Genomic DNA, 230,686 nt, shown 5'->3' with positions numbered 1-230,686 from the left:
GACGTCCTCCAGCCGGGAGCCCCGGGCGCTGCGGGCGGCGAGCGGGTAGAGCATCTCCTTGGTGCCGGAGCGGAAGCCGACCACGGCGCGGCTGTCCGCCAGGGTGCGGCGGTGGCGGCGGGTGATCGCCTTGGAGGCGGTGGTGCGGGCGGTGAAGCGGGCGACCAGCTCGTCCACGTGGGCGCGCTGCTGGTCGGTGAGGCCGCCGGAGGCCATGCCGGACTCGCGGGAGACCGTCACCCGGGGGCCGTGCACCTGCGGGGCGGCGGGCGCCTCGACGGCGGGGGCTTCGACTGCGGCTGCGGGGGCGGGGGCGACCGCGGGTGCGGGTGCGGTGGCCGGGGGCAGGGCGGCGGGCGTGGGTGCCGGCGGGAGGACTGCGGGCGCGGGGGTGCCGCCGGCCAGCAGGCCGAGCTGGTCGCGCATCAGGTCGGAGAACTGGCCGAGCAGCGCGAGCTGGCGCTCGATCAGGCCGGTGCCGTCGGTCACCGGGGGTAGCGCGGCGGCGGCCGGCGGGGCGACGGCGGGTGCGGCGAGGACGGGCTGGGGCGCCGGGGCCTGGACGGGCGCCGGGACGGTTCGGGCAACCGGGGCGGCCGGGGCGGCCGGGATGGCCTGGACAATCGGAGCCGTCGGCACGGCAGTCGGAGTCGCGACAGGCGCAACAGGCGCGACAGGCGCGGGCGCGGGCTCGGGGGCCGCCACGGGCTCCGGTTCGGCGGCCGGCAGTAGCGTGGCCAGCACCGCCGGCTCCAGCCGGGAGGCGATCAGCCCGGCCAGCCGGGCCGGGGTGTCGGCCGCCTCGAACAGCTCGCGCATCGACACCCGCACCCGGAACGCGCGCTCCAGGTCCCGGATCATGTTGATCATCGAGAGCGAGTCGGCACCGAGGTCGAAGAAGGGCTCGTCCGCGCCGACCGAGGCCTCGTCGTAGCCGAGCTGGCGGGCCGTCTGCTCGACGACCTGCCGCAGCACGGCCTGCTCGGCGAGCTCCTCGGGGCTCGGCGTCGGTGCCGAGGCGGGCGCGGCGGCCGGTGTCAGGGCAGGTGTCAAGGCCGGTGTGGCGGCCGGTTCTTCGGCCGGCGCGGTCTGCTGGGGTGGGTCCTGGCGCATGGCGGGGTCCTCGGTGGTCGGCCGGGCAGGGGCGGTGAACCAGTGGCGGCGGCGTTGGTAGACGGTGGTGGGCAGCGGGACGCGGCGGGCCGGTCCGTCCGGCCAGTCCCGGGCGGCGGCGAAGCGGGCCCAGTCGAGCGGGACACCGTGCGACCAGAGCGCGGCCGCGGCGGCGTCGAACTGCTGCTCCGGCGAGGCGCCGCGCCGGCCGCCGGCGACGAAGTGGCGCTGCGGAAGCTCCCGGCGGCCCATGCCGGTCAGCGTCGGGTGCGGGCCGATCTCCAGGTACAGCTCGTGGCCCTGCCCGTCCAGGGCGGCGAGCACCTGGTCGAACCGGACGGTCTCCCGGGTCTGCCGCAGGAAGTACTCGGGCGTCGGGACGGTTCCGGGCTCCAGCACCTCGCCGCCGAGGTTGCTGACCAGCGGCACGGCCAGCGGCCGCAGGCGCAGCCGGGCCAGCTGGTCGCGGAACGGGCCGAGCACCGGGTCGAGCAGGCGGGAGTGGAACGCCCGGTCGGTGGCGAGCCGCTCGGTGGTCACCCCGTCGGCGGCCAGCACGGCCTCGGCGGCGGCGATCTCGCGCGGCGGGCCGGCCAGCACGCACTGGCCGCTGCCGTTGACCACGGCCAGGTCCACGCCCGGCAGCCAGTCGTCCAGCCCGGACAGCCGGTCCAGGCCCGCCGAGACCACCGTCATGGCGCCCGGCTCGCTCAGCCGGTGCATCAGCCGGCCGCGCAGCGCGGTCAGGAACATCCCGTCGGCCAGGTCGAGCGCGCCGGCCGCGTGGAAGGCCGCGTACTCCCCGGCGCTGTGCCCGGCGACCGCCGCCGGACGGACCCCGAGTTCCTGCCAGAGCCGCAGGTAGGCCGCCTGGAGGGCGAACAGCGCGGGCTGCGCCGCCTCGGTGGTCCAGCTGTCCTCGGCATCCTGGGGTGCGGGGTCGAGCAGCAGCGGCAGCAGCGGCTCGTCCCAGTTCGCGCGGTGCAGCCGGTCGCACTCGTCCAGGACGGCGCGGAAGACCGGGAAGGCGTGGTACAGCTCGGCGGCCATGCCCCGGTACTGGGCGCCCTGGCCGGTGAAGAGCAGCACCGGCCGGATCTCGCCGCGGCCCGTCTCGCGGTGGGCCGCGCCGGCGGTGGGCCGGCCCGCCAGGAAGGCGTCCAGGGCCTTGCGCAGGGCCGCCGGGTCGGGCCCGGTGACGGCCAGCCGGTGGCGCAGCGCGCGGCGGCCGGCGCCGAGGGTGAGCGGCAGGTCGCCGGGGGCGAGGGCGGGTTCGGCGTCCAGCCGCTCGCGGAGCAGCCCGGCCAGCTCGGTCAGGCCCTGGGCGGTGCGGGCCGACAGCGGCAGCACGGTCGGGGCCGGCCGCGGTGCGGGCACCGTCGCGGCGGCGGCCGGGGCCTGCTCCAGCACCAGGTGGGCGTTGGTGCCGCCGACGCCCAGCGCGCTGACCCCGGCCCGGCGCGGGGTGGGGCCGTCGGGCCAGTCCCGGCGCTCGGCGGCGAGCCGGAACGGGCTGCCGGCCAGTTCCAGCGCGGGGTTGGGGCTGGTGAAGTTCACCAGTGGCGGGATGGTGCCGTGCCGCAGCACCAGCAGGGCCTTGATCAGGCCCGCCAGGCCGGCGCAGGTGTCCAGGTGGCCGATGTTGGGCTTGACCGAGCCGAGCGAGCAGAAGTCGGCGGCCTCCGTCCGGGCGCGGAACGCCTGGGCCAGCGCCCGGAACTCGATCGGGTCGCCGAGCGGGGTGCCGGTGCCGTGGGCCTCGATGTAGCCGATGCTGTCGGCCGGTACGCCCGCGAGGTCCAGTGCCCGGCCGACCACCGCGGCCTGCCCGTCCACGCTGGGCGCGGTGTAACCGACCTTCCGGCCGCCGTCGTTGTTGACGGCCGAGCCGAGGATCACCCCGTGGATGGTGTCGCCGTCGGCCAGCGCCCGGTCGAGGCGCTTGAGCAGGACGGCGGCGACGCCGTTGCCGCCGACCGTGCCGCCCGCCTCGGCGTCGAAGGCCCGGCAGGCGCCGTCGGGGGAGAGGATCGACCCCTCCTCGTAGCGGTAGCCGGTGGCCTGAGGGATGTGCAGGGCGGCGGCCCCGGCCAGCGCCAGCTCGCAGTCGCCCGCCAGCAGCGACTGCACGGCGAGGTGGACCGCGACCAGCGAGGTGGAGCAGGCCGTCTGCACGCCGATCGCCGGACCGGTCAGGCCCAGCCGGTAGGCGACCCGGGTGGCGGCGAAGTCCGCCTGGTTGCCGATCGCGGTCTGCAGGGCGGCGACCGGCTCGCTCGGGTCGGCGGTGGTGGCCAGGGCGTGCTGGTAGTAGGTGCGCAGCGCGTACAGGGTCATCCCGGTGCCGGCGAAGACTCCGACCCGGCGCTCCGGGTCCGGCGCGTCGTAGCCGCCGTCCTCCAGGGCCTGCCGGCAGATCTCCAGCAGCAGGCGCTGCTGGGGGTCCATCAACGCGGCCTCGGCGCCGCTGATGCCGAAGGCCTCGGCGTCGAACCGGTCGATGTCGGTGAGCGCGCCGGTGACCGGGACGAAGTCGGGGTGGCGGTACTCCTCCGGGCGCAGCCCGGCGGCCGCCAGCTCCTCCTCGGTGAAGCGGGTGGTGCTCCGGACGCCCTCGACGATGTTCCGCCAGTACTGCTCGGGGGTGTCGGCGCCCGGCAGGCGCAGGGCCAGGCCGACGATCGCCACCCGGCGGTCGTCGCCGGGGCCGGCGGCGGGGTCGGTGCCGGGGGAGGCGAGCGGGGCGGTGGGCGCGGCCGGCTCGGCGGCCAGGTGGGCGATCAGTGCGTCCACGGTGGGGTGGCGGAACAGCTCGGTGGGCGCCGGGGGCGTGGGCAGCGCGGCGCTCAGCGTGCCGTGGACCCGCATCAACTGCAGGGAGCCGATGCCGAGTTCGGCGAGCGGGCGGCCCGGGTCCAGCGGGGTGTCGAGGACCGACTCGAAGGCGTCCAGGACCAGCCGGCGCAGCCCCGACGGCGCGGCCCGCTCGGGGACGGGTCGTACGGCGGGCGGGGTTCCCGGGGTCGCGGCGGACGGCGCGGGCGTGGTGGGCGCGGCCGGCGCGGCGGCGGTGACCGGGCGGGGCGCGGTGGCGAGCAGTCGGCGCCGGGCGGCGGGGGAGCTCGGGTCCGGGCCGGCGTACCGGTGGCCCGGGGCGCCGGCCAGCAGCAGCGCGGCGAGCCGGCGGCCGTGCGCGGCGCTCAGCACGGCGATGCCCCGTCCGGCGGCGGCCTGCTCGTTCTCCGTGTCGCGGTTCATGCCGATTCCGCTCCACAGGCCCCAGGAGATCGTCCAGGCCGGGGTGCCGGTCTCCCGGCGCAGCCGCTCGACGGTGCTCTCCAGGTAGCGGTTGGCCGCGGCGTACCCGGTGGAGCCGACGGCCTCCTGGAGGCCGATCATCGAGGAGAAGGCGACGAACTGCGCCCCGGGCCGCTGCCGGACCAGCTCGACGAGGTGGTCGGTGCCCTCGGTCTTGGTCCGCAGGGCCTCCCGCCAGCCCTCGGTGTCGGTGTCGGCGAGCAGCGCGAGGCGGTAGCCGCCGGCCAGGTGGAGCACACCGTCCAGCGGTGCCTGCCACTCGCGTTCGGCCTCGGCGATCACCGCCGCCATCTGCCGACGATCCGTCACATCGGCCTGGCGGTAGGTGACCTGACCGCCCTGGGCGGCCAGTCGGCGCAGCGCGGCCCGGCGTTCGGCCGCCTCGGCGGTGGGGGCGTCCAGGTCGCTCCGGCCGACGATCAGCAGCCGGGAGCCGTACTCGCGCAGCAGCCCGGGCAGCAACTCGGCGGCGATCCCGCCGAGGCCGCCGGTGACCAGGTAGTGGGCGCCGGGGGTGAGCAGCGAGCAGCCCGCCTCACCGGGGGCGGCGGCCTCGACCGGTCCCAGCCGGGGGACCCACGGGCGGCCCGCGCGCCAGGCGGCCTCGGGCTCCTGCCGGGGGTCGGCCAGCAGGGCGAGCAGCGCGGCGGCCTGGTCCGTGGCCGGCGCGTCACCGGGCAGGTCGAGGTGCCGGGCGGCGGGCACCTGCTGCTCGGACCGTGCCCCGGCGGTCAGCGCGGCCGTCAACGCTCCCTGTGGGCTGGGGAGTTCGCCGGGGAGGACGGCGTGCAGTCCGGCGCTGACGGAGACCAGCTCGCGGACCGGAGCCCGGCCCGGGAGCGCCCGCAGCAGGGCGAGCAGTGCCTCGTCCGGGCGGGCCGAGCCGTCGTCGCCGCCGGTCGCGCTCCACAGGTAGACCAGCCGGTCGGCCGTCCCGTCGCCGAGGGCCCGCAGCCACTCCTCGGGGTCGGCGGTCGGCGGGTGGTCCACCACCCGGGCGTTCGGCAGGGCGGCGGCTAGGGCCTCGGTGAGGGTGCCGGGGCCGGACGGGCCGAGGAGCAGGATCGTTTCCTCGGCCTTCGCTTCCTCGGCCACCGGTTCGACCGGGGCCTCCGCCGTAGGGCGGGCCTCCCAGCCGAGTTGCCGTACGCAGTCCGGCAGTGTCCGGGAGTTGGCCTCGGCCAGGTCCAACGCCACGATGTGGTCGTCGAGTTCGCCGTCCAGCAGGCGGCCGCGCAGCGCGGTGCGCTGGATCTTGCCGCTGGTGGTGCGCGGGAACTCGGCCGCCGGGACGGGGAGCACCAGGGCGGGCGCCGGCTGCCGGCGGGCCGCCAGCACCTGCCGCACCTCGGCGGCGACGGGCGGCGCGGGGGCGTCCGGGTCGCTCGGGACGTAGGCGATCACCAGCTGCTCGGTACCGGTGCGTTCGTCCGGCACCCCGAAGGCCGCGACGTGCCCGGAGCGCACCCCCGCCACCGAGGCCACCACGTCCTCCAGCTCGTGGCAGAAGTAGTGCACGCCGTTGACGATGATGATCTCCTTGCGACGGCCGGTGAGCACCACCTCGCCGTCGACCAGGAAGGCCAGGTCTCCGGTGTCGAACCAGCCGTCGCCGACGAAGGCCTCCCGGTTGGCGGACGGGTTGTTCAGATAGCCCGGCGTCACCCGGCCGGAGTGCACCTGGAGCCGTCCGACCCGCAGCTCGGGCAACGCCCGTCCGGCGTCGTCGGCCACCCGGATCCGGGTACCGGTCGCGGGCCGTCCCATGCTGAGGAAGGCGGTGCCGCGCTCCGTCGAGTCCGGGTCGGCCGGCTCCAGCCGGCCGGTCAGCGAGTCGGTGCGCACCAGTCGGCGGGCGCCGTCCTCGTGGTAGCGCTTGTAGGTGATCGCCGTACAGGTCTCGGCCATGCCCCAGGCCAGCAGCAGGTGCTCCGGGCGGACGCCGAACGGGGCGGTGGCGGCCAGGAACTCGTCCAGCACCGCCTCGGTGCACTGCTCCCCGGCGTTGATCAGCGACTTGACCGCGGACAGGTCCCAGTGGCGGTCCGGCCCGGCGGCCCGGACGGCCTCGGCGACCAGCCGGTAGCCGAAGTTGGGCGACCAGGAGTGCGCCGCCCGGTAGTGCTCCAGCGCGTCCAGCCAGACCAGCGGGTCGGCGAGCACGAGCTCGGTGGGGATCTGCACCTGGTCGGCGGCCAGTACGACGTCGCGCAGGTGGAACATCAGCAGCCCGGCGACGTGGTCCAGGGGCAGCCAGTTGACCGTGGTGTCGGCCGGGTCGTTGCCGGTGGCGACGGACCCCGCCACGTACTCCAGGATGCCGCGGTGGGTGATCTGCACGGCCTTGGAGCGCCCGGTGCTGCCGGAGGAGAGCTGGAGGAACGCGATGTCGCCGGGGTCGGGGGCGTGGGTGGGGGCGGTCCGCGGGTCGCCGTCGGCGGGCTGGTCGGCGGGCTGGTCCACGGCGGGCCGGTCGACGGCGATCACGCGTAGGCCCGGCGCGGGGTACAGCTCCCCGAGCCGTTCCAGGCCGGCCACCGCCGGTCCGCAGGCGAGGACCGGCGGCTCCTCCAGGGTCTGCCAGGCGTGCCAGAGCTTCTCCAGGACGGGGTTGCGCTCGTGGTAGTCCGGCGGGCGGGCGACCGTCACCGGCTGCACCCCGCCGAGCAGGCAGGCCCACAGCGCGGGGAAGTAGAACTCCGGTTCCGGGACCTGGAGGATCGCCCGGTCCCCGGTGCGCAGCCCGGCGGCGGTCAGCGCGGCGAGTATCTCGCGGGCCCGGGCCAGGAGTTGACGGTAGGTGAGCCTGGTCGCCTCGCCACCCGCCCGGACCAGGTGCAGCCCCCGGTCGGGGTGCAGCTCGGCGGCGCTCAGCAGCGCCTCGGGCAGGGTCCGGGGCGCGTCCGGTGCGGGGACGGGCAGGGGGGTGCCGACGGCCTCCGTGCCGGGGTCCTCGGCTGCGGCCGCCGGCTCCGTCGGCTCCGTCGGCTCCGTCGGGTCCGTCGGGTCCGTCGGGGCGGCGCCCGCGACGGGCGAGGCCGTCGCCTCGCCGAACGGGCGCCAGCGGTCGGTGAGTTCGCGCAGGTGGCGCAGCGCCGGGCCGGGTGCGGCGGGTTCCCGGCGGAGCGCCGCGGCCAGCGCGGCGGCGTCGGGCTCGCCCTCGGCGGTGCGGACGATGCCGTCCAGGACGTGCACTTCGGCGCTCGGGTCGGCGTCCAGCAGTGCCGCGGCAGCCCGGCGGCGCAGGGCCTCGGGATCGCCGTCGACGGCGGGTACCAGGTAGGCGAGCAGGCCCGGTCGGCCGCTCTCGTGCTCGACGGGCAGCAGCGCGCAGTCGGCGATCTCGGGGTGCAGCAGCAGTCTGGCTTCGAGGGTGCGCAGCCGGCCGTGGTCGGGACCGGTGGGGCTCATGAGGTTCGGCACCTTTCGGATCGGTGCCGGGGCGCGGGTGTGGGCCGCCCCGGGGCATGGAGGGGAGCGGAGACGGGTGGCGCGGACGGCGCGGGGGCGCCGGGGTGTGGAGCAGCGGCGGTGCGGGGTGAAGCGGTGCGGGGTGAAGTGGTGCGGAGGCGTGCTCGGGAGACGCGCTCAGCGGCGGCGAGTGCGGGAGACCAGCACCAGGAAGCCGAGCGCCAGCACGATCGGGACGGCGTGGGAGACGCCGACCACGGTCAGCGGGCTGAGCAGCGCCAGCAGCGAGCCGCTCAGCAGCATCCCGGTGCCCATGCCGACGTTCTCGGCGGAGGCGAGGATGCCGAAGGCCTCCCCGCGCCGCTCGTCGGCGAGCGCCTGGATCCGGGTGGTGTAGGAGATCTCGGTGAAGCCGTCGCCGAGGCCGGCGCCGATCGCGACCACCAGGAACAGCGGGGTCGGCAGGTCGGTGAAGACGAGGATGAAGCAGGCGGACATCAGGCAGGTGCCCAGCGCGAAGCCGCGCTCGCCGGGTTCGATGCCGCGCCGCAGCATGAACCGGGAGACCAGCTGCTGGGCGGCGAGGTTGCCGATCGCCCAGGTGGCCCAGAAGGTGCCGAGCAGCGCGGCCGGGTTGCCGGGGGAGGACTGGTTGGCGAACACCGGCAGGCTGATGTTGTGGGCGGCCGAGCCGAAGGCGTCCAGCAGCCGGATGCCCGCCATGGCGCCCACCACCGGGGTGGCCCGCAGGACGATCAGTGCCTGCCAGCGGCGCCGGCGCTCCTTGGCCGTCGGCGCGGGTCGCTCCGCCTCCGCCGCGGGCTGCCCCGACTCGGTCGCGGGCGCGTCCGCCGGTGCGGCGCGGGTGGGCAGCGGCAGTCGCAGGACCAGCGCGCCGAACAGGACGAAGCTGGCCGCGTCGATGAGCAGCGCGGCGCGGAAACCGGCCCAGGCCACCACCACGCCGGCGGAGGCGAAGCCGAGCACCATCGCGGTCGAACGGCAGCTCGCCATCAGGCTGTTGGCGCGGGCGCGGCGGTCGGCGCCGACCATCTCGGGGATGCTGGTGCGCAGGGCGACGGCGCAGACCGCGGCCGCGCCGCCGAGGATCAGGGCGAGCGGGTAGAGCACGGGAATGCGCGCCGGGGCCGGGACGAGGGCGACCACGACCAGGGCCAGCGCCTGGGCCGCGGCGCAGCCCGTCATCAGCCGGCGGCGGTCCAGTCGGGCGACCAGCCGCCCGGCGACCAGTCCGCCGCCGAGGCCGCCCACCAGCCGTAGGACCAGGTACCCGGCGGTGCCGAGCGCGTTCCCGGCGGCCTCGTAGGCGAACAGGCTCAGCGCGACCAGGTCGAGCTGGCTCCCGTACGTGGAGAGGGCGTCGCCTGCGGCCAGCCGGTAGAAGACCCGGGGCAACTTGCTCGCGGGCTGGTGCGGTGCTTCGACTGCGGTGTCCGGCACGGTAGTCCCCCCGGGCACGCCATATATGGCGGTTCAGTGTGACATTGCACCGCAACTTAGAGGTGAACGGGCGTTAGATCAATACTTTGATCATTCCATGTCCAAAAGATCGTGGACTCGGCCGACTTACTGTCATCTTTCGCGCCATCCTGGCCAGTTGTTGGCGTACGGACGGGAAGGGGTCGCGGGTCAGCGGCGCCCGAAGAGCTTGCCCAGCCAGCCCTTGCCCGCGCGGCCCTGCTCGGCGCAGTCGCAGCGGGCGGACTTGGGCACCCCGGCGAGGACCTGCTCCACGTGCATCCCGCATCCGGCGAAGGTCGGCTTCCCGCAGGTGCGGCAGGCGACTCGTCGGCACATGTCGTTCTCCGTTCTCCCGGCCCCCAGGGGTGGGGCCACCGCCCCAATATACCCCACCCCGTATTCGCAATGTCGGATTCGTCCCGCTGTCGGGGTCGGAGCGACGGCAGTGCGGACGGGCCGGAAGGGGAGACGGGGCCGGAAAGGGGGAGTGCCGTCAGGCCGTCCCTGGTCGGGCCGGCGGGATCGCGTAGGTCAGCGTGGCGGTGGCCACCAGGACGTCGTCGGCGTCCAGCAGCTCGGCCAGCACGACGCACAGCCGCCGCCCGAACTTGGCCGTCCTGGCGTGCACGCGCAGCGCCCCCGGCCTCGGCCGGTTGAGGAAGCTGATCTGCAGTGAGCTGGTCAGCGCCATCAGGGTGGGCCCGAGCCGGGCGTTGATCAGCAGGAACGCGGCCAGGTCGCAGAGGCCGGCCTGCTCAGGGCCCGAGACGGTGCCGCCCGGGCGGATGCGCAGCCGGTCGCCGTCCACCGCCATGGTCAGGGTGCGGCCGTCCACCTCGGTCACCCGGCAGGCGGCGTAGTCGGGAAACTGGTCGGCGATCAGGGCATTGAGCCGGCCGGGGCCCAGGAGGACGTCGACGGTGGCGACCGCCGTGTTCGCGTCGGTGGTCATGGACGTCAGCGTAACCGTCGGTCCGGCGGTGCGCCCGGGGCGCTCCAGGCCTGGTTCCGGCCAGCTTCGTTCGCCGTGGTCAACCGCCAAGATCCGTTAAGGGAAGGGGAATCGCGCATGTCGTGCGGGTGTCGGCATGGCCGGAACCAGCCGCTCCGGAGGCCCCGGATGGCCGGATCCGCTCGGCATGATTCGTGAGGGACCTTGTTCGGCCCAAAATGCAGCACCTACGCTCCGAGCAAGTTCAGCGGAGCCGGTGTGGAGCTCCGCCGGCCGCTGGGGGGCGGCGTCTCTTTCCTTGCGGTCGTCATCGAGGGCCTCGGCGGAAGCGGGCCCCCGGCTGCCCACCCGCGTCCGTGTCCTGCTTCAGAAACGGGGTGTCGCGCCATGGGGATTTCCATTCCGGACGACGAGGCGGTGGTGGTCCGCACGCCCGACGAGTTCCTGGCGATGCCGGAGGAGTACCGCGAGATCGCGATCCGCGGCATGGTGGTCAACACCGAAGGGGAGCTCTCCGGCGGCGACGACTACGTGCAGGTCTTCCTGCCGCTGGCCCCCGACGCGGAGGAGCGGCAGGTCTGCGCCGAGCGCGCCGCCGAGGAGTACGACCACTACAAGATCGGCAAGCGGGTCCTCGCCGAGGTCGGCGTGGACACCAGCTACATGGAGACGCAGACCCTGGCCGAGCGGAACCTGTTCCGCGCCCAGGAGTTCCACAACTGCACCACCTGGGCCGAGCGCGGGATCTTCTCCTACATCGGGGAGGAGACGGCGATGGTGATGATCTCCGAGTTCGCGCAGAGCAGCTACCGGCCCTGGGCGGACGCGGTGCGCACCATCATCCTCGACGAGAAGGTGCACATCGCCCACGGCGCCCGGGTGTGCCGCAACCTCGCCGCGACCGACGACGGGCGCGAGCAGCTCCAGCAGGCCCTGGACCGGCTGTGGCCGACCTTCGTCCGGATCTTCGGCAGCCCGCGCTCCGAGCGGGCCAAGCTGGCCGTCCGCTTCGGCCTGCGCCAGACCACCAACGGCGAGGCCTGCGACCTGTGGCGGGAGAAGGTCACCCCGCGGATCAAGAACCTGGGTCTGCGCCTCCCGGAGTAGGGGAGTGTCCGACGATTCCCGCCGGGTGCGCCGCCGATCGTCGGACACGCCCACCGCACCACGCCGATCCCGCGACTCCGAGGAGCCCACCGCCCATGGCAACACCCGTCACCATCGAACGCCGCCCGCTGAGCCGGCGCGAGGCCAAGGCCCGCACCGCCGAACTCATCGCCGACCGGCCCGACCTGGCCGAGCGCCTGCACCGGCTGCGCCGGCTGGGCCGCGAGGTCCGCTCCTGCGAGGTCCACCTCACCAACACCTGCAACATCCGCTGCAAGGGCTGCTGGTACTTCGAGGGCGGCTTCGACACGGCCGTCAGGGAACTGTCCGACCTGGACCGCATCCGGGCCTTCGCCCGGAAGCTCGCGGACGACGGCGTCAACCAGGCCACCCTGATCGGCGGCGAACCCACCCTCGTCCCGCGCCGGATCGAGGCCTTCGTCGAACAGCTGCCGTACGTCACCATCTCCACCAACGGCCTGCGCCCGATGCCCAGACAGGGCTTCGAGGAGATCGCCATCGCGGTCAGCATCTTCGGCGGCGGCCCGCTCGACGACGACCTGCGCGCGATCCGGGTCAACGGCTCGAAGTTCACCGGCCTGTTCGACACCGCGCTCTCGCACTACCGGGACGACCAGCGGGTGCTGTTCATCTACGCGCTCTCCGAGGCCGGGGTCGAGCACATCGAGCCCACCGTGCGGAAGATCGCCGAGAACGGCAACATCGTCACCTTCAACTTCTACAGCGAGCACGGCACCGAGACCCCGCTGCGGATCGCCGACGAGCGGCGGGTGCTGGACGAGGCCCTGCGGGTCAAGGAGCTGTACCCGCAGGCGGTGGTGAGCCACCCGTACTTCATCCGGACCCTGGTGACCGGCCGGACGCACTGGGGCGGCAGGTTCGGCTATGACGTCTGCCCCAGCCTCAGCGTCGACGCCCCCGAGCACGAGGACCGCGTCGCCAACGGCAACCCGGTCATCCCCGGCTTCAACGTCTGGGGCGCCGACTACGAGTCGCTCCAGTTCTGCTGCACCTCCGGCGACTGCGGCGGCTGCCGGGACAGCCAGGCCGTCTACAGCTGGTTGGTGGTCAGCGCCAACCGCTTCCTGGACGACACGGCCCGGCTGGAGCAGTGGCTGGACATCGCCGAGAGCTACTGGCGGCAGTGGCACTGGGCCCCGTACCACGCCACCAAGGCCTGAGCCCCCACAGCCACCCGCCCCGTACGTCCCCCGCACCGCCACCGCCGCCCCGCGCGGACGAGGAGAGCCATGCCCGACACACCGGACCGCACAGCCATCGAGACCTTCGTCGTCGACGCCCTGGTCGACCTCGGCGTCGACCGCGAGGGCATCGTCGACGACGCCGCCCTGGACGAGCTGGAGATCGACTCGCTCGACCTGGTCGAACTCAGCCAGTCCATCCGCAAGCAGCTGGACATCCCGGTGAAGCCCAAGGACTTCGACCAGCTGTACACCGTCGGCGAGGTGCTCGCCCTGTGCTGCCGGAAGGCCGGGCTGGAGTGAGGCCCCGGGCCGTCGTCACGGGCCTGGGCGCGGTGACCCCGCTGGGCGTGGGCGCCGAGGAACTCCACCGGCGGGCGGTGGCCGGGGAGAGCGGACTCGCCGACGGGCTCGGGCTGTGCCGGGACTTCCGGCCCGCCGACCACCTGTCGCGCCAGCAGCTGCGCCGCACCGACCGCTTCACCCAGCTCGCGCTCGTCGCCGCCGCCGAGGCCCTGGCCCAGGCGGGCTGGACGGACGGCCCGCCGCCCTACCCCGCCGAGCGGATCGCCTGCGTGGTGGGCTGCGCGCTCGGCGGGACGGCCAGCTTCGAGCGCCAGGCCGAGGTGCACCGGCAGCAGGGCGGGGAGTTCGTCTCCCCGCTCATGGTGCCCGCCATGATGGCCAACGCCGCGGCCTCGCAGATCGCCCGGCAGCACGGCTTCCGCGGCGAGGCGCTCTGCCTGGCCTCCGCCTGCAGCAGCGCGACCCAGGCGATCGGCACCGCCCTGCTGCTGCTCGCCGCGGGCGCCGCCGACGCGGTGGTGGTCGGCGGCGCCGAGGCCTCCACCTCCGAACTGGTGCGGGCCGCCTTCCGGACCGCCGGCGCGCTGTCCGAGAGCGGCCGGTCGGTGCCCTTCGACCGCGACCGGGACGGCCTGCTGATCGGCGAGGGCGCCGGAATCCTGGTGCTGGAGACCGCGGCCGGCGCCGCCGCGCGGGGCGCCACCGTGCTCGGCGAGGTGCTCGGCTACGGCGCCACCTGCGACGCCCACCACCTCACCGCCCCGGACCCGACCGGCGAACCCGCGGCCCGGGCCGTCACCCTGGCCCTCGACGCGGCCGGCGTCACCCCCGGGCAGCTCGGCTACCTCAACGCGCACGGCACCGGGACCGTCCTCAACGACCGCGCGGAGTGCGAGGCGCTGCGGCTGGCCCTCGGACCGGCGGTGGAGGAGGTCCCGCTGTCCTCCACCAAGTCCGGCACCGGCCACCTCTTCGGCGCGGCCGGCGCGGTGGAGGCCATCGCCACCCTGCAGGCGCTGCGCCACGCCACCGCCCCGCCCACCGCCGGGCTGCGCGAGCCGGACGAGCGGCTCGGCCCGCTGAACCTGATCCGCCGCGCCACCCCGCTCGCAGCCCCCACCCTGCCCGGCGGCCGCCGGGTCGGGCTCTCCACCTCCTTCGGGTTCGGTGGGCACAATGCGGCCCTGGTCCTGGCGGCGGCCGAGGCACCGGCCCCGGCCGGGAGGGCCGTTGCGACCAGTGCAACGGGTAGGACTGGTACGACCACTGCGACCACTGCGACCAGTCCAACCGGTGCAACGGGTACGACCGGTACGACCGGTACGACCGGTACGACGAAAGGCCAGGAGTGATGCTCGGCTTCCACGGACGCCGCTATCTGATCACCGGCGTCCTCAACCAGGACTCCATCGCCTGGCACACCGCCAGGGCGCTCCAGGAAGCCGGCGCCGAGGTCCTGCTCACCGGCTTCGGCCGGGCCCGGCGGATCACCGAGAAGGCCGCGGGCGTCCTGCCCCGCCCCACCGAGGTGCTGGAGCTGGACGTCACCCGGCCCGAGGACTTCGCCCGGCTGGCCGAGGAACTGGAACGGCGCTGGGGCGGGGTCGACGGCGTTCTGCACGCGGTCGCCGCCGCCCGGCAGACGGCGCTGAGCGGCAACTTCCTCACCACCCCGCCGGAGGCCGCCGGCCTCGCGCTGCGCACCGCGGCCGTCTCCCTGCACTCGCTGGCCACCGCCCTGGCCCCGCTGCTCGGCGCGGACGGGCGGCGCGGCAGCGTCGTCGGGCTGGACTTCGACGCCAGCGGCGCCTGGGCCGGCTACGACTGGATGGGCGTGGGCAAGGCGGCCCTCGGCGCGGTCTGCCGCTACCTGGCGATGTACCTCGGCCCGTCCGGCATCCGGGTCAACCTGGTGGCCGCCGGCCCGGTGGAGACCGTCGCCGGGCAGGCGATCAGCACCTTCGACCGGATCGCCGACCGCTGGCAGGCCGAGGCCCCGCTCGGCTGGGACCGCACCGACCCGGCCGTGGTGGTCGGCCCCGTGCTGTTCCTGCTCTCCGACCTCGCCGCCACCGTCAGCGGGGAGATCCTGCACGCCGACGGCGGGATGCACGCCGTCCGGATGGGCACCGGTCCGGCCTTCGCCGAAGGAGGCGCGGCATGACGCCCGCCATCGTCGGCGTGGGCGCCGCCCTGCCCGAACGGGTCGTGCCCAACGCGTACTTCGAGCGGATCGGCGCCTCCCCGGAGTGGATCGTCAAACGGACCGGCATCGAGGAGCGCCGCTTCCTCGCGCCGGACGGCCGGCTCGCCGACCTCGCGGTGGCCGCCGCCGAGCGGGCACTGCGGCACGCCGGGCGCAGCGCCGCCGGCATCCGGCACGTGGTGGTCGCCACCATCACCCCGGACCGGGTCACCCCCGGCGTGTCGGTGGAGGTCGCCGCCCGGCTCGGCATGCCACGGGCCACCGCCTTCGACCTGCACGCGGCCTGCGCCGGGTTCGTCTACGGCCTGGACCACGCCGCCGCGCTGATCGAGACGGGCCGGGCCGAGGCGGTGCTGGTCTGCGGCGCCGACGCGCTGACCCGGATCACCGACCACGAGGACCGCGGCACCGCGGTGCTGCTGGCCGACGGCGCCGGCGCCGCCGTGGTCGCCGACGTGCCCGGCGCGCCCGACCCGTGCTTCTCGCTCGGCAGCGACGGCGAGCAGATCCCGCTGCTCTACGCCGACCGGGACGACCGCAAGCTGCGGATGGACGGCCGGGAGGTGTTCGACCACGCGGTGGAGAAGATGTCCGCCGCCACCCGGGAGGTGCTCGACCGGCGCGGCCTGACCTGCGAGGACCTCGACCTGTTCGTCGCCCACCAGGCCAACGCCCGGATCGTGCGGGCGGTCGGCAAGGAGGTGGGGCTGCCCCCGGAGCGGCTGTACCTGAACGTCCACCGGGTCGCCAACACCTCGGCGGCCTCGATCCCACTGGGCCTGACCCACGCCCGCGAGGAGGGCCTGCTGGACGGCCCCCGGCTGCTCGGCCTCGCCGCGTTCGGGGCGGGCATCACCTGGGGCGCCGGGGTGATCGGCTGGCGGCCGGGCGCCGGCGCCGAGCGGGAGGTGCGGACGTGAGGACGCCCCGGTTCCCGGTGATCGCCGAGATCACCGCGCCCGACGGGGCCAGGCTCACCGTCCGGGCGCTGGCCCGGCCGGAGCCGGCCGCCCCGGTGGTGACCGTCCTGCCGGCGATGGGAACGGCCGCCCGACACTACGCCCCGCTGGTCCGCGCGCTGCACGCGGCCGGCCTGAGCGTGGCCACCTGCGACCTGCGCGGCCACGGCGAGAGCCGCCCGGTGCCGCGGCGCGGGGTCGCCTTCGGCTTCCGCGAGCTGGTCGAGCACGACTTCGGGGCGGTGCTCGACGCGGTGGCCGAGGCGTTCCCCGGCGCGCCGCGCCTGCTGCTCGGCCACAGCCTGGGCGGGCAGCTGGGCCTGGTGCACTGCGGCGTCTTCCGGCCCCGGCTGGCCGGCGTGGTGCTGGTGGCCGGCGGATCGGCCTGGTACCGGACCTTCGGCGTACGGGCGGGCCTGCGCCGGCTGGCGCTGAGCCAGTTCTCGGTCGTCGCCTCGGCGGCGGTCGGCCACTGGCCGGGCGAGCGCTTCGGCTTCGGCGGCCGCGAGTCGGCCCGGCTGATGCGGGACTGGGCGCGGCAGATGCGCACCGGCCGCTACCGGGCGCGCGGCGCCGTCACCGACTACGAACGGGCGCTGGCCCGGGTCGACCTGCCGGTGCTGGCGGTGGACGTCGAGGGCGACGAGCTCGCCCCGCCGCGGGCCGTCGACCACCTGTGCGCCAAGCTGCGCTCGGCCCGGGTGGAGCGCTGGAGCTACACCTCCGAGCGGGCGGACGGGCGCCCGCTGGACCACTTCCGCTGGATCCGGCACAACCGCGGGCTGGTGGAGCGGATCGCCCCGTGGATGCTCGCCGCCGCCGGTGCCGGAGATGCCGCCGGTGCCGGAGACGCCGCGGGTGCGGGTGAGACGGCCGACGCCGAAGACGCCGCGGGCGCCGGCGGTAGCGCCGCGTCGCCCGGCGGCGTCCGCCCGACCGTATGAGGATCAGACCGAGCCCCGCCGCCCCGAGGAGCGTCCGCATGTCCGCCGACCCCATCCCGTCCGACCGAAGCGCCGACCAGCCGCACGGCGCTCCCGGCCGGCCGCACGGCTCTCCCGACCTGCCGCACGGCATTCCCGACCTGCTCACCGCGACCGCCGCCCGCTGTCCGGAGCACCCCGTCCTGCGGCTCGGCGAGGAGGTGCTGGGCTACGCCGAGCTGGACGCGCGCAGCGCCCGGGCCGCGCACTGGCTGACCGCGCTCGGCGTCGCGCCCGGCGACCGGGTCGCCGTACTGCTGCCCAACGTCCCGGAGTTCGCGGTGCTGTACTACGGCATCCTGCGCGCCGGGGCGGTGGTCGTCCCGATGAACCCGCTGCTGAAGGCCAGGGAGATCGAGCACTGCCTCGCCGACGCCGAGGCCGCCCTGCTGCTCGCCTGGCACGAGGGCGCCGAGCAGGCGGTCGAGGGCGCGCGGCGCACCCGCACCCGGTTGGTCCCCGTCGAGCCGGCCGACCTCGCCGCGGCGCTCGCGCGGCAGCCGGCCGGCCCGCCGCGGAACGGGGGACGCGGGGGAGAGGACACCGCGGTCATCCTCTACACCTCCGGCACCACCGGCGCCCCCAAGGGCGCCGAACTGACCCACCGCAACATCGTGGCCAACATCCGGGCGGGCGTCCAGGTCCTGGGCCTGGTCGAGGGGGACGTGATCTTCGGCGGGCTGCCGCTGTTCCACTCCTTCGGCCAGGTGCTCGGCCTCAACTGCGCGGTGTCCGTCGGCGCCTGCCTGACCCTGGTGCCGCGCTTCGACCCGCTGGGCGCGCTCTCGGTGATCCAGCGCGACCGGGTGAGCGTCTTCCTCGGCGTCCCGACCATGTACACCCTGATGCTGGCCCACCCGCAGCGCGCCGGGCACGACGTCTCCTCCCTGCGGGTGTGCCTGGGCGGTGGCGCGTCGATGCCGCCGGAGGTGCTGCGCGGCTTCGAGACCGCATTCGACTGCGTGGTGCTGGAGGGCTACGGGCTGTCCGAGTCCTCGCCGCTGGCCTGCGCCAACCGCAGCGACCGGGAGCGGATCGCGGGCACCGTCGGCATCCCGATCGAGGGGGTGCGGATGCGGATCGTCGACGAGTCCGGCAAGGAGGTGCCGGACGGTACGGTCGGCGAGGTGGTGATCAGCGGCCACAACGTGATGAAGGGCTACTGGCGCCGACCGGAGACCACCGCGCGGACCGTCCGGGACGGCTGGCTGCACACCGGGGACCTCGGCACCCGCGACGAGCGCGGCGACTTCCGGATCGTCGACCGCCGCAAGGACGTCATCATCCGCGGCGGCTTCAACGTCTACCCGAGGGAGGTGGAGGACGTGCTGTACGAGCACCCGGCGGTCGCCGAGGCCACGGTGGTCGGCGTCCCCCACCCCACCCACGGCCAGGAGGTGGCCGCCGCCGTGGTCCTGCGCGAGGGCGCGTCGGCGACCCCGGAGGAGATCCGCGGCTTCGTCCGGGAGCGGGTGGCCCCGTACAAGTACCCGCGGCTGGTCTGGACGGTGGACGCCCTGCCCAAGGGGCCGACCGGGAAGATCCTCAAGCGCGAGGTCGTCGTGCCCGAGGGGGAGGCGGGCCGGCTCGGGAACTGAGCGGGCCCGGGGAGTCGGGCGGCCCGGGCGGGCCGCCCGGGGCGGTCACACCACCCGGCGCATCCAGCCGTGGACGTCCTCGGCACGCCCGTACTGGATGTCCAGCACGTGCTCGCGGATCGCGAGGGTCTGCTTGCCCGGCGAGCCGCTGCCGATGGTGAACTCGTAGCCCTCGCCCTTGAATCCGACGATCGGGGTGACCACCGCGGCCGTCCCGGCGGCGAACACCTCGGTGACCGTGCCGTCGGCGGCACCGGACCGCAGCTCGGAGAGGGTGATCGAGCGTTCGACCGGCGTCAGCCCGAACTCGCCCGCCAGGGACAGGATCGAGTCCCTGGTCACCCCGTCGAGGATGTTGCCGAGCGCGGGGGTGACCAGCTCGCCGTCGGAGGTGACCAGGCACAGGTTCATCGTGCCGGACTCCTCCAGGTCGCCCTCGCCGCCGGTGTCGTCCAGGAACAGCACCTGGTCGCAGCCGTGCTTCCGGGACTCCAACTGGGCGGCCAGGCTGGAGGCGTAGTTGCCGCCGCACTTGGCGGCGCCGGTGCCGCCCCGGCCGGCGCGGGTGTAGTTGCTGCTGACCCAGAGCGTGATGCCGGTGACACCGCCGGCGAAGTACGGGCCGGCCGGGCTGGCGATGACCGAGTAGGCGATCTGCTCGGCGGGCCGGACACCGAGGAAGGCCTCGGAGGCGAACATGAACGGCCGCAGGTAGAGGCTCTTCTCGTCGGCGGAGTCCGGCACCCACGCCTCGTCGGCGCGGACCAACTCCTCGACGCTGGTGAGGAAGTCCTCCTCCGACAGCACCGGCAGGGCGAGCCGCTCGGCGGAGCGGGCGAAGCGGCGGGCGTTGAACTCCGGGCGGAACAGCCAGACGCTGCCGTCGGCGTGGCGGTACGCCTTCAGTCCCTCGAAGATCTCCTGGGCGTAGTGCAGCACGGCGGCGCTCGGGTGCAGCGAGTACGGCACCAGGGCGGAGACCCTGCGGTCGTGCCAGCCGTCGGCGGGCGTCCAGGTGGCCGAGGCCATGTGGTCGGTGAAGAACTTCCCGAACCCCGGTGCGGCGAGGATGGTGCGTCGCTCCTCCTCGGGGACGGGATCGTGCCTCCGGACCAGAGGGAATGCGCGACTCATCGTCAACTCCTCAACACCGCTGTGGAATCTGTGCGAACCGGCGCCAACCTCCGGCGCCATACCCGTCATGCTAACGGTCGTCAGCCGGACGTGATACGGCACGACCCGGCCGTACCCCGAGCCGTCGGCCCCCTCGGTGCCGACGGCTCGGGGTGTTCGCGCTACGCGTCGCCGCCGTGGAGGTGGGCGACGAGGCCGTCGAGGCTGGTGCGCAGGGCCTCGGTGTCGGCCTGGTCGAACCAGGTCGTGCGGACGCGCTCGTTGCTCCCGCCCGGGGTCCCGTGCATGCTTTCACGCCCGCCGTGACCTGCTTCGCAGTGGTGTGACTGCCACGGAGCCGGACGGCACGCCGCCGCCGACCGGGGAGGGGAGCGGACGAGCCCGGTGGGCCCCCGTCAGTGCTGCTGGGCGGGCGGGGTGGTGGCCGGCGGGGCCGTGGTGGCCCCGGTGCTGGTGGGGTTGGGCCTGGGCGCCGGGTCGGGGATGTCGGCCATCGGCAGGGACTGCTTGGGCGTGCCCTTGAGCGCCTGGTCCATGGCGTCCCGCCAGATCGGTCCGGGGCCGTCGGCGCCGAACACCTCGGTGTGGTGCTTCCCGTTGATGGTGATGTCGCGCATCTCGACGCCGCCGTCGGGGCCGCCGAGCCAGACGGCGGTGGCGAGCTGCGGGGTGTAGCCGTTGAACCAGGCGGCCTTCTTGTGGTCCGAGGTGCCGGTCTTTCCGGCGATCTGCCGGTTGTCCTCCAGGTTGAGCGCCGCGCCGGTGCCGTTGTTCTCGGTCACGCCGTTCAGGACGGTGTTCAGCGCCCGGGCCGTCGACTCGGAGAACGCCTGCTCGCAGTGGCCGGCCGGGACGGGGACGTCCTTGCCGTCCACCGTGGTGATCTTGTTGATGGCGATCGGGGTGCAGTGGGTGCCCTGGGCGGCGAAGGTCGCGTAGACGTTGGCCATGGTGAGCGGGCTCATCTCCTCGACGCCCAGGGCCATCGCGGGGACCTCCTCCAGGGGCTTGCCGCTGGCCCGGGTGGTGATGCCGAGCTTGTTGGCCATCTGCTTGACCGCGCAGAGGCCGATCTCCTGCTCCATCTGCACGAAGTAGGTGTTGACCGAGAGGGCCATCGCCTCCTTCAGCTGGTAGGGGCCCTTCTCGTTCGCGGACTCGTTGGGCACCACCGTCCTGGGCCGGGCCTCGTTCTTCCAGGTCCCCTCGCAGGTCTTCATCGTCGGGTACTCGAGCCTGTTCGGGGACGAGTACTCCTGGGTCGCCGGCAGGCCCGCCTCCAGCGCCGCGGCCGCGACGACCGGCTTGAAGGTGGAGCCGGGCTGGAAGCCGTTGCCGCCGCCCATGGCCGAGTCGACGTTCAGGTTGACGACGGTCTGGTTCTTCTCCTTCAGCAGACCGTACGGGCGGGTCTGGGCCATGGCGAGGATCTTGCCGGTGCCCGGCTCGACCATGGAGACGGCGGCGGAGACGCTGTCGGTGACCCGCACGTTGGAGGTCGCCGCGTTCTGGGCGGCGGCCTGCTTGTCCGGGTCCAGCGTGGTGTGGATGTTCAGGCCGCCGGTGTTCCACACCTTCTTGCGCTCGTCGGCGCTCTTGCCGAAGGCCGGGTCCTGCTTGACGACGTGGCGGACGTAGTCGCAGAAGAAGCCCATCCCGGCCTGGGCGGTGATGCAGCCGTTCTGCGGGGCCTGGTAGTTGAGGCCCAGCGGGGCGGCCTTGGCCTCCTTCGCCTGGTCGGCGGTGATGTGCCTGTTCTCCACCATCTTGTCGATGACGGTGTCGCGGCGGTTCTGCGCGGCCTGCGGGTGCAGCTTGGGGTCGTACTGGGACGGGTTCTGCACCAGCCCGGCGAGCATCGCCGCCTCGGCGACGGTCAGGTCCTTGTTGCTCTTGCCGAAGTAGCGTCGGGAGGCGGCCTCCACCCCGTAGGCGCCGTTCCCGTAGTACGTGATGTTGAGGTAGTTGGTGAGGATCTGGTCCTTCGGCAGGTCCTCCTCCAGCTTGATGGCGACCTTGAGCTCCTGGATCTTGCGGCCCAGGGTCTTGCGCTGGGCCTCCAGGACCGCGTCGCGGTCGTCGCCGGCCTGCTCCACGTTGACGTTCTTCACGTACTGCTGGGTCAGGGTGGAGGCGCCCTGCGCGGTGGTGCCGCTCTCCGCGTTCTTGCTGATCGCGCGGAGCACGCCCTTGAGGTCGACGGCGCCGTGCTCGTAGAAGCGGGCGTCCTCGATGTCCACCTGGGCCTGTCGCATGAACGGCGACATCTGGTCGGCGGTGATGACGGTGCGGTCGCGCTCGTAGACCTTGGCGATCAGGCCGCCCTTGGCGTCGAAGATCTGGGTCGCCTGGGTCAGCGGCGGCGTCTTGAAGTCGTCGGGAACCTCTTCGAATCCCTCCGCCGTGTCCTTGGCGGCCAACCCGATGCCGCCGGCGGCGGGCAGGACGATGCCCGCCAGCAGCACACCGGACACGACGCTCACGCCGATGAAGGTCGCACCGAGACGGGCCAGCCGAAGCGGAGTGGGGCGGGACGGGCGGAGATCCGCGGCATCTGCGGCATTCGCGGCATCCGTGTCATCGGAGGAATTCCATATGGGCGGGAGGTTCGATTCCATTCCGGAATGCTAGCCCGCCGAACCCGCTGGTCGAACGGATTTTCCTGTCGGATCGTCACGGCTGTGCAACAGATGTGGAGTTCGATCACGACAGGTCAAGTCGCATGCGAACTGTAGAGATATGGGGAAATCGACGGTCCGAACACGTCGGAATTACTTCGGGTGCGGCCCCCGCCCCCGCCCTCGGTCCTGACATCACTTGGATGCGGTGACCCGGGTGAAAGGTTGCGTCCGTTCCGGCGCCGCCTCCGACGTCGCCGGCCGCCGGTCCGTTCGCGCGGTCCGCCGCGTCATCGACCAGGGCCGAGAGGGGTAGACCGTACGGGTGAACACCTTCGGAAGGATCAAGGCCAAGAACGCCATCGAGGTCCGTACCGCGGCCCTCCCGCCCTGTCGGCGCTGCGGAATCCCGGCCCTTCTGACCGCCCGCTACCCGCACTCCTGGCCGAATCAGGCGGGGAAGCAGGTGACCGGCTTCAAGGAGACCGCCCTCTGCTCCGCCTGCGACGAGGGCGACCCGGCGGCGACCGGACTCCTCGCCCTCCTCGGCGGCCCGGTCGCCGGCCGGATCGCCGACCTCAGGGCGCTCGTCCAGCAGTGGGTGAGCGCCATCCGCCACCGCACACCCGACCTGGCGGACCTGGAGGACGAGGCCGCCCGGTTCAGGTCCGGGGAGCTCTGAAACCGAATGCGGCCGAGCGGAAACCCGAACAGCGGTGCGGATTCACCCACATGCGCAGCGTGATGTGCTGCCCGGGCGACGCTGTGGGCAGGGTGGTTCCAGCCCCCCACCTCCTCCGAAAGGGTAGGAATCATGGGCATATCGCTGTCCCGCCGTTCGATCTCCTCCGCCGTCACGGTGGCTTTCGCGACCTGCGCGGTCGCCGTCACCGTGTCGCCCGCCCTGGCCGCCGAAGCCGGCGGCAGGCCGGGCGGCGGTGGGGGAAGGCCGACGGTGGTCCTGGTGCACGGTGCGTTCGCGGACGCCTCCGGCTGGAACGACGTCGCCGCCCGCCTCCTGGACGACGGGTTCGACGTCGTCGCCCCGCCCAACGAACTGCGCGGCCTGAGCAATGACGCAGCCGACGTGGCGAGTCTGCTCAAGAGCATCAGCGGCCCGATCGTCCTGGCGGGCCACTCCTACGGCGGCGCCGTCATCAGCCAGGCCGCGGCCGGGAACCCGAACGTCAAGGGTCTGGTCTACGTGGCGGCGCTCGCGCCCGACGTGGGCGAGTCCCCGGCGGACCTCCAGATGAAGTTCACCGCCGGCGACTTCGCCGCCGCGCTCAGACCCGTCCCCTTCACCGAGCGTGGCGGCAGCGGGACCGACTTCTACGTCCGGGGCGACAAGTTCCGGGACCTTCTCGCCGCCGACCTGCCCGAGTCCCGGACCAGGCTGATGGCCGCCGAGCAGCGCCCGGTCGCCGAGTCCGGGCTCGGGGAGAAGGCCACCGCCGCCGCGTGGCGCGACATCCCGTCCTGGTTCGTCGTGTCGAAGCAGGACCGGGCCATCTCCCCCGACCTCGAACGGTTCGAGGCCAAGCGCGCCAACGCGCACACCGTCGAGATCGACTCCTCGCACATGTCGATGATGTCCCACCCCGACGTGGTCGTCCGGCAGATCCGCGAAGCCGCGGGTGCCGCCGGCGACGGCGCTGGAAGCGGGGGTGGTGGTGGTGGCAGTGGCAGTGGCAGTGGCAGTGGCGGCGCGGCCGCGGCGGCCGAGCTCGCGGCGACCGGCTCGCGCAGCCAGGCCATCGCCGCAGTCGGCGCCGTCGGTGCCGTCGCGCTGGTGTCCGGCTCGGCGCTCACCCGCTTCGTCCGTCGGCGCGAAGCCCGCTGAACCCGCTGTACCCGCTCAACCCGCTCAACCCGCTGAACTCGCTGAGCGACCGGCCCGGTCGGGTGGCCGGCGGTCCCGGGGCCTCTGCCCCCGGGCCGCCCGCCCCCGGCCGGGCCGTCTCGCGTGCGCCGGCGGCGTCCCTCACGGCGTCGACGGCACGGCGGCGAAGCCACGCAGGACGGCCCGGACCGCGGCGGGCTGCTCCTCCTGGGCGAAGTGCCCGGCGCCGGTGACCACCGCGGTGGTGAGGTCGCGGACGCCCGCGGCCCGCAAGCCCCGGGCGGCGTAGGCCTCGATGTCGCCGCCCTCGCGGTCGCCGCGGACGTACAGCAGCGGTGTGCCGACGGGGTCGGCGGCGGACCCGGCGTTGTCCCGGGCGCCCTGGGGGAAGGCGCGGTACAGGTCGAACCCCGCGGTGAGCGCGGCGGGGCTCGGTGGCCGACGGCCCGAACGGCGCCGGCCCGGGTACCGGCCGGTCAGCCGTGCGGGACGAGCGCGACCGGGCACCGCACGTGGTGGATCGCGGCGTGCGCGACCGGGCCGAGGTGGGAGCCGACCAGGGTGCGGCGCAGGCGCCGGCCGATGACGAGCAGCCGGGCCTCGGCCGCCGCGTCCACCAGGGCGACGGAGCGGCTGCCCTGGATCAGGTCCGCGGTCACCGACACCTCCGGACGGCGCTCGCGCCACGGGTCCAGCTGCTCGGCGAAGCGGGTCCGCTCGACGGACGAGAGCTCGCCCTTCAGCCCGCCCACGGCCTGCAGCGCCATGTACTCGCTCGCGACCGGCGGCGACCAGACGTGCACCACCCGCAGCGGCGCCCGGCGCCGGGCGGCCGCGTCGAAGGCGAACGCCAGCACATCGTCCATCGGATGCGCCAGGTCGAGGCCCACCAGCACCGGGCCGTCGGACTCGACCGCCTCGGCCCGGACCAGCGCCACCGGGCAACTCGCCCGCCGCAGCACCTCCTGGCTCACCGAGCCGACCAGGAAACCCCGCACGGCGCCCAGCCCGCGCGAGCCCAGGACGAGCAGCGAGGCCGAGTTCCCGGCCGCCTCCAGCGCCTCGGCCGGGTCCGTCGCGACGACCGCCGAGGTGACCGGTCCGTCCCCGGCCAGCGAGCGCAACTCCTCCGCCCGGAGCTCCAGTCGGCCCAGCGCGTGCCGGTAGGTCTCCTCACTGCCGACCACGTCCCGGTGCGGCCACGGCCAGGCCTCCAGGAGGTCGAGCGGGCAGGCGCGGCGCCGCGCCTCGTGGGCGGCCCACTCGGTGGCGGCGAGGCTCTCGGGCGAGCCGTCGAATCCGACGACGACGGGTGCGGTCATGGTCTGCTCCTCATCCGCGCAGCGCGTCCAGGGCGGCGGTCAGCCGCTGCGCCGCCTCGTCCGCGACCTCGCCCAGCCCGCCCCCCGGCCCGGCCAGGGTGACCATCGTCTGCGGGTCGACGGCCTCCACCACGGTGGAGTCGCCGTCCGCCCGGACCACCACGTTGCAGGGCAGCAGCAGCCCGATGCGGCGGTCGGCCTCGAGCGCGCGGTGGGCGAGGGCGGGGTTGCAGGCGCCGAGGATCAGGTAGTCCTCGATCTCCGCGCCGATCTTCTCGCGCAGCGTAGCCCGGACGTCGATGGTGGTCAGGACGCCGAAGCCCTGCTCCCTGAGCGCGGCGGTGACCGCCTCCACCGCCTGCGCGAACGGCCGGTCGAGCCGTACGCCGAGACCGTAGTCCATGGTTCCTCCACAAGAGTCCGGGCGGCCCCAGTATCGACGGGCGCCGGGCCCGCCGCCTCCCGGAGCGGACCGCGGAGCGGTGTCGGTGCTGCCGCCTACGCTCGGGCCGTACTGCTTTCGGGAGGGTGTGGTGAAGGTGCGCAGGCCGGTGGACGGCGAGGTCCGGGTCCACTACGGACAGATCTACGTGGAGAGCGATCCCGACGACCCGGGGCCCGACCTGGCGAGGGCGTTCGCCGGCCAGCGCGCGGGGCTCTGCGGCGCGGCCGTCCCGGGGGCGCTCCGGCTGACCACCGGGCTGCACACCGGTGCCGTCGGCTTCACGGTCGAGGTGCACGAGCAGGCCCCGCCGCTGGACGAGGACTGGGAGGACGTGGTCGAGGTCTCCTTCCGTCCGGCCACGGAGTCCAGCCTGCTGGTGGAGTGGGGCGGCGGCGAAGCCCGGGAGCTCGGACTGGCGCGGTGCGACCACCGGGTGCGCTACTGCGCCTCGGGCCTCGACGAGGGGCACCGGCTGGACACCCGGACGTCCGACGAACCGGGGGCGGAGCGCTACCTGCTCCAGTTCTGGCCGGCCCCGCCCGAGCCGGACCGCGTCCTGCGGCAGACCTCGCGGAAGGCGGCGTACTGGCACGACTACGCCCGGAAGCTGCCGCCGCCCCCCACGCCGGAGGAGCGCGCCGCGGAGGAACTGCGGGCCCGTCTCGCGCGGGAGCGCGTGGCACGGGAGAACGCGGCCGCCGCCGAGCTGTGGGAGTGGGGCGGCCGCCGGCCGAGCGAGGCCCTGCGCGGCGTGGTCGGCAACGTCCGGGGCCTGCTGGACTTCGACGCGCCCCTGCTGCACGCCCTGGACGACGCCGGCCCCCGGGCCCAGCGCACGGTGGCGCGGTTCGCCGCCCGCCGGGCCTGCGCGGCGGCCGGCCTCGCCGGGCTCGACTGGGTCGCCGCCGCACTGACGGCCCTGGACGAGGACCGACCGCTGCCGCCGCCCTTCGACGACCCGGCCGCGCTCTGGCTGGCCCTGGCCGCCGACCCGCGCGTCCCGGCCCGGACGGTCCGCCGGGCCGTCCCGCCCGAGCGCGAGCCCTTCCATCCGCCGCACGTGGACCCCGACGCCCCGTCGCCGGTGTTCGCGTCGCTGTCCGGTTCCCAGCCGGTGTTCTCCACCGTGACGGTGACGGACCGGCCGGAGCCCCAGGGACCGCCCGTCGTGGGGGCGGAGCCGGTCGTCACCGGCACCGCCCGCCTCGTCCGCGGCCCGCTCGATCCCGACCTGCCGGTGTCGCAGCCGCACATGGCGCTGCCCGCCGTCCTCGGCGCGGCCGAGCCGGACCCGCTGCGGGCCGCGATCGACGCGGTGTTCGCGGCGGTCGTCACGTACGGCGAGGACCACCGGACGCTGCTGGCCGAGGTCAGGGCGGTGCTGGCGGAGCAGCCCTGACGCCACCACTCGCCGTGGTGGGGTGCCGGGGTGGTACCGCGGTACTACGGGCGCGCCGATGATCGGACCCCGGTACCACGGATCGGAGCCGACTCCGCACGTAGCGTGGTGCGCGAGGGCAGCCGGAAGGGCAGGCCCCGGAGCACAGGGGTGAGCGATGATCGAGGCGCACCGGCTGACGAAGCGGTACGGGGAGAAGACGGCCGTGGACCAGCTGGACTTCACGGTCCGGCCGGGGACGGTGACGGGCTTCCTCGGGCCGAACGGCGCGGGCAAGTCCACCACGATGCGGATGATCGTCGGGCTGGACGCGCCCACCAGCGGTTCGGTGCGGGTGAACGGCCGCCATTACGCCGAGCACGCGGCACCGCTCCAGGAGGTCGGGGCGCTGCTGGAGGCCAAGTCGATCCACCCGGGCCGCTCCGCCTTCAACCACCTGATGGCCCAGGCCCACACCCACGGCATCCCGCGCCGCCGGGTCGAGGAGGTCATCGAGCTGACGGGCCTCTCCTCGGTGGCCCGCAAGCGCGCCGGGGCGTTCTCGCTCGGCATGGGCCAGCGGCTCGGGATCGCCTCGGCCCTGCTGGGGGATCCGGCCACGGTGATGCTGGACGAACCGGTCAACGGCCTCGACCCCGAGGGCGTGCTGTGGATCCGCAACCTGCTCACCTCGCTCGCCGCCGAGGGCCGCACCGTCTTCGTGTCCTCGCACCTGATGAGCGAGATGGCCCTGGTCGCGGACCACCTGATCGTCGTCGGCCGGGGCCGGCTGCTGGCCGACACGACGGTGCAGGACCTGGTCCGCCAGGCCGGCGGCGATGTGGTCAAGGTCGTCAGCGCCGACCCGGCCCGGCTGCGCGCCGCACTGGCCGGCGCCGGCGTGGAGGTCACCGGCCGGGCGGGCTCGGAGGAACTGCTGGTCACCGGCCGTACGGCCCGCGAGATCGGCCTGGCCGCCGCCGAGCAGGGCATCGCCCTGTTCGAACTCACCCCCCGGACGGTCTCCCTGGAGGAGGCGTTCATGGACCTGACCCGCGACGCCGTCGAGTACCACGGCACGGTCACCACCGCCGACGGCACCGCCGCCGCCGAGACTTCGAGGAGTGCGGCATGAGCACCATCGCACCTAGCCCGGTCCCCGCCCCCGGCGGCGTGCGGCCCGCCCGTCCCGCGTACCGGGTGACGCCCCTGCGGGTGCTGCGTTCCGAGTGGGCGAAGCTGTGGTCGCTGCGCTCCACCTGGATCACCCTCGGGCTGGCACTGCTCTTCCTGGTCGCCTTCGGCCTGATCGCCGCCTACCAGTTCAAGTCGCGGATGACCTCCGGCCGCCCGATGGACCGGGACTTCGCGGGCGCGAGCGCGCTGAGCCTGTCCCTGTTCGGCACCAACTTCGCCCAGCTGGCACTCGGCGTCCTCGGTGTGCTGGTCGCCGCCGGGGAGTACTCCACCGGCATGATCCGCTCGACGCTGGCCGCCGTGCCGCGCCGCCTCCCGGTGCTCTGGTCCAAGGCCGCCGTGTACGGGCTGATCGCGCTGGTGCTCGGCACCGTCGGGGTGTTCGCGGTGTTCGGCGCCGACAGCGGGGTGCTCTCCGGCACCCGCGTGGCGATGACCTTCTCCGACGCCGGGGTGGTCCGCGGCCTGCTGGGGGCCGGGCTCTACCTCGCTCTGGTCGGCGTGATCGGCGTCGCGCTCGGCGCCCTGCTGCGCTCGGTGGCCGGCGGCATCGCGGTGCTGGTGGCCACGCTGATGCTGATCCCCGGGCTCACCTCGCTGCTGCCCAGTTCCTGGCAGAGCCACCTCAGCCCCTACCTGCCCAGCCACGCGGGCGAGGCGATGTTCGCCCTGCACCACGACTCGACCACGCTCTCGCCGACGGCGGGGCTGGCCGTCTTCCTCGGCTGGACGGTCCTCGCCCTCGGGGCGGCGGCCGTGCGGCTGGTACGCACCGACGCCTGAGAGACTCGGAGGGAGTCCAGCCACCGCGGCGCCGGGAGCCACCGGCGCCGCGGACACGACCACGACAGCCCGGCCGACCAGGGAGGTGCCACCGGTGAGCGACCCCGCCACCACCACGACGAGCCCGTTCGCGGCAGCGGGCACCCCGGCCGCGGGCACCTCGTCCGCCGATCCGCGGACCGCCGACACCCCTGCCGTCGACCCCCTGTCCGGGTACCCGCTGTACGCCCGCCTGGCCCGGATCGGCCAGCGGCTGCGGCAGGCGGACCGCGACCACCCGTGGGCACTCGACGCCGCGGTGGTGGCCGCCGTCTTCCTGCTGTTCTGCCTGCCCGACCTCTTCCCCGGCCACGTCGAGGGCGGCCCGCGTGAGCACCGGATCGTGCTCGCCCGGCTGCCGCTGCCGCAGACCCTCGCCCTCCAGGCCGGTCTGGTGCTGCCGCTGCTGTGGCGCCGGCGCCGGCCCACGGCGGCCTTCGCCGCGATCATGGCCGTCTTCGTCCTGCAGTGGTCGCTGGACGTCGGGCTGCGCGCCGACGCGGCCCTGCTGGTCGCCCTCTACAGCCTGGCGCTGCACGGCCGGCTGCGGCACCTGGCGTGGTCCTGCGCTGCCATGGCGGTGGCCGTCTCGCTGGTCGCGGTGGCCGTCTCCGGCGGCGGGCTGCCGGTCGGCGACGCCCTGTTCTTCCTGTTCAGCGCCGCCACGGCGGCCGTGGCCCTGGGCATCGCGGTGCGGGTCCGGCGCGCCCAGCTCGCCGGGCTGCGGGAGCGGGCCGCCCGGCTGGAGATAGAGCGCGACCAGCGCAGCCGGCTGGCCGCCGCCACCGAACGCGCCCGGATGGCCCGGGAGATGCACGACATCATCGGCCACAACCTGTCCGTCATCGTCACCCTGGCCGACGGCGGCGCGTACGCGGCGCAGGCCACCCCCGAACGCGGCCGGGAGGCCCTGCTGCTGATCGGGGACACCAGCCGGCAGGCGCTCGGCGAACTGCGGCGGATGCTCGGCGTGCTGCGCGACCAGGGAGACCAGACCGCCGAGTACACCCCGCAGCCCGGCATCGCCGACCTCGACGGGCTCTGCGCCCGCATCCGCGCCGCCGGACCGCAGGTGGTCTACACGGCCGCCGGCGCCCTGGGCAGGCTGGACCGCGGCGTCCAGCTGATGGCGTACCGCATCGTGCAGGAGGCGCTCACCAACACCCTCAAGCACGCGGGGGCCGAGACCCGCGCCCATGTGACCCTCACCGTCGACGCCGAGCGCCTGCGGGTCCGCGTCGAGGACACCGGCCCGCCCGGCGGCTCCCGCTGGCACGGGCGCACCCACGGGTACGGCCACGGCCTGGCCGGGATGCGCGAACGCGCGGCCCTGTACGGCGGCACCGTCACGGCCGGCCCCACCTCCGGCGCGGGATGGGCCGTAGAGGCGGTCCTGGACCTCACCCCCGGGCCGGACGCCACCACCGCCGCCCCGGACGCCACCGCCGCCGCCCCGGACGCCACCACCGCCGCCCCGGACGCCACCGCCGCCGCCCCGGACGCCGCCCCCATGCCGAACCCCAGCGCCGGCCCGAACACCAGCGCCGGCCCGAGCCTCAGCGCCGGCCCGGACCTCACCGCCGGCCCTCAGCCCACCTACGACCCGACAGGCGGCCCGACGTGACCACCGTCCTCATCGTGGACGACCAGCCCTTGCAGCGCTACGGCTTCCGCATGCTGCTGGAGAGCCAGCCCGACACCGAGGTGGTCGGCGAGGCGGCCCACGGCGGCGAGGCCGTCCGGCTGGCCGCCGACCTGCGCCCCGACGTCGTCCTGATGGACATCCGGATGCCCGGCATGGACGGCATCGAGGCCACCCGCCGCATCGTCGCCACCGGAGGGCGCTCCCGCATCCTGGTGCTGACCACCTTCGACCTCGACGAGTACGCGCACGCCGCGCTGCGCGCCGGTGCCAGTGGCTTCCTGCTCAAGGACGCCCGGCCGGAGGAGCTGCTGTCCGGCATCCGCGCGGTCTCCGAGGGCGACGCCGTGGTCGCCCCGGCCGTCACCCGGCGCCTGCTCGACGCCTACGCCCACCGCCTGCCGGTCCGCCCGCCCGGCGCCGCACCGGCCGCGGATCCGCGGCTGGACGCCCTGACCGACCGCGAACGGGAGATCCTGGTCGCCATCGCCCACGGCTGGTCCAACAGCGAGATCGCCCAGCGCCTGGTCCTGGCGGAGTCGACGGTCAAGACGCACGTCAGCCGGGTGCTGTCGAAGATCGGCGCGCGGGACCGCGTCCAGGCCGTGATCTTCGCCTACGACCGCGGGCTGACCCGCCCCAACCCGCCGGTCTGACCACCCCGGCGGGCCCGCCCCTTCCCCTCCGGGCCCGCCGTGAAGTCCGGCGGGGCCGCTGCCTCATGCGCCCGGGACAGCAGGTGGCGCAGACTTCAGGGGTCCGGAGGTGCCCGGCGAGGGAAAGGGCGGACATGGCTGCGGAGAGCACGCGAAGAGCCCGATGGCGGCCACGGTCCGGCTCGGCCGAGCGACAGCTCGCCGCGGCCGGGCTGTGCGCGCTCGTCTGCCTGGTGGCGGGCGGCCTGTGGGCCGGGTACGTGGTGAGCCACCTCGGCACCCCCGGGGTCTCGGTGCCCGCCCACGATCTGGCGGTCCTCGGCTACGGCCTCGCCGCCGTGGCCGGCGGGGTGCTGCTGCACGCCCACCGGCCGGGGAACCAACTCGGCTGGGTCCTGCTGGTGTACGGAATGGCGTCGATCATTCCGGTCGCCGCCGAGGCCCCGATCTGGGTCGAGGGGGGCGACCCGCACGTGGTCGGGGCGGTGGTGGTCCTGTCCTCGCTGTGCGACACCGTCAACGGCACCCTGTGGCACGCGCTGCCGCTGTGGCTGCCGTACGGGACCCTCCCGAGCAGCCGGTGGTGGTGGGCGATCGGCGCCCTCGCGCTGTGGCGGCTGCCCCCGGCCGGCTACTACGTCGCCGAGCCCACCGTGTTCGGCCAACCCAACCCGTTCGCGGGCAGCGATCTGGCGAACTGGGTGCAGGCCTTCAACGACCGGATGATCGACACCCAGGTCGCCGTGTACGCCGCGCTGACCGTCCTGGTGGTGCTCGTCCCGCTCGCCCGCATCCGCGGCGTGTCCCGGCGCCGCCGGCAGAACGTCCTGATCGCCCTCGGGACGTACCTGCTGTGGGGCGGAGCCGAACTCGCCTACTACTTCGACCAGGGCACGCTCTCGTACGTCGCGTTCGCCGTCACCTCGGCGCTGTGGACCCTCACCCTGGCCGCCGTCGTGGTCAGGGACGGCTCCTGGCACCTGGACCGGGCCGCCCGGCGGGTGCTGGTCGGCCTGGTGGTGGCCGCCGGGCTGGCCGTGGTCTTCGTGGTGGTGGCCTGTCTGCTCTCCACCATGCTGATGCCCGGCCGCGGCCCCGGGGCGCTGGTGGTGGTCGCCGCGGTCTTCCTGCTCGCGGTCGGCCTGCCCCGGGGCGTGCGCTGGGCCTCCGGCGTCGTCGACCGCTGGTACTACGGCTCGCGCGCGCAGCCGTACCAGGTGCTGCGCAGCCTCGCCGGGAGGGTCAGCCAGACCGTCGACCCGCAGGAGGTGCCGGCCGTTCTGTGCTGCACGGTCAGCGAGGAACTGCGGCTGCCCGGCGTGGAGTTGACCGTTTCCACGCGGAGCGGCGAACGGTCGCTGGCCGCCGTCGGGGAACTCTCGGGCAGCGGCGAGGGCTTCCCGCTGGTGCACCGCGGGGACCGCATCGGACGGCTCACCGTCGCCCCGCGCGAGGGCCAGCGGGTCCTCGACGGCAGCGACCGCGACATCCTGCGCTCGCTCGCCGACCAGGCCGCGCCCGCCGTCGCCTCGCTCCAGCTGATGGCGGACCTGCGGGCCAGCCGCGAGCGGATCGTCGCGGCCCGCGAGGAGGAGCGCCGCCAGCTGCGCCGGGACATCCACGACGGCCTCGGCCCGATGCTGGCCGGGTTGCGGCTCCGTCTCCAGGCGGCCGCCGCGGTCGACGACCCGGCGCTCTTCTCCTCCGTGCTGGACCGCGTCGCGGACGACCTCGCCTCGGCGGTCCGGGAGGTCCGGCGGATCACGGACCGCCTCGGCCCCACCGCGCTGGGCGACTACGGCCTCTCCCTGGCACTGAGCCGGCTCGCCGAGACCTTCAGCGGCCCGGACCTCGCCGTCGCCACCCGACTGGAGCCCGCCCCGCTGCCCGCGCTGCCCGCCGCCGTCGAGGTCGCGGTCTACCGGATCACCGCGGAGGCGCTCAACAACGTGCTGCGCCATGCCCGGGCGACCAGCGCCACGGTGTCCGTCCGGGTGGACGCCGGGCGGCTGGAACTCGACATCGAGGACGACGGGCAGGGACCGGGCCACGGTCTCCCGGAGCACCCGGGGGTCGGGCTCCGGTCGATGTCCGAGCGGGCTGCGGAGATCGGCGGCAGCTGCACCGTGGACGCCCTGCGGCACGGCACCCGGGTGCACGCGGTGCTCCCGCGCCGGCCCGCGAGCGGATGAGGACGGGGCCGTCCGCGCGCGGGGCAGGCCCTCCCGCGCACCGAAGGGCCCCGGCGCCGACGCCGGCGGCCGGGAGCGAGACGGTGTTCCGGGAGGGAGGCGGGGTGAGTCGGGGTCAGTGGCAGTTCGGGGGCGTGCAGCGTCGGGGGGTGGGGTGGGAAGGGCCGGTGGCGCTGCCGGGGCCGGGGTGACGGCGCCGTTCGGCTCCGGGGGCGCTCTCGCCGCCCGGAATCGGGCACCTGCACGCCCGGATGGCGGCGACGACGCTCACCACGGCGGAGACCGCGGCGACGGCGGCGGCCACGAGCGCCGTGCCGGCCGTTCTGTCGGTCATGGGATCCTCCACGGGGTTCTCGCAGGCGGGTCCGATTCGACCTGCTCCTCCATGCGACCCCTGCCGCCGCCCCAGCCGCATGAGGCCACGGTCCCGTCCCGGTCCCGTCGCGCGGGAAGGTCCCCCGCGGAGCGCGTCTCCGGCTGACGACCGGAATGCGGCGGGAACGGGTTCGTTCACTAACATCGACAGTAGCCCCCGGTGATGTCCGGGCACTGGGAAATCCCGGGGGGGCGACATGCCTCACCAGCGACGCGCCCGGCCCGGGATCCTCCCGGAGGTCCGCGGGCGGACGCGTGGAGCGACGAAGCGACGAAAGGCGACTGAAGAAGGTGCGCAACCATGACCGCTGACACGGCTGCCGGGCACGGACCGGTGACGGGCGCCCCGCTGCGGCGGCGGGGCGAGGCGCTGGAGAGCGCCATCTACGAGGCGGTCCTCCACCAGCTCACCACCGACGGCTACGCCCGGCTGACCATGGAGGGGGTGGCCGCCGCCGCGCAGACCGGCAAGGCCGCGCTCTACCGCCGCTGGTCCTCCAAGGAGGAACTGGTCATGGACGCGCTGCGGGCCAGCCTGCCGGCGTCCGGACCGGCTCCCGACACCGGCAGCCTGCGCGGGGACCTGCTGGAGGTGGTCACCAGGCTGCGCGCCGCCATGGTCAGCGAGCTGGGCGCCGCCGTGCGGGCCATCATGAGCGAACTCGACCACCAACGGGCGCACGCCTTCGTGGAGATCGTGCTGGAGCGGGTGGTGGAGCCGACGACGGCGCTGATCGCCGAGGTGCTGGACCGCGGCACCGCGCGCGGCGAGGTCCGCCCCGGGGCCGTCACCCCGCTGGTCACCGACCTGGTGCCGGCGCTGATGCTGTACCGGATCAAGATGTGCGGCGGGGACCCGGTCCAGCTCGATCCGGCGGAGATCGTGGACGAGTTGCTGCTGCCGATCGTCCGCCCCTGACAGGTGCGGTTGCGAACCCCGCGGGGTTCCGGAGGGAATTCCCGCGGGATTCGGTGGCGGCGCTTCCGTGTTCCGCGCTCGGGTCGCGGCTCAGGCCCCGCTGTGGCGGAGCATGTCCTCACGCTCGACGACCTTGACCCGCTCGCGCTGCTCGGTCTCGCCGAGCGCGCGCTCGTGGGCGTCCAGCAGCTGCCAGCCCGCCCAGGTGGTGAAGCGGACGCCCCGCGCGCGCAGGTGCTCCTCGACGGCCGCCGGGTCCGGCTCGACGGCGCCGGGCAGGCGGTCCGCGGCGTGGTCGTCCAGCAGGCAGGCGACGGTCTCGTTGGCGTCGCCCTTGGTGTGGCCGATCAGGCCGACCGGGCCGCGCTTGATCCAGCCGGTGACGTACGTGGCGGTGCGGTGCGAGCCGTCGCCGTCCAGGACCCGCCCGGCCCGGTGCGGGACGGTGCCCGAGACCGGGTCGAAGGGCAGCTTGGGCAGCTCGTCGGAGTAGTAGCCGACCGCGCGGTAGACCGACTGCACGTCCCAGTCGGTGAAGCGGCCGGTGCCGCGCACGTTGCCGGTGCCGTCCAGCTCGGTGCGCTCGGTGCGCAGGCCGACGACCCGGCCGTCCTCGCCGAGCACCTCCACCGGGGACTCGAAGAAGTGCAGGTACACCCGGTGCGGGCGGTCGCCGACGTCGCGGATCGCCCAGTTCTCCAGCGTCGAGGCGACCAGGTCGACGTGCTTGACCGCGCGGCGCTCGGCGATCGAGCCCTCGTCGTACTCGATGTCCTCGGGGGCGACGATCACCTCGATGGTGGGGGAGTGGTCCAGCTCGCGCAGCTCCATCGGGCTGAACTTGGCCTGGGCCGGGCCGCGGCGGCCGAAGACGTGCACCTCGACGGCCCGGTTGCGCTTCAGGCCCTCGTGAACGTTCGGCGGGATCTCGGTGGGCAGCAGCTCGTCGGCGGTCTTGGCGAGGATCCGGGCGACGTCCAGGGCGACGTTGCCGACGCCCAGGACGGCGACCTTCTCGGCCTCCAGCGGCCAGGTCCGGGGCACGTCGGGGTGGCCGTCGTACCAGGAGACGAAGTCGGCCGCGCCGTAGGAGCCGTCGAGGTGGATGCCGGGTATGTCCAGGGCGCGGTCGGCCATCGCGCCGGTGGAGAACACCACGGCGTCGTAGAAGTGGTGCAGGTCGTCCAGGCCGAGGTCGTTCGGGTAGTCGACGTTGCCGAACAGCCGGACCTGGGGCTTGTCGAGCACCTGGTGCAGGGCCGTGACGATGCCCTTGATGCGCGGGTGGTCGGGCGCGACCCCGTAGCGGATCAGGCCGAACGGCGCTGGCATCCGCTCGAACAGGTCGATCGAGACACCGGGCTCCTGGGCGGCGTCGGACTTCAGCAGGGCGTCCGCGGCGTAGATGCCGGCGGGGCCGGCTCCGACGATCGCGACTCGGATCGGGCGGGGCATGACGAGTGGTCCTCCGGTCGGGCGCGGCGCAAAGGTGGTCTGAACCTTTGTAGCAAACCCTACGGATGACCTGGGAAGCAGGAGGTGGTGATCTATGGGGCCATAGGCCCGGCCTATGCCTGCGGATCGGCGGCCCGGGCCGCCGAGGCCTCGAAGAAGCGCAGCAGTTCCACCGGGAACGGCAGCACCAGCGTCGAGTTCTTCTCCGCCGCGACCTCGACCACGGTCTGCAGCAGCCGCAGCTGCATCGCCGCCGGGGTCTCGCTCATCCTGCCCGCCGCCTCGGCGAGCTTGGTTGCGGCCTGGAACTCGCCGTCGGCGGTGATGATCCGGGCCCGCCGCTCGCGGTCCGCCTCGGCCTGGCGGGCCATCGAGCGCTTCATCGAGTCCGGCAGGCTGACGTCCTTGATCTCCACCCGGTCGATCTGCACGCCCCAGCCGGTGGCCGGGCTCTCCAGCATCACCTCCAGGCCCTGGTGGAGGTTCTCCCGGCCGGAGAGCAGGTCGTCCAGCTCGCTCTTGCCGATGATGGAGCGCAGCGAGGTCTGGGCGACCTGGAGCATGGCGAAGGAGTAGTTCTGGACGTCCACGGTGGCCCTGACCGGGTCCACCACCCGGAAGTACAGCACCGCGTCGACGCTCACCGAGACGTTGTCCTTGGTGATGCCCTCCTGCGCGGGCACCGGCATGGTGACGACCTGGACGTTGACCTTGCGCATCCGGTCCACGACCGGCAGCAGCAGGCTCACCCCCGGCTCGCGGACCCGCCCGTTGACCCGGCCGAGCCGGAACACCACACCGCGCTCGTACTGCTGCACCACCCGTACGCCGGTCACCAGCCAGAGCAGGAGCAGCACGGCGACGATCACGACAGCTGCCACGATTCCGACCCCCTGTCACGGCGCAACCGGGCCGGGGACCGGAGTGGCCCCGTCGCCCGCTGCGAGCCGCGCAGGCCAGTATGCGCTCGGGCGCCGGCGGTGGACAGGGGCGTGCGCGGGCATTGCGACGCGGCAACGGCCCGACCGTTCCCGCGAGTTGGGTGAGCCCTGCCGGCCGGCGCTCCGGGCCGGTAGCGCCGCCGGGACGGCGGGGGCGCGGGGGCGGCGTGACGACGGTGTGCGGGCAGGTTCCGCCGTGGCCTTCCGCCGTGGCCTTCCGGCGGGGTCGGCGCGGCGTCCCGGGGCCGCCGGTCGTACCGACACGCACGGGGGCCGGTCCTTGCTCGACTTGCCGCAGGCCGGGCGCTTGGATGGGTCCGGCCTGGTCAACGCCCGGGCGCGGCCGGACGGCCCCCGGCAAGCCGAGGAGTCACCACTGTGAACGACACCCCCGACCCCGCCGTCGTGGCCCGTCGGATCGCCGAACGGCGCGAGCAGCTGGACCTCAGCGAGGAGGCCCTGGCCAACCGGGCCGCGATGGCGCCCCGCTATCTGCGGTGCCTGCTGGACGCCGGGCCCGGCTTCGACCCGGGCGGCTTCGTGCGGATCGCCGCCGCCCTCGACAGCACTCCCGAGGAACTGCAGTCCGGCCTCGCCGAGGCGCCGCCCGGCCGGGGCGGCCCCGGTCCGCGGCCCCGGCTGCTCGACCTCACCGAGCCGGAGTGCTGGAAGCTGGTCGGCGGCCACGGCATCGGCCGGATCGCCCTGCCGGTCGAGCCGGGGCCGGTGGTGCTGCCGGTCAACTACGTGGTGGACCAGGGCTCCTTCGCCTATCGCACCGGCGAGCACGGCGCCGCCGCCCCGGAGGAGGGGGCCGCGGTCTCGTTCCAGGTCGACCACATCGACGAGTACCTCGGACGCGGCTGGAGCGTGCTCGCCCTCGGCCCGGCCCACTACGTGGAGGACCCCGCCGAGCTGGAGCGGCTGGCCGGCCTGCCCGGCGCGGCCCCCTGGGCGGGCGGGGACCGGCCTCGCTGGGTGCGGATCCGCCCGGAGGAGATCACCGGCCGCAAACTCGTCTCCGGGTGAGGGCCGGCGGTGCCGTGCGGCGCGGGCGCCCGGCTCGTGGACGGGCACGGCGACGACTGGTAAGCAGGCCGGAGGCGGCTGGGCCGTGCGGGCCGAACCGGGTCGAGCGGGCCGCCGTCCGGGACGTATCCACTCCACCAGGAAGGCAGGGGCGATGCGCGGAATTCTGATCGTCGGCGCCGGGCAGGCCGGACTCCAACTGGCCCTGGGGCTGCAGGCGCACGGCTACGACGTGACGGTGCTGACCGACCGCGGCCCGGAGGAGGTGCGCGGCGGGCGGGTGATGTCCAGCCAGTGCATGTTCGACGCCGCGCTGCGCACCGAGCGGGCCCTCGGCCTGGACCTGTGGGCCGACCGGGCGCCGCAGATCGAGGGCCTCGGGGTGTCGGTCGCCGGGCCGGAGTCGCAGCGGACGATCGACTGGGTCGGGCGGCTGGACGGCAGTGCGCAGTCCGTCGACCAGCGGCTGAAGATGTCCACCTGGCTGGAGCTGTTCGCCGAGCGCGGCGGCCGGGTGGAGCTGCGCCAGGTGAGCCCGGCCGACCTGCAGAACCTGGCCGGCTCGTACGACCTGGTGCTGGTCGCCTCCGGAAAGGGCGCCCTCGCCTCGCTGTTCGAGCGCGACCACGAACGCTCCCCGTACGAGCGGCCGCAGCGGGCTCTGTCGGCCGTCTACGTGCACGGGCTCGCGCCGCGCCCCGAGCACGACTACCCGGCGGTGCGCTGCAACCTGGTGCCGGGCGTCGGCGAGCTCTTCGTGGTGCCGTCGCTGACCGAGGCCGGGCCCTGCGACATCCTGACCTGGGAGGCTCTGCCCGGGGGTCCGGCGGACGCCTTCGACGGGATCCGTGATCCGGCCGAACACCTGCGGGTGACACTGGAGTTGATGAAGACGTTCACGCCCTGGGAGTACGACCGCACCCGCTCCGGCGTCGAACTCACCGACGCCGGAGGGACGCTGGCCGGACGCCTCACCCCGGCCGTGCGCCGTCCGATCGGTGAACTGCCGGGTGGTGGAACCGTGTTGGGGGTCGCGGATGTGGTCGTGCTCAACGACCCGATCGCCGGTCAGGGCTCCAACAACGCCGCGAAGTGCGCGGCCGGCTACCTGGAGGCGATCCTCGCCCACGGCGACCGGCCCTTCGACCGGGCCTTCCAGCAGGCGGCCTTCGACGGGTTCTGGCGGATCGCCGCCCCCTCCACGGTCTGGAGCAACGAACTGCTCGCCCCGCCGCCCCCGCACGTCCTGCGGCTCATCGGCGCCGGGGTCTCGCGGCCCGCCGTGGCCCACCGGTTCGCCAACGCCTTCAGCGACCCGGCGGACCTGGAGGAGTGGTACTTCGACCCGGCGAAGGCGGCCGTCTACCTGGAGTCGGTCGCCGTGGACGGCTCGGCGCACGACTGAAGGTCAAGCTCTTCCCAAGTCCCGTACAAGAGCGCATCGTTCATGGTGGGTTCTTCTCGCCCCCGGAAGGGGGACGTTCGGCCCGGAGCACGGGCCGGACGAGTGACGCGGACGACAAGGGGGAAGAGCAGTGGCGGTCGACGGGGGCACCATGGCCCAGGCTGTGATCGACACGGCGTACAACGAACGCAAACGGCTGCACACCGGCCGCAGCCGGACCGTCGCCGTGGTCGTGTTCGGCCTGCTGATCGCACTCGGGTTCTTCCTGGCCCTGGTGGTCGGCAAGTCGGACCCGAACACCCCGCCGACCTGCGACGGCAAGACCATGACCCGGCACAGCGAGTGCCGGATCTGGTCCAGCCGTGGTGGCGGGGGCACCTACTCCTACGACGAGATGATCGACCGCCGGGAGTCCTCGAGCGGGGTGTGGCGGGTGGTCGGCTTCGGCGGCGCGGGCCTGGCGGCCGTCCTGATGGTGGTCTCGATCGCCAAGCGCAACCCGAACCGCCCGTGGGGCAAGCCGGTCGGCGCCCTCTGTCCGCGCTGCCGTGAACCCAACCTGCGGGAGAAGTACACCGTGCACAGCGTCAACCAGGGCCGCGCCACCCATCGCTACGGCGGCATCGTCACCCTCTGCACCCCGGCCTGCGGCTTCTCCGCGATCCGCCCCCGCTGACCGGTGGGGAGGAAGCCGGAGGCCGAATAGGTCCGCCCGCTGCCACCGGCTACGCTCGGTTCCCGTCGAACAAACGATGGGGTGGACCGAATGGGCAGGTGGGAGCGGGCGCTGGACGCGGCCGGGGTACGGGAGGCCGGGCTGCGGGCCGACTACGGCCGGCAGCGGCAGCAGATGGCCCGGTACCGGCGGGAGGCCGCGCTCGCCACCGAGCTGCTGCTGCCCGCCCGGATGGTCCCGCACGTGATCGCCGCCGCCGCCTTCATGCACCGCACCGACACCCTGCTCGACAGCGGCCCGCTCGCCGAACGCCGGGCGGCGTCCGCCCACTGGCAGCAGCAGGTCACCGACAGCCTCGCCGCCGGCCGCACCGACGACCCCGAGCTGCGCCCGCTGCTGCACAGCGTCGACGCCCACCCCGTCCTGCGGGACCGGGTGCTGGACTTCCTCGCCGCGACCGGCGCCGACCTGGACTTCACCGGCTTCGCCACCGAGGAGGACTACCAGGCCTACGTCGACGGGTACTCGCTGCCCGGCTTCATGGTGGTCGCCGGCCTGATCGGCCCGGACGGCGACCAGCGCGACTACCGCGCCGCCTGCCGCACCTTCATCGACGGCAGCCAGCGGCTCGACTTCGTCAACGACCTCGCCGAGGACCTCGCGGACGGTCGGCTGAACATCCCCGAGCGGACCCTCGAGGAGCACGGCGTCACCCGCGCCGACCTGGAGCGGGCCCGCGACCTGCCCGCCGTCCGGGCCCTGCTCGCGGACCTGCTCGACCGGGCCGACCGCACCCTCGCCGAGGGCAGGGCCGTCGTCGACCTGGTGCCGCCCGCCCACCGGCCGATGGTCGGCTGCATCGTCGGCGTGGAGCAGCTCACCAGCGCCGCCGCCCGCGCCGACCTCGGCGCCCTGCTGCGCCGCTCGGCGAGCCCGGCCAAGCCCGCCGCGCTGCGCCTGCTGGCCCGCGAGTTCCTCCGGGCCCGCCGCCCGCGGGGCTGACCACGTCGGGCGGGGTCCGTGTCGCGCCGGTGACGGCGGGCGGAGGCGGCGTCCACAAACGGAACCTCCCTTTGTCGTAGTCGATCCGGCGGGTCTGTCAGCGCTCTGTCCCGGGTCCGGGCGCCTGGCTAGCATGAGCCCCGCTCAGCGCGCTGGACCCACCGACCCCAATCATTGGGAGGACCCCATGAGTGCCCTGATGACCGACATCCGCGACGCGGGCCCGCTGGAGATCGACGAGGACGCCATCCTCTTCGAGGACGAGTTCGACGCCGACCTCACCCCGGTCGCCTGCCTCGCCGACCCGTGGGTGACCTACGTCCCGACCCGCTTCCCCTGTGAGTTCAACTCCTGATCCAGCCGGATCACAGCGACCGGCGGACCGCGACGGTCCGGGGAAGGACGGAACCATGAGCACACCGCCCGACCCCGGCTCCGCCGAGGCCCGCCGGTCGGACCCAGCGGGCGAGGAACTGCGGCGCAGGGCCGAGGAGTTGGTGGCCCAGGCGCCCGGGCCGCATCGCCCGCTGCACACCGACGGCCACTGGTGGTACCTCCGGGACCCTCGGATGCCGGAACTCGCCCACGGCTGGAAGCTGCACCTGTCCGCCCGCCCCGAGGGCTTCACCGCCCTGCTGGACACGGCGCTCCCGATCCTGCTCGGCCGGGTCTGCGACGTGAAGTTCGCGGTGAGCACGGCGGCGCTGTGGGAGCTCAACAGCGGCCGGCACGGCGCCGCCGCCGTGGGCAAGGCCGTCACGGTCTACCCCCGGCCGGAGGAAGTCCGCGCCCTGGGACTGGAGTTGGCGCGGGCGCTGGCCGGCCGGGAGGGGCCGGCCGTGGTCAGCGACCGCCCCGTCCGGCCGGACGCCCCGGTGCACTACCGCTACGGGCCGTTCCGCGTCACCGACGACGAGGCGCGGGCCGGCATGGCCGGCCCGGACGGCACGCTCTTCCCCGGCCTGGCCGAGGCCCGCTACCGCCGGCCGCCCTGGGCGGACGACCCCTTCGAGGCGCCCGACGCCCCCGCCCGGCCGGCGACCACCCGGGTCGGCGCCGGCCGCTACCGGATCACCGCCGGCATCACCCGCGCCGCGAGCGGCCACGTCTACCGCGCGGTCGAACTCGCCACCGGGCGCGAGGTGGTGGTCAAACAGGCCCGGGCCTTCGTCGCCGAGGACGGCTCCGGCACCGACGCCCGCGGCCGGCTGCGGCACGAGCAGCGGGTGCTCGACGCGCTCACCGGGGTGCCCGGCGTGCCTGCCCTGGTCGACTACTTCCGGCACGGCACCGACGAGTACCTGGTCAGCGCCGCCTGCGGGTGGATCGACCTGCGCCGCGAGGTGCTCACCTCGGGCCCGTACGGTGCCGACGCCGGTGCCGCCGGCGGTGCCGTCGGCGGGCGGGACTGGTGGACGCTAGGGCGCGGACTGCTGCGGGTGCTGGACGCGGTGCACGCGCGCGGCGTGGTGGTCTGCGACCTCAAGCCCGCGAACGTGGTGCTCGACCGGGCCGGCCGGCCCGCACTGGTCGACTTCGGGGTGAGCGCCCTGGCCGGCGACCGCCCACCGGGCGCCACCGCCGGCTACGGCCTGCCGGGTGCCACCGGCGAGGACCCCACCGAGGACCACTACGCGCTGGGCGCCACCCTGCACCACGCACTCACCGGCCTCGACCCGGTGGTGATCGACCCGGACCCGGCGACCAACCGCGACCGCACCCTCGCCTGCCTGCGCGCCGCCCTCCCCGAACCCGGGCACCCGGCGGCGGAACTGATCCCGGGCCTGCTCAGCTTCGACCCGGCACACCGCACCGCCGCGGCGGCGCGGCTGCGGGAAGGGCCCGCGCCGGTCCGGCGCGGCGCCCCCGGCGGCCGAGGCAGCGGACGAGACAGCGGACGGGCCGGCGGCCGGGCGGCCGAGGCGCTCGACCACACCGTCACCACCTGCGTCCGGATGGCCCGCGAGCTGGTCGCCGCCGGCCCCGGCACGGAACAGCCCCGCACCCTGCTCTCGCTGTACGACGGCGCGGCCGGCCTCGGCCTCGAACTGCTCCGGCACCCGGACCGCCCGGACGCCCTGGCCGCCGCCGCCGAACTGGCCCGCTGGACGGCCGCCCACCCGGCCCTCGACCACCTGGACGGCTCGCTCTACCAGGGCCGCACCGGCGTCGACCTGTTCCTCGCCGAGGCGGCCGCCGCGCTCGGCACCGAGCCCCCGGCCCACCGCCGGTACGAGGGGACGGGCGTGGACCAGATCGCCGGCACCGCCGGGATCGGCACCGGACACCTGCTGCTCGCCGCCCTCGGCCCGGCGGCCGTGGCACACCGCGCGGCCGCCGCCGACTGCGCCGCCCGACTGGCCGACCGGCCGCTGGACGACCTCGGGGAGGAGCCCAACCCCGGCACCGCGGCCCTCGCCGAGGGCTTCGCGCACGGCCGCGCCGGCGTCGCCCACTTCCTGCTGGCGATGCCCGACGAGGCGTCCCGCCGCGCCGCCCGGGAGATCGTGGACGGACTCGCCGCCGACCTTCCCGGCATCCTGGCCGCCGCCCGCGCGCCCGGGGCCACCCGCCGCTACCTCTCCTGGTGCCGGGGGCTCGCCGGGCTCGGCACCCTGCTGGTCCAGGCCGGCCGGCAGTACGGCGACGACGCGCTGATCGCCCTGGCCGCCGAGGCGGCCGACGTCTGCCGGACGCTCGCCCCGAGGACCGCCCAGGTCTTCCGCTGCTGCGGACTCGCGGGCGTCGGGGACCTCTGCGTGGACCTCGCGGTGGCCACCGGCGAGGCCCGGCACTGGGCGGCCGCCGAGGACGTGGCGGCGCTGATCCTCACCCGGGCCGGCGGCCCGCCCGCCCGGCCGCTGCTGCCCGGCCGCCGCCCCGACACGGAAGCCCGCGCCTGGGCCGTCGGCACCCCCGGCGTCACCACCTTCCTGCGCCGCCTCACCCGCCGCGGCGGCCCGGTGCCGGGGCAGCTGCCGCTGCCCTGAGCGATCCCGGGCGGGGGCCGTGGATCAGGCGGGGGCCGTGGATCAGATGGTCCCGCACACATCAGGGTCGGGCGGTACAGGCCGTCGGTACCCTGACGTCCGGCCGGTCGAGCGGGCCGGGTTCACGGCCCCGTCTGCCGGCCGCCGAAGAAGACCTGGACCTCCCGGATCAGCCCGTCCCGGACGGTGATCGCCTCGACGTTGCGGTAGCGGTCGCCGGAGGCCAGCTCGTACTCGTAGTAGGCGAAGACGAGTTCCTCGCCGGCGGGCGTCACCCGAAGCATCCGCTGCTCCGTGAACCGGTCGGCGGTGGGGAAGCACCGGCGGAAGAACGCCTCCTTGCCGATACGGTCGTCCTGGGGGCTGGTGAACGTGAAGTCCTCGGCGTACAGCGGCAGGGCCGCCTCCAGGTCCTGTGACCGGTAGTGGCGGAACGCCGCCTCGACGAGGCTCGCGGGGGTGCCGTTCATGTGGTCTCCGGGGTTCGGCCTCAGTCCGCCAGGCCCAGCGGGTCCGGGGCGGTGGCCAGCAGTTCGGGGCCGTTGTTGCGGACGCTGTTGACGGTGGTGGGGACGGCGCGCACGCGCAGGTCGCCGTCGGCGGGGCGGCGCAGCAGGTGGTGGAGTTCGGTGCGGTCGGTGTGGGCGGGGGAGAGCCAGGTGGCGAGGTCGTCGGGGGCGATGGTGAGGGGCATCCGGTCGTGGACGCGGCCGGCGGAGTCGCTGGCGTCGGTGGTGATGACGGTGGCGGTCGCCAGCCAGGCGAGCGGGTCGTCCTCGGGGCGGGTGCGGTCGCGCCAGAACTCGTAGAGGCCGGCCATCAGCATCACGCCACCGGTGCTGAGGTAGTACGGCTGCTTGTACTTCTTCGTGCCGGCACCGGCGGGGACCTCGCGCCATTCGAAGTAACCGTCGGCGGGGATCACGCAGCGGCGGGCGGTGAACGCCTTGCGGAAGGCGGGCTTGGTGTCGACGGTCTCCGAGCGGGCGTTGATCATGCGGGCGCCGCCGGACGGGTCCTTGGACCAGGACGGGACCAGGCCCCAGCGCAGCGGGCGCAGTTGGCGCAGTATCTCGCCGGTCTCCCGGTCGACGCGCTCCAGAACGGCCGGCACCGGGTCGGTCGGGGCGACGTTCCAGCTCGGGGCGAAGGTCTCGGCCGGGTCCCACCGGAGCTCCCCGAGCAGTGAGACCAGGTCCTGGGGCGTGGTGGTGGAGACGAAGCGACCGCACATGCCCCCAGCCTCCCACACCGCACGGGCGGCAGGCGTCCAACTCGGCCTCCGGGCAGCCGGGGTGTGCCCGAAGGCGTGCCGCGGCACCTCGGGCCCGTGGGGTCCGGGGCGGAAACCGGTCAGCCGGTGACCGCCGTGACCACCTCCGCGTAGGCGTCGAACAGCCGGGGCGCCCCCGGCCGCGGGTCGGCGAGCAGCAGGGCCCAGCAGCGGGCGACCAGCGCGCGGGCCTCGGCGCCGGGCCAGGGCTGGGGCAGCAGTTCCGGGGGCAGTAGCGGGTCGGGCTCGGTGGCCTCGGTGAAGGCGGCGGCCAACTCGACGGCCACGGTGAGCAGTTCGGTCTCCGACAGGCCGCCCGCGGCGAGCCGGGCGAGCTGTTCGGTGGCGAAGGCGGCCAGGCGCCGGTGGCCCTCGGCGAGCTCCTCCAGCGGCCACCAGTGACGGGCGAGTTCCCGGGGGTCCGCGGTGTCGCCGGTGTGCAGGTCGCGGGTGCCGAGCAGGGTGAGGTTGCCGAGGACGCCCAGGGCGCCGGCCGTCTCCCGGACCTCCGGCTCCCAGGGGTGAGGCGAGACGTAGAGCCCGTTCTGCACGGGGGCGCCGCCGAGCCGCAGCAGGGTCTCGCGCAGCGCGTCGCGGGCGGTGCGCTCGCGCTCGGGGACGGCGAATCCGGCCAGGTGCCAGACGCCGTCCCAGGGGGCCTCGCCGCGGTCCTGGGCGTACATCAGGGCGAGGTACCCGACGTCCGGTTCGATCTCCCGCCGGGTCGCGGCGGTGGCGCGCAGCAGCGCCCGGCGGCCGCGGCCCTCCTGGACGAAGCGGCCGTCGGCGGTGAGGCGCTTGATGGTCAGCCGCACCTGCTGGTCGCTCATGCCGAGCCGGCCGGCCACGGCGTAGAGGTCGCCGCAGTCGACCGTGCCGTCGGCGCGGACCATCGCGTCCACCAGTACCCGGGTGGGGATCTCCTGCATGACGATCATCCTAGTGCGTTCATATCTGCTACGGTCGTTTTTACAACGATCGATTGAGAAATGAACGCTATGGAGGCGACGATGGTGACGAGAGCCAAGACGACGAAGCGGCCGGGGAAGCGCCGTCGACTCTGGGGATCCCTGCTGGCCGTGGCCGTGCTGCTGGCCGGCGCGGGCGGCTGGGTGGTGTACCAGAACGAGTACGACCTCACCGAGGAACGGGTCACCGTCACCGGCGGGAAGCAGCCGCTCCAGGGGGTGCTGGCCCGCCCGACCGGCGGCCACGGACCGTACGGACTGGTGGTCTTCGTCCACGGCGACGGACCCGTGGACGCGACCCACGACACCTTCTACCGGCCGCTCTGGGAGGCCATGGCCAAGGCCGGGTACGCGACGCTGTCCTGGGACAAGCCCGGCGTCCACAACGCCCCCGGCAACTGGCTCGACCAGAGCCTCCAGGACCGTGCCGACGAGACCCTCGCCGCGATCCGCTGGGCCAGGACCCAGCCCGGCATCGACCCGGACCGGATCGGACTCTGGGGCGCCAGCCAGGCCGGCTGGGTGATGCCCAAGGCCGCCCGGCAGTCCCCGGACGTGAAGTTCGTGATCGCCGTCGGCCCCGCCGTCAACTGGCTCCAACAGGGCCGCTACAACCTGCTCGCCGAGCTCCGGGAACGGCACGCCTCGCCCGAGGAGACCGCCGCCGCCGTCGCCCGCAGCGACCGGAACCTGGCCGCCCTGCGAGCCGCCGGGACCTTCGAGGAGTACCGGGCCGCCGGCGGCGACGTCCAGGGGCTGACCCCCGAGCGCTGGGCGTTCAACAAGCGCAACCACCTCGCCGACGCCACCGAGGACCTCGCCGCCCTGCGGGTGCCCGTGCAGCTCGTGCTCGGCGGCCGGGACGTCAACGTCGACAGCGACGACACCGAGGCCGGCTACCGCCGCCTCGTCACCACCCCGGGCCTGCTCCGGGTCCTGCGCCTCCCGGACGCCACCCACAACATCGTGCCCAAGGACGTCGAGGACTCCGAACTTCGCAGCACCCTCCTCGCCATCGCCGCCCCGCGCTCGCTGTTCGCCCCCGGCTACCTCGACGGCATGCGGAACTTCCTGACCTCGCTCGACCACCGGAAGGGCTGACCCACGATGAGACTGCTCGCCCTCGGCGGAGCCGGCGCGATGGGCCGGGTCGCCGCCCGGGTCGCGGCCGCACTGCCCGGCGTCCATGAACTGGTGATCGCCGACCGCGACCTCGACGCCGCCCGCCGCGCCGCCTGCGCGCTCGCCGCCGGCTCACCGGTGCCCGTCCGCGCGAGCCGGGTCGACGTCACGGACGGCCCGGTGCTGCGCGCCGCCCTCGAGGACGCCGACACCGTGCTGAACACCGTCGGTCCGTACTACCGCTACGGCCTCGACGTGCTGCGCGCCGCGATCCGCACCGGCACCCACTACCTGGACATCTGCGACGACTGGGAACCCACCGTCGCGATGCTCGAACTGGACGGCCAGGCCCGCGCCGCCGGAGTGCGCGCCGTGCTCGGCATGGGCGCCAGTCCCGGCGTCAGCAACCTGCTCGCCGCCCGGGCCGCCGCCCGCCTGGACACCCTCACCGACGTGTACACCGCCTGGCCGGTGGACGTCGAGAACCGGCCCGACGCCTCCCTGCCCGCCACCTCGCCGGCCGACAGCCCGCCCGCCGACACCTCGCTGCGCGACGCGAACGGCGAGGTCTCCGCCGCCGCCGTGCACTGGATGCAGCAGATCAGCGGCACCGTCGCGACCGTGGAGGGCGGCCGGCTGGTCCGGCGGCCCCCGCTGCGCCCGGTCACCCTCGACCTGCCCGGCGGCCACCGCGGCACCGCCTACACCGTCGGCCACCCCGAGCCGGTCACCCTGCACCGCAGCCTGCGGCCCGGCGGCGACGCGGCCAACCTCATGGTGGTGACCGTCGGCACCGCCGCCTACCTGGATGTGCTGCGCACCGACCTCGACGCCGGACGTCTGACCAACGAGACCGCCGCCGCCGACCTCGACCGCCCCTCCGTGCGCCGCACCCTGCGCGCGGCCGCCCGCGCCCCCCGGTTGCGGGGCCCGGGCACGCTCCCGGCGTTCTTCGCCGCCGCCACCGGAACGCGTGACGGCCGCCCGGCCGCGGCGCTCGCCCGGCTGACCGGCGCGGAGCGGTTGCTGGCGGACATGGCGGAAGCCACCGGCGTCCCGGCGGGGCTGGGGCTGGCTCAGCTGCTGGACGGCACGGTGCGGTCGGCCGGGGTGCACCCGCCGGAGGCGGTGATCGACGGGGAGCGGTTCTTCGCCGATCTGGCGCGGGAGTGCCCGGGAGTGGCCGTGGTGGAGGACCTGTAGGCCGGAGGTTCAGTTGCCGCGCGGGTCGTTCTCCGTCCAAGGGCGCAGCTTCTCCGGATTGCGGACCGCCCAGATGCGGGTGATCCGGCCGTCCGCCAGCTCGAACGCCGCCACCGTCGCGGTGCGCCCGCCGTGCCGGGCGACCAGCCCGGCGCAGCCGTTGACGGTCCGTTCCAGGAGCGTGAGCCCGGGGGCCCGGTCGGCGAGGTGGATCAGGTACTGGGCGATCCGCTCGCCGCCCCGCACCGGTCGGAGCGCGGCGCCGGCCAGTCCGCCGCCGTCGGCCGTCATCGTCGCGTCCGGGGCCAGCAGGGCGACCAGGGCCGCGATGTCCCGGGCCTTCCAGGCCTGCTTGAAGTGCCGCACCAGACCGGCCTGCGCGCCGGTCGGCGCCGTCGGGGCCTGCGCGGCCCTGACCCGGCGGGCGGAGGTGGCCAGCTGCCGGCAGGCCGCCGGGGTCCGGCCGACGATCCCGGCGACCTCGGGGAAGGGGTAGCGGAAGACGTCGTGGAGGACGAACACCACCCGCTCGGCCGGGGTCATCGTCTCCAGCACGACCAGGAACGCCATGCTCACCGACTCGTCCAGGGTGACCCAGTCCGCCGGATCGGCCGGTCCGCCGCCGCCGGCCCATTCCGTACGGTCGGGCAGCGGCTCGGGTATCCACTCGCCCACGTAGCGCTCCCGCCGCACCCGCGCCGACCCGAGCAGGTCCAGACAGACCCGGGAGGCCACCGTGGTCAGCCAGGCACCCGGCGAGACGATCGCCTCCTGCTGCCGCTGGGACAGCGCGTACCAGCGGGCGTACGTCTCCTGCACCGCGTCCTCGGCCTCGGCCAGCGAACCCAGCAGCCGGTAGGCGAGGTTGATCAGCTGCCGCCGCTCGCCGACGATCGCGCCCGGCTCCGGTACGGACCGCCGCTGCCCCGGCTCGGATGGGACGTTCATGGTCGGGGCCACTCCCTGCTTCCTCTCGTCCGCGGGCCTCACACTTCGCCGGCCTGTGTCGTCGGATGAGCGGACACTACCGATCAGCTGCCGCGAGGCAGAAGAGGGGAGCACATCATGGCCATCGGGACGACGGCGGGAGCGACGACGGACGCCACGGTCGAACAGCGCACCCGGACCTTCCTGCGGGTCTCCGTCGCGCTCCAGACCGCGACCGTCCTCCTCCAGGCGGTCTCGGCCGGCCTGCTGCTCTCCACCTCCTACGGCGAGACGGTGCACGGCGTCGGCGCCCGGGTGATGTACGGCGCCTCGATGCTGTACGTGCTCGCCGCCGTGCTGGCCTGGCGGCCGGGCGGCGGCTCGCCCCGCCCGATCCTGTACGCCACCGGCTTCCTCGTGCTGGCCTCGGCGCAGGTCGTCCTCGGCATCGCCCACGTGCCGTCGGTCCACGTCCCGCTGGGCGTGCTGATCTTCGGTCTGAGCGTGGCGGTGCTGGTCCGGATGCCGGCCGCCCGCGCCGTGCGGCGGACGGCCGGCACCCGGGAGTGAATCAGGACCCCAGGCCCCAGCTCTGGCCGGTGGCCGGGCGGGTGGTGACGTAGGACCCGGCGGTGCCGGCGCCCGCGTCCAGGACGAGACCGGTGGCCACGTTGGTGACGGTGACGGTGCCGGCGGCCGAGCCCTGGGTCAGCTTCCACTCCTGCCAGGGGTTGCCGGGCGCCAGGTCGAGCAGGTAGGCGCTGTCGCCGGCGGACGCTCCGGCGGAGAGCACGGTGTGCCGGTGGGCGGCGGTGTCGCAGTTGTCGGTGATCCGGACGGTGCCGTCGGGGTTGGTGGTGAAGGTCCACTGCTGCGCCGGGTCACCGGTGCGCTGCGCCTCCAGGTCGGTGATCGATCCGATCGGCGCGGTGCAGGAGCCGAGCAGCGACAGCGCGAGGCCGTTGCCGGTCAGCGCGTGGAACTTCCCGTCGTCGACGACGCCCGACGGCCCGCTCGGCGTCTTCGGGGTGAGCCGGTAGAGGGCCGACCCGTGCGCCGGGAGCGCCGCGCTGATCGGTCCGGTGACGGTCGAACCCGCGCCCGTCCACAGCTCCTTGGCCTGGTAGCCGGAGCCGCCGAGGCCGAGCTCGGCGAGGCTGGTGGCGACGGTGCGGCCGGCCGACGGGTCCTGGTTGACCAGCAGCACGGCGGTGTCGCCGTCGGCGAGCTGGCGCTTGAGGACCACCGGCGCGCGGCCGTCGGCCGGCCGGGCGCCGACCAGGGTGGCGGGCTTGGCCAGGCCGTCCTGGTCGACGGCGATCACCTCGCGGTTCTTCAGGATCGCCAGGCTCGCGGCGTCGATCCCGGTGGACCAGGTGTAGCCGCGGTCGCTGCGCTGGGACTGCGCGGCGGTGCGCAGGTCGGCACTGGAGATCAGGGGTGCGGCGAGCATGGCGAGGATGGAGGTCTCCGTCCGCGACTCGTCGGCGGTGAACGGCTTGTGGCAGACGCAGGTGTCGGTGGTGCCCCACAGGCCGTAGACGTCGTGCCAGCCGGTGAACATCAGGTCGAGGTCGTTCCAGCTGCCCGGGCGGACGTTGCCCGGGTACTCCAGCGCGGTGCTCAACTGCCCGTTCCAGAGCACCCCGTCGAGCTCGCTGTCCCGGTCGCCGCCGATCCGGCACAGATTGGCGACCTGGCCGCACCAGATGCCGGTGGGCGCGTAGCCGGGGGCGTGGAAGGGGGCCGTCCCGGCGGCCTGGACCACCGGGTCGGTGCGGGCCGGATCGTCCGCGGCGAGCAGGTACGGCAGACCGGTGTGGACGGGCTGGGCCGAGACGCTGAGGGTGACCTTGGGCCTGCCCTGGGCGGCCGAGGCGGCGTCCAGGGCGCGCTGGAAGGTCTGCACCCGGGCGTAGATCGAGCGGGTCAGCTCCTTGCCCTCGCCCTGGGTCCCGTAGTTGTGCCCGTCCGGGCCGGTGATCGGCGGGCCGTACGGGCAGTCGTCGTACTTGACGAAGTCGACGCCCCAGGAGACGAAGTCGGCGGCGTCGGTGGACTCGTGGCCGAGGCTGCCGGGGTGCATCTGGCAGGTGAGGTAGGTGTCGGTGGCGTAGAGGCCGAACTTCATGCCCTTGCTGTGCGCGTACTGGGCGAGGTAGGCGATGCCGTTGACGGTGCGCCCGCCGACGGTCCGGTCGGGGAAGTGGTCGGAGCGCGGGATCAGGTGGCCGGAGGTGGGGTCGTTGCCGGTCCCGTCGGTGCCGCTGACCGGCTTCCCGGCGGCGTCGTACAGCTGCAGGCCGCCGTCGGCGTTGCGGACCAGGTCGGTGCTCTGGCCGTCGCGGTGCCAGAGCGACCAGCCGTCGTCGATGGTGACGGTGTCGTAGCCGGCCGCCACCAGGCCGTTGGAGGTCATGAAGTCGATGGTCTGGACGACCTGGTCCTGGGTGACCTCGGTGCCGAGGGAGTTCCAGGAGTTCCAGCCCATCGGTGGGGTCAGGGCGTTGCCGTTGCCGAGCGCGGCGGCCTGGGCTAGGTCGACGGCTCCGAGAGCGACGGCCGGGGCGGCCGCGCCGAGGCCGACGGCTCCGAGGCCGGCGGTGGCGAGGGCGAGGGAGAGCAGGGATGCCGCGACGCGGCGGCGGGTTCGGCTCATGTGCGCACTCCTGAGGGTGGGGGAGATGTGACGGTGCGTCAGGGTAGTCTCAGGGACAGCGCGGCCGGCCGGGTGGGGCCGGCCGGCCGCGGTGGTGCGGTGTGGGGGTCAGTCGGTGACGGTCGCGGTCGCGGAGCGGCCGGGGGTGAGCGTCACGGTGGCGGTGGTGTAGGTCACGCCGTCGACGGTCGTGACGCGGGCCTCGCGCTGCTCGCCGTCGACGGTGATCCGGGCGTGCCGCCCGGGGAAGCGGGCCTCCCAAGTGAGCCGCCCGGTACCGGTGTTGGTGACGGTGCTGCGCTGCGCGCCGTCGTGGCGGACGGTCACCGTGCCGTCGCCCACCGGGATGCCCGCGACCTGGAGCCAGCCCATGGAGGCGGGCAGCTGAGGGGTGGTGGCGAGCGCGTGCCCGGCGGCGTCGGGAGTGACGCCGAGCAGCCCCTGGACGGTCTGGGCCAGCAGGGTGAACGGGACCTCGGGGTAGTCGCCGTTCAGCATCGCGCCGCTGGCGTGCGGCTCGCCGGTGCTCTCGTAGACGTGCCGCATCCACTTCCAGGCGGTGGTGCCGTCGTGGCCGGCGAAGAAGGCGTCCGGCAGGTAGGTGTAGGCCTCCAGGTTGGCGGAGCGCTCCGGGCCGGAGTCGGCGGCGTCGATGGCGGCCAGCTGGGCGTCCCGGCGCGGGCCCGGGTCGAGCAGCCGCTTGACCGGCATCAGCACGCTCGCCTCGTAGCCCCAGCCGGTGATCGGCTTGCCGGTGGTGTCGTAGCCGTGCACGACCTCGCCGGGCTGTGAACCGTCCACGCTCCAGGTGGAGTTGACGTAAGTACGCAGCCGGTCGGCGGCCTTCCGGTAGTCGGTGGCGGCAGCGGCGTCGCCCCGGGCGTCGGCCAGCGTGGCGGCGGCGAGGTAGGCCTGGTACTGGGAGCCGACCGCGTCGCCCGCCTCGGCGTAGGTGCGGGTGGCGTTCTCGGCGTAGCTGGCGGTGCCGGCGAAGATGGAGCGGCTGGTGGCCTGGGGGATCGGCACCCCGCCGTTGTCGACCGGGCCGGGGTGGCCGGCGATGAACGGGCCGAGGGTGTTGCGGACGTACCGGCCGAGGCCCGGGTCCTCGGCGTAGTCGCGGTCGCCCGTCCAGCGGTAGGCCTCGCCGGCCTGCTGGACGAGTTCGAACGGCGCGGGCAGCTCGCGGACGAAGCGGTCCGGGCCGCGGTAGTCGATGGCGGCGTAGTTGCGGGCGTCGAGGTTGAGCGCCCAGACCGGGTAGAGCCGGTTGGCCTCGGTGGCGGAGGCGGCGAAGCCGCGCAGCATGGTCTTGTTCTCGGCGTCCAGGCCGAGCAGGTGGGCGCCGGTCAGCTGGTGGGCGAAGTCGCGGCTGTAGAAGGCGGACCGGAACGGGTAGCCGGCCCAGTAGGTGGCGTCGTAGGTGGTGGTGCCGGTGCCGCCGGGGTGGTTCTCGTCCTGGTCGCGGACGCCGGTGGTGCCGGCCTGCTGCACCCAGCTGTTGGCCTTGGTCTTGGCCCAGTCGAAGAGGGCGACGACCTCGGGATCGGAGGAGCTGATCACCGGGTCGTTGGGGGCGGACGGCGCGACGGCGGCGTCGTCCACGTTGACCCAGCCGGTGGGGGAGGAGCCGATGGTGAGGGTCAGCCGGTCACCGGGGGCGACCGGCACCCGGGGGAGGGTGTACTTCGCGTAGGTGGACTGCTCGGGCAGCGGGAGGGAGCGCACCACGGCGCCGTTGACGCTCACCGAGAAGCTGCCGCCGGCGCCGCCCGTCGCGATCCAGGCGGACAGGTCGTAGGAGCCCGCGGTGACGGCGGTCACCTGCTGGCTCACCGCGTAGCCGGGGCCGGCGTCGAGGTAGGCGAGGCGGCTGCCGCCGTGGGGGTTGTTGGTGGCGGTGCCGGTGTGGGCGGTGAAGGTCCAGCCGTCGGTGGCGGCGGTGCCCTGGGTGGCGGCGGTGCCGTCGGTGGCCGTGCGGCCGGTGGCGGCCTCGCCCTGGCGGTTCTGCTCGAAGCCGGGGTCGGCGAGCACCAGCGGCTCGGTGCGGGTGAGCGTCCAGCGGTGGGCGGGGCGGTGGTCGCAGTGGTGGTCCACCGGGGCGGGGTCGGCGGTCAGGCAGGCTCCGGTGCCGCGGACGGTGAGGGTGTAGGTGCCCTGCGGCGCGCGGGAGACGGTGAAGCGCTCGGCCTCGGGGGAGGTGCCGCAGTCGGCGGTGGCGGGGCGGCGGTCCGTGCCGCCGAGGGTGAGGCAGCGGCCGTCGGCGGCGTTGACCAGCAGGTAGTCGCCGCCGGTGCGGTGCAGCTGCCAGCGCTGGCTGAGCAGTCGCCCGCAGGCCGCGCCGACCACCGGGGTGCCGGGGGCGGCCTGGGCGTACTGCGGGCCGAGGCAGGAGCCGTCCAGGGCGGAGCCGAGGAGGTAGCTCCCGCCGTCGACGAGCGGCGTGCCGGTGGCCGCCTGGGCCGGGGCGGTGCCGAGGGCCTGGGCGGTGAGGACGGCCAGCAGGGCGAGACCGGTGGGTAAGGCGCGGGGGCGGGGCGGCATGGCGGAGCTACCTCCGGTCGGGGGGTGGGCCGATGGTCTTTGAACGTTCAAATCCGCGAGATGCGGGCTATGATGCGTCGCATGTGATGGGTGACATTTCACATCCTTGGTCCGGTCGCGTCAACGGGATGCGCGGTGACGACTTCCTGGAGGTTGGTGACGGCTTCCTGGAGGTGACCGGGAGAAGAGGTGGAGGCCCCTGCCCGACGGGGGTGGGCAGGGGCCTCCACGTACGAGAGCGCCGGGATCAGCGCTTCAGCTTCGCGAGCGTCTGGTCCAGGCTCGGCGCGCCCGGGCGGGGCCGGTTGAACGGGAGCTTGGAGAGCATCGAGCCCATCGCGCAGGTGTTGGACAGCGCGGAGAACGCCAGCCCGCCGCCGACGGCCGCGGAGACCCAGCGGGCACCCGGCAGGGCGAGGTCGACCAGCACACCGGCCAGCACCAGCGAGCCGGCCACCATGCGGACCTGGCGGTCCAGCGCCCACACCCGGCGGGCGCCCGCCACCTGGTCCAGCGGCCGGCCGGCGGTCGCCCAGGCGTTGGTGCCGCCGGTCAGGGTGAGGGTCGGGACGCCGGCGTCGGCCAGCTGCCGGCAGGCGCTGTCGGCGCGCGGCCCGGCGGCGCAGACCACGGCGATCTCGCCGTGCCCGGCGGCCTCGCGCAGTGCGGGCAGGGCGCGGTCGAGCTGGTCGAGCGGGACGTTCAGGGCGCCGGGGATGTGGCCGGCGGCGTACTCGCCGGGGGAGCGGACGTCGATGAGGGTGAGCTGCCCGAGGCGGGGCTGGAGCTGTTCGACGGTCAGCGGCGTGGTCATGGAGTGCGGGTCCTCTCGGGTGGGGTGGGGGATAGCGGTGGGGATGGGGATGAGGTCGGGGGGTGCCCGGCGCTGTGGCCGGGCTCGCCGTGGTTCAGCTCAGCGCGGTGATCAGGTCGGCGTGGTGATCAGGGCGGTGATCAGTGCGGCGTGGTGATCAGGCCAGCGTGGTGATCAGGGCGGTGATCAGGTCGGCGTGGTGATCAGGCCAGCGCGGTGATCAGCATCAGTGCGGCGACGCCGAGCAGGGCGACGGCGAAGGCCCTCTGGAGGGTGCGCCCGCTGAGCTTGTCGGCCAGCCGCTTGCCGTCCCAGGCGCCGAGGATCGCGGCGCCGGTGAAGGGCGCGGCGACGGCCCAGTCGATGGCGCCGGTCGCCCCGAGGCGGGGCAGCAGGGCGGCGAGCGAGTTGGCGCTGATGACCAGCAGGCTGGTGCCGACCGCCTCGGCCATGGTGAAGGCGAGCACCGAGACCAGGGCCGGTACGGCGAGGAAGCCGCCGCCGACGCCGAGCAGTCCGGTGACGGCGCCGAGCCCGGCGCCCGCCGCCGTGGAGCGGCCGACTCCTGCGGCGGAACGTTCCTGCGCCTGGACCTTGGGCGGCATCAGCATCCGCCAGGCCGCGAGCGCCGCCAGCACCGCGAAGGCGCCGGTCAGCAGCGCGCTCGGCAGATGGGTGGACAACGCCCCGGCGGCCATGGCGAGGGGTAGTCCGGCGGCGGCGAACAGCGCGCCGGTGCGCCAGCGGACCCGGCCCGCCCGGGCGTGGGCGAGCAGCCCGGTGAGCGAGGTCGCGGCGACGATCACCAGGCTGGCCGTGGTGGCCAGCGCCGGGCTGAAGCCCAGCAGGTAGACCAGGGCGGGGACGGCGAGCATGCTGCCGCCGCCGCCCAGCCCGCCCAGCGCGAGCCCGACGACCGCACCGGCGGCGAGCGCCAGGAGCAGCGTGGTCATATCACGTGCCCGGCGCCGCCACCAGGCGTGATGACCGGCAGCCCGGCCAGCGCCCAGGCGTTCATGCCGCCGGCCACGTTCAGCACCTGGACGCCGCGCTGCGCGAGCAGCTCCGCCGCCCGCTGGGAGCGGTTGCCGGAGCGGCAGATCGCCAGCACGGTCCGACCGGCCGCCTCGGGCGGCAGCGGGACGCCGGCGACCAGCCCGATCAGCGGCTGGTGCAGTGAGCCGGGGGCGTGCCCGGCGGTGAACTCGGCGGCCTCCCGGACGTCGAGCAGCACGGCGGCGCCGGTGCGGGCGAGCTCGTGGGCCTCGGCGGGGGTGGTCTGCCCGGGGGTGCTGTGTCCGTGGGCGTCGGACCCGTGGGCGTGCGGCAGCAAAGACATGCGGTTCTCCAGTGGTGCAGACCGGACTGCGTGGTCCGGCGGATCAGGGGTGGCGCGGGCGTCCGTACGGGCCCGGTGGCCCGGTGCGGAGGTGTGACCGGCGCGTCCTCGGCCCCGCCCGACCTGGCTCGATGCCCGGGTGCGGCGGCGGCCGTTCTCCCTCGATGTCTCCACCATAGTACCCCGGGGGGTATTATCGAAATCGTTCGGCATACCCCCGCCCGTATCGGCTTCCGAAGCCGTATGCTCGGAAATATACCGTGGGGGGTATCAAGACGGCGCTGTGGCGCCCCACTCCGCCCAGGAGGGTTCCCCGTGTACTTCGGCCAGTTCTACCTCGACTGCCTCTCCCAGGCCTCGTACCTGATCGCCGACGAGCGCACCGGCCGCGCGGTCGTGGTCGACCCGCGCCGTGACGTGGACGAGTACGTCGCCGACGCCGAGGCCCACGGCTTCACCGTCGAGGCGGTCATCAACACCCACTTCCACGCCGACTTCCTGGCCGGCCATCTGGAGCTGGCCGACCGCACCGGCGCCTGGATCGGCTACGGCCGGCGCGCGGAGACCGACTACCCGATCCGCAAGCTCGCCGACGGCGAGCGGATCGAGCTGGGCGACGTCACCCTCCAGATCATGGAGACCCCCGGGCACACGCCCGAGTCGATCAGCATCCTGGTCTTCGAGCAGCCCGACGACACCGTCCCCTACGGCGTGCTCACCGGCGACGCCCTGTTCATCGGCGACGTCGGCCGCCCCGACCTGCTCGCCTCGGCCGGCGTGACCGCCGGTGAACTCGGCGCGATGCTGTACGACAGCGTGCACCGCAAGCTGATGGGCCTGCCCGACGAGACCCTGGTCTTCCCCGCCCATGGCGCGGGCTCGGCGTGCGGCAAGAACCTGTCCACCGACCGCCAGTCCACCATCGGCCGCGAGCGCGCCACCAACTACGCCTGCGCCCCGATGAACGAGGCCACCTTCGTCGCCCTGGTCACCGACGGCCAGCCCACCGCCCCCGGCTACTTCGGCTACGACGCCGACCTCAACCGCCGCGAGCGCGAACTCTTCGACCCGTCCGCCGTCCGCGCCCTGACCGGCACCGAGTTCCTGCACCTTCGCGCCGAGGGCGCCCTGGTGGTCGACGGCCGCGACCCGGCCGCCTTCGCCGCCGGGCACCTCGCCCAGTCCTTCAACATCCCCGCCGACGGACGCTTCGCCGAACAGTCCGGCACCGTCCTCACGCCCGACCGCGAACTGCTGGTCATCGCCCCCGAGGAGCGCGGAGCCGAACTCGTCACCCGCCTCGCCCGGATCGGCTTCGACAAGGTCGCCGGCTACCTCGCCGACCCCGAGGACCTCTTCCTCGCCAACCCCGAACTGATGCGCCAGGGCGCCCGCCTCACCGTCCACACCCTGCGCGCCGAACTCGCCGGCGCCCAGCCCCCGTTGGTCGTCGACGTCCGTGGCGCCGGCGAGCGCGAGAACGGCGCCATCCCCGGCTCGATCCACCTTCCCCTCGCCGAACTCCCCACCCGCCACACCGAACTGCCCACCGACCGCCCCCTCGTCCTCCACTGCGCCGGCGGCAGCCGCTCCTCCATCGCCGCCAGCCTCCTGCGCCACCACGGCCACCAGCACACCTACGACCTCATCGGCGGCTACGGCGCCTGGGAGACCACCCCGGAGGCTTGAATCCCCTCGCGAGACGGTGCGCTGGGGCCGCCCGGCGCACCGTGTGCGCGAATCTACTGTCAGCGCTGTTCGGGGATTCCAGCGCGCCGCAAATGCTCACGGATGAGCGTCGCAACAAGGTATCCCTCGGACAAGCCGGCGGCGAAGGCGGCGCGTGTGAAGGAGGCACGCTGCTCCTGCGGGAGGATCACCGCCCTGATGGCGGTGGCATCGGGGTGCCGCCAGCCGCAGCACATGCGGCGATGGCACTGGTCGGCAGACTCCGATCCGACGTTCGGCGTGGTCCACGGTTTGAACGGATACCGAGCCAGCATCGCCTCGCACTCCGCAAACCACTCCCACATCTCCTCCTTGTTCCGGTGTCGTGCCGTTCCGAAATGGTGCCGGAACCAGTCGCGGCGGTCGGTGTTCCGCAACTCGCGCCTGACCTTCTCCACTCGGGCCTCGAACCCGAGAGCCATCCGCGTCGGCATCATGCGGGTGTCGAAGCCGACCTCTGGTCGCTCGCGGTGGAGCTTCTGGTCCGTGAACCACCGCTTCGTCGTGCGCTTTCCCTTCCAGTCATTGCAGGGTTTGCAGGCGGGGATAAAGTTCCACCAGACGTCCGCACCCTCGTCCGCGACCGGCGTCTCGTGATCCAACGTCGTCGCGCGCTCCGTACTGCAGTAGGTGCACCTGCCCTCGTTGCCACTGAGGGTTGCCAACCAGACGTACGTGTGTTGGATACGCCGCGTGCCGCGACGAAGGGTTGCTTGGGGTGCCATGAGTGACTCGCCTCTCCGATGTTGCATCAATCCGAAGTTGCTGGAGGCTAGCTGGCGCCACTGACAATGATCCGTATAGAGATCATTTGTGAATGGAAACGTCTCAAAGCGACGAGGGTGCGATCGCCAGTGATCACCGAGATGGCCAGGCGGTCGAGGCGCAGGAACGTGTGGGGTGAAGCCTCGGAGCGCGGCGCTGCAGGTTCGTCACGGGGCCGTCACAGCTCTCCACCGATGCTTCCCCGGCGCTGGTGTTTCGCTCTTTCTGCGAATCAGCAGGCCAGTCGTGGCTTGCCCGTGTTCTTCCCCGTGCACGGGTATGGACGTCATGGGTCATCCCTCGGGGTGAGTTGACGGGTGGCCGCGGAGCGCGGCAGGTCACAGGTGGGTGGCGCCGGGCAGGCAGCCGAGGATCGGCACGGCGGTGAACGCCTCCGCGTACCGGGCGCCGATGCGGGCGCCCCAGAGCCTGCCGAGGGTCTCGGCCATGGGGCCGAAGTGCTGCTCAATCGGCTGGCTCGCGTGCTCGCGCAGCGCGGCCATCTTGGTGTCGAAGGTCGCGGTGGCGTCCACGATCACGTCTGCGCGGACCGGTCCGTCGAGGGTGAGGGAGTTGTAGGTGTCGCAGCTGTAGTAGCGGCTCGGACGGCCGGTGGCGATCCGGGGCTCGGGGACGGCTGCCAGCACGGTGGCGGCGACGGCTCGGTGTTCGGGGTGGACATCGTTGAGCAGGTGGGTGATGACGATCTCCGGCCGCTTCTCCAGCAGCAGTTGCTGCAGGCAAGCGTGGTCGAGCCGGGGGACCTGGCGCAGGTCGGCGCCGAGGGTTGCAGCGCCCTTGTGGGCCTCGGCGTCGCGGACTTCGTCGCGGTGTGGGACGGCGATGGTGACCGCGGCGTACCTGGCGTGGAGTGCGAGGGTGGCGCCGGCCCACCGTTCGGCGTCGTCCCCACGACCACCTCGCCGCCCCGTTCGGCGCCGCGTCACCGGCCAGTTTCCTGACCCGCTCGCGGACTTCGGCCCGAGCCCGCCGAAGGGCGGCAAGCGCACGGGGCCGGCGGCGGCGAGCGTGCCGACCAGCCGGGAGACGGTCGGGTCGGACGCGACCGGCCCGAACAGGGCGGGCTCGGCCCGCAGCATCCCCACATCGGACAGGCAGTCCCGGCCGAGCGCGACTACCAGGGCGAGATCGAGCAGGACCTTGCCGGGATCGTGCACGGCCCGGGGCTTGCGCCACGGCTCCAGAGCCGCCGACAGTGCGGAATCCAGGCCGATCCGGCGGGCTGCCTCCACCAGCAGCACACCACCGGCCTGCGACACGGCACCGGCACCACCGCCCCGCACCAGCACGCGCGGATATAACCCACTACGCTTCTTCACTTGGAGAGTGCTTCTTCCACTGCGGCGACTGGACCCTAGACAAGCCCAATCGTCCCAGGTCAGAGGAACTCTCCTGTGTTTTCACCAGTAGTCAGATCATCGCCCCGTGAAAGCCCGAGGCTAATAGGACGTTGAGGACGCGAGCGTGGTCACGCTCGCGTCCTCAACGGAAGACACCACGAGGCCCGTATCGCCCTGGAGGCACAAGGTGAACGGCCTCACCCACCGATTTTCGATGCTCCTGGTACAAGCCAGTACGGTGCTGAAGACGCGCTCAGGGAATCAGCAGCTGACCCAGCTGAGCCCCGCCACGTAGATCGGGTTGCCGGCAGGAGCCCTGACCTCCCGGTACTGGGTCGAGCCCTTCGGGCCCACTCCCGCGGAGTGCACGTACCCGCCGGACATCAGCTGGGCTGTCAGCCTCGGACACCTGCCGTCCGCCTTGTCATCCGTCACGTCGGCCCACGCCCACGTCTTGTTGTCGCAGTACCGGATCCAGGCGTGCCCCTCGCCAATACTCGAATAGAACGCACTACCGCACTCGGAGGCCGTGGAAGGCGCGCCCGCCGGTGCCGCTGTTGCCGAGCCGCTCAGTGCCATAGCCGCGAAGAGCACGGCACCGGTCATAGTCGCCCACTTCTTTTGGCGCAAGGAAACCAGTCCCTTCGTCAAGTCGTCCGGCGGATTCACCGGCCCACCCAGTTTGCTGGCGCACAGTCGCAGGAATGGCCCGATGGCCGGAAGTCGCGGCCTGGAAGACCGACGGCGCATTCTTGACAGCAACGATCCTCCTCCGGCTGCTCGAATGCCGCGTCCGCGAGGTTCTGGGCGGCGCGCTGCGGGTCGTCGACGTACCCGGCGTCGGGCGTGAACAGGGCGCCGAGCTCGTGGGACGGATCGGCGAAGAACGCGTCGTCGTCCACCGGCTTCGGTGGCCAGTACCGCCCGGGGTCGATCCCGGGGAGGCGCCCGCGCAGCGTCGCAGCGTCCCAGCGCTCGTACGGGACGCCGGCGCGGTTGAGCAGGGCGGCGGCCTCGGACGGCGGGACGGTCGGGGAGTCCAGCAGCACGGCTCCGGTGCGGTGGAAGGCGGCGAGCGGACGACGGGCGGAGAGCCGCAGGTGGTCGGCCCAGGACGTCCAGAGGTGCTGCGCCTCCCAGGCGGTGGCGACGCTCGCGAAGGTGGAGTAGTTGAAGCGGATGATCGCGCTGGAGGCGCTGGTGGAGCCGTGGCCGACGGCGCCCGCCTTTTCCACGACTACCACCTGCCGTCCGGCGCGGGCGAGTTCGAGGGCGATGGCCGATCCGATCACCCCGGCTCCGACCGCCACGGCGTCCGGTCGTCCGGCGGTCATGGCGGCTCCTCCTCGGGAGCGGGCGCGGGCGGCGGGGTGCGCAGGCTCGGCACGGCGGCGAGCAGTGTTTGAGTGTAAGGGTGCTGCGGGGCGCGCAGGAGGACTTCGGTGGGGGCGGTCTCGACGATCCGCCCGTGCCGCATGACTGCCACGACGTCGGAGACGTGGCAGACGGCGGGCAGGTTGTGGCCGATGAACAGCATGGACAGGCCGAGCCGCCGCTGGAGGTCACGGATGGTGTTGAGGACGGCGGCCTGCACCGAGACGTCGAGCGCCGAGGTGATCTCGTCGGCGATCAGCAGTCCGGGTTCGACGGCCAGGGCGCGGGCGATGGCGACCCGTTGGCGCTGGCCGCCGGACAGTTGGCGCGGCAGGCGGTCGGCGAGCCGGGGGGCCAGGCCGACGAGTTCGAGCAGCTCGGTGACGCGCTCGGCGCGGGCGGGCCGGTCGAGCCGACGGAGGACGGTGGCCGCCTCGACGAGTGTCTGGCGGACCGTCATGCGGGGGTCCAGCGCGGTGTCCGGGTCCTGGAGGACGACCTGGACCAGGCGGCCGAGCCGGCGACGGTCGCGGACGGTGCGGGCACGGGCCTCCCGGCCGTCGAGCAGGACCCGGCCGGCGTGCACGGGAGCGAGGCCGACGATCGCGCGGGCCAGGGTCGACTTGCCGGAGCCGGACTCGCCCACCAGCCCGAGCGTGGTGCCGGACGGGACCTCCAGCGAGACGCCGTCCACGGCGGTGACCGGGCCGCGCGGACCGGGGTGGCGGACGGTGAGGCCGGTCAGCTGAAGGCTGGTCATGACACGACCACCGTCTCCGGGTCGGCCGCCACCGGCAGCGGGTACCAGCACGCGACCCGGTGGCCGGCGGCGAGGTCCTCCAACGGTGGGGTCTGCTCGGCGCAGTGGTCCCGGCGGCGCGGGCAGCGGGGCTCGAACGGGCACCCCGCCACGGGTGCGAGCGGGTCGGGCGGTGCGCCCTGCACCGTGGGCAGCGGCCGGTCGCGGTCCGCGGCGAGGTCCGGTGCCGAGGCGACCAGGGCCCGGGTGTAGGGGTGCCGGGCGCTGTCGGCGAGGCGGTCGGCGGGCAGGGTCTCGACGACGGTACCCGCGTACATCACCAGGACGCGGTCGCAGAACTCGCCCACCAGCGCGACGTCATGGCTGATGAACAGGATCGCGGCGGAGGTGTCCCGCCGGATCTCGGACAGCAGCCCGACGATCTGCCGTTGCACGGTGACGTCGAGCGCGGTGGTCGGCTCGTCGGCGATGATCAGTCCCGGACGGACCATCAGCCCGGCGGCGATCATCACGCGCTGGCGCTGACCGCCGGACAGCTCGTGTGGGCGCGCGCGCAGTACGGTCGGGGGGAGGGCGACCCGGCGCAGCGCGTCGGAGGCCTCCAGCAGCGCCTGAGTACGGCTCGCGCCGCGGTGGGTCCGGACGATCTCGGTGAGCTGGGTGGAGACCCGGAGCGCGGGGTTGAGCGCGGAGGCCGGGTTCTGGAAGATCATCGCCAGGCGGGTCGCGAGGTGGCGGTCGCGCTCCTTCGGCGTCATGGCGGCAAGGTCGGCGCCGGCCACGTGAAGGGTGCGCCGGGACACCCGGGCGCCGTACGGGAGCAGGTCGGCGACGGCGAGTGCGGTGAGCGACTTGCCGGAGCCGGACTCGCCGACGAGCCCGACGATCTCGGCGGGCCGCAGTGACAGGCTCACGCCCCTGACCGGGCGGATCGGTCCGTCGGGGGTGGGCAGTTCGATGTCGAGATCCTCCACCTGGAGCACGAGTTCGTCGTCGGCGGGCCCGCTCGGCGCGGCCGGATGTGGGGGCGTACGGGGTGCCGGGGTGCGCCGGGCGACGCCGCCGGCCAGGACCTCGCCGAGCAGTTGGAACGTCACCGCCGCGTAGAGGACCGCCAGACCGGGTGCGAGGGCGGGCAAGGGGTCGGCGTAGATGCGGTCGAGTCCCTGATTGAGGAGCTGCCCCCAGTCGTAGTCGGGCGGTTGGACGCCCAGGCCGAGGAAGCTCAGCCCGGCGAGCGCGACGAGGGCGGTGCCCGCGGCCGTGGTGGTGGCCAGCAGCAGCGGTTCGGCGATGTTCGGCAGGACGTGCCGCCACAGCAGCCGGTGCCGGCGCAGGCCGAGGACCCGGGCCGCGGCCAGGTGGTCGGCGCCGGCGACGGCGGCGGAGAGCGTCTGGGCGAGCCGGGCGAAGCCGGGGACGCCGGCGACGGCGAGGGCGAGCACCGCTCCGGCGGCGCCCGCGCCGAACACGACCGCGAGGAACATCGCGACCAGCAGCGCGGGGAAGGCGAGCAGCAGGTTGATCAGCGCGGTGAGCAGCCGGCGGGCGCGGTGGCCGACCACGGCGGTGGCCGCGCCGAGCAGGATACCGCCGGTGGCGCCGAGCAGGGTGGCGGCCAGGGCGAACAGCAGGGAGGGCCGGGTGGCCGTGAGGACCCGGGCGAGGACGTCCCGGCCGAGGTTGTCGGTGCCGAACGGGTGCGCCGCGGAAGGCCCTTGGAGTACGGCCGAGGGGTCCGGGAGGTCCGCGGCCGCCCCCCAGAGGAGCGGCCCGGTCAGCGCGAGCACGACCAAAGAGGCCAGCATCGCCGTGGCGGTCCAGGCCATGGGCGAGCGCGGGTACGTGAGGGGAAGACGCATGCTCAGCTCTCCCGGATCGTCGAACGCGGATCGAGCACGGCCAGCAGTACGTCGACCAGGAGGCCGGAGAGCAGCACGGCGGTGCCCAGGATCAGCACCATCGCCTGGATCACCGGGTAGTCCTGGGTGACCACGGACTGGGCCATCGCCGAGCCGATGCCGGGCCAGGCGAAGACCTTCTCGACCAGGACGGTGCCGGCGATCATGGCGGGCAGCAGGCTGCCGGCGACGGTGAGCGAGGCGGTCGCCATGTTGGGAGCCGCGTGCCGCAGGTAGCGGCGCGCGGGCGACAGCCGTTTGCCGCGGGCGGTGCGCAGGTAGTCCTCGCCCAGCACCTTCAGCGCCTCCACCCGGACGATGCGCACCAGGACGGCCGTCGGCGCGAGGGCGAGCGCGAGGACCGGCAGCACGAAGGACTCGGCACCCGCCGCGCCGGCCACCGGGAACAGTTGGAGGCCGACGGCCAGCAGCGCGGTGAGCCCGGCGGCCAGCACGAAGTCCGGTACCCCGGTCAGGCCCGCGGTCAGCGCGGTGAACGCCAGCTCGCTGCGCGGGTGCCGGCCGTCCCGGGTGCGGACGGCGGCGAGCAGCCCGCAAGGCAGGGCGACCGCCAGGGTGACGAGGAATGCCAGGCCGGCGATCTCCAGGGTGGCCGGCAGCCGGGTGCGGACCAGCTCGGCGACCGGCGTGCCGGTGACCAGCGAGGTCCCGAGGTCACCGTGGGCCAGGCCGTCCAGGTAGTGCCGGAACTGGGACAGGAAGGGGGCGTCGAGCCCGAGCTGGTGCCGGCGGGCGGCCACGAGTGCGGGTGCGGCGTCGACGCCGAGGGCGGCGCGGACCGGGTCGCCGGGGACCAGCCGGACCATCGCGAACGACGCGGTGAGCACGACCCCGAGGGACAGGAACAGCCGGACGGTGCGGCGTCCCAGGAAGGCCGTCCACGGGTGCCGCAGGAATCGAGTGAAGGACACGACGGGCCCCCGGGTCACTGGTGCAGCCGGATGCTGGTGGGAACGATCTGGCCGCCGAAGGTGGTGGCGAAGGTGGTTCGGTGGCCGTACAGGGTGCTGCGGCCGTCGGCGATCGGCAGGGCGTCGGCCGAGCGCAGCAGTGTGGCGGCGGCCTGGTTCCAGGTGCCGCAGCCGGCGGTGTCGTTCTCCTGGAGGGCCTGGGCGACCAGGGCGTCGTACTCGGGGTTGCGCACGCCCGCGAAGTTGAGGCCCTGGACGGGGGTGGGGCCGGAGAAGAAGGGGATGAAGCCGACCGGCAGGGCGAAGCCCGGAGTGGTGCCGACCACGACGTCGAAGTCGCCGGTCTGGTACATGGCGTTGACGAGGGCGGGCAGGCTCTCGGTGACGAGCTTGACGTCCGCGCCGAGCGCCGTCCAGGTCCGGGCCATCAGCTCGGCGGCGGGTGGCAGGGTGGGGCCGAGGTCGGGGCTGGTGATCAGGCGCAGCCGCAGCGGTCGGCCGTCCTTGGTCAGCCGGCCGTCCGGCCCGCGGGCCCAGCCGGCGGCGCGCAGGGCCTCGGCGGCGTCCTGGGCGGGCAGGTTGGCGGCGGCGAGGTCGGCGTGGCAGACGGCGCCCTCGGCGCCGAAGTCGCCGGCCGGGTGACCGGTGCCGCCGACGGCGACGTTGGCGAGCCCTTGGCGGTCGAGGGCGGACACCAGGGCCCGGCGCAGTGCCGGGTCGGCGAGGGGGCGGCCGGGGCGCTGGTTGAAGAAGGTCAGCCCGACCACGGTCGCCACATCGGTGGCGGCCAGGCCGTGGCCGGTGAGCCGGGCGCGGTCCGGCCCGTTCACCCCCGCGATGTCGATGCCCCCGGTGAGCAGCAGGTTCGCGGCGGTGGACGCCTGGGGCACCACCGAGAGGACGATCCGGGCCGGCACGCCGGGTGCCGCGGTGGTCGCTCCGCCGGGCCCCCAGGCGTAGCCCTCGCGGACGATGAACTCGTAGGGCCCGCCGGGGGAGTACCGGGTGAGCACGTACGGGCCGGTCCCCTGGGTGGCGCGGGCGAGCGACTGCGGCCGGTCCAGGCCGGCGGGGCAGACGATCGGCAGCAGGCCCAGGGTACGGGTGAGGAACGGGAAGGGCGCGGTGGTGGTGGCGGACACCGTGCCGGCCCGGTCGTCGGCGCTCGTGGTGAAGGGGACGGTGGGGAGGACGGTCTGGGCGCCCGCGAGCTGGTTGGCCGGGTCGCCCGCGTACGTCAGCGCCCGGGCCACCGCCGAGGCGGTGAGGGGGGTGCCGTCGGAACAGGTGATGCCCGGGCGGAGGGTGAAGCTGGCCGTGGTGGTGGTGGCCTGCCAGGACGAGGCCAGGCCGGAGACCACCGTGCCGTCGGGGGCGAGGTTGACCAGTGAGTCGTAGGCGTAGGCGGCCTGGGCGGCACCGAAGGCCGAGTACGGGTCGAAGCTCGGCGTCTCGCTGGACGCGGCGATCCGCACCGTCCCGTGGTCGACGAGCGGTGTGCTGGTCGAGGACCGGGCGGCGCCTCCGCAGGCGGCCAGCGCGACGGCCGCGACGGTGGCGGCGGCCGCCCGGGCCAAGTGTTGAGGGCGACGGGACATGGGCGTCATGGTGCCACCGGGATTTCGGTGGCAGTGGCCCGAGTCGACGGTGTGGTGGACGGGTTCGAACGGCGGAAACCGCCGGTGGCTGTGGCCGTTCGCTCTTCGCGTGCCCGGCCGTGGTCCGGTGTCGTCTCACTCGTTCGAGGGACAGCGCGGTTGCGGCTCCGCAGGCCGGGCGACCGCGGCCGACCGGGCGCCACACTGGCCGCACGGGTACGAGGGCGAACGACCCGGGCGAGGAGGTCGGTCGACTGGCCGACCACTACTGGGAGTTCCTGCTGGAACGAGATCCGCTGCTGCGGGTGCGCCAGGGCCTTCCGGTCGAGACGTTCCCCGGGATGTCGCTCGCCGAGGCCGAGGAGCGGGCACGGTTCGCGGCCGAGGTGCCGGACCGGGTCCGGGCATTCGACGGTGCGGAGCTGTCCGGCGTCGACGTCGATACCGCCGCGTTCGTCGCCGGGCCGGCCGAGCAGGAAGTGCGGTTCCACCGCTGCTACTGGCTGACGCCGGCGGCCACGCCGTACCGGCTGTTCCCGCTGGCAGAGTACGCCGATGCGGTCCTGCGGCCTTTCGATTCGCTGAACGGCCTGATGTGGAGCGGTACTTGTCGTTGCTGCGCGAGCCGGCCCGGGTGGTCGGTTCGATCGGCTGCCGTTTCCCGCTCTGGGCCGGCGGGTGGCGCGAGAGACGGGGCGGTCGGCGATAAGCCAATCAAATACACGACTCATATGCCGATCGGGCATGTGGTAATCGCGGCAGCGGGGGTATGTCGGAAGCACTCGCATGAGTGAAACTCGCCGAAATGTTTGGCCTCGATGGACCCGCCTCTATTACGGTGTGAATGATCGGGCGGTGGATCTCATCGGCGAGGAATTCGGCCCGGCGGGAGATCCGGCACGGGACACCGAGAACTCCGAACCGAGTGCTTCTATTCGTCCCGCTTGCGCACGCTCCGGAGTTCGCCCTGCCCCGGGGTTCCTGTCATGCGTCTGCGTAGAGAGGTAGGAGCATCATGCCGCCCGTAGTACCGCCCTTCCTGGTCGGCCTCATCGTCGCGCCACTGGCCAAGCGACTCCTCAAGCCGCTGGTGCGCGGCGTCGTCAAGACGTCCGTCGGCATCGTCATGGAGGTGAAGAAGGCAGCCCACGAGGCCGGCGAGAACATCCATGACCTCGCGGCCGAGGTGGCCGCTGACATGGCGGCCGCACAGGCCGTCGACGGCGACGGTCACCAGGCCGTCGCGAGCCCCGCGCCCAACGGTGGGGAGGACGAGACCGCCGACCGGGCCGAGGGCGACGCGAGGACCCCGAGGATCCGCGCGACCGCGGGTGCGGGCAAGGCGCACTGACGCCACGCTCCACGGTTTCACCTCGTCGCCCGGGCGCATGTTCCGACCGGTGTCGGAAGGTGTGTCCGAGCGGTGGGGGCCGCAGGTCCGTCGACCGCGGCGTTCCCCCGTCCGGATGTCCAGCTCCGGATTTCCCCGTCAGATTTCCCACGCCGTCGCAGTGTTCCGCCGTGCCCGATGACGGATCATCCGCGACCTCCGCAAACAGGTGATCGTACACATGCCATCTCTGCTGGGTGCCACAGCCGGATTCAGCTCCGCGGATTCGGACGTGCGCCCACGATCGGTTATTCCAGGCCGTCAACGCTGGGACGTCAGGATGGTGCTCGGACGGCCCCGGACGGCCGAAGTCCTCGCCGCGGCCCTGCGGCGCGTCCCCGGGATCACCGAGGCGCAGGCGAGTCCGGTCACCGGCAGGGTCCTCGTCCGGCACGACGCACGGGTGCGGGCCGCGGACGTGGGCCGGATCGTCCGCAGGGCGGTCGCCCTGGTCTCGGCGGGCCCGTCCAGGGCGGCCTCCCCGGTGCGGCGACCCGCCGCCGGCCCGGCCGAGCGGCCGGACCGTGCTCTCGTCGTGCGGCCGGTCCTCGCCGTCGGCGGAGGGGTCGCGGCCGGCATCGCGCTGATCCGCGGGTCGGCGCTGAGCAGGCAGCTGGTGGCGCTCGGCGGAGTCGCGGCCGCGACGGCGGCCGTCGTCCGGAAGGCCTGGCAGCGGGCCGCTGACGCGGTCGGGGACCTCGACGGCGCCGGAGCCGGAGCCGGAGCCGAGAAGCATCCCCTGCTGGAGATCGTCGGACCACACCGGAGGCGGCTCTACCGCGCCGCCGCGGCCTCGGTCGGCTGCCAGGTCGTGGAGATGGCGCTCGGGACATTCCTCGGCTGGACCGCCCTGGTCCTCATCAAGGGCGAGGCCGCACCGCTGGTCCGCCTCGGCCTGACCACCGCCTCCGCCCAACTCTGGGGCCTGGCCGGGCTGGTGGCCGTCGCCTGCGCCGCCGTCGCGGGCCTGTCGTACGTGTCGAACCTCCAGTGGCGCGGGCTCGGCCAGGACATCGAGCACGACTGGCGCAGCCGGACGTACGCCCATGTGCAGCACCTCGAACTGCGGCACCTGGAGGGCGAGCGGACCAGCCGGGTGGCGGGTGCGCTCACCGAGGACGTCGGCCAGCTGGGCAGCTTCTTCGCCACCTCGGCCAACGACGTGCTGCAGACGGGCACCAGCCTGGCCGTCCTGGTGCCGGTGTTCCTGCTGCTGGCGCCGCAGATCGCCTGGATCGCGTTCCTGCCCATCCCGGTCATCGCCTGGCTGTCGCTCCGCTACCAGGACAAGGCCGCGGCCGACTACGCCGTCTCCGGGGAGAACCGGGCCAGGCTGCACAGCCAGCTGGTCAACACTCTGGAGGCCGGCGCCACCGTCAAGAGCTTCTGCACCGAGGACTACGAGGCCGGGCGCATCGACGATCTGAGCGAGGCGGTCCAGGAGAGCAGTCGACAGACCGACCGCAGCACGATCCGCCACGCCGAGACCGTCCGGGCCTGCACGACCGCGTCCATGGCCGGCACCCTGCTGATCGGCGGCCGCTCGGTGCTCAACGGCACGCTGCGCTTCGAGGTGTTCAGCCCGCTGATCGGGCTGCCCCAGATGGTGCTCTTCCGGATGAACCGCCTCGGCGGCATCGTCGACCAGTACCAGCGCACGATCGCCGCCCACGACCGGATCCAGCGGCTGCGCGCCCTGCCCGTCGAGGTGGAGGGAACCGGCGGACCGCTCGACGCCGAGAAGGTCCGGGGCGAGATCGTCCTCGACCAGGTGACCTTCGCCTACCCCGGCCGGCCCCCGGCGCTCGACGACCTGTCGCTGACCATCCCGGCCGGGCGGACCACCGCCCTCGTCGGGGCCACCGGCTCCGGCAAGACCACGGTCGCCAAGCTGCTGATGCGCTTCCAGGACGCGGAGTCAGGCACCGTGCTCCTCGACGGCAGGGACGTACGCGACCTGTCGCGCCGGGAACTGCGGAACACCGTCGGCTTCGTCGCCCAGGACCCGTTCCTCTTCGACGGCACCATCGCCGACAACATCCGCTACGGCAGCTTCGCGGCCTCCGACGAGGCCGTGGTCGAGGCCGCCACCATGGCCGAGGCGCACACCTTCGTCTCGACCCTGCCCCACGGCTACGACACCCTGATCGGCGAGCGGGGCGCCGCCCTCTCCGGCGGCCAGCGGCAGCGGATCGCCCTGGCCCGGGCGATCCTCAAGGACGCGCCGGTCGTGATCCTGGACGAGGCCACCTCCGCCGTGGACAACGAGACCGAGGCCGCCATCCAGCGCGCCCTCCGCGGCTTCGCCGCCGACCGGACGATGGTCGTCATCGCCCACCGGCTCTCCACGGTCCGCCACGCCGACCGGATCTACGTCATGGACAAGGGCGGCATCATCGCCGAGCAGGGCACCCACGACGAACTCCTCGCCCTGCACGGGCTCTACGCATCCCTCTGGCGGCTCCAGGCCGGCGAGCTCGCCGTCTGACCAGAAGCAACACCGCGCCCGCCCGCCGACCGCGTGACACCACCGCGGTCGGCGCGGCCCGGCACGCCCGGCGACGCCTGCCCACATTCCTGGAGGTACCCCCATGTCCCGTCGCGACGGTGACGTCCTTCCCCTGACCGCGGCCCAGCGCGAGATCTGGCTGGCCGAGCAGCGTTCCCGGACACCCATCCCCGGCTACCGTGTCGGCGAGTGCCTGGAGATCCACGGGCCGGTGGACCCGGAGCTGTTCGAGACCGCGCTGCGCCGGGCGGTCGGCGAGGTCGACGCCCTGCACGTCACCTTCGTCGACGACGGCGAGGGCCCGCGCCAGGTCCTCCGTGAGACGTGGGACTGGGCGCCGACGCACCTGGATCTCAGCGGGGAAGCCGCACCCCGTGCGGCGGCCATGGCATGGATGGAGCGGGACCTGATGCGCCCGCTGGACCTCGGCCGCGATCCACTGTTCGGCCACGCGCTGATCAGACTGTCGCCGACCGGATTCCTCTGGTACCTGAACTACCACCACGTGGTGCTGGACGCCCTCAGCAGCTCGATGGTCCGGCAGCGGGTCGGCGAGGTCTACTCGGCGCTGGCCGAGGGTGTCCCCGTCCCACCGTCCCCCTTCGGTTCGCTCCGGAACCTGGTCGACAGCGACGCCGCGTACCGCTCGTCCCCGGCCTTCGAGGCTGACCGTGCCTACTGGACCGAGCGCTTCGCGGACCGACCGGAGCCGACGCGGCTGACCGGCACGGCGCCGACGGACCCGCACCGCGCCCTGCGCCTGGCCGAGGAGCGGGAGCTGCGGCGCCCGGAGGCGTTGCGGGCGGCGGCCGGCCGGGCCGGTGTCCGGTGGTCCAGACTGCTGATCGCCGCGACGGCGCTCTACGCGCACCGGCTGAGCGGCATGCGGGACGTCGTGCTGGCCCTGCCCGTCACCGCGCGCCGGGGCGCCGACCGCGACCTGATGTCGGTGCCGGGCACGATGTCCAACGTGGTGCCCCTGCGGCTGACGGTGCGACCGGACATGCCCTGGCGAGAGCTCGTCGCCCAGGTGGCGCGGGAGGTCGAGTCGGCCGTCGCGCACGAGCGCTACCGCAGCGAGGACCTGCTGCGCGACCTCGGCGTGCCCGGCGGCATCGGGACGGCGTTCCCGCTGATCGTCAACATCATGGCCTTCAACTCCAGGCCGAGCTTCGCCGAGCACCCCGCCGACGTGCACCACTTCGTGTCCGGGTCGACCGCCGACCTCGCCGTCTGGGTGTTCGACTACCGGGACGGCAACCCCCCGCTCCTCAGACTCCACGGCGCACCCGAGGCCTACGGCGACGGCGAGCTCGCCGCCCATCAGCAGCGGCTGCTCGCGCTCCTGGACGCCGTCGCGGACTGCGACCAGGACGAGCTGGTGGGCCGGATCGAACTGCTCACCACCGAGGAGCGCGCCGCGCTGACGGCCGTCGGCGCGGGCGCCGAGACTGAGACCCCGGCCGGAAGCCTGGCCGAGGTGTTCGCGGCGCAGGTACGGGCCACGCCGGACGCGACCGCCGTGGTGGGCGGAGACGTGTCGCTGTCGTTCGCGGAGCTGGACGCGCGGGCGAACCGGCTGGCGCACGCGCTGATCGCGCGGGGAGCCGGGCCGGAGCGGCTGGTGGCGGTGGCCCTGCCGCGTTCGGCCGAGCTGGTGGTGGCGATCCTGGCGGTGTGGAAGGCGGGCGCGGCCCACGTCCCGGTGGACCCGGAGTACCCGGCCGCGCGGGTCCGGCACATGCTCGACGACGCCCGGCCGGTCCTGCTGGTGACCGACCTCCGCACCCGGGGCCGGCTGGGCGACATCGGCACGGACGGGTGCCTGGTGCTGGACGACCCGGCGACGGCCGCGCTGGTGGCGGGCAGCCCGGCGCAGGATCCGGCGGTGACCGTCGACCCCCGCCACCTCGCGCAGATCATCTACACCTCCGGCTCCACCGGCCGCCCCAAGGGCGTGGCGACGACCCACGGAGGCCTGCGGAACCTGTACGCAAACCACCGGGCGGCGCTCTTCCCGTCGCCGTCCGACCACCCGGTGCGGGTCGCGTTGACCACGTCGGTGTCCTTCGACGCCTCGTGGAACCAACTGCTCTGGCTTTTCGCCGGCCATCAGCTGCACGTCCTGGACCAGGAGACCTGGACCGACCCGAACGCCTTCGTCGGGTACGCCGCGGGCCGCCGTCTCGACTTCTTCGAGGCCACCCCCTCCTATCTCCAAGTCCTGATCGAACACGGCCTGTTGAGCGATCCGCAGTGGCGTCCGGCGATGCTGGGCTCGGGCGGTGAGGCCGTTCCGGAGCGGCTGTGGGCGCGGCTGCGGGCGGCGGAGGGGGTGTCCTGCACCAACTTCTACGGGCCGACCGAGTGCACCGTGGACGCGGCGATCGCGCCGCTGGCGTCGAGCCCGCACCCGGTGATCGGGCGACCGGTCGCCCATGCCCGGCTGTACGTGCTCGACGGCGCGCTCCGGCCGGTGCCGGCGGGTGTTCCGGGCGAACTGTACGTCGCAGGCGCGGGCGTGGCCCGCGGCTACCTGAACCGGTCGGGGCTGACGGCCGGACGGTTCGTCGCCTGCCCGTTCGGCCCGGACGGCGAGCGGATGTACCGCACCGGTGACCGGGTGCGCTGGGGGGCGGAGGGGAACCTGGAGTTCCTGGGCCGTACGGACGACCAGGTGAAGGTCCGCGGGTTCCGGGTCGAGACGGGCGAGGTCGAGGCCGTGCTGGCCGAGCACCCGGACGTCGCTCGGGCCGCCGTCGTCGCGCTCGCCGAGGACGGGGACATCCGGCTGGTCGCGTACGCAGTGCCGGCCTCCGGCGCCGCCGTGACGGGCTCCGACCTGCGGGCCCACCTGCGGGGGCGGCTGCCGGACCACATGGTGCCGAGCGCGTACGTGACGCTGGACGAGCTGCCGCTGACCGTCAACGGCAAGCTCGACCGGCGCGCGCTGCCGAACCCCGACCCGCAGCCGTCCGCCGCGGGCCGCGCCCCGCGGACGGCGACGGAGCAGTTGCTCGCGGGCCTCTTCGTCGAGGTGCTCGGGGTACCCGAGGCCGGACCGGACGACGACTTCTTCGAGCTCGGCGGGCACTCGCTGCTGGCCGCCCGGCTGGTCGCCCGGGCGCGGTCGGTGCTGGGCGTGGAGCTGCGGTTGGGCGACCTGTTCGACGCACCGACGGTGGCGGAGCTGGCCTCGGCGGTGGACCGCGCGGGCCGGGCCCGCCCCGCGCTCACGCGGCGCGAGCGCCCCGAGGCCGTGCCGCTGTCTTCCGCCCAGCAGCGCCTGTGGTTCCTGCACCGGATGGAGGGCCCGAGCGCGACCTACAACGTGCCGCTGGCGCTGCGCCTGTCGGGGACGTTGGACCGGCGGGCCCTGGAGGCGGCGCTGGCGGACGTGGTCGAGCGGCACGAGAGCCTGCGCACCGTGTTCCCCGCGGCCGACGGCGTGCCGTGCCAGCGGGTGCTGGACCCCGAGGCGGCCCGCCCCGCACTGCCGGTGACCGCGGTCGCCCCGGAGGAGCTGGCGGGCCGTCTGGCCGGGGCGGCCCGGTACGGCTTCGAACTCGCGGTGGAACCGCCGCTGCGCGCCGAACTGTTCGAGTCGGCACCCGACGAGCACGTGCTGCTGCTGGTCGTGCACCACATCGCGGGTGACGGCTGGTCGATGGCACCGCTGTCGCGGGACCTGACCACCGCCTACGCGGCCCGGAGCGCGGGGAGCGCCCCGCAGTGGGCGCCGCTGCCGGTCCAGTACGCCGACTACACCCTCTGGCAACCGGAGCTGCTCGGCGACGCCGCCGAGCCGGACAGCCTGCTGAGCAGCCAGCTCTCCTACTGGTCCGGGCAGTTGGCGGGCCTGCCCGAGCAGGTCGAGCTGCCCTTCGACCGGCCCCGGCCGGCGGCCATGACCTTCCGCGGCGGCCAGGTGCCGGTGCACGTCGACGCCGAGCTGCACCAGGGGCTGCGGACGCTCGCCCGCAGCGGCGGTGCCAGCCTGTTCATGGTGCTCCAGGCCGGTCTCGCGGCCCTCCTGGGCAAGCTCGGGGCCGGCTCGGACATCCCGATCGGCAGCCCGATCGCGGGGCGCACCGACGAGGCCGTCGACGAACTGGTCGGCTTCTTCGTCAACACCCTCGTCCTGCGCACCGACCTCTCCGGAAACCCCTCCTTCGACGAACTGCTGGGACGGGTGCGCGCCACCGCGCTGTCCGCCTACGCGCACCAGGACCTGCCGTTCGAGCACCTGGTGGAGGAGCTGAACCCGACCCGGTCGCTGGCCCACCACCCGCTGTTCCAAACCATGCTGGCGCTGCAGAACGCGCCGACGGGCACGTTCGACCTGCCCGGGCTGCGGGTGACGACCGATCTGGTCCACACCGGTACGGCCAAGTGCGACCTGACCTTCATCCTGACCGAACGGCCGGGGGTGGAGGGGCTGTCGGGCGTGCTGGAGTACAGCACCGACCTGTTCGACGAGGCGACGGCCGCCGGGATCGTCGAGCGCTGGTTGCGGCTGCTGCGGGCCGTGGTGGCCGACCCGGGCCGGCGGATCGGCCTGGTGGACGTGCTGTCCGCCGAGGAGCTCGGGGCACTGCTTCCCGCCGTGGACGCGGCCGAGGAACGGCCGGGGAGCAGCCTGACCGCGCTCTTCGAGCGGCAGGTGCGGGCGAACCCGGCCGCAGTCGCGCTCACCGACGGTGAAATCGCCCTGACCTACGGGGAGTTGAACGCCCGTGCCAACCGGCTCGCGCACGCCCTGATCGAGCGGGGCGCAGGACCGGAACACCTGGTGGCGCTGGCCCTGCCGCGGTCGGCCGAGCAGGTGGCCGCCGTGCTGGCCGTGCTCAAGGCCGGTGCGGCGTACGTTCCGGTGGACCCGCGGTACCCCGAGGCCCGGATCGCCTATCTGCTGGAGGACTCCCGGCCCGCCCTGCTGCTGACGACCGCGGAGTTCGCCGGTCTGCCGGGAGCCGAGCGGGTGGACAGGCTGCTGCTGGACACCGTCGACCTGGACGGCCTGCCCGCCACGGACCCGCGGATCCCGGTCGTCGCCGGCCAGGCGGCCTACGTCATCTACACCTCCGGGTCCACAGGCGACCCGAAGGGCGTCGTGGTCCCGCACCGCAACGTGGTGCGGCTGTTCGGCACCACCCGGGAGCTGTTCGGCTTCTCCGCCGACGATGTCTGGACGCTCTTCCACTCCTACGCCTTCGACTTCTCGGTGTGGGAGCTGTGGGGCCCGCTGCTGCACGGCGGCCGGCTGGTGGTCGTCGACCACGAGACCAGCCGCTCGCCCCACGCGTTCCTGGAACTCCTCGCCCGCGAGCGGGTGACGGTGCTCAACCAGACGCCCTCCGCCTTCTACCAGCTGATGCGGGCGGACCAGGAGGAGGGCCCCGAACTCGCCCTGCGCACCGTGGTGTTCGGCGGCGAGGCGCTGGAGCACGCCCGGCTGGCGAGCTGGTACGAGCGGCACCCCGAGGACGCGCCGCGGCTGGTCAACATGTACGGCATCACCGAGACCACGGTGCACGTCACCCACGCAGCGCTCGACGGCTCCGGGAGCGCCGCCGGACAGATCGGCGCGGCCCTGCCGGACCTGCGTGCGTACGTGCTGGATGCCGGTCTGTGCCCGGTGGCCCCGGGCGTCGTGGGAGAGCTGTACGTTGCGGGTGCGGGGTTGGCGCGCGGCTACCTGAACCGGCCGGGCTTGACTGCCGGCCGGTTCGTCGCCTGCCCGTTCGGTCCGTCCGGGCACCGCATGTACCGCAGCGGCGACCTGGTGCGCCGCCGCGCCGACGGCTCCCTGGAGTACGTCGGCCGGGCCGACGACCAGGTGAAGGTCCGCGGCTTCCGGATCGAGCCGGGCGAGGTCGAGGCGGCGCTCGCCGCCCGTCCGGACGTGGCCCAGGTGGCCGTCGTGGCCCGCCGTGACCGGGCTGACGACACCCGGCTGGTCGCCTACCTGGTACCGGCCGCGGACACCGTGCCGTACCCCGCCGACCTGCGCGGACACCTCGCCGCGCGGCTGCCCGAGCACATGGTGCCCTCGGCGTTCGTGCTGCTGGACGCGCTGCCGCTGACCACCAACGGCAAGCTCGACCGCGCGGCCCTGCCTGCTCCCGGCGTCACCCCGGCCGCCGTCGGCCGCGCGCCGCGCACGCCGCAGGAACAGGTCCTCTGCGAGCTGTTCGCCGAGGTCCTCGGGGTGGCCGGGGCCGGAGTCGACGACAGCTTCTTCGCGCTGGGAGGACACTCCCTGCTGGCGACCCGCCTGGCCGCCCGGGTCCGCGCGACGCTCGGGGTGGAACTGCCGCTGCGCACCCTGTTCGAGTCGCCGACCCCGGCGGGCCTGGCCGCCGCCGTGTCCGCCTCGGCGCCGGCGCGGCTCGCCCTGGCACCGCAACGGCGGCCGGAGAACGTACCGCTGTCGTTCGCACAGCGGCGGCTGTGGTTCCTGGACCAGCTGGAGGGGGCCGGCGCGACCTACAACATCCCGCTGGCGTGGCGGCTGTCCGGCCCGCTCGACCGGTGGGCGCTGAACGCGGCCCTGGCGGACGTGGTCGAGCGGCACGAGAGCCTGCGGACCGTGTTCCCGGTGGCGGACGGCGTGCCGTGCCAGCAGGTGCTGGACGCCGTGGCGGCCCGACCGGTCGTCGCCGTGCGTCGGACCACCGAGGCGGAGCTGCCCGGCCTGCTCTCGGCGGCCGTCGCCCACCGGTTCGACCTGGCAGCCGAACTGCCGCTGAACATGGAGCTGTTGGAACTCGCGGCCGAGGAGCACGTGGTGCTCCTGGTGCTCCACCACATCGCCGGTGACGGCTGGTCGCTCGGCCCGCTGTCGCGGGACCTGACCGGCGCGTACGCGGCCCGCTGCCGGGGCGAGGAGCCGCGGTGGGAGGCGCTGCCGGTCCAGTACGCCGACTACACCCTCTGGCAGCACGAGCTGCTGGGCGACGCCGCCGACGGGAACAGCCCGTTCGCCCGTCAGGCGGCCTACTGGACCGACCGGCTGGCCGGCCTGCCGGAGCAGCTCCGGCTGCCCGCCGACCGGCCCCGTCCGGCGGTCGCCTCGCACCGGGGCGGCTTCGTCCGGGCGGAGCTCGACGCCGAGCTCCACGCCGGCCTGCGGGAGCTCGCCCGGGCGCACGGCAGCAGCCTGTTCATGGTGTTCCAGGCCGGGCTGGCGGTGCTGCTGAGCAAGCTCGGCGGCGGCGACGACATCCCGGTCGGCAGCCCGGTCGCGGGGCGGGCCGACCAGGCCCTGGACGACCTGGTCGGCTTCTTCGTCAACACCCTGGTGTTCCGCACCGACACTTCGGGCGATCCGACCTTCACCGAGCTGCTGACCCGGGTCAGGGAGGAGGCGCTGGCCGCGTACGCGCACCAGGACCTGCCGTTCGAGTACCTGGTCGAGGCCCTCAACCCGGTGCGCTCGCTGGCCCACCACCCGCTGTTCCAGGTCATGCTGGTGCTGCAGAACAACGCCCGGGCCGAGTTCGCGCCGCCCGGCCTGCGGGTCGACGAGGTGGCGGTCAGCACCGAGCGGGCCAAGCTCGACCTGGTCTTCTCGCTGTCCGAACGGCATGCACGGGACGGCGCCCCCGAGGGTGTCGACCTCGTCGTCGACTACGCGGGCGACGTCTACGACCCGGCCACCGTCGAGGCGACGGTCGCGCGCTGGGTGCGGCTGCTCCGGGCGCTGGCCGCCGACCCGGGAGCACGGCTCAGCCGCTTCGGGCTGCTCACCGCCGGGGAGCGTGCCGAGCTGCTGGCGAGCGGCACCGGTGCCCGGCCACGGGGGACGGTTGCGAGCCTGCCGGAGCTGTTCCGCGAGCATGTGAGGGCCACCCCGGACCTCGTCGCGCTGGTGTGCGGGGACGTTTCGCTGACCTTCGCGGAGCTGGACGCGCGGGCGAACCGGTTGGCGCACGCGCTGATCGCGCGGGGAGTGGGCCCGGAGCGGCTGGTCGGGCTGGCCCTGCCTCGTTCGGCCGAGCTGGTGGTGGCGATCCTGGCGGTGTGGAAGGCGGGCGGGGCGTACGTCCCGGTGGACCCGGAGTATCCGGTGGCGCGGGTCCGGTACCTGCTCGATGACGCCCGGCCGGCGCTGCTGGTGACCGACGTCCAGGCCCGGGGCCGGCTGGGCGACGTCGGTGCGGACGGGTGCCTGGTGCTGGACGACCCGGCGACGGCCGCACTGGTGGCGGCCTGCGCGGCGGAGGACCCGGAGGTGACCACCGACCCGGACCACCCGGCCTACGTGATCTACACGTCGGGCTCCACGGGCCGGCCCAAAGGCGTGGTGGCGACCCGCGGCGCGCTGGCGCACCACTTCGCCCATCAGCGTTCGGCGCAGTTCCCGACACCCGACGGGGAACGGCTGCGGGTGGGGCTGACCTCGTCGGTGTCCTTCGACGCCTCCCTGGACCAGCTGTGCGGCCTGTTCGCGGGCCACGAGCTGCACGTCCTGGAGCAGGAGACCTGGACCGACCCGGACGCCTTCGTCGCGTACGCCGTGCGGTGCGGGCTGGACTACGTCGACGCCACCCCGTCCTACCTCCAGGTCCTGGTCGCACATGGGCTGCTGAGCCAACCGCACTGGCGCCCGAGGACGGTCGCCGTGGGCGGCGAGGCCGTCCCGGAGCGGCTGTGGACGCAGCTGCGGGCGGCCGAGGGGGTCACCTGCCTCAACATCTACGGACCGTCCGAGTGCACGGTGGACTCGGTGATGGCGCGGGTGGAGTCGAGCCCGCGCCCCGTGATCGGCCGGCCGGTCGGAAGCGCGCGGCTGTACGTCCTCGACGGCGCGCTCCAGCCGGTACCGGTCGGCGTCCCGGGCGAGCTGTACGTCGCCGGCGCGCGGCTCGCGCGCGGCTACCTGAACCGGCCGGGCCTGACGGCCGGACGGTTCGTCGCCGACCCGTTCGCCTCGGACGGGTCGCGCATGTACCGTACCGGCGACCGGGTGCGCTGGGGCGCCTGGGGGTCCCCCCGGCCGGAGGTCGGGGGAGGGAACCTGGAGTTCCTGGGCCGTACGGACGACCAGGTGAAGATCCGGGGGTTCCGGGTCGAGCCCGGCGAGGTCGGGGCCGTGCTGGCCGCGCACCCGGAGATCGCGGGGGCCGCCGTCGTCGCGCGCACCGAGGGCGACGACAGCAGGCTCGTCGCGTACGTCGTCCCGGCTGCCGGGGCGGCCGTCCGACCGGACGCGCTGCGGGCCCACCTGCGGGATCGGCTGCCGGACCACATGGTGCCGAGCGCGTACGTGACGTTGGACGCGCTGCCGCTGACCGTCAACGGCAAGCTCGACCGGCGCGCCCTGCCGGAACCCGACCGGACCGCGGCCCGTGTCGGGCGGGCGCCGCGGACACCGCAGGAACAGGTCCTCACCGAACTGTTCGCCCAGGTGTTGGGCGTGTCCCGGGTCTGGGCCGACGACGACTTCTTCGAGCTCGGCGGCCACTCGCTGCTGGCCACCCGGCTGGTCGCCCGGGCCCGCGCGGCGCTGGGCGTGGAGCTGGAGCTGCGCTCCCTGTTCCGGACTCCGACCCCGGCGGGGCTGGCCGCCGGTCTGGAGGAGGCCGGCGGAGCCCGGCCCGCGCCGGCCCGCGCCGAGCGGCCCGACCGCGTGCCGCTGTCCGCCGCCCAGCGGCGCCTGTGGTTCCTGCACCAGCTGGAGGGCACGGGACCGACCTACCACATGCCGGCGGCCTGGCGGCTGACGGGCGTCCTCGACCAGGAAGCGCTGCGCGCGGCCCTGGCGGACGTGGTCGACCGGCACGAGAGCCTGCGCACCGTCTTCCCGGCGGTCGACGGCGTGCCGTACCAGCAGGTGCTGGACCCGGGGGCCGCCCGGCCCCCGCTGCCGGTCGCGCAAGCCTGCGAGGCGGACCTGCCGGACCTGCTCGCCGAGGCCCTGGGACGGGGGTTCGACCTGGCCGTCGAGCCCCCCGTACGTGCCGAGCTGTTCGAACCGGCACCGGACGAGCACGTGCTGCTGGTGGTGTTCCACCACATCGCCGGTGACGGCTGGTCGATGGGGCCGTTCGCGCGGGACCTGGCCACCGCGTACGCGGCCCGCTGCCGCGGCGAGGAGCCGCGGTGGTCCGCGCCGCTGCCCGTGCAGTACGCCGACTACACCCTGTGGCATGACCGGCTGCTCGGCGACCGGACCGACCCCGGGAGCCTGTTCGCCCGTCAGTCTGCCTACTGGACAGGCCAGTTGGCCGAGTTGCCGGAACAGCTCCGGCTGCCCGCCGACCGGCCCCGCCCGGCGGACACCTCCTGCCGCGGCGGGCACCTGACGATCGAGGTGGACCCGGAGCTGCACGGCGCACTGGCGCGCCTGGGCCGCGAGCACGGCGCCAGCGTCCACATGGTGCTTCAGGCCGCACTGGCGTCACTGCTGGACAAGCTGGGAGCGGGTACGGACATCCCGGTCGGCAGCCTGATCGCCGGCCGGACCGACGAGGCGCTGGACGACCTGGTCGGGTTCTTCGTCAACACGCTGGTGCTGCGCACCGACACCTCGGGCGACCCGACCTTCGCCGAGTTGCTGACCCGGGTCCGGGAGCAGGCCCTGTCCGCGTACGCGCACCAGGACCTGCCGTTCGACCACGTGGTGGAGGCCCTCAACCCGACCCGGTCGCTCTCCCGGCAGCCGCTGTTCCAGGTCCTGCTCGCGCTGCAGAACATGCCGCGCTCCGACTTCGAACTGCCGGGCCTGCGCGCCGAGAGTCTCCGGCTGCGGCCGCCGACGGCGATGTTCGACCTCTCCTTCCACCTGGCGGAGCGCGACGGCACCGGCGCGGCCGCCGAGGGCATCATCGGCTACGTCGAGTACGCCACAGATCTGTTCGACCGCGCGACGGTGGAGACCCTGGTCGTCCGCTGGCTGCGGCTGCTCGCCGCCGTGACCGCCGAGCCGGACCGGCCGCTCAGCCGGATCGACGTCCTCACCGCCGAGGAGCGCCACGAGCTGCTGGTCGCGCGCAACGACACCGCGGGACCGGCTCCGGCCGAGAGCCTGCCCGCCCTGTTCGAGGCGTGGGTCCGGGCGACCCCGGAGGCGCCGGCGGTGGTGTTCGAGGACACCGTGCTGACCTACCGGGAGCTGAACCGCCGGGCCAACCGGCTGGCGCACGCGCTGATCGCGCGGGGGGTGGGGCCGGAGCAGGTCGTCGCGCTGCGGCTGCCGCGCTCCGCCGAGCTGGTGGTCGCCGTCCTCGCGGTGCTCAAGACCGGTGCGGCGTACCTGCCGGTCGACCCGGACTACCCGGCCGCCCGCATCGCGTACATGCTGGAGGACGCGCGCCCGGCCGTCGTCCTCGACGACCTCGCCGCCGTCACCCCGGCCGGGGAGTGGCCGGAGCACGACCCGGCCGTCGCCGTGGACGCCCGGCACCCGGCCTACGTGATCTACACCTCGGGCTCCACCGGCCGGCCCAAGGCCGTGGTGATGCCCGCCGCCGGCCTGCTCAACCTGCTGGCCTGGCACCACGAGGCCGTCGGCGGCGAACCCGGCACCCGCACCGCGCAGTTCACCGCGATCAGCTTCGACGTCTCGGTGCAGGAGCTGCTCTCCGCGCTGCTGTACGGCAAGACCCTGGTGGTGCCGACCGAGGAACAGCGCCGCAGCGCCGAGCTGTTCGCGCACTGGCTGGACCGGCACCGGGTGGGCGAGCTGTTCGCGCCCGACCTGGTGGTCGAGGCGCTGGCCGAGGCCGCCGAGGAGGCCGGACTGGAGCTGCCGGCCCTCCGACTGATCGCCCAGGCCGGCGAGGCGATGCGCCTCGGAGGTGCGGTGCGCCGCTTCCAGGCCCGCCGCCCTGGCCGGGTGCTGCACAACCACTACGGGCCCGCCGAGACCCATGTGATCACCGCCTACCCGCTGCCGGCCGACCCGGCGGACTGCCCGCTGCCGGTGCCGATCGGCCGACCGATCGCCAACTGCCGGGTGTACGTGCTCGATTCGTCCCTTCGGCCGGTGGCCCCCGGCGTGCTGGGTGAGCTGTACCTGGCCGGCGCGGGGCTGGCCCGCGGCTACCTGAACCGGCCCGGGCTCAGCGCCGCCCGCTTCGTCGCCGACCCGTACGGGCCGACCGGTTCGAGGATGTACCGCAGCGGCGACCTAGTGCGCTGGCGCGCCGACGGGGAGCTGGAGTTCGCCGGCCGGGTGGACGACCAGGTGAAGGTCCGCGGCTTCCGGATCGAGCCGGGCGAGATCGAAGCCGAGCTGACGGCGCACCCGGGCGTCGCCCGGGTCGTGGTCCTCGCCCGCGAGGAGCGGCCGGGCGAGGCGCGCATCGTCGCCTACGTCGTGCCCTCGGTGAAGGGCCCGGCCACCGCCACGACGCTGGCGGCGTACCTGCGCGAGCGGCTGCCGGACTACCTGGTGCCGTCGGCGTTCGTGCTGCTGGACACGCTACCGCTGACGCCCAACGGCAAGCTGGACCGGGCCGCCCTGCCCGCGCCCGCGCCGGTCGGCACGGCGAGCGGCCGGGCACCGCGCACGCCGCAGGAACAGATCCTGTGTGAGCTGTTCGCCGAAGTGCTGGGGCTGCCGCGGGCCGCCGCCGACGACGACTTCTTCGACCTGGGCGGGCACTCCCTGCTCGCCACCCGGCTGGTGTCGCGGGTCCGGGCGACGCTCGGGGTCGAGCTGGAGCTGCGCGCCCTGTTCCGGGCGCCGACGCCGGCCGGTCTCGCGCTCGACCTGGGTGGGGCCGGTGCCGCCCGGCAGGCGCTGGTGCCGAGGCCCCGGCCGGAGCCGATGCCGCTCTCCTACGCGCAGCGCCGGCTGTGGTTCCTCCAGCAGTTCGGGGCGCCCAGCGCGACCTACCACATGCCGCTGGCCCTGCGGCTGCGCGGTGAGCTCGACCGGGAGGCCCTCGGTGCCGCGCTGGCGGACGTGGTGGCCCGGCACGAAACGCTCCGCACCGTGTTCCCGCACGTCGCCGGCATCCCGCGGCAACGGGTCCTGGACACCGGCGAGTTCACCGTCCCGCTCGCGATGCGCACGGCCGGTGCGGCGGAGCTGCCGGCGCTGCTGCGCGAAGCGGCGGTGCGCGGATTCGACCTGACGACCGAGATCCCGCTGCGGGCCGAGCTGTTCGCGATCGCACCGGACGAGCACGTCCTGCTGGTGGTCATGCACCACATCGCGGGAGACGGCTGGTCCCTGGGACCGCTGTCGCGCGACCTTTCCGCCGCCTACGCCGGACGGCGCGACGGCGTCGAGCCCGATTGGGCCGTGCTGCCGGTCAGTTACGCCGACTACACGCTGTGGCAGCGCGAGATCCTCGGTGACGAGGCGGACGCGGACAGCGCGTTCACCCGCCAGGTCGGCTACTGGACCGAGGCGCTGGCCGGGCTTCCCGAGCAGCTCCGGCTCCCGGTCGACCGGCCCCGCCCGGCGGCGGCGACCTACGCCGGTGACTGGATCGACGTCCGCATCGGCGCTGAGCTGCACGCGGCTCTGGTGGGGTTGGCGCGGCGTAGTGGGGCGAGTCTGTTCATGGTGTTGCAGGCGGGGTTGGCGGCGTTGTATTCGCGGTTGGGGGCGGGGTCGGACATCGCGATCGGTTCGCCGATCGCGGGTCGTACGGATGAGGCGTTGGACGAGCTGGTGGGGTTCTTCGTGAACACGCTGGTGCTGCGGACGGACACGAGTGGGGATCCGTCGTTCGTGGAGTTGCTGGGCCGGGTGCGGGAGACGGCGCTGTCGGCGTACGCGCACCAGGACGTGCCGTTCGAGCACCTGGTGGAGGTACTGAACCCGTCCCGGTCGCTGGCCCACCACCCGCTGTTCCAGACGATGCTGGCCGTGCAGAACGCGCCGGGCGGTGACTTCGGTCTGCCCGGGCTGGAGGTCACCGGACTTCCGGTGCCGACCGGTACCTCGCGGCTCGACCTGACCTTCAGCCTCGCGGAGAACCGCCGGTCCGACGGTGCTCCGGCCGGGCTGACCGGCATGGTCGAGTACAGCACCGACCTTTTCGACCGGCGGACCGTCGAGCTGCTGTTCACCCGCTGGACCAGGCTGCTCGCCGGGGCCGTGGCCGACCCGGAGCAGCCGATCGGTGCGATCGACGTGCTCGGCGAGGAGGAGCGCCGCGCCCTGCTGGCGGGTGACGAGCCCGTGCGGGAGGTCCCGGACGGCTCGGTGCCGGCCCTGTTCGCGGCGCGGGTCGCGGCGGCCCCGGAGACCGTCGCGCTGGTGTCCGCCGACGGCGATGAGCTGACCTACCGCCAACTCGACTCCATGGCCAATCAATTCGCGCACTTGCTGAGGGATCGCGGGGTGGGTCCGGAGCAGCTGGTGGCCGTGGTCCTGCCGCGGTCCGTGGAGTGGGTGGTCGCCGTCCTGGGCGTGCTCAAGGCGGGGGCCGCGTACCTCCCGGTGGATCCGGCGTACCCGCGGGAGCGGATCCGTCTCATGCTGGAGGACGCCGCGCCGGCCGTGGTGGTCGACGATCCCGCGCTCGTGCGGGCGACGGAGGGCTTCCCGGAGACCGATCCGGTGGTGGCCCTGGACGTCAGGCACCCGGCGTACGTGATCTACACCTCGGGTTCGACCGGCCGGCCCAAGGGCGTCGTGGTCGGCCACTCCGGCGTGGCGAGCCTGGTCGCCACCCAGGCCGAGCGGCTCGCCGTCGGGGCCGACAGCCGGGTGCTCCAGTTCGCCTCGCCCAGCTTCGACGCGTCGTTCTGGGACCTGTGCAGCGCCCTGCTGACCGGGGCCACCCTGGTGCTGGCCCCGGCCGGGACACCGCTGGAGGCGCTGACCGACCGGCGGCTCGGCGTGACCCACGTGATCCTGCCGCCCTCCGCCCTGGCCGCGCTCGGCGACGACGAGCCCGCGGCCGCCACCCTCGTGGTGGGCGGCGAGGCGTGCCCGCCGGACCTGGTGGCACGCTGGGCGCCGGGCCGCCGGATGGTCAACGCCTACGGTCCAACGGAGAGCACGGTCGCCGCGACGATGAGCGACCCGCTCACGCCCGGGGCGGGCATGCCGCCGATCGGGCGGCCGGTCGTGAACACCCGGGTGTACGTGCTGGACGAGCGGCTGCGGCCGGTGCCGCCGGGTGTGCCCGGCGAGCTGTACGTCGTGGGTGCGGGGTTGGCGCGCGGCTACCTGAACCAGCCCGCTCTGACGGCCGGGCGCTTCGTCGTCTGCCCGTTCGGCCCGGCGGGTGCCCGCATGTACCGCACGGGGGACCTGGTCCGGCAGCGGGGTGACGGCCAGCTGGAGTTCGTCGGCCGGGCCGACGAGCAGCTGAAGGTGCGCGGCTTCCGGATCGAGCCCGGCGAGGTCGAGGCGGCCCTCGCCGAGCACCCCGACGTCGCGCAGGCCGCCGTCCTCGCCCGCGACGACCGGCTCGTCGGCTACGTCGTCCCACGGGTGGCCGCCCGGCTCACGCCGGCGCAGCTGCGCGGGCATCTGCTCGGGCGGCTGCCCGAATATCTGGTGCCGGCCGTCTTCACGGTGCTGGACGCGCTGCCGCTGACGCCGAGCGGGAAGCTGGACCGCGCGGCTCTCCCAGCGCCGGAGGCTACCCGAGGTGGCGCCAGCCGCAGGCCGCGGACTCCGCAGGAGCAGCTGCTCGCCGAACTCTTCGCCGAGGTGCTCGGCCTGGGCGAGGTCGGCGCGGACGACGGCTTCTTCGACCTGGGCGGGCACTCGCTGCTCGCCACCCGGCTGGTCGCGCGGGTGCGGACGGTGCTGGGCGTCGAACTCGGGCTTCGCGTGCTGTTCGAGGCCCCGACGGTGGCCGGGCTGGCCGAGCGCCTCGCCGAGGCCGGTCAGGCCCGCCCGGCGCTGGCCGCCCGGCTGCGGCCGGAGCGGGTGCCGCTGTCCTTCGCGCAGCGCAGGCTCTGGTTCCTGCACCGGATGGAGGGCGCCTCCGCCACCTACAACATCCCGTTGGCCCTGCGGCTCTCCGGCGTGCTGGACCGGGACGCACTGGACCAGGCACTGGCCGACGTCTCGGCCCGGCACGAGAGCCTGCGGACGGTGTTCCCCGAGGTCGACGGCGTGCCCTGCCAGCAGGTCCTGGACCCGGCCGAGGCCCGCCCGCGGGTGCGGGTGGTCGAGGTCGTGGAGGACGAGCTGGCCCGGCGGCTCGGCGAGGCGGCCCGGCGGCCCTTCGACCTGGCGACCGAAGTACCAATGCGGGCCGAGCTGTTCGTGCTCGGGCCGGAGGAGCACGTGCTGCTGGTGGCCGTGCACCACATCGCGGGCGACGGCTGGTCCACCGGCCCGCTGGCGCGCGACCTGGCCGCCGCCTACGCGGCCCGTTGCGAGGGCCGGGGGCCGGACTGGACGGACCTGCCGGTGCAGTACGTCGACTACACCCTGTGGCAGCGCGAGCTGCTGGGCGAACCGGCTGATCCGGGCAGCCGGTTCGCCGAACAACTCGGCTACTGGACCGATCAGTTGGCCGGTCTCCCGGAGCGGATCCCGCTGCCCGTCGACCGGCCCCGGCCGGCCGTCGCCAGCTACCGCGGCGACCAGCTCCGGCTGGAGCTCGGCGCTGAGCTGCACGCGGCTCTGGTGGGGTTGGCGCGGCGTAGTGGGGCGAGTCTGTTCATGGTGTTGCAGGCGGGGTTGGCGGCGTTGTATTCGCGGTTGGGGGCGGGGTCGGACATCGCGATCGGTTCGCCGATCGCGGGTCGTACGGATGAGGCGTTGGACGAGCTGGTGGGGTTCTTCGTGAACACGCTGGTGCTGCGGACGGACACGAGTGGGGATCCGTCGTTCGTGGAGTTGCTGGGCCGGGTGCGGGAGACGGCGCTGTCGGCGTACGCGCACCAGGACGTGCCGTTCGAGCACCTGGTGGAGGTACTGAACCCGTCCCGGTCGCTGGCCCACCACCCGCTGTTCCAGACCATTCTCGCGCTGCAGAACGCCCCGATGGGCGAGCTCGGCCTGCCCGGCCTGCGGGCGGAGACCTTCGCGGTGCCGACCGGGACGGCCAAGTTCGACCTCGGCTTCAACCTGAGCGAGCGGTTCGGCCCCGACGGCAGCCCCGCCGGGATCGTCGGCGGGGTCGAGTACGCCACCGACCTGTTCGACCGGTCCACGGTGGCCGTGCTGGCCCGGCGCTGGACGCTGGTGCTGGAAGCGGTCGCGGCCGATCCGGACCAGCCGATCGGGCACATCGAACTCCTCGACGCCGAGGAGCGGCACGAGATCCTGGAGCGCGGCAACGAGACCGCCCGCGAGGTGGGCGCCGTACCGGTGTCGGACGCTTTCGCGGCACAGGTCGCGGCGACCCCGGACGCCGTCGCACTGGTCTGCGGTGGAACGGAACTGACCTATCGTCAACTGAGCGAGCGGGCAAACCGGTTCGCGCACTCCCTGATCGACCGGGGAGTCGGTCCGGAGCGGATCGTGGCCGTGGCCCTGCCGCGGTCGGTCGAATCCGTGGTGGCCGTCCTGGGCGTCCTCAAGGCCGGGGCCGCGTACCTCCCGGTGGATCCCGCGTACCCGCAGGAGCGGATCCGTCTCATGCTGGAGGACGCCCGCCCTGTGGTGGTGGTCGACGACCCGGCGCTGGTGACGGAGACCTCCGAATGGCCGGAGACCGACCCGGTCGTCCCGCTCGACGTCCGGCACCCGGCCTACGTGATCTACACCTCGGGTTCGACCGGTCGGCCCAAGGGCGTCGTGGTCGGCCACGGCGGCGTAGCGAGCCTGGTCGCCGGGCAGATCGAGCGGTTCGCGATCGAACGCGACAGCCGGGTACTCCAGTTCGCCTCGCCCAGCTTCGACGCCTCGGTGTCGGAGATCTACACCGCCCTGCTGCGCGGCGCCGCCCTGGTGCTGCCCCCGGCGGCCGACCCGGTCGCCGCGCTGGCCGACCCGTCCCTCGCGGTCACCCACGCGACCGTGCCGCCGTCCGTCCTCGCCGCCGTACCGGAACAGTCGGTCACCGTGTCCACCCTGGTGGTCGCGGGGGAGGCGTGCCCGCCGGAACTGGTGGCGCGCTGGGCACCCGGGCGACGGATGATCAACGCGTACGGCCCGACCGAGACGACGGTCTGCGCGACGATGAGTGACCCGCTCGCCCCCGGCTCGGGTGTGCCGCCGATCGGCCGCCCGATCACCAACGCCCGGGTGTACGTGCTGGACGAGCGGCTGCGGCCGGTGCCGCCCGGCGTGCCGGGCGAACTGTACGTCGCAGGCGCCGGGTTGGCGCGCGGCTACCTGAACCGGCCGGCTCCGACGGCCGGGCGCTTCGTCGCCTGCCCGTTCGGCGCGGAGGGTGCGCGGATGTACCGTACGGGCGATGTGGTCCGTCGGCGTACCGACGGCCAGCTGGAGTTCGTCGGCCGGGCCGACGACCAGGTGAAGGTGCGCGGCTTCCGGATCGAGCCCGGCGAGGTCGAGGCGGCCCTCGCCGAGCACCCCGACGTCGCCCAGGCCGCCGTCCTGGCCAAGGACGACCGGCTGGTCGGCTACGTCGTCCCGCGCCAGGACACGGCCCGGGACGGCGGCCTCGAAGCCGATCACGTGGACGAGTGGCGGGACATCTACGATGCCCTGCCCATCACCCCCGGGGAGGCCGACTTCGGGCAGGACTTCCTCGGCTGGAACAGCAGCTACGACGCGAGCCCGATCCCGGTCGACCAGATGTGTGAGTGGCGCGATGCCACCGTGGCCCGCATCCTGGCCCTGCGCCCGCGCCGGGTGCTGGAGGTCGGCGTCGGCACCGGTCTGCTGCTCTCGCAGATCGCACCGCACTGCGAGAGCTACCGGGCGACGGACTTCTCCGCCACCGCGATCGACGCGCTGGCCGCCCAGTTGGCCGGGCAGGACGGTCTCGCCGAGCGGGTCGTACTGGAGACCCGCCCCGCGCACGACACCGACGGACTGCCCGCCGGGGAGTTCGACACCATCGTGATCAACTCGGTGGTGCAGTACTTCCCGTCCGCCGACTACCTCGCCGACGTGATCCGGAAGCTGATGGGGCTGCTCGCCCCCGGCGGCGCGCTCTTCGTCGGTGACGTCCGCAACCTGCGGCTGTTGCGCCCGCTCGCCACCGCCGTCCAGCTGCACCGGGCCGCCGACGGCGCCGACCTGGCGTCCGTGCGGCGGGCGGTGGAGCAGGCGCTCCTCGTGGAAAAGGAACTCCTCGTCGATCCGGACTTCTTCACCGTCCTGCGCGACCGGGACCACGACACCGATGGTGACACCGGCATCGGTGCCGTCCGCGTCGAGGTCAAGCGCGGCCGGCACCACAACGAGCTGACCCGTCACCGCTACGACGTCACCCTGTACAAGCGGCCGGCCGCGCCGGTCGAGCCGCGGGACGTCGCGTGGGGCCGGGACGTCGCCGACCTCACGGAGCTGCGCGACCTGCTCGGCCGTGACGGCACCGGCCCGCTGCGCCTCACGGGCGTGCCGAACCGGCGCGTCGTCCGCGAGGCCGCGCTGGCCCGGGCGGTGCGGAACGGCGACGGCACGCTCGCCGAGCTGCTGGACCGGCTGCACGGTCCGGACGACCCCGGCCTGCCCGACCCGGAGGACTTCCACGCCCTCGGCGAGGACCTCGGCCGCCGGGTGCACCTCACCTGGTCGGCCGGCGCGCCCGACGCCCTCGACGTGCTGTTCGTCGACGGACCGGCCGACGCCCCCGTCGATACCCACCGGCTCTCGCGGCCATCCGGCACCGCGCTGTCCTCGCTCACCAACCGCCCGACCGGCAGCCGCACCAGCGGCGCCCTGATCGGCGACCTGCGAGACCGGCTGCGTGAGCGCCTGCCCGACTACCTCGTGCCCTCGGCCTTCGTCGTCCTCGACGCGCTGCCGCTGACCCCCAGCGGCAAGCTCGACCGCCGTGCCCTGCCCGCCCCCGACCTGGGGGCGGCCGCAGGCGGCCGGGCGCCGCGCACCCCGCAGGAGCAGCTGCTCACCGAGCTCTTCGCCGACCTGCTCGGACTGCCCCGGGTGGGCGTCGACGACAGCTTCTTCGACCTCGGCGGGCACTCACTGCTGGCGACGAGGCTGGCCTCCCGGATCCGGGCCGTCCTCGGCACCGACGTGGAGGTCCGGACGCTCTTCGAGCACCCCACCGCGGCCGCCCTCGCGGCCCGCCTCGACGGCTCCGTCACCCGGCGGCCCGCGCTGACCTCGCGGCCGCGCCCCGAGCTGATCCCCCTCTCCTTCGCCCAGCGCCGCCTCTGGTTCCTCCACCGGATGGACGGGCCGAGCGCCACCTACAACATGCCGCTGGCGCTGCGCCTCGACGGCCCGCTCGACCGGTCGGCGCTGCGGGCGGCCCTCGCGGACGTGTCCGCGCGGCACGAGAGCCTGCGGACCGTCCTGCGCGAGGCGGACGGCGTGCCGTACCAGCACCTGCTGGACGCGGCGCTCCCGGAACTGCCCGTGACCGAGCTCGAAGAGGGGCAGCTGGCAGGCCGGCTCGCCGAGGGCGCTCAGCGCGGCTTCGACCTCGCCGCCGAACCGCCGATCCGCGCCGAGCTGTACGCCCTCGCCCCCGAACGCCACGTCCTGCTGGTCGTGGTGCACCACATCGCCGCCGACGGCTGGTCGATGGGCCCGCTCTCCCGGGACCTGGCGGCCGCCTACGCGGCCCGCTGCCGGGGCGAGGAGCCGCAGTGGTCCCCGTTGCCGGTCCAGTACGCCGACTACACCCTCTGGCAGCGCGACCTGCTCGGTGAGGCCGCCGATCGGGACAGCCTGTTCGCCCGGCAACTCGACTACTGGAAGCAGGAGCTGGAAGGCCTGCCGGACCAGGTCCGGCTGCCCGCCGACCGGCCCCGGCCGGCCGAGGCCTCCCAGCGAGGCGACCGGATCGAGGTCCGCCTCGACGCAGGCTTGCACCGGGAGCTCCGGGACCTGGCCACCGCACACGGCGCCAGCATGTTCATGGTGCTCCAGGCCGGTCTCGCCGCCCTGCTCACCCGGCTCGGCGCCGGCACCGACATCCCCGTGGGCAGCCCGATCGCCGGGCGTACCGACCAGGCGCTGGACGACCTCGTCGGATTCTTCGTCAACACCCTGGTGCTGCGCACCGACACCGGCGGCGACCCCGGCTTCGCCGAACTGGTCGGCCGGGTCCGGCAGAAGGCGCTCGCCGCGTACGCCCACCAGGACGTGCCCTTCGAATACCTGGTCGAGGCCGTGAACCCCGCCCGGTCGCTGGCCCACCACCCCCTGTTCCAGGTCATGCTCGCCCTGCAGAACGCGCCGGAGGGCGAGTTCGCCCTGCCGGGCCTGGAGACCGCCTATCTGGAGGCCCCCACCGGCACCGCGCGGGTCGACCTGACGGTCAGCCTGGCCGAGCGGTACGGGCCGGACGGCAGCCCGGCGGGCGTGCTCGGCGTCGTGGAGTACGCGACCGACCTGTTCGACCCGGACACCGTGGAGCGGCTGTTCGCCCGCTTTGTGCGACTGCTGCGCGCGGCCGCAGCCGAGCCGGACCGGCCGATCGGACGACTCGACCTGCTGTCCGACGAGGAGCGCCACGACCTCCTGGTCGGGTTCAACCGGACCGCGGCCGAACTGCCCGAGGCGGGTCTGCCGGAGCTGTTCGCCCGCCGGGTGGCGGCGACGCCGGACGCGGTGGCGGTCGTCACGGACGGAGCCGAGCTGACGTACCGGGAGCTCGACCGGCGGGCCAACCGGCTGGCCAGGGCCCTGATCGGGCAGGGCGTGCGGCCGGAGACCCCGGTGGCGGTGCTGCTGGAGCGCTCGGCGGACCTCGTCGTCGCGATCCTGGCGATCGTCAAGGCGGGCGGTGCGTACGTCCCGCTCGACCCCCGGTTCCCGTCCTCCCGGACCGACCTGATCGTCCGGGAGACCGGCGCCGCGCTGGTTCTCACCGGGGACGTGCTGACCGCGCTGAGCCGGAGCGAGTCCGACGACTCCGACCCGGAACTCGCGTGTGATTACCAGCAGTTGGCGTACGTGATGTACACCTCCGGCTCGACCGGCCGACCGAAGGGCGTCGGTGTCACCCACCGCGACGTGGCGGCCCTCGCACTCGCCCCGTGCTTCGGCGGTGGCGGGCACGAGCGGGTGCTGATGCACTCGCCGACGGCCTTCGACGCCTCGACGTACGAACTGTGGGTGCCGCTGCTCGGCGGCGGGACGGTCGTCGTCGCACCGCCCGGGCGGCTCGAACTCGACCTGATCGGCGCGGCGGTGGCCGACCACGGGGTGACCGGACTGTGGCTGACGGCCGGGCTGTTCCGGCTGGTGGCCGAGGAGCGGCCTGAGCTGGTCGCCGGGGTCCGCGAGGTGTGGACCGGCGGCGACGTCGTCCCGCCCGCCGCCGTCGCGCGCGTCCTGGCGGTCTGCCCGGACCTCGCCGTGACCAACGGCTACGGCCCGACCGAGACCACCACCTTCGCCGCTCACCACCGCGTCCGCGCGCTCCCCGCCCACGCCGCGACCGTGCCGATCGGCCGGCCGATGGCGGACATGCGGGCGTACGTGCTCGACGCCGCCCTTCAACCCGTGCCCGCCGGCGTGGCCGGCGAGCTGTACCTCGCGGGCACCGGCGTGGCCCGGGGCTACCAGGCCCGCCCCGGCCTGACGGCGGAGCGGTTCGTCGCCTGCCCCTTCCCGACGGGCGGGCCCCTCGCCCCCGACCCGGTGGCAGGGGGGCGTCCCCGGCCCGGTGACGGGCACGGCGGGCGGATGTACCGGACCGGGGACCTCGCCCGGTGGCTGGCGGACGGCACCCTGGAGTTCGTCGGCCGGGCCGACGACCAGGTCAAGCTCCGCGGCTTCCGGATCGAACCCGGCGAGGTCGAGGCCGCCCTCGCCACCTGCCCCGGCATCGCCCAGGCGGCCGTCGTCGCCCGCGAGGACCGGCCCGGCGACCGGCGCCTGGTCGCCTACCTGGTGCCCGCCACCGAGGACGCGCCCGAACCGGACGAACTCGCCCGCCGGCTCGGCCGCGACCTGCCCGACTACATGGTGCCCTCGGCCTTTGTCACCCTCGACCGGCTGCCGCTGACCGCCAACGGCAAGCTCGACCGGGCCGCCCTGCCCGCGCCCGAGTACGGCACAGCGGGCATCGGCCGCGGCCCGCGCACCCCGCAGGAACAGCTCCTGTGTGAGCTGTTCGCCGAGATCCTCGGACGCGAGCAGGTCCGCATCGACGACGACTTCTTCGAACTCGGCGGGCACTCGCTGCTGGCCGCCCGCCTGGTCTCGCGGGTCCGCGAGACCCTGGGCGTCCACGTCGGCCTGCGCACCCTGTTCGAGGCGCCCACCGTCGCCGGCCTCACCGAGCGCCTGGCCACCGGCGATCCCGAGGACGCCTTCGACGGACTGCTGCCGCTGCGCCCCACGGGCAGCCTTCCGCCGCTGTTCTGCGTCCACCCCGGCGGCGGCATCAGCTGGTCGTACTCCGGGCTGCTGAACCACATCGGCCCGGACCGCCCGGTCCACGCGCTCCAGGCGCGCGGCCTCGCCCGCCCCGAGGCGCTGCCCGGCTCGTACGAGGAGATGGCGGCCGACTACGCCGACCAGATCCGCAAGGTCCAGCCCGAGGGCCCCTACCACCTGCTCGGCTGGTCCGCGGGCGGCCTGATCGCCCACGCGATCGCCTGCGAGTTCCAGGCGCGGGGCGAGCGGACCGACCTGCTGGCCGTCCTGGACGCCTACCCGGTACAGGACCTCGACCTCGACGACGTGCCCGTGCCCGAGGAACGGGACATCCTCGTCGGGATCATGGACTGCGATCCGGAGGAGCTCGGCGACGGCCCGCTGACCCACGCCGAGGTCGCCGAGATCCTCGCCCGGCGCGGCAGCGCCCTGGCCTGCCTGGACGAACGGCGTATCGGGGCCGTCGTCGAGATCATGATCAACAATGCCAGGCTCGCGATCGCCCACACCCCGGGCCACTTCGAGGGCGACCTGCTGCTGTTCAACTCCACGATCGACCGCACCGACGACTCGGCCGGCGCCGGGATCTGGCAGCGCTACGTCGCCGGGCGGATCGACTCCCACGACATCACGACCCGCCACGACCGGATGACCCAGCAGGGCTCACTGGCCCAGATCGGGCCGATCCTGGCCGCCCGCCTCGCCGGGACCACCGACGACACCACCATCCCCGATCAGGAGGACTGACCCATGACCAACCCCTTCGACGACCAGGACGGCACCTTCCTCGTGCTCGTCAACGACGAGAACCAGCACTCGCTCTGGCCCCGGTTCGCGGACGTCCCGGCCGGCTGGACCACCGCCCACGGCCCCGACACCCACGCCGCCTGCCTGGAGTACGTCGAGCAGAACTGGACCGACATGCGGCCCAAGAGCCTCATCGACGCCATGAACGCCGGGCAGTAGAGCGGCCGACGTGAACCCGACCCGAACCACGGACGAGGCCCGCCCCACGGCGGGCCTCGCCCAGCCCCACGACCACGCGGCGGACCTGCTCACCCCCGAAGCCCGGCGGGACCCGTACCCCGTCTACGCCCGGATGCGGCGCGAGAGCCCCGTCCACCGCAGCGCCCAGGGCATCTGGTACCTCACCCGGTACGCCGACGTCGAGGCCTCCCTGAGCGACCATCGGCTGTCCAACGACCGCGACCGGATGACCCGCGCCTACGAAGCGCTCGGCGGCGACCTCAAGGCGTTCGGCCGGCTCACCGACCGGCTCGGCCGGGTGATGACCAACACCGACCCGCCGGACCACGCCCGGCTGCGCAAGCTCGCCAACCGCGCCTTCACCGCGCGGCGCGTCGAAGCCCTGCGCGACGGCATCCAGCGGATCGTCGACAGGCTCGTCGACAAGGCGGTCGCGGCCGGGCCGACCATGGATCTGATCGAGACCGTCGCCGCCCCGCTACCGCTGTCCGTCGTCTGCGAGCTCTTCGGCATCCCGCCCGAGGACCGCCCGCAGGTCAAGGCCTGGTTCCGCCGCTTCGGCCGGATCGGCGAGGACATCGACAAGTCCGAGGAGGCGATCGACCAGTTCGACGAGTACCTCGCCCGGCTCGTCCGCCGCCGCCGTGCCGACCCGGGCGACGACCTGATCAGCGCCCTGGTCGCCACCCAGGCCCAGGACGACCGGCTCACCGACGCGGAACTGCTCTCCACCTGCTTCGTCCTGATCACCGCGGGCGACGAGACCACCACCCACCTCGTCGGCAACGGCATGCTCGCCCTGCTGCGCCACCCCGACCAGCTGGCCAGGCTGCGCGCGGAGCCGGCGATGATCCGCACCGCTGTCGACGAACTGACCCGCTACGACACGCCGACCCAGGCGATCGTCCGGGTCGTCGCCGAGGACCTGGAGATCGGCGGCCGGACGCTGCGCGAGGGCGAACTGGTCTACCTGTTCCTCGCCGCGACCAACCGCGACCCCGAGCGCTTCGAGGCCCCCGACCGGCTCGACCTGGCCCGCCCGGGAAACCGGCACCTGAGCTTCGGCATCGGCCCGCACTTCTGCCTCGGCGGCCCGCTGGCCAAGCTCCAGACGGAGGTGGCGATCGGCACGCTGGTCCGCCGTCTCCCACGGCTCGGACTGGCGCGAGGAGCGACCCTCGACTGGCGGCCCAACCCGCTGCAACGGCGGCTCGTCGCCCTCCCGCTGACCTACTGACGACCGATCGACCACCGAACGACCGAATCACCGAACGACCGAATCACCGAACGACGACGAAGGAGCACCGACCATGGCCCGAGAGTTCGAGGTGCGACGGGAGCAGGACCTGCCCGCCACCCCCGACCAGGTCTGGCACGCCGTCGCCACCGCCGCCGGAAACCTGGGCTGGCTCTACACCATGGAGATCGAGCCGCACGTCGGCGGCAGGGTCTCGCGGGGCGACGGCACCGTACAGGTCTGGGAGCCGCCGCGGCACTTCGCCATCCGGGTGGCCATGGACAACGGCTTCTCCAACACGCTCACCTACCTGATCGACCCGGTCGACGCCATGACCAGCCACCTGCGCATGGGAATCCACTGGATCCACGAGGGCGTCTGGGACGAGACCTGGGACAACAAAGCGGCGGCGGCCGAGCGGCACGTCGACTTCTACCAGCATGGCCTCGCCGAGTACCTGCGGCACTTCGCCGACCGTCCCGCCGTCTACGTCAAGGCCGAGCGGCCCGAACGCACCTCCGACCCGGCGGACTTCGTGGCCCTGCGCCGCCGACTGGGCCTCGCCGACGACGCGGCCGTCGGCGACCGGTTCACCCTCGCCCTCCCGGGCCCCGGCGACCGCTCGGAGGAGGTGGTCGTGGACTGGCTGGACCCCGACTTCATCGGCCTGCGCGGACCGGACGCGCTCTACCGCTTCTTCAACGGCAGCACCTGGAACTGGCCGATCTGGCTCGGTCACCACCTGTTCGCCGAGAAGACCGACGGGCAGCAGGCCACCCAGGCGTGGACCGCCTGGCTCAACGACACCCAAGCCTAGGACCCCCGATGGAGATCTCCACCCGAACACTGCTCTTCGTCGCCGAACTCGTCGAGGAGAACGGCACCTACACGCTTCTCGTCGAGGACGTGCGGCAGGGCAGCGTCCAGACCACCCCGGTCCCCAAGGCCATGGTCGACAAGCTCCCGACCTTCCTCTCGGCCCTCGCCGCCAAGCTCAACCCACCGCCGCGCGGCCGCTGGTAGCCCACCTCCACTTCCACGAGGCCGGTGCCGTCCGGAGGTGACAGTACAGCTAGTCAGGTGCGCGTCCGGCAGTTTTATAGGCGGCAGGCCGCTTCTGCGCACCATGTTCTGGAAGACGTGGCCGCTGTAGTCCGGGCGCAGCGGACGCCCATAGGCGTCGGTGAAAATGTAATCGGACTCATTCCAGCAGATCCCTGCGGTCAGTTTCTCCTTTCTCTGCTGGCCACGGTGTGTGTTGCGGCCTGTCCCGCTCCTTCACCCTCACCACTGCCCTGTCACCGGCGGTCGTGGCGGGCGCACTCGCCCAGCGGATCTCCGCCCTTCTGCTGGAACGCCACGGCATCTACGTGAAGGCCATCAACGCGCCGAGCGTGCGTACGGGCCAGGAGATCCTCAGGAGCGCGCCTGGCGCCGCCCACCAGTCCGCGGAGGTCGAGGAGTTCATCGCGGCACTGGACGGGATCTGGCGGGAGCTGGGGGTGCGAACTCCGGGCCCGCAGCGGTCCGCCGGAACGGACGGCTGACCCGGCCCACGGGGTGCGCGCGGCTCTCCCGCTGCGCCGCGACCCGCCCCCCGTACCCGCACCGTGTCGCGGCCTGCGCTATCGGGACGCTATGCGACTTGGGCAAGATCGACGTCGCACGTCCGGTGGTGGTACACGCCGGGCATGACGAAGGCGTCCCGGTCGGCGCGCGACCCGTGGGAGCGGGTACTCCGCCACGGTCCGGCGACTGATGGTCCTGATCGCCGTGAAGGAGTCCGAAGTCACGATGACGCACCCCGACGGTACGGAAGCACCGCTGCTGTGGACACTGGCCGGCAGCGGCAGGCAGTCGCTGGCGGCCGGCGCCCGCGGCCTGCACGGGTACCTGGCCGGTCGGGACGACTGGAGCCCCCGGGACGTCGCGCTCGCCCTGGCGCGCGCCGCCTCCGAGGGGAGCCGGCGGGCGGCACTGGTGGCCGACGGTCGGGACGGGTTCCTGCGGCGGCTGGACGCGCTCGCCGACGGCAGGAGCACGTCCGGCCTGGTGGAGGGCGCGGCGGCGCCGGGTCGCCGGGTCGCCTTCGTGTTCCCCGGCCAGGGCGCGCAGTGGCCCCGGATGGCGGTGGACCTGCTGGACGCCTCCGCGGTGTTCCGCGACCGCATGGACGCCTGCGCGCAGGCCCTGGAACCGTTCCTCGACTGGTCGCCGATCGACGTGCTCCGCGACCCGGACGCGCCGGGCGCGCCCGCCGGGGACCGGGCCGACGTGGTGCAGCCCCTGCTGTTCGCCGTGACGGTGTCGCTCGCCGGGCTGTGGCGCTCCCGCGGCGTGGAACCGGCCGCCGTGCTCGGCCACAGCGTCGGCGAGGTCACCGCCGCCGCGGTCAGCGGCGCGCTCTCCCTGGACGACTCCGCGCGGGTGGTCGCCCGCTGGAGCCAGGCCCAGGCGACCCTGGCCGGGCAGGGCGACATGGTCTCCGTGATGGCCCCGGCCGGCGAGGTCGAACCGCGGCTGCGCCGCTGGGACGGCCGCCTCGTCGTCGCCGCGCACAACGGTCCGCGGTCCGTGATCGTCTCCGGCGACCGCGACGCCGCGGCCGAACTCCTCGCCGACCTGGCCTCGGCCGGGGTGCACGCGCGGCGGGTCGCGGTGGGCCTGGCCGCCCACTCCCCCCACATCGACGCGATCGTCCCCCGGATGCGCGCCGACCTCGCACCGATCCGGCCCCGCACGGCGCACCTGCCCTACTACTCCGGCCTGACCGGGGGACGGCTTGACGCCCCGGTCCTGGACGCCGACTACTGGTGCCGTAACCTGCGCAACCCGGTCAGGTTCCAGCAGGCGGCCGGGGCCCTGCTGCGGGACGGGTACGGTGTCCTGCTGGAGGTCAGCCCGCACCCCGTGCTGACCGCCGCCCTCACCGACTGCGCGGAGGAACACGGCGCGCAGGCCGCCGTCCTCGGCACGCTGCGCCGGGACCAGGGCGGTCCGAGCCGGTTCCTGACCTCGCTCGGCGAGCTGTACGTGCACGGCGTCACCCCGGAGCCGGAGCCGGAGCCGGAGCCGGAGCCGGGGCCGGAAGCGCGGCCCACCCGGCTGCCGGAACTGCCGGCCGCCGTCCTGGCGGCGCTCGCGGCGCCCGCCCCGACGGACACGGACGCGAACACGGACGGGACCGGCCGCGCGGACGGCCCCCGGGACGCCGGCAGCGCGTTCCGCGCGGAGCTGGTCGGCCTGGACGCGGTGGAGCGCCGCGCCGCCCTGGTGCGGCTGGTGGACGAGGAGGTCGCCGCGCTGACCGGGCGGTCCGAACCGGTCCCCGCCGACCTGGCCTTCCTCGACCTTGGGTTCGACTCCGTCACCGCCGTGGAGCTGCGCAACCGGTTGAGCGCGGCGACGGCGTTGCGCATCCCGGCGACGGCCGTCTTCGACTGCCCGACCCCGGCGGCCCTGGCCGCGTACCTCCACGCCCGGATCGGCGGCGGCGACCGGCCGGAGCGGCGCACGGACGCGGACGCGCCGGTGCGGCGGGCCGCGGACGACGACCCCGTGGTGATCGTCGGCATGGGCTGCCGCTACCCCGGCGGGGTCGGCAGCCCCGACGAACTCTGGGAACTGGTGTCGATGGGCGCCGACGCCGTTTCCGCGCTGCCCGGCGATCGCGGCTGGGACACCGCCGGACGGTACGACCCCGCGCCCGGCACCCCGGGCCGGTACTACCAGCGGGAGGCGGGCTCGCTCGCCGGCGCGGCCGACTTCGACGCCGAGTTCTTCGGCATCTCGCCGCGCGAGGCGGCGGCGATGGACCCGCAGCAGCGGCTGCTGCTGGAGACCACCTGGGAGGCACTGGAGCGGGCCGGGATCGACCCGTCCACCCTGCGGCGGACCCCGACGGGCGTCTACGTCGGGGCGATGACCATGGACTACGGCCCATCCCTCGAACAGGGCGCCGACGAGGGCGGCCACCTGCTGACCGGCAACACCGGGAGCGTCGCGTCGGGCCGCCTGGCCTACACCCTCGGCCTGGAGGGGGCGGCGGTCACCGTGGACACGGCCTGCTCGTCCTCGCTGGTGGCCCTGCACCTGGCGGCCCGGGCGCTGCGCTCGGGCGAGTGCTCGCTGGCGCTGGCCGGCGGCGCGACCGTGATGTCCACGGTCGGCATGCTGGTGGAGTTCAGCCGGCAGGGCGCACTCGCCCCGGACGGCCGCTGCAAGGCGTTCGCGGCGGGCGCCGACGGCTTCGGCCTGGCCGAGGGCGTGGGCATGCTGCTGCTGGAGCGGTTGTCGGACGCGCGGCGCAACGGGCACCCGGTGCTGGCCGTCATCCGCGGCTCGGCGGTGAACCAGGACGGTGCGAGCAACGGTCTGACGGCGCCGAACGGCCCGTCGCAGCAGCGGGTGATCCGGGCGGCGCTGGTGGACGCGGGGCTGACGTCCTCGGACGTGGACGTGGTGGAGGCGCACGGCACCGGCACCCGCCTGGGCGACCCGATCGAGGCGCAGGCGCTGCTGGCCACCTACGGGCAGGACCGGCCCGCCGAGCGGCCGGTGTGGATCGGCTCGCTGAAGTCCAACATCGGCCACTCCCAGGCCGCGGCGGGCGTGGGCGGGGTGATCAAGTCGGTGCTGGCGATGCGGCACGGCGTGATGCCCAAGACCCTGCACGTGGACGGCCCGACGCCCGAGGTGGACTGGTCGGCGGGCGCCGGTCGGCTGCTGACCGAGGCCCGGGAATGGGACGACACGGGACGCCCGCGCCGGGCCGGCGTGTCCTCGTTCGGCATCAGCGGCACCAACGCCCACGTCATCCTCGAACAGGCCCCGGCCGACGAGGCGGCGGCGGATGCCCCGCGTCCGGGGACGGTGCTGTGGCCGCTGTCGGCGCGCACCCCGGAGGCGCTGCGCGCGCAGGCGGCGGCACTGGCCGCGCGGGTGGCGGCGGAACCCGGCCTCGACGCGGCGGACATCGGCTACTCGCTGACGGTGGGCCGCACGTCCTTCGGACACCGCGCGGTGCTGGTGGGCACGGACCGGAGCGACCTGCTCGACGGCGTGACCGCGCTGGCGCGGGGCGCTGCGGTGTCCGGCGGTGGGCTGGTGTCCGGCCGGGTGGCGATGGTGTTCCCGGGCCAGGGTTCGCAGTGGGTCGGGATGGCCATGGAGCTGCTGGGCGCATCCGAGGTGTTCGCGGCGCGGATGGCCGAGTGTGAGCGGGCGCTGGCACCGTACACGGATTGGTCGTTGGGGGAGGCGCTGGGCTCGGAGGAGCTGTTGGCGCGGGTCGACGTGGTGCAGCCGGTGCTGTGGGCGGTGATGGTGTCGCTCGCGGAGGTTTGGCGTTCGTTCGGGGTCGTCCCGGACGGGGTGGTCGGTCACTCGCAGGGGGAGATCGCGGCCGCCGTGGTGGCGGGCGGTCTGAGCCTGGAGGACGGCGCGCGGGTGGTGGCGCTGCGGTCGCGTGCGGTGGGGGCGGTGGCGGGGCGTGGAGGGATGGCGTCGCTGCCGCTGCCGGTGGAGGCGGTCCGGGAGCGGATCGGGGGCCGGTTGTCGGTGGCGGCGGTGAACGGACCGTCGTCGACGGTGGTGTCGGGTGACGCGGACGCGGTCGCCGCGCTGGTGGCGGAACTCGTGGAGGAGGGGGTGCGGGCGCGGCTGATCGAGGTCGACTACGCGTCGCACTCCGCGCACGTGGAGGAGATCCGCGAGCGGCTGCTCGCCGACCTGAACGGCGTCACCCCCCTCTCGGGCGCGGTGCCGTTCTACTCCAGCGTGACCGGCGGCCTGCTGGACACCGAGGCGCTGGACGCCGAGTACTGGTACCGAAACCTGCGGGAGACCGTCGAGTTCGAGCGGGCGACCCGCGCGCTCCTCGCGGCCGGGCACCGGTTCTTCGTCGAGTCCAGCCCGCACCCGGTGCTGGGCGTGGCGGTGGGGGAGTCGGTGGAGGCCGCGGGCGCGGACGCCGCGGTGTTGGGGACGCTGCGCCGGGGGGAGGGCGGTCCGGCGCAGGTGCTGCTCGCGGTCGGCCGCGGCTGGGAGCGCGGGCTGGGGGTGGACTGGTCGGGGGCGTTCCCGGGGGCGCGGCGGGTCGAGCTGCCGACGTACGCGTTCCAGCGCACCCGCTACTGGCTGACGGCCCCCGCCGCCGTCCCGGCCGCGCCCGCCGAGGACCGCTGGGACGACCTGGAGCGGCAGGACCCCGCCCGGCTCGCCGACATCCTCGGGGTCGGCCGGGCCGCCCTGGACGAGGTCCTGCCCGCGCTGGCGATCTGGCGCTCCACCAGGAACCGCGAGCGGAAGGCGGAGTCCTGGCGCTACCACGTCGCCTGGGCGCCCCTGTCGGTCGCGCCGGCGGACGGCCTCCCCGGTCGCTGGCTCGCCCTGCGTCCCGAGGGCGACGACGCGGCGGCCGTCCTGGACACCCTCGGCGAGGCCGGAGCCGACCTCCTCCCGTGCGTCGTCGCCGATCCGGGCGCGACCCGCGAACAACTGGCCGCCCTGCTCACCGAGACCGCCGGGGAGCAGCCGATCGCCGGGGTGCTGTCCCTGCTGTCCTGGGAGGAGCGCCCCCATCCCGACCACCCCGACCTGCCCGGTGGTCCGGCGCTGACCCTCGCGCTGGCCCAGGCGCTGGAGGACGCGGGCCTGGAGGGCGCGGGCAGCGCGGCCCGGCTCTGGATCCTGACGAAGGGGCTGGCGGTCCTGGGCGGCGCCGAGCGGCCCGGCCCGGCCGGCCAGGCCGCGTCCGCCGCCCTGGGCCGGACGCTGGCGCTGGAGCACCCGCATCGCCGCGGCGGTCTGATCGACCTGCCCGAGGTGCTGGACGTACGGGCCGCCCGCCGCTTGTGCGCGGTGCTCGCGGGAGCCGCGGCCGACGAGGAACAGGTGGCGGTGCGCTCCACCGGGGTCCACGGACGCCGTCTCCGGCCCGCGTCGTCCGTGCCGCCGAGAGCCCGTCAGGGTGGCGCGGCCGTGCGGAAGCGACCGCAATGGCAGGGCACGGTCCTCGTCACCGGTGGCACCGGTGGCGTCGGCTCGCACACGGCGCGCTGGCTCGCGGGCCAGGGCGCGGAGCGGCTGCTGCTGGTCAGCCGCCGCGGTGCCGACGCACCCGGTACGGACGCGCTGCGGACGGAACTGACGGAGCTGGGCGCCGAAGTGACCTTTGCTGCCTGCGATGTCGCAGACCCGGCCGCACTGGCGGCGCTGATCGCCGACATCCCGGCGCGATGCCCGCTGTCCGCCGTCATCCACGCGGCCGGCGTCCTCGACGACGGTGTGCTCGACGCGCTGGACCCCGCGCGGCTCGCCGTGGTGCTGCGCGCCAAGCTGACCGCCGCCCGGAACCTGCACGAGGCCACCGCGGGTCTCGACCTGTCGGCCTTCGTGGTGTTCTCGTCCGTGATGGGCGTCGTGGGCAACGCCGGGCAGGGCAACTACGCGGCCGCCAACGCGGCCGTCGACGCACTCGTCGCCGCCCGCCGGGCCGCCGGGCTGCCCGGCACGTCCGTGGCCTGGGGCGCCTGGGCCGGGCCTGGCATGCTGGCGGACGAGGTCGCCGCACGGCTGCGGGACTTCGGCATGCCGGTGATGGAGCCCGAAACGGCCGTCACCGCGATCGGCCGGGCACTCGCGGAGGACGACGAGTTGGTCGTGGTCGCCGATGTCGACTGGAGGCGCTTCACCGCGGGCAGGGGGCGGTGGACCGCCGCCCTCCTCCACGGGATACCGGACCCGGCTGCCGAGAGGCCCGTCCCGGATGCCACCGCACCGTCGGCGGCCCGGGAAGGCGGCGACTCCGCCGACGCCCTGCGGCAGCAGATCGCCGTACTGCCGCGCCACGAGGACCGGGTCAGGACCCTCACCGAACTGGTACGCACCCACGCGGCGACGGTCCTGCGCCACCCCGACGTCGACACGGTCCAGCCCGGAAAGGCGTTCTCCGCGCTCGGCTTCGACTCGCTGACGGCGGTGGAGCTGCGCAACCGGCTCGCCGCCGTCACCGGACTGGCCCTGCCCGCCACCGTCCTGTTCGACCATCCCACACCGTCGGCACTGGCCGACCGGCTGCTCGCGGACCTGGACCTGCCGGACGCCGCGAGCGGCACCGCCGGGCCCGCCGGCTCCGTCGATGCCGGGGCGAGCCGGGCGGCGGCACCCGGCGGCAACGAGCCGATCGCGATCGTCGGCATGGGCTGCCGCTTCCCCGGCGGGGTCGCAGGGCCCGAGGACTTCTGGCACCTGCTCTCGAAGGGCACTGACGCCGTCGGCGACTGGCCGTCGAACCGGGGCTGGGACACCGAGGGGTTGTACGACCCCGACCCCGACCACGCCGGCACCACGTACAGCAGGCAGGGCGGCTTCCTGCACGACGCCCCCGAGTTCGACGCGGAGTTCTTCGGCATCTCGCCGCGCGAGGCCCTGGCCATGGACCCGCAGCAGCGGCTGCTCCTGGAGACCGCCTGGGAGGCGGTCGAGGGCGCCGGGCAGGACCCGACCGCGCTGAAGGACCGGCAGGTCGGCGTCTACATCGGTACCAACGGCCAGGACTACTCTTCGCTGCTGCAGGGCGCCGAGGGCGTGTCCGAGGGGCATCTGCTGACCGGGAACACGGCCAGCGTGCTGTCCGGGCGGCTGTCCTACGTCCTCGGCCTCCAGGGACCCTCGCTCACCGTCGACACCGCGTGCTCCTCGTCGCTGGTGGCGCTCCACCTGGCCGTGCAGGCACTGCGGCGCGGCGACTGCGAGCAGGCCCTCGCGGGCGGGGTGACGGTGATGAGCACCCCGCGGCTCTTCGTGGAGTTCAGCCGTCAGCGCGGGCTCGCCGCCGACGGACGGTGCAAGGCGTTCTCGGCGGACGCGGACGGCACGGGCTGGGGCGAGGGCGCGGGAGTGCTGCTGCTGGAGCGCCACAGCGACGCCCTGCGCCACGGCCACCCCGTACTCGCGCTGATCAGCGGCACCGCCGTGAACCAGGACGGCGCCAGCAACGGGCTCACCGCCCCCAACGGCCCGTCCCAGCAGCAGGTCATCCGTGCCGCGCTGGCCGACGCCGGGCTGCGCGCCGACCAGATCGACGCGATCGAGGCCCACGGCACCGGCACGAAGCTCGGCGACCCCATCGAAGCGCAGGCGCTCCAGGCCGTCCACGGGCCGGCGCGCCCCGCGGACCGGCCGCTGTGGCTCGGCTCCGTGAAGTCGAACATCGGGCACACCCAGGCGGCGGCCGGGGTGGCCGGAGTGATGAAGATGGTGCTGGCCATCCGCCACGGCGAACTGCCGGGAACCCTGCACGCCGGGACGCCGAACCCGCACGTCGACTGGTCCGACGGTGCGATCCGCCTGCTCACCGCGCACACCCCGTGGCCGGAGACCGGGAACCCGCGCCGGGCAGGCGTGTCGTCGTTCGGCATCAGCGGCACCAACGTGCACGCGATCATCGAGCAGGCACCGGCCGTCGCGGTAGCGCCCGCCCCCGAGCGGACCGACATCTCGGCCGTACCCGCCCCGGACACCGCCACGACGGCCACCGCGCGCCGTGCCGCCCCGCCCGTGCCGCTGCTGCTCTCGGCGGGCACACCGGAGGCCCTGCGGGCACAGGCCGGGCGGCTGGTGAGCCGGCTCGATGCCGACCCGGACGCCGAACTGGCGGACGTCGCCTACTCGCTCGCCACAGGACGGGCCCCGCTCGAACACCGGGCCGCCGTCCTGGGACGGGACCGGGCATCCGTCCGACGCTCGCTCATCGCACTCGCGCGCGGCACGGCAGCGGGCCACCTGCTCACCGGAGGCGCCGTACGCTCCGGCCGGACCGCCTTCCTCTTCCCGGGACAGGGCAGCCAGCGGGCCGGAGCCGGCGCGGAGCTCTACCGCGACGACCCGGTGTTCGCCGACGCCCTCGACGAGGTGCTGACCGGCCTGGACCCGCACCTCGACCTGCCCCTGCGCGACATCCTGTTCGCCGAGCCCGGAACCCCCGGTGCGGCGCTGCTCGACCGCACCCGGTACACCCAGCCCGCGTTGTTCGCCCTGGAGACGGCGCTGTTCCGGCTCGTGCAGCACTGGGGTGTGCAGCCCGATCTGCTGATGGGGCACTCCATCGGCGAACTCGCCGCCGCCCACGCGGCGGGCGTGCTGGACCTGCCCGATGCCTGCGCGCTGGTAGCGGCCCGGGGCCGGCTGATGGACGAACTGCCCGAGGGCGGGGCGATGGTGGCGGTGGAGGCTACCGAGGAGGAAGTGCACCAGGCCCTGCTGGACGACCGCACCGGGCACCCCCTCCCGGAGACGGAAGCGGACGGCGACCCGGGCCGGGACGCGGTGGACGTCGCCGCCGTCAACGGGCCCACCTCCGTGGTCCTGTCCGGTGACGCGGACGCGGTGCTGCGCCTGGCCGGGGCGTTCCGCTCCCGCGGACGGCGCACCCGCCGGCTGAGCGTGAGCCACGCGTTCCACTCCGCCCGGATGGACGGGATGCTCGACGCGTTCCGGGACGTCGCCGAGTCGCTGACCTATCACGCGCCCGGCATCGAGATCGTCTCCAATCTGACGGGGCGCACGGCCACGGCCGCGGAACTCCGTTCCCCCGAACACTGGGTGCGCCACGTCCGGGGCACCGTGCGCTTCCTGGAAGGGGCCCGCCGGCTGCGGGCCGAGGGCGCGACGACGTACCTCGAACTCGGACCGGGCGGCGTGCTGTCCGGCATGCTCCACGCCTGCCTCCCCGACGCCACCCCCACCCCCGGCGGCCCCGGCGGCCCCGGGACGGTGCCGCTGCTGCGCGACGGCCGCGGCGAGCCTGACGCGGTCCGCACCGCACTCGCCTCGCTGCACCTGCGCGGCGTGGCGGTGGACTGGTCGGCGGGCTGGAGCGGCACCGACGTGCAGCGGGTCGACCTGCCCACCTACGCCTTCCAGCGCAGGCGCTTCTGGCCGGTGGCCGCGCCGGACCCGGCCCCCGCCGCCCGGCGCTCCCGCCGGGAGACCGATGTCCCCGCCGGCCCCCGCCGCTACCGCATCGCATGGGAGCCGCTCACCGCGCCCGCGGAGCCCCGCCTCTCCGGCCGCTGGCTGCTCGTCACCCCGGACGGACCCGGTGCCGAGGACACCGCACTCGCCTGCGAACAGGCGCTCGCCGGGCACGGCGCCGACGTGGCCGTGATCCGGGTCGGGGCCGCCGCCGAACGCGCCGAACTGGCATCGCTGCTCCCGGAGTTCGGCTCCTTGGAGGGCGTCCTGTCGCTGCTGGCCCTGGCCCAGGGCCCCCGCCCGGGCCTGCCGATGCTCGACGCCTGCCTGACCGGGACCCTGCTGCTGCTCCAGGCCCTGGGCGACAGCGGTATCGACGCACCCCTGTGGTGCGCCACCCGCGGCGCGGTGGCAGCCGACGGCACGGAGGAGGTCCGCCCCGAGCAGGCCCAGGTGTGGGGCCTGGGCCGGGTGGCGGCACTGGAGCACCCGCCGCGCTGGGGCGGCCTGGTCGACCTGCCGGACCTGCTGGACGGGCCCGCGCTGGACGGGCTGTGCGCGGTGCTGGCCGGCCGGGACGGCGAGGACCAGGTGGCCGTACGCGCGCCGGCACCTTTGGGTCGTCGGCTCGTCCCCGCGCCGGAGCCCGCGACATCCGCGCCCGCACCGTGGACGCTGCGCGGCACGGCCCTCGTCACCGGCGGCACCGGAGGCCTCGGCGCCCAGGTGGCACGCTGGCTTGCGGAGCGCGGCGCGGAACACCTCGTCCTCCTCAGCCGACGGGGCCCCGAGGCCCCCGGAGCCGACGCGCTGGTCGACGCCCTGGCGGCGCTCGGCGCCCGGAGCACCCTGCTGGCCTGCGACGTCGCCGACCGCACCGCGCTGGAGCGGGTCCTGGGGCGGCTGCGCGACGAGGGCGACACCGTACGGGCCGTGGTGCACACCGCCGGACTCACCTCGGACACCGCGCTGATGGACTGCACGCTGGAAGAACTGGCCCGGCGGACGGCGGCCAAGACGTGCGGCGCGGCCCACCTCGACGCCCTGTTCGAAGACCGCCCGCTGGACGCCTTCGTGCTGTTCTCCTCGATCTCGGGCACCTGGGGCAGCGGCGGCCAGGGCGCCTACGCGGCAGCCAACGCCTACCTGGACGGCCTCGCCGCGGCGAGGCGCGGCCGGGGCCTGACGGCGACCTCGGTGGCCTGGGGCCCCTGGGCCGGCGCGGGCATGGCCGAGGGCGCGGTCGGCGACGGCCTGCGCCGCCACGGGCTGGTGCCGATGGCCCCGGCAGCGGCGCTCTCCGCGCTCGGCCTGGCGCTGACCCTGGACGAGGGCGAACCGGTCGTCGCCGAGCTGGACTGGAGCCGCTTCGCGCCGATCTTCGGCTCGGTCAGGGACAGTGCGCTGCTGCGCGGCCTGGCGGCCGCCCCGGAGCCCCGGGCGGCGGACGGCGACCCTGCGGACGCGGACACCTCCGCCGGGTCGGGACCCGGCACGGGCGGCGGCCCGTCGTGGCTGCACCGGCTGCACCGACTGTCCGAGCCCGAGGGCCGCAAACTGCTGACGGAACTGGTGCGGAGCGAAGCGGCCGCCGTGCTGGGCCACGAGTCGGCCGCCGGCCTCGCGGCCGACCGCCCGTTCCGCGAGCTGGGCTTCGACTCGCTCACCGCCGTAGAACTCCGCAACCGGCTGGTCGCGGCCACCGCTCTGCCGCTCGCGTTCACCACCGTCTTCGACCACCCGACGGCAGCCGCCCTTGCCGCCCACCTCTTCGCCGAACTGAGCGGCACCGAACCGGACGCCGATGGCACGACCGGCACGGCCGCGACGGACTCCGCAGCCGCCGCCGGCGGCGCGGCCGGGCCCGCGGCGGCCGACGAACCCCTGGCGATCGTCTCGATGGCCTGCCGGTTCCCGGGCGGCGTCCGCTCGCCCGAGGACCTGTGGCAGCTGGTGGCCGACGGAGTGGACGCGGTCGCCGCGCTGCCCACCGACCGCGGCTGGCCGCTGGACACCCTCTACGACCCGGACCCCCTGCACCCGGGCACCTTCTACACCACCGGCGGCGGCTTCCTGGACGGCGCGGCCGAGTTCGACGCGGATTTCTTCGGCATCTCCCCGCGCGAAGCACTGGCCATGGACCCGCAACAGCGACTGCTCCTCGAAACCAGCTGGGAGGCACTGGAGCGGGCCGGACTCGACCCCGCGTCGGTCCGCGGCAGCGAGGGCGGCGTCTACGTCGGCGTCGCCGCCCAGGGCTACGGCACCGGCCCGCAGGACCCGTCCGACGAGATCGAGGGGCATCTCCTCAGCGGCACGGTCACCAGCGTCGCCTCCGGCCGCGTCGCCTACACCCTCGGACTCGGCGGCCCCGCCGTGACCGTGGAGACGGCCTGCTCGTCCTCGCTGGTGGCACTGCACCTGGCCGGCCAGGCACTGCGCGCCGGCGACTGCTCGTTCGCCCTGGTCGGCGGTGCCGCGGTGATGGCGAGCCCGGACGTCTTCGTCGAGTTCAGCCGTCAGCAGGGCCTGTCGCCCGACGGCCGCTGCCGCTCCTTCGCCGAAGGGGCGAACGGCACGGGCTGGGGCGAAGGGGTGGGCGTCCTGCTCGTGGAACGCCTCTCCGACGCGCGCCGCCTCGGCCATCCGGTCCTCGCCCTCGTACGGGGCACCGCGGTGAACCAGGACGGTGCCAGCAACGGCCTCACCGCTCCGAGCGGCTCCGCGCAGCAGCGGGTGATCAGGACCGCGCTGGCCGCGGCGGGACTGTCCGGCGCCGATATCGACCTGGTCGAGGGGCACGGTACCGGCACCGTGCTCGGCGACCCCATCGAGGCGCAGGCCCTCCTGGCCACCTACGGCCAGGACCGGCCCGCCGACCGCCCGCTGTGGCTGGGGTCGCTGAAGTCCAACATCGGGCACACCCAGGCCGCCGCCGGGGTCGCCGGGGTCATCAAGACGGTGCTCGCACTGCGCAACGGCGTGCTCCCCGGCACCCTGCACGCACAGGAGGCGTCCAGCCGGGTGGACTGGTCGGCCGGCGCGGTCCGGTTGCTCGCGGACGCCCGCCCCTGGGACGCCCCGGACGGGGACCGGCCGCGCCGGGCCGGCGTCTCCGCGTTCGGCATGAGCGGCACCAACGCCCACGCCGTCCTGGAGGAGGCACCCGCCGCCGACTCCGGCCCGCTGCCCGACGGCACGGACGGCGAACCCTCCGAGGACACCGGGACCACCACCCCGTGGCTGCTCTCCGCTACGACCCCCGCGGCCCTGCGCCGCCAGGCCCGCCGACTGGGCGAGCACCTGCGGGCCGACCCCGGCGCGGGCGCCGCCGCGGCCGCCCGGGCACTCGCCACCACCCGCCCCGCCCTGCCCTTCCGGGCAGCAGCCGTCGGCCGCGACCGCGACGCGCTCCTCGGCTGGCTGGACGCCCTCGCGGCGGGCGAACCCGCCCCCGACGCCGTGCAGGACCGGGCGCGCGGCGGCCGCACGGCCTTCGTCTTCCCCGGCCAGGGCTCGCAGTGGGCCGGCATGGCCGCGGCGGCGCTCGACGCCTCCGTGCCGTTCGCCGCCGCCATCGCCGCCTGCGAACGGGCGCTCGCCCCGCACACCGACTGGTCCCTGACCGAGGTGCTGCGCGGCGCGCCCGGCGCGCCGACGCTCGACCGCGTGGACGTCGTCCAGCCGGTGCTGTTCGCCGTGATGGTCGCGCTGGCCGCGCACTGGCGCGACACCGGGGTCACCCCGGACGCGGTCGTCGGCCACAGCCAGGGCGAGATCGCCGCCGCCTGCGTCGCCGGAGCGCTGTCGCTCGACGACGCGGCCCTCGTGGTGGCGCGGCGCAGTCGGGCGCTGCTGAGGCTGGCAGGACGCGGCGGCATGGTGTCGGTCGCCGCCTCCGCCGAGCGGACCACGAGCCTGATGCCCGCCGGCGGACGCCTCTGCGTGGCCGCGGTGAACGGCCCCGACGCCGTGGTCGTCGCCGGGGAGCCCGAGGAGCTGGCCGTCCTGCTCGCGGCCTGCGACCGGGAAGGTGTACGGGCCAAGGCGATCCCGGTGGACTACGCGGCCCACTCGGCACAGGTCGCCGAGATGGAGGACGAACTGCGCGAAGCCCTCACCGGGATACGCCCCCGCGCCTCGGCCGTCCCGCTCTACTCGACGGTGACCGGCGAACCCGTCGCCGGAGAATCGCTCGACGCCGCCTACTGGTACCGCAACCTGCGCGAGCCGGTCGACTTCGTCGGAGCGACCCGCACCCTGCTCGACGCGGGTCACACCCTGCTCGTCGAGGTCAGCCCGCATCCGGTGCTGCTCGCCGGGATCGAGGCGGTGGCCGCGGACGCCGGGCGGGAGGTGTCGGCGGTCGGCACGCTGCGGCGCGGCGACGGTGGCCGGGACCGGCTGCTGGCCTCACTGACCGAGGCGTGGGCGGCCGGCGGCGGCCCGGTGGACTGGTCGCCCTGGACGGGGGCCCCCGGGCCGGGCGGCCCGGCACCCGTCCTGCTGCCGACGTACCCCTTCCAGCGCGACCGGTACTGGCTGCCCACACCGGGCCGGACGGCCGCCGCGGCCACCACCACCGCGGCGCCGGCCGAGGACACTCCGCAGACCGCAGGCGACGAGGACGGCACCCCCGCCGCACGACTGGCCGCCCGGCTGGCCCCGCTGGATCGGCGGGCACGCCGCCAAGCGGTGCTCGACCTGGTCGTCCGGCACGCGGCAGCGGTCCTCGGCCATTCCGGAACCGGTCCGGTGCGCCCGGAACGCGCCTTCTCCGAGATCGGCTTCGACTCGATGCTCGCGGTGCGGTTCAGGAACGCGCTGTGCGAGGCCACCGGGCTGGCCGTCCCGCCGACGGTCGTCTTCGACCACCCGACGCCCGAAGCGCTCGCCGCCTACCTGGATGCGGAGCTGTCCGCCGCGCCCGAACCGCCCTCGCCGCTGCTGGCCGAGCTGGACCGGCTGGCCGCGCTCCTCGCGGCCGTCCCGCCCGGAGCGGCCGACACCGACGGGGTCGGCGAACGGCTGAACGAACTGCTACGCGGCTGGGGTCGGCGCGCCGGCGCACCGGGCGGCGAGGCGCCACCGCCCGGACCGGTGGACGACACCGCCACGGCGATGGAAACGGCGACAGCGGACGAGCTGTTCGCCCTGATCGACAACGACTTCGGCAACGCGTGAGAGAGAGCTGGCACTGATGTCCGACGACAAGAAGCTGCTCGACTACCTCAGGCGCGCCACCGCGGACCTCGGTGACGCCCGGAGGCAGCTGCGCGAGGCCGAGCAGGCCCGCCACGAACCGATCGCCATCGTCTCCATGGCCTGCCGCTATCCCGGCGGCGCCGACACGCCGGAACGGCTGTGGGACCTGGTCTCCCGGGGCGCCGACGCGGTCTCCGCCTGGCCGGTCAACCGCGGCTGGGACCTGGAGGGCCTCTACGACCCGGACCCCGAGCGGCCCGGTACCTCCTACACCCGGCACGGCGGCTTCCTCCACGACGCCGCCGAGTTCGACGCGGAGTTCTTCAACATCTCGCCGCGCGAGGCCCTGGCCATGGACCCCCAGCAGCGGCTGGCACTGGAGACCGCCTGGGAGGCGGTCGAGCGGGCCGCGATCGACCCCCGCACGCTGCGGCGCACCGGCACGGGTGTCTTCCTCGGAGCGATCGGCAACGGCTACGGCGCGGGTTCGCGCCACCTCCCCGAGGTCCAGGGCCTGCTGGACACCGGGACCGCGAGCAGCGTGGTCTCCGGCCGGATCGCCTACACCCTGGGCCTCGAAGGGCCCGCGGTGACCGTGGACACGGCCTGCTCCTCCTCTCTGGTCGCCCTGCACCTGGCGATCCGGGCCCTGCGGGCCGGCGACTGCACGCTGGCCCTGGCCGGCGGGGTGTCGGTGATGGCGACCCCCGACGCGTTCGTGGCGTTCAGCCGCCAACGCGCGCTGTCGGCCGACGGCCGCTGCAAGGCGTTCGGGGCCGACGCGGACGGAACCGGCTGGTCCGAGGGCGCCGGCGTCCTGCTGCTGGAGCGCCTGTCGGACGCGCGGCGCAACGGGCACCCGGTGCTGGCCGTCGTCCGGGGTTCGGCCACGAACCAGGACGGTGCGAGCAACGGACTGACCGCGCCGAGCGGTCCGTCGCAGCAACGGGTGATCCGGGCGGCGCTCGCGGACGCGGGCCTGACGGCGTCCGAGGTGGACGTGGTGGAGGCGCACGGCACCGGCACCACCCTCGGCGACCCGATCGAGGCGCAGGCCCTGCTGGCCACCTACGGCCAGGGGCGGCCCGCCGAACGGCCTTTGTGGCTGGGCTCGTTGAAGTCGAACATCGGCCACACCTCGGCGGCGGCCGGAGTGGGCGGCGTCATCAAGATGGTGCTGGCGATCGAGCACGGCGAACTGCCCAGGACCCTGCACGCGGACCGGCCGACGCCCATGGTGGACTGGTCGTCGGGAGCCGTGGAAGTCCTCTCCGAGGCCCGCGCCTGGGACGACGCGGGACGCCCGCGCCGGGCGGGCGTGTCCGCCTTCGGCGTCAGCGGCACCAACGCCCACCTGATCCTGGAACAGGCCCCGGCGGAGGAAGCCGAACCGGTGGCCGACACCGCGGCCGGCGGCGACGCGTACCCGCTGCCCTGGGTGCTGTCGGGGCGCACCGACGAGGCGCTGCGCGACCAGGCGGCCCGGCTGCTGGCACACCTGAGCGCCGACCTCGCACCCCTGCGGGCCGCCGACACCGGCCGCGCCCTCGCCCTCACGCGGACCGCCTTCGAACGGCGCGCCGTGGTGGTGGGTACCGACCTGGACCGGCTGCTCGACGGCGTGAAGGCGCTGGCGGACGGCCGCTCGGTGCCGGGGCTGGTACAGGGCGACGGTGTGTCCTCGGGCGGTTCGGTGTTGGTGTTTCCGGGTCAGGGTTCGCAGTGGGTGGGGATGGCTGCGGAGCTGCTGGGCGAGTCCGAGGTGTTCGCGGGGCGGATGGCGGAGTGCGGGCGGGCGCTGGCGCCGTACACGGATTGGTCGTTGGGGGAGGCGCTGGGCTCGGAGGAGCTGTTGGCGCGGGTTGACGTGGTGCAGCCGGTGTTGTGGGCGGTGATGGTGTCGCTGGCGGAGGTGTGGCGCTCGTTCGGGGTCGTTCCGGACGCGGTGGTGGGCCACTCGCAGGGGGAGATCGCGGCCGCCGTGGTGGCGGGCGGTCTGAGCCTGGAGGACGGCGCGCGGGTGGTGGCGCTGCGGTCGCGTGCGGTGGGTGCGTTGGCGGGGCGTGGCGGGATGGCGTCGGTTCCCCTGCCGGTGGAGGCGGTGCGGGAGCGGATCGGGGGCCGGTTGTCGGTGGCGGCGGTGAACGGCCCGTCCTCGACAGTGGTGTCGGGCGACGCGGACGCGGTGGCGGCACTGGTCGAGGGCTTGGTCGGGGAGGGGGTGCGGGCGCGGCTGATCGAGGTCGACTACGCCTCGCACTCCGCGCACGTGGAGGAGGTCCGTGAGCAGCTGCTCTCCGACCTGGACGGCATCGCACCCCTGTCCGGTACGGTGCCGTTCCTTTCGACGGTGACGGGCGGCTGGCTGGACACGAAGTCCCTGGACGCCGAGTACTGGTACCGCAACCTGCGGGAGACCGTCGAGTTCGAGCAGGCCACGGCGGCGCTGCTGGGGGAGGGCTTCCGGTTCTTCGTCGAGTCCAGCCCGCACCCCGTGCTCACCTTCGGCGTCCAGCAGACCGCCGACGCGGCCGACACGGCCGGCTCCGCGCAGGGCCCCGCCGTGGTCGTGGGCACGCTGCGGCGCGGCGAGGGCGGCCTCGACCGGTTCCTGACGTCCCTGGGAGAGGCCCACGTGGGCGGCCTGTCGCCCGACTGGGACCGGGTGTTCGCCGGGCACCGTCCGGACGGCATCTCCCTGCCCACCTACCCCTTCCAGCGTCGCCCGTACTGGCTGGAGGACACCGGCCCCGCGGCGGGCGGTCCTTCCGGAACGTCCTCGGACGGCGACGACTTCTGGGAGGCCCTGGGCGGAGGTGACCTGGACCGGTTCACCACGACCCTGGGGGTGACGCCCGAGGACCCGCTGAACGTGGTGCTCCCCGCGCTCGCCACCTGGCGGACCGAGCGCACCGAGCGTTCGGTGGTCGACTCCTGGCGCTACCGCGTGACCTGGCGAGCCCTGCCCGAGGGTCCCCCGGTCGCACTGGACGGCAACTGGCTCGTGCTGTCGCCGGACGGTCGGCCCGAGGACGGGGTGCGCCGATCGGAGACGACCGTCCAGGTCATGGAGCAGGCCGGGGCTTCGGTGGTCCACATACGGATCGCCGAGGCGGAGGCCGACCGTGCCGTGCTGGCCGACCGGGTTCGCGCGTCCCTCGACGCGCTGCCCGGCCCGGTGACGGGAGTGCTGTCGCTGCTGGGCCTCGACGAGCGCCCGCACTCGGCGCACCCCTCCGTCCCGCTGGGCGCCGCGCTCAACCTGGCCCTGGTGCAGGCCCTCGGAGACGCCGGGATCGACGCGCCCCTGTGGTGGGCGACCCGGGGCGCGGTGTCGGTCGGGGGCACGGACACCGGGAGCGCGGTCAGCGCCGCGCAGAACCTGCTCTGGGGTCTGGGCCGGGTCGCCGCGCTGGAGTTCCCGCAGCGCTGGGGCGGTCTGATCGACCTCCCGGAGGTCCTGGACACGGACACCGCCCCGCAGCTGTGCCGGGTGCTGGCCGGCGGTGCCGGGGACGAGGACCAGGTCGCCGTCCGGGCCACCGGCTGCCACGGCCGGCGGCTGGTCCGGTCCGCCCTGGGCGACACCGCGCCGCGGCGGAGCTGGCGGCCCGGGGGCACCGTGTTGATCACCGGCGGCACCGGTGGGATCGGCGCGCAGATCGCGCGCTGGCTGGCCCGGCGGGGAGCCGGGCACCTGGTGCTCGTCAGCCGGCGCGGCGCGGACGCGCCGGGTGCGCCGGAGCTCTCCGAGGAACTGGCCGCCCTCGGCACCCGGGTCACCCTGGCCTCGTGCGACGTCGCCGACCTGGAGGCCCTGCGCGCCCTGAAGGACGGCCTCGAACAGGACGGCCACCGGATCGGCACCGTCTTCCACGCCGCGGGGGGCGGGCTGCTGGTGCCGCTGCCCGACACCGACGCGGAGGAGGTCGCCGGCACCCTGCACGCCAAGGTCGGCGGGGCCCGGAACCTGGACCTGCTCTTCGACCGGGACACGCTCGACGCGTTCGTGCTGTTCTCCTCCATCTCCGGGGTGTGGGGCAGCGCCGTCCACGGCGCCTACGCCGCCGCCAACGCCTACCTCGACGGCCTCGCCGAGGACCGCCGGAGCCGCGGCCTCGCCGCGACCTCCGTGGTGTGGGGCATCTGGAGCCCCGAGGACGGGGCCGGCGGGATGGCGGCCGAACTGGCGGAGGAGACCCTGCGCGGCCACGGCGTGCTCTTCATGCCGCCCGCGGTCGCGATCACCGGGCTCCAGCAGGTCCTGGACCACGACGAGACGGTGGTCGTGGTCGCCGACATCGACTGGGACCGCTTCGCGACGGTCTTCACCTCGGCGCGCCCCAGCCCGCTGATCGGGGAACTCCCCGAGGTCCGCAGCGCGCTGGCCGCCGGACCGGAGACCGGCGAGGCCGGCGCCGACGAGGCCCCCTCGGCGCTGCGCGACCGGCTGACGCCGCTCCCGGCGGCCGAGCGGACCCGGGTGCTGGTCGACCTGGTCCGGACCCACGCGGCCGCCGTCCTCGGCCACGACTCGCCGGACGCGGTCGCCCCCGGCCGTGCCTTCCGCGACCTCGGCTTCGACTCCCTGACGGCCGTGGACATGCGCAACCGGCTCAACGCCGCCACCGGCCTGCGGCTCCCGGTCACCGTCGTCTTCGACTACTCGTCGGCGGCCGCGCTCGCCGGACGCCTGGAGGCCGGACTGCTGGGCGCCGCCGGTGAGCCCGCCGCAGTCCGGCAGCCCCCGGCGCCGGCCCCCGCCGCCGACGACGACCCCGTCGTGATCGTCGCCATGAGCTGCCGCTACCCCGGCGGCGTCCGCACCCCCGAGGACCTGTGGCGCCTGGTCGCGGACGGGCACGACGCCGTCTCCGGGCTGCCGTCCGACCGGGGCTGGGACCTCGACGCGCTGTACGACGCGGACCCCGACCGGCCCGGCCGGAGCTACGCGGCCGCGGGCGGCTTCGTCAGGGACGCGGACCGCTTCGACCCCGGGTTCTTCGGGATATCCCCGCGCGAGGCCCTGGCCATGGACCCGCAGCAGCGACTGCTGCTCGAAACCTCCTGGGAGGCGATCGAGCGCGCCGGCATCGACCCGTCCACCCTGCGCGGCACCCCGACCGGCGTCTTCGCCGGCGCCTCCTACCAGGGCTACGGCGGAAGCCTGCGCGACATCCCCGAGGAACTGGAGGGCCTGTTCATCGCGGGCATCTCCACCAGCGTCCTGTCCGGGCGGGTCGCCTACACCCTCGGCCTCCAGGGGCCCGCCGTGACCGTGGACACGGCGTGCTCCTCGTCGCTGGTGGCGGTCCACCTCGCCGCCCAGTCGCTGCGCTCGGGCGAGTGCGCGCTGGCCCTCGCGGGCGGCGCCACGGTGATGGGCACCCCGCTGTCGTTCACCGGCTTCAGCCGGCAGCGCGGGCTCGCCGAGGACGGGCGCTGCAAGTCCTTCGCCGCCGCGGCGGACGGCTTCGGCATGGCCGAGGGCGTGGGCCTGCTGCTCCTGGAACGCCTCTCGGACGCCCGCCGCAACGGCCACCCGGTGCTCGCGGTGCTGCGCGGCTCGGCGATCAACCAGGACGGCGCGAGCAACGGGCTGACCGCGCCCAGCGGCCTGGCCCAGCAGCGGGTGATCCGCGACGCGCTGGCGAACGCCCGGCTGACGGCCGCCGACGTGGACGCCGTCGAGGCGCACGGAACCGGCACCCGGCTGGGCGACCCGATCGAGGCCGACGCGCTGCTCGCCACCTACGGCCAGGACCGGCCGGCCGACCGGCCGGTGTGGCTCGGGTCGCTGAAGTCGAACATCGGGCACACCCAGGCCGCCGCCGGCGTCGGCGGCATCATCAAGATGGTGCTGGCCATGGAGCACGGCGAACTGCCGCGCACCCTGCACATCGACCGGCCGTCCCCGAACGTCGACTGGACGGCGGGCGCCGTCGCCCTGCTGACCGAGGCCACCCCCTGGCCGGAGACCGGCCGGCCGCGCCGCGCCGGAGTGTCCTCGTTCGGCCTGAGCGGCACCAACGCCCACGTCGTCATCGAGCAGCCGCCGGCCGAGCCCGCGCCCGCCGAGCCCGCGCCCGCCGAGCCCGCCCTGCCCGTCGCGCCCGTACCCGCCGCCGTCCCGTGGGTCCTGTCCGGGCGGACCGCCGAGGCGGTGCGGGACCAGGCGGAGCGGCTGCACGCGTACCTGACGGAGCGGCCGGAGCTGCCGTCCGCCGACGTCGGCTACTCCCTGGCCACCACCAGGACCGCCTTCGAGCACCGCGCGGCCGTCGTCGGCGGCGACCGGGAGACCCTGCTGGGCGGCCTGGCCGCGCTGGCCACGGGGGAGCGCGCACCCGGCCTGGTCCGGGGCGCCGTCGCCCGGTCGGCCAAGACCGTCTTCGTCTTCCCCGGCCAGGGCTCCCAGTGGGCCGGCATGGCCCGGGAACTGCTCGACCACGCCCCGGCCTTCGCCGACCGCATCGCCGCCTGCGAACGCGCCCTCGCCCCGTACCTGGACTGGTCGCTGCTCGCGGTCCTGCGGGACGAACCCGACGCGCCCCCGCTCGACCGGGTGGACGTGGTGCAGCCGGTGCTGTGGGCGGTGATGGTGTCGCTGGCCGAGCTGTGGCGGGCGCACGGGATCGTCCCCGACGCCGTGGTCGGCCACTCCCAGGGCGAGATCGCCGCCGCCTGCGTGGCCGGCGCGCTCTCGCTGGACGACGCGGCCCGGATCGTCGCGCTGCGCAGCCGGGCCCTGCTGGCCCTGACCGGACACGGCGGCATGCTGTTCGTGCCGCAGCCGGTCGAAGCCGTGCGCGAGGCACTGTCCGCCCACGACGGGGCACTCGACGTCGCCGCGGTCAACGGGCCGACGTCGGTGACGGTCTCCGGCGACCCGGCGGCACTGGAACGGCTGCGCGACCAGTACGCCGAGGCGGGCGTGCTGGCCTGGCCCGTCCCCGGTGTGGACTTCGCCGGGCACTCGCCCCAGGTGGAGCAGCTCCGCGAGGAACTGCTCGGCCTCCTCGACGGCATCGCGCCGCGGACCTCCGCCGTCCCGTTCTACTCGACGGTCAGCGGCGGCCCCGTGGACACCCTGGGCCTGGACGCCGGGTACTGGTACGAGAACCTGCGCCGGCCGGTGGAGTTCGGCCGGGCGCTCGACGTGCTCGTCGCCGACGGGCACCACACCTTCGTCGAGTGCAGCACCCACCCCGCGCTGACCGTCTGGATCCAGGAGGCCGTCGAAGCGGCCGGGGTCGGCGACGGGGCCGTCGTCGGCACCCTGCGCCGCACCGAGGGCGGCCCCGGCCGCTTCCTCACCGCGCTCGCCGAGGTCCAGGTCCGCGGGCTGCCGGTGGACTGGGACGCGGTGTTCGCCGGAACCGGCGCGCGCAGGCGGCCCCTGCCCACCTACGCCTTCCAGCAGCAGCGCTACTGGCTGGACGCCGCCCCCGCCCGGCCCGCCGACGCCGCGTCCGGCACCGCCGCCACGACCGGCGCCGGCCCGGCCGACTCCGGCTTCTGGACGGCGGTCGACCACGGCGACCTGGACGCCCTCGCCACCACCCTGCGGGTCGAGGACGGGGAACTGCGGGCCTCCCTCGCCTCCCTGGTGCCCACCCTCGCCGAGTGGGCGCGCGGCCGGGCCGACGACCGGACCGCCGACAGCTGGCGCTACCGGGTCGCCTGGAAGCCCCTGCCGGCACCCGAGCAGCCCCGGCTCACCGGCAGCTGGCTCGTCGTCGCCCCGGCCGGCGCCGCCGACGACCCGGCCGTCGCGTTCGCCGCGGACGCCCTGCGCGGACACGGTGCCACCCCCGTCCTGGTCGAGGCAGGCCCCGACGCGACCGACCGGACCCGGTTCGCCGCACTGCTCCGCGACGCCCACGACCGCGCCGACGGGACGCCCGCCGGAATCCTGTCGCTGCTCGCCCTGGCCGAGGAACCGCACGGCGACGGATCGGCGCTCCCCCTCGGCCTCACCCTGACCGTCGCGCTCCTCCAGGCCCTGGGCGACCTCGGCACCGACGCCCCGCTCTGGAGCGCCACCCGGGGCGCGGTGTCGGTCGGCCGCTCCGACCGGATCGACAGCACGCTCCAGGCCCTGGCCTGGGGCCTCGGCGGGGTTGCCGGCGTCGAGTACCCGCAGCGCTGGGCCGGCCTGGTCGACCTGCCGCGACGGCTCGACGACCGGGCCGCGACCCGGCTCGCCGAAGCCCTGGCCAACCCCGACGGCGAGGACCAGCTGGCGGTGCGCGCCACCGGCCTCTACGGCCGCAGGGTCGTCCACGCCGGACTCGGCGACACCGCCCCCGCACGCGACTGGACACCCGAGGGCACGGTCCTGATCACCGGCGGCACCGGCGGCCTCGGCGCCCAGATCGCCCGCTGGCTCGCCCGCACCGGCACCGCGCACCTGCTGCTCACCAGCCGGCGCGGCGCACAGGCCCCGGGCGCCGACGCCCTGCTGACCGAACTGCGCGGACTCGGCGCCGACGCCACCGCGGTGGCCTGCGACGTCGCGGACCGCGACGCACTGGCGGAACTGCTCGCCGGCATTCCGGCCGAGCGCCCGCTGCGCGCCGTCCTGCACACCGCGGGCGTCCTCGACGACGGAGTGATCGACTCGATCACCCCCGAACGCGCGGCCGGCGTCCTGCGTCCCAAGCTCGACGGCGCGCGCAACCTCGACGCGCTCACCCGCGGACTCGACCTGACCGCCTTCGTGCTGTTCTCCTCGCTCGCCGGCACCCTCGGCGGCACCGGCCAGGGCAGCTACGCCGCCGCCAACGCCTACCTCGACGCCCTGGCCCGGCAGCGCCGCGACCTCGGACTGCCCGGCACCTCGGTGGCCTGGGGCCTGTGGGGCGGCGAGAGCCTCGCCTCCGGCGCGGTCGCCGAACGGCTGATCCGCGACGGCCTGCCCGCCATGGACCCCGTTGCGGCCACCACCGCGCTGCGCCGGGCCCTCGACCACGACGACACGGCCGTCCTGGTCGCCGACTTTGCCTGGGACCGCTTCACCCGGGCGTACACCGCGCTCCGGCCCAGCGCCGCGATCGGGGACCTGCCCGAGGTGCGGGACGCGCTCGCCGCCGCGGCCGGGGACCGGGGCGCGGCCGCCGGCGAGCAGCCGCCGGCCCTGCTGCTGGCCGCACTGCCCCCGGTGGAACGCGACCGGGCCCTGCTGGACCTGGTCCGCCGCGAGGTCGCCGCCGTGCTCGGCCACCCCGTGCCCGAGGCGGTGGGACCCGACCAGGCGTTCAAGGACATCGGCTTCGACTCGCTGACCGCCGTCGAGCTGCGCAACCGGCTCGCCGCGGCCACCGGCCTGCGCCTGTCGGTGACCCTGGCCTTCGACTACCCCACGGCCACCACCCTGGCCGGACACCTGCGCGCCGAACTGCCGGGAGCGCCCGCCACGGAGGCGCCCGACGCCCCCGGGCAGCCGCCCGCGGCCGCCGCGGTGCCCGAGGACGAGGCGATCGCCGTGGTCGCCATGAGCTGCCGCTACCCCGGCGGCGTCAGCACCCCCGAGGAGCTGTGGGAGCTCGTCGCGGGCGGACGGGACGCGATCACCGGCTTCCCCACCGGACGCGGCTGGGACCTGGACGGCCTTTACGACCCGGACCCGGACCGGGCCGGCAGCACCTACGCGCGGGAGGGCGGCTTCCTGCACGACGCCGACCGCTTCGACCCGGCCTTCTTCGGGATCTCCCCGCGCGAGGCGCTGACCATCGACCCCCAGCAGCGGCTGCTGCTCGAACTCTCCTGGGAGGCGTTCGAGCGGGCCGGCATCGACCCGCTCTCCCTCAAGGGCAGCGCGAGCGGCGTCTTCGTCGGCTGCAGCCACCACGACTACGGGTCGCGCGTCACCGAGCCGTCCGAGGAGTTCGAGGGCTACCTCGGCATCGGCAGCGCGGGCAGCGTGGCGTCCGGGCGGATCTCCTACAGCCTCGGTCTCGAAGGGCCCGCGGTGACCATCGACACGGCGTGCTCCTCGTCGCTGGTCGCGGTCCACCTCGCGGCCCGGTCGCTCCGGGCCGGCGAATGCTCGCTGGCGCTGGCCGGCGGCGTGACCGTGATGTCGACCCCGGGCGCGTTCGTGGAGTTCAGCCGGCAGCGGGTGCTCGCCGAGGACGGCCGCTGCAAGCCGTTCGCCGCCGCCGCCGACGGCACCTCCTGGGCCGAGGGCGCCGGACTGCTCGTCCTGGAACGCCTCTCGGACGCCCGGCGCAACGGCCACCCGGTGCTCGCCCTGGTCCGCGGCTCCGCCGTCAACCAGGACGGCGCCAGCAACGGCCTGACCGCCCCCAACGGCCCCTCCCAGCAGCGGGTCATCCGGGCGGCCCTCGCCGACGCCGGACTGACCGCCGCCGAGGTCGACGCGGTGGAGGCGCACGGCACCGGCACCAAGTTGGGCGACCCGATCGAGGCCCAGGCGCTGCTGGCCACGTACGGCCGGGAACGCGGCGAGCAGGAGCCGCTGCTGCTCGGGTCGCTGAAGTCGAACATCGGACACAGCCAGGCCGCCGCCGGAGTCGCCGGCATCATCAAGATGGTGCAGGCCATGCGGCACGGGACACTGCCGCGCACCCTGCACGTCGACGCGCCGACCCCGCACGTCGACTGGTCGGCCGGCGCGGTCCGGCTGCTCACCGACGACACCCCGTGGCCGGAGACCGGCCGCCCCCGGCGGGCCGCGGTGTCCTCGTTCGGGGTCAGCGGCACCAACGCCCACACCATCCTCGAACAGCCCACCGAACCGGCCCCGGCCGCCGCCCCCGCGCCGACCCCGGCGACCACCGCCGACGCGCCCGAGTCCGACCCGGCCGCCGCGCCCGCCCTGCCCTGGCTGCTCTCCGCCCGTGGCGCGGACGCGCTGCGGGAGCAGGCGGCCCGGCTGCTCCGGCACGTCGAGCAGGACCCGGCCCTCGCCGTCGCGGACCTGGGCCGCTCCCTGGCGCTGCACCGCAGCGCCTTCGAGCACCGGGCCGCCCTCACCGGCACGGACCGGCAGGCCCTGCTCCAGGGGCTCGCCGCCCTCGCCGCCGGCGAGCCGTCGGCGGACCTGGTCCGCGGGGTCACCGGCCCGGCCGCGAAGACCGCCTTCCTGTTCCCCGGCCAGGGCAGCCAGCGCACCGGCATGGGCGCCGGACTGTACGCGCGGTTCCCGGTCTTCGCCGACGCCTTCGACGCGGTGTGCGCGGAACTCGACCCGCTGCTCGACCGCCCGCTGCGGGAGGTGATCGACGCGGCCCCCGGCGACCCCGGCCACGGCCTGCTGGACCGCACCGAGTACACCCAGCCCGCGCTGTTCGCCCTCGGCGTCGCACTGTTCCGCCTCGTCGAGCACTGGGGCGTGCGTCCCGACCGGCTGCTCGGCCACTCCGTGGGCGAGCTGGCCGCCGCCCACGTCGCCGGGGTGTTCACCCTGCCCGACGCCGCGGCGCTGGTGGTCGCGCGGGGACGGCTCATGCAGGCCCTCCCGGCGGGCGGCGCGATGGTCGCCCTGGCCGCTGGGGAGGAGGAGGTGCTGCCGCTGCTCGCGGGCCGCGGGAGCGACGTCGGCCTCGCCGCGGTCAACGGCCCGGCCTCGACCGTGATCTCCGGCGACGCGGCAGTGGTGGACGAGATCGCCGCCGTGCTCGCCGCGCGCGGCCGCAAGACCCGACGGCTGCCGGTCTCCCACGCCTTCCACTCGCCCCTCATGGAGCCCATGCTCGCCGAGTTCCGCGAGGTCGCGGCCCGGATCGTCCCGGGAGAGGCCGCCATCCCCGTCATCTCCGACCTGACGGGCGAGCCGGCCACCGCCGAGCAGCTCGGCTCACCGGACTACTGGGTGGAGCACGTGCGCGGCACCGTCCGCTTCCAGGACGGCGTACGCCACCTGGAGCGCGACGGCGTCACCGCGTTCCTCGAACTCGGACCCGACGGCGCGCTCACCGCCATGGGCCAGGACTGCCTGACCGGCGATGCCGATGCCGACGCCGCCGACACCGGCGGTCCCGCCGGCCCGGTGCTGGTGCCGCTGCTGCGCAAGGACCGGCCCGAAGCGCCCGCGGCGACGGCCGCCCTGGCCCGGCTGCACGTCACGGGCGTCCCCGTCGACTGGGAAGCCGTCCACGCCGTCCACGCCGTCGAAGCCGTCGACGGCGGCACCGACGGCGGCCCGGCCGCCGCCGTCGACCTGCCGACCTACGCCTTCCAGCGCGGCAGCTACTGGCTGCAGGCCGGCCCGGCCGCCGCCGGACTGCCCGCGGCCGGACTGCGGGCGGTCGACCACCCGCTGCTCGGCGCCGGAACGGAACTCGCGGACTCCGACGGCTTCCTGTTCACCAGCAGGTTCTCGGTCCGCAGCCACCCCTGGCTGGCCGACCACGGCGTCTACGAGGGCGTGCTGTTCCCCGCCACCGCGTTCCTGGAACTCGCGGTCCGCGCGGGCGACCAGGTCGGCTGCGACCAGGTCGAGGAACTGACCCTGGAGGCGCCGTTGGTGCTCCCGGCGGGCGGAGCCGTCACACTCCAGCTCACCGTCGGAAGCCCGGACGCCTCCGGCACCCGCCCGCTGAGCGTCCACGCCCGGGCCGCCGACGACGGCCCCGACGCCCCCTGGACCCGGCACGCGAGCGGCCTGCTCGGCTCCGCCGCAGCCCCCGAACCGGCAGACCCGGCGGACCCCGAGGCCTGGCCGCCGCCCGGAGCCGTCCCGCTCGACACGGAAGGCCTGTACGACCGGTTCGCGGGCGGCGGATTCGCCTACGGCCCCGCGTTCCAGGGCCTGCGCGCGGCCTGGCGGCTCGGCGACGAGGTGTACGCCCTCGCGAGCCTGCCGGAGGAGCAGCAGCCGGACGCCGCCGCGTTCGGCCTGCACCCGGCCCTGCTGGACGCCGCCCTGCACGCGCTGGTGTTCGACGTACTGGAGGGGCCCGCGCAGGGCTGGCTGCCGTTCTCCTGGAACGGGGTGCGCCTGCACGCCTCCGGGGCCGCCGAGCTCCGGCTGCGGCTGACCCCCACCGGCCGCGACGCCGTCACCGTGCGGGCGGCCGACACCACCGGGCGGCCGGTGCTCTCGGCCCGCTCCCTGGTCCTGCGGCCGGTCTCGCGCGACCGCTTCACGGCCACCCGCGGCGGACACCACGAGGAGCTGTTCCGCCCCGAGTGGCCGGCCCTGCCCGAGCGCGCCGCGACCGCCGCCGCCCCCGGCCCGGAGACCTGGGCCGTGCTCGGCGCCGCGCCGCTCCCCGGCCGTCCGGTCGCCGACCTTGCCGCGCTGTCCGCGCTGCTCGACGCGGGCGCCCCGGCGCCCCGATTGGTGCTGGCCGCCGGTCCGTCCGCCCCGGCCCCGTACGCGCCGCCCGGCGTCCTCCGCGACGCGGTCCACGACGGCCTCGGCACGGTCCTCGCCCTGCTGCGGGACTGGCTGGCCGAGGAGCGGCTGACCGGCGCCAAGCTGGTCCTGGTCACCGCGGGCGCGGTCCCGGTGACCGGCGACGACGTCCCGGACCCGGCCCTGGCCGCGCTCTGGGGCCTGGTCCGCTCGGCGCAGACCGAGAACCCGGACCGCTTCGTCCTGCTCGACCTGGACGACCCGCAGGCCCCGCCCGCGCTGCTCGCCGAGGCCCTCGCCTCCGGGGAGCCCCAGCTCGCGATCCGGGCCGGAGCCGTCCACGCCGCCCGGCTGGCCCGGGTACCGCTGGCCGCTCCCGGACGCACCCCCGGCTGGGGCGGCGACGGAACCGTCCTGATCACCGGCGGCACCGGCGCCATCGGCGCCCACGTCGCCCGCCACCTGGCCGCCGAACACGGCGTCCGGCACCTGCTGCTGACCAGCCGCAGCGGCCCCGCCGCCGACGGCGCGCCGGAACTCCTCGCCGAGCTCGCCGCCCTGGGCGCGCACGCCGAGATCGCCGCCTGCGACGCCGCCGACCGCGACGCCCTCGCGGCCCTGCTGGCCGCCGTGCCCCCCGCGCACCCGCTGACCGGCGTGGTGCACGCCGCGGGCGTCCTGGCCGACGGCGTGGTCGCCACCATGACGCCCGAACAGCTGGAACGGGCCCTGCGCCCCAAGGTGGACGCGGCGGTCAACCTGCACGAGCTCACCGCCGGCCTGGAGCTGTCCGAGTTCGTCCTGTTCTCGTCCATCGCCGGGATCTTCGGCGGCATGGGCCAGGGCAACTACGCCGCCGCCAACGCCTTCCTGGACGCACTGGCCCACCGGCGCCGAGCCGACGGGCTGCCCGGCCGCTCGCTCGCCTGGGGTCTGTGGGCCAACAGCACCGGGATGACCGGCGGGCTCACCGAGGCCGACCTGCGACGGATCGCCCGGGGCGGGATCGACGCCTTCGACCCGGCCCGGGGACTGGCGCTGCTCGACACGGCCGGCACCCTCGACGAGCCGGTCCTCCTCCCGCTGCGGCTCGACACCGCGGCCGTCCGCGCCCAGGCCGGCGCCGGCGGCGTCCCCGCCCTGCTGCGCGGACTGGTGCGCCCCGGCGCCCGGCGCGGCGCCGCGGGCCCCGCCGGCGCCGGCCCCGACGGGCCGGACGCCCTGAAGCAGCGCCTGGCGTCCCTCAACGACACCCAGCGCGGCCGGGTCCTCCTCGACCTGGTCCGCTCCCACGCCGCCCTGGTGCTCGGCCACAGCGGCCCGGCCGCGGTCGATCCCGGACGCGGTCTGCTGGAGGTCGGCTTCGACTCGCTGACCGCGGTGGAACTGCGCAACCGGCTGCGCGCCGCCACCGGCCATCCGCTGCCCGCCACCCTGCTCTTCGACCACCCCACCCCGACCGCGATCGCCGCGCACCTCGCCGCCGAACTGACCGTCGACGCCGGACCCGGCCCGCTCCCCGGCCTTGCCGAAGCGGACCGCCTGGCGGGCGCCCTCGACGGCGTCCCCGACGACCCGGCGGACCGCGAACGGCTCGCCGACCGGCTCCGCGAGCTGCTGCGCCGCCTCGACCCGGCGGCCCCCGCGGCCGACGGCGACGGCACCGCCACCGCCTCCATCGAGGACCGGATGGACGGCGCCAGCGACGACGAACTCTTCGACCTCATCGACAACGAACTCGGCCTGTCATGACACCGACCCGACACGCGAACCAGGACGGCGACTCCCGATGGTGAACGACGACAAGCTGAGGGACTACCTCAAGCGCGTGACGGCGGACCTGCACCACACCCGCCGACGCCTGACCGAGGCCGAGGAGGCGGGCCGCGAACCGATCGCGGTCGTCGCCATGAGCTGCCGCTACCCCGGCGGCGTACGGTCGCCCGAGGACCTGTGGCGCCTGGTCACCGACGGCACCGACGCCATCACCGGCTTCCCCGCCGACCGGGGCTGGGACCTGGACCACCTGGACGACCCGGAACGGCTGCGCGAGGGCAGCAGCCACACCGCCCTGGGCGGCTTCCTCGACGACGTCGGGCACTTCGACCCCGGCTTCTTCGGGATCTCCCCGCGCGAGGCGCTCGCGATGGACCCGCAGCAGCGGCTCCTCCTGGAGACCACCTGGGAGGCGTTCGAACGGGCCGGCATCGACCCCGCGACCCTGCGCGGCAGCCGGACCGGCGTCTTCGCCGGAGTGATGTACCAGGACTACGCGGTACGGCTGCGCCAGGTCCCCGACGACGTGGCCGGCTACATCGGCAACGGCAGCTCCGACAGCGTCGCCTCGGGCCGGGTCGCCTACACCTTCGGCCTGGAGGGCCCGGCGGTCAGCATCGACACCGCCTGCTCGTCCTCGCTGGTCGCCATCCACCTCGCCGCCCAGGCCCTGCGCGGCGGCGACTGCACCCTCGCCCTGGCCGGGGGCGCGATGGTCATGTCGACACCCGTCCCGTTCGTCGAGATGAGCCGCCAGGGCGGCCTGGCCCGGGACGGCCGCTGCAAGTCCTTCTCCGCCGCCGCCGACGGCACCGGCTGGGGCGAGGGCGTCGGCATGCTCCTGCTGGAACGCCTCTCCGACGCCCGGCGCAACGGCCACCCGGTGCTCGCCCTGATCCGCGGCACCGCCGTCAACCAGGACGGCGCCAGCAGCCGCCTCACCGCCCCCAACGGCCCCGCCCAGCAGCGCGTCATCCGGCACGCCCTGGCCAACGCCGGACTCACCCCCGCCGACGTCGACGTGGTCGAGGCGCACGGCACCGGCACCCCGCTGGGCGACCCGATCGAGGCCCAGGCCCTGCTGGCCACCTACGGGCAGAACCGCGCCGACGGGCAGCCGCTGCTGCTCGGCTCGCTGAAGTCCAACATCGGACACACCCAGGCGGCGGCCGGCGTCGGCGGCGTCATCAAGACCGTCCTCGCCATGCGGCACGGCACCGTCCCGCCCACCCTGCACGCGCAGGACCCGTCCCCGCAGATCGACTGGACCGCGGGCGCGGTACGCCTGGTCACCGCGAACACTCCCTGGCCCGAGACCGGACGGCCCCGCCGGGCCGCGGTGTCCTCCTTCGGCGTCAGCGGCACCAACGGACACGTCGTCCTGGAACAGGGGGACGAACCAGGGGACCTCGCGGACCCCGCCGACCCGGCGCACCTGGCCGATGGGGCCGCCCGGCACACCACGGACCCCGACGGCACACCGCCACCCGTCCTCCCCTGGGTGCTCTCCGGACGCACCGCCGAAGCGCTGCGCGCGCAGGCCGCCCGGCTCCGCGACCACCTCGAGGCCCACCCCGGCCCCGGCCCGGCCGAGATCGGCCACGCCCTCGCGACGACCCGCGCCGCGCACGAGCACCGGGCCGTCCTGATCGGCACCCGCCCCGACGAGTTCCGGGCCGGACTCGACGCCCTGGCGGCCGGACTCGACGCCCCCGGCCTGGTCCTCGGCACCGCCGGAACCGGCGGTGAGGTCGCCCTGGTCTTCCCCGGACAGGGATCCCAGTGGGACGGCATGGCCGTCGAACTCCTCGACTCCGCCCCCGTGTTCGCCGCCCGGATCGCGGACTGCGAACGCGCCCTGGCCCCCTTCGTCGACTGGTCGCTGGAGGCCGTCCTGCGCGGCGCCCCCGGCACCCCGCCGGCCGACCGCGTCGACGTGGTGCAGCCGGCGCTGTGGGCCGTCATGGTCTCGCTGGCCGAACTGTGGCGCTCGTACGGCATCACCCCCGGCGCCGTCATCGGCCACTCCCAGGGCGAAATCGCGGCGGCCTGCGTCGCCGGCGCGCTCTCCCTGGACGACGCCGCCCGGGTCGTCGCCCTGCGCAGCCGGGCGATCCGCGCCCTCTCCGGCCGCGGCGGAATGGCCTCGGTGGCTCTGCCCGCCGAACAGGTCGCCGAACACCTCGCCCCCTGGGACGGCCGGCTCTCCGTCGCCGCCGTCAACGGTCCGGCCTCCACCGTGGTCTCCGGCGACACCGACGCGCTCGACGCGTTCCTCGACCGGACGGCCGCCCTGGGCGTCCGCACCCGGCGCGTCCCCGTCGACTACGCCTCGCACAGCGCCCACGTCGAGGACATCCGCACCGAACTGCTCGCCCTGCTCGACGGACTGGCCCCCCGCCCGTCCGCCGTCCCCTTCTACTCCACCCTCACCGGCGGCCCGCTGGCGGACACCACCGCCCTGGACGCCGACTACTGGTACCGCAACCTCCGCGGCACCGTCCGGTTCGAACAGGCGACCCGTGCCCTGCTCGCCGACGGCTACCAGGTCCTCCTGGAGAGCAGCCCGCACCCCGTCCTCACCGTCGGCGTCCTGGAGACCGCCGAGGACGCGGGCGCCGACGCCACCGCCGTGGGCACCCTGCGCCGCGACGACGGCGGCCCGCGCCGGTTCACCGAGGCCCTGGCCGAACTCCACCTTCGCGGCGTCTCCCCGGACTGGGACGCCGTCTTCGCCGGCCGCCGCCCCGGCCGGGTCGACCTGCCCACCTACGCCTTCCAGCGCGACCCGTACTGGCTGGAGGACGGCGCCGCGCCCGCCGCCGACGTCGGCGCCGCCGGACTGACCCCCGCGGACCATCCGCTGCTGGGCGCCGTCGTGGTCCTCGCCGACAGCGACGGCCTGCTCCTCACCGGCCGCCTGTCGGCCCGCACCCACCCGTGGCTCGCCGACCACGCCGTCGGCGGCCGGGCACTGCTCCCGGGCACCGCCTTCCTGGAACTCGCGCTCCAGGCCGGAGCCCGCGTCGGCTGCCCCCGGGTCGAGGAACTCACCCTGCAGGCCCCCCTGGTGCTGCCCGAACACGGCGGCACCGTGCTGCGCCTCACCGTCGGCGCTCCCGACTCCCTGGGCCACCGCCCGCTCAGCCTGCACTCCCGGCCGGACACCCCCGCCGACGGCGACCTCGACGAGGAGTGGACCCGGCACGCCGAAGGCGTCCTGGCCGCGGACGCCGCGGACGACACCGAGGCCGCCGGGACGATGCCCTGGCCGCCGCCCGGCGCCGAACCCCTCGCCCTCGACGGACTGTACGACCGCTTCGCGGCGGGCGGATTCGCCTACGGCCCCGCCTTCCAGGGCCTGCGCGCGGCCTGGCGGCGCGGCGACGAACTGTTCGCGGAGGCCGTCGCACCCGCCGGACCCGCACCCGACACCGCACGCTTCGGCCTGCACCCCGCCCTGCTGGACGCCGCCCTGCACGCCACCGGCGTGCCCGGCACCCCCGGCGCGGACGCCCACCCCGAGGGGCGGCTGCCGTTCTCCTGGAACGGCGTCACCCTGCACGCCACCGGCGCCGGGACGATCCGGGTCCGGCTCACCCCGGCCGGACCCGACGCGCTGGCGCTCACCGTCGCCGACGCCACCGGCGCCCCCGTGGCGACCGTCGACGCGTTGGTCCTGCGGCCCGCGGGCACCGCCGCCCTCGGCACCGCCCCCGCCCCCCGCGGCCGCCACCACCGGGACCTCTACGCGACGGAGTGGGTCACCGCACCCCCGCGCGGCAGCGGCGCTCCCGTCCACCGGACCGCGGACCTGGCCGCGCTGCTGGCCGCCGTCGACGCCGGAGCCCCGGTGCCCGAAACGGTCCTGCTGACCTGCGCCGCGTCCGGGTCCGAGCCCGCAGCCGCCGCCGTCCGCGCGGTCGTCCACCGGGCCCTCGCCGACGTCCGGACCTGGCTCGCCGACGACCGCCTCGCCGACGCGCGCCTGGTGTTCGCCACCCGGGGCGCGGTCAGCACCCGGGACGGGGAGGACGTCCGCGACCCCGCGCACAGCGCGCTCTGGGGCCTGATCCGCTCGGCCGGCTCCGAACACCCCGGGCGCTTCGCCCTGCTCGACCTCGACGCCGACGACGAGCACGGCACCTCCGCGGCAGTCGACGCCGCCCTCGCCTCGGGAGAACCGCAGACCGCGGTCCGCGGCGGCGACGTCCGCGTCCCCCGACTGTCCCGGATCCCCAGGAACGACGGCGACCAGCCGGACGGCGGCCCGGCCTTCGACCCGGACGGCACGGTCCTCGTCACCGGCGGCACCGGCCTGCTCGGCTCCCACGTCGCCCGCCGCCTGGTCACCGGACACGGCGTCCGGCACCTGCTGCTGCTCTCCCGCAGCGGCCCGGCCGCCGCCGGGGCCGAGGAACTACGGGCCGAACTCGCCGCACTCGGAGCCGAGACCGCCGTCGTCGCCTGCGACGCCGCCGACCGGGCCGCCCTCGCCGCCGTCCTCGCCGACCTGCCGCCCGCGCACCCGCTGACCGCCGTGGTCCACACCGCCGGCACCCTCGACGACGGCATCGTCACCGCCCTCACCCCCGAGCGGGTGGACGCCGTGCTGCGCCCCAAGGTCGACGCCGCCCTCCACCTGCACGAACTGACCCGCGACCGCGACCTCACGCACTTCGTGCTCTTCTCCTCCGCCGCGGGCACCTTCGGCGGCCCCGGACAGGCCAACTACGCCGCCGCCAACGCCTTCCTCGACGCCCTGGCCACCCGGCGCCGGGCCGAGGGCCTGGCCGGCCAGTCCCTGGCCTGGACCCTGTGGGAGCAGCCCAGCGCCCTCACCGGACACCTGGGCGAGGACGACGTACGACGCCTCGCCCGGTCCGGGATGCCGCCGCTCCCCACCGAGCGGGCACTCGCACTCTTCGACACCGCCCTCACCATGGACCGGGCCGCCCTGGTCCCGATGCGCCTCGACACCGCGGCCCTGCGCGCCGCGGCGGCGGACGGCACCCTGCCGCCGCTGCTGCGCGGCCTGGTCCGCACGCCGCCGCGCCGGGCGGCCGCGGCGGCGGAGGCCGACGACAACGCCCTGCGCCTGCGCCTCGCAGCCCTCGACGGCACCGGACGGACCCGGCTGCTCGTCGAACTCGTCCGCACCCACGCGGCGGCAGTCCTCGGCCACGCCTCCCCTGACACCCTCGACCCCGGACGGGCCTTCCGCGAACTCGGATTCGACTCACTGGCCTCGGTGCAACTGCGCAACCGCCTGAACGCCGCCACCGGCCTGCGGCTCCCCGCCAGCCTGGTGTTCGACCACCCGACCCCGGCGGCGCTCGCGGACTTCCTCGCCACCGGACTCACGGACCCGGACCAGGCCGCCCGGCCCGCCGCCCCCGCCCACCCGGCCGACCGGAACAGGGACGCGGACGACGACCGGATCGCGATCGTCTCCGCGGCCTGCCGCCTCCCCGGCGGCGTCCGTTCACCCGAGGACCTGTGGCGGATGCTGGCCGAGGGCCGCGACGGCATCACCGAATTCCCCGCCGACCGCGGCTGGAACCCGGACGCCCTCTACGACCCCGACCCCGACCGCGTCGGCACCTCCATCACCCGGCACGGCGGCTTCCTGCACGACGCAGCCGAGTTCGACGCCGAGTTCTTCGGCATCTCGCCGCGCGAGGCCCTCGCCATGGACCCGCAGCAGCGGCTCCTGCTGGAGACCACCTGGGAGCTCTTCGAGCGCGCCGCCATCGACCCGTCCACCCTGCGCGGCGCCCCGGTCGGCACCTACGTCGGCCTGATGCAGCAGGACTACGCCGCCCGGCTGCTGCCCTACATCCCCGAGGACGTCGAGGGATTCCTCGGCACCGGGAACTCCGGAAGCATCGTCTCCGGCCGCTTGGCCTACTTCTTCGGCCTCGAAGGCCCCGCCGTCACCGTGGACACCGCCTGCTCGTCCTCGCTGGTGGCCCTGCACCTGGCGGTCCGGGCGCTGCGCTCCGGCGAGTGCTCGCTGGCCCTGGCCGGCGGCGTCAACGTGATGTGCAGCCCCGAACTGTTCGTCGAGTTCAGCCGCCAGGGCGGACTCGCCCCCGACGGCCGCTGCAAGTCCTTCGCCGCGGCTGCCGACGGCACCGCCTTCGGCGAAGGCACGGGCATGCTGCTGCTGGAGCGGCTCTCCGACGCGCGGCGGCTCGGGCACCCGGTGCTGGCGGTGGTGCGCGGCTCGGCGGTGAACCAGGACGGTGCGAGCAACGGTCTGACGGCGCCGAACGGCCCGTCGCAGCAGCGGGTGATCCGGGCGGCGCTGGCGGACGCGGGGCTGACGTTCGCGGACGTGGACGTGGTGGAGGCGCACGGCACCGGCACCCGGCTGGGCGACCCGATCGAGGCGCAGGCGCTGCTGGCCACCTACGGGCAGGACCGGCCCGCCGAGCGGCCGGTGTGGATCGGCTCGCTCAAGTCCAACATCGGGCACACCTCGGCCGCCGCCGGAGTGGCAGCCGTCATCAAGTCGGTGCTCGCCCTGCGGCACGGCGTGATGCCCAAGACCCTGCACGTGGACGGCCCGACGCCCGAGGTGGACTGGTCGGCGGGCGCCGGCCGGCTGCTGACCGAGGGCCGGGAATGGGACGACACGGGACGCCCGCGCCGGGCCGGCGTGTCCTCGTTCGGCGTCAGCGGTACCAACGCCCACGTCATCCTCGAACAGGCCCCGGCCGACCCGCTCGCCGCTGCGCCCGGGACACCGGAGGCCGCCCCCACCGCCGTCCCCCTGCTCCTCTCGGCGCGCACCCCCGAGGCACTGCACGCCCAGGCCGCCGCGCTGGTGGCCCGGCTCGGGGACGGGTCGGGCGTTCGCGCCGCGGACGTGGCCTACTCCCTGGCCACCGGCCGCAGCGCGCTGGGACACCGCGCGGTGCTGGTGGGCACCGAGGACAACCTCGCCGAGCACCTGACCGCACTGGCGCAGGGCGCTGCGGTGTCCGGCGGTGGGCTGGTGTCCGGCCGGGTGGCGCTGGTGTTCCCGGGCCAGGGCTCGCAGTGGGTCGGGATGGCCATGGAGCTGCTGGGCGCATCCGAGGTGTTCGCGGCGCGGATGGCGGAGTGCGGGCGGGCGCTGGCACCGTACACGGATTGGTCGTTGGGGGAGGCGCTGGGCTCGGAGGAGCTGTTGGCGCGGGTCGACGTGGTGCAGCCGGTGTTGTGGGCGGTGATGGTGTCGCTGGCGGAGGTGTGGCGTTCGTTCGGGGTCGTCCCGGACGCGGTGGTGGGCCACTCGCAGGGTGAGATCGCGGCCGCCGTGGTGGCGGGCGGTCTGAGCCTGGAGGACGGCGCGCGGGTGGTGGCGCTGCGGTCGCGTGCGGTGGGGGCGTTGGCGGGCCGTGGCGGGATGGCGTCGCTGCCGCTGCCGGTCGATGCGGTCCGGGAGCGGATCGGGGGCCGGTTGTCAGTGGCAGCGGTGAACGGCCCGTCGTCGACGGTGGTGTCGGGTGACGCGGACGCGGTCGCCGCGCTGGTGGCGGAACTCGTGGAGGAGGGGGTGCGGGCGCGGCTGATCGAGGTCGACTACGCCTCGCACTCCGCGCACGTGGAGGAGGTCCGCGAGCGGCTGCTCGCCGACCTGAACGGCATCACGCCGCTCTCGGGCGCGGTGCCGTTCTTCTCGACGGTGACGGGCACCTGGCTGGACACGAAGTCCCTCGACACCGAGTACTGGTACCGCAACCTGCGGGAGACCGTCGAGTTCGGGGCGGCCACCGAGGCGCTGCTGGGGGAGGGCTTCCGGTTCTTCGTCGAGTCCAGCCCGCACGCGGTGCTGGGCGTGGCGGTGGGGGAGTCGGTGGAGGCCGCGGGCGTGGACGCGGCGGTGTTGGGCACGTTGCGCCGCGGCGAGGGCGGTCCGGCGCAGGTGTTGCGCGCGGTGGGCCGCGGCTGGGAGCGCGGGTTGGCGGTGGACTGGTCGCGGGCGTTCCCGGGCGCGCGACGGGTCGAGCTGCCGACGTACGCCTTCCAGCACACCCGCTACTGGCTCGACGTGCCGACCACCAGCCAGGACATCGCCTCGGCGGGTCTCGCCACGACCGGGCACCCGCTGCTCGGTGCGGTGACGCAGGTCGCGGACTCCGACGAGCTGCTGCTCAACGGCCGGATCTCACTGCGCACCCACCCCTGGCTCGCCGACCACGCGGTGTCGGGCGCCGTCCTCCTCCCCGGCACGGCCTTCCTCGAACTCGCGCTGCGCGCCGGGGCCGAGGCGGACTGCCCGGTGGTCGAGGAACTCACCCTCGGATCGGCCCTCGTGCTCCCGGACGAGGGTGCCGTTCACCTGCAGCTCCGGGTCGCCGCGCCCGACGGCGAGGGTCGGCGGAGGCTCAGCGTGTTCGCCCGGACAGCGCGGGACGCCGACGCGCCCTGGACCGAGCACGCCACCGGCACCCTGGCACCCCGGCCCGCCGGGGACCCGGCCGGACCTGAGGCCGGTCTGCTGAGCTGGCCGCCGTCCGGTGCCGAACCCGTGGACACCGACGACCTCTACGAGCGCTTCGCCGGGGCCGGCTACCACTACGGCCCCGCCTTCCGCGGCATCAGGGCCGCGTGGATCCGCGGCGGCGAGGTGTTCGCCGAGGTGGTGCTGCCGGAGCAGCAGCACGCCGACGCCGCCGGATGCGTGCTGCACCCCGCGCTGCTGGACGCGGCCCTGCAGAGCGCCGCGCTGCTGCCCGACCAGGACGGCCGGGCCCGGCTGCCCTTCAGCTGGAACGGGGTGACCAGCGGGATCACCGGGGCCACCACGCTGCGGGTGCGGCTCGCCGCCGACGCGCCGGACGCCGTGAGCCTGCACGCCCACGACCTGTCCGGACGGCAGGTGATCGGCGTGGAGGGCCTGCTGCTGCGGCCCCCGGCCGCGAGTGCCCACGCCGACCTGCTGTACCGCCTCGACTGGGCCCCGGCCGCCGATCCGGCCGACAGTGCCGTGCCGACCTGGGCCGCCCTCGGCAGCGCCGTTCCCGGTGCGGTGTCCTGGCCGGACCTGGACGCCCTGGGCGCCGCCCTCGACGCGGGCGCCGCCCTCCCCGAGGTGGTCGTGGCGGCCGTCGCCACCGCCGACCTGCCCGACCCCGCCGACCGGGTCCGCGTCACCGCGCACCGGGGCCTGGCCCTGGTACAGCAGTGGCTGGCCGACGAGCGGTTCGCCGAGGCCAGGCTGACCCTGCTCACCAGGGACGCGGTCCGTACCGGACCGCTCGACCGTCCCGTCGATCTCGCCCAGGCCGCCCTGTGGGGCCTGGTGCGTAGTGCGCGGGCCGAGCACCCCGGACGCTTCGTCCTCATCGACGCGGCCGGGACGGGCGAGCCGGCGGACGCCCTGCCTGCGGCGCTCGCCACCGGGGAACCCGAGCTGGCGTTGCGGACCGGCCCGCTGCTGCTGCCGCGGCTGGTCCGCGGCGGACGGCCGGACGGCACGCTGTCCCTGCCGGACGGCGAGGTCTGGCGGCTCGCCACCGACGGCCGGGGCTCCGTGGAGGACATCGTGGCGGAGCCCGCGCCTGCGGTCCTCGCCCCGCTGGGCAAGGGCGAGGTGCGGATCGCGGTGCGCGCCGCCGGGCTGAACTTCCACGACGTCATCGCCGCGCTCGGCCTGGACCCCGACCCCGAACAGCAGGGCCTGGGCAGCGAGGGCGCCGGAACCGTCATCGAGGTCGGCCCGGGTGTCGACGACCTGGTGCCCGGGGACCGGGTGATGGGGATCTTCGGGGGCGCGTTCGGCCCGACCGCCGTCGCAGACCGCCGCACCGTCGCCCGGATACCGGCGGGCTGGTCCTTCGCCCGCGCCGCATCCGTGCCGGTGGTGTTCCTCACCGCCTACTACGGTCTGTTCGATCTCGGCGGACTGCGGCGCGGCGAATCGGTCCTGGTCCACGCCGCGGCCGGCGGTGTCGGCATGGCGGCGGTACAGCTCGCCCGGCACGCCGGTGCGCGGGTGTTCGCGACCGCCTCCCCCGCCAAGTGGGACGTCCTGAAGGCCGGCGGACTGGACACCGAGCACATCGCCTCGACCCGTACCACCGACTTCGCCGAGAAGTTCCTGACGGCCACCGGCGGGCGGGGCGTCGACGTCGTACTCGACAGCCTGGCGCGGGAGTTCGTCGACGCCGGTCTGCGGCTGCTGCCGAACGGCGGCCGGTTCGTGGAGATGGGCAAGACCGACGTCCGCGATCCCGGGACGGTCGCTCGGCAGCACCCCGGCGTGCGCTACCGGGCGTTCGACCTGATGGAGGCCGGTCCGGAGCGGATCGGCGAGATGCTCGCCGACGTCCTGGACCTGTTCGAGCAGGGGGTGCTGCGGCCCCTGCCCGTCACCGGCTGGGACGTCCGGCAGACCCCGGCCGCCCTGCGCTCGCTCAGCCAGGCCCGGGGCGTCGGCAAGAACGTCCTGCTGCTGCCCGCTGCGCCGGACCCCGAAGGGACCGTCCTGGTCACGGGGGCCACCGGCACCCTGGGACGGCTCCTTGCCCGGCACCTGGTCGTCGCGCACGGCGCCCGGCACCTGCTGCTGGCGGGCCGCCGGGGCGGATCCGCCGACGGAATGCCGGAGCTGGTGCGGGAACTGACCGGACTCGGGGCGTCGGTGACCGTCGCCGCCTGCGACGTCGCCGACCGCACCGCGCTCAGCGCCCTGCTCGGGTCGGTGCCTGCCGCGCACCCGCTGACCGCCGTCGTCCACGCGGCCGGTGTCCTGCACGACGCCACGATCGCCGGGCTGACGCCGGACCGGCTCGACCGCGTCCTGCGGCCCAAGGCGGACGCGGCGCTGGCCCTGCACGAACTCACCCGGGACCTCGACCTCGCGGCGCTGGTCTTGTTCTCCTCGGGCGCCGCCCAGTTCGGCGCGGCCGGGCAGGCGAACTACGCCGTCGCCAACGCGGTCCTCGACGCCCTCGCCGCCGAACGCCGGGCCGAGGGGCTGCCCGGTCTGTCCATCGGCTGGGGCCTGTGGGAGGAGCGCAGTGGGATGACCGCCGCGGTCACCGCGGGTCGGGGCGCCGGGGCGGGCGCGCTGACCTCGGCGGAGGGCCTCGCCCTGTTCGACGCGGCGCTGGACTCCCCGTACGCCTACCGGCTCGCGGCCAGGATCGCCCCGTCGGTGCTGCGGGCGGACGACCGGCTGCCCGCCGTGCTCCGCGGCCTGGCCCGCCCCGCCCGTACTGCCGCCGCCTCCGCCGCGGCACCGGCCCGCTCGATGGCGCAGCAGCTCGCCGAGCTGCCCGAGGCCGAGCTGCACCGGACCCTGCTCGACCTGGTGCGCGGCAACGCGGCGGCGGTGCTCGGCCACAGTTCGCCGAACCTGATCCGCCCGGCCCGCCCGTTCAAGGAGGTCGGCTTCGACTCCCTCACCGGGGTCGAACTGCGCAACCGGCTGGTGTCCTCGACCGGGCTGCGGCTGCCGGCCGCGCTGGTCTTCGACCACCCCACCCCGGAGGCACTGGCACGCCACCTCGCCGAGCGGGTCACCGCCGCCCGCCCGACCGGCGACGCGGCGGTCCGGGCCGGGCTCGACACCCTGGAGACCCTGCTCGACGCCCTGCCGCCGGACGGCGTCAGCGACGAACTCGCCGCCCGGATACGGGAAGTGCTGTCCCGCCCGCTGCCCGGCCGGACAGCGGCCCCCACCGCCCGCCCCACGGGCGACGTGGACGACCTGGCCCCCGACCTGATCGAGGCGGCCAGCGACGACGAGGTGTTCGACTACATCGACCGGCAGCTGGGATCCGCATGACCAGGGCACCGTTCCGCGCACTCCGCGCACCCTGCGCGTCCCGCGCAGTCCGAGACGAGACCCGAGCAGCCCGAGACGAAAGCAGCGGTGTCCAGTGAGCGACCAGAGGATGCGTGACTACCTCAACCGGGTGACCATCGACCTTCGGGACACCCGGCAGCGGCTCCGGGAGGCCGAGGCCCGCACGAGCGAGCCGATCGCGATCGTGGCGATGAGCTGCCGCTTCCCCGGCGGTGTCCGCACCCCCGAGGACCTGTGGGAACTGCTAGCCGAGGGTCGCGACACCAGTGCGCCCGTTCCCGGCGACCGGGGCTGGGAGCGCGCCTGGCCGTCCGGCGGCACCGTCCCCGGGCGGGGGGCGTTCCTGGACGGCGCGGCGGACTTCGACCCGGAGTTCTTCGGCATCTCGCCCCGCGAGGCGGTCGCGATGGACCCGCAGCAGCGGCTGCTGCTGATGACGTCCTGGGAGGCGATCGAACAGGCCGGCATCGACCCGCTCACCCTGCGCGGCAGCCGCACCGGGGTGTACGCCGCGGCCATCGACCAGGGGTACGCGACGCTCGGCTCCGGCGCCGCCGAAGCCGTCCAGGGGTTCCTGATGACGGGGAACTCGATGAGCGTGATGTCCGGGCGGGTGTCCTACGCGCTCGGCCTCGAGGGCCCCGCCGTCACCGTGGACACCGCCTGCTCGTCCTCGCTGGTGGCCCTGCACCTCGCGGCGCGGGCCCTGCGGGCCGGCGAGTGCTCGCTCGCCCTCGCCGGCGGGGTCAGCGTGATGGCGCTGCCGGCGGTGTTCGTCGAGTTCAGCCGGCAGGGCGCGATGTCCGCCGACGGCCGCTGCAAGCCGTTCGCGGCGGCCGCGGACGGCACTGGCTGGGGCGAGGGCGTGGGGATGCTGCTGCTGGAGCGGCTGTCGGACGCGCGCCGCAACGGCCACCCGGTGCTGGCCGTGCTGCGCGGTTCGGCGATCAACCAGGACGGTGCCAGCAACGGCCTGACCGCCCCCAACGGCCCCTCCCAGCAGCGGGTGATCCGCGCGGCGCTGGCCGACGCCGGACTGACGGCGTCCGAGGTGGACGCGGTGGAGGCGCACGGCACCGGCACCACCCTCGGCGACCCGATCGAGGCCGACGCGCTGCTGGCCGCCTACGGCCAGGACCGGCCCGCCGACCGCCCGCTGTGGCTGGGCTCGCTGAAGTCCAACATCGGCCACACCCAGGCCGCCGCCGGGGTCGCCGGGGTCATCAAGACGGTCCTCGCGCTGCGGCACGGCGTCCTGCCGCGCACCCTGCACGTGGACGCGCCCACCCCGCACGCCGACTGGTCCTCGGGCGCCGTCGCACTCCTCACCGAGGCCCGCGACTGGCCCGCCGTCGACCGGCCGCGCCGGGCCGGGGTGTCCTCGTTCGGCATGAGCGGCACCAACGCCCACGTCGTCCTCGAACAGGCACCGGAGCCCGAGCCCGAGCCGGAACCGGCCGACGGGCCGGAAGCGGCCGGTGCACCGGAAGCGGCGCCCGGGGCCGTGCTGCCCTGGGTGCTGTCCGGCCGCACCGCGTCCGCGCTCGGGGACCAGGCGGCCCGGCTGCGCGCCCGGCTCGCCGCGGATGCGCCCGTCCGTCCGGCCGACATCGGGTTCTCGCTGGCGACCACCCGGTCCGCTTTCGAACACCGGGCCGTGGTGATCGGCGACGGGCGCCTCGCACTGCTGGACGGCCTCGCCGCCCTGTCCGGGCCGGGCACGGACCCCTCCACCGCCCCGGCCACGCCCGCCGATGTCGTCGCGGGCACCGGCCGGGTCGTCGAGGGCCGGACCGCCCTGGTGTTCCCCGGCCAGGGCTCCCAGTGGGACGGCATGGCCGTCGAACTCCTCGACTCCGCCCCCGTGTTCGCCGCCCGGATCGCGGACTGCGAACGCGCCCTGGCCCCCTTCGTCGACTGGTCGCTGGAGGCCGTCCTGCGCGGCGCCCCCGGCACCCCGCCGGCCGACCGGGTCGACGTGGTCCAGCCGGTGCTGTGGGCCGTCATGGTGTCGCTGGCCGCGCACTGGGAGTCCTGGGGCGTCCGGCCCGACGCCGTGGTCGGGCACAGCCAGGGAGAGATCGCCGCCGCCGTGGTGGCGGGAGTGCTGAGTCTGGAGGACGGGGCGAAGGTCGTCGCCCTGCGCAGCCGGGCCATCCGGGCGCTGGCCGGATTCGGCGGCATGGTCGCGGTGTCCGTGCCCGAGGACCAGGTCCGCGCCGAGATCGCCCCCTGGTCCGAGAAGCTGTCGGTGGCCGCCGTCAACGGGCCCGCCGCCGTGGTGGTCTCGGGGGAGACCAGGGCCCTGGCCGAACTGCTCGCCCACTGCGCCGCGCAGGGCGTACGGGCCCGGTCCGTACCCGTGGACTACGCCTCGCACTCGGCCCAGGTCGAACGGATCAGGTCCGAGGTGCTGGCCGCGCTGGCCGGCGTACGCCCGCTCCCGGCCCGGATCCCGCTGTTCTCCACCGTCACCGGCGACCGGCTCGACACCACGGCCATGGACGCCGACTACTGGTACCGCAACCTCCGCGGGACCGTCCGTTTCGAGGCGGCCGTACGCTCCCTGGTCGAGCAGGGCCACGAGGTCTTCGTCGAGGTGTCGCCGCACCCGGTGCTGACCATGGCCCTCCAGGACACCGCCGAGGCCACCGGCGCCGAGGAGCCGCCCGTGGTCGTCGGCACCCTGCGCCGCGACGACGGCGGACTGCGCCGTGCCCTGCGTTCGGCCGCCGATCTGTGGGTGGCCGGCGCGGCTGTCGACTGGTCCGCGGTGTACGCCGGCACCGGCGCCCGCCCGACCGCTCTGCCCGGATACCCCTTCCAGCTGCGGCGTTACTGGCTGGAGCCGGAGGCGGCGCCCGGCACCGGACCGGCCGCCGCCGACCCGCACGACACGGCCTTCTGGCACATGGTCGACCACGACGCCCCGGCCGAGATCGCCGCCCACCTCGCCGTCGACGAGGACGCCCTCGCCCCTGTCCTGCCCGCCCTGCGAGGCTGGCGCAAACAGCGGCGCGACGAGAGCGTCATCGACTCCTGGCGCTACCGCATCGGCTGGCAGCCCCTGCCCGACCCGCCGGCCGCCACCCCCGCCGCCGGCACCTGGCTCGTCGTCCTGCCTGCCGGACACGACGACGACGCACGGGTACGCGGCCCGCTGCTCGCCCTCACCGAAGCGGGCGCCACCGTCGTCACGGCCGAACTCACCGCCGACGCCGTCCGCCGCACGGACCTCGCGGACACGCTCGCCACCGCCCTCGGCGACCGCGTCCCGACGGGCGTGCTGTCGCTGCTGGCCGCCGACGACCGGCCCCACCCCGACCACCCGGCCCTGCCCACCGGGACGGCACTCACCGTCGCCCTGGTGCAGGCCCTGGGCGACCTCGCCCTCACCGCACCCCTCTGGTGCACCACCACCGGGGCCGTGTCCACCGGCCCGGACGACCCGGTCACCCACCCCCGCCAGGCACAGGTCTGGGGCACCGGCATGGTCGCCGCGCTCGAACTGTCCGCCCGCTGGGGCGGACTCGTCGACCTGCCGCCGGACCTCGACGCCCGCGCCAGGACCCGCCTCGCCGCCGCACTGACGGCCTCCGGCACCGGCACAAACGGCCCCGGCCGCGAGGACCAGCTCGCCCTGCGCCCCACCGGCCTGCTGGCCCGCCGCCTCCGGCGCGCCCCCCGGAACGACGGCCGTACGAAGCACTGGAAGCCCCGCGGCACCGTCCTGCTGACCGGCGGCACCGGAGCCGTCGGCCCGCACCTCGCCCGCTGGCTGGCCCGCAGCGGCGCCACCCACCTCGTCCTGCCCGGCCGCCGCGGCCCCCAGGCACCCGGCGCGGCCGAACTCGCCGCGGAACTGGCAGACCTCGGCGTGCGACTGACCCTGCCCGTCTGCGACCTGGCGGACCGTCAGGCCGTAGCGGCGCTGCTCACCGGCCTGGAGAGGGCGGGTGACCCGGTCACCGCAGTCGTCCACGCGGCCGCGTTCGTCGCGCTCGCCCCCCTGGACGGCACACCGATGTCAGCGTTCGAACAGATCGTCGCCGCCAAGGCCGCCGGCGCCGAACACCTCGACGCCCTGCTCGACCGCGAACTCGACGCCTTCGTCCTGTTCTCCTCGATCGCCGGAGTCTGGGGCAGCGGCGACCACGGCGCCTACGCCGCGGCCAACGCCTACCTCGACGCCCTGGCCCAGCACCGCCGGGCCCGCGGCCTCACCGCCACCACCGTCGACTGGGGCATCTGGCAGGCCGAGAACCCCTTCCAGGACCGCATCGCCGGAGAGGACGCCGACCTGTTCAAACTGGAGCAGCACGGCCTGCCCCGGATCGCCCCCGACCTCGCGGTCCACGCTCTGCAACAGGCACTGGACGACGACGAGACCGTACTCGCCGTCGCCGACGTCGACTGGGAGCAGTTCGCCGCCGTCTTCACCTCCACCCGCCCCAGCCCGCTGCTCACCGGCATCCCCGAAGCCCGCCGCGCCCTGGAGGCCACGACCGGCGACACGGTGGCACCCGCCGCCGCACTGCTGCGCCAACGGCTCGCCGCCCTCGGCGAATCCGAACAGCACCGCCTGCTGCTCGACCTGGTCCGCACCCACGCGGCAGCCGTCCTCGGCCATCCCTCGGTGGACGCGATCCGGCCCGGCACGGCCTTCCAGGACATGGGCTTCGCCTCCCTCACCGCAGTCGAACTCCGCAACCGGCTCAACACCGCCACCGGACTGCGGCTGCCGTCCACCCTGATCTTCGACCACCCGTCGTCCACCGCACTCGCCCGGGAGATCCGCGCCGAACTGCTCGGCCGGCAGGCCACCGAGCCGCGCTCCTGCGACCCGGACGCCGCCGCTCACACGCCCGCGCCCGACGACGAGCCGATCGCGATCGTGTCCATGGCGTGCCGCTTCCCCGGCGGCATCGGCACCCCCGAAGACCTGTGGCGCCTGCTCGCCGACGGTGGCGACGCCGTCTCGGACTTCCCCACCGACCGCGGCTGGGACATCGAAGCCCTCTACGACCCCGACCCCGACCGCCCCGGCACCTCGACCACCCGGCGGGGCGGCTTCCTGCACGATGCCGCCGACTTCGACGCGGAGTTCTTCGGCATCTCGCCGCGCGAGGCCCTGGCCATGGACCCCCAGCAGCGGCTGCTCCTGGAAACCACCTGGGAGGCGATCGAACGCGCCGCCATCGACCCGACCGCCCTGCGCGGCAGCCGCACGGGAGTGTTCACCGGCGTCAACTACGCCGACTACGCGGCCGTCGTCGCCCAGTCGGAGGAAGGAGACGGCCACCTGCTCACCGGCAGCGCACCCAGCGTCGTATCCGGCCGGGTCGCCTACACCCTGGGCCTCGAAGGCCCCGCGGTGACCATCGACACGGCCTGCTCCTCCTCACTCGTCGCCATGCACCTCGCAGGCCGGGCGCTGCGCGGCGGCGACTGCTCCCTCGCCCTGGTCGGCGGCGTCGCACTGATGGCGACCCCCGGCGCCCTGATCAGCTTCTCCCGGCAACGGGGACTCGCCGAGGACGGCCGCTGCAAGGCCTTCTCGGACGACGCGGACGGCATGGGCATGGGCGAGGGCGTCGGCGTCCTGCTGCTGGAGCGGCTGTCGGACGCCCGCCGCAACGGGCACCCGGTACTGGCGGTGGTACGCGGCTCCGCCGTCAACCAGGACGGCGCCAGCAACGGACTCTCCGCCCCCAACGGTCCGTCGCAGCAGCGGGTGATCCGGGCGGCGCTCGCGGACGCGGGCCTGACGGCGTCCGAGGTGGACGTGGTGGAGGCGCACGGCACCGGCACCACCCTCGGCGACCCGATCGAGGCGCAGGCCCTGCTGGCCACCTACGGTCAGGACCGGCCCGCCGGACGGCCCCTGCTGGTCGGCTCCCTCAAGTCCAACCTCGGCCACGCCCAGGCGGCATCGGGTGTGGCGGGGGTCATCAAGACGGTGCTGTCCATGCAGCACGGGCAGGTGCCCCGCACCCTGCACGTCAGCAGGCCCTCCGGCCACGTCGACTGGACGCGCGGAGCGCTGGCCCTCGCGACCGAGCAGCAGCCCTGGCCGTTCCACGGCCGCCCCTTCCGGGCCGGAGTGTCCTCCTTCGGCCTGAGCGGCACCAACGCCCACGTCATCCTCGAACAGACCCTCCTGGAGGACGACGGCCCGCCGGCCGAGCGCACCCCCCTGCCGGCGGTGCCCTGGCTGCTGTCGGCGAAGAGCCCGCAGGCACTGCGCCTCCAGGCCGACCGGCTGCGCCGCCACCTGGACGGCAACCCCGGGGTCGACCCGCGCGACATCGGATCCGCCCTGCACACGCGCACCGCCTTCGAGTACCGGAAGGCACTGGTCGGGGACCGGGACCAACTCCACTCCCTGCTGGGCCGGATGGCCGACGACGATTCGGGAGCGTGGGACGGCGGCCGCCCGGTCGACGGTCGTTCGGTGCTGGTGTTTCCGGGTCAGGGTTCGCAGTGGGTGGGGATGGCCGCGGAGCTGTTGGCCGAATCGGCTGTGTTCGCGGAGCGGATGGCCGAGTGCGGGCGGGCGCTGGCGCCGTACACGGATTGGTCGTTGGGGGAGGCGCTGGGCTCGGAGGCCTTGTTGGCGCGGGTTGACGTGGTGCAGCCGGTGTTGTGGGCGGTGATGGTGTCGCTGGCGGAGGTGTGGCGTTCGTTCGGGGTTGTTCCGGACGCGGTGGTCGGTCACTCGCAGGGGGAGATCGCGGCTGCCGTGGTGGCGGGTGGTCTGAGTCTGGAGGACGGGGCGCGGGTGGTGGCGTTGCGTTCCCGTGCGGTGGGTGCGTTGGCGGGGCGTGGCGGGATGGCGTCGGTTCCCCTGCCGGTGGAGGCGGTGCGGGAGCGGATCGCGGGTCGGTTGTCGGTGGCGGCGGTGAACGGTCCGTCGTCGACGGTGGTGTCGGGTGACGCGGACGCCGTGGCCGCGCTGGTGGCGGAACTCGTGGAGGAGGGGGTGCGGGCGCGTCTGATCGAGGTCGACTACGCGTCGCACTCCGCGCACGTGGAGGAGGTCCGTGAGCAGCTGCTCTCCGACCTGGACGGGATCACGCCGTTGTCGGGCGGGGTGCCGTTCTTCTCGACGGTGACGGGCGGCTGGTTGGGCACGAAGTCCCTGGACGCCGAGTACTGGTATCGGAATCTGCGGGAGACGGTGGAGTTCGGGCAGGCCACGGCGGCCCTGCTGGGGGAGGGCTTCCGGTTCTTCGTCGAGTCCAGCCCGCATGCGGTGCTGGGTGTGGCGGTGGGGGAGTCGGTGGAGGCCGCGGGTGTGGATGCGGTGGTGCTGGGGACGTTGCGCCGCGGGGAGGGCGGCCCGGCGCAGGTGCTGCGTGCGGTGGGCCGTGCGTGGGAGTGCGGGTTGGGGGTGGACTGGTCGGGTGCGTTCCCGGGCGCGCGGCGGGTGGACCTGCCGACGTACGCCTTCCAGCGCAGCCGCTACTGGCCCGAGCCGGCGCCCACCGCGGCGGCCGATGTGGGCGCGGCCGGGCTCGATCCGGCCGACCACCCCGTCCTCGGAGCGGCCATCGAACTGGCCGACACGGGTGAACTGCTGCTCACGGGCCGGATCTCGCTGCGTACCCACCCCTGGCTCGCCGACCATGCGGTGGCCGGCACGGTCCTGCTGCCCGGCGCGGCCTTCGCGGAACTCGCGGTACGCGCCGCGGACGAGGCCGGCTGCCACACCGTGGAGGAACTGACGCTCCAGTCACCGCTGTTGATACCCGCCGACACCGCCGTCCGCCTGCAGGTTCGGGTCGGCGCCACGGACGCGCACGGCAGCCGCTCACTGGACCTGTTCTCCTGCCGCGAGGACGCGGCGACCCCGCACTGGACCGCGAACGCGACCGGCAGGCTCACCGCCGCCGCCACGACCCGCGAGCCGTCGTCCTCAGCCGTACCGGACGACGCCGGCTCCTGGCCCCCGCCCGGCGCCGTCCCGATCCCCGTCGACGACCTGTACGAGCGGTTCCGCGCCTCCGGTTACGGCTACGGACCCGCCTTCCGCGGGCTCACCGCTGCCTGGCGCCGGGGTGACGAGATCTTCACCGAGGTACGTCTGCCCGAGGACCAGCACCGGTCCGCCTCCGCCTTCGGCGTGCACCCCGCCCTCCTGGACGCCGCCCTCCAGGGGCTGTTCCTGCGGGCTCGGCCGGACACCGAATCGGGCGCGGACCGGCCGTCCGCCGGACTGCCGTTCTCCTGGAGCGGAGTCGGGCTGCACGCCTCCGGAGCCACCGCGCTCAGGGTACGGCTCGGCTTCCGGCCGGACGGATCGGTGTCGATCGACGCGACCGACCCGAACGGCCTCCCGGTCGCGTCGGTCGAGGCGCTCGCCGTCCGACTGATCGACCTCGACACCCTCCGCCCGGATGGCGGCCCGGAATCCCTCTACCGGGTGCATTGGTCGGCGGTGCCCGCCACCGCACCCGCCGACTCCCTCGGACACTGGGCTGTCCTCGGCGGCCGGGAGTTCTTCCCGGACAGCCATCCGGACCTGGCCGCGCTCAGTGCCGCGCTGGACGGGGGAGCGCCGTCGCCCGCCGCCGTGCTGGCCTGGTGCGACCACACCCCGGACCTTTCGTCCCCGCCCGACGCCGCATCCGTGCACACCGCACTGGACGACGCCCTGCGGCTCGTCCAGGACTGGCTGGCCGACCCGCGGTGGGACGACGGCACCCGGCTCGTGCTCGTCACCCGGGGTGCGGTCTCCACGGCAGCCGGCGAGGAGGTCACCGACCTCACCGGCGCCGCGGTGCGCGGCCTCGTCCGCTCCGCCCAGTCCGAGCACCCGGACCGCTTCCTGCTGATCGACACCGACGACCCGGCCGCCGTGGCCGGCCTGCTGCCCCGGGCACTGGCCGGAACGGAACCCCAACTGGCGATACGCGGCGGAGAGCTCCTCGCCGCCCGCCTCACCAGGGCCACCGTCGCCACGGACCCGAACCCGGCCCCGGCCCCGGACACACCGTCCGGTATCGCCGCGGCCGGGGGAACCGTCCTCGTCACCGGGGCCGGCGGCGCGCTCGGCGGCCTGGTGGCACAGCACCTCGTGACCGCGCACGGCGTACAGAACCTGCTGCTCGTCGGCAGGCGCGGCCCGGACGCCCCGGGCCTGGCCGACCTCGCCGCCGAGCTGCGCGGCCTCGGCGCCCGGGTGGACGTGGAGGCCTGTGACGTCGCCGACCGGGACGCGCTCGCCGCGCTGTTCGCCGGCATCCCCGCCGACCGTCCGCTGAGCGCGGTCGTCCACGCGGCCGGCGTCCTGGACGACGGGACGATCGAGTCGCTGACCCCCGGGCGGATGCGCCACGTCCTGCGGCCCAAGGTCGACGCAGCCCTCAACCTGCACAACCTCACCCGTGACCTCGCGCTGTCGGCCTTCGTCCTGTTCTCCTCCGCGTCCGCCACGGTCGGCAATGCCGGGCAGGGCAACTACGCGGCCGCCAACGCCTTCCTCGACGCGCTCGCCCAGCACCGCCGTGCCCTGAAACTGCCCGCCCAGTCGCTCGCCTGGGGCCTGTGGGCGCGCCGCAGCACCATGACCGGCACGCTCACCGCCGCCGACCTGCGGCGGATGTCCCGGGGAGGCACCGCGGCCATCGGCAGCGAAGAGGGCCTGGCCCTGTTCGACGCGGCGCTCACCCTGGACGAACCGCTGCTCGTCCCGGTCAAGATCGACCTCGGCCGGCTCCGGACGGCAGCCCGGACCGGACCCGTCCCGGCCCTGCTCGCCGCCCTGGTCCCCGCCACCGCACGCCGCCCCGCCTCCGGAGCGGACGCCGCCGAAGCGGACTCGCTGCGCCGCCGGCTGACCGGCCTCACCCCGGAGGAACGCGTCGCCACCCTGCTCGACCTGGTACGGAGCCGGGTCGCCGACGTCCTCGGCCACGGCGGACCCGGGGCCGTCGACCCGGACCAGGCGTTCAAGGACCTCGGCTTCGACTCGCTCACCGCCGTCGAACTCCGCAACCGGCTCGGCGCCGCCACCGGCCGCCGGCTGCCCGCCACCCTGGTCTTCGACCACCCCACCCCGGCCGCCGTCGCCGCCTACCTCACCGGGCGCCTGGTACCCGACGGGCCGGGCGACCCCGCCGGCACCGGGAAGGCCGCCGGGGCGCACCTCGCCGGCCGGCCGGAGACACCGGACACGCCGGCTCCCGCCGCCGACATCAACGCCATGGCCGTCGACGAACTCGTCCGGATGGCCCTGGGCGGCGAACGTGACTGACCGACAGCCGCAGAAGGAGAAGCCCGACCCCATGCCCACCGACACGGACCAGGTGGTCGCCGCCCTGCGCGCCTCGCTGGTGGACAACCAGCGCCTGCGGCAGGAGAACCGACGGCTCCGCGACGACGCCGCCGAGCCCATCGCCATCGTGGCGATGAGCTGCCGCTACCCCGGCGGCGTACGCACCCCGGAAGACCTGTGGGAGCTGCTGGTCAAGGAACGCGACGCGGTCTCGCCGTTCCCCACCGACCGCGGCTGGGACATCGAGGGCGGCTTCGACGCCGACCCCGACGCCCCCGGCACCTTCTACGTCCGGGAAGGCGGCTTCCTCCACGACGCGACCGGCTTCGACCCCGGCTTCTTCGGCATCTCGCCGCGCGAGGCCCTGGCCATGGACCCGCAGCAGCGGCTGCTGCTGGAAGCGTCCTGGGAAGCGGTGGAACGCGCGGGCATCGACCCGGCGACCCTGCGCGGCAGCCGCACCGGCGTCTACACCGGAGTGATCTACAGCGAATACGGGTCCCGGCTCGGCCGGGTGCCCGACGAGGTGGAAGGCTTCCTCGGCACCGGCACCATCCCCAGCGTCGCCTCGGGCCGGATCGCCTACACCCTGGGCCTGGAAGGCCCGGCGGTCACCCTGGACACCGCCTGCTCGTCCTCCCTGGTCGCCGTCCACCTCGCCTGCCAGGGGCTGCGCTCCGGTGACACCACCCTCGCCCTGGCCGGTGGGGTGACCGTGATGTCCACCCCCGGCCTGTACGTCGGATTCAGTCGCCAGCGCGGCCTGGCACCCGACGGACGCAGCAAGTCCTTCTCGTCCGCGGCGGACGGAGCCGGGTTCGGGGAGGGGCTGGGCCTGCTCCTGCTGGAACGGCTCTCGGACGCCCGGCGCGCGGGGCACCCCGTCCTGGCCGTCATCCGCGGCTCGGCCGTCAACCAGGACGGCGCCAGCAACGGGCTGACCGCCCCGAACGGGCCCGCGCAGCAGCGCGTCATCAACGGGGCGCTCGCCCGTGCCGGACTCGACCCGTCCGAGGTCGACATGGTGGAGGCGCACGGCACCGGCACCGTCCTCGGCGACCCCATCGAGGCGCAGGCGCTCATGGCCACGTACGGGCAGGACCGGCCCGCCGGGCGGCCGTTGCGGCTGGGCTCGCTGAAGTCCAACCTGTCCCACACCCAGGCCGCCGCGGGCGTCGGCGGGGTGATCAAGTCGGTGCTCGCGATGCAGCACGGCGTGATGCCGCGCACCCTGCACGTCGACCGTCCCTCGCCCCAGATCGACTGGACCGAGGGAGCCGTCTCCCTGCTGACCGAGGCCGTCCCCTGGCCGGAGACGGGACGTCCGCGCCGGGCCGGGGTGTCCTCCTTCGGCGCCAGCGGCACCAACGCCCACGTCATCCTCGAACAGGCCCCGGCCGACCCGGCAGCTTCCGACGGGCCCGCCACGCCGGAACCGGTGCCCGCCGCCGTCCCCTGGATCCTGTCGGCGCGTACTCCGGATGCGCTGCGCGCCCAGGCGACGGCGCTGTACGAGCGGGTGGTGGCGGAACCGGGTCTGAGCGTGACGGACGTCGGCCATTCGCTGGCGGCGGGGCGTTCGCGGTTCGCGGAGCGCGCGGTGGTGGTGGGGGCGGACCGGGGCGAACTGCTGGCCGGTGTCGCCGCCCTGTCGCGGGGCCTGCGTGCGGCGGGCGTGACGGTCGGCAGCGGGCTGCCCCCGGGCCGTTCGGTGTTGGTGTTCCCGGGTCAGGGTTCGCAGTGGGTGGGGATGGCCGCGGAGCTGCTGGCCGAATCGGAGGTGTTCGCGGGGCGGATGGCCGAGTGCGCGCGGGCGCTGGCGCCTTACGTGGATTGGTCGTTGGCGGAGGCGCTGGGCTCGGAGCGGCTGCTCGCCCGGGTCGACGTGGTGCAGCCGGTGCTGTGGTCGGTGATGGTGTCGCTGGCGGAGGTGTGGCGCTCGTTCGGCGTCGTTCCGGACGCGGTGGTGGGCCACTCCCAGGGGGAGATCGCCGCCGCGGTGGTGGCGGGTGGCCTGAGCATCGACGACGGGGCGCGGGTGGTCGCGCTGCGTTCCCGTGCGGTGGGGGCGTTGGCGGGCCGTGGCGGTATGGCCTCGGTGCCCCTGCCGGTGGACGTGGCACGGGAGCGCATCGCCCCGTGGGCGGGCCGGCTCTCGGTGGCGGCGGTGAACGGCCCGTCGTCGGTGGCGGTGTCGGGCGACGCCGACGCGGTCACGGCCCTGGTGGAGGAACTCCTGGAGGAAGGGGTGTGGGCGACTCGCATCGAAACCGACTTCGCGTCGCACTCCTCGCACGTGGAGGAGATCCGCGAGCGCCTGCTCTCCGACCTGGACGGGATCACCCCCCTCGCGGGTGCGGTGCCGTACTACTCCAGCGTGACCGGCGGCCTGCTGGACACGAAGTCCCTGGGCGCCGAGTACTGGTACCGCAACCTCCGGCAGACCGTCGAGTTCGAGCGGGCGACCCGCTCGCTCCTCGCGGCCGGGCACCGCGTCTTCATCGAGTCCGGCCCCCAGCCCGCCCTGATGTACGCGATCGAGGACACGGCCGCCGACGCGGGCGCCCCGGAGACGCTGGTGCTCGACACCCTGCGGCGCGGGGCCGGAGGGCTCCGCCGACTCCAGCTCGCGCTCGCCGAGGCACACGTCCGGGGCCTGCGCGTCGACTGGGAGCGACTGTTCGCGGGAACCGGTGCCCAGCGGGTGGACCTGCCCACCTACGCCTTCCAACGACGCCGTTACTGGCTGGACGCCCTGCCGGCCGACCGGGAGCAGGCGGCCACCGGCCAGTCCGCCGCGGGCCACCCGCTGCTCGGCGCCGCGGTCGAACTGCCCGACGACGCGGGCACCCTCTTCACCGGCCGGCTCTCCTCGGCCACCCACCCCTGGCTCGCCGACCACGCCGTGGCCGGAGCCGTGATCCTGCCCGGCGCGGCCCTCGTGGAGTTGGCCGCGCACGTGGGCCGCCGCCTCGGCTGCGCCCTCGTGGAGGAGCTGACCCTCGCCGCCCCGCTGCTGCTGCCCGACGATCAGGCCGTGCAACTGCGCGTACGGGTGGGCGCCGAAGACGGCACGGGACGGCGCCCGGTGGAGTTCCACTCCCGGCCCGAGGCCGCCCCCGGCTCCGCCGACCGGCCCTGGACCCGGCACGCGACCGGCGCGGTCGGCCCCCGGGACCCCTCGACCGACCGGGACGACACGACCGAACCGGCCGGCACCTGGCCCCCGCCCGACGCGGTCCCCCTCGACGTGGACGAACTGTACGGGCTGCTCGAAACCCGGGGCGTCGCCTACGGCCCGGCGTTCCGGGGCCTGCGGGCCGCATGGCGCACCGCAGACGCGATCCACGCCGAAGTGGCCCTGCCCGACGGCCTCCCCGCCGGCGGAGCGGGCGGCTTCGGCGTGCACCCGGCCCTCCTGGACGCGGCCCTCCAGACGACCGGTCTGCGCGAAGGCGCCGCGACTGCGGAGCCCGCCGAGGGCGTCCCCCTGCCGTTCTCCTGGCAGCGCGTCGCGATCGAAACCTCCGACGCGCCGGTCCTGCGCGTCCGGCTGCGCCCCGACGGCCCGGACGCCGTCACCGCGCGGATCACCGATCCCTCGGGGCGCACGGTGGCGACGGTCGGCTCGCTCACCCTGCGCACGGCGTCCACCGCCGCACTGCGGGCGTCCTCCGGCTCCCTCTTCCACGTCGGCTGGACGCCGGTTACTGCCGGGCCCGGACCGCGCCCGGTCACCCGCTGGGGCCTCCTCGGCCCGCAGGACGAGCGGCTGCTGCCGGCCGCCTTCCCCACCGAACCCCCGTCCGCGACACCAGACGCGATGCTGCTGACCTGCCCCCCGTCCGCCGACACCGTGACTGCGGACGCCCCCGCCCGGGACGCGGACCCCGCGGCGGTGCACGCGGTCGCGTCCGGGGTCCTGGACCGCGTCCAGGCCCACCTGGCCGACGACACCACCGCCCGGACACCCCTGGTGGTGCTCACCCGGGGTGCGACCGGCCCGTTCGGCGCGCAGCCGCAGCCGGCGGACCTCGGCGCGGCGGCCGTGTGGGGCATGCTCAGGGCCGCTCAGCTCGAACACCCCGACCGGTTCGTGCTGTTGGACGTCGAAGGGCCGGACGCGGACGGTCTCGGCGACGCGCTCGCCGACCTGCTCGCCACGGGCGAACCACAGGCGGCCCTGCGCGGCGGCGTCCTGTACACGCCCCGACTGGTACGGCCGCCGGCCGGCACCGCCCCCGCGACCGACGCCCGGCCGGTCGGCGCGTTCGGGCCGGCCGAGGGGACGGTCCTGCTGAGCGGCGGCGGCGCTCTCGCGGCCGTCCTGGCGCGCCATCTGGTCGCCGCGCACGGGGTGCGCCACCTCCTCGTGCTGAGCCGCCGCGGCACCGACGCCCCCGGCATGCCGGAGCTGACGGCGGAGCTGGCCGAGGCCGGAGCCGAACTGGCGGCCCTCAGCTGTGATGTGTCCGACCGTCAGGCCCTGGCCGCCGCCCTGGCGGGCATCCCCGAACGCCATCCGCTGTGTGCCGTGGTCCACACCGCCGGAGTGCTCGACGACGGTCTGCTGGACGGGCTGACGGGGGAGCGGATGACCGCCGTCCTGCGGCCCAAGGTCGACGCCGCCCACCACCTCGACCGGCTGACGCGCGGAGCGGACCTCGCCGCGTTCGTCGTCTTCTCCTCCGCCGCGGGCGTGCTGGGCAGCCCCGGCCAGGCGTCCTACTCGGCCGCCAATGCCGCGCTCGATGCCCTCGCCGCGGAACGCCGACGGCTCGGGCTCCCCGGCCTGTCCCTCGCCTGGGGGCCCTGGGAGCGGGTGAGCGGAATGACGGCGGAGCTCGGCGGCGCCGAACGGCAGCGCATCGACCGGCGCGGCGCCCGCGGCCTCTCCGACCAGGAGGCCATGGCCCTGCTGGACACCGTGTGCGCCCCGGACACCGCCCCGCCGGGAGACGGGAGTCCCGTCGTCCTTGCCCACCTCGACCTGACCGTGCGCGGCGACCGCCCGGTGCACCCGATGCTGCGCTCCCTGGTCCGGCGCAGCCCGACCGCGACGACCGGGGCGAAGGGGACGCCGACCGCCGCCGCAGCGCTCCGGCACCGGCTCGACGCCGCCGCCGACGAACAGGGACGCGAGCTGGTCCTGCGCGAACTCGTCCTCGCCGAGGCCGCCGAAGTCCTCGGCCACACCGACTCCGGGGCGCTCTCCGCGACGGTGCCCTTCCTCTCCGTCGGATTCGACTCGTTGACCGCGGTCGAACTCCGCAACCGGCTGGCCGCCGCCACCGGACTGCGGCTACGGCCCTCCGCCGTCTTCGACAGCGGCACCCCCGCCGCGCTCGCGGCGCGCCTCGCCGCCGAGGCCCGGGCGGAAGACACCCACCGGCCCGAAACGGCACCCGCAGCCGGAACCGGAGCAGCCGCGTGCGACGCCGCCGACACCGACCCGGTGAGCGTGCTGTTCCGCCAGGCCTGCACACTCGGCCGGATCGACGAGGGCATCGCCCTGCTCAAGAACGCCTCCGCCCTGCGCCCGGCCTTCCGCAGCGGCAGTGACCTCGCGGCCGCCGGCGCCGGCCCGCGGCTGCTGCGCCTGAACGAGCGCGCCGACGCCCCCGTACTCGTCTGCTTCGGCTCCATCGTCGCGCTCGGTGGCGCCCACCAGTACGCCCGCTTCGCCGCCCGCTTCCGGGACCGCTACGCCGTCGCCGCCCTCGACGCCCCCGGATTCGTCCCCGAGGAGGAACTGCCCGCCGACATGTCGGCCCTGCTGGACTTCCAGGCGACGACACTGATCCGGGAACTGCCCGGACGGACGCTCGTGCTGGCCGGATCCTCCTCCGGCGGCACGCTCGCCCACGGCGTGGCCGCCGCGCTGGAACAGCGCGGCGAGGGCCCGGCGGCCGTGGTGCTGCTGGACACCTATCTCTCCGACAACCAGGGCATCACCCAGTTCAACGACGTCCTGCTGGGCGGCATGTTCGCCCGCGAGGACCGGGCGGCCCCGATGGACGGGACCCGGCTGACCGCGATGGGCGGCTACTTCCGTCTGCTCGACGACTGGAAGCCCCCGGCGGTCCGCGCCCCGCTGCTGCTGGTCCGCGCCTCCACCCCGCTCGGCCGCCCGTCCGCCGAAGCCGGCGACTGGCGCTCGACCTGGGCCGGCGCCGACACCGTCGTCGACGTCCCCGGAGACCACTTCTCGATCATGGAACAGCATGTCGCGACCACCGGCAACGCCGTCGCCGACTGGCTCGACAGCACCCTCCGCACCCCCGGTGCCCGGTGAAAACGAAGGAGAACCCGTTGACCACAGCCCCATACGACGATTCCCCCCCACGACAGGCCCTCACCGTGCTGGGAGCCGGGGTGATGGGCGTCGGAATCACCGTCCTCGCCCTCGGACACGGCCTGCCGGTCCACCTGGTCGACATCGACCGGGAACGGCTCGACCGGGCCGCGGACCTGATCGACGGCGAACTCCGGCTGGCCGAACTGATGGGCGCCCTGCCCGCCGGGACGCCCCTCGGCGCCCTGGCCACCGGCACCTCGCTCAAGGCCGCCGCCGGAGCCACCGCCGTCGTCGAGGCGGTCACCGAGAACGCCGCGATCAAGGCCGCCGTCCTGTCCGAGGTCTCCGGACTGGTCCGGCCCGGAACCCTGCTGATCACCAACACCTCCTCCATCCCCGTCGACGAACTGGCCGGGGCCCTGGAACGGCCGGAGGAACTGGTCGGCACCCACTTCATGAACCCGCCCTACCTGATCGGAACCGCCGAAGTGGTCCGCGGCGCCAGGACCGGGGACGCCGCGATGGCCGCCGTGGCGGCCCTGCTCACGGCGCTGCGGCGGCGGGCGGTGGTCGTCCGGGACGCACCCGGCTTCGTGACCAGCCGCATCCTGCACCCGATGATCAACGACGCGGCCCGGGTCGTGGGGGAGGGCACGGCGAGCGCCGAGGACGTCGACGCCCTGATGCAGGGCTGCCTGGGACACCCCACCGGCCCGCTGCGCACCGCGGACCTGATCGGCATCGACAACCTCGTCGACTCCCTCACCGTGCTCCACGAACGCACCGGCGACGACGGCTGCCGCCCCACGGAACTGCTGCTCCGGCTGGTCCGCGAGGGCCGGCTGGGCCGCAAGTCCGGGCACGGCTTCTACGACTACACCTGATCACCCCGACGATGGAGACAGCCATGACCGCAGCGAACACGCCCAACACCCACGACCTGGAGAAGGAACTGCTGGGATTCCTGGAAGGACGCACCGGAACCGCCTGGGACGCCGACACCGACCTGTTCGGCGCCGGCGGCCTGTCGTCCCTCTTCGCCATGCAGGTGGTGGTGCACCTGGAGAAGACCTACGCCATCGCCGTCCGCGGCGCGGACCTGCGGTTGGACAACTTCCGCACCGTACGGCGGATGGCGGAGCTGGTGGACCGGCTCCGGGTGCCCGCCGCCGGGGGCCAGCATGGGTGAGGACCTGAGCAGCGCGATGACCTCCGTCACCCTGCGGGTCGGCGACCTGGCGGGGGAGTGGGACCGGACCGGCCTCATCCCGCTGGACCTGCTCCGCGAACTGGGCGCCGAGGGCCGACTGTGCGCCGAAGTCCCGGAGCAGTACGGCGGCTGGGGGCTCAGCAGCATGCACAGCGGCGCGTACACCGCGCACGTGGGAGGCCTGTGCAGCTCGCTGCGCAGCGTGATGACCTCCCAGGGCATGGCGGCATGGACCATCCAGCGCCTGGGCACCGCCGAGCAGTCGGCCGCCCACCTCCCCCGGCTGACCGGCGGCGGACTGGCGGCGGTCGGCTTCAGCGAGCCCGGCGCCGGCAGCGACCTCGCGGCGATGACGACGACCGTCCGCCGCGACGGTGACGCGGTCGTCGTCGACGGACACAAGAAGTGGGTGACCGCCGCCCACTACGCCGACCTGCTCGTCATCGTCGGCCGCTACGAGGACGGTGCGGTGGCCGTCGTGGTGCCCGCCGACACGCCCGGCGTCCGGATCGAGCGGATCGCCGACCCGCTCGGCTGCCGCGCGGCCGGACACGCCGACGTCCACCTCGACGGGGTGCGGCTGCCGGCCGACAGCGTCCTGGGCGGTCACGGACTGCCGCCCGCCCTGCTCGTGACGACCGCGCTGGCCTACGGGCGGATGTCCGTCGCCTGGGGGTGCGTGGGCATCCTGCGGGCCTGTCTGGCGGCGGCCACCGCCCACGCCGCCGGACGGGAGCAGTTCGGCAGACCACTCGCAGAGCACCAGCTCGTCGCCGGACACCTCGCCGACCTCTACACGGCCGAGCAGGTGGCCGCGCGGGTCTGCGAGCACGCCAGCCGCTGCTGGGACGAAGGGTCGCCGGACCAGGTGGTGGCGACCGTACTGGCCAAGCACGTCGCCGCGACCCAGGCCGCCCGGGGCGCGGCGACGGCCGTCCAGGTACTGGCCTCGGCCGGGTCCCGGGACGGGCACGCGGTGGCCCGGGCGTACCGGGACGCCAAGCTGATGGAGATCATCGAGGGCAGCAACGAGCTGTGCCGGCTGATGCTGGCGCAGCACGCGCTCTCCGCTCCGGGGGCACCGTGAGCGGGCCTGCAGCCGACGAGACGAGGAAGGACGACATGGCTGGGACCGTCAAGTGCCTGGTCTGGGACCTGGACGACACCCTCTGGCAGGGCACCCTGCTGGAGGGCGGCGAGGTGCACCTGCCGGACGAGGTGCGCAAGGTGGTGATCGAGCTCGACTCCCGCGGCATCCTCCAGTCCGTCGCCAGCCGCAACGACCACGAGCACGCCTGGGCCCGGTTGGAGGCATTCGGCGTGGCCGAGTACTTCGTCCTGCCGGAGATCGGGTGGGGCGCCAAGTCCGAGTCGGTGCGCCGGATCGCCGATCGGCTGAACTTCGCGCTCACGGCCATCGCCTTCGTCGACGACCGGCCCGCCGAACGCGCCGAAGTGGCCTTCCACCTGCCCGACGTACGGTGCTACCCGGCCGAGCAGGTCCTCGCCCTTCCCGAACTCGCCGAGTTCACCCCCGCGACCAGCACCGTCGACTCCCGGCGGCGGCGCCAGATGTACCAGGCGGGCTTCCGCCGCGAGGCCGAGCGGGCGGCCGCCCCCGGCCCCGACGAGGAGTTCCTGCGCTCCCTGGACCTGCGGATGCGCATCGGCCGGGCCACCGGCGAGGAGCTGTCCCGGGTCGAGGAACTCACCCTGCGCACCAGCCAGATGAACGCGACCGGGGTCCACTACCCGGACGCGGTGCTGCGCGGCCTGATCACCGACCCCCGGCACGAGGTCCTGGTGGTCACCCTCACCGACCGGTTCGGCCCGCACGGCGCGGTCGGCGTCCTGCTGCTGGAGCGGCACCCGGGCCTGTGGCACCTCAAGCTGCTCGCCACCTCCTGCCGGGTCGTCGCCTACGGCGCCGGTGCGACCCTGCTGAACTGGCTGGCCGACGCCGCCGCCCGGTCCGGAGTCCACCTGGTCGCGGACTTCCGGGCGACCGAACGCAACCGGATGATGGAGATCGCCTACCGGTTCGCGGGCTTCGAGGGCCTGGACGAAGCCCCGTGCCCGTGCGCCGCCGTCCTCGCACCAGCTCCGGAGAACACCGGACTCCAGCGCCTGCACCTGGTTCCCGGCCCGCGCGTGGTGTCCACCGTCATGAGCGTGGACGCACCCGACCTGAACGTGCCGGAAGGGGGTCTGGGAACGTCGTGACCGCCGCGGGCCCCGGCGCTCCCGGAGCCCGGCGCTCCCGGGCCCCGGCGCTCCCGGAGCCCGGCGCTCCCGGGCCCCGGCGCTCCCGGAGCCCGGCGCTCCCGGGCCCCGGCGCTCCCGGGGCCCGGCGCTTCCGGGCCCCGGCCCGCCGTCCTCAGCGCTTGCGGACGAGCGTGATCCCGTCGGCCATCACCAGGAGCGACAGCTCCACCCGGGGGTCCTCGTGCAGCACCCGGTTCAGAGCCCGGACCCCGGTGGTCTCCGGGTCCACGGCGGCCGGATCGGCGACCCGGCCGAAGAAGAGGGTGTTGTCGACCACGATCAGACCGCCGGCGCGCAGCAGCGCCAGCGAACTCTCGTAGTAGCGGACGTAATTGGTCTTGTCCGCGTCGATGAACACCAGGTCGAAGCTCTCCGGTCCGCGCTCCGCCAGCAGCGCGTCCAGGGTCGCGGCGGCATCGCCGATCCGCAGGTCGACCCGCGAGTCGACCCCGTCCCGCTTCCAGAAGTCGGCGCCGATGGCCGGCCACCGATCGTCGATGTCGCAGGACACCAGCACCCCGTCGGCCGGGAGGGCGCGGGCCATGCACAGGGTGCTGTAGCCGGTGAAGGTGCCGATCTCCAGAACCGCCCGCGCTCCCGTCAACCCGACCAGCAGGGCGAGCAGTTGGCCCTCCTCCGCCATCACCTGCATGGCGGTCCCGCCCGGCAGGTCCGCGGTGGTCTCCCGCAGCTCCCTGAGTAGATCGTCGTCACGGAGGGAGACCTCCCGGACGTAGGCGAGCAGGTCGCGGGTGGCTGCTGTCTGGTCGGCCATGGCAAGGGGGTCCTCTCGGAGGAGATCGGGTCGAAAAGGATCGGGTCGAAAAGGATCAGGGCGAAGGGGGACCGGACCGCCGGGCGCCCGTCGCCGGGCCGCCGGGGCGGTCACCCGGCGCGCATGTACGGGTGACTGTGCTGCCGTACGGCGACCGCCTGCGCCCGCTCGTGGGCGTAGGCCCGCAGCAGTGCGTCCAGCCGGTAGCGGCCGCCCGTCGGCGCACCCAGCAGATTGGCCTCGACCAGGGCGTCCAGGGCCTCCTCGGCCTGCTCCTCGGAGCAGCCGAACATCACCGCGACCCTACTGCTGGAGACCGAACACGCTCCGGTGGCTCCCAGCGCGGTGAACACCTCGGCCGGCTCGACCCCGGCCGGAGCCGTCCGCCGGAGCCCGGCGTGCTCGGCGTCGAGGCAGGGCCGGACACCGAGGTCGCCCGCGCACAGTTCGTCCAGCAGCTGCGGGGCCTCCGTGAGCCGCTGGGCGAAGTGACCGATGCTCCAGTGCGGGCGCTCCAGCAGCCGGGTCCCCGCGATCCGGATCGCCAGCGGCAGGCCCGCGCAGACCGTCAGCACCGAACGGGCCGCTCGCGGTTCGGCACCGACCCTGGCCGGGCCGACGATGCTGCCCAGCAGCTCCAGCGAGCCGGCCTCGTCCAGCGGGCCGAGCAGAAGGGTGCGCGCCCCCTCCAGATCGGCCAGCAGCCGCCGGCTGGTCACCAGTAGCCTGCTGCCCCCGCTGCCCGGTATCAGCGGCCGCACCTGTGCGGTGCTGGAGGCGTTGTCGAGTACCACCAGCAGACGGCGGTCCGCGGTGAGCGAGCGGTAGAGGCTCTCCCGTTCCGACTCCTCCTCGGGTATCTCGTCCCGGGGCACACCGAGGTCCGCCAGGAACCGCGGCAGCACCGCCCGGGCGGTCAGCGGCCGCGCAGCTCCGCCGAGATCCGCATAGAGCTGGCCGTGCACCGAGGAACCGCGTACGGCGTGCGCCGCGTGCAGGGCCAGCGCGCTCTTGCCGACACCGCCCCGGCCCGTCACCACCGTCGTGGCCACCATGCCCGCGGGCATCGTGCCGGTCGTGAGGAAGTGCTGCAGCTGCGCCAGCGCACCGGAGCGGGCCGACAGCGGCAGTGGCACCGAGGGAAGCTGGGCCGGCCTCGGCCGGCAGGGTCTTTCCCAGGCAGCGGCCGGCACCGGCGCGAGGGCCGCCTCCGGGGCCGTTGCGGGCTGCTCCAGCGGGTCAGGTGTACGAGGCCGGCCGTGGTGGGCCGAGAGGATGCGCCGGTGGACCTCGTGCAGCTCGGCGCTCGGTTCGGCGCCGAGCTGCTCGACGAGCAGCACCCGGGTGCGCCGGTAGAGGTCCAGGGCTTCCGACTGCCGTCCCGAGCGGAACAGCGCCAGCATCAGCTTGCCCACCAGGGCCTCCCGCAAGGGGTGCTTCCGCACCAGCCGTACCAGCTCCGGCACGACCTCGGCGTGCCGCATCAGCGCCAGCTCCGCGTCGAACCGCAGCTCCAAGGTCTGCAGGCGAAGCTCCTGGAGGTAGCAGCCCTCCATGTCGCGCAGCGTCTGCGACGGGATGTCCGTCAGCGGCTCCTCGCGCCACAGGGCGAGCGCCTCGGCCAGCTTGGCGGAGGAGCCCTCCAGGTCTCCGTGCTCGGCCAGCTCCGCCGCGCGCCGACGGAGGGCCGTGAACTGCCCGAGATCGCTCTCGTGCTCGCCGAGTTCGAGGAGGTAGCCGGGTGCCCGGGTGAGGATCCGGGCGGAGGCTTCGCCCAGTGACCGCCGCAGGCGCATCACATAGGTTCGGATGGTCGGGGCGGCACTCGGCGGCGGGGCGCCGTCCCAGACGTACTCGGCGATCCGGTCGACCGAGATCACCCGGTTGGCGTTGAGGAGGAGCGCTGCCATGACCACGCGCTGCCTCGGCGCCGACACGTGCACCTCACGCGCGTTCAGCCGGACGGAGAGCGGACCCAGCAACAGGAAGTTCAACGGAGTCCTCTTCATCACGCGACCGGTGGGCAAGACTGCTCCAGCGTCTTGAGTGGCTGTGTACGGGTCAACGCGGTCCTGTCGTATCTAGATGTATTCCTAGAGTGCGGGTTTTGCGGTCATGCCGGGTTTACGCTGCGCGGCACCATCACGGTGGTCAGGACCAGGCCCGCCCACCACGGCCCACCGGTCGGTGAAACCGATCGCTGCCGCACCGCCGTCGACCGGGGGCGACCCGGCACCGCCGGTGCGGCCCGGAACACCCCCGTACGGGCTCCAGCCGTACGAACGCGTAACGGCCGCCCCGTCAGCGGGAACCACGCCTTGCACACGGACTCCCTGGCACTGAACAGCGCCCGGTCCCAGCCCACCCCGGGCGCCACCCGCCGGCAGCCTTTCAGCGGGGTCCGCTCCGCGGCGACGGTCACCGCGTCGAACACCCCGTCCGGCCACAACGGCTCCCCGCGCTGCCCCACCAGGCACGATGGCGTGCAGCCTTGCCATGAGGTGCCCGCACCTCCTCGGTCGGATCCGCGGTGCGCGGTCCGGCCGGACCGTTGCTGCCGAGTCGGAGCCAGGTAAATCCCACAGGATCGCCCCGCACCGCAACGTTCTCACCATTCACGAAGAGATGGCCGGAATTGAACCCGGACATGAGCGGCCGGGCGCGATCCGATGCGTACTTGCTGAGTTTCCGAGGAGTATGGCACGCTGTCATATGCGGTGCCCGTGACTCGCTCGCCGGTCGCCGCCGATCGGGGCTCCCCGTATTAGCGCGCACCAGACAGCCTGCCGGGTGCGGATGGTGTCCCACGTGATCACCACACCCCGCCCGTCGGCACTGCGCGGATTTCGAAGGGAACGAAGGGCCGATATGACCTCCCTCTCTTTGGACAGCGACCTGTGGTGCCGTCGCTTCCATCCTGCGCCCATGGCCACGCGCCGACTGGTCTGCTTTCCGCACGCCGGCGGCTCGGCGAGTTTCTACCGCCCGGTATCCGCCGCACTGTGTGGCCCGGTCGACCTCCTGGCCGTGCAGTACCCCGGCAGGCAGGACCGCCGGAAGGAAGCCGGGGGCCAGGACCTGCACCGCATGGCCGACGAAGTGTCCGAAGCGCTGCGCCGCTGGGACGACCTCCCGCTGACTCTCTTCGGGCACAGCATGGGCGCGCTCGTCGCTTTCGAGGTGGCCCGGCGGATCGAGCGCGCGGGCGGCCGGATCGAGCACCTCTTCGTCTCCGGCCGCAAGGGGCCGTCCGCGGACCGGCCCGAGCACTCCCACCCACTCGACGACGAGGGCATCGTGGCCGAGGCCAGAGCCATGGGCGGCACCGACGCTCGGTTCCTGGAAGACGAGGAACTGCTGCGGATGGTGCTGCCCGCGCTGCGCGGCGACTACCAGGCCCTGAGGGCCTACCGGGCCGACCGCGAGGCCGCGGTCACCTGCCCGGTCACCGCCGTGGTGGGGGACCAGGACCCCTGGACGCCGGTCCCCGAGGCCGGGCACTGGCGCGACCGCACGATGGGTGCCTTCGACCTCAAGGTCTTCCCCGGCGGGCACTTCTACCTCAGCAGTCGGGCGAACGAGGTGACCGGCATGCTCCGCGACCACCTCACCGGCACGCTGCGCACCTGAGAGCACGGACGACAGGGAAGGGGGGACCGAGAAGTGACACCGTCAGCGACCTCCGAGGAGATCAAGCCCGCGCAGCGGCCGCCGCGGTCCGAGTCCGCCGCCCGTCCGGCGGACGGGGGCCCTGCCCGCGGCGCGGGCGTCCGGCGGCTGACCGCCGTGGACGTCCGCATCCTGGAAGGCGTCGCGGTCGGCATCTCGACCGCCCGGCTGGCGGCATCGCTCTATCTGAGCCCGCAGGGCATCGAGTACCGCATCGGGCTGATGATGCGCCATTTCCAGGCCGCGAACCGGCCCGCTCTGGTCTCCCGGGCGCACTCCCTCGGCGTGTTGAGCGTCGGGACATGGCCACCCCGCGTTCTCCCGGAATTTCTTGAGTCCTAGAAGAGGGCGGGGCGCACTGTTCCCTGATCTCCCCCCGTGGGCTCCCTGCCGGAGGGCGGGTCAAAAAAGTCAATTCCGAAGGCGGAGAATGCACTCCGCCGGTATGCTGGCAGATATTTTCCCAGATCCGGATACCGTATAGATATCGTGCCGCAAGACGGGTTCCCGAGCATCCGGTCGAACGCCGGATTCTGCGGCATTGTGCTGTCGGGCCCATGTCTGCTGCACTATGCCTGGGCCGCACCACCGTCCCCTCCTTTCACACTGATTCACAGGAGTAGTCATGAGTTAGGAGTACCTGTTCGGCGGCGGCGTCGGGACCGAGCCGCACGGCCTGGAGCTCTACCGGACCTACGAGGTCGTGCAGGGCTGGTACGAGCAGGGCTCCGGGTCACCGGGCTGACGGTCGGAGAGATCCTGGAGGAAGACCTCCCGACCGCCCAGGAGGAGCGCCAGAGCGTCGGTACAGTCCGCGAAGCCGCCCTCGCGATCGGCGTACACGACGTACTCGCCTCGTTCAACCTGCGCCCCGCCAGGGCGAGGCGCTGTCGGTCAAACAGATGGTCGACAAGGCGGTCGCCCAGTACGGCCGCGACACCGGGCGGGTCTTCGTCACCGGCCGGCCACGACATGCTCGCCCTCGACGACCGTGCCTGCGGCAAGCGCGGCGAGCCGGCCGTGGTGCACGTCGACCAGGAGGACGGCTTCGCGATCACCCTGCTCGCGGAGACCTTCGAGGACTTCGTCACCGGCCTGGTCGACGAGTCCGTCCACGACACCGCGGAACAGGACCTGCTCGCCGACCTGGCCACGGTGCGCGACGGCAGCTTCTCCCCGGTCCTGCACGCGCCTTCCGCGCGGTCGCGAACGTCCTGCCCGACGCGGACCGGCGACTGCGCGCGCTCGCGGAGGCCGTCGTACACGACAAGGGCTTCTTCGCCATGCACGCCGACCCGCGCTCCCTGCTGATGTACAACTACCTGTTCTGGCTCTTCACCAGTGCCAACCGGGTCGACTCCTTCGAACGGTACGTCAGAACCCCGCCGTAGCACGAGCGTTCCTGTGCGCTCCCGGACGACGAGCTGATGATCGCCTTCGACCTCGGGTCCGAACCGTACGGCTTCCGCACCGCCTCGGGCCACTTCGTCGAGACCACCGCCGGCCACCGGCTGACCCCCGCCGCCGTCACCACCCTGCTCGCCGAACTCGCCACCTTGGCCTGATGCCCGGGAATCCTCCGGGACGACCTTGCGGCCTTCGCGTGATCCCGGACTCCGTCGAGCGGGCGAGGACGTGACGCGAAGGCCGCACCGCGGGATCGCGCCCTTCTCGTTCCCGGCGGCGTCGTACTCGGCCACGATCCACAGTGCGGACTCGGGAGCCGAACCTGCGGCGCTCCGGCCTCGGGGCCGGGCCGGATCCGGGCGGCTCGGTCACTGGTCATGGGGGTGGAACTGCCCCTCGTGTCCTTGCGGACCGACCCGGCCGACGGGACGGTCCCGCCCGGGGCCGGCCGCGGGGGCCGGTGGATCCGGGGCCGGGGCCCGGTCGCCCGACGATCACCGACTCCGCCGCTGCCACGAACGACACCGGGGTGACGGGTCCAAACATGCGGAACGGCGGTGTCCCGATTCTGGCTCGTTTCCCGCACTCGGCGCCCCGTGGCCCCAGCTAGTGCTTGTGGTGGGAGGGATGCGCACCTAGATTCACGACGTGTCGATCCAGTAGCTGAGAGTGGCAGCGGCCTACCGCCGTGAACTCGGTGCCCGGCGGTCCGATCGTGGTGGACAACGCCCTCTTCCCGGTCGGGTGGAGATCCCGCCGCAGGCGATGACCGACGGCGTCCCCCCGGCCTGGAAGAAGCCCCGATCCGTTCCCCGTCCTCTCGACTCCCTCGTGGAAAGGCTCACGCATGACCGCCCTCACCGGACAGCACGAGAACGGCCGGCACGTGAACAGCCCGTCGGACCACGACTCGGACCCGCACGAGACCGACCTGCGCCGGATCCGCGCCCTGATCCTGGCCGCGGACGGGCCCGAGGAGCAGCTTGCGGCGGTGATCAGGTCGGCGGGCGCGGAGCAGACGGCCGCCGACCTGGTGGACGAACTGGTCAGCCGGGCCGACCTGAGCGAGCAACTCGCCGCCGCGGCGGTGGTGGTGCAGTTCGAGCTCGCCTTCGACGGCCAGGTGCTCCGGCACCACGTGCTGGCCGGCCCCAAGGCCGAGCACCGCACCGGGCCGGCCGACGAGCCCAGCGCCACCGTCGAGCTGGACCTGCTCGACCTGGCCCGCGCCGTCTTCGGCGCCCGGCACACCGCAGGCCACCGCACGCCCGGGATCACCTGGCACGGCATCGAGGACATGGCTCGGCTGACGCCCGTGCTGGCGGCCTTCCCGGTCGTCCGGCAGCTGCTCCGCGGCTTGGTGGAACAGCCGCTCGACCTGGCCGAGTTGTCGCTGCGCCACGGTTCGGACAAGTGGGGGCTGCACTACTACACCGAGCACTACGCCCGGCACTTCGCCCCGCTGCGGGATCGGCCGCTCACCGTCCTGGAGCTGGGGATCGGCGGCTACGCCGACCCGGCGGCGGGCGGAGGCTCGCTGCGGATGTGGAAGCGCTTCTTCCGGCGGGGCCTCGTCTACGGGGTCGACGTCTACGACAAGACGGCGCTGCGCGAGCAGCGGATCCACACCGTCCGGGGCGACCAGGCGGACCCGGCCTTCCTCACCGCGCTGGCCGAGCGGATCGGGCCGATCGACATCGTCATCGACGACGGCAGCCACTACTGCCCGGACGTCATCGCCGCCTTCGGCGCGCTCTTCCCGCACGTGGTCCCGGGCGGGCTCTACGTGATCGAAGACCTGCAGACCTCCTACTGGCCGGGCTACGGCGGCAGTTCGGAGCAGCTCGGCGACCCGACCACCAGCATGGGCTTCCTCAAGCAGCTGCTCGACGGCCTCAACCACGAGGAGCACGAGCCGCCGACCGCGCACCGCCCGAGCGGGACCGACCGGACGCTGGCCGGCGCGCACTTCTACCACAACCTGGCGATCCTCGACAAAGGCCGCAACGAGGAGGGCACCCTCCCCGCCTGGATCCCGCGCCGGCCGCTGAGCGCCGAGGAGATCGCGGGCGCCCAGCGGGCCGCCGAGCAGCAGTCCGAGCCGCAGCCCGAGGCCGGCCCGGACCAGGACCCCAGCTGAGCCGCGCGGCCTGCCGCGCCCCTTCTACCTTCCCAAATCGCGCTTCTCGCTTCCCACTTCCCTCGTTCCTCTTCCCGACACCGACGGAGTAGCAGTGAGCCACATCCTGATGGTCAACATCCCGGCCCACGGCCATGTCTTCCCCACTCTGGCGGTCGTCGGTGAACTGGTACGCCGCGGGCACCGGGTCACCTACGCGGCCGTCGACGACTTCGCCCAGGCCCTGGCCGAGGTCGGCGCCGAACACCTGCGCTACGACTCCACCCAGCCGCTGGACAGCGTGGGCGGTCCCGAGAACGGGCGCACCCCGCTGATCTTCCTGGACGAGAACATCGCCATCCTGCGCGCGGTCCAGGAGTGGTTCGGCGACGCCAGGCCCGACGCGGTGGTCTACGACGCCGTGGCCTTCCAAGCCGGCCGGATACTGGCCCACACCTGGGGGCTCCCGGCCGTCCAGTCGACGCCGTTCTTCGCCTCCAACGACACCTACTCCTTCGTGCAGCAGATGATGGAGGCGGACGGCGCGGTCCCGCTCACCGAGGAGGTGATGGTCGAATTCGGCGTCCGGATGGCCGAGTTGCTGGCCTCGCACGGCATCGACGAGCCGGCGCACGAGTTCATGATGCGCACCGAGGGCCTCAACCTCGTCCACGTGCCGCGGTTCTTCCAGCCGCACGGGGACAGCTTCGACGAGCGCTTCGCCTTCGTCGGGCCGTGCCTCGCGGACCGCTCCTTCCTGGGGGAGTGGCAGCCCCCGGCGAGCGGCCTGCCGGTGGCGCTGGTCTCGATGGGGACCGTGCACAACAAGCATCCGGAGTTCTTCCGGCTGTGCGTCGACGCCTTCGCCGAGCTGCCCTGGCACGCCGTCATCTCGGTCGGCAGGGGGATGGACCCGGCCGACCTCGGTCCGCTGCCGGACAACGTCGAGGTCCACCGCTGGGTCTCGCACCTGGCGGTGCTCCGGCACGCCCGGCTGGTGATCACCCACGGAGGCATGGGCGGCGTGCTGGAGTCCCTGGACGCCGGCTGCCCGATACTCGGAGTGCCGTCCTGGCCGGACGTCGCGGCCAACACCGCGCGGGTGGCCGAGCTGGGCCTCGGCCGGGTACTGCTGCCGGCGGAAGCCGACGTGAGCCTGCTGCGGGCCGCGATCACCGAGGTGGCCGCCGACGCGGCCGTGCAGGAGCGGAGCACCGAGGCGCAGCGGCTCACCCGGGAAGCGGGCGGTGCCACCCGCGCCGCCGACGAGATCGAGGCCTACCTGAAGCGCACGACCTGATCCCACCACAGGGCCCGGCGTCCCCGATGAGAAGCGGAACGATCAACGGCCGCCCAGCGGTCCCGGCGGCCCGTCACGCTTCGTTGCCACCGATGACGGGAAGGAGCCGGTGCATCGGGCCGACCCGACTGTCCGGTCCCGCTGCTTCGGGGTCGCCCGCAGGTGTGTCAGTGAGGGGGAGGGGAGTCGCGCCCTTGGGGTCGGCCGGTTCGAGCTCGATGGCCGGCCGCTGGTGCTACGACGCCGCACGGTGTGGTGTGGTGGTGGGGCTGGTCGGTCACAGGCACGGCACCCGGTAGCGGATGCTGCCGCCCAGCCGTCCGACGTGGAAGGCGGCGTCGTAGCACCAGCGGCCGGCCCGTTCGCGGTCGGCGAGTTCGGGCAGTCGGCGCAGCAGGTGCAGCCAGGTGCGTGCGGCTTGCGCGGGGGTGACGGCCGGCAGGCCGTGGGGGCGGAAGTCGCGCATCAGATGGGCGTTGCCCTTGCCGTAGCCGTAGGCCTGTCTGACGAGCGGCCCGAGGCGTTCGCGTTGGTGGTAGCGCATCACCGCGTCGGGTGCGTAGGCGAGGGTGTAGTCGGCGAGGAGCGCGCGCCAGCAGAACTCGACTTCGTCGCCGCCGCCGGCGTAGCTCTCGTCGAATCCGCCCAGGGCGTGGAAGACGTCCGTGCGGACGCCGAGGCTGCAGCCCATCGCGAAGGGCAGGTAGTCCAGTGCGACGGGGAGCCGGTCGCGGGGCTGCGGCGTGCGCCAGGAGCGGGCGTGGTGGTTGGCCGTGGTGTACGGGGCCGGGTAGCCGCCGACGAGGTCGGCGGTACCGGCTGCCCGGGCCATGGCGCGGAGCCATCCGGGTGTCGCGGTGTCGTCGGCGTCGCAGAAGACGAGCACATCGCCCCGGGCGGTGACGGCGCCGGTGTTCCGGGCGTGGTTGATGCCGGCGCGTGCCGCGGCCGCGACGACCCGCAGGCCCGGCAGCCGGTCGGCCCACCGCAGGGCGGTCGCTGCGGTGTCGTCAGTGGATCCGTTGTCGGCGACGACGACCTCCCAGGGGCCGGGGTAGTCCTGCCGGCTGAGCGCGGCCAGTTGGCGGGGGAGGAGGGCGGCGGCGTCGCGGGCCGGGATGATCACGCTGAGCAGCTCGGGTGCGGGCAGGGCGGCGAGCGGGAGCGGCTGTCGGCTCATGATCGTGTCTCCTCCCGCGGCCCGGCCGCCTGTGCGGCGGCGTGCAGCAGCGCCCGGTGCGGTGTGGGCGCCATGTGGGTCTGCGGCCATGCGTGCCGATGACGCCAGGTGTCCCGGTAGCTGCTGACCTTCCCGTTGCGGTCGTCGAGCACGGTGTGGGGGATGCCCAGGAGCAGGCAGAGGAGGTGGGCGTGGAGCCGGTCGGTCACGACGGCCCTGGCACTGCCGAGCAGCTGGCAGCCGCGGCGCAGGTGCAACCGGGCGTGGGCGTCGAATGCGTCGGCCAGGGCGTCGGCCGACCGGGCGGTCGGGCTCCGTCGGAGTGCGTCGGCTGCTGTCCGGGTCGCCAGGCGGACGCCTCGTAGGTCCGCCGGCCAGTCGGGGCCGCCGCCTTCGTCGGCGTTCCAGTCGGTGCGGTGCACCGTACCGTCCGGGGGCGGTTCGGCGTGGGGGGCGGCCTCGTGGTCGGTGCGGCCGAGCCACAGCAGGTGGCGGTGGGGTGTTCCGGCAGCCGGCAGGTCCTGGAGTGCGAAGGCGGAGTCGGGGGCGAGGAGACTGCGGGCCGCGAAGGCGTCGCGGGCCCGGTGCAGGCTGTGGGTGTCGCGCAGCAGGAGCGTCAGATCGGGGTGGGCGTCGAAGACTTCCCGGGCACGGGCGAGGTTCCGCCGGTCGTCGAAGTGCACCGATTGCGGGAGTTGGATGATCCGGTGCCGTGGGAAGGCGCGGATGACCCGTTCCCGCAGCTGCTGGTGGTGGGGCCACAGGTCGCCGAGATTGCCGCCGCCGTGCAGCAGGATCGTGCCGGTCGGCAGGCACCGGGCGAGGTCGTCCTCCGCGAAGGTGTGCCGGTCGCAGAGGTAGGCGAGGTCGGCGCCCAGGTCCCGCAGCAGGGCTCGTTCGCCCAGCCAGATCGCGGAGTCGCCGACGTTGGCGTGGTGGGGGAAGTCCACCAGGGCGCACCGGGTGCCCGCTGCGATCAGTTCGCGGAGCACCGCGGTGGCCTCGGCCCTGGCCAGGGCCCGGGCCGCGGCCGCCGCATCGACGTCCCGTCGGGCGGACACTACGCGCCGCCCTGGGACAACCGCTGTGCGGCGCTGCGGTGGGCTCCTTCCGCGGCCTCGGCGATGTCGTGCCGGCCACGGGCGAGGGCATCCTCGGCGAGCGAGCGCATCGACTCCATCGCGCCCTCCGAGTGCACCGGCACCGTACGGAGCCGGTCGAGGTCGAGCACCCTCGGCAGGGTGCGGCAGCGCTGGAGCGAGCCGGCCATCTCGAAGGCGGCCATGGTCCGCAGGCACTTCTCGCAGATCCCGCAGTTGTGGGCGGGCCGACTCAGCCAGCAGACCCCGAGGTTCTCCCACACCAGGGGTGAGGCGGCGAGGTACCGCTCGACCTTGTCGGTGCGGGTGGCCTCGGCGCCGTCGTGCACGATCTCCAGGCTCTCGGTGGACCACAGGTGGTCCAGCAGCGGGTGGGAACCGAGCGGCGGCAGACGGTTGTACTGGTCGCTGGCGGCGATCAGGCACCGGCCGAGCAGCCCCTGCAGAGCCAGTGCGACGCCGGCCAGCGCGGCCCCGTGGAACTCCTCCCAGTGGACCGAATCGGCGGTGGCGGAACGGACGTTGGTCTCCACCACCACCGCTGCGCAACCGGACTCGGCGGCCACGCGGCGGACTCGGGAGACCAGTCGGTCGTAGTCCGGCCCCCGGTGCCGGTCGAAGTTGGCGTGCACCAACGCGGTGACCGGCCGGTGCCGGGGCCAGCCGCGCCGACCGCCGTCCTTGAGCAGGCTGTAGAAGCAGTCCACCCCGGTGCTGAAGAACAGTCCCACGCCGTCCGCGGACCGCTCCGGCACCGCCTCCTGTGCCGCGTCGAGCCGTACCGGCCGCAGTCGTCCCCACCACGCGTGGTAGATCTCCATCGCGGTCCGGGCCGACCGGAGCAGGCGCGACGAGACCGGGGCGGCGACAGTCAGGTCCTCGCCCAGCGCCATGGCCGGCATCACCAGCGCGGCGAGGAAGGCATCGCCGCGCACCGGCAGCCAGTCGCCGTCGCCCCCGCGCACGATGAAGTACAGCTGGCGCCCCTCAGGCCACGACGCGGTGTGGACGACGGCGGACAGCCGCCAGCCGTCTGCCACTGGGACGCGAACGACGCTGTCAACGAGCACTGGGATCAACTCCTCAGACGATCAACATCGAGTCGCCGAACTCGTGGAAGCGGTACGCGCCGGGCACCAGCTCCCGCCGGTAGACGTCGAGCAACGGCTCGCGGCCCGTGAAGGCTGACGTAAGCAGCAGCTCCGAACTCCTGGGCCGGTGCAGGTTCGTGAGGAACGCGTCGCAGGCGCGGAAGCGGTGCCCCGGGGTGATCCACAGCCGCGTGAAGCCGCCGCCCTCCGTCACCACGCCATCCGCATCGGTCACCGTTTCCAGGGTGCGCAACGCCGAGGTGCCGCACACCACGACCCGGCCGCCCCTCGCCCGGCGGTCGTTGATCGCTTTCGCGGCGGGCGCGGTGACCTCGTAGCGCTCCGCCCGGGGGAAGTCGAAACCTCCGGCCCGGGTGGCACGGTCCACCCGGTCCTCCGCGGCGACGTCGCCGGCACCGCCCTCGGCGACCCGCTGCCGGAACAGCTCGCGGACGAAGTGGTGCGACCGGGCGGCGATCAGCAAGGTCACCTCGGCCACGGCAACTCCCTTGTCCCGCAGCCGGTTCAGGACATCCGGTGTGAAGTGTCTCCCCGCCGAGGGGAAGAGGACGGCCCCGGGGCGCGTGCCGTACACGTTCTGGTAGTACTCCGGGTCGGCGGGCACCTGTTCGAGGTACCCGGGGTAGATCGGCTCCGCCAGCCGGTAGAGCGTCTCGCCGTCACCGGGGGTGAGCCGGATCTCCCAGACACCGGGATCGGCCTCGGCCACCAGGCGCCCCGTGACCTGGCGTTCGGGCCCCAGACGGAACACGGCACCCGGCGTGCAGACCGCGGCCGGCGCCACCAGGCAGTGCCACCCGCCGTCCTCGCGCGGCGAGTGGATGCTCACCGCGACGACTCTGCCTTCGTCGTCCTCCCCGTACAGCAGGGTCGGCACCACCCGCGCGTTGTTCAGCACGAGCACGTCCTCGGACCCGAAGTACGCGTCGATGTCGCGGAAACTGCGATGCTCCACCCGCGTCGTGCCGCGCCTCAGCACGGCCAGCCGCGCGTCGCACCGCTCCCCGCCGCGCGCCTCGGGCGGCTCCTGGGCCACCAACTCACCGGGCAGGTCGAACGCGTAGTCATCAGGGTCGTCAACGGTTCGCGGAGGCTCCACCATGCGACTCTCCCGTCCTCAGCAGCGGCGCCTGCGTCACCGGGCCCGGGCCCGACGGCACACTTCGGTACCGCTGGGACGACACGGGGAGGCCGACGACGCGCCCTGCGCGTGAACACCCTTGGCAGAGGCCGGGAACCGGGCGTTCTGCCCAGCGGCTCGGCGCCCACCGACTGCGGAGAAGCCGACGGCTGACGTCCGCCGACTGGACCCGCCACCCCACGCTATGGGGCCATAGCCCGGTTGTCGTCCGCGCACCGCCCGATCGGGTGACCCTGCCCATGGATCGATCGCACGGACGTCCCCCACCGTGCGGGATCGATCCCCGTCACCGGCTGCTCCTGGACAGCGGGAACGCGGCGACGCGGCCGGAACCGCCGGGTTGCGGCCCGTCTGAGGCACGCTATGGACTGAGGTATGACCACCCGCACCCTGTACCTGATCGGTTGCGCCGCCCCGCCCGTGCGCGATATCGGCGTCGGCGTCCGGGCTGCCCGAGCGGCCGACTGGGACGTGTGCCTCATCCTCACCCCTACCGCGCGCCAATGGGTGGACCAGGACTTCCCGGGCCTGATGGAGGAGCTCCACGAGCTCACCGGCCACCCGGTGCGCCACCAGTTCGACCTCCCCTCGCAGTCGGGCCGGGCGCCTTCGCCCGACGCCCTCCTCGTCGCGCCGCTGACCGCCAACACGCTCAACAAGTGGTCCGCCGGGACCTGTGACACCCTCGCGCTCGGCGTGCTGACCGAAGGGATCGGTCTGCGCCTGCCCATCGTCGCGCTGCCGCACTTCAACACGGCCCTGGCGGCGCACCCTGCCGTCCGACGCAGCGTCGCTGTCCTGCGGGACGAGGGGGTGACGGTGCTCCTCGGCGAGAACGGCTTCACGCCCCACCCGCCTGAACAGGGAAATATCGCCGCCTATCCGTGGGCGACCGCCGTCGCCGCCCTACCGAAGAGGAGGTGACCGACGACACGCCGCTCCGCCCTCCCGAAGGCGGGTCCACGGCAACAGGACCGCCCACCGAGCGCCGCCACGATCCGGCGAATCGTCGGCCTGGTCTGCCCCGGCGGCCCGGCCGGCGCCGATCCCGCAGGCTCGGACTCGATCGCCGTGGACGGCAAGGCCGCCCGTGGCTCCCGACACGGCGAGTTGCCCGCCGCCCACCTGCTGGCCGCGATGACCGGCGACGGCCCTGTTCGCGTGGTACCGACCCCCCTTCACTCTCAGTCTTCGTCCGATGACAGCACCGGGACAACCCGTTGCCTGTTGTCGGCTTGCGAGACACCGGACAACAGCCCCTGACCTGCGCGGACGCGGGGGACGGAGTGGCTGGTGAGGGCCTCAGCGCCCCGGCGGCGGGTCCGGCGGCAGCGTCATCCGGAGCAGTGAACCGCTCGGCGGTTCGGAGGCGACGCTGAGGCCGCCGCCGTGGCCCTCGGCGACGGCGCGCGCGATGGCCAGGCCGAGCCCGGTGCCGGGGCGGCCCGAGATGCGGGGGTGGCCGCTTCCGTCGTCGGCCCGGGAGCGGGCGAAGCCGATGCCGCCGTCCTCCACCTCCATTACGGCGCCGTCGCGGGTGGCGCGGCAGCGCAGGGCGATGGTGTCCCCGTCCGCGGTGAACTTCACGGCGTTCTCCACCAGGGCGTCCAGGGCGGCCTCCAGACGGGACTCGTCGCCGTGCACCGGGACGGAGGGCGCGTCCAGGACCCAGTCCCGGTCCGAGGCCGGCCGCCACCGCTGGGCCGTGCGCCGCAGCAGGGCGCCGAGGTCGACGGGGGCCCGGTCGAAGGTGGCGGGCTCGTAGGCGTCGGCCAGCACCAGCAGCCTCCCCGCGAGGCCGGCGAGTTTGTCGAGTTCGTCCACCACCACGTCGAGGTCGTCCCGGCTCTCCGGGGTCGCCAGCTCGCCCCGGACCATCTCCGCGTAGCAGCGGGCCACCGTGATCGGGGTGCGCATCTCGTGCGAGCAGTTGCGTACGAACAGCTCCTTGACCTCCTGGGCGCGGCGCTCGCGTTCGACGAGGTCCTGGGTCTGGGCGAGGGCGGCGGCCCGTCGTCGGACGTGCCAGACCATGCTGAGGAAGACCAGTGCCATCAGCGGCACTTCGGCGAGTTCGTCCCACTCGGCGTGACCCTGTGCGACGAACCGGCCCAGCGCGGCGCCGGTGACCAGGGTGACCGAGGCCAGGGCGGCGGCGGTGCGGCGGGCGGACCAGTTCTGGAGGCCGTAGACGATGGACATGCTGATCCACACCAGGTGGAACACCAGGGTTTCGAGGGCGGGTTGGACGAGCAACAGCAGCTGGGCGCACCCGGCGAACAGCACCCATCCGGCGAACAGCAGCCGCCGCCCGCGCTCAGCCGGCACTGAAGGCGTACCCGACGTTGCGCACCGTCTCGATGACCGGCCGGGGCACCTTGCCGCGGATCCGGCGGACCGTCGCGTCGACCACGTTGCTTCCGAGGTCGTCGGTGTGGCCCCAGACGCCCGCCAGGAGTTCGCGTCGGCTGCACACCTCGCCCGCCCGCCGCATCAGATGGCCGAGCAGCATGAACTCGCGGTGGGACAGCGGCACTTCGCGCCCGCCGAGGCTGAGTGCCTGCCGGTCGAGGTCGAGGGTGGCCGGCCCGACGTGGAGCCACCGCTGGGCGGCACCGGCGGCGGGGGTGCGGAGCCTGGTGCGGACGCGCTCGACCAACTCCACGGTGGCGAAGGGCTTGCCGAGGAAGTCGACGGCTCCGAGCCGCAGGCAGCGGACCCGGGTGGCGACGTCCATCACGGCGGACAGGACGAGGACCCGCTGGTCGGGCTGCCGCTCGAAGGCGCGCCGCATCACCTCGAAGCCGTCGAACCCCGGCAGCATCAGGTCGAGCACGACCAGGTCGTACTCGCCGTCCCACAGGCGCTGGACGGCCTCCGGGCCGGTTCCCGCGCCGTCGACGAGATGGCCGTCCGCCTCCAGCGTGCGATGGAGGTAGGTGCGCAGCCGCGCTTCGTCCTCGACGACTAACAGCCGGGCCATGGTGGGCTTCCGTCTCCTCCCCTGCCGTACTCGCCCCTCTCGGGGTGCGTCAGATCCTATAAGCGCTTCACCTCTCATGACAGCTTGATGAGAGGCCTGTCATCTTCGCCCCGCTCCCGATGGTTCGGCCACAAGCTTGTCGCGCGCGCGTCACCCTGGCGCGCAAGCGGGGGCGGATCAGTCGAGGTGAGAGGAAAGGTGTGTTCACCACACAGGCCGTGTTCACCACACGGGCAATGAGAACGTTGGCGCGCCGCAGACGGCGCACCGTCGCCATGGCCGGCGTCGGGACGATGGTGGCGGCCCTGCTGGGGCTGCCTCCGGCGCCGCTCCAGCAGGTCCAGGAGGCCGCCGCCACCGGCGGACCGAGCAGCGCGACGGACGGGACGAAGACACCGCACTACTTCGGACCGTGGGGCAACTGGGCCAACAGCCCGCTGACCCAGTCGAAGGCCGAGGTGTCCATCGCGTCCACCGCCATGCCGGTCGGAAACCCGCTGGTCGACCGGGCGTTCGCGACGGACTTCGCGACGCCGCCGGGCACGCTCGGGCCGGTCCTCGTCGTGCTGGGCGGCTCCCCGCTGCCCGCCGGCACCCTGAAGAGCTTCCAGACCTGGAACCAGGCCAAGCCGGCCGGCAGCCCCTCGGCCTCCGAGGGCGGGCTCTTCCACGCCTACGTGCTGCGGCCGACGGGCGAGCCTGACGCCTACACCGTGGTGGCGGACAGCGGGCCGAAGACGGTGCCCAAGCCGAGCGCGGCCGCCGGGGAGGTCGCGACCTACGAGGTCCCCGACGTCGCCGTGCAGTCCGGCGACCTCATCGGCTTCTACGGCCAGGGAGTCCCGGTCGACACCGGGGTCGGCGCCGCCACCGACGCGTTCCTGTACCCGGCCGGTGTGGACGGCACCACGAACCCGCCGACCAACGTGCCGCCGGCCGCGGGCGGCACGGTGACGCTGGGGTCGGGCGCCTACCCGCGCTACCCGGCGCAGGACCGGACGTACTCCTTCGGGGCGCAGGTGCTCCCGGCGAGCACCGGGACGGGCGCCACCGCGACGGCCACCGTGGACCCGCGCACCGGCGGCATCGCGAGCATCGAGGTGACCTCGCCCGGGCGGCACTACACCCCGGGCGCGACCTCCGTCACCATCGCGGGCGGCAGCACGGCGGCGACCGCGAAGGCCACCGTCAAGGCGACCGGGGCCGTGGTCGGCCTCACCGTCGACGCGGGCGGCAGCGGCTACGGCGGCTTCGCCGTCGGCATCTCCGGCGGTGGCGGCAACGGCGCCACCGCGACGGCCTCCGGCGGCGTGGACGCCGTGGCGGTCACCGACGGCGGGTCCGGCTACACGATGCCGACGGTCGACTTCGACCTCCCCGACGACCCGAACGGCACGGCGGCCAAGGGCCACGTCGACCCGGCCGACCTCACCGCCGAGGGCAAGGTCACCAAGGTGACCGTCGACGAGCCGGGCAGCGGCTACAGCGGCGCACCCGGCGTGGTGATCCGCAACGGGACGCTCGCCGCCCCGATCAACGGCGCGACGAAGGCGACGGCCACCGCGAGCCTGAAGCTGGTCGCGGTCACGGTGGACAAGATCGGCTCCGACTACGACGCGGCGCCCGCCGTCACCGTCACCGACCCCACCGGCCGGGGCGGCACCGGGGCGACCGCGACGGCCGTGACCGACCGCGGCGCGATCAGCGGGATCGAGGTCACCAGCGCGGGGGCCGGCTACCTCACGGTCGGGATGAAGAAGTTCCAGGACACCCTGCCGCTGACCTGCAACCCCGGGACGGACGGCACCGGCTGCCCCGACGTCGCGCAGTCGCAGGCGCCGACGACGAAGCCCTCGGAGAAGTTCATCCCGGTCGCCGTACCGGAGTCCGTCACCACCAGCGGCAAGCCGGCCGACGAGTACGTCATCGGCCTGGTGCAGTACCTCACCCGGTTCTCCTCCGACCTGCCGCCGACCCTGGTGCGCGGCTACGTCCAGCTGTCGACGGACGCGGTGCCCGGCCGCAAGGTCCCGCTCTACAACGAGCTGATGGACGGCACCCGGCAGCCGCTGCCGTACACCGGGGTGACCTCCCCGCAGTGGATGGGCCCGCTGCTCGCCGCGACCAAGGACCGGCCGGTGCGGATCGTGTTCCGCAACCTGCTCCCGAAGGGCGCCGACGGCAACCTGTTCCTGCCGGTGGACAGCAGCGGCATGGGCGCCGGCATGGTCCCGATGACGATGCCGCCGCCGAAGAACGACGGCACCGTCACGGACGAGGTGCGCAACCCCTCGTGCACCGACGACAAGTCCGGCTGCTTCACCGACAACCGGGCCACGCTGCACCTGCACGGCGGCGTCACGCCGTGGATCAGCGACGGCACCCCGCACCAGTGGATCACCCCGGCCGGTGAGAGCACCTCGTGGCCGCAGGGCGTCAGCGTGCAGAACGTGCCGGACATGGTGGACAACAGCGGCGCGGTGCTCTGCGGGGCGAAGGACGACGGCTGCTCGACCTTCTACTACACCAACCAGCAGAGCGCGCGGCTGATGTTCTACCACGACCACAGCTACGGCATCACCCGGCTGAACGTGTACGCCGGCGAGGCCGCGGGCTACACCATCACCGACGACACCGAGAAGGCACTGGTCGCCGGCGGCACCATCCCGGACGCGCCCGACACCATCCCGCTGCTCGTCCAGGACCGCACCTTCGTGCCGGACGACGCCCAGCTCAAGGACCGCAAGGACGCCGACGGCAAGACCGTCTCCTACGGCCAGGACCCGACCTGGGACACCAAACGCTGGGGCGGCAAGGGCAGGTTCTGGTACCACCACGTCTACATGCCCGCGCAGAACCCGGGCGATCCGTCGGGCATGAGCTCCTACGGACGCTGGATGTACGGGCCGTGGTTCTGGCCGCCGGCCGGGGACACCAAGTTCGGGCCGATCGCCAACCCGTACTACGACCCGAAGTGCAAGCTGGACGACCAGGCGACCTGGCAGTACCAGAGCGCCCCGTACTGCGAGCCGGAGCAGATCCCCGGCACGCCGAACATCTCGATGGGCATGGAGCAGTTCAACGACACGCCCATCGTCAACGGGGTCGCCTACCCGAAGGTGACGCTCCAGCCGAAGACCTACCGGATGCGGCTGCTCAACGCCGCCAACGACCGGTTCTTCAACTTCCAGTGGTACAAGGCCGATCCGAAGCAGGGCGACGGCACCACCGAGGTGGCGCTGAACGCCGACGAGCTGGCCGCCGCGCAGACCGACCCGAACGTGTCACCCACCCCGGCGGACGCCAACAACGACGCCGCCGGGCCGGACTGGATCCAGATCGCCAACGAGGGCGGCTTCCTGGCCGCCCCGGCCGTCATCGACGGCCAGCAGCCGACGACCTGGATCACCGACCCGACCCGCTTCGACGTCGGCAACGTGGACAAGCACTCGCTGACCGTCGCCCCGGCCGAACGCGCCGACGTGCTGGTCGACTTCTCGAAGTTCGCGGGCAAGACGCTGATCCTCTACAACGACGCGCCCGCGGCCTTCCCGGCCCGCATCTCGTCGTACGACTACTACACGGGCGGCCCCGACCTCACCGGGAACGGCGGCGCGCCGAAGACCCTGCCGGGGTACGGTCCCAACACCCGCACCGTGATGCAGGTGACCATCGCGGACACGGCCCCGGCCCCGGCCTTCAACCTGGCCAAGCTGCAAGCCGCGTTCAAGCACCACGCGGACGGCTCGGGCGTCTTCGAGTCCGGGCAGAACCCGGTGATCGTCGGGCAGGCGGCCTACAACTCGGCGTACGGCACGAGCTTCGCGGCCAGCAGCAACTGCAACGTCAAGAACAGCACCGTCAAGAACTGCGACGGCCTGGTCCGGGTGAACGACACGTCGACCTTCGGCTTCAACACGCTCAAGGCGCCGACCGTCAAGACGTCGATGCCGCTCCAGCCGAAGGCCATCCACGACGAGATGAACGCCTCGACCTTCGACGAGTACGGCCGGATGTCGGCCAACCTCGGCGTCGAGGCCTCGCCGCCGACGCCGGGGGCGCAGAACGTGACGCTGTACCCGTACATCAACCCGCCGACCGAGCTGATCGACGGCACCGCCCTGCCCAGGGCGGACATGAAGGTGACGCCGATCAGCACCACCGAGGACGGGACGCAGATCTGGCGGTTCACCCACAACGGGGTGGACACCCACCCGATGCACTTCCACCTCTACGACGTCCAGGTCCTCAACCGGGTGACCTGGGACAACATCGTCATCAAACCGGACGCCAACGAGCTGGGCTGGAAGGACACGGTGCGGATGAGCCCACTGGAGGACACGATCGTCGCGCTGCGGCCGACCGTGCCGACGGTGCCGTTCGAAGTGCCGAACTCCGTCCGGCCGCTGGATCCGACCATGCCGCTCGGCAGTACGGCGATGTTCAACAACACCGATCCGCAGGGCAACCCGACGGCGGCCATCGTCAACCGGCTGGTCAACTTCGGCTGGGAGTACGTCATCCACTGCCACATCCTCAGCCACGAGGAGATGGACATGATGCGTCCCCAGCTGCTGGCGCTGCCGCCGACGAAGGCGACCGGGCTCGGCTCGACCGTCATGGGCAGCGGCGACAACGCCCGGATCCGGCTGGACTGGCAGGACAACTCGATCAACGAGACCGGCTTCGTCATCCAACGATCGAGTGATGGCGGCACCACCTGGGTTGACGTCGGCACGGTCGATTCGCCCCTGGACCAGCCGAACACCCACGGCACCCGCTCCTTCGTCGACCTGTCGGCGTCGGTGACCACGCCGTACCTCTACCGGGTGGCCGCGCTCAACGCTGTCGGATACGGCGGCGAGTTCCCGGGCATGACGGTGAAATCGGTGTCGGACCCGCTCCAGGTGACCCCGGCGCCCTGACCGGTCGATCGCGCACGACGGGAGGGCGGGCCGCCGCGGCCCGCCCTCCCGGCTCTTCGCGGAGGCGTTGTCGGAGGCGTGTGTTAAGACTTCGTCCACCAACCCTCGGAGGTGCGAAGTGCGCGAACTGATCCACGAGCTGATCCTCCGTCATGCCACCGACACCGAAGGCAAGGCGGCCTTCGCCGATGCCGACGGCGCGGTGGGCTACGGCGAACTCGCCCGCCGCACCGCCCGGGTGGCCGGCAACCTCCGGGCCGACCGGGGCGGCCGGGTGGCGCTGTGCCTGTCCAACGGCGTGCCCGCCGTCACGGCCACCCTCGGGGTCTGCCGCGCGTCCGCCGTCGGCGTGCCGCTCGATCCGCGCGGCACCGACGACGACCTCCGGTACCGGCTGGCCGACAGCGGCGCCGAGCTGGTGATCACCGACCAGGAACACCTGGCGCGGGTACGGCGGGTGGCCGGTGCCCGCGTCGTCACCGTGGACGAACTGCTCGCACCCACCGCCGGCCGCCCCCGGGACGACCTCGGGCCCGAGGAGCCCGCCTGGATCCACTACACCTCGGGGACGAGCGGGGAGCCGAAGGGCGTGCCCTCGGCGCAGCAGTCGTGGCTCCGGTCGGCCGAACACTCCTACCGGGACCTGCTGGGCATGTCCGGCGAGGACCACCTGCTCTGGCCGCTGCCGCTGTTCCACGCGTACGGGCACTCGATGTGCCTGGTCGGCGTCCTGACCCTGGGGGCGGGCGCCCATGTGATGGAGCGCTTCACCGCCGACCGGGCCGCCGCCCTGCTGCGGCAGGCGCCGTTCACCGCACTCGGCGGCGTGCCGACGGTCTTCACCCAGCTCCTGGACGCCGGGGCCCCGCTGCCGCCGCTCTGCCTGTCCGCCGGGGCCCCGCTGCCACAGGAGCTGCGGGCCCGCTTCCGCCGCACGACCGGCCGTGAGCTGCACGACGCCTACGGCAGCACCGAGGCGTCCGGGAACATCTCCGTCGACGGCGTCGTCCTGCCCGGGATCGACACCCGGTTCGTGGACGGCGAGATCCAGCTGAAGCCGCCCGGCGCCGACCGGTGGCAGGCCACCGGGGACCTCGGCCACCGGGAGAACGGCCGGCTGGTGGTGACGGGGCGCGCCGGTGACATGGTCATCCGGGGCGGGGAGAACATCCACCCGGCGGAGATCGAACGGGTGCTGGCCCACGCCCCGGGCGTCCGGGAGGTCGCCGTGGTGGGCGAGCCCGACGGCCTGCTCGGCGAGGTGCCGGTCGCCTACGTCGTCGGCGACACGGATCCGGCGGCGCTGCTGGCCTTCTGCCGTCGCCGGCTGCCGACGCACCGGGTACCGGAGTCCGTCCGCCCGATCAGCCGGATTCCGCAGACCTCCTCGGGCAAGCCGGCCCGGCGTCGGCTGCGCTCCCAGTACCTGCTCGACCTGGTCCGGCGGGCCGCGGAGGGGATCACCGGCCGGCCGCCCGAGGTCGACCAGCCGTTCGTCGACGCCGGCCTGGACTCGCTCGGCGCCGTCCGGCTGGGAGAGCGGCTGGGCGCGGAGCTGGGCGTCACCCTGTCGCCGTCCCTGGTGTACGACCACCCCACGCCCCAGAAGGTGGCCGACTACCTCACCGGCGGGGTCACCGGTGCGCCACCGCCCGCCCGCACGGCCACCGAGCCGATCGCCATCGTCGGCATGGCCTGCCGCTACCCCGGCGGGATCGGCAGCCCCGAGGACCTCTGGCGGGTGCTCGAAACCGGCCGGGACACCATCACGGAGTTCCCCGCGGACCGGGGCTGGCCGCTGGACGAGCTGTTCCACCCGGACCCGGACCACATCGGCACCAGCTACGTCACCCGCGGCGGCTTCCTCACCGACGTGGCCGACTTCGACGCGGCCTTCTTCCGGATGTCGCCGCGCGAGGCCCTGGCCACCGACCCGCAGCAGCGCCTGCTGCTGGAGACGGCCTGGGAGGCGTCCGAGCGGGCCGGCATCGCGCCCGAATCACTGCGCGGCAGCAACACCGGGGTGTTCGTCGGCGTGATGTACAACGACTACGGCGGTCGCTTCCAGGGCACCGGACACCCCCTGGAGGCCCAGCTCGCCCTGGGCTCGGCGGGCAGCGTCGCCTCCGGGCGGATCGCCCACACCCTGGGGCTGCACGGGCCCGCGCTCACCCTGGACACGGCCTGCTCCTCCTCGCTGGTCGCCCTACACCTCGCGGCCGGCGCCCTGCGGGACGGCCAGTGCGACCTGGCCCTGGCCGGGGGAGCGACGGTGATGGCCACCCCGGACAGCTTCGTCGTGTTCAGCCGGCAGCGCGGCCTGGCCCCGGACGGGCGGGTCAAGCCCTTCTCCGCGGCCGCCGACGGCACCGTCTGGTCGGAGGGGGTCGGGCTGCTGGTCCTGGAGCGGGTGTCCGACGCGCTGCGCAACGGGCACCCGGTCCTGGCCCTGCTGCGCGGCTCCGCGGTCAACCAGGACGGGGCGTCGAACGGCCTCACGGCGCCCAGCGGCCCCGCCCAGGCAGCCGTGATCCAGCGGGCGCTGGCCGACGCCGGGCTGACCGGCGCCGAGGTGGACATGGTCGAGGCGCACGGCACCGGCACCGCCCTGGGGGACCCGATCGAGGCGGCCGCACTGCTCGCCACGTACGGGCAGGACCGCCCGGACCCGGTCCTGGTCGGCACCGTCAAGTCCAACCTCGGGCACACCCAGGCGGCCGCCGGGGTCGCGGGCGTGATCAAGGCCGTGCTGGCGATGCGCCACCACACCGTGCCCGCCACGCTGCACCTCGACCGGCCCAGCCCGTACGTCGACTGGTCGGCCGGCGCGGTCCGCCTGGTCACCGAGCCGACGCCCTGGCCGGCCCGGGACCGGGCGCGGCGGGCCGCCGTGTCCGCCTTCGGGATCTCGGGGACCAACGCGCATGTGATCGTCGAGGAGTACGAGCAACCGGAAGCGGCGGCGCCCCGGCCGCGGGGCACCCGGGCCTTCCGGCGCCGACGCTACTGGCTCGACCGCCCCGCCGAGCACCCGCTGATCGAGTCGACCGTCGTCGTGCCCGGCTCCGGGGAGGTGCTGTGCACCGCCGACCTCACCCCCGCGTGGCTGCTCGACCACATCGTCGACGGCACGGCGGTCGTGCCCGCCACGGCGATCCTGGAGCTGGCCCTGTACGCCGGGGAGCGGGCCGGCTGCGACACCGTCGACGAACTGGTCCTGCACGCGCCGATGCCGCTGCCGCAGACCCGGCGCGCCGAGCTCGTGGTGCGCCAGGAGGCCGACGGCGTCAGGCCGTTCGAGGTCTACGCGAACGGAGTCCGGTGCGCCGAAGGCCGGTTGGCCGCCCGCCCCGCACCTCGGGTGGACACCGGCGCCTGGCCCCCACCGGACGCCGAGGAGACCGAGGTCGAGCACGGCGAGGCCGGCCCGGCGTTCCGCGGGCTGTCCAGGATGTGGCGTCGCGGCGAGGAACTCTTCGGTGAGGTGCGCGGCGACTTACCGGACGCCGGGCGCTTCGGCCTCCACCCGGCCCTGTTCGACGCGGCGCTGCACCCGGCACGGCGGCTCGCCGACGGGGTGCCGTTCGCGCTGCGCGGGGTGCGCCTGCTGGCGCGGGGCGCCACGGCCCTGCGGGTGCGCATCCGTGCCGGGCGGATCGACCTCACCGACCAAACGGGGCGGCCGGTGGCGTCCGTCGAGTCCCTCACGGTGCGCCCCACCGGGCATCCCGCGCCGGGCACCGGCCGGGGCGCGCTGTACCGCCCCGAGTGGCACCGGACTCCGGGCCGGCCGCGCGGCCGGATCCACGAGGTGGCGCCGGGCGGCGACGCACCCGCCGCGCTGGCGCTCGCTCTGCGGGAGGTGCAGACCGGCCACGAGCACCTCACCGTCCTGGTGCGGCCGGGAGACCTGGCGGGCGCGGCGGTGGCCGGCCTGGTCCGGGTCGCGCAGAGCGAGCACCCCGGCCGGTTCACCCTGGCCGAACTCCACGACGGGCAGAGCGAGATCGTGGCCGAGCGCCCGGAGCTGGTCCCGGTGCCGGGCGGCGCGGGCGAGGCCTTCCAGTGGCGCGGGACGGTCCTGATCACCGGCGGCGGCGCGCTGGGCCGGGCGGTCGCCGACCACCTGCGCGGCAAGGGCGTCCGCGTCGTGGTCGCGAGCCGCAGCGGTGAGACGCCCCTGGACGTCACCGACCGGGCGGCGCTGGCCGCGCTGGTCGACTCGATCGACGGCCTGCGCGCCGTGGTGCACACGGCCGGGGTGCTGGACGACGGAATCCTCGCCTCGATGACCCCGGCGCGGCTGGCGACGGTGTGGCGCCCCAAGGCCGAAGCCGCCTGGCAGCTCCACGAGTTGACCGCACACCGGGAGCTGGACGCCTTCGTGCTGTTCTCCTCGGCGGCCGGTGTGCTAGGCCACGCCGGACAGGCCAACTACGCGGCGGCCAACAGCTACCTGGACGAACTCGCCCGCCACCGGCGGCGGTCGGGGCTGCCCGCGCTCTCCCTGGCCTGGGGCCCCTGGACGGTCGGGATGGCGGCCGGCCGACCGGCCACCCCCGGCCTGACGCCCCTCGCCCCCACCGAGGGCGTGGCCCTGCTGGAGGCGGCGCTGCGCACCGACGAGCCGGTGCTGGTACCGGTCGCCTTCGACGACCGCCCGCCCCTGCCGTCCCGCTCGTCCGGCCCCGAATCACCGAGGACGCGGGAGACACCGCCCCCGCCGACCGACACCCTGGAACTGGTCTGCGCCGAGGTCGCCGCCGTCCTCAGCTACCCGGACGTCCACCCGGACACCCCGCTCCTCGACCTCGGTTTCGACTCGCTGACCTCGCTCGAACTGCGCAACCGCCTGGAGACGCGGCTCGGCCTGCGGCTGCCCGCCACGGTGGTGTTCGACGTCCCCACACCCAGGGCCCTCGCCGAACAGCTGCGCCCGCCACCGGCCCCGGGGACGCTCGGCTTCCTCTACCGCAAGCTGTGCGAGCTGGGCCGCTCCCGGGAGGCCATGCACCTGCTGGTCTCCGCCTCCTGGGCGCTGCCCTCGGCGGCCGCGCTCCCGTCCGTCGCCCCGCAGCGACTCGGCGGCGAGGGGCTCGGCGCCGGCGCCGGCCCGGCCATCGTCTGCTTCCCCGCCTTCGCCTCACCCCCGGGGGAGTACGGCCGCCTCGCCGAGCACCTGCCGGGCCTGTGGGTCCTCCCGCACCCGGGCTACGACGGCGGCCCCGTCCCGGACGACATGGAGGCCCTCGTCCGGGCCCACGCCGCCTCGATCCGGCGGCTCGACCGGCCGGTGGTGCTGCTGGGCCGTTCCACCGGAGGCCTGGTCGCCCAGGCCGTCGCCGAGCGCGTCGGCGCCGAGGCCGTGGTGCTGGTGGACACCCACCCCGTCCGGGACGAGGAGTGGCTCACCGAGCTGGCGGTCCCCGGCGCGCTCGGGCTGGACGAGCCCGGCCTCGCGGCGATGGGCGCCTACGCCCGGATCTTCCTGGGCTGGGAGGGGAAGACGACCGTCCCCACCCTGCGCCTGCGCGCCGGCGAGGTGCCGGGCGACCACCACTCGATCCTCGACGAGCACGTGGCCACCACGGCGGAAGCGATCCGCGGCTGGCTCGCCCGGACGCTGCCTCCCGGGCCGGCGGCCGGTCCGCCCGACACGGAGGGTGAGCCGGGACAAGGCCCGCGGTGACGGCGTTCCAGCAGGAACGGGCACGGCTGTAGGGAAGCCGGTATGGCATTCGACGATCCGGATCCGGGTGCGCGGACGGCTCGCGCTACCTGCCGATCGCCGAGCACGGACTGATCGGCGATCTGCGCTCCGCCGCCCTGGTGGGCACGGACGGCACGATCGACCGGTCCTGCTGTCCGTGCTTCGAGGGCCCGGCCCTCGGCCCAGCTGAGGTCGGCCGGGTGGGGTTCCCGACTGACGCTTCGTGGTCGCCCACTGTGCGAGTCCGGGGGTCATGGCTGCTGGTCGGCAGCCTCGGCGTCGACCCCGACCGCCTCCCCGGCGGCCACCTCGGCGAACGGCCGGGCATCCGCATCCTCGAAGCCACCCCGGACCGGATCGTGGGCTCCATGCCAGTCGAGGGCGACCAGCAGCCGTACGGACTGCTGCATGGCGGTGCTTCAGCCGCACTCGCAGAGACGCTCGGCTCGATCGGCGCAGCACTCCACGCCGGGCCCGGCCGGTACGCGGTCGGCGTCGACCTCAACGCCACCCACCACCGCCCGGCCACCTCCGGTCACGTCACCGGCATCGCGACCGCCCTCTTCAGGAGCCGGACCGCAGCCACCTACAAGATCGCCATCACCGACGACACCGGAAAACGCATCAGCAGCTGCCGCCTGACCGGCCTGCTCCGCGACATCTGACCGCGGTGTGCTTGCGGCCGGTCGGCTGCGCGAGATCGAAGCGGGGCCGTCGGCGTGTTCGCTGCAACGGTCCCCGCAGCGGGCCGGCGGGCTGGGATACCGCGGGCACGGTGAATCGACTGCTCCATGCCCAGTCGCCTTGTCTCCTTGGCCGCTGGGCCCTTCTCGGCGCCCCCGCCCGTCAAGAGGCACCAGCCGGCCGCCGGAGCGCAGCCGCCGGAGCGCCGGCAGCCATGGTCAGCCGCCTGCGCGAGACGTGAAGGCTGGCGACCTACACCTCATCACCCTGGTCGACGTCGGGCAGCGTCTCACCGAACCGCTCCAGCGCCGCCTCCGGCCCGCAGCCGAAGGCGCGGCCGATGTACTCCCAGGTCATCAGGTTGTCGCGGGCCCTGCGGCCGGCCAGCAGCGCGGTCGAACCGGCGGCTCGCTCGAACCGGGCGGCCGCACGCACGGCGGCGTTCGGCCTGCTCTCCGTCAGGTCGCAGATCCGGTCCACCAGCGCCGCGACCAGCTCCTCGACCTCGCGCGGCACCACACCCTCGGCCAGGTCGACGTGCCACTCCCAGTCCGCGAACGGCCCGGTGGCCTCGCCCACCGCCTCGGTCGCCTGGTCGTCACCGAAGTCCAACAGGTGCATCCGCTCACCCCGCCAGCCGCAGCTGCAACCACCGCGCACGGCGGCGGCCCGAGGACCGTCCGCACCGTTGTAGAGCCACCAGGTGGTGCGCCCGTCCGGCAACGGCGCCGGCTCGCTGCCGTCCGCCAACACCGCCGCCGGGAAACTCCGGTGGCGCCTGCTCTCGTCAACCCATGGCATGCCGTGTCCCTCGCGTCCCTGGAGTACAGGTACCAGGGTTCTCAGCCTGTGACGCACTGTCAAGGCATCACGACAACCGGTGCGATCCGCAGACCAGGGCGGCGCGCGCCAGCCGCCGCGCGCCGGTCCTTCTCGCTGTTGGTCAGCGTCCTGGGCTGGGAGGCGCTGCTGGGGGAGGTGGCGGGCGGTGGCCAGCCGGTGGGGGGCTGAGCCGGGCGGTGGCCGGGCGCGGGCCGAGGCCGGCGGCGAGTGCCTCGGAGGCGCGGTTGGGTCGCAAGTAGGCGGTGTTGCGTCGGCGGTCAAGCCGCTCGGCCCGCACCAGCTCTTGCCCGTCCCGGGGACGGCGCCCGGCCGGGGTCGGCGGGCCGTCCCGGGGGCGGCCCGCACACCGACGGCCCACCGCCCGGGGGGTGGTGGGCCGCCTGGGCGGGCGCCAGGTCGTCCGCCGTCAGTCCGCGGTCGGCGGCACGACGGACAGCTCGGCGCCGCCGGTGACCCGCAGCAGCTCCTGGTACGTCATCGGCACGACGGTGTGCGGGTGCCCGGCCGCCGCCCACAGCACCTCGTACCCCTGCAGCGCGGTGTCGACGACGGTGCGCAGCGGGGCCGGGTGGCCGGTCGGGGCGACGCCGCCGATGGCCTGGCCGGTGGCCTCGCGGACCTGGTCCGCGGAGGCCCGGGTGATCCGCCCGGCGCCCAGCTCCGCCGCCAGGTAGCCGGTGTCGACCTTGTGGGCGCCGCTGGTCATCACCAGCAGCGGTTCGCCGTCGCAGCTGAACACCAGGCTGTTGGCGATCGCCCCGACCTCGCAGCCGAGGGCGGCGGCGGCCTCGGCGGCCGTGCGGGCGGAGTCGGGCAGGACGACGATCTCACCGGCGACGCCGGCGGCTGCCAGGGCTTCGGCGACGGCGACGCTTCGTGTGGGAAGGGGTGAACTCATCGCCCCATCATGCCCTTTCCTGATCCGGCCGCCACACTTCCCACAGTGGCCCGCGCGGCCGCGCTGAGCACCGCCCGTACACCGGCCGTGAGCACCGAGGCGTCCCGCCCGGCGCCCCAGACCACCGGGCCACCGCCGCCCGCCCGCGCCTCCACGTAGGCGATCGCGTCCGGGCTGCCGGCGACCTTGTGCTCGGTGAAGGAGAGGATCTCCACGCCCACCGCGTCCGCGACGGCGTCCACCGGCCCGGCGCCGCTGCCCGGGCGGCCGTCCACCTCGGCCCGCTCTCCGTCGACCCGCCAGACCGGATCGGCGCCGGCCGCCAGGTACTCGGCCCGGAACAGCTCGTACAGCTCCTCCCCGGTCACCTCCCGCCCGCTGTCGTCGGTCGCCTCCTGGACGACCCGGGCGAACTCGATCTGGAGCCGCCGGGGCAGCTCCAGCCCGGCCGCGGTCTGCAGCAGGTAGGCGATCCCGCCCTTGCCGGACTGGCTGTTGACCCGGATCACCGCCTCGTAGTCGCGCCCGAGGTCGGCCGGGTCGATCGGCAGGTACGGCACCGACCAGGGCGCCTCCCGTTCGGGCAGCCCGAGTTCGGCGGCGGTCCGGGTGTGCCGGGCGAAGCCCTTCTTGATGGCGTCCTGGTGGGTGCCGGAGAAGGCGGTGTGCACCAGGTCGCCCGCGTAGGGGTGGCGTTCGGGTACGGGCAGCCGGTTGCAGTGCTCGACGGTGCGCCGGATCGTGTCGATGTCGGAGAGGTCGAGCATCGGGTCGACGCCCTGGGTGTGGAGGTTGAGGGCGAGGGTGACCAGGTCGACGTTTCCGGTGCGCTCGCCGTTGCCGAACAGGCAGCCCTCGACCCGCTGGGCGCCGGCCAGCACGGCGAGTTCGGCGCAGGCGACGCCGGTGCCCCGGTCGTTGTGGGGGTGGACGGAGAGGATCACGGCGTCGCGCCGGGCGAGGTGGCGGTCGACGTACTCGATCTGGTCGGCGTAGACGTTGGGGGTGGCGATCTCGACGGTGGCCGGCAGGTTGTGGATGACGGGCCGGTCGGGGCTGGCGTCCCACAGCTCGCTCAGGCCGTTGCAGACCTCCAGCACGTAGTCCGGCTCGGTCAGGTTGAACACCTCGGGCGAGAACTGGAACCGCAGGCCGTCCCGGCCGTCGCCGCGCCGGGCCATGTGCTCGGCCGCCGCCGTGATCAGCGCCCGCAGCTCGGCCCGGTCCTTGCCGAGGACGACGTCGCGCCAGAGCGGGGCGGTGGCGGTGTAGAGGTGGACGACGACGCGCGGCAGGCCTTCGACGGCCTCGAAGGTGCGATCGATCAGGTCGGCCCGGGCGGCGGTGAAGACGACGATCGTGACGTCCTCCGGCAGGGCGTCGGGGTGCTCGGCGAGCCGGCGGACGAAGTCGAAGTCGGTGCGGCTGGCGGAGGGGTAGCCGACCTCGATCTCCTTGAAGCCCATGGCCAGGAAGAGGTCGAACATCCGCTGCTTGCGCGCCGGGTCCATCGGCTCGGCGAGCGCCTGGTTGCCGTCGCGCAGGTCGACGGGCACCCAGAGCGGGGCCCGCTCGATCCGGCGGCCGGGCCAGCGGCGCAGCAGGGCGGGGACGTGGACCCGCTCGTGGGCGGGACGGTAGCGGTGCGAGGGCATGGCGCCGCCGCGCTGGGGGTTCCAGGCGGGGGCATCGGCCGGTACGGCGTCGGCGGGGGCGTGCAGGGTCGGGAATCGCATGGGACTTCCTCAACTGGGGTACCGGGGACCGGCAGGACGGCGCCCCGCAGCGGGGTGCCGGTCTGGTCACGCCCCGCTGCGGCCCCCAAGAAGGAGAGCGCTCCACGGCCACATGCCCGGTAGAGTAACCACGACAGAAGTACTCAGACAACCTGACAGGTGACGACGATGCCCGCGCTCCGCCCCTCCCCCCTCGCCGAACAGGCCGCCGCGCTGATCGAGGAGCGGATCCGGTCCGGCGAGTGGCCGGTCGGCGGCAAGCTGCCCGGCGAGGTGGCCCTCGCCAAGGAGCTGGGCGTCGGCCGCTCGACCGTGCGGGAGGCGCTGCGCACCCTCGCCGCGGCCGGGATGGTGCACAGCCGCCAGGGCTCCGGGGTGTTCGTCACCTCCGACCGCCCGACCTCCGGGGACTGGGCCACCCGGCTGCGCGCCGCCGAGCTGGCGTACGTCTACGAGGTGCGGACGATGGTGGAGGTGCAGGCCGCCCGGCTGGCCGCCGAGCGCCGCACGGAGGCCGACCTCGCCGCCGTGGACGCTGCGCTGGCCGCCCGCCTGGCTGCGGGCGGGGCGGACGACACGGCCTTCGTGGACTCCGACATCGCGCTGCACACCGCCGTCGTGGCGGCCGCCCACAATCCCGTCCTGGACGACCTCTTCGCCCAGTTCGCCCCGGTCCTGCGGGAGCACCTGGTCGCCCTGGTCGGGCTGTTCGGGCTGCGCGAGGGGGATCCGAACCAGGGGTACGACTCGCACGCGGAACTCGTCCGGGCGCTGCACGCGGGTGATCCGGCGATGGCGGGGCGGGTGCTGGCGGAGGAGCTGGAGTCGACGCGCTCGCGGCTGCTGGGCTCCTGACGGGTCGACTTCCCGACAACTCGACAGATCGCTACCGGAAGGGGCACCACACAGTCCTCGATCTGCCGCACCACCACGCGGCCGGAGCCCGGCACGCACCACCGGGACTCAAAGGGGGCGCTGGCTTCGGGGGCCGGGCACCGCGGAGTAGGGGACGAAGGTGCTGGTGCGTTCGTCGACGGCCAGTGGGCGGCCGATGGCCGGGGCGGAGCGCTGCGGGCACGTGGGGCGTTCGCAGACCTTGCAGCCGAGGCCGATCGGGGTGGCGGCGCTCTCGTCGCCGAGGTCGAGGCCGGCCGAGTACACCAGCCGTCCGGCGTGGCGGATCTCGCAGCCGAGGCCGATGGCGAAGGTCTTGCCGGGGCGGCCCCAGCCGCCGGGGGAGCGGGTGACGGCGCGGGCGGTCCACAGATAGCGGCGGCCGTCGGGCATGGCGGCGACCTGGACGTGGACCCGTCCCGGTGAGGCGAAGGCGTCGTAGACGTTCCAGAGCGGGCAGGTGCCGCCGGTGCGGGAGAAGTGGAAGGCCGTGGCGGACTGCCGCTTGGAGACGTTCCCGGCACGGTCGACGCGCACGAAGGAGAACGGGACGCCGCGCAGCCGTGGGCGCTGGAGGGTGCTGAGCCGGTGGCAGACGGTCTCGTAGCCGACGCCGAAGTGGTCGGTGAGGTGCTCGATGTCGTAGCGGGCGGCCTCCGCCTGCGCGTGGAAGACGGCGTAGGGCAGGACGAGGGCGGCGGCGAAGTAGTTCGCCAGGCCGATGCGGGTGAGGGAGAACGCGGTGGATCCTTCCGGACTGTCCTGGACGGCGAGTTCGGACAGCAGGGAGTCGTGTTCCAGGTAGGCGAGCTGGGTGGCCATCCGGAAGGCCAGCTGGCCGGGGCGCAGCCGATCCGACAGGTGCAGGGTCCGGGTCTGCTCGTCGTACCGGTGCAGTTGTCCGTTTCCGGTGGCGATCCGGACCTGGTGCGTGGTGGCGAGCCGTTCGCTCAGCGCCTCCCTGACCCCGCCGCGCCTCAGCTTGATGGAATCAGCCAACTCCTCTGCGGCCGTGTCGAGTTCGTGGACATAGTTGCGGCGGCTGTAGAAGAACTCCCGGACCTGTTCGTGCGGAGTGCGGGCGTTGGCCTCGGGGCCACGGTCCCCGGCGAGGACGGCAAGCTGTTCGGCCGCGTCGCGGCGGCCGCGGGCGAGGTCCGTCAGCAGCCTTGCCACGGCGGGCAGTCGGGCAGCCAGCTCGTCGAGGTCGCCTGCGGTGACTTGTCCGACGGTGATCTCCTCGCCGAGAGTGTCCCGTAGTTCGGCGCTGAGCCGGGCGCTGTCCGGAGGGGCGAAGTAGCCGGCCTCCACCCCGAAGGCCTCGGTGAGCCGAAGCAGCACGGGCACGGTCAGCGGCCGGGCGTCGTGCTCCAGCTGGTTGACGTAGCTGGGCGAGAGGTCGATCAGCCGGGCGAGGGCGGCCTGGCTGAGCCCGCGCTCCTCGCGCAGGCGGCGCAGCCGGGCACCGGCGAAGGCCTTTCCCATGTCGCTCCCTCCACTGCGCCCGCCCTGGGCGGATGCGGTGCAGGCAGCTTAGGCGTCGGGGCCGAGGCCGGATCGTCGCAACCTTCGCAGATTTGCTGATGATCGTTCGCAGAAGTTGGCATTGGTCCACCGGTGACGGCGGCCAGGCAAGCTGCCAGAGTCAGTGGTGCGGCCGGGAGGTGCGCAGGACAACGGTGAAACACCAGGTCGATCGCGGTCTGGTGGGTTGTCAGGGCGTCCACGTCCCGCGGTGCACCACCGCAGCCCGGCACCGTCCGGCCGCCCACTCGCCCGAGCGGTGAAATGCCTCACACCCTTCGCAACGAGCATCCCCGGGAGCAGACCATGACGACGTCGGTTCGGCAGCAGCAGGAGCAGCGCGCGGCGGCGCTCGCCGCCCGGTGGGCGTCTGACCCCAGGTGGGCGGGCATCGAGCGCACCTACACGGCGGCCGACGTGGTGCGCCTGTCGGGCACCGTGCGCGAGGAGCACACGCTGGCCCGGCGCGGCGCCGAGCGGCTGTGGACCCAGCTGCACGAGCAGGACTACGTCCACGCGCTCGGCGCGCTGACCGGCGGCCAGGCCGTGCAGATGGTGAAGGCCGGGCTCCAGGCGATCTACCTCTCGGGCTGGCAGGTTGCGGCCGACGCCAACCAGGCCGGGCAGACTTACCCCGACCAGAGCCTCTACCCCGCCAACTCCGTTCCCCAGGTGGTGCGGAGGATCAACAACGCGCTGCTGCGCGCCGACGGGATCGACGCCGCGGAGGGCAACGACGGCCCGGACTGGCTGGTGCCGGTCGTCGCCGACGCCGAGGCCGGCTTCGGCGGCCCGCTGAACGCCTTCGAGCTCACCAAGGGCATGATCGCGGCCGGCGCGGCGGGCATCCACTACGAGGACCAGCTCGCCTCCGAGAAGAAGTGTGGCCACCTCGGCGGCAAGGTGCTCGTGCCCACCGCCCAGCACGTCCGCACCCTCAACTCGGCCCGCCTGGCGGCCGACATCGCCGACGTGCCCACCCTGATCGTGGCCCGCACCGACGCGCTCGCCGCCAACCTGCTGACCACCGACGTGGACGAGCGCGACGCCCGCTTCTGCACCGGCGAGCGCACCGACGAGGGCTTCTACCGGGTCGAGCCCGGCATGGCCCCGGTGATCTCGCGTGGCCTCGCCTTCGCCCCGTACGCCGACCTGCTCTGGGTGGAGACCGGCACCCCGGACCTCGCCCAGGCCCGCGAGTTCGCGGAGGCGATCAAGGCCGAGCACCCGGACAAGATGCTCGCCTACAACTGCTCGCCGTCCTTCAACTGGAAGGCCGCCCTGGACGACGACCAGATCGCCAAGTTCCAGCGCGAGTTGGGCGCCATGGGCTATCGCTTCCAGTTCATCACGCTGGCCGGATTCCACGCGCTCAACCACTCGATGTTCCAGCTCGCACGCGGCTACGCCGAGCACGGCATGACGGCCTACGTCGACCTCCAGGAGGCCGAGTTCGCCGCGGTGCCGGACGGCTACACCGCCGTGAAGCACCAGCGCGAGGTCGGCACCGGGTACTTCGACCTCGTCTCCACCGCGCTCAACCCGAACGCCGAGACGCTGGCGCTCACCGGCTCCACCGAGGCCGAGCAGTTCCACTGAGCGACCCGGGAAAGCCTGAACCGCTACCGAGCCACCCTGGCGGCCTCGTTGGGGACGAGGCAGCCGTCCACCCCGCCGCCCTGGGCCTCGTTGAGGGACGAGGCCCAGGGCGCCTTCCGCCCGCCCCATGGAGAGCCGGATGAGCCAGCCCAGCCGCATCGAGATCCTCGGCGCACACGAGGACCGCTTCGACGAGATCCTCACCCCCGAGGCGCTCGCCTTCCTCACCCGTCTGCACGACCGGTTCGCGGACCGCCGCACCGAGCAGCTCGCCGAACGCGGCCGTCGTGCCTGCGCGTTGGCCGCCGGCGGCACGCTGGACTTCCTCCCGGAGACCCGCACCATCCGCGAGGACCCCACCTGGCGGGTGGCCGGTGCCGGTCCCGGCCTGCACGACCGTCGGGTGGAGATCACCGGCCCGCCCGAGCGCCGGATGACCGTCAACGCCCTGAACTCCGGCGCGAAGGTCTGGCTGGCGGACTTCGAGGACGCCACCGCCCCGACCTGGCACAACCTCGTCACCGGGCAGCTCAACCTGGTCGACGCGGTCGAGCGGCAGATCGACGACACCACCCCGGAGGGCAAGCGGTACTACATCGGGAACGACCCGGCCACCATCGTCGTCCGCCCCCGCGGCTGGCACCTGGACGAACACCACCTGCTGATCGACGGCCGTCCCACCGTCGGAGCCCTGGTCGACTTCGGCCTCTACCTCTTCCACTGCGGCCGACCACAGATCGCGGCGGGCTCCGGGCCGTACTTCTACCTGCCCAAGCTGGAGAACCACCTCGAAGCCCGGCTCTGGAACGAGGTCTTCACGTTCGCCCAGGCCGACCTCGGCATCCCGCACGGCACGATCCGTGCCACCGTCCTGATCGAGACCATCACCGCCGCCTTCGAGATGGACGAGATCCTGTACGAGCTGCGCGAGCACGCCGCCGGCCTCAACGCGGGCCGCTGGGACTACCTGTTCAGCCTGATCAAGAACTTCGCCCGGCACGGCCCCCGGTACGTCCTGCCCGACCGGGCCTCGCTGACCATGACCCAGCCGTTCATGCGCGCCTACACCGACCTGCTGGTGCGCACCTGCCACCGCCGGGGCGCCCACGCCATCGGGGGCATGGCCGCCGCGATCCCTCAGCGTGACCCGGAGGCCAACGCCGTCGCGTTGACCAGGGTCCGCGCCGACAAGGAACGCGAGGCCGGCGACGGCTTCGACGGCTCCTGGGTCGCCCACCCCGGCCTGGTGGCCACCTGCCGCACCGCCTTCGACGCCGTCCTCGGAGAGCACCCGAACCAGCTCGACCGCACCCGCGAGGACGTCGAGGTCACCGCCGCCGACCTGCTGGGCGTCCAGCGCCTCTCGGCCGGCCTGCCCACCGAGCAGGGCGTGCGCGCCAACGTCGCGGTCGCCCTGCGCTACCTGACGGCCTGGCTGGGCGGTGCCGGCGCGGTCGCCGTCTTCGGGCTGATGGAGGACGTCGCCACCGCCGAGATCGCCCGCTGCCAGCTCTGGCAGTGGCAGCACCACTGCACCCGCCTCACCGGTGGCTCGCTCGCCACTCCCGACCTGGTGCGCCGGCACATCGACCGGGAACGCGCCACGCTGCTCGCCGAGGGCGCCGACCCGGCGCTGGTGGACGACGCGGTGCGCATCCTGGAGGACACCGCCCTCGGCGCCGACCTGCCCGCCTTCCTCACCACCGACGCCTACGCCCGCCACCTGGTGCGCACCACCGCCCCGACAGCCTGACCCACCCCCGTCCGCATCCACCCCGAAGGGGGCAACCGCATGAACGACATCCGCCGTGTGGCCGTCGTCGGCGCCGGGCAGATGGGCTCCGGCATCGCCGAGGTCTTCGCCCGCGCCGGCCTGGACACCATCGTCTGCGAGAACGGGTCGGCCGCACTGCGGGCCGCCCGCAGCCGGATCGACCGCTCCCTGCACCGCGCCGTCGACCGGGGCCGGATCAGCGAGGAGCAGCGCACCGACGCCTGGGCCCACCTGCTGTTCGCCGACGACCTGGAGGCGCTGGCCGACCGTCAGCTCGTCGTCGAGGCCGTCGTCGAGGACGAGGGAGTCAAGAGGGAGGTCCTCGACACCCTGGACAAGGTGTTGTTCGCCGAGGACGCCGTCCTGGCCACCAACACCTCGGCCATCCCCGTCACCCGCCTGGGCATCACCACCGGCCGGGCCTCCCACGTCCTGGGCCTGCACTTCTTCAACCCGGCCCCGGTGATGCCGCTGGTCGAGCTGGTCTCCTCCCTGCACACGGCACCGGCCGTCCTCGACCGGGTGGAGACCTTCGCGGCCGAGGTGCTCGGCAAGCACGTCATCCGGTCCCGGGACCGGGCCGGCTTCGTCGTCAACGCCCTGCTGGTGCCGTACCTGCTGTCCGCGATCCGGATGGCCGAGGCCGGCCACGCCAGCCCCGAGGACATCGACGCGGGCATGGTCCACGGCTGCGCCCACCCCATGGGGCCGCTCCGACTCGCCGACCTGATCGGCCTGGACACCGTCGAGGCGATCGCCCGCTCGATGTACGACGAGTACAAGGAGCCGCTGTACGCCCCACCGCCGCTGCTCTCCCGGATGGTCGAGGCCGGACTGCTCGGCCGCAAGAGCGGACGCGGGTTCCACTCGCACCGAGCGGTGTAGCGAAGGGTGCGCCTCGCCGGTGCCCGGCCCCTGTCGCGGAGGGCCGGGCACCGGCGAGGACGGCCGGCCCGACGACGAGGACGGCGGTGAAGGTGGTGACGGCGCGGCCGGTGTCCCAGCCGAGCGAGGTGGCGAGGTCGAACAGCAGGTAGCGGTGCCACTGTTCGGTGAAGGGCAGGCCCGGCAGGTAGGCGATGGAGCTGTTCGGATCGGCGGCGAACGGCCAGAAGGAGAGGTTGGCGCCGACCTGGCGTCGACGGCCTACCGTTGCGGGTCAGCGCCGGATTCGGACCGGACTTCCCCCAAGCGGCGGAGTCAGAACATGACGGCTCATCATGGCGAAACGGGAAAGATTCGGTCAAGGGATCGTGCGTCACGGCACGGTGTTCGAAGCCTCCCGTGACGCTGCTCCGGTAGGTCCCGAGCCGACGGGCGGTGCGCCACCCCGTCGAGGGGGGCGCACCGCGCGGGCCGTCATCGATTGCGGAACTCCGGCGGCCGCTTGTCGGTGAAGGCGGCCATGCCCTCCTTCTGGTCCGCCGTGGCGAAGGTGGCGTGGAAGAGCCGGCGCTCGAAGCGGACGCCTTCGGCGAGGGTGGTCTCGTACGAGCGGTTGACGCTTTCCTTGAGCATGATCGCCGCCGGGGCGGACATCGCCGCGATGGTTTCGGCGGTGGCCAGGGCCTCGGTGAGCAGCTGGTCGGCCGGGACGATCCGGGAGACCAGGCCGGCCCGCTCGGCCTCCTCGGCGCCCATCATCCGGCCGGTCAGGCACAGTTCCATGGCCTTGGCCTTGCCGACCGCGCGGGTCAGCCGCTGCGAGCCGCCGATGCCCGGGATCACGCCGAGCTTGATCTCCGGCTGCCCGAACTTCGCGGTGTCCGCCGCGAGCAGGACGTCGCACAGCATCGCCAGCTCGCAGCCGCCGCCCAGCGCGTAGCCGGCGACGGCCGCCACGACGGGCTTGCGCAGCGCGGCGAACCGGTCCCAGGCCGCGAACCAGTCGCCGAGGTAGGCGTCGACGAACTCCAGGGACTGCATCTCCTTGATGTCGGCGCCGGCCGCGAACGCCTTCTGCGAACCGGTGACCACCAGACAGCCGATGTCCGGGTCGCGGTCGAAGTCCGCTGCCGCGGCGACGACTTCGTTCATCAGGAGGGTGTTGAGCGCGTTGAGCGCCTTCGGGCGGTCGAGGGTGATCAGCCCGACCCGGCCCTTGCGCTCGACCAGGATCGTCTCGTAGGTCATGCGGCGCCCTTCCTGAGGGTGGTGATGATGGCGGAGAAGTCCAGCCCGGCGCCTGCTCCTTCGGCGAATGCGGCGTACAACTTCGCTGCCCTGCCGCCCAGTTCTGCCGGTACGGCACTGGCGGTGGCGGCATCGGCCGCGAGTCCGAGGTCCTTGGCCATCAGGGCGGCGGCGAATCCGCCGGCGTAGTCGCGGTTGGCCGGGCTGGTGGGGACGGGCCCGGGGACGGGGCAGTTGGACGTGAGCGCCCAGCACTGCCCGGAGGCGGCGGAGGCCACGTCGAACAGTGCCTCGTGGCTGAGCCCGAGGCTCTCCCCGAGGACGAAGGCCTCGCTGACCGCGATCATCGAGACGCCGAGGATCATGTTGTTGCAGATCTTCGCGGCCTGCCCCGCCCCGGAGGCACCGCAGTGCACGACCCTGCGGCCCATCGCGGCCAGCAACGGTTCGGCCTCGCCGAAGTCGGCGTCCTCCGCGCCGACCATGAAGGTCAGGCTCGCGGCCTCGGCGCCGGGCACACCACCGGAGACGGGTGCGTCGACGGCCCGGTGCCCGGCCGTGCGGGCCAGGTCGGCGGCGATCCGGGCGTCCCCGACGGCGATGGTGGAGCAGTCCACGAACAGCGCCTCGCGCGCGGCCGCGGTCAGGCCCTCGTAGGCCTCCAGCACGTGTCGGCCGGCCGGCAGCATGGTGATGACCACCTCGGCCCCGGACACCGCCCGCTCCGCCGACCCGGCGACGGTGATCCCGTGCCCCGCCGCCCGCTCACGGGCGTCCGCGGAGAGGTCGTAGCCGGTCACCCGGTGGCCGGCCTTGACCAGGTTGGCGGCCATCGGGCCGCCCATGTTGCCGAGTCCGATGAATCCGATGTCGAGGGTCACCAGCGCTCCAGGGACGTAGTGGCGGCGAGGCCGAGTTCGTCGGCACGGCGCGGGGCGAAGTAGCGGGCCACGGCGGCGGGTTCGACGGCGCTCAGGGTCGGCGGGTTCCAGCGCGGCGAGCGGTCCTTGTCGATGACCTGGGCCCGGATGCCCTCGGCGAGGTCCGGCGTGGAGAGGGCCGCGCAGGAGGTGCGGTACTCCTGGTCGAGCACGGCCTCCAGCGGGCCGAGCGCCCGGGCCCGGCGCAGGGCCGCCAGAGTCGCCTTCAGCGCGGTCGGGGAGTTGACGGTGATCCGGTCGACGGCCTTCTTCCCTTCGGGTTCGCCGCTGTCCCGTAGGCGGTCGAGGATCTCCTCGACCGTGCCGGCCGCGTAGCAGTCGTCGATCCACCCGCGCTGCCGGTCCAGGGCGCCGGTCGGCCTGGGCGCGACGTGCCGCTCCAGGGCGTCGTGCACCGGCAGCTCGGCGAGGTCGTCGAGCAGCGCCGGCACCCGCTCGGCGGGCACGAAGTGATCGGCGAGCCCGCACAGCATCGCGTCGGCGGCGCCGACGGAACCGGCGGTCAGGGCGAGGTGGGTGCCCAACTCTCCGGGCGCCAGGGCGAGCAGGTAGGTGCCGCCGACGTCGGGGACGAAGCCGATGCCGGCCTCGGGCATGGCGATGCGCGTGGTCTCCGTGACGATCCGGACGCTGCCGTGGGCGGACACGCCGACGCCCCCGCCCATCACGATGCCGTCCATCACGGCCACGTACGGCTTGGGGTAGCGGGCGATCCGGGCGTTGAGGCGGTACTCGTCCCGCCAGAACTGCTCGACCGCGCCCGGGTCGCCGCCGGTGGCCGCGCGGTGGATGGCGACGATGTCGCCGCCGGCGCAGAAGGCGCGGTCCCCGGCGCCGGTGATGACGACGGTGTCGACCCGGTCGTCCTGCTCCCACAGGTCCAGGGCCTCCGTGATGCGCAGCACCATGGTGTGGGTGAGGGCGTTCAGGGCCGCCGGCCGGTTGAGGACGATCAGCCCGGCCCGGCCCTCCCGCTGGACGAGGACCTCCTCGGTGTTGTTCAGGGCCATCACGCGGCTCCGGTCAGGCCGCGGGCGACGATGACGCGCATGATCTCGTTGGTCCCTTCCAGGATCTGGTGCACCCGCAGGTCGCGGACGATCTTCTCGATGCCGTACTCGGCCAGGTAGCCGTAGCCGCCGTGCAGTTGGAGGGCCTGGTTGGCGACCTCGAAGCCGGTGTCGGTGGCGTAGCGCTTGGCCATGGCGCACAGCTGGGGCGCCCGGGGATCGCCCCGGTCCAGGGCGGCCGCCGCCCGCCATACCAGCGCCCTGGCCGCCTCCAACTCCGTTGCCATGTCGGCGAGTCGGAACTGCAGGGCCTGGGAGTGCAGGAGCCGGGCGCCGAACGCCTCACGGTCCGCCAGGTAGCCGGTGGCGCGCTCCAGGGCGTCCTGCGCGCCGCCGATCGAGCAGGAGGCGATGCCGAGCCGGCCCCCGTTCAGCCCGCTCATGGCGATCCGGAAGCCCTCGCCCTCCGCGCCGAGCAGGCGGTCGGCGGGCAGGCGCACCCCGTCGAGGAGCACCTGCCGGGTGGGCTGGGCGTTCCAGCCCATCTTCCGCTCGTTCGGCCCGAACGAGACGCCGGGGTCGTCCCGTTGGACGACGAAGGCGGACACCCCGTCGGCCCCCGGGCCGCCGGTGCGGGCCATCACCAGGTAGACCTCGGAGGCGCCGGCGCCGGAGATGAACTGCTTGACGCCGTCCAGCACCCAGGCGTCCCCGTCCCGGCGGGCCCGGGTGGTCAGCGCGGCGGCGTCCGAGCCGGCGCCCGGCTCGGTGAGGCAGTAGCTGGCGGGGGTCTCCATCGTGCAGAGACCAGCCAGCCGGCGGGCGCGCTGGGCGTCGTCGCCGTAGCGGTCGATCATCCAGGCGACCATGTTGTGGATGGACAGGTAGGCGGCGATCGAGGGGCAGCCGGTCGCCAGCGCCTCGAAGACGAGCACGCCGTCGGCGCGGGTGAGCCCGGATCCGCCGGACTCCTCGCCGACGTAGACGCCGGCCAGGCCGACCTCCGCCGCCTTGCGCAGCACGTCCACCGGGAAGTGCTTGGCCTGGTCCCACTCGACGGCGTTCGGCGCGAGGTGCTCGCGGGCGAAGGCCCGGGTCGTCTCGACGATGGCGAGTTGATCGTCGGTCAGTTGAGCGTGCACGGCCCGCCTCAGCCCATCGTCGGCATGGTGAAGCTCGCGCCCTCCTTGACCCCGGAGGGCCAGCGCGAGGTGACGGTGCGGGTGCGGGTGTAGAAGCGGATCGAGTCCGGCCCGTGCTGGTTGAGGTCGCCGAAGGCGGAGCGCTTCCAACCGCCGAAGGTGTGGTAGGCGATCGGGACCGGGATGGGCACGTTGACGCCGACCATGCCGGTGTTCACCCGGCGGGTGAAGTCGCGGGCGGTGTCGCCGTCCCGGGTGTAGATGGCCACGCCGTTGCCGTACTCGTGCTCGCTGGGCAGCCGCAGCGCCTCCTCGTAGTCGGCGGCGCGGACGACGGTGAGCACCGGGCCGAAGATCTCCTCCTGGTAGATCCGCATGTCCGGGGTGACCCGGTCGAACAGCGAGGCGCCGAGGAAGTAGCCGTCCTCGTGGCCGGGGAGGCGGAAGTCCCTTCCGTCCACGACGAGTTCGGCGCCCTCCCGGACGCCGAGGTCCAGGTGGCCGCGGACGCGGTCCAGCGCGTCGCGGCCCACCAGCGGGCCGAAGTCCGCCGCCTGGTCGTCCGAGCGGCCGACCTTCAGCGCGGCGATCCGCTCGACCAGCTTGGCCACCAGGGCGTCCGCGGTCTCCTCACCCACCGGGACGGCGACCGAGATCGCCATGCAGCGTTCTCCGGCCGAGCCGTAGCCGGCACCGACCAGCGCGTCGGCGGCCTGGTCGAGGTCGGCGTCCGGCATCACGATCATGTGGTTCTTGGCGCCGCCGAAGCACTGCGCCCGCTTCCCGTGCGCGGCGGCGGTCGCGTACACGTACTGGGCGATCGGCGTGGAGCCGACGAAACCGAGCGCCTCGACCCGCGGGTCCTCCAGCAGGGTGTCCACGGCCTCCTTGCCGCCGTTGACCACGTTGAGCACGCCGGGTGGCAGCCCGGCCTCCAGGAACAGCTCGGCCAGCCGCAGCGGCACCGAGGGGTCGCGCTCGGAGGGCTTGAGGACGAAGGCGTTGCCGCAGGCCAGCGCGGGTGCGGCCTTCCACAGCGGGATCATCGCGGGGAAGTTGAACGGCGTGATGCCGGCGACGACACCGAGCGGCTGGCGCATCGAGTAGACGTCGATGCCGGTGCCGGCGTTGTCGCTGAACTCGCCCTTCAGCAGGTGCGGGATCCCGGCGGCGAACTCCACGACCTCCAGGCCGCGTTGGATGTCGCCGTGGGCGTCCGCGACGGTCTTGCCGTGCTCGGCGGACAGCAGCCGGGCCAGTTCCTCCCTCTCCTGCTCGACCAGTTGCAGGAATCGCAGCAGCACCCGCGCCCGCCGCTGCGGGTTCCACGCCGCCCACGCGGGCTGGGCCTGCGCGGAGTCGGCGATCACCGCCTCGACCTCGGCGCGGTCGGCCAGCGGCACCCGGGCCTGCACCCGGCCGGTGTTGGGGTCGTACACGTCGCCGAAGCGGCCGGACGTCCCGGCGACGCGCTTGCCGCCGACGAAGTGGGTCAGTTCACGGACCATCGGTTCCTACTCTCGACAGGGTCGGGGAGAGGAGGAATGGAGGCCGCCGCCGACGGGCGGGCGCACGGTGATGCGGCCCCGCGACGTCACGGTGGCGGTGGCATGACGAGCTGTCAGAGCGAGTGGGCCCCGGCAGTCGTCGGCACAGGACAGCCAGGAGCAGCGGAACGGGAGCAGCCCGGAGTCATGCGTGTCGTCTCCATCCTCGTGGAAAACACGGATCACCCGCGGCCGGTATCCTGACTCCCGGATCACCGCACGCCCTCAGGCCTTCCCGGCTGGCTGCCAGTGGCCGTCCCTCGCGAGGACGAACTCCCCGGTCACAGTGGCGGGACCGTGCCGGACTCACACCGGCTTCCCTGACACCGCGGACCTGTCATCGACCATATAGTTGGACGTCCTAGTAAGTCCAGGGGTCGCGGGGGCCTTTCGCGCGGATCACCGTCCGGCCCCACCGGGCCGACGGGCCCGTCCCCGGCCGGAGGCTGGGCCTCCGGCCGGGGACGGGCGGCGCAAGGGGCCCCCTCAGGCCCCGGGGACCCGGTCGAGGGCGGAGTCGATCCGGGTCGCCCACTCCGGCTCCCTGGTCAGCAGGCCGTACTCGCCGCTGACCAGGTCGATGTCCACGACGTGCCGGAAGCCCGCTTCCGCCGCCGCCGCGAGACGCGTCCGGTCGTCGGCGGGCGCCGCGAAGACCACCCGCCGGCACCCGGGGTCCGCCGCCGCGAGCGCGTCGGCGAAGGCCGTCAGCAGAGCGGGCAGGGCCTCGTCGGCGCAGGCGTCCACCCGGATCTCCAGGTCGCGCAGCCCCACCGGGTAGGCGTCGCGCAGCCGGCCGGCCGCGCACCGTTCCAAGCGGACCTCGATGCCGCCCGTCACCCGCAGGTCGAGGGCGTGGCGGGTGCTCCGGCGCGTCTCGGTCCGCAAGCCCGGGGCGAGGCTCACGTTCGGCAGCGGTGGCACGGGGAGCACGTCACTCCTCCTCGGCCGCGAGTTGCCGGATGACCGGCTTGTTGAGCTTGCCGGAGCCGTTGCGGGGCACGGTCTCGACGACCTTGAGGCGGCGCGGCAGCTTGTACCGGGCCAGGTGCCGGGCCGCGTGGTCGCGCACGTCGTCGAGGGTGATGCCGGTCCCCTCGGCCACCGAGACCACGGCGACGACGGTCTCACCCCACTGCGGGTCGGGGAAGCCGACGACGGCGACGTCCAGGACACCCGGCATGCCGGCGAGGGCCTGTTCGACCTCGGCCGGGTACACGTTCTCCCCGCCACTGATGATCATGTCCTTGAGGCGGTCGACGACGTACAGGCAGCCGTCCTCGTCCAGGTAGCCGATGTCCCCGGAGTGGAACCAGCCCTCCTCGTCGTACGCCTCGGCGGTCGCCTCGGGGTTGTTCCAGTAGCCGGCGGCCACGTTCGGGCCGCGGACGACGATCTCGCCCCGACGGCCCGTCTCCACCGGCCGCTTGGTGACGGCGTCGACCACCCGCACCTGGGTGTACGGCATGGGGACGCCGGCCGAGCCGATCTTGTCGAGGGTGAGTTCCGACGGGAGGTGGGTGGCGAACGGCGCGGTCTCGGTCAGGCCCCACGCCTGCTGGAGCAGCAGGCCGCGCTCGGCGTACTGCTGGACCAGCGAGGGCGGGACGGGGGCGCCCGCGACCACGACCGCCCTCAGTCGGCCGAGGTCCCGTTCGAAGAGGCCCGGCACCCGGCCCAGGGCGGCGAACATCTGCGGCACGCCGAACATCGAGTTGACCCCCAGCCGCACCAGGTCGTCGGCGCACTGCTCGGGATCGAACGTCCGGCGCACCACCACGGTGCCGCCCCGGGTGAGCGTGCGCAGCGCGAAGCTGTTCAGCGCTCCGATGTGGAACAGCGGCGCCGCCGCGTAGGTGGTGTCGCCGCGCCTGGTGTCCAGGCGCAGTTCCACGTTGACCGAGTTCCACCACACGTTGCCGTGGGTCAGGACGACGCCCTTGGGGGTTCCGGTGGTGCCTGAGGTGAACATCAGGATGGCCGGGTCGTCGGCCCGCTTCACCGCGACGGTGGGGGTGGGCTCGGCCGCCGCGAGGAGGGGGGACCACGGCTCCCAGCCCCGCGCCGGACCGGCCGGCGCCTCGGGGTCGTCGTCGACGAGCAGGAAGCGGTGCAGGTCCGTCCCGTCGCGGACCCGGTCCACGCAGGCCCGGTGGCCCTCCTCGCAGACGACGGCGGTGGCGCCGCTGCTGCGCAGCACCCCGGCGAGTTCGGGGTCGGCGAAGCGGAAGTTCACCGGGACGAACAGCGCGCCGAGGCGGAAGGCGGCCAGCATGGTGACGAAGAAGGCCGCGCTGTTCAGCCCGAGGTAGCCGACGCGGTCGCCGTCGCGGACCCCGCCCTCGGCCAGGACGGTGGCCAGTCGCGCGGCCTTGTCATCGAGTTGACGATACGTCAGGTCGCCGCCCGGGTAGTCGACGACGACGGTGTCCGCGTGGTACCGGGCGTTGCGGGCGACGGCCGCGGCGGGGTTCAGGTCGACCGCGATGCCGGAGTTGTGGGGGTGTGGCGTGGTCACGGTGGGCTCCTCGTTGAGCTCAGAGGTGGTCGCCGCCTGCGGCGCTGGCGAACCCGCGGACACCGATCCCGCCGTCGACGGAGATCGCCTGGCCCGTGATGGGGCCGCTCTGGTCGCGCGCGGCCAGCAGGACGTACGGTCCGGTGAAGTCGCGCGGTTCGGTGCTGGAGTCGTGCAGCGGGATGGGCGGGGGCGGGGTGCCGGGCCCCCGCTTCGCGAAGGACGCCGAGATGGAGCGGTCCGCGAGGTCGAGGGACTGCGGACCGCGCAGGTCGGTGTTCATGCCTCCGCAGGCGACCCCGTTGACGCGGACCTTGGGGGCGAGCTCGTAGGCCAGTTCGCGCATCAGGCCGAGGCAGGCGTGCTTGCTGGCGGTGTAGAGGGGGCCACCGCCGTTGACGAAGAAGGAGGCGTTGGACAGCGTCATGATGATGCTGCCGCGGGTCTTCACCAGTTCCGGCCACGCTGCTTCGGCCGCCAGCAGGTAGCCCTTGACGTTGATGGAGAACACCTCGTCGAAAGCGCTGTCGAGGTCCTTCGCCGTCAGCCGGGTGAGCTGGCGCTGGTAGTCCCACACCCCCGCGTTGGCGACCAGGGTGTCGAGCTTGCCGAAGCGCTCCACCGTCGCGGCGACGGCCGCGTGCAGTGCCTCGGGGTCGCGCACGTCGGCGGCGACCGCGTGGTAGCGCTCGGGCGTGCCGGAGGCCTCGACGACCTCGTTCAGGCGTGCCTTGTCCCGGTCGAGGATGGTGACGCACGCGCCCTCCGCCACGAAGCGTTCGGCGACCGCGAGTCCGATGCCGGAGCCGCCGCCGGTGATCAGCGTCGCGTACCCGTCAAGCCAGCCGCGGCTCATCACGCCTCCCCGGTCTCGGCGAGGAAGCCGGTCACGAGCCGCTCGAACTCGGCCCGGCGCTCCAGCTGCACCCAGTGGCCGCAGCGGCCGAAGACGTGGAGCTGGACGTCCCGGATGTGCTTGAGCATCAGCTGGGCGCCGTCCAGCGTGATGGTGCGGTCGTCGCGGCCCCAGAGCAGCAGGGTCGGCGCCGTGATCCGGTGCAGGTCGCGCCAGAGCGGGTCCATGCCGCCGCGCTTGGCGAACGCCGCGTTGTAGCGGTGGTAGAAGGCGACGTGGCTCTCGTCGAGGGAGGCCTCGTAGCGGGCCCTGACCACGTCGGCGCCGAACTGCCGGTGGTCGAAGACCATGGTGCGGATGAACGCGCCCATCTTCTTCTCGCTCGGCCCGGTGCCGTTGTAGTAGCGGAACATCTCCTTCTGGCCCTCGGTCGGGGTCGGGCCGAAGGGCAGCCAGCCGCCGCCGGGGGCCATCAGCACCAGGCGGGTGACCCGCTCGGGGCGCTGCTGGGCCATGGCGATGGCGGCGGCGCCGCCGAGGCTGTTGCCGAGGAGGTGGAAGGTCTCGACGCCGAGGGAGTCCAGCGCCTGGTAGAGGGCGTCGGTGGTGATCTCGGTGATGGACCGCTGGTCGAGGTCCTCCTCGGTGGGGCGGTAGCTGTCGCCGAAGCCGGGCTGGTCCGGCAGCAGCACGCGGAAGTGCCGGGCGAGCTCGGGCAGGTTCTGGTGGTAGTTGCTGACGCCGGAGGCGCCGGGGCCGCCGCCGTGCAGCATGACGAGCACCGGGCCCTGCCCGGTCTCCGCGACGGCGATCTCGCCGAGCGAGGTGGCCACGCGGTGGTGCTTGAGGTGGAGGTCGGTCACAGGGGGTTCCCATCGGCAGTGAGGCGGCGGGGCTGAAATGCGGGACTGAAAGGGGGGCTGAAAAGCGGGGCTGAGAGGCGGGACTGAAAGGGGGGGCTGAGAGGCGGGGCTGAGAGGGTCAGGCTTCGAAAGCCTCAGAAGAAGGTGGAGATGTTCTTCGCCTGGAGGATGTTCTGGTCCAGCAGGACGGTCCGACGGGCCACCCGCAGTCCGTCGGGGGTGCGGCGCAGGAGGTCGGTGCGGCCGCCGGCGAAGACGTTCTCCTCGCGCTCCAGGCGGTTGCGGTAGACCAGGAAGGCCGAGCGCACCTGGAGGTCCTCCTCGGTGAACTCCGGGTGCTCCTGCGGGTCCACATGGCGGACCAGGACGTTGGTCACCAGGTGCCGGGTGCGGGACGGAGGGTCCTCGGACCACGCCATGCCGGAGTCGAAGCGGCGGATCCGCCAGGCCAGGCTCTCCTTGGTCTCGTCGTAGAAGGCGGCCTCGCCGCGCGCCGCGACGGAGAGCGCCTGCTGACGGCGGAGCCGGTTGGTGCGGGTCGGCATCCAGTAGTCGAGGTCGTCGGCGAGCAGGTCGAGCCAGTCGGTGTAGCGGCCGGCGTCGAGGAGGTCGGCCTCCTCGTAGTAGAACTGCTCGACCTCGAAGTGGGTGTCGCGGTCGGCCCGCGCCCCCGCGCGGGACGGGGCGGTTTCGGTGCTCGTGCTCACGGGGTCATTCGATCCCTTCTGTGCGTGCGGTCGGTACGCGCTGTTCCGCCCTGCGGCACGTCAGCCGCGCAGGAGGGCGCGCAGGCTGACGGACGGGTCGGCCAGCTGGTCGGGGTCGGCCGGGACGCGGCGGTCGATCAGCCGGCGGGCCGCGCGGACGGAGACGGAGTCGTCGACGGCGGCCGCGGCGACCAGGTGTCCGTCGGCCAGGCCGAACACGGCGAAGGACGGGTCGTCGAACGAGCCCCTGGTCACGATCCGCGTCGCGGACGCCATGTGGCCCACGCCCTCGATGTGGTGTCCGTGCCGGTCGGTCCAGAACCACGACGCCTCGGCGGCGGGCGCCGGGGCACCGAGCAGCGTGGCGGCGGCACGTGCGCCGTCCTTCTGGGCGGCCTCCCAGTGCTCGGCGCGGGGCAGCAGCGTGCCGTCGGTGTGCCGGGCGCGCGTCGGGTCGCCCACGGCGAGGACGGCGGGGTTGGAGGTCACCTGGCCGCTGTCGACCACGATGCCGCGGTCGACCTCCAGGCCGGCCTGTTCGGCGAGCGCGGTGTTCGGCACCATGCCGACCCCGAGCAGGACGGCGTCGTAGGTGCGCGTCGGCTCCCCGTCGGCGAGCCTCGCCTCGATCCCGTCGTCACCGCGGTCGGTGAAGGACTCCACGACCGTGCGCAGCGCCTCGACGCCGTGCCGGGCGTGCAGGCCGTGCACCCACGCGGCGAGGTCGGGCCCCAGGACGGTGGCGAGCGGGACGGCCACCGGGTCGACGAGGGTGACCTCGCAGCCCAGTCGCACCGCGGTGGAGGCGCTCTCCGCGCCGATCAGTCCGGCGCCGACGACCAGGAGCCGGGCGCCGGGCACCAGGGCGGCGCGCAGCCGCCGGGCGTCCTCGGCCGTGCGCAGCACGTGCACCCGCGGGCTGTCCGCGCCGGGGACGGGCGGGCGCGCGGCACCGGCGCCGGTGGCGAGCACGACGCGGTCGGCGGCCAGCATCCGGCCGTCCGACAGCTCCAGCTTGCCCTCTGCCGGGCGCAGCGCGGTGACGGTGGTCCGGTTGATCAGACGGATCCGCTGGTCGTCGTACCAGGACGGCGGCTGGAGTGCGATCTGCTCCAGTGTCCTGGTGCCGGCCAGGAAGTCCTTCGACAGCGGCGGCCGGTCGTAGGGGAACTCCCCGCCGTCGACGAGCGTGATCCCGCCGTCGAAGCCCCGGGAGCGCAGGGCGGCGGCGGTCCCGACGCCGGCCACGCCGCCGCCCACGATCACCACGTCGGTGCTCACGGGGCCTCCCCGGGGAAGAGGTAGACCTCGCCGTCGCGGACCTCGACGCGGTGCGGGCAGGCGTTCCTCGTCGCCGGCAGCCCCTGCACCTCGCCGCTCCTGAGGCAGAACCTGCTGGAGTGCAGCGGGCACTCGACGAAGCCGTCCTCCACCCAGCCCTCGGCCAGCGAGGCCGTCTCGTGGGTGCAGGTGTCGTCCAGCGCGTACACGGTGTCGTCGGTGTCGCGCAGCAGGGCGATGTTGTCGGCGGTGCCGGTGACGGACTTGTCGACGGCGATGCCCTCGCCCTGCGGGATGTCGTCCAGGGACGCGACCCGGATGCCGTCGCTCATGCTTGCTCCTCGTGCCATGCGGGGGTGTTCATCAGTTCGCGCCAGCGGCCGTAGAAGGCGCGGCCGGCCGCGTCGCTGTACAGCTCGCTGGTGTTGCCGGGGTACCGGCCGTCCTCACGCTCGGTGCCCATGCCCATCTGGTAGTTCAGGGCGACTCCGTTGGTGATGAAGCCGTGCGCGACGGCCTGCACCTCGCTCCAGTTCTCGCCGTCGTCCTGCTCGAAGATGCCGCTGGGGCCGAAGGTGCGCAGGTTGTACAGGCGCTGCGCCTCGCGGACCTCCTCCGGCATGGACTTGTCGACGATGGTCCACGCCCAGACCTCCATCCTGTCCGGGCCCTTGGGGTGCCAGACCCGGATGGAGCCGTTGACCGGCAGGTAGGAGAAGTTGGGGAAGACGGTGGCGTGGCCGTTGGTCAGCGGGCCCTCGACACGTGCCTCGCCCAGGCGCTCGCGCAGGGCGTCGTAGTCCGTCCACTCGTGGACGGTCCGGGCGTCGAAGCGGTTCCTGGGGTGGACCGGGAAGCCCGCTCCGTTGCCGCGCGCGTCCGAGTACTGACGGCCGGTGCGGTGCACGATCTCGTCCTTGGGCTTCTTCCCGGCGGGGGCGAGCACTTGGAGGGCCGAGGCGTGGCTCATGTTGACGTGGTACCAGTCGGTGGCGAACTGCTCGGCGGCCAGCTTCCAGTTGCCCTCCAGCACCCACTTGTGGACGCCGCCGACGACCACGGTGCCCTGGTCGTCATGGTCGAGCATGGCGTCCAGGTACCAGGCCATGTCGCCCAGCGACTCGCGCAGCGGGACGGGGTCGGGGTTCCAGGTGCCGAAGACCAGCCCGTGGTAGCTCTCCACGTGCGGCACCTCGACCAGGCCCCACTGCTCGGTCCGGAAGTCCTCGGGGTAGCCGTCCCGGTTCGGCACGCCGGCCAGCGAGCCGTCGAGGTTGAAGGACCAGCCGTGGTAGGTGCAGGTGAAGTTCCGGGTGGTGCCGAAGTCCGCGCGGCACACACGGGCGCCGCGGTGCCGGCAGGAGTTCAGGTAGGCGCGGACGCGGCGTTCCCGGTCGAGGGTGACGATGACCGGGTCCTCGCCCATGTACGTGGTGAAGAAGTCACCGGGCTTGTGGAACTGGTCGGTGTGCGCCAGGAAGAGCCAGCTGGGGGCGAACACCCGGCGCAGCTCCTGCCGGTACAGCTCCTGGTCGGTGAAGACGGCGCGGTCCACCAGGCCGCCCTCGGTGTCGACCAGCCCGGAGACGTCGATGGTGGGGGCCAGCGCCGCGGGGCGCCGCAGGGCCCCGCGCGGGGCCGGGGTGGCCGCGCTCTGAGGTTCGATCGTCGAGGTCATGTGCCCAGGCAACAGCAGCCGGACGGGTGGTTCCATCCGTCGTTCCGCTGGGCGGCACACCCGCTGTCGGCGGGCGGCGGCGGGGGGCGAGCGTGAGGACATGCTTGCTGCAACCGCCGTCTCCCAGAGCGCGAGCGACCCGCTGTCCGGGCTCGTACTCGAAGACGTTCCCAAGCCCGAGCCGCGCCCCGGCTGGTCCTTGGTCCGCGTCGTCGCCTCGTCGCTGAACATGCACGACCTGTGGACCCTGCGCGGGGTGGGTCACCCGCCCGAGCGGCTGCCGATCGTCCTCGGCTGCGACGCCGCCGGGTACGACGAGGACGGCAACGAGGTCCTCGTCCACCCGGTGATCGCCGACCCGGACGCCGGCGGGGGCGACGAGACCCTCGACCCGGGGCGCGCGCTGCTGTCGGAGCGGCACGACGGCGCCTTCGCCGAGTACCTCTCCGTCCCCACCCGCAACCTGATCCCCAAGCCGTCCTGGCTGACCTTCGACGAGGCCGCCTGCCTGCCGGTCGCATGGGGCACCGCCTACCGGATGCTGTTCACCCAGGCCGGGATCCGGGCCGGGGACCGCGTCCTGGTACAGGGCGCGGGCGGCGGCGTCGCCTCGGCCGCGATCAAGCTCGCGGTGGCCGCCGGGGCCGTCGTGTACTGCACCAGCCGCAGCCAGGACAAGCGCGACCAGGCCCTCGCCTGGGGCGCGCGGGCCGCCGTGGCGACCGGTGAGCGGCTGCCGGAGCGGGTGGACGTGGTCGTCGAGACGGTCGGCGAGGCCACCTGGTCGCACTCGCTGAAGTCGCTGCGCCCGGGCGGCACGGTCGTGATCGCCGGCGCCACCTCCGGCGCCAACCCGCCCGCCGACCTCGGCCGGGTCTTCTACCTCCAGCAGCGCGTCCTGGGCTCGACCGGCTGCACCCGCGGCGAACTCGTCTCCCTGCTGAAGCTGATGGACGCCACCGGTCTGCGCCCGGTCGTCGACCGCACGCTGCCGCTGACCGAGATCCACCGGGGCTTCCGGCTGATGCTCGACGGACGGCTGACCGGAAAGCTCGTCATCCACCCCACCGACCCCCACCAGTGAGGAGCACCGTCATGACCGCCGCAGCCGTCGGCCTCTCCCACTCCCCGCTGATCGGCATCAACGATCCCGCGCCGGAGGTCCTGTCCGCCGTCGAAGCCGCCGTGGACGAGGCCCGCGCCTTCGTCCGCGCCTTCGACCCCGAACTGGTCGTGCTGTACGCGCCGGACCACTACAACGGTTTCTTCTACAAGGAGATGCCGCCGTTCTGCCTGGCCACCGAGGCCCACGCGGTCGGCGACTTCAACTCCTCCGCCGGGCCGCTGTCGGTGGACACCGAGGCTGCCCGCGCGCTGGCCCGGGGCGTCCTCGCCCGCGGCGTCGACCTGACCGTCTCCGCCCGGATGACCGTCGACCACGGCTTCGTGCAGCCGCTGGAGGTCCTCTTCGGCGGCCTCGACCAGGTTCCGGTCGTCCCGGTGTTCGTCAACGGTGTCGCCACTCCGCTCGGCCCCGTCAGCCGGATCCGGGCCCTGGGCACCGCGATCGGCGAGGCGGCGGCGGAGCTGGACCGCAGGGTGCTGTTCCTCGGTTCCGGCGGCCTCTCGCACGACCCGCCGGTCCCGGTGCTGGACGGGGCGCCGCCGCGCGTCGCCGACGCGCTCATCGAGGGCCACCCGCCCACGCCCGAGCAGCGGGCCAGGGGCGAGCAGCGGGTCGTTCGGGCCGGGCGAGAGTACGCCGCCGGGGCGACGTCGATGATCCCGATCAACCCCGTGTGGGACAACCTCGTCCTCGACACCCTGGCGGAGAACCGGCTGGCCGACGTCGACGGGTGGAGCACCGAGTGGATGGGCGCCGAGGGCGGCGGCTCGGCGCACGAGGTGCGCAGCTGGATCGCCGCGTTCGCCTCGCTCGCGGCCGTCGGCGACTACCGGTTCACCTCCCGCTTCTACCGGCCGATCCCCGAGTGGATCGCCGGATTCGCCGTCGCCACCGCGCACGTGCAGGAGGGCTGATGAGCCCCACTGGAGGAGAGCCGATGAACTCGACCGAAGGAGGACCGATGAGTCCGACCGTCCCCGACTGGGCCGTCGTCGAGGCGGCCGCCCGGCTGGCGGCGGCCGCCGAGGGGCGCACTCCCTGTGCCCCGGTGCGGGACGTGCTGGGCACCACGGACCTCGCCGCCGCGTACCGGGTGCAACGGCTGCTCGTGGACCGGCACCTGAGCGGCGGGGCCAAGGTCACGGGCCGCAAGATCGGCCTCACCTCGCCGGCCGTCCAGCGCCAACTGGGCGTCGACCAGCCGGACTTCGGCGTTCTCCTGGACACCATGGAGGTCTCCGGGGACGCGGTGCCCGACGGCCGCCTGCTCCAGCCCAAGGCCGAGGCGGAGATCGCGTTCGTCCTCGCCGGCGACCTTGACGCGCCCGAGCTCACCCTGGCCGACGTGCGGGCCGCGGTCGCCCACGCCGTGCCGGCGCTGGAGATCGTGGACAGCCGGGTCGCGGGCTGGGACATCACCATCACCGACACCGTCGCGGACAACGCCTCGTGCGGGCTGTACGTGCTCGGCGACGCCCGGCTGACGCTCGACGGGTTCGAGCCGCGCGAGACCACGATGCGCATGTTCGTCAACGACGTGCCCGTCTCCGAGGGCGAAGGCACCGCCTGTCTCGGGGACCCGTTGAACGCCCTGCTGTGGCTGGCCCGTACCGCCCACGCCTACGGCGACCCGCTGCGCGCCGGGCAGGTCGTCCTTTCCGGCGCCCTCGGCCCGATGGCCCCGGTCGCCGCCGGCGACCGCGTCCGCGCGGAGATCTTTGGCCTGGGCACCGTGTCCGCCACGTTCACCGACGAGGACCGCTCCACCGACAAGGCCCCCTTCACCGACAGGAACGGCGAGGACTGCTCATGACCAAGACGAAGGTGGCCGTCATCGGCTCCGGCAACATCGGAACCGATCTGATGATCAAGATCATCCGCACCTCGCAGACGCTGGAGATGGCGGCCCTGGTCGGCATCGACCCGGACTCCGACGGGCTGGCCCGGGCCCGCCGGCTGAAGGTCCCGACCACCCATGAGGGCGTCGACGGGCTGATCGCGATGGAGGGCTTCGAGGACATCGCGGTCGTCTTCGACGCCACCTCCGCCAAGGCGCACCGGCACAACGCGGACCGGCTGGCGCCCCACGGCAAGACGCTGATCGACCTCACCCCCGCCGCGATCGGTCCGTTCGTCGTCCCGGCCGTCAACCTCGACGAGAACCTCGCGGCCGGCAACGTCAACATGGTGACCTGCGGCGGCCAGGCCACCATCCCGATCGTCCACGCCGTGGCCCACACCACGCCGGTGCCCTACGCGGAGATCGTGGCGTCCATCGCCTCGCGCTCGGCCGGCCCCGGCACCCGCGCCAACCTCGACGAGTTCACCGAGACCACCGCGTCCGCGATCGAGACGGTGGGCGGGGCCGCCCGCGGCAAGGCGATCATCGTCCTCAACCCGGCGGAGCCGCCGCTCATCATGCGGGACACCGTGTTCTGCCTGATCGGCGACGCCGACCACGACGCGATCCGCGCCTCGGTCGCCGACACCGTGGCCGAGGTCGCCCGGTACGTGCCCGGCTACCGGCTCAAGCAGGAGGTGCAGTTCACCCCGCTGGCACCCGACGAGCCGGTGCACACCCTGCTGCCGGCCGGATCCGGGCCGGTCACCACCCGGGTGTCGGTGTTCCTGGAGGTGGAGGGCGCCGCCCACTACCTGCCCGCCTACGCCGGCAACCTCGACATCATGACCTCGGCCGCCCTGCGCACCGCCGAGCGCATCGCCCAGCACGCGCACCAGGAGGCCCGGGCATGACCACGAAGCTCTACGTCCAGGACGTCACGCTCCGGGACGGCATGCACGCCGTCCGCCACCGCATCGAGCCCGCCGACGTCGCCCGGATCGTCTCCGCGCTCGACGCGGCCGGCGTGGACGCCATCGAGGTCGCCCACGGCGACGGTCTCGCGGGCGGCTCGCTGAACTACGGACCCGGCAGCAACACCGACTGGGAGTGGATCGAGGCCGCCGCCTCCGCCCTGGAGCGCGCCACCCTCACCACCCTGCTGCTCCCGGGCATCGGCACCATCGCCGAGCTGAAGCAGGCCCACGCGCTGGGCGTGCGTTCGGTGCGGATCGCCACTCACTGCACCGAGGCCGACGTCTCCGCCCAGCACATCGCCGCCGCCCGAGACCTGGGCATGGACGTCTCCGGGTTCCTGATGCTCAGCCACATGGCCGACCCGGCGACGCTGGCCCAGCAGGCCCGGCTGATGGAGTCCTACGGCGCGCACTGCGTGTACGTCACGGACTCCGGCGGCCGGCTGACCATGGAAGGGGTCCGCGAGCGGGTGCGCGCCTACCGCGACGTGCTGTCCCCGGACACCCAGATCGGCATCCACGCCCACCAGAACCTGTCGCTCGCGGTGGCGAACTCGGTGGTGGCCGTCGAGGAGGGCGTCACCCGCGTCGACGCGTCCCTCGCCGGGCACGGCGCGGGCGCGGGCAACTGCCCGATCGAGCCGTTCATCGCGGTCGCCTCGCTCAACGGGTGGGAGCACGGCTGCGACCTCTTCGCCCTCCAGGACGCCGCCGACGACATCGTCCGCCCGTTGCAGGACCGCCCGGTGCAGGTGGACCGGGAGACGCTCACCCTGGGCTACGCGGGGGTCTACTCCAGCTTCCTGCGGCACGCCGAGGCGGCCTCGCAGCGGTACGGGGTCGACGTGCGCGACATCCTGCTGGAGGTCGGCCGGCGCCGGCTCGTCGGCGGGCAGGAGGACATGATCGTCGACATCGCGCTCGACCTGCTGGGCGTGGCGTCCGCGAGCTGACCAACCGTGGAAGGGGGGGGGGGGGGGGGGGGGGGGGGGGGGGGGGGGGGGGGGGGGGGGGGGGGGGGGGGGGGGGGGGGGGGGGGGGGGGGGGGGGGGTCCCTCCACCCCCCCCCCCCCCCCCCTTCCACGTCAATCCGTGCGCTCAGCCGGCGATGTTCCGCGCCGGCTGCGAGCGCCGCACCCGGGCCGTCGGCCAGGCGTGTGAGGCGGCCGAGGCCACCCGCCGGACCTCCGCGCTCAGCCGCCGGGTGTCCGTCCGCCCCCGTCGGCCCGCCATCGACAGGGCCGCGACCGGAGCGCCGCCCCGCCCCAGCACCGGGGCGGCCACGCAGACCAGGCCCGGCTGGTACTCCTCGTCGTCGTAGGCCACTCCGGTGCAGCGGATCCGCTCCAGCTCGGCCGCCAGTTCGTCCGCCCGGCGGATCGTCCGGTCCGTGAAGGCGGCCAGGGGCTCGCTCATCGCCTGCTCGGCCGCCTGGGTGTCGTAGGCCAGCAGCACCTTCCCGACCGCCGTGGCGTGGGCGGGCAGCCGGCCTCCGATCCGTGAGGGCACCGAGGCGCTGCGGTGCCCGTAGAGCTTCGCCAGGTAGACGACGGACGTGTCGTGCAGCACCGCCAGGTGCACGGTCTCCCGGGTCGCCTCGTACAGGTCGGCGAGGTAGGGCAGCAGGAAGTCCCGCACGTGTTCGGCGTCGGGCGCGTAGACGGCCCGCCCGAGGTGGTGCAGCCGCTCCCCGAGCCGGTAGTCGGTGCCGACCCGCTCGACGACGCCGTTGCGCTCCAGCATGCCCAGGACTCGGTGGGCGGTGGACTTGCTCAGCTGCGCCCGGCGGGCGAGCTCGCTCACTCCCGCCCCGCCGCTGGCCCGGTCGCCCAGGGCGACGAGGAGGCTGATGGCCTTGTCGACAGCGGCCCGGTCGTCACGCTCGGAACCGACGAGGGTGGCGGTCATCGTGTTTCACCTCGGCTTGGAGCAGCGGTGTCACTTTTAGTGAACCTTTTGACAAAATTTACTGGACAATCATGCGAACCCAGCGAGCGTCCGTCAACATTGACACGGTGAGCAATAAAAGTGACGCCATGGCGCGTGAGAACGACCTCGTCGCCCGCAACGTACGCCGCTTCCGGCTCGAACGGGGCATGTCACTCGGCGAACTCGCCCGACGTTCCGGCCTGTCCAAGCAGACGCTGTCGAAGATCGAACAGGGCTCGGGCAATCCCACCGTGGAGACCCTGTCCCTCCTGGGGGCCGCCCTGGACGTCCCCGCGCGCCGCCTCCTCACCGAGTGGGGCACTCCCGTGTACGTCCAGCGCCAGGCCGACGGCGAGTGGCTACGCACCGTCAACTGGAGCGAGCGCCTCCTCGACGAGACCTACGGATCCGGTTACGTCCGCACCCTCGTCCTCCGCCTCGAACGCGGCGACGAGGCCCCCCAGCCGGCACCGCTCCACCCCGCCGGAACCCTGCACCACCTCTACGTCGTCACCGGCAAACTGCGCACCGGGCCACTCACCGACCCCGTCGACCTCGCGGCCGGCGACTTCGTCCGCTTCCCCGGCGACATCCCCTACCAGCACGTCTGCCTCAGCGACCGGGTCGTCGCCCAACTGGTCACCACGATCCCCCAGGTCCGCCAGTTCGACCCCGCCGCCACCCGAGGCGGCGCCTGAGCCGCCCGCGCCCCGCAGGGCACCACGGATACCCGTCGTGTCCCGACCGGCTCAGACGGGTCCACCGATCGAGCGGACGGCTTGACGCAGGCCCAGGATCTCGGCCACGGCGTCGAGCCAGCGGGCAAGGAGCTGGTCGCCGGCATCGCGACACCGGTGGCCTGGATGGCCGGGCGTTGGGGATCTGCTCATCGGGCTTGCCCAGCCCCATGACGCTCGGGGCGCTGAGCGGGCTGGATCCCTTCAGGACCGACTCGACCTGCGCCGCGACGGCAGCTGAATCCACGCCCTGCGGATTGCCGCCGGGCGCACAGGAGTTGGCCGTCGTGGCCGAGGAGTTGCCCGCTCCGGCGACCGCCACCGGCAGGGCCGGCATCAGCGGGCCGCAGGCGACGACGCCGACGAGCGCGCGGACGTGGTCGGGCTGGTGCCAGCGGGTGAGGGCGGCGCAGGCCGGCTGGTAGAAGGTGGCGGCCATCGCGAGGCCGGCGAGCAGCCAGGCGGCGAAGAAGACGGGCAGGTTCGGGGCGGATGCGATGCCGACCAGGGCGAGGCCGCCGATGACGGAGCCGACGGTCATCACGGTGCGCGGGCCGTGGCGGTCGATGATGTGGCCGATGGGGAGGCCGGCGAGTGCCGGGACGAGCAGGGGGCCGTGAACGCTGCGGTGGTCTGCGGTGTGCCCCAGTCGGTGTCGGAGTGCTGTGGGGATTGAGCACGGGGAAGGCGTAGTACACGATTCCCCAGCTGGTCATCTGGGTGACGGGTGACGCACAGGGCGGGCAGGGCGGCGCGCGGCCGTGACCGGTCCCATGAACCGGTCATGGCCGCGCTCCTCCGGGTGACAGTCACGTTGGTTTTCAGCAGCACTGGTTGGAGTCGGCGGCGGGAGCGCCGAGGCCGATGCTCAGCACCTGCGGTGCGGCCGGTGCCGCCGGGACGGAGCAGCAGCCACCGCCGCCCTGGGCGGCGTCGGGCTCGTCGAAGAGGCCGGCCCCGCCGCACACGCCGGTTTCGGGGAGGGTGAGTTCGACGCGGGCGGCGGCCTCGTGGTCGCCGGCGAGGTGGGCGGCGATGGAGCGGACCTGCTCGTAGCCAGTCATGGCGAGGAAGGACGGGGCGCGGCCGTAGGACTTCATACCGGCCAGGTAGGCGTCCTTCTCGGGGTGGGCCAGCTCCTTCACCCCGTGCGGGTAGACGGTGCCGCAGGAGTGCTCGTTGGGGTCGATCAGCGGGGCGAGCGCGGTGGGGGCCTGGAGGCGCTCGTCGAGGCCGAGGCGGCCTGCCCGCCGCCGACCACCACGACCTGGGTGCGCCGCGCGGTGCCGCTCACCTGAGTCCTCCGGAGAGCGGCGCCGCGCCGGTGGGGTGGGTCACCGAGACGGCCCGACGGCCGGTGTGGTCGTGATGGCGAACTTCTTGCGCATCGCGAGGGAGACGTAGACCAGGGCGACGAGGACGGGCACCTCGATGAGGGGGCCGACGACTCCGGAGAGGGCTTGGCCGGAGGTGACGCCGAAGGTCGCGATGGCCACGGCGATGGCGAGTTCGAAGTTGTTGCCCGCGGCGGTGAAGGCGAGGGTGGCGGTGCGGTCGTAGGCGAGGCCGATGGTCTTGCCGAGGGCGAAGGTGGCGAACCACATGATCGCGAAGTAGGCGAGCAGGGGCAGGGCGATGCGGGCGACGTCGCCGGGACGGCCGGTGATGGTCTTGCCCTGGAGGGCGAAGAGGATCACGATCGTGAACAGCAGGCCGTACAGGGCCCACGGGCCGATCTTCGGCAGGAACTTCTGCTCGTAGCGTTCGCGGCCCAGCTTCTTCTCGCCGATGCGACGGGTGAGGAAGCCGGCGAGCAGCGGGATGCCGAGGAAGACGAGGACGTTGACGACGATCTTGCCGACGGAGAAGTGCAGGTTGTCCTGGGCGAGGCCCAGCCAGCCGGGCAGGATGTCCAGGTAGAACCAGCCGAGCAGCCCGAAGGCGATGACCTGGAAGACGCTGTTGAGGGCGACGAGGACGGCGGCGGCCTCGCGGTCGCCGCAGGCGAGGTCGTTCCAGATGATGACCATGGCGATGCAGCGGGCCAGGCCGACGATGATCAGGCCGGTGCGGTACTCGGGCAGGTTCGGCAGAAACGCCCAGGCCAGGGCGAACATCACGGCCGGGCCGATGAGCCAGTTGATCACCAGGGAGGAGACCATCAGCTTCTTGTCGCCGGTGACGGTGTGGAGGCGGTCGTAGCGGACCTTGGCGAGGACCGGGTACATCATGACCAGCAGGCCCAGGCCGATGGGCAGCGAGACGCCGCCGACCTCTACCTGGCTGAGCGCGTCGTTCAGGCCGGGCACGGCGCGGCCCAGACCGAGGCCGATCCCCATGGCGGCGATGATCCACACCGGGAGGAAACGGTCCAGGGTGGAGAGCTTGCCCACCGGCCCCTCCTGATCGGCGGCCTTGGTCGCGGTCACGGGCAGGCCCTCTTCTTGTCGGCGCTCGCGCTCGCGCGGGCGGTGGCGGCGAGACCGCAGAGGAAGCCGGCGAGGGACTCCAGGGCTTCCGGGCGGAGCTTGTAATAGGTGAAGCGGCCGCACGGCTCGGTGTCCACGAGCCCGGCGTCACGCAGGATCTTCAGGTGGTTCGACAGATTGGTCTGCCGGGCGCCGGTGGCCTCGACCAGGTGCGTCGTGCACAGGGCCTCCTCGGCGACCAGCGTGAGGATCCGCATCCTCAGCGGGTCCGCCACCGCCTTGAGCAACACATCACTATCGACTGATATCACCATGGGCTGATACGTTAGTCGATGTCGGCAGCGCTTCCAAGCCACCGTCCGGCCTGCCGCTCCGCCGGTCACGGCCGAGAGGGCCCCGGTTTCCGCGTGCTCCGTGCACACCTCCGCCGCCCGTATCCCGCCGCGCGGGCCGATCCCAGGAAGAGTTCTGATGACCACCTCTCCCGCCGCGTCCGTCCTGTTCGTCTGTATTCACAACGCCGGCCGCTCGCAGATGGCCGCAGGTTTCCTGACCAACCTCGCGGGCGACCGTGTCGAGGTGCGCTCCGCCGGTTCCATGCCGGGAGACCAGGTCAACCCCGCCGCCGTTGCCGCCATGGCCGAGTTGGGCATCGACATCTCCGAGCAGACGCCGAAGATCCTCACCGCCGAGGCCGTCCAGGCGTCCGACTACGTCATCACCATGGGCTGTGGCGACGCCTGCCCGTACTTCCCCGGCAAGACGTACCTCGACCGGAAGCTGGAGGACCCGGCCGGCCAGGGCGTCGAGGCCGTGCGCCCGATCCGCGACGAGATCAAGACCCTCATCGAGGGCCTCATCGTCGAGATCGACGCCAAGGCCGCTGCCGAGCGGGAGAGCTGAGCCGGCATGTCGATGAACACCGAGACCGGCGCCGAGGTGCGCGAGGTCATCATCATCGGTTCCGGCTCGGCCGGGTACACGGCCGCTCTCTGGAAGAACGGCCCGCTCCTCCCTTGAGCCGCTGGTCGTCGAGGGGGGCCATCACCGCCTCCGGCACCGGCTGCTCCGCTGCCCTGGACGCTGAGCGCTACCTGGCCGTGTTCGTGGACCTGCGCACCGACGACCTCGACGGGGGCACCCCGGAGCTCGTGCCGGCTGTCTGACGGACGTCGTCACTCCCGTCCGGCCCGGAGACAGCCGCCTCGGCCGGATCCATGCTGTGTCGCTGTTCTTCCATCTACTGCTGCTGGGGCGGGAAGTGGGCTCTCCGCGGACCGCCCCGGCACCAGGCCGTGGGTCAGTTCAGCCGGAGACCGTGCCGGTGGCCGAGTTGGCGGTGGGTTTCCCGCCGGCGGTGAAGGTGGCGGTGTACCCCTGTCGCAGGATGTCGGCACTGGTTGTCAGGCCATCGGAACTGTCGCACCCGGCAATGCCGTTGATGTCCGTCTCGGCGGTGCACAGGACATCATCGTTGACGTCGGTGAAGGTGATGGTGAACCCGGAGACCACGTACATCCGGTCGTTGTCGGTCCGGCCGCGCAGCGTCGCGGTCAGGCCCGTCACCTGGAGGGGATCCCCAATCAGGGCGGCGGCCCCGGCGGTGAGGGTGGTGTGTTCGGAGGCGACTTCCTCCGGGTAGTTGCAGACGTTCCGGGTGGGGTCGAACCACAGGCCGCTCGGGCACTCCATCGTGAACACGTGCCCGAAGTCGTCGCACTGGAGGAACTTCGTCGGGTCTCCCGGGAACGGAGCGTAGAACCCGCCACCGCAAACCTTGTTGGGCCCATCGGCACTCGCCGGAGAAGCCATGATGATGGGCGAAGCGGCGGCCAGTGTCGCGCCGAGCGCCGCCCAGGCGAGCGAGCGCGCGAGTCGGCGGGTGGTCTGAACGGACTGTTCGGGCATGGGCGTTCCTCGGCTTGCGGCTCGTGTCGGTCAGCGACCGGAGGCGACGGTGTGGAACCGACGAGAACGGCCGGATCCCGAGCGGCTCGGGTGATCCGACCCGTGACTCCCCGTGCGTCGCGTTCGAACAAACTGAGACAGTCGCACCTCGCCGGCCCCAGCCCCCGCTGGTCGTCGACGTCCGCGGCGCCGCCGAACGCGAGGCCGGCGCCATCCCCGGCTCGATCCACCTCCCCCTCGCCGAACTCCCCATCCGCCACGGCGAACTGCCCACCGACCGCCCCCTCGTCCTCCACTGCGCCGGCGGCAGCCGCTCCTCCATCGCCGCCAGCCTGCTGCGCCACCACGGCCACCGGCACGCCTACGCTCTCATCGGCGGCTACGGCGCCTGGGAGACCGCCCCGCAGGCCTGACCCCGACCGCCCCGGCCCAAGTACTCCGTGACCCGCTCCTGGTCGGACCACCGGACGTCGTAGGGCGGGCTGCCGTCCGGCCGGGCGCAGCCCGACGATCTCGCCGTCCCGGCGGACCGCGCCCGGCCGGGTGCCCTGGACGATGATGCGGTCTCCCACGGCGGCTCTCATGGCGGCCTCCCCGGCTCGGTGCAGGTCCGGGGGAGAGCCCGGCCATCGGTGCTTCCGTGGCACCACCGATCGCGGGCCCCGGCAGGGGCCGGACGGTCCCGGTGACGAGGCCGTTCGCCCCGGCGGCCGTTCGCCCCGGCGGCCGTTCGCCTCGGTGGCCGTTCGTCGTCGCGTCGTCGTCGGGTGGGACCGTCGCCGGGGACGGCGCAGCATGGACGTGGAGGCGGAGGAGGTGGCGGGTGGCGGTGATCGGGAAGCTGCGGGTGTTCCTGGGGGCGGCACCGGGGGTGGGGAAGACCTACGCCATGCTCCGGGAGGGCCGGCGGCTCTCCGACGGGGGCCTGGACGTGGTGGTCGGCCTGGTCGAGACGTACGGCCGGCGCGGGACGGAGGAACAGCTCGCCGGCCTGCCCGTGCAGCCGCGGGAGCCGCGCACCTACCGGGGGGTGGCCCTGACCGAACTGGATCTGGACGCGCTGCTGCGCCGCCGACCGGCGCTCGCGCTGGTGGACGAGCTCGCGCACACCAATGTGCCCGGCGGGCGGAACGAGAAGCGCTGGCAGGATGTGCGGGAACTGCTGGACGCCGGGATCGACGTCGCCACCACGCTCAACATCCAGCACCTGGAGAGCCTCAACGACGTGGTCGAGCAGATCACCGGCGTCGCCCAGCGCGAGACCGTCCCCGACGAGGTGGTGCGTGCCGCAGACCGGATCGAGCTGGTCGACCTCAGCCCGCAGGCGCTGCGGGCGCGGATGGCCCAGGGGGAGGTCTACCCTCCGGAGCGGATCGACGTGGCGCTGGAGCACTACTTCCGGGCCGGCAACCTCGGGGCGCTGCGGGAACTGGCCCTGCTCTGGCTCGCCGACCGGGTGGAGGAGGAGCTGGCCGACTACCGGGCCAGGCACGGCATCCGGGCCCCCTGGGAGACCAAGGAGCGGATCGTGGTCGCCCTTGACGGCGCCGGGCAGGGCGCGCACCTGATCCGCCGGGGCGCCCGCATCGCGACCCGGGTGCACGGCGACCTCATCGGCGTGCACGTCCGGCTGGACGACGGCACCGCCGAGCGGGAGCCGCCCGGCCTCGCGGCGCAGCGGGACCTGCTCCGGGAGCTGCGCGGCGGCTACGTCGAGGTGAGCGGCACCGACGTCGCCCGGGCGCTGGTGGACTTCGCCCGCTCGGAGAGCGCCACGCAGATCCTCCTCGGCCCCACCAGCCGCAGCAGGCTGCGCGAGCTGGTCTCCGGCTCGGTGATCAACCGGGTGATCCGGTCGGCCGGCCCGATCGACGTGCACGTGCTTCCGCCGCCGGAACCGGGACCGCTTCGGGTGCCGCCCGCGCCCCGGCGCCGCCGCCCGGCGCTGGTCCCGGCCCGTCGGCGCCGGCTGGCGTGGCTGCTGGGGCCGGTCGGGGCGGTGGCGCTGACCTGGGCGCTGTCGCCGCTGCACGAGGCGCTCGGCCTGTCCGGGGTGCTGCTGTGCCTGCTGCTGGTGGTGGCGGGGACGGCCCGGCTCGGCGGGCTGCTGCCGGCCGCCGGCGGCACGGCCGCCGGGGCGCTGGCGGCGGACTTCCTCTTCACCACCCCGCGGTACAGCCTGACGGTGCGCCGTGGCGCCGACCTCGCCGCGCTGCTGCTGTTCCTCGCGGTGGCCGGGGTGATCTCCCATCTGATCGACGGGCTGACGCGGCGTTCGCAGCAGGCGGGCCGGGCTCGCGCGGAGGCGGCCGTCCTCGCCAGGCTGGCGGGGGAGACGGTCGACGCCGGGGCCAGGGTGCCGGCGGATCTGGTGGCGGAGCTGCGGGAGACCTTCGGCCTGGACGCTGCCGCCGTGCTCGTCCGCGCCGGCGAGCTCTGGCGCCCGGAGGCCCGGGCCGGCGCGACGGTGCCGCTCCGGCCCGACGAGGCGTCCTGGTCCGTCGAGCTGGGGGACGGCGCTGTCCTGGTCCTGCGCGGGGCGCCGCTCACCGAGGAGGACACCCGGCTGCTCGGGCCGTACGTCACCCAGCTGAAGCTGGCCCGGGATCGGGAGCGGCTGGCTGTCCAGGCCGCGGCGGCCGGGGAGCTCGCGCACATCGACGCGCTGCACACCGCGCTGCTGGAAGCCGTCGGACGGGACCTGCGGGCGCCTCTGGCGGCGGTGCGCCGGGAGGCCGAGCGGCTGCAGGGTCCGGCCGGGCGGATCGGCGTCGAGGTGGAGCGGATGGAGCGGCTGACCGCCAACCTGCTGGACCTGAGCCGGCTGCGGGCCGGGGTGATGCCGGTGGTGCTGCGGCCGACGGAGGTGGCCGAGGTGCTCCGGGCGGCCGCCGAGGGAGTGCCCCGCGTGCGCATCGACCTGACGGCGGCCCTGCCGCCGGTGCTGGTCGATCCGGGGCTGCTGGAACGGGCGGTCGCGGATCTTCTGGCCGCGGGGGCCGCCGGGCCGGTGGTGGTCGACGCCGGTGAGGTGGCGGGGCGGGTGGACGTCCGGATCACCGTCCACGGCGACCGGTTCGGAGCGGAGGGGGCAGGCCCGGCGGTGGCGCGGGGCTTCGTGGAGGCGATGAACGGCGAACTGGCGGCGGAGGAGGCAGTGGGCGGCGGCACCGCCTACGTGCTCAGCCTGGTCCGCGTCGAGCCCGGCCGGGGACCGGGGACGAGGGGCCCCTCGTCGGCGGCACACCCGGGCCGTACGGGGGAGTCCTCGGGAGAAGGTGGCCGGCGAGGGTCTGGTGGGGATCGTCGCTGATGCCGAGGGTGCGGGCGGTGAGGTAGCGGTGCGGTAGCGGTGTGGGCGGTGCGGTGGCGGTGTGGGCGGTGCGGTGGCGGTGTGGGCGGTGCGGTGGCGGTGCGGGCGGTGCGGTGGCGGTGCAGGGCGGTGCGGGCTTCGTCGCCCACGCTGTCCTGGGCTTCGACGGGCTCTTCGCAGGGCTCTGCCTGTGGCGACAGGCGGGTCCGGTGTCGTGTCAGCTCCCCGATGGCTTAGGAGAAGTCGGCAGCGCCGGAGGGGGCCCCCGAGACTCGGATCACCGGATGACGAGCCGAACCCGATCGCGGAGCGTGAATATCCATGGTGGACCTGGCCTACGTCGGTGTGACGATCCTTGCGTTCGGCGTGCTCGCGCTGCTGGCGAAGGGTGTGGAGCGGCTGTGACGGCGGACAACGTTCTCGGGCTGGTGGTGGCGGGCGCGCTCGTCGTCTACCTGGTGTTGGCGCTCGTCTTCCCCGAGCGGTTCTGAGATGGACCCGGTGCTCGCGGGGGTCCTACAGGCGCTGGCCCTGGTGGCGGCACTCGTGCTGTCCCACCGGCCGCTGGGTGACTACCTGGCGCACCTGCTGACCAGCCGCCGGCACCTGCGGGTCGAACGGGGCGTCTACCGGCTCGTCGGGGTGAACGGGGACGCCGACCAGGCCTGGCCCGCCTACCTGCGGGGCGTGCTGGCGTTCTCGGCCGTCTCGGTGCTCTTCCTCTACGCCTTCCAGCGCCTCCAGGACCACCTGTGGCTCTCCCTGGGCTTCCCCGCCGTCCCGGCGGCGATGGCCTGGAACACCGCGGTCTCCTTCGTGACCAACACCAACTGGCAGTCGTACTCGGGCGAGTCGACGATGGGCCACCTGGTGCAGATGGCTGGTCTCGCGGTGCAGAACTTCCTGTCCGCGGCGGTGGGGATCGCCGTCGCCGCCGCGTTGATCCGCGGCTTCGCCCGCACCGGGGCCGACCGGGTGGGCAACTTCTGGGTGGACGTCACCCGGGTGACGATCCGGCTGCTGCTGCCGGTGTCGGTGGTCTTCGCGATCGTCTTCGTGGCCGCCGGGATGGTCGAGAACCTGCACGCCGCCGAGCAGATCGGCACGCTGGGCGGAGGCACCCAGACCCTCCCGGGCGGGCCCGTCGCGTCCCAGGAGGTCATCAAGGAGCTCGGCACCAACGGTGGCGGGTTCTACAACGCGAACTCGGCCCACCCCTTCGAGAACCCCGACCCGCTCACCAACTGGCTGGAGGTCTTCCTGCTGCTGGTGATCGGCTTCGCGCTGCCCCGCACCTTCGGGACGATGGTCGGCGACCGGCGCCAGGGATACGCGATCGTCGCCGTGATGGCGCTGCTCTGGGTCGGCTCCACCGTCCTGACGGCGTTCTTCGAGTGGCAGCACCAGGGGAGCGCGCTGCGGGCGGCCGGCGCCGCGATGGAGGGCAAGGAGGTCCGCCTCGGCATCTCGGCCACCGCGCTCTTCGCAGCCTCCACCACCCTGACGTCGACCGGCGCGGCGAACGCCGCCCACGACTCCTTCACGCCCCTGGGCGGCGGCGTCCTGCTCGTCGACATGATGCTCGGTGAGATCGCGCCGGGCGGTGCGGGCTCCGGCCTCTACGGCATGCTGATCCTCGCCGTGATCACCGTCTTCGTGGCCGGTCTGATGGTCGGCCGTACCCCCGAGTACCTGGGCAAGAAGCTCGGCGGCCGGGAGATGAAGTTCTCCGCCCTCTACATCCTCAGCACCCCGGCGATCGTCCTGATCGGCACCGGGACGGCGATGATCTTCCGCGACGAGCGCTCCGCCGCGCTCAACAGCGGCCCGCACGGGTTCTCCGAGATCCTCTACGCCTTCACCTCGGCCGCCAACAACAACGGCTCCGCCTTCGCCGGCCTCACCGCCACCAGCACCTGGTGGCAGACCGCCCTCGGCCTGGCCATGCTGTTCGGCCGACTGCTGCCGATGGTCTTCGTCGTCGCGCTGGCCGGATCGCTGGCGCGCCAGCGCACCGTCCCCGCGACGGCCGGTACCCTGCCCACCCACCGGCCGCTGTTCGTGGGCATGCTCACCGGGGTCGTCCTGATCGTCGTCGGGCTGACCTACTTCCCGGCCGTCGCCCTCGGGCCGCTGGCGGAAGGGCTGCGGTGATGTCCGCGCCGACACCGAAGCCGCCGTCGACACCGAAGCCGCCGGTGCACGAGGCACACCGGGTGGTCGGCGGGCTGCTGGACCCCGAGCAGTTGGTGCGCTCCCTCCCCGACGCGCTGCGCAAGCTCGACCCCCGGGCGATGGCCCGGCGCCCGGTCATGTTCGTCGTGGAGGTCGGCTCGGTGCTGACCACCTACTCGGCGATCCGGCACGCCAGCCTCTTCGCCTGGCTGATCACGGCCTGGCTCTGGCTGACGGTGGTCTTCGCGAACCTCGCCGAGGCTGTGGCCGAGGGCCGGGGCAAGGCCCAGGCAGCCACGCTGCGCCGCACCCGGACCGAGACCGTCGCCCGGCGGCTCACCGTGCCGTGGCGGCCCGGCCTCGGCGAGGCCCCGGAAGAGGAGGTCCCGGCCGCCGAACTGCGGCTCGGCGACCACGTGGTGGTCGAGGCCGGGCAGACCATCCCCGGCGACGGCGACGTGGTGGAGGGGCTGGCCTCCGTCGACGAGTCGGCGATCACCGGTGAGTCCGCGCCGGTGATCCGCGAGTCCGGCGGCGACCGCAGCGCCGTCACCGGCGGCACCAGGGTGCTGTCCGACCGGATCGTCGTCAAGATCACCTCCAGGCCGGGGGAGACCTTCATCGACCGGATGATCGCGCTGGTCGAGGGCGCCGCCCGGCAGAAGACGCCCAACGAGATCGCCCTCGACATCCTGCTGGCCTCGCTGACCGTCGTCTTCCTGGTCGCGGTCGTCACGCTCCAGCCGATGGCCTCCTATGCCGGGGCGGAGCAGAGCATCGTCGTCCTGGTCGCCCTGATCGTGGCGCTCATCCCGACCACCATCGGCGCGCTGCTCTCCGCGATCGGCATCGCCGGCATGGACCGCCTGGTGCAGCGCAACGTGCTCGCCCTGTCCGGCCGCGCCGTCGAGGCCGCCGGCGACGTGTCGACGCTGCTGCTCGACAAGACCGGCACCATCACCTTCGGCAACCGCCAGGCCTCCGAGTTCACCCCGGTCGGAGGCGTGGACGTGACACGGTTCGTCGATGCCGCGCAGCTCTCCAGCCTCGCCGACGAGACCCCGGAGGGCCGTTCCATCGTCGTCCTCGCCAAGGAGGCGTACGGGCTGCGGGCCCGGACCCAGGACGAGCTCGGACGCGCCGTGTGGATCAAGTTCTCCGCGCAGACCCGGATGAGCGGCGCCGACCTGATCGAGGACGGTGTGCCCCGGCACATCCGCAAGGGCGCGGCGGGCGCGGTGATCCGCTGGGTGGAACAGAACGGCGGCACGGCCGGCCACGAGATCGGGCCGCTGGTCGACGGCATCTCCGCCCTCGGCGGCACCCCCCTGGTCGTCGCCGACCGGTACGGGAGCGACCCCGCCCGCGTCCTCGGGGTCATCCACCTCAAGGACGTCGTCAAACAGGGCATCCGGGAGCGCTTCGCGGACCTGCGCCGGATGGGCATCAGGACCGTCATGATCACCGGCGACAACCCGCTGACCGCCCGGGCCATCGCCGGGGAGGCCGGCGTGGACGACTTCCTCGCCGAGGCCACGCCCGAGGACAAGATGGCCCTGATCAAGAAGGAGCAGGAGGGCGGCAAGCTGGTCGCGA

General features: G+C 74.2%; 128 protein-coding genes, 10 pseudogenes and 1 riboswitch (1 of these 139 cut by a window edge). Of the genes and pseudogenes, 74 read left to right on the top strand and 64 right to left on the bottom strand.

Annotated features, from left to right (window positions below):
• The 4 genes from ACZ5OX_RS26895 to ACZ5OX_RS26880 all read right to left on the bottom strand — a co-directional run.
• Nucleotides 1-7,842, bottom strand: partial view of a MupA/Atu3671 family FMN-dependent luciferase-like monooxygenase gene (locus ACZ5OX_RS26895; protein ID WP_465633639.1) — the 5' portion only. It extends 5,418 nt beyond the left edge of the window; the window shows 7,842 of its 13,260 coding nt (coding positions 1-7,842); the start codon lies at nucleotides 7,840-7,842; its stop codon lies off the left edge, out of view.
• A gap of 177 nt (nucleotides 7,843-8,019) precedes the next feature.
• Nucleotides 8,020-9,303 (bottom strand): MFS transporter, encoded by a 1,284-nt coding sequence (locus tag ACZ5OX_RS26890; protein ID WP_465633637.1) that lies wholly within the window; start codon nucleotides 9,301-9,303, stop codon nucleotides 8,020-8,022.
• A 189-nt stretch (nucleotides 9,304-9,492) separates the two neighbouring features.
• The gene (locus tag ACZ5OX_RS26885; protein ID WP_465633635.1) at nucleotides 9,493-9,660 is read right to left on the bottom strand and encodes a hypothetical protein; all 168 of its coding nucleotides are present in this window, start codon (nucleotides 9,658-9,660) and stop codon (nucleotides 9,493-9,495) included.
• Between the two features lie 157 nt (nucleotides 9,661-9,817).
• Nucleotides 9,818-10,276: a PaaI family thioesterase gene (locus ACZ5OX_RS26880; protein ID WP_465633633.1), complete on the bottom strand. Its 459-nt coding sequence runs from the start codon at nucleotides 10,274-10,276 to the stop codon at nucleotides 9,818-9,820.
• A gap of 387 nt (nucleotides 10,277-10,663) precedes the next feature.
• Here ACZ5OX_RS26880 and ACZ5OX_RS26875 point away from each other — a divergent pair, with 387 nt between their 5' ends.
• The 8 genes from ACZ5OX_RS26875 (at nucleotide 10,664) to ACZ5OX_RS26840 (ending at nucleotide 18,658) form a co-directional block, all read left to right on the top strand.
• Nucleotides 10,664-11,383 (top strand): Phenylacetic acid catabolic protein, encoded by a 720-nt coding sequence (locus ACZ5OX_RS26875; RefSeq protein ID WP_392877194.1) that lies wholly within the window; start codon nucleotides 10,664-10,666, stop codon nucleotides 11,381-11,383.
• A gap of 95 nt (nucleotides 11,384-11,478) precedes the next feature.
• A complete protein-coding gene (locus ACZ5OX_RS26870) occupies nucleotides 11,479-12,585 on the top strand; it encodes a radical SAM protein (RefSeq protein WP_465633631.1) in 1,107 nt (368 codons plus the stop codon).
• Nucleotides 12,586-12,654: 69 nt separating this feature from the next.
• Nucleotides 12,655-12,909, top strand: coding sequence for an acyl carrier protein (locus ACZ5OX_RS26865; protein WP_449806913.1), 255 nt, complete (start codon nucleotides 12,655-12,657; stop codon nucleotides 12,907-12,909).
• A complete protein-coding gene (locus tag ACZ5OX_RS26860; RefSeq protein ID WP_465633630.1) occupies nucleotides 12,906-14,264 on the top strand; it encodes a beta-ketoacyl-[acyl-carrier-protein] synthase family protein in 1,359 nt (452 codons plus the stop codon). The genes ACZ5OX_RS26865 and ACZ5OX_RS26860 overlap by 4 nt, the downstream gene beginning before the upstream one ends.
• Nucleotides 14,264-15,076 carry an enoyl-ACP reductase FabI gene (gene fabI / locus ACZ5OX_RS26855; protein ID WP_449806915.1) on the top strand — a complete coding sequence of 271 codons (813 nt, stop codon included), beginning with the start codon at nucleotides 14,264-14,266 and terminating at the stop codon, nucleotides 15,074-15,076. Before ACZ5OX_RS26860 ends, fabI begins: the two co-directional genes overlap by 1 nt.
• Nucleotides 15,073-16,038, top strand: a complete 966-nt coding sequence (locus ACZ5OX_RS26850) for a beta-ketoacyl-ACP synthase 3 (protein WP_402402508.1) — start codon at nucleotides 15,073-15,075, stop codon at nucleotides 16,036-16,038. The genes fabI and ACZ5OX_RS26850 overlap by 4 nt, the downstream gene beginning before the upstream one ends.
• On the top strand, nucleotides 16,035-17,021 hold the full coding sequence (locus ACZ5OX_RS26845; protein WP_465633628.1) for an alpha/beta hydrolase family protein: 987 nt from the start codon (nucleotides 16,035-16,037) through the stop codon (nucleotides 17,019-17,021). The genes ACZ5OX_RS26850 and ACZ5OX_RS26845 overlap by 4 nt, the downstream gene beginning before the upstream one ends.
• Nucleotides 17,022-17,059: 38 nt before the next feature.
• Nucleotides 17,060-18,658 carry a long-chain-fatty-acid--CoA ligase gene (locus ACZ5OX_RS26840; protein ID WP_465633627.1) on the top strand — a complete coding sequence of 533 codons (1,599 nt, stop codon included), beginning with the start codon at nucleotides 17,060-17,062 and terminating at the stop codon, nucleotides 18,656-18,658.
• Between the two features lie 45 nt (nucleotides 18,659-18,703).
• On the opposite strand, the gene ACZ5OX_RS26835 is transcribed toward ACZ5OX_RS26840, so the two are convergent.
• From ACZ5OX_RS26835 to ACZ5OX_RS26825, 3 genes are all read right to left on the bottom strand, one after another.
• Nucleotides 18,704-19,792: a branched-chain amino acid aminotransferase gene (locus ACZ5OX_RS26835; RefSeq protein WP_465633625.1), complete on the bottom strand. Its 1,089-nt coding sequence runs from the start codon at nucleotides 19,790-19,792 to the stop codon at nucleotides 18,704-18,706.
• Between the two features lie 161 nt (nucleotides 19,793-19,953).
• Complete coding sequence (locus ACZ5OX_RS26830; RefSeq protein ID WP_465633624.1) at nucleotides 19,954-20,079, bottom strand: hypothetical protein; 126 nt, start codon at nucleotides 20,077-20,079, stop codon at nucleotides 19,954-19,956.
• Between the two features lie 108 nt (nucleotides 20,080-20,187).
• Nucleotides 20,188-22,275 (bottom strand): transglycosylase domain-containing protein, encoded by a 2,088-nt coding sequence (locus ACZ5OX_RS26825; RefSeq protein ID WP_465633623.1) that lies wholly within the window; start codon nucleotides 22,273-22,275, stop codon nucleotides 20,188-20,190.
• 460 nt (nucleotides 22,276-22,735) lie between these two features.
• Between ACZ5OX_RS26825 and ACZ5OX_RS26820 the strand changes: the two genes are divergently transcribed.
• Together ACZ5OX_RS26820 and ACZ5OX_RS26815 are read left to right on the top strand one after the other, a co-directional pair.
• Nucleotides 22,736-23,092, top strand: a complete 357-nt coding sequence (locus ACZ5OX_RS26820; RefSeq protein ID WP_465633622.1) for a DUF6300 family protein — start codon at nucleotides 22,736-22,738, stop codon at nucleotides 23,090-23,092.
• Nucleotides 23,093-23,224: 132 nt separating this feature from the next.
• Entirely contained in the window at nucleotides 23,225-24,253 is a 1,029-nt protein-coding gene (locus ACZ5OX_RS26815) for an alpha/beta fold hydrolase (protein ID WP_465633620.1), read from the top strand.
• Nucleotides 24,254-24,394: 141 nt separating this feature from the next.
• Here the strand turns inward: ACZ5OX_RS26815 and ACZ5OX_RS26810 are convergent, their stop codons facing one another.
• Genes ACZ5OX_RS26810 through ACZ5OX_RS26800 form a run of 3 tightly spaced genes read right to left on the bottom strand, consistent with a single transcriptional unit; the run spans nucleotide 24,395 to nucleotide 25,978 of the window.
• Nucleotides 24,395-24,760 carry an alpha/beta fold hydrolase gene (locus tag ACZ5OX_RS26810; protein ID WP_465633619.1) on the bottom strand — a complete coding sequence of 122 codons (366 nt, stop codon included), beginning with the start codon at nucleotides 24,758-24,760 and terminating at the stop codon, nucleotides 24,395-24,397.
• Nucleotides 24,730-25,575, bottom strand: a complete 846-nt coding sequence (locus ACZ5OX_RS26805; protein ID WP_465633618.1) for a universal stress protein — start codon at nucleotides 25,573-25,575, stop codon at nucleotides 24,730-24,732. The genes ACZ5OX_RS26810 and ACZ5OX_RS26805 overlap by 31 nt, the downstream gene beginning before the upstream one ends.
• Before the next feature lie 10 nt (nucleotides 25,576-25,585).
• Nucleotides 25,586-25,978: a DUF302 domain-containing protein gene (locus ACZ5OX_RS26800; RefSeq protein ID WP_465633616.1), complete on the bottom strand. Its 393-nt coding sequence runs from the start codon at nucleotides 25,976-25,978 to the stop codon at nucleotides 25,586-25,588.
• A gap of 130 nt (nucleotides 25,979-26,108) precedes the next feature.
• Here ACZ5OX_RS26800 and ACZ5OX_RS26795 point away from each other — a divergent pair, with 130 nt between their 5' ends.
• The 6 genes from ACZ5OX_RS26795 to ACZ5OX_RS26770 all read left to right on the top strand — a co-directional run bounded on the left by ACZ5OX_RS26795 (nucleotide 26,109) and on the right by ACZ5OX_RS26770 (nucleotide 33,907).
• Nucleotides 26,109-27,419, top strand: coding sequence for a hypothetical protein (locus ACZ5OX_RS26795; RefSeq protein WP_465633614.1), 1,311 nt, complete (start codon nucleotides 26,109-26,111; stop codon nucleotides 27,417-27,419).
• A 157-nt stretch (nucleotides 27,420-27,576) separates the two neighbouring features.
• On the top strand, nucleotides 27,577-28,533 hold the full coding sequence (locus ACZ5OX_RS26790) for an ABC transporter ATP-binding protein (protein WP_465633613.1): 957 nt from the start codon (nucleotides 27,577-27,579) through the stop codon (nucleotides 28,531-28,533).
• Nucleotides 28,530-29,378: an ABC transporter permease gene (locus ACZ5OX_RS26785; protein WP_465633612.1), complete on the top strand. Its 849-nt coding sequence runs from the start codon at nucleotides 28,530-28,532 to the stop codon at nucleotides 29,376-29,378. Before ACZ5OX_RS26790 ends, ACZ5OX_RS26785 begins: the two co-directional genes overlap by 4 nt.
• Nucleotides 29,379-29,472: 94 nt before the next feature.
• A complete protein-coding gene (locus tag ACZ5OX_RS26780) occupies nucleotides 29,473-31,041 on the top strand; it encodes a sensor histidine kinase (protein ID WP_465633611.1) in 1,569 nt (522 codons plus the stop codon).
• A complete protein-coding gene (locus tag ACZ5OX_RS26775) occupies nucleotides 31,038-31,715 on the top strand; it encodes a response regulator (protein ID WP_392877156.1) in 678 nt (225 codons plus the stop codon). The genes ACZ5OX_RS26780 and ACZ5OX_RS26775 overlap by 4 nt, the downstream gene beginning before the upstream one ends.
• 134 nt (nucleotides 31,716-31,849) lie before the next feature.
• The gene (locus tag ACZ5OX_RS26770; protein ID WP_465633609.1) at nucleotides 31,850-33,907 is read left to right on the top strand and encodes a GAF domain-containing sensor histidine kinase; all 2,058 of its coding nucleotides are present in this window, start codon (nucleotides 31,850-31,852) and stop codon (nucleotides 33,905-33,907) included.
• A gap of 115 nt (nucleotides 33,908-34,022) precedes the next feature.
• Here ACZ5OX_RS26770 and ACZ5OX_RS26765 read toward each other — a convergent pair whose 3' ends face one another.
• Nucleotides 34,023-34,241, bottom strand: coding sequence for a hypothetical protein (locus tag ACZ5OX_RS26765; RefSeq protein WP_465633607.1), 219 nt, complete (start codon nucleotides 34,239-34,241; stop codon nucleotides 34,023-34,025).
• Nucleotides 34,242-34,583: 342 nt separating this feature from the next.
• On the opposite strand from ACZ5OX_RS26765, the gene ACZ5OX_RS26760 reads away from it, so the two are divergent.
• Nucleotides 34,584-35,201: a TetR-like C-terminal domain-containing protein gene (locus tag ACZ5OX_RS26760; protein ID WP_465633606.1), complete on the top strand. Its 618-nt coding sequence runs from the start codon at nucleotides 34,584-34,586 to the stop codon at nucleotides 35,199-35,201.
• 90 nt (nucleotides 35,202-35,291) lie between these two features.
• Here ACZ5OX_RS26760 and ACZ5OX_RS26755 read toward each other — a convergent pair whose 3' ends face one another.
• Entirely contained in the window at nucleotides 35,292-36,656 is a 1,365-nt protein-coding gene (locus ACZ5OX_RS26755; RefSeq protein WP_449806931.1) for an FAD-dependent oxidoreductase, read from the bottom strand.
• A gap of 113 nt (nucleotides 36,657-36,769) precedes the next feature.
• Nucleotides 36,770-37,540: a slipin family protein gene (locus ACZ5OX_RS26750; protein WP_465633684.1), complete on the bottom strand. Its 771-nt coding sequence runs from the start codon at nucleotides 37,538-37,540 to the stop codon at nucleotides 36,770-36,772.
• Nucleotides 37,541-37,975: 435 nt separating this feature from the next.
• On the opposite strand from ACZ5OX_RS26750, the gene ACZ5OX_RS26745 reads away from it, so the two are divergent.
• From ACZ5OX_RS26745 to lanL, 6 genes are all read left to right on the top strand, one after another.
• On the top strand, nucleotides 37,976-38,626 hold the full coding sequence (locus ACZ5OX_RS26745; RefSeq protein ID WP_465633604.1) for a pyridoxamine 5'-phosphate oxidase family protein: 651 nt from the start codon (nucleotides 37,976-37,978) through the stop codon (nucleotides 38,624-38,626).
• 154 nt (nucleotides 38,627-38,780) lie between these two features.
• Nucleotides 38,781-40,031, top strand: a complete 1,251-nt coding sequence (locus ACZ5OX_RS26740; protein WP_465633603.1) for a styrene monooxygenase/indole monooxygenase family protein — start codon at nucleotides 38,781-38,783, stop codon at nucleotides 40,029-40,031.
• A gap of 130 nt (nucleotides 40,032-40,161) precedes the next feature.
• The gene (locus ACZ5OX_RS26735; protein ID WP_465633602.1) at nucleotides 40,162-40,707 is read left to right on the top strand and encodes a hypothetical protein; all 546 of its coding nucleotides are present in this window, start codon (nucleotides 40,162-40,164) and stop codon (nucleotides 40,705-40,707) included.
• Nucleotides 40,708-40,797: 90 nt separating this feature from the next.
• Nucleotides 40,798-41,709 carry a phytoene/squalene synthase family protein gene (locus ACZ5OX_RS26730; RefSeq protein ID WP_465633600.1) on the top strand — a complete coding sequence of 304 codons (912 nt, stop codon included), beginning with the start codon at nucleotides 40,798-40,800 and terminating at the stop codon, nucleotides 41,707-41,709.
• A gap of 187 nt (nucleotides 41,710-41,896) precedes the next feature.
• Entirely contained in the window at nucleotides 41,897-42,064 is a 168-nt protein-coding gene (locus tag ACZ5OX_RS26725; protein ID WP_392877140.1) for an SflA family class IV lanthipeptide, read from the top strand.
• Nucleotides 42,065-42,119: 55 nt separating this feature from the next.
• On the top strand, nucleotides 42,120-44,699 hold the full coding sequence (lanL, locus tag ACZ5OX_RS26720) for a class IV lanthionine synthetase LanL (protein WP_465633598.1): 2,580 nt from the start codon (nucleotides 42,120-42,122) through the stop codon (nucleotides 44,697-44,699).
• Nucleotides 44,700-44,821: 122 nt separating this feature from the next.
• Here the strand turns inward: lanL and ACZ5OX_RS26715 are convergent, their stop codons facing one another.
• The 3 genes from ACZ5OX_RS26715 to ACZ5OX_RS26705 all read right to left on the bottom strand — a co-directional run bounded on the left by ACZ5OX_RS26715 (nucleotide 44,822) and on the right by ACZ5OX_RS26705 (nucleotide 46,901).
• Nucleotides 44,822-45,169 carry a nuclear transport factor 2 family protein gene (locus ACZ5OX_RS26715; protein WP_465633597.1) on the bottom strand — a complete coding sequence of 116 codons (348 nt, stop codon included), beginning with the start codon at nucleotides 45,167-45,169 and terminating at the stop codon, nucleotides 44,822-44,824.
• 20 nt (nucleotides 45,170-45,189) lie between these two features.
• Nucleotides 45,190-45,933, bottom strand: a complete 744-nt coding sequence (locus ACZ5OX_RS26710; RefSeq protein WP_449806939.1) for an SOS response-associated peptidase — start codon at nucleotides 45,931-45,933, stop codon at nucleotides 45,190-45,192.
• Nucleotides 45,934-46,052: 119 nt separating this feature from the next.
• Nucleotides 46,053-46,901 carry a PaaX family transcriptional regulator C-terminal domain-containing protein gene (locus ACZ5OX_RS26705; protein WP_465633595.1) on the bottom strand — a complete coding sequence of 283 codons (849 nt, stop codon included), beginning with the start codon at nucleotides 46,899-46,901 and terminating at the stop codon, nucleotides 46,053-46,055.
• An 81-nt stretch (nucleotides 46,902-46,982) separates the two neighbouring features.
• Here ACZ5OX_RS26705 and ACZ5OX_RS26700 point away from each other — a divergent pair, with 81 nt between their 5' ends.
• Both ACZ5OX_RS26700 and ACZ5OX_RS26695 read left to right on the top strand, forming a co-directional pair.
• Entirely contained in the window at nucleotides 46,983-48,041 is a 1,059-nt protein-coding gene (locus ACZ5OX_RS26700) for an alpha/beta hydrolase family protein (RefSeq protein ID WP_465633594.1), read from the top strand.
• A 6-nt stretch (nucleotides 48,042-48,047) separates the two neighbouring features.
• The gene (locus ACZ5OX_RS26695) at nucleotides 48,048-49,265 is read left to right on the top strand and encodes a saccharopine dehydrogenase family protein (protein ID WP_465633593.1); all 1,218 of its coding nucleotides are present in this window, start codon (nucleotides 48,048-48,050) and stop codon (nucleotides 49,263-49,265) included.
• Nucleotides 49,266-49,274: 9 nt separating this feature from the next.
• Here ACZ5OX_RS26695 and sigJ read toward each other — a convergent pair whose 3' ends face one another.
• The gene (sigJ, locus tag ACZ5OX_RS26690) at nucleotides 49,275-50,213 is read right to left on the bottom strand and encodes an RNA polymerase sigma factor SigJ (RefSeq protein WP_465633592.1); all 939 of its coding nucleotides are present in this window, start codon (nucleotides 50,211-50,213) and stop codon (nucleotides 49,275-49,277) included.
• A 117-nt stretch (nucleotides 50,214-50,330) separates the two neighbouring features.
• Here sigJ and ACZ5OX_RS26685 point away from each other — a divergent pair, with 117 nt between their 5' ends.
• Complete coding sequence (locus tag ACZ5OX_RS26685; RefSeq protein ID WP_465633590.1) at nucleotides 50,331-50,762, top strand: hypothetical protein; 432 nt, start codon at nucleotides 50,331-50,333, stop codon at nucleotides 50,760-50,762.
• A gap of 1 nt (nucleotide 50,763) precedes the next feature.
• On the opposite strand, the gene ACZ5OX_RS26680 is transcribed toward ACZ5OX_RS26685, so the two are convergent.
• The 5 genes from ACZ5OX_RS26680 to ACZ5OX_RS26660 form a co-directional block, all read right to left on the bottom strand.
• Nucleotides 50,764-52,851, bottom strand: a complete 2,088-nt coding sequence (locus ACZ5OX_RS26680) for an alpha-galactosidase (protein WP_465633588.1) — start codon at nucleotides 52,849-52,851, stop codon at nucleotides 50,764-50,766.
• A gap of 108 nt (nucleotides 52,852-52,959) precedes the next feature.
• Complete coding sequence (locus ACZ5OX_RS26675; RefSeq protein WP_465633587.1) at nucleotides 52,960-55,395, bottom strand: RICIN domain-containing protein; 2,436 nt, start codon at nucleotides 55,393-55,395, stop codon at nucleotides 52,960-52,962.
• Nucleotides 55,396-55,642: 247 nt separating this feature from the next.
• On the bottom strand, nucleotides 55,643-56,209 hold the full coding sequence (locus tag ACZ5OX_RS26670) for a rhodanese-like domain-containing protein (RefSeq protein WP_465633585.1): 567 nt from the start codon (nucleotides 56,207-56,209) through the stop codon (nucleotides 55,643-55,645).
• Nucleotides 56,210-56,412: 203 nt separating this feature from the next.
• A complete protein-coding gene (locus ACZ5OX_RS26665) occupies nucleotides 56,413-57,162 on the bottom strand; it encodes a sulfite exporter TauE/SafE family protein (RefSeq protein ID WP_465633584.1) in 750 nt (249 codons plus the stop codon).
• Entirely contained in the window at nucleotides 57,159-57,548 is a 390-nt protein-coding gene (locus ACZ5OX_RS26660; protein ID WP_465633582.1) for a rhodanese-like domain-containing protein, read from the bottom strand. The genes ACZ5OX_RS26665 and ACZ5OX_RS26660 overlap by 4 nt, the downstream gene beginning before the upstream one ends.
• A gap of 315 nt (nucleotides 57,549-57,863) precedes the next feature.
• Here ACZ5OX_RS26660 and ACZ5OX_RS26655 point away from each other — a divergent pair, with 315 nt between their 5' ends.
• Nucleotides 57,864-59,237, top strand: coding sequence for an MBL fold metallo-hydrolase (locus tag ACZ5OX_RS26655; protein WP_465633581.1), 1,374 nt, complete (start codon nucleotides 57,864-57,866; stop codon nucleotides 59,235-59,237).
• 59 nt (nucleotides 59,238-59,296) lie between these two features.
• Here the strand turns inward: ACZ5OX_RS26655 and ACZ5OX_RS26650 are convergent, their stop codons facing one another.
• The 8 genes and pseudogenes from ACZ5OX_RS26650 to ACZ5OX_RS26615 form a co-directional block, all read right to left on the bottom strand.
• Nucleotides 59,297-60,001 carry an HNH endonuclease gene (locus ACZ5OX_RS26650; RefSeq protein ID WP_465633580.1) on the bottom strand — a complete coding sequence of 235 codons (705 nt, stop codon included), beginning with the start codon at nucleotides 59,999-60,001 and terminating at the stop codon, nucleotides 59,297-59,299.
• A 378-nt stretch (nucleotides 60,002-60,379) separates the two neighbouring features.
• Nucleotides 60,380-60,988 carry a PIG-L deacetylase family protein gene (locus ACZ5OX_RS26645; protein ID WP_465633578.1) on the bottom strand — a complete coding sequence of 203 codons (609 nt, stop codon included), beginning with the start codon at nucleotides 60,986-60,988 and terminating at the stop codon, nucleotides 60,380-60,382.
• Nucleotides 60,972-61,381: pseudogene (locus ACZ5OX_RS26640) on the bottom strand (transposase); the annotation flags it as partial. The pseudogene ACZ5OX_RS26640 and the gene ACZ5OX_RS26645, both read right to left, overlap by 17 nt.
• A gap of 686 nt (nucleotides 61,382-62,067) precedes the next feature.
• Nucleotides 62,068-62,736 (bottom strand): NAD(P)/FAD-dependent oxidoreductase, encoded by a 669-nt coding sequence (locus tag ACZ5OX_RS26635; RefSeq protein WP_465633577.1) that lies wholly within the window; start codon nucleotides 62,734-62,736, stop codon nucleotides 62,068-62,070.
• Complete coding sequence (locus tag ACZ5OX_RS26630; protein ID WP_465633576.1) at nucleotides 62,733-63,536, bottom strand: ABC transporter ATP-binding protein; 804 nt, start codon at nucleotides 63,534-63,536, stop codon at nucleotides 62,733-62,735. The genes ACZ5OX_RS26635 and ACZ5OX_RS26630 overlap by 4 nt, the downstream gene beginning before the upstream one ends.
• On the bottom strand, nucleotides 63,533-65,398 hold the full coding sequence (locus ACZ5OX_RS26625; protein WP_465633574.1) for a dipeptide/oligopeptide/nickel ABC transporter permease/ATP-binding protein: 1,866 nt from the start codon (nucleotides 65,396-65,398) through the stop codon (nucleotides 63,533-63,535). Before ACZ5OX_RS26625 ends, ACZ5OX_RS26630 begins: the two co-directional genes overlap by 4 nt.
• 2 nt (nucleotides 65,399-65,400) lie before the next feature.
• Entirely contained in the window at nucleotides 65,401-66,369 is a 969-nt protein-coding gene (locus ACZ5OX_RS26620) for an ABC transporter permease (RefSeq protein WP_465633573.1), read from the bottom strand.
• A 14-nt stretch (nucleotides 66,370-66,383) separates the two neighbouring features.
• Entirely contained in the window at nucleotides 66,384-67,967 is a 1,584-nt protein-coding gene (locus ACZ5OX_RS26615) for an ABC transporter substrate-binding protein (protein ID WP_465633572.1), read from the bottom strand.
• Nucleotides 67,968-68,308: 341 nt separating this feature from the next.
• Here ACZ5OX_RS26615 and ACZ5OX_RS26610 point away from each other — a divergent pair, with 341 nt between their 5' ends.
• From ACZ5OX_RS26610 to ACZ5OX_RS26525, 18 genes and pseudogenes are all read left to right on the top strand, one after another.
• Nucleotides 68,309-68,761 (top strand): hypothetical protein, encoded by a 453-nt coding sequence (locus ACZ5OX_RS26610; protein WP_465633570.1) that lies wholly within the window; start codon nucleotides 68,309-68,311, stop codon nucleotides 68,759-68,761.
• A gap of 221 nt (nucleotides 68,762-68,982) precedes the next feature.
• A complete protein-coding gene (locus ACZ5OX_RS26605; protein WP_465633568.1) occupies nucleotides 68,983-69,318 on the top strand; it encodes a DUF5132 domain-containing protein in 336 nt (111 codons plus the stop codon).
• Between the two features lie 319 nt (nucleotides 69,319-69,637).
• Entirely contained in the window at nucleotides 69,638-71,845 is a 2,208-nt protein-coding gene (locus ACZ5OX_RS26600) for an ABC transporter ATP-binding protein (RefSeq protein WP_465633567.1), read from the top strand.
• A 103-nt stretch (nucleotides 71,846-71,948) separates the two neighbouring features.
• Nucleotides 71,949-95,987, top strand: coding sequence for a non-ribosomal peptide synthase/polyketide synthase (locus ACZ5OX_RS26595; protein WP_465633565.1), 24,039 nt, complete (start codon nucleotides 71,949-71,951; stop codon nucleotides 95,985-95,987).
• A 3-nt stretch (nucleotides 95,988-95,990) separates the two neighbouring features.
• On the top strand, nucleotides 95,991-96,206 hold the full coding sequence (locus tag ACZ5OX_RS26590) for an MbtH family protein (protein WP_465633563.1): 216 nt from the start codon (nucleotides 95,991-95,993) through the stop codon (nucleotides 96,204-96,206).
• 10 nt (nucleotides 96,207-96,216) lie between these two features.
• Nucleotides 96,217-97,464, top strand: coding sequence for a cytochrome P450 (locus ACZ5OX_RS26585; protein ID WP_465633562.1), 1,248 nt, complete (start codon nucleotides 96,217-96,219; stop codon nucleotides 97,462-97,464).
• A gap of 73 nt (nucleotides 97,465-97,537) precedes the next feature.
• Nucleotides 97,538-98,281 (top strand): SRPBCC family protein, encoded by a 744-nt coding sequence (locus tag ACZ5OX_RS26580; protein WP_465633560.1) that lies wholly within the window; start codon nucleotides 97,538-97,540, stop codon nucleotides 98,279-98,281.
• A gap of 8 nt (nucleotides 98,282-98,289) precedes the next feature.
• Nucleotides 98,290-98,487 (top strand): hypothetical protein, encoded by a 198-nt coding sequence (locus ACZ5OX_RS26575; protein WP_465633558.1) that lies wholly within the window; start codon nucleotides 98,290-98,292, stop codon nucleotides 98,485-98,487.
• Between the two features lie 239 nt (nucleotides 98,488-98,726).
• Nucleotides 98,727-99,011: pseudogene (locus ACZ5OX_RS26570) on the top strand (aminotransferase class I/II-fold pyridoxal phosphate-dependent enzyme); the annotation flags it as partial.
• A gap of 247 nt (nucleotides 99,012-99,258) precedes the next feature.
• Entirely contained in the window at nucleotides 99,259-113,625 is a 14,367-nt protein-coding gene (locus ACZ5OX_RS26565) for a type I polyketide synthase (RefSeq protein ID WP_465633556.1), read from the top strand.
• A gap of 16 nt (nucleotides 113,626-113,641) precedes the next feature.
• The gene (locus tag ACZ5OX_RS26560; RefSeq protein ID WP_465633555.1) at nucleotides 113,642-128,725 is read left to right on the top strand and encodes a type I polyketide synthase; all 15,084 of its coding nucleotides are present in this window, start codon (nucleotides 113,642-113,644) and stop codon (nucleotides 128,723-128,725) included.
• 40 nt (nucleotides 128,726-128,765) lie between these two features.
• Nucleotides 128,766-140,534, top strand: coding sequence for an SDR family NAD(P)-dependent oxidoreductase (locus ACZ5OX_RS26555; protein WP_465633682.1), 11,769 nt, complete (start codon nucleotides 128,766-128,768; stop codon nucleotides 140,532-140,534).
• Between the two features lie 109 nt (nucleotides 140,535-140,643).
• Nucleotides 140,644-150,813: a type I polyketide synthase gene (locus ACZ5OX_RS26550; RefSeq protein WP_465633681.1), complete on the top strand. Its 10,170-nt coding sequence runs from the start codon at nucleotides 140,644-140,646 to the stop codon at nucleotides 150,811-150,813.
• Nucleotides 150,814-150,844: 31 nt separating this feature from the next.
• Nucleotides 150,845-157,129, top strand: coding sequence for a type I polyketide synthase (locus ACZ5OX_RS26545; RefSeq protein WP_465633554.1), 6,285 nt, complete (start codon nucleotides 150,845-150,847; stop codon nucleotides 157,127-157,129).
• A gap of 17 nt (nucleotides 157,130-157,146) precedes the next feature.
• Entirely contained in the window at nucleotides 157,147-158,016 is an 870-nt protein-coding gene (locus ACZ5OX_RS26540; RefSeq protein WP_465633552.1) for a 3-hydroxyacyl-CoA dehydrogenase family protein, read from the top strand.
• Nucleotides 158,017-158,039: 23 nt separating this feature from the next.
• On the top strand, nucleotides 158,040-158,321 hold the full coding sequence (locus tag ACZ5OX_RS26535) for an acyl carrier protein (RefSeq protein WP_359897831.1): 282 nt from the start codon (nucleotides 158,040-158,042) through the stop codon (nucleotides 158,319-158,321).
• The gene (locus ACZ5OX_RS26530; protein ID WP_465633550.1) at nucleotides 158,314-159,429 is read left to right on the top strand and encodes an acyl-CoA dehydrogenase family protein; all 1,116 of its coding nucleotides are present in this window, start codon (nucleotides 158,314-158,316) and stop codon (nucleotides 159,427-159,429) included. The genes ACZ5OX_RS26535 and ACZ5OX_RS26530 overlap by 8 nt, the downstream gene beginning before the upstream one ends.
• A gap of 35 nt (nucleotides 159,430-159,464) precedes the next feature.
• Entirely contained in the window at nucleotides 159,465-160,565 is a 1,101-nt protein-coding gene (locus ACZ5OX_RS26525; protein WP_465633548.1) for an HAD-IIIC family phosphatase, read from the top strand.
• Nucleotides 160,566-160,719: 154 nt separating this feature from the next.
• Here ACZ5OX_RS26525 and ACZ5OX_RS26520 read toward each other — a convergent pair whose 3' ends face one another.
• Nucleotides 160,720-161,382, bottom strand: coding sequence for a class I SAM-dependent methyltransferase (locus ACZ5OX_RS26520; protein ID WP_465633546.1), 663 nt, complete (start codon nucleotides 161,380-161,382; stop codon nucleotides 160,720-160,722).
• Nucleotides 161,383-161,492: 110 nt separating this feature from the next.
• Entirely contained in the window at nucleotides 161,493-163,391 is a 1,899-nt protein-coding gene (locus tag ACZ5OX_RS26515) for an AfsR/SARP family transcriptional regulator (RefSeq protein WP_465633544.1), read from the bottom strand.
• Between the two features lie 859 nt (nucleotides 163,392-164,250).
• On the opposite strand from ACZ5OX_RS26515, the gene ACZ5OX_RS26510 reads away from it, so the two are divergent.
• The 7 genes and pseudogenes from ACZ5OX_RS26510 (at nucleotide 164,251) to ACZ5OX_RS26480 (ending at nucleotide 169,877) form a co-directional block, all read left to right on the top strand.
• Complete coding sequence (locus ACZ5OX_RS26510; RefSeq protein WP_465633543.1) at nucleotides 164,251-165,012, top strand: thioesterase II family protein; 762 nt, start codon at nucleotides 164,251-164,253, stop codon at nucleotides 165,010-165,012.
• 156 nt (nucleotides 165,013-165,168) lie between these two features.
• Nucleotides 165,169-165,393, top strand: a complete 225-nt coding sequence (locus tag ACZ5OX_RS26505) for a helix-turn-helix domain-containing protein (RefSeq protein ID WP_380542633.1) — start codon at nucleotides 165,169-165,171, stop codon at nucleotides 165,391-165,393.
• A 298-nt stretch (nucleotides 165,394-165,691) separates the two neighbouring features.
• A pseudogene (locus ACZ5OX_RS26500) lies at nucleotides 165,692-165,927 on the top strand (ACP S-malonyltransferase); the annotation flags it as partial.
• Nucleotides 165,928-166,023: 96 nt separating this feature from the next.
• On the top strand, nucleotides 166,024-166,362 hold the full coding sequence (locus ACZ5OX_RS26495; RefSeq protein ID WP_465633541.1) for a hypothetical protein: 339 nt from the start codon (nucleotides 166,024-166,026) through the stop codon (nucleotides 166,360-166,362).
• Nucleotides 166,363-166,478: 116 nt separating this feature from the next.
• Complete coding sequence (locus ACZ5OX_RS26490; RefSeq protein WP_465633539.1) at nucleotides 166,479-166,616, top strand: hypothetical protein; 138 nt, start codon at nucleotides 166,479-166,481, stop codon at nucleotides 166,614-166,616.
• Between the two features lie 689 nt (nucleotides 166,617-167,305).
• Nucleotides 167,306-168,598 carry a hypothetical protein gene (locus tag ACZ5OX_RS26485; RefSeq protein WP_465633537.1) on the top strand — a complete coding sequence of 431 codons (1,293 nt, stop codon included), beginning with the start codon at nucleotides 167,306-167,308 and terminating at the stop codon, nucleotides 168,596-168,598.
• 94 nt (nucleotides 168,599-168,692) lie between these two features.
• Nucleotides 168,693-169,877 carry a macrolide family glycosyltransferase gene (locus ACZ5OX_RS26480; RefSeq protein WP_465633535.1) on the top strand — a complete coding sequence of 395 codons (1,185 nt, stop codon included), beginning with the start codon at nucleotides 168,693-168,695 and terminating at the stop codon, nucleotides 169,875-169,877.
• 277 nt (nucleotides 169,878-170,154) lie between these two features.
• On the opposite strand, the gene ACZ5OX_RS26475 is transcribed toward ACZ5OX_RS26480, so the two are convergent.
• The 4 genes from ACZ5OX_RS26475 to ACZ5OX_RS26460 are packed head-to-tail and all read right to left on the bottom strand — an operon-like array spanning nucleotide 170,155 to nucleotide 174,371.
• Complete coding sequence (locus ACZ5OX_RS26475; RefSeq protein WP_465633533.1) at nucleotides 170,155-171,057, bottom strand: glycosyltransferase family 2 protein; 903 nt, start codon at nucleotides 171,055-171,057, stop codon at nucleotides 170,155-170,157.
• A complete protein-coding gene (locus tag ACZ5OX_RS26470; RefSeq protein WP_465633532.1) occupies nucleotides 171,054-172,118 on the bottom strand; it encodes a polysaccharide pyruvyl transferase family protein in 1,065 nt (354 codons plus the stop codon). The genes ACZ5OX_RS26475 and ACZ5OX_RS26470 overlap by 4 nt, the downstream gene beginning before the upstream one ends.
• Nucleotides 172,118-173,227, bottom strand: a complete 1,110-nt coding sequence (locus ACZ5OX_RS26465; protein ID WP_465633530.1) for a hypothetical protein — start codon at nucleotides 173,225-173,227, stop codon at nucleotides 172,118-172,120. Before ACZ5OX_RS26465 ends, ACZ5OX_RS26470 begins: the two co-directional genes overlap by 1 nt.
• A 13-nt stretch (nucleotides 173,228-173,240) precedes the next feature.
• Nucleotides 173,241-174,371, bottom strand: a complete 1,131-nt coding sequence (locus ACZ5OX_RS26460) for an S-adenosylmethionine:tRNA ribosyltransferase-isomerase (RefSeq protein ID WP_465633528.1) — start codon at nucleotides 174,369-174,371, stop codon at nucleotides 173,241-173,243.
• Between the two features lie 414 nt (nucleotides 174,372-174,785).
• On the opposite strand from ACZ5OX_RS26460, the gene ACZ5OX_RS26455 reads away from it, so the two are divergent.
• Nucleotides 174,786-175,334 (top strand): flavoprotein, encoded by a 549-nt coding sequence (locus ACZ5OX_RS26455; RefSeq protein WP_465633526.1) that lies wholly within the window; start codon nucleotides 174,786-174,788, stop codon nucleotides 175,332-175,334.
• Between the two features lie 378 nt (nucleotides 175,335-175,712).
• On the opposite strand, the gene ACZ5OX_RS26450 is transcribed toward ACZ5OX_RS26455, so the two are convergent.
• Both ACZ5OX_RS26450 and ACZ5OX_RS26445 read right to left on the bottom strand, forming a co-directional pair.
• Nucleotides 175,713-176,738, bottom strand: coding sequence for a sensor histidine kinase (locus ACZ5OX_RS26450; protein ID WP_465633524.1), 1,026 nt, complete (start codon nucleotides 176,736-176,738; stop codon nucleotides 175,713-175,715).
• Nucleotides 176,728-177,393 carry a response regulator transcription factor gene (locus ACZ5OX_RS26445; RefSeq protein ID WP_465633522.1) on the bottom strand — a complete coding sequence of 222 codons (666 nt, stop codon included), beginning with the start codon at nucleotides 177,391-177,393 and terminating at the stop codon, nucleotides 176,728-176,730. The genes ACZ5OX_RS26450 and ACZ5OX_RS26445 overlap by 11 nt, the downstream gene beginning before the upstream one ends.
• Before the next feature lie 236 nt (nucleotides 177,394-177,629).
• Here ACZ5OX_RS26445 and ACZ5OX_RS26440 point away from each other — a divergent pair, with 236 nt between their 5' ends.
• The 3 genes from ACZ5OX_RS26440 (at nucleotide 177,630) to ACZ5OX_RS26430 (ending at nucleotide 188,693) form a co-directional block, all read left to right on the top strand.
• Entirely contained in the window at nucleotides 177,630-182,318 is a 4,689-nt protein-coding gene (locus ACZ5OX_RS26440) for a multicopper oxidase domain-containing protein (RefSeq protein ID WP_465633520.1), read from the top strand.
• Nucleotides 182,319-182,436: 118 nt separating this feature from the next.
• On the top strand, nucleotides 182,437-188,007 hold the full coding sequence (locus ACZ5OX_RS26435) for a beta-ketoacyl synthase N-terminal-like domain-containing protein (RefSeq protein WP_465633519.1): 5,571 nt from the start codon (nucleotides 182,437-182,439) through the stop codon (nucleotides 188,005-188,007).
• A 257-nt stretch (nucleotides 188,008-188,264) separates the two neighbouring features.
• Nucleotides 188,265-188,693, top strand: coding sequence for a PaaI family thioesterase (locus tag ACZ5OX_RS26430; protein WP_465633517.1), 429 nt, complete (start codon nucleotides 188,265-188,267; stop codon nucleotides 188,691-188,693).
• A 271-nt stretch (nucleotides 188,694-188,964) separates the two neighbouring features.
• Here the strand turns inward: ACZ5OX_RS26430 and ACZ5OX_RS26425 are convergent, their stop codons facing one another.
• The 3 genes from ACZ5OX_RS26425 to ACZ5OX_RS26415 form a co-directional block, all read right to left on the bottom strand.
• Nucleotides 188,965-189,513 (bottom strand): hypothetical protein, encoded by a 549-nt coding sequence (locus ACZ5OX_RS26425; RefSeq protein WP_465633515.1) that lies wholly within the window; start codon nucleotides 189,511-189,513, stop codon nucleotides 188,965-188,967.
• Between the two features lie 448 nt (nucleotides 189,514-189,961).
• The gene (locus ACZ5OX_RS26420) at nucleotides 189,962-190,453 is read right to left on the bottom strand and encodes a YbaK/EbsC family protein (protein ID WP_465633513.1); all 492 of its coding nucleotides are present in this window, start codon (nucleotides 190,451-190,453) and stop codon (nucleotides 189,962-189,964) included.
• A complete protein-coding gene (locus ACZ5OX_RS26415) occupies nucleotides 190,450-192,189 on the bottom strand; it encodes a 2-isopropylmalate synthase (protein WP_465633511.1) in 1,740 nt (579 codons plus the stop codon). The genes ACZ5OX_RS26420 and ACZ5OX_RS26415 overlap by 4 nt, the downstream gene beginning before the upstream one ends.
• A gap of 168 nt (nucleotides 192,190-192,357) precedes the next feature.
• Between ACZ5OX_RS26415 and ACZ5OX_RS26410 the strand changes: the two genes are divergently transcribed.
• Nucleotides 192,358-193,044 carry a FadR/GntR family transcriptional regulator gene (locus ACZ5OX_RS26410; RefSeq protein ID WP_465633680.1) on the top strand — a complete coding sequence of 229 codons (687 nt, stop codon included), beginning with the start codon at nucleotides 192,358-192,360 and terminating at the stop codon, nucleotides 193,042-193,044.
• A gap of 108 nt (nucleotides 193,045-193,152) precedes the next feature.
• Here ACZ5OX_RS26410 and ACZ5OX_RS26405 read toward each other — a convergent pair whose 3' ends face one another.
• Nucleotides 193,153-194,568, bottom strand: a complete 1,416-nt coding sequence (locus ACZ5OX_RS26405; protein WP_465633509.1) for a short-chain fatty acyl-CoA regulator family protein — start codon at nucleotides 194,566-194,568, stop codon at nucleotides 193,153-193,155.
• Nucleotides 194,569-194,913: 345 nt separating this feature from the next.
• Here ACZ5OX_RS26405 and aceA point away from each other — a divergent pair, with 345 nt between their 5' ends.
• The 3 genes from aceA (at nucleotide 194,914) to ACZ5OX_RS26390 (ending at nucleotide 198,865) form a co-directional block, all read left to right on the top strand.
• Nucleotides 194,914-196,206 carry an isocitrate lyase gene (gene aceA / locus ACZ5OX_RS26400; RefSeq protein ID WP_465633508.1) on the top strand — a complete coding sequence of 431 codons (1,293 nt, stop codon included), beginning with the start codon at nucleotides 194,914-194,916 and terminating at the stop codon, nucleotides 196,204-196,206.
• A 139-nt stretch (nucleotides 196,207-196,345) separates the two neighbouring features.
• Entirely contained in the window at nucleotides 196,346-197,959 is a 1,614-nt protein-coding gene (gene aceB, locus ACZ5OX_RS26395) for a malate synthase A (protein WP_465633506.1), read from the top strand.
• Between the two features lie 39 nt (nucleotides 197,960-197,998).
• Entirely contained in the window at nucleotides 197,999-198,865 is an 867-nt protein-coding gene (locus ACZ5OX_RS26390) for a 3-hydroxybutyryl-CoA dehydrogenase (RefSeq protein ID WP_465633504.1), read from the top strand.
• Here ACZ5OX_RS26390 and ACZ5OX_RS26385 read toward each other — a convergent pair.
• From ACZ5OX_RS26385 to ACZ5OX_RS26320, 14 genes and pseudogenes are all read right to left on the bottom strand, one after another.
• A pseudogene (locus ACZ5OX_RS26385) lies at nucleotides 198,858-199,103 on the bottom strand (ECF transporter S component); the annotation flags it as partial. The gene ACZ5OX_RS26390 and the pseudogene ACZ5OX_RS26385 overlap by 8 nt on opposite strands.
• A gap of 236 nt (nucleotides 199,104-199,339) precedes the next feature.
• Nucleotides 199,340-200,113, bottom strand: a complete 774-nt coding sequence (locus ACZ5OX_RS26380) for an enoyl-CoA hydratase (RefSeq protein ID WP_465633502.1) — start codon at nucleotides 200,111-200,113, stop codon at nucleotides 199,340-199,342.
• Nucleotides 200,110-200,994 carry a 3-hydroxyisobutyrate dehydrogenase gene (gene mmsB / locus ACZ5OX_RS26375; RefSeq protein WP_465633500.1) on the bottom strand — a complete coding sequence of 295 codons (885 nt, stop codon included), beginning with the start codon at nucleotides 200,992-200,994 and terminating at the stop codon, nucleotides 200,110-200,112. The genes ACZ5OX_RS26380 and mmsB overlap by 4 nt, the downstream gene beginning before the upstream one ends.
• Nucleotides 200,991-202,064, bottom strand: coding sequence for an enoyl-CoA hydratase/isomerase family protein (locus ACZ5OX_RS26370; protein WP_465633498.1), 1,074 nt, complete (start codon nucleotides 202,062-202,064; stop codon nucleotides 200,991-200,993). The genes mmsB and ACZ5OX_RS26370 overlap by 4 nt, the downstream gene beginning before the upstream one ends.
• Entirely contained in the window at nucleotides 202,064-203,206 is a 1,143-nt protein-coding gene (locus ACZ5OX_RS26365; protein ID WP_465633496.1) for an acyl-CoA dehydrogenase family protein, read from the bottom strand. Before ACZ5OX_RS26365 ends, ACZ5OX_RS26370 begins: the two co-directional genes overlap by 1 nt.
• A gap of 8 nt (nucleotides 203,207-203,214) precedes the next feature.
• Nucleotides 203,215-204,714, bottom strand: coding sequence for a CoA-acylating methylmalonate-semialdehyde dehydrogenase (locus tag ACZ5OX_RS26360; RefSeq protein ID WP_465633494.1), 1,500 nt, complete (start codon nucleotides 204,712-204,714; stop codon nucleotides 203,215-203,217).
• Nucleotides 204,715-204,926: 212 nt separating this feature from the next.
• Nucleotides 204,927-205,117, bottom strand: a riboswitch (cobalamin riboswitch).
• A gap of 122 nt (nucleotides 205,118-205,239) precedes the next feature.
• Complete coding sequence (locus ACZ5OX_RS26355; protein ID WP_465633492.1) at nucleotides 205,240-205,686, bottom strand: hypothetical protein; 447 nt, start codon at nucleotides 205,684-205,686, stop codon at nucleotides 205,240-205,242.
• Nucleotide 205,687: 1 nt separating this feature from the next.
• A complete protein-coding gene (locus ACZ5OX_RS26350) occupies nucleotides 205,688-207,271 on the bottom strand; it encodes an acyl-CoA synthetase (RefSeq protein WP_465633490.1) in 1,584 nt (527 codons plus the stop codon).
• A gap of 19 nt (nucleotides 207,272-207,290) precedes the next feature.
• The gene (locus ACZ5OX_RS26345) at nucleotides 207,291-208,127 is read right to left on the bottom strand and encodes an SDR family NAD(P)-dependent oxidoreductase (protein WP_465633488.1); all 837 of its coding nucleotides are present in this window, start codon (nucleotides 208,125-208,127) and stop codon (nucleotides 207,291-207,293) included.
• Nucleotides 208,127-208,990 (bottom strand): alpha/beta fold hydrolase, encoded by an 864-nt coding sequence (locus tag ACZ5OX_RS26340; protein ID WP_465633486.1) that lies wholly within the window; start codon nucleotides 208,988-208,990, stop codon nucleotides 208,127-208,129. The genes ACZ5OX_RS26345 and ACZ5OX_RS26340 overlap by 1 nt, the downstream gene beginning before the upstream one ends.
• A 134-nt stretch (nucleotides 208,991-209,124) precedes the next feature.
• Entirely contained in the window at nucleotides 209,125-209,697 is a 573-nt protein-coding gene (locus ACZ5OX_RS26335; protein ID WP_465633484.1) for a 3-phenylpropionate/cinnamic acid dioxygenase subunit beta, read from the bottom strand.
• A 60-nt stretch (nucleotides 209,698-209,757) separates the two neighbouring features.
• Nucleotides 209,758-210,978 (bottom strand): NAD(P)/FAD-dependent oxidoreductase, encoded by a 1,221-nt coding sequence (locus ACZ5OX_RS26330; RefSeq protein ID WP_465633482.1) that lies wholly within the window; start codon nucleotides 210,976-210,978, stop codon nucleotides 209,758-209,760.
• Nucleotides 210,975-211,310, bottom strand: coding sequence for a non-heme iron oxygenase ferredoxin subunit (locus ACZ5OX_RS26325; protein WP_465633481.1), 336 nt, complete (start codon nucleotides 211,308-211,310; stop codon nucleotides 210,975-210,977). The genes ACZ5OX_RS26330 and ACZ5OX_RS26325 overlap by 4 nt, the downstream gene beginning before the upstream one ends.
• Complete coding sequence (locus tag ACZ5OX_RS26320) at nucleotides 211,307-212,656, bottom strand: SRPBCC family protein (RefSeq protein WP_465633480.1); 1,350 nt, start codon at nucleotides 212,654-212,656, stop codon at nucleotides 211,307-211,309. The genes ACZ5OX_RS26325 and ACZ5OX_RS26320 overlap by 4 nt, the downstream gene beginning before the upstream one ends.
• Before the next feature lie 100 nt (nucleotides 212,657-212,756).
• Between ACZ5OX_RS26320 and ACZ5OX_RS26315 the strand changes: the two genes are divergently transcribed.
• From ACZ5OX_RS26315 to dmpG, 5 genes are read left to right on the top strand one after another with little or no spacing between them, the layout of a single operon-like run.
• A complete protein-coding gene (locus ACZ5OX_RS26315; protein ID WP_465633479.1) occupies nucleotides 212,757-213,740 on the top strand; it encodes a zinc-binding dehydrogenase in 984 nt (327 codons plus the stop codon).
• An 11-nt stretch (nucleotides 213,741-213,751) separates the two neighbouring features.
• Nucleotides 213,752-214,696, top strand: coding sequence for a 3-carboxyethylcatechol 2,3-dioxygenase (locus tag ACZ5OX_RS26310; protein ID WP_465633478.1), 945 nt, complete (start codon nucleotides 213,752-213,754; stop codon nucleotides 214,694-214,696).
• Between the two features lie 47 nt (nucleotides 214,697-214,743).
• The gene (locus ACZ5OX_RS26305) at nucleotides 214,744-215,595 is read left to right on the top strand and encodes a 2-keto-4-pentenoate hydratase (protein WP_465633477.1); all 852 of its coding nucleotides are present in this window, start codon (nucleotides 214,744-214,746) and stop codon (nucleotides 215,593-215,595) included.
• Nucleotides 215,592-216,536: an acetaldehyde dehydrogenase (acetylating) gene (locus ACZ5OX_RS26300; RefSeq protein WP_465633476.1), complete on the top strand. Its 945-nt coding sequence runs from the start codon at nucleotides 215,592-215,594 to the stop codon at nucleotides 216,534-216,536. The genes ACZ5OX_RS26305 and ACZ5OX_RS26300 overlap by 4 nt, the downstream gene beginning before the upstream one ends.
• A complete protein-coding gene (dmpG, locus tag ACZ5OX_RS26295; RefSeq protein ID WP_465633474.1) occupies nucleotides 216,533-217,552 on the top strand; it encodes a 4-hydroxy-2-oxovalerate aldolase in 1,020 nt (339 codons plus the stop codon). The genes ACZ5OX_RS26300 and dmpG overlap by 4 nt, the downstream gene beginning before the upstream one ends.
• Nucleotides 217,553-217,697: 145 nt before the next feature.
• On the opposite strand, the gene ACZ5OX_RS26290 is transcribed toward dmpG, so the two are convergent.
• Nucleotides 217,698-218,507 (bottom strand): IclR family transcriptional regulator, encoded by an 810-nt coding sequence (locus ACZ5OX_RS26290; RefSeq protein ID WP_465633473.1) that lies wholly within the window; start codon nucleotides 218,505-218,507, stop codon nucleotides 217,698-217,700.
• A 71-nt stretch (nucleotides 218,508-218,578) separates the two neighbouring features.
• Between ACZ5OX_RS26290 and ACZ5OX_RS26285 the strand changes: the two genes are divergently transcribed.
• Nucleotides 218,579-219,226, top strand: coding sequence for a helix-turn-helix domain-containing protein (locus ACZ5OX_RS26285; RefSeq protein WP_465633471.1), 648 nt, complete (start codon nucleotides 218,579-218,581; stop codon nucleotides 219,224-219,226).
• 376 nt (nucleotides 219,227-219,602) lie between these two features.
• Here the strand turns inward: ACZ5OX_RS26285 and ACZ5OX_RS26280 are convergent.
• The 4 genes and pseudogenes from ACZ5OX_RS26280 to ACZ5OX_RS26265 all read right to left on the bottom strand — a co-directional run.
• Nucleotides 219,603-220,051, bottom strand: a pseudogene (locus ACZ5OX_RS26280) (MFS transporter); the annotation flags it as partial.
• 35 nt (nucleotides 220,052-220,086) lie between these two features.
• Nucleotides 220,087-220,506 (bottom strand): annotated as a pseudogene (locus ACZ5OX_RS26275) (flavoprotein); the annotation flags it as partial.
• Between the two features lie 93 nt (nucleotides 220,507-220,599).
• The gene (gene arsB / locus ACZ5OX_RS26270; RefSeq protein ID WP_465633678.1) at nucleotides 220,600-221,700 is read right to left on the bottom strand and encodes an ACR3 family arsenite efflux transporter; all 1,101 of its coding nucleotides are present in this window, start codon (nucleotides 221,698-221,700) and stop codon (nucleotides 220,600-220,602) included.
• Entirely contained in the window at nucleotides 221,691-222,008 is a 318-nt protein-coding gene (locus ACZ5OX_RS26265; protein WP_465633469.1) for an ArsR/SmtB family transcription factor, read from the bottom strand. Before ACZ5OX_RS26265 ends, arsB begins: the two co-directional genes overlap by 10 nt.
• 157 nt (nucleotides 222,009-222,165) lie before the next feature.
• Between ACZ5OX_RS26265 and ACZ5OX_RS26260 the strand changes: the two genes are divergently transcribed.
• From ACZ5OX_RS26260 to ACZ5OX_RS26250, 3 genes and pseudogenes are all read left to right on the top strand, one after another.
• A complete protein-coding gene (locus tag ACZ5OX_RS26260; RefSeq protein ID WP_465633467.1) occupies nucleotides 222,166-222,597 on the top strand; it encodes an arsenate reductase ArsC in 432 nt (143 codons plus the stop codon).
• A gap of 12 nt (nucleotides 222,598-222,609) precedes the next feature.
• Nucleotides 222,610-222,733 (top strand): annotated as a pseudogene (locus tag ACZ5OX_RS26255) (thioredoxin-disulfide reductase); the annotation flags it as partial.
• Nucleotides 222,729-222,860 (top strand): annotated as a pseudogene (locus ACZ5OX_RS26250) (thioredoxin-disulfide reductase); the annotation flags it as partial. The pseudogenes ACZ5OX_RS26255 and ACZ5OX_RS26250, both read left to right, overlap by 5 nt.
• A 139-nt stretch (nucleotides 222,861-222,999) precedes the next feature.
• Here ACZ5OX_RS26250 and ACZ5OX_RS26245 read toward each other — a convergent pair.
• Complete coding sequence (locus tag ACZ5OX_RS26245; RefSeq protein WP_465633465.1) at nucleotides 223,000-223,602, bottom strand: chitin binding peritrophin-A domain-containing protein; 603 nt, start codon at nucleotides 223,600-223,602, stop codon at nucleotides 223,000-223,002.
• A gap of 23 nt (nucleotides 223,603-223,625) precedes the next feature.
• Here ACZ5OX_RS26245 and ACZ5OX_RS26240 point away from each other — a divergent pair, with 23 nt between their 5' ends.
• A complete protein-coding gene (locus tag ACZ5OX_RS26240) occupies nucleotides 223,626-224,015 on the top strand; it encodes a rhodanese-like domain-containing protein (RefSeq protein WP_465633464.1) in 390 nt (129 codons plus the stop codon).
• Here the strand turns inward: ACZ5OX_RS26240 and ACZ5OX_RS26235 are convergent.
• Nucleotides 223,982-224,101: pseudogene (locus ACZ5OX_RS26235) on the bottom strand (DUF1918 domain-containing protein); the annotation flags it as partial. The gene ACZ5OX_RS26240 and the pseudogene ACZ5OX_RS26235 sit on opposite strands and share 34 nt — an antisense overlap.
• Nucleotides 224,102-224,117: 16 nt before the next feature.
• A pseudogene (locus ACZ5OX_RS26230) lies at nucleotides 224,118-224,186 on the bottom strand (hypothetical protein); the annotation flags it as partial.
• A gap of 239 nt (nucleotides 224,187-224,425) precedes the next feature.
• Here ACZ5OX_RS26230 and ACZ5OX_RS26225 point away from each other — a divergent pair.
• The 4 genes from ACZ5OX_RS26225 to kdpB form a co-directional block, all read left to right on the top strand.
• Entirely contained in the window at nucleotides 224,426-226,915 is a 2,490-nt protein-coding gene (locus ACZ5OX_RS26225) for a DUF4118 domain-containing protein (RefSeq protein ID WP_465633463.1), read from the top strand.
• A 401-nt stretch (nucleotides 226,916-227,316) separates the two neighbouring features.
• Nucleotides 227,317-227,406: a K(+)-transporting ATPase subunit F gene (gene kdpF / locus ACZ5OX_RS26220; RefSeq protein WP_207813806.1), complete on the top strand. Its 90-nt coding sequence runs from the start codon at nucleotides 227,317-227,319 to the stop codon at nucleotides 227,404-227,406.
• Nucleotide 227,407: 1 nt separating this feature from the next.
• Nucleotides 227,408-229,069, top strand: coding sequence for a potassium-transporting ATPase subunit KdpA (gene kdpA / locus ACZ5OX_RS26215; RefSeq protein ID WP_465633461.1), 1,662 nt, complete (start codon nucleotides 227,408-227,410; stop codon nucleotides 229,067-229,069).
• The coding region (kdpB, locus tag ACZ5OX_RS26210) for a potassium-transporting ATPase subunit KdpB (protein WP_465633460.1) at nucleotides 229,069-230,686 on the top strand (1,618 nt) is incomplete at its 3' end. The genes kdpA and kdpB, both read left to right, overlap by 1 nt.

It is taken from the genome of Kitasatospora sp. NPDC032121 (assembly GCF_055580145.1).
The sequence above is the reverse complement of the archived record's forward strand: the minus strand, read 5'-3'. Positions and strand labels throughout refer to the sequence as shown.

Excerpts from the sequence above, each read along its gene's own strand:
- ACZ5OX_RS26885 (WP_465633635.1), bottom strand. The coding sequence starts at position 9,660 with ATGTGCCGACGAGTCGCCTGCCGCACCTGCGGGAAGCCGACCTTCGCC.
- ACZ5OX_RS26880 (WP_465633633.1), bottom strand. The coding sequence starts at position 10,276 with ATGACCACCGACGCGAACACGGCGGTCGCCACCGTCGACGTCCTCCTG.
- ACZ5OX_RS26875 (WP_392877194.1), top strand. The coding sequence starts at position 10,664 with ATGGGGATTTCCATTCCGGACGACGAGGCGGTGGTGGTCCGCACGCCC.
- ACZ5OX_RS26870 (WP_465633631.1), top strand. The coding sequence starts at position 11,479 with ATGGCAACACCCGTCACCATCGAACGCCGCCCGCTGAGCCGGCGCGAG.
- ACZ5OX_RS26865 (WP_449806913.1), top strand. The coding sequence starts at position 12,655 with ATGCCCGACACACCGGACCGCACAGCCATCGAGACCTTCGTCGTCGAC.
- fabI (WP_449806915.1), top strand. The coding sequence starts at position 14,264 with ATGCTCGGCTTCCACGGACGCCGCTATCTGATCACCGGCGTCCTCAAC.
- ACZ5OX_RS26850 (WP_402402508.1), top strand. The coding sequence starts at position 15,073 with ATGACGCCCGCCATCGTCGGCGTGGGCGCCGCCCTGCCCGAACGGGTC.
- ACZ5OX_RS26840 (WP_465633627.1), top strand. The coding sequence starts at position 17,060 with ATGTCCGCCGACCCCATCCCGTCCGACCGAAGCGCCGACCAGCCGCAC.
- ACZ5OX_RS26835 (WP_465633625.1), bottom strand. The coding sequence starts at position 19,792 with ATGAGTCGCGCATTCCCTCTGGTCCGGAGGCACGATCCCGTCCCCGAG.
- ACZ5OX_RS26830 (WP_465633624.1), bottom strand. The coding sequence starts at position 20,079 with ATGCACGGGACCCCGGGCGGGAGCAACGAGCGCGTCCGCACGACCTGG.
- ACZ5OX_RS26815 (WP_465633620.1), top strand. The coding sequence starts at position 23,225 with ATGGGCATATCGCTGTCCCGCCGTTCGATCTCCTCCGCCGTCACGGTG.
- ACZ5OX_RS26805 (WP_465633618.1), bottom strand. The coding sequence starts at position 25,575 with ATGACCGCACCCGTCGTCGTCGGATTCGACGGCTCGCCCGAGAGCCTC.
- ACZ5OX_RS26800 (WP_465633616.1), bottom strand. The coding sequence starts at position 25,978 with ATGGACTACGGTCTCGGCGTACGGCTCGACCGGCCGTTCGCGCAGGCG.
- ACZ5OX_RS26790 (WP_465633613.1), top strand. The coding sequence starts at position 27,577 with ATGATCGAGGCGCACCGGCTGACGAAGCGGTACGGGGAGAAGACGGCC.
- ACZ5OX_RS26785 (WP_465633612.1), top strand. The coding sequence starts at position 28,530 with ATGAGCACCATCGCACCTAGCCCGGTCCCCGCCCCCGGCGGCGTGCGG.
- ACZ5OX_RS26770 (WP_465633609.1), top strand. The coding sequence starts at position 31,850 with ATGGCTGCGGAGAGCACGCGAAGAGCCCGATGGCGGCCACGGTCCGGC.
- ACZ5OX_RS26765 (WP_465633607.1), bottom strand. The coding sequence starts at position 34,241 with ATGACCGACAGAACGGCCGGCACGGCGCTCGTGGCCGCCGCCGTCGCC.
- ACZ5OX_RS26760 (WP_465633606.1), top strand. The coding sequence starts at position 34,584 with ATGACCGCTGACACGGCTGCCGGGCACGGACCGGTGACGGGCGCCCCG.
- ACZ5OX_RS26755 (WP_449806931.1), bottom strand. The coding sequence starts at position 36,656 with ATGCCCCGCCCGATCCGAGTCGCGATCGTCGGAGCCGGCCCCGCCGGC.
- ACZ5OX_RS26740 (WP_465633603.1), top strand. The coding sequence starts at position 38,781 with ATGCGCGGAATTCTGATCGTCGGCGCCGGGCAGGCCGGACTCCAACTG.
- ACZ5OX_RS26730 (WP_465633600.1), top strand. The coding sequence starts at position 40,798 with ATGGGCAGGTGGGAGCGGGCGCTGGACGCGGCCGGGGTACGGGAGGCC.
- ACZ5OX_RS26725 (WP_392877140.1), top strand. The coding sequence starts at position 41,897 with ATGAGTGCCCTGATGACCGACATCCGCGACGCGGGCCCGCTGGAGATC.
- lanL (WP_465633598.1), top strand. The coding sequence starts at position 42,120 with ATGAGCACACCGCCCGACCCCGGCTCCGCCGAGGCCCGCCGGTCGGAC.
- ACZ5OX_RS26715 (WP_465633597.1), bottom strand. The coding sequence starts at position 45,169 with ATGAACGGCACCCCCGCGAGCCTCGTCGAGGCGGCGTTCCGCCACTAC.
- ACZ5OX_RS26710 (WP_449806939.1), bottom strand. The coding sequence starts at position 45,933 with ATGTGCGGTCGCTTCGTCTCCACCACCACGCCCCAGGACCTGGTCTCA.
- ACZ5OX_RS26705 (WP_465633595.1), bottom strand. The coding sequence starts at position 46,901 with ATGCAGGAGATCCCCACCCGGGTACTGGTGGACGCGATGGTCCGCGCC.
- ACZ5OX_RS26700 (WP_465633594.1), top strand. The coding sequence starts at position 46,983 with ATGGTGACGAGAGCCAAGACGACGAAGCGGCCGGGGAAGCGCCGTCGA.
- ACZ5OX_RS26695 (WP_465633593.1), top strand. The coding sequence starts at position 48,048 with ATGAGACTGCTCGCCCTCGGCGGAGCCGGCGCGATGGGCCGGGTCGCC.
- sigJ (WP_465633592.1), bottom strand. The coding sequence starts at position 50,213 with ATGAACGTCCCATCCGAGCCGGGGCAGCGGCGGTCCGTACCGGAGCCG.
- ACZ5OX_RS26685 (WP_465633590.1), top strand. The coding sequence starts at position 50,331 with ATGGCCATCGGGACGACGGCGGGAGCGACGACGGACGCCACGGTCGAA.
- ACZ5OX_RS26680 (WP_465633588.1), bottom strand. The coding sequence starts at position 52,851 with ATGAGCCGAACCCGCCGCCGCGTCGCGGCATCCCTGCTCTCCCTCGCC.
- ACZ5OX_RS26675 (WP_465633587.1), bottom strand. The coding sequence starts at position 55,395 with ATGCCGCCCCGCCCCCGCGCCTTACCCACCGGTCTCGCCCTGCTGGCC.
- ACZ5OX_RS26670 (WP_465633585.1), bottom strand. The coding sequence starts at position 56,209 with ATGACCACGCCGCTGACCGTCGAACAGCTCCAGCCCCGCCTCGGGCAG.
- ACZ5OX_RS26665 (WP_465633584.1), bottom strand. The coding sequence starts at position 57,162 with ATGACCACGCTGCTCCTGGCGCTCGCCGCCGGTGCGGTCGTCGGGCTC.
- ACZ5OX_RS26660 (WP_465633582.1), bottom strand. The coding sequence starts at position 57,548 with ATGTCTTTGCTGCCGCACGCCCACGGGTCCGACGCCCACGGACACAGC.
- ACZ5OX_RS26650 (WP_465633580.1), bottom strand. The coding sequence starts at position 60,001 with ATGGCACCCCAAGCAACCCTTCGTCGCGGCACGCGGCGTATCCAACAC.
- ACZ5OX_RS26635 (WP_465633577.1), bottom strand. The coding sequence starts at position 62,736 with ATGACCGCCGGACGACCGGACGCCGTGGCGGTCGGAGCCGGGGTGATC.
- ACZ5OX_RS26630 (WP_465633576.1), bottom strand. The coding sequence starts at position 63,536 with ATGACCAGCCTTCAGCTGACCGGCCTCACCGTCCGCCACCCCGGTCCG.
- ACZ5OX_RS26625 (WP_465633574.1), bottom strand. The coding sequence starts at position 65,398 with ATGCGTCTTCCCCTCACGTACCCGCGCTCGCCCATGGCCTGGACCGCC.
- ACZ5OX_RS26615 (WP_465633572.1), bottom strand. The coding sequence starts at position 67,967 with ATGTCCCGTCGCCCTCAACACTTGGCCCGGGCGGCCGCCGCCACCGTC.
- ACZ5OX_RS26610 (WP_465633570.1), top strand. The coding sequence starts at position 68,309 with ATGTCGCTCGCCGAGGCCGAGGAGCGGGCACGGTTCGCGGCCGAGGTG.
- ACZ5OX_RS26605 (WP_465633568.1), top strand. The coding sequence starts at position 68,983 with ATGCCGCCCGTAGTACCGCCCTTCCTGGTCGGCCTCATCGTCGCGCCA.
- ACZ5OX_RS26600 (WP_465633567.1), top strand. The coding sequence starts at position 69,638 with ATGGTGCTCGGACGGCCCCGGACGGCCGAAGTCCTCGCCGCGGCCCTG.
- ACZ5OX_RS26595 (WP_465633565.1), top strand. The coding sequence starts at position 71,949 with ATGTCCCGTCGCGACGGTGACGTCCTTCCCCTGACCGCGGCCCAGCGC.
- ACZ5OX_RS26590 (WP_465633563.1), top strand. The coding sequence starts at position 95,991 with ATGACCAACCCCTTCGACGACCAGGACGGCACCTTCCTCGTGCTCGTC.
- ACZ5OX_RS26580 (WP_465633560.1), top strand. The coding sequence starts at position 97,538 with ATGGCCCGAGAGTTCGAGGTGCGACGGGAGCAGGACCTGCCCGCCACC.
- ACZ5OX_RS26575 (WP_465633558.1), top strand. The coding sequence starts at position 98,290 with ATGGAGATCTCCACCCGAACACTGCTCTTCGTCGCCGAACTCGTCGAG.
- ACZ5OX_RS26565 (WP_465633556.1), top strand. The coding sequence starts at position 99,259 with ATGACGCACCCCGACGGTACGGAAGCACCGCTGCTGTGGACACTGGCC.
- ACZ5OX_RS26560 (WP_465633555.1), top strand. The coding sequence starts at position 113,642 with ATGTCCGACGACAAGAAGCTGCTCGACTACCTCAGGCGCGCCACCGCG.
- ACZ5OX_RS26550 (WP_465633681.1), top strand. The coding sequence starts at position 140,644 with ATGCGTGACTACCTCAACCGGGTGACCATCGACCTTCGGGACACCCGG.
- ACZ5OX_RS26545 (WP_465633554.1), top strand. The coding sequence starts at position 150,845 with ATGCCCACCGACACGGACCAGGTGGTCGCCGCCCTGCGCGCCTCGCTG.
- ACZ5OX_RS26535 (WP_359897831.1), top strand. The coding sequence starts at position 158,040 with ATGACCGCAGCGAACACGCCCAACACCCACGACCTGGAGAAGGAACTG.
- ACZ5OX_RS26530 (WP_465633550.1), top strand. The coding sequence starts at position 158,314 with ATGGGTGAGGACCTGAGCAGCGCGATGACCTCCGTCACCCTGCGGGTC.
- ACZ5OX_RS26525 (WP_465633548.1), top strand. The coding sequence starts at position 159,465 with ATGGCTGGGACCGTCAAGTGCCTGGTCTGGGACCTGGACGACACCCTC.
- ACZ5OX_RS26520 (WP_465633546.1), bottom strand. The coding sequence starts at position 161,382 with ATGGCCGACCAGACAGCAGCCACCCGCGACCTGCTCGCCTACGTCCGG.
- ACZ5OX_RS26515 (WP_465633544.1), bottom strand. The coding sequence starts at position 163,391 with ATGAAGAGGACTCCGTTGAACTTCCTGTTGCTGGGTCCGCTCTCCGTC.
- ACZ5OX_RS26510 (WP_465633543.1), top strand. The coding sequence starts at position 164,251 with ATGACCTCCCTCTCTTTGGACAGCGACCTGTGGTGCCGTCGCTTCCAT.
- ACZ5OX_RS26495 (WP_465633541.1), top strand. The coding sequence starts at position 166,024 with ATGCTCGCCCTCGACGACCGTGCCTGCGGCAAGCGCGGCGAGCCGGCC.
- ACZ5OX_RS26490 (WP_465633539.1), top strand. The coding sequence starts at position 166,479 with ATGATCGCCTTCGACCTCGGGTCCGAACCGTACGGCTTCCGCACCGCC.
- ACZ5OX_RS26485 (WP_465633537.1), top strand. The coding sequence starts at position 167,306 with ATGACCGCCCTCACCGGACAGCACGAGAACGGCCGGCACGTGAACAGC.
- ACZ5OX_RS26475 (WP_465633533.1), bottom strand. The coding sequence starts at position 171,057 with ATGAGCCGACAGCCGCTCCCGCTCGCCGCCCTGCCCGCACCCGAGCTG.
- ACZ5OX_RS26460 (WP_465633528.1), bottom strand. The coding sequence starts at position 174,371 with ATGGTGGAGCCTCCGCGAACCGTTGACGACCCTGATGACTACGCGTTC.
- ACZ5OX_RS26455 (WP_465633526.1), top strand. The coding sequence starts at position 174,786 with ATGACCACCCGCACCCTGTACCTGATCGGTTGCGCCGCCCCGCCCGTG.
- ACZ5OX_RS26445 (WP_465633522.1), bottom strand. The coding sequence starts at position 177,393 with ATGGCCCGGCTGTTAGTCGTCGAGGACGAAGCGCGGCTGCGCACCTAC.
- ACZ5OX_RS26440 (WP_465633520.1), top strand. The coding sequence starts at position 177,630 with ATGAGAACGTTGGCGCGCCGCAGACGGCGCACCGTCGCCATGGCCGGC.
- ACZ5OX_RS26425 (WP_465633515.1), bottom strand. The coding sequence starts at position 189,513 with ATGCCATGGGTTGACGAGAGCAGGCGCCACCGGAGTTTCCCGGCGGCG.
- ACZ5OX_RS26420 (WP_465633513.1), bottom strand. The coding sequence starts at position 190,453 with ATGAGTTCACCCCTTCCCACACGAAGCGTCGCCGTCGCCGAAGCCCTG.
- ACZ5OX_RS26415 (WP_465633511.1), bottom strand. The coding sequence starts at position 192,189 with ATGCGATTCCCGACCCTGCACGCCCCCGCCGACGCCGTACCGGCCGAT.
- ACZ5OX_RS26410 (WP_465633680.1), top strand. The coding sequence starts at position 192,358 with ATGCCCGCGCTCCGCCCCTCCCCCCTCGCCGAACAGGCCGCCGCGCTG.
- ACZ5OX_RS26405 (WP_465633509.1), bottom strand. The coding sequence starts at position 194,568 with ATGGGAAAGGCCTTCGCCGGTGCCCGGCTGCGCCGCCTGCGCGAGGAG.
- aceA (WP_465633508.1), top strand. The coding sequence starts at position 194,914 with ATGACGACGTCGGTTCGGCAGCAGCAGGAGCAGCGCGCGGCGGCGCTC.
- aceB (WP_465633506.1), top strand. The coding sequence starts at position 196,346 with ATGAGCCAGCCCAGCCGCATCGAGATCCTCGGCGCACACGAGGACCGC.
- ACZ5OX_RS26390 (WP_465633504.1), top strand. The coding sequence starts at position 197,999 with ATGAACGACATCCGCCGTGTGGCCGTCGTCGGCGCCGGGCAGATGGGC.
- ACZ5OX_RS26380 (WP_465633502.1), bottom strand. The coding sequence starts at position 200,113 with ATGACCTACGAGACGATCCTGGTCGAGCGCAAGGGCCGGGTCGGGCTG.
- ACZ5OX_RS26370 (WP_465633498.1), bottom strand. The coding sequence starts at position 202,064 with ATGGCCCTGAACAACACCGAGGAGGTCCTCGTCCAGCGGGAGGGCCGG.
- ACZ5OX_RS26360 (WP_465633494.1), bottom strand. The coding sequence starts at position 204,714 with ATGGTCCGTGAACTGACCCACTTCGTCGGCGGCAAGCGCGTCGCCGGG.
- ACZ5OX_RS26345 (WP_465633488.1), bottom strand. The coding sequence starts at position 208,127 with ATGAGCCGCGGCTGGCTTGACGGGTACGCGACGCTGATCACCGGCGGC.
- ACZ5OX_RS26325 (WP_465633481.1), bottom strand. The coding sequence starts at position 211,310 with ATGAGCGACGGCATCCGGGTCGCGTCCCTGGACGACATCCCGCAGGGC.
- ACZ5OX_RS26320 (WP_465633480.1), bottom strand. The coding sequence starts at position 212,656 with ATGACCTCGACGATCGAACCTCAGAGCGCGGCCACCCCGGCCCCGCGC.
- ACZ5OX_RS26315 (WP_465633479.1), top strand. The coding sequence starts at position 212,757 with ATGCTTGCTGCAACCGCCGTCTCCCAGAGCGCGAGCGACCCGCTGTCC.
- ACZ5OX_RS26310 (WP_465633478.1), top strand. The coding sequence starts at position 213,752 with ATGACCGCCGCAGCCGTCGGCCTCTCCCACTCCCCGCTGATCGGCATC.
- ACZ5OX_RS26305 (WP_465633477.1), top strand. The coding sequence starts at position 214,744 with ATGAGTCCGACCGTCCCCGACTGGGCCGTCGTCGAGGCGGCCGCCCGG.
- ACZ5OX_RS26300 (WP_465633476.1), top strand. The coding sequence starts at position 215,592 with ATGACCAAGACGAAGGTGGCCGTCATCGGCTCCGGCAACATCGGAACC.
- dmpG (WP_465633474.1), top strand. The coding sequence starts at position 216,533 with ATGACCACGAAGCTCTACGTCCAGGACGTCACGCTCCGGGACGGCATG.
- ACZ5OX_RS26290 (WP_465633473.1), bottom strand. The coding sequence starts at position 218,507 with ATGACCGCCACCCTCGTCGGTTCCGAGCGTGACGACCGGGCCGCTGTC.
- ACZ5OX_RS26285 (WP_465633471.1), top strand. The coding sequence starts at position 218,579 with ATGCGAACCCAGCGAGCGTCCGTCAACATTGACACGGTGAGCAATAAA.
- ACZ5OX_RS26265 (WP_465633469.1), bottom strand. The coding sequence starts at position 222,008 with ATGGTGATATCAGTCGATAGTGATGTGTTGCTCAAGGCGGTGGCGGAC.
- ACZ5OX_RS26260 (WP_465633467.1), top strand. The coding sequence starts at position 222,166 with ATGACCACCTCTCCCGCCGCGTCCGTCCTGTTCGTCTGTATTCACAAC.
- ACZ5OX_RS26245 (WP_465633465.1), bottom strand. The coding sequence starts at position 223,602 with ATGCCCGAACAGTCCGTTCAGACCACCCGCCGACTCGCGCGCTCGCTC.
- kdpA (WP_465633461.1), top strand. The coding sequence starts at position 227,408 with ATGGACCCGGTGCTCGCGGGGGTCCTACAGGCGCTGGCCCTGGTGGCG.